Origin of the sequence: Actinacidiphila guanduensis (assembly GCF_900103985.1) — a bacterium.
In the GTDB taxonomy this organism is placed as follows: domain Bacteria; phylum Actinomycetota; class Actinomycetes; order Streptomycetales; family Streptomycetaceae; genus Actinacidiphila; species Actinacidiphila guanduensis.
Genome location: NZ_FNIE01000008.1, coordinates 288,358 through 452,586 on the forward strand (window position 1 = coordinate 288,358; position 164,229 = coordinate 452,586).

Annotated in this window: 145 protein-coding genes and 3 pseudogenes (1 of these 148 only partly in view); 77 read left to right on the forward strand and 71 right to left on the reverse strand. The window is 74.9% G+C overall.

Annotation, left to right across the window (positions count from 1 at the left end):
* Nucleotides 1-543, reverse strand: partial view of a MerR family transcriptional regulator gene (locus BLR33_RS19260; RefSeq protein WP_093785756.1) — the 5' portion only. It extends 249 nt beyond the left edge of the window; only the first 543 of its 792 coding nucleotides appear in the window; its start codon is at nt 541-543; its stop codon lies off the left edge, out of view.
* A 107-nt stretch (nt 544-650) separates the two neighbouring features.
* On the opposite strand from BLR33_RS19260, the gene BLR33_RS19265 reads away from it, so the two are divergent.
* From BLR33_RS19265 to BLR33_RS19290, 6 genes are all read left to right on the forward strand, one after another.
* Entirely contained in the window at nt 651-3,086 is a 2,436-nt protein-coding gene (locus BLR33_RS19265) for a Tex family protein (RefSeq protein ID WP_093785757.1), read from the forward strand.
* Nucleotides 3,087-3,222: 136 nt separating this feature from the next.
* Nucleotides 3,223-5,202 carry a Xaa-Pro dipeptidyl-peptidase gene (locus tag BLR33_RS19270; RefSeq protein ID WP_407639701.1) on the forward strand — a complete coding sequence of 660 codons (1,980 nt, stop codon included), beginning with the start codon at nt 3,223-3,225 and terminating at the stop codon, nt 5,200-5,202.
* Between the two features lie 98 nt (nt 5,203-5,300).
* Nucleotides 5,301-5,483, forward strand: a complete 183-nt coding sequence (locus BLR33_RS19275; RefSeq protein WP_093785759.1) for a hypothetical protein — start codon at nt 5,301-5,303, stop codon at nt 5,481-5,483.
* A 65-nt stretch (nt 5,484-5,548) separates the two neighbouring features.
* Nucleotides 5,549-6,091 carry an MOSC domain-containing protein gene (locus tag BLR33_RS19280; RefSeq protein ID WP_093785760.1) on the forward strand — a complete coding sequence of 181 codons (543 nt, stop codon included), beginning with the start codon at nt 5,549-5,551 and terminating at the stop codon, nt 6,089-6,091.
* 38 nt (nt 6,092-6,129) lie between these two features.
* The gene (locus BLR33_RS19285; RefSeq protein WP_176930339.1) at nt 6,130-6,702 is read left to right on the forward strand and encodes an NADAR family protein; all 573 of its coding nucleotides are present in this window, start codon (nt 6,130-6,132) and stop codon (nt 6,700-6,702) included.
* Entirely contained in the window at nt 6,699-8,078 is a 1,380-nt protein-coding gene (locus tag BLR33_RS19290; protein WP_093785762.1) for an FAD-dependent oxidoreductase, read from the forward strand. The genes BLR33_RS19285 and BLR33_RS19290 overlap by 4 nt, the downstream gene beginning before the upstream one ends.
* Here BLR33_RS19290 and BLR33_RS19295 read toward each other — a convergent pair.
* The gene (locus BLR33_RS19295; RefSeq protein WP_093785763.1) at nt 8,065-8,973 is read right to left on the reverse strand and encodes a hypothetical protein; all 909 of its coding nucleotides are present in this window, start codon (nt 8,971-8,973) and stop codon (nt 8,065-8,067) included. The genes BLR33_RS19290 and BLR33_RS19295 overlap by 14 nt on opposite strands.
* A 112-nt stretch (nt 8,974-9,085) precedes the next feature.
* Nucleotides 9,086-9,694, reverse strand: coding sequence for a class I SAM-dependent methyltransferase (locus BLR33_RS19300; protein WP_176930326.1), 609 nt, complete (start codon nt 9,692-9,694; stop codon nt 9,086-9,088).
* 13 nt (nt 9,695-9,707) lie between these two features.
* Here BLR33_RS19300 and BLR33_RS19305 point away from each other — a divergent pair, with 13 nt between their 5' ends.
* Together BLR33_RS19305 and BLR33_RS19310 are read left to right on the forward strand one after the other, a co-directional pair.
* A complete protein-coding gene (locus tag BLR33_RS19305; RefSeq protein WP_093785764.1) occupies nt 9,708-10,043 on the forward strand; it encodes a YnfA family protein in 336 nt (111 codons plus the stop codon).
* 122 nt (nt 10,044-10,165) lie between these two features.
* Nucleotides 10,166-11,458, forward strand: a complete 1,293-nt coding sequence (locus tag BLR33_RS19310; protein ID WP_143031717.1) for a DUF6397 family protein — start codon at nt 10,166-10,168, stop codon at nt 11,456-11,458.
* Here BLR33_RS19310 and BLR33_RS19315 read toward each other — a convergent pair.
* Nucleotides 11,365-13,878, reverse strand: a complete 2,514-nt coding sequence (locus tag BLR33_RS19315; protein WP_093785766.1) for a DEAD/DEAH box helicase — start codon at nt 13,876-13,878, stop codon at nt 11,365-11,367. The two genes, BLR33_RS19310 and BLR33_RS19315, sit on opposite strands and share 94 nt — an antisense overlap.
* 133 nt (nt 13,879-14,011) lie before the next feature.
* Between BLR33_RS19315 and BLR33_RS19320 the strand changes: the two genes are divergently transcribed.
* Nucleotides 14,012-14,806, forward strand: coding sequence for a metal-dependent hydrolase (locus BLR33_RS19320; protein WP_093785767.1), 795 nt, complete (start codon nt 14,012-14,014; stop codon nt 14,804-14,806).
* A gap of 30 nt (nt 14,807-14,836) precedes the next feature.
* On the opposite strand, the gene BLR33_RS19325 is transcribed toward BLR33_RS19320, so the two are convergent.
* Nucleotides 14,837-16,618 (reverse strand): ABC transporter ATP-binding protein, encoded by a 1,782-nt coding sequence (locus BLR33_RS19325; RefSeq protein WP_093785768.1) that lies wholly within the window; start codon nt 16,616-16,618, stop codon nt 14,837-14,839.
* Entirely contained in the window at nt 16,615-18,597 is a 1,983-nt protein-coding gene (locus BLR33_RS19330) for an ABC transporter transmembrane domain-containing protein (RefSeq protein WP_093785769.1), read from the reverse strand. Before BLR33_RS19330 ends, BLR33_RS19325 begins: the two co-directional genes overlap by 4 nt.
* A gap of 398 nt (nt 18,598-18,995) precedes the next feature.
* Between BLR33_RS19330 and BLR33_RS19335 the strand changes: the two genes are divergently transcribed.
* A complete protein-coding gene (locus BLR33_RS19335; RefSeq protein WP_093785770.1) occupies nt 18,996-20,387 on the forward strand; it encodes an alpha-amylase in 1,392 nt (463 codons plus the stop codon).
* A gap of 100 nt (nt 20,388-20,487) precedes the next feature.
* A complete protein-coding gene (mscL, locus tag BLR33_RS19340) occupies nt 20,488-20,937 on the forward strand; it encodes a large conductance mechanosensitive channel protein MscL (protein WP_093785771.1) in 450 nt (149 codons plus the stop codon).
* On the opposite strand, the gene BLR33_RS19345 is transcribed toward mscL, so the two are convergent.
* Nucleotides 20,927-21,436 carry a MarR family winged helix-turn-helix transcriptional regulator gene (locus BLR33_RS19345; RefSeq protein ID WP_093785772.1) on the reverse strand — a complete coding sequence of 170 codons (510 nt, stop codon included), beginning with the start codon at nt 21,434-21,436 and terminating at the stop codon, nt 20,927-20,929. The genes mscL and BLR33_RS19345 overlap by 11 nt on opposite strands.
* A 96-nt stretch (nt 21,437-21,532) precedes the next feature.
* On the opposite strand from BLR33_RS19345, the gene BLR33_RS19350 reads away from it, so the two are divergent.
* Complete coding sequence (locus BLR33_RS19350) at nt 21,533-23,359, forward strand: ABC transporter ATP-binding protein (protein ID WP_407639702.1); 1,827 nt, start codon at nt 21,533-21,535, stop codon at nt 23,357-23,359.
* Between the two features lie 64 nt (nt 23,360-23,423).
* On the opposite strand, the gene BLR33_RS19355 is transcribed toward BLR33_RS19350, so the two are convergent.
* The 5 genes from BLR33_RS19355 to BLR33_RS19375 all read right to left on the reverse strand — a co-directional run bounded on the left by BLR33_RS19355 (nt 23,424) and on the right by BLR33_RS19375 (nt 28,628).
* Nucleotides 23,424-24,071, reverse strand: coding sequence for a LutC/YkgG family protein (locus BLR33_RS19355; protein WP_093785773.1), 648 nt, complete (start codon nt 24,069-24,071; stop codon nt 23,424-23,426).
* Nucleotides 24,068-25,591, reverse strand: coding sequence for a lactate utilization protein B (locus BLR33_RS19360; protein WP_093785774.1), 1,524 nt, complete (start codon nt 25,589-25,591; stop codon nt 24,068-24,070). Before BLR33_RS19360 ends, BLR33_RS19355 begins: the two co-directional genes overlap by 4 nt.
* A complete protein-coding gene (locus BLR33_RS19365; RefSeq protein WP_093785775.1) occupies nt 25,588-26,367 on the reverse strand; it encodes a (Fe-S)-binding protein in 780 nt (259 codons plus the stop codon). The genes BLR33_RS19360 and BLR33_RS19365 overlap by 4 nt, the downstream gene beginning before the upstream one ends.
* A gap of 261 nt (nt 26,368-26,628) precedes the next feature.
* A complete protein-coding gene (locus BLR33_RS19370; protein ID WP_093785776.1) occupies nt 26,629-27,810 on the reverse strand; it encodes an NAD(P)-binding domain-containing protein in 1,182 nt (393 codons plus the stop codon).
* Nucleotides 27,811-27,851: 41 nt separating this feature from the next.
* The gene (locus tag BLR33_RS19375) at nt 27,852-28,628 is read right to left on the reverse strand and encodes a glycoside hydrolase family 3 N-terminal domain-containing protein (protein WP_093785777.1); all 777 of its coding nucleotides are present in this window, start codon (nt 28,626-28,628) and stop codon (nt 27,852-27,854) included.
* Between the two features lie 137 nt (nt 28,629-28,765).
* Between BLR33_RS19375 and BLR33_RS19380 the strand changes: the two genes are divergently transcribed.
* The gene (locus BLR33_RS19380; protein ID WP_093785778.1) at nt 28,766-30,067 is read left to right on the forward strand and encodes an amidase; all 1,302 of its coding nucleotides are present in this window, start codon (nt 28,766-28,768) and stop codon (nt 30,065-30,067) included.
* Nucleotides 30,068-30,093: 26 nt separating this feature from the next.
* Nucleotides 30,094-30,516 (forward strand): YjbQ family protein, encoded by a 423-nt coding sequence (locus tag BLR33_RS19385; RefSeq protein ID WP_093785779.1) that lies wholly within the window; start codon nt 30,094-30,096, stop codon nt 30,514-30,516.
* A 161-nt stretch (nt 30,517-30,677) separates the two neighbouring features.
* Here the strand turns inward: BLR33_RS19385 and BLR33_RS19390 are convergent, their stop codons facing one another.
* Nucleotides 30,678-31,742: an ATP-dependent DNA ligase gene (locus tag BLR33_RS19390; protein ID WP_093785780.1), complete on the reverse strand. Its 1,065-nt coding sequence runs from the start codon at nt 31,740-31,742 to the stop codon at nt 30,678-30,680.
* Between the two features lie 80 nt (nt 31,743-31,822).
* Here BLR33_RS19390 and ligD point away from each other — a divergent pair, with 80 nt between their 5' ends.
* Nucleotides 31,823-32,833: a non-homologous end-joining DNA ligase gene (gene ligD, locus BLR33_RS19395; RefSeq protein WP_093785781.1), complete on the forward strand. Its 1,011-nt coding sequence runs from the start codon at nt 31,823-31,825 to the stop codon at nt 32,831-32,833.
* Nucleotides 32,834-33,161: 328 nt separating this feature from the next.
* Here the strand turns inward: ligD and BLR33_RS19400 are convergent, their stop codons facing one another.
* The 4 genes from BLR33_RS19400 to BLR33_RS19415 all read right to left on the reverse strand — a co-directional run bounded on the left by BLR33_RS19400 (nt 33,162) and on the right by BLR33_RS19415 (nt 35,962).
* Entirely contained in the window at nt 33,162-34,046 is an 885-nt protein-coding gene (locus tag BLR33_RS19400) for a MauE/DoxX family redox-associated membrane protein (RefSeq protein ID WP_245771513.1), read from the reverse strand.
* Nucleotides 34,047-34,058: 12 nt separating this feature from the next.
* Nucleotides 34,059-34,688, reverse strand: coding sequence for a cell wall protein (locus tag BLR33_RS19405; protein WP_093785782.1), 630 nt, complete (start codon nt 34,686-34,688; stop codon nt 34,059-34,061).
* A 25-nt stretch (nt 34,689-34,713) separates the two neighbouring features.
* Nucleotides 34,714-35,136, reverse strand: a complete 423-nt coding sequence (locus BLR33_RS19410; RefSeq protein ID WP_093785783.1) for an RlpA-like double-psi beta-barrel domain-containing protein — start codon at nt 35,134-35,136, stop codon at nt 34,714-34,716.
* A 316-nt stretch (nt 35,137-35,452) separates the two neighbouring features.
* Nucleotides 35,453-35,962: an Lrp/AsnC family transcriptional regulator gene (locus tag BLR33_RS19415; RefSeq protein ID WP_093785784.1), complete on the reverse strand. Its 510-nt coding sequence runs from the start codon at nt 35,960-35,962 to the stop codon at nt 35,453-35,455.
* A gap of 317 nt (nt 35,963-36,279) precedes the next feature.
* Between BLR33_RS19415 and BLR33_RS19420 the strand changes: the two genes are divergently transcribed.
* On the forward strand, nt 36,280-37,995 hold the full coding sequence (locus BLR33_RS19420; protein WP_245771514.1) for a hypothetical protein: 1,716 nt from the start codon (nt 36,280-36,282) through the stop codon (nt 37,993-37,995).
* Nucleotides 37,996-38,122: 127 nt separating this feature from the next.
* On the forward strand, nt 38,123-39,163 hold the full coding sequence (locus BLR33_RS19425) for a lactonase family protein (RefSeq protein WP_093785785.1): 1,041 nt from the start codon (nt 38,123-38,125) through the stop codon (nt 39,161-39,163).
* A 158-nt stretch (nt 39,164-39,321) separates the two neighbouring features.
* Here the strand turns inward: BLR33_RS19425 and BLR33_RS19430 are convergent, their stop codons facing one another.
* The 9 genes from BLR33_RS19430 to BLR33_RS19470 all read right to left on the reverse strand — a co-directional run bounded on the left by BLR33_RS19430 (nt 39,322) and on the right by BLR33_RS19470 (nt 48,069).
* Complete coding sequence (locus BLR33_RS19430; protein ID WP_093785786.1) at nt 39,322-40,197, reverse strand: sirohydrochlorin chelatase; 876 nt, start codon at nt 40,195-40,197, stop codon at nt 39,322-39,324.
* Between the two features lie 243 nt (nt 40,198-40,440).
* The gene (locus BLR33_RS19435) at nt 40,441-41,472 is read right to left on the reverse strand and encodes an N-acetylglucosamine kinase (RefSeq protein ID WP_322987171.1); all 1,032 of its coding nucleotides are present in this window, start codon (nt 41,470-41,472) and stop codon (nt 40,441-40,443) included.
* 60 nt (nt 41,473-41,532) lie between these two features.
* Nucleotides 41,533-42,387, reverse strand: a complete 855-nt coding sequence (locus BLR33_RS19440; protein WP_093785788.1) for a phospholipid scramblase-related protein — start codon at nt 42,385-42,387, stop codon at nt 41,533-41,535.
* A gap of 26 nt (nt 42,388-42,413) precedes the next feature.
* Nucleotides 42,414-43,091, reverse strand: a complete 678-nt coding sequence (locus tag BLR33_RS19445) for a uracil-DNA glycosylase (protein ID WP_093785789.1) — start codon at nt 43,089-43,091, stop codon at nt 42,414-42,416.
* Between the two features lie 55 nt (nt 43,092-43,146).
* A complete protein-coding gene (locus BLR33_RS19450) occupies nt 43,147-44,235 on the reverse strand; it encodes a WD40/YVTN/BNR-like repeat-containing protein (protein WP_093785790.1) in 1,089 nt (362 codons plus the stop codon).
* A gap of 199 nt (nt 44,236-44,434) precedes the next feature.
* The gene (locus tag BLR33_RS19455) at nt 44,435-45,070 is read right to left on the reverse strand and encodes a TetR/AcrR family transcriptional regulator (RefSeq protein WP_176930327.1); all 636 of its coding nucleotides are present in this window, start codon (nt 45,068-45,070) and stop codon (nt 44,435-44,437) included.
* 241 nt (nt 45,071-45,311) lie between these two features.
* On the reverse strand, nt 45,312-46,028 hold the full coding sequence (locus BLR33_RS19460) for an HAD family hydrolase (RefSeq protein WP_218136676.1): 717 nt from the start codon (nt 46,026-46,028) through the stop codon (nt 45,312-45,314).
* Nucleotides 46,029-46,452: 424 nt separating this feature from the next.
* Nucleotides 46,453-47,391: a M56 family metallopeptidase gene (locus BLR33_RS19465; RefSeq protein WP_093785793.1), complete on the reverse strand. Its 939-nt coding sequence runs from the start codon at nt 47,389-47,391 to the stop codon at nt 46,453-46,455.
* A 117-nt stretch (nt 47,392-47,508) separates the two neighbouring features.
* On the reverse strand, nt 47,509-48,069 hold the full coding sequence (locus BLR33_RS19470) for a DUF5134 domain-containing protein (RefSeq protein WP_093785794.1): 561 nt from the start codon (nt 48,067-48,069) through the stop codon (nt 47,509-47,511).
* 187 nt (nt 48,070-48,256) lie between these two features.
* Between BLR33_RS19470 and BLR33_RS19475 the strand changes: the two genes are divergently transcribed.
* Nucleotides 48,257-48,793, forward strand: coding sequence for a GNAT family N-acetyltransferase (locus BLR33_RS19475; protein ID WP_093785907.1), 537 nt, complete (start codon nt 48,257-48,259; stop codon nt 48,791-48,793).
* Nucleotides 48,794-48,820: 27 nt separating this feature from the next.
* On the opposite strand, the gene BLR33_RS19480 is transcribed toward BLR33_RS19475, so the two are convergent.
* The 4 genes from BLR33_RS19480 to BLR33_RS19495 form a co-directional block, all read right to left on the reverse strand.
* Complete coding sequence (locus tag BLR33_RS19480) at nt 48,821-49,609, reverse strand: amino acid ABC transporter ATP-binding protein (protein ID WP_093785908.1); 789 nt, start codon at nt 49,607-49,609, stop codon at nt 48,821-48,823.
* 44 nt (nt 49,610-49,653) lie between these two features.
* Nucleotides 49,654-50,583: an amino acid ABC transporter permease gene (locus BLR33_RS19485; protein WP_093785795.1), complete on the reverse strand. Its 930-nt coding sequence runs from the start codon at nt 50,581-50,583 to the stop codon at nt 49,654-49,656.
* A 58-nt stretch (nt 50,584-50,641) separates the two neighbouring features.
* A complete protein-coding gene (locus BLR33_RS19490; protein WP_093785796.1) occupies nt 50,642-51,553 on the reverse strand; it encodes an ABC transporter substrate-binding protein in 912 nt (303 codons plus the stop codon).
* 173 nt (nt 51,554-51,726) lie between these two features.
* Nucleotides 51,727-52,413: a glycerophosphodiester phosphodiesterase gene (locus BLR33_RS19495; protein WP_093785797.1), complete on the reverse strand. Its 687-nt coding sequence runs from the start codon at nt 52,411-52,413 to the stop codon at nt 51,727-51,729.
* Between the two features lie 247 nt (nt 52,414-52,660).
* On the opposite strand from BLR33_RS19495, the gene BLR33_RS19500 reads away from it, so the two are divergent.
* From BLR33_RS19500 to BLR33_RS19515, 4 genes are read left to right on the forward strand one after another with little or no spacing between them, the layout of a single operon-like run.
* Nucleotides 52,661-54,058, forward strand: a complete 1,398-nt coding sequence (locus BLR33_RS19500) for a DUF6421 family protein (RefSeq protein ID WP_093785798.1) — start codon at nt 52,661-52,663, stop codon at nt 54,056-54,058.
* 23 nt (nt 54,059-54,081) lie between these two features.
* A complete protein-coding gene (locus BLR33_RS19505) occupies nt 54,082-54,837 on the forward strand; it encodes an SDR family NAD(P)-dependent oxidoreductase (RefSeq protein ID WP_093785909.1) in 756 nt (251 codons plus the stop codon).
* On the forward strand, nt 54,816-55,931 hold the full coding sequence (locus tag BLR33_RS19510) for a threonine aldolase family protein (protein ID WP_093785799.1): 1,116 nt from the start codon (nt 54,816-54,818) through the stop codon (nt 55,929-55,931). Before BLR33_RS19505 ends, BLR33_RS19510 begins: the two co-directional genes overlap by 22 nt.
* A gap of 49 nt (nt 55,932-55,980) precedes the next feature.
* A complete protein-coding gene (locus BLR33_RS19515) occupies nt 55,981-56,598 on the forward strand; it encodes a transglutaminase-like domain-containing protein (protein ID WP_093785800.1) in 618 nt (205 codons plus the stop codon).
* Here BLR33_RS19515 and BLR33_RS19520 read toward each other — a convergent pair.
* Nucleotides 56,585-56,995, reverse strand: a complete 411-nt coding sequence (locus BLR33_RS19520) for a DUF4395 domain-containing protein (RefSeq protein ID WP_093785801.1) — start codon at nt 56,993-56,995, stop codon at nt 56,585-56,587. The two genes, BLR33_RS19515 and BLR33_RS19520, sit on opposite strands and share 14 nt — an antisense overlap.
* A gap of 193 nt (nt 56,996-57,188) precedes the next feature.
* On the opposite strand from BLR33_RS19520, the gene BLR33_RS19525 reads away from it, so the two are divergent.
* From BLR33_RS19525 to BLR33_RS19540, 4 genes are all read left to right on the forward strand, one after another.
* Nucleotides 57,189-57,599, forward strand: a complete 411-nt coding sequence (locus BLR33_RS19525) for a thioredoxin family protein (RefSeq protein WP_093785802.1) — start codon at nt 57,189-57,191, stop codon at nt 57,597-57,599.
* A gap of 272 nt (nt 57,600-57,871) precedes the next feature.
* Entirely contained in the window at nt 57,872-58,657 is a 786-nt protein-coding gene (locus tag BLR33_RS19530) for an electron transfer flavoprotein subunit beta/FixA family protein (protein ID WP_093785803.1), read from the forward strand.
* Nucleotides 58,658-58,809: 152 nt separating this feature from the next.
* Complete coding sequence (locus tag BLR33_RS19535; RefSeq protein WP_093785804.1) at nt 58,810-59,772, forward strand: electron transfer flavoprotein subunit alpha/FixB family protein; 963 nt, start codon at nt 58,810-58,812, stop codon at nt 59,770-59,772.
* Nucleotides 59,773-59,962: 190 nt separating this feature from the next.
* Nucleotides 59,963-61,219, forward strand: coding sequence for a DUF6986 family protein (locus BLR33_RS19540; RefSeq protein WP_093785805.1), 1,257 nt, complete (start codon nt 59,963-59,965; stop codon nt 61,217-61,219).
* Nucleotides 61,220-61,242: 23 nt separating this feature from the next.
* Here BLR33_RS19540 and BLR33_RS19545 read toward each other — a convergent pair whose 3' ends face one another.
* A complete protein-coding gene (locus tag BLR33_RS19545) occupies nt 61,243-62,232 on the reverse strand; it encodes a LacI family DNA-binding transcriptional regulator (RefSeq protein ID WP_093785806.1) in 990 nt (329 codons plus the stop codon).
* 174 nt (nt 62,233-62,406) lie between these two features.
* On the opposite strand from BLR33_RS19545, the gene BLR33_RS19550 reads away from it, so the two are divergent.
* A complete protein-coding gene (locus tag BLR33_RS19550; protein ID WP_093785807.1) occupies nt 62,407-63,372 on the forward strand; it encodes an ROK family protein in 966 nt (321 codons plus the stop codon).
* Between the two features lie 368 nt (nt 63,373-63,740).
* A complete protein-coding gene (locus BLR33_RS19555; protein WP_093785808.1) occupies nt 63,741-64,730 on the forward strand; it encodes a helix-turn-helix transcriptional regulator in 990 nt (329 codons plus the stop codon).
* 91 nt (nt 64,731-64,821) lie between these two features.
* Here the strand turns inward: BLR33_RS19555 and BLR33_RS19560 are convergent, their stop codons facing one another.
* Entirely contained in the window at nt 64,822-66,045 is a 1,224-nt protein-coding gene (locus BLR33_RS19560) for an ROK family protein (protein ID WP_093785910.1), read from the reverse strand.
* Between the two features lie 17 nt (nt 66,046-66,062).
* On the opposite strand from BLR33_RS19560, the gene BLR33_RS19565 reads away from it, so the two are divergent.
* Nucleotides 66,063-67,370, forward strand: a complete 1,308-nt coding sequence (locus BLR33_RS19565; RefSeq protein WP_176930328.1) for an MFS transporter — start codon at nt 66,063-66,065, stop codon at nt 67,368-67,370.
* Between the two features lie 135 nt (nt 67,371-67,505).
* Entirely contained in the window at nt 67,506-67,871 is a 366-nt protein-coding gene (locus tag BLR33_RS19570; RefSeq protein ID WP_093785809.1) for an SCO4225 family membrane protein, read from the forward strand.
* Between the two features lie 85 nt (nt 67,872-67,956).
* Here the strand turns inward: BLR33_RS19570 and BLR33_RS19575 are convergent, their stop codons facing one another.
* A complete protein-coding gene (locus BLR33_RS19575; RefSeq protein WP_093785810.1) occupies nt 67,957-68,364 on the reverse strand; it encodes a MarR family winged helix-turn-helix transcriptional regulator in 408 nt (135 codons plus the stop codon).
* Nucleotides 68,365-68,450: 86 nt separating this feature from the next.
* Between BLR33_RS19575 and BLR33_RS19580 the strand changes: the two genes are divergently transcribed.
* On the forward strand, nt 68,451-69,974 hold the full coding sequence (locus BLR33_RS19580) for an MFS transporter (protein ID WP_093785811.1): 1,524 nt from the start codon (nt 68,451-68,453) through the stop codon (nt 69,972-69,974).
* Nucleotides 69,975-70,150: 176 nt separating this feature from the next.
* Nucleotides 70,151-70,570 carry a DUF6332 family protein gene (locus BLR33_RS19585; RefSeq protein WP_093785812.1) on the forward strand — a complete coding sequence of 140 codons (420 nt, stop codon included), beginning with the start codon at nt 70,151-70,153 and terminating at the stop codon, nt 70,568-70,570.
* Here BLR33_RS19585 and BLR33_RS19590 read toward each other — a convergent pair.
* From BLR33_RS19590 to BLR33_RS19600, 3 genes and pseudogenes are all read right to left on the reverse strand, one after another.
* Nucleotides 70,531-71,196 carry a response regulator transcription factor gene (locus tag BLR33_RS19590; RefSeq protein ID WP_093785813.1) on the reverse strand — a complete coding sequence of 222 codons (666 nt, stop codon included), beginning with the start codon at nt 71,194-71,196 and terminating at the stop codon, nt 70,531-70,533. The two genes, BLR33_RS19585 and BLR33_RS19590, sit on opposite strands and share 40 nt — an antisense overlap.
* The gene (locus tag BLR33_RS19595) at nt 71,193-72,533 is read right to left on the reverse strand and encodes a sensor histidine kinase (RefSeq protein ID WP_093785814.1); all 1,341 of its coding nucleotides are present in this window, start codon (nt 72,531-72,533) and stop codon (nt 71,193-71,195) included. Before BLR33_RS19595 ends, BLR33_RS19590 begins: the two co-directional genes overlap by 4 nt.
* A 256-nt stretch (nt 72,534-72,789) precedes the next feature.
* Nucleotides 72,790-73,476, reverse strand: a pseudogene (locus BLR33_RS19600) (TetR/AcrR family transcriptional regulator); the annotation flags it as partial.
* A 138-nt stretch (nt 73,477-73,614) separates the two neighbouring features.
* On the opposite strand from BLR33_RS19600, the gene BLR33_RS19605 reads away from it, so the two are divergent.
* Complete coding sequence (locus tag BLR33_RS19605; protein WP_093785816.1) at nt 73,615-74,079, forward strand: nitroreductase/quinone reductase family protein; 465 nt, start codon at nt 73,615-73,617, stop codon at nt 74,077-74,079.
* Between the two features lie 49 nt (nt 74,080-74,128).
* Here BLR33_RS19605 and BLR33_RS19610 read toward each other — a convergent pair whose 3' ends face one another.
* Entirely contained in the window at nt 74,129-75,370 is a 1,242-nt protein-coding gene (locus tag BLR33_RS19610) for a geranylgeranyl reductase family protein (protein ID WP_245771516.1), read from the reverse strand.
* A gap of 141 nt (nt 75,371-75,511) precedes the next feature.
* Here BLR33_RS19610 and BLR33_RS19615 point away from each other — a divergent pair, with 141 nt between their 5' ends.
* Nucleotides 75,512-76,885, forward strand: coding sequence for a dipeptidase (locus BLR33_RS19615; protein ID WP_093785818.1), 1,374 nt, complete (start codon nt 75,512-75,514; stop codon nt 76,883-76,885).
* A gap of 104 nt (nt 76,886-76,989) precedes the next feature.
* Here BLR33_RS19615 and BLR33_RS19620 read toward each other — a convergent pair whose 3' ends face one another.
* Nucleotides 76,990-78,018, reverse strand: a complete 1,029-nt coding sequence (locus BLR33_RS19620) for an NUDIX hydrolase (RefSeq protein WP_093785819.1) — start codon at nt 78,016-78,018, stop codon at nt 76,990-76,992.
* A gap of 157 nt (nt 78,019-78,175) precedes the next feature.
* Nucleotides 78,176-79,027, reverse strand: coding sequence for a DUF2797 domain-containing protein (locus BLR33_RS19625; protein WP_245771517.1), 852 nt, complete (start codon nt 79,025-79,027; stop codon nt 78,176-78,178).
* 262 nt (nt 79,028-79,289) lie between these two features.
* On the opposite strand from BLR33_RS19625, the gene BLR33_RS19630 reads away from it, so the two are divergent.
* The 3 genes and pseudogenes from BLR33_RS19630 (at nt 79,290) to BLR33_RS19640 (ending at nt 83,271) form a co-directional block, all read left to right on the forward strand.
* Nucleotides 79,290-79,616: an SHOCT domain-containing protein gene (locus BLR33_RS19630; RefSeq protein ID WP_093785821.1), complete on the forward strand. Its 327-nt coding sequence runs from the start codon at nt 79,290-79,292 to the stop codon at nt 79,614-79,616.
* Nucleotides 79,617-79,678: 62 nt separating this feature from the next.
* Nucleotides 79,679-80,401 (forward strand): annotated as a pseudogene (locus BLR33_RS19635) (ABC transporter ATP-binding protein); the annotation flags it as partial.
* A 218-nt stretch (nt 80,402-80,619) separates the two neighbouring features.
* The gene (locus BLR33_RS19640) at nt 80,620-83,271 is read left to right on the forward strand and encodes an ABC transporter permease (RefSeq protein WP_093785822.1); all 2,652 of its coding nucleotides are present in this window, start codon (nt 80,620-80,622) and stop codon (nt 83,269-83,271) included.
* 220 nt (nt 83,272-83,491) lie between these two features.
* Here the strand turns inward: BLR33_RS19640 and BLR33_RS19645 are convergent, their stop codons facing one another.
* Nucleotides 83,492-83,998 (reverse strand): ATP-binding protein, encoded by a 507-nt coding sequence (locus BLR33_RS19645; protein ID WP_093785913.1) that lies wholly within the window; start codon nt 83,996-83,998, stop codon nt 83,492-83,494.
* Nucleotides 83,999-84,214: 216 nt separating this feature from the next.
* A complete protein-coding gene (locus tag BLR33_RS19650; protein ID WP_093785823.1) occupies nt 84,215-85,561 on the reverse strand; it encodes an aminotransferase-like domain-containing protein in 1,347 nt (448 codons plus the stop codon).
* Between the two features lie 229 nt (nt 85,562-85,790).
* Between BLR33_RS19650 and BLR33_RS36960 the strand changes: the two genes are divergently transcribed.
* From BLR33_RS36960 to BLR33_RS19675, 6 genes are all read left to right on the forward strand, one after another.
* Nucleotides 85,791-86,177 carry an alpha/beta fold hydrolase gene (locus BLR33_RS36960; RefSeq protein ID WP_322987174.1) on the forward strand — a complete coding sequence of 129 codons (387 nt, stop codon included), beginning with the start codon at nt 85,791-85,793 and terminating at the stop codon, nt 86,175-86,177.
* Nucleotides 86,084-86,605, forward strand: a complete 522-nt coding sequence (locus BLR33_RS36965; RefSeq protein WP_322987172.1) for an alpha/beta fold hydrolase — start codon at nt 86,084-86,086, stop codon at nt 86,603-86,605. The genes BLR33_RS36960 and BLR33_RS36965 overlap by 94 nt, the downstream gene beginning before the upstream one ends.
* Before the next feature lie 63 nt (nt 86,606-86,668).
* A complete protein-coding gene (locus BLR33_RS19660) occupies nt 86,669-87,529 on the forward strand; it encodes a molybdopterin-dependent oxidoreductase (RefSeq protein ID WP_093785824.1) in 861 nt (286 codons plus the stop codon).
* A complete protein-coding gene (locus BLR33_RS19665) occupies nt 87,510-88,208 on the forward strand; it encodes a cytochrome b/b6 domain-containing protein (RefSeq protein WP_245771518.1) in 699 nt (232 codons plus the stop codon). The genes BLR33_RS19660 and BLR33_RS19665 overlap by 20 nt, the downstream gene beginning before the upstream one ends.
* A gap of 189 nt (nt 88,209-88,397) precedes the next feature.
* Nucleotides 88,398-89,795 (forward strand): hypothetical protein, encoded by a 1,398-nt coding sequence (locus BLR33_RS35270; RefSeq protein ID WP_176930329.1) that lies wholly within the window; start codon nt 88,398-88,400, stop codon nt 89,793-89,795.
* Between the two features lie 130 nt (nt 89,796-89,925).
* Nucleotides 89,926-90,312, forward strand: a complete 387-nt coding sequence (locus tag BLR33_RS19675) for a hypothetical protein (protein WP_093785827.1) — start codon at nt 89,926-89,928, stop codon at nt 90,310-90,312.
* On the opposite strand, the gene BLR33_RS19680 is transcribed toward BLR33_RS19675, so the two are convergent.
* A complete protein-coding gene (locus BLR33_RS19680; protein WP_093785914.1) occupies nt 90,271-91,140 on the reverse strand; it encodes a DeoR/GlpR family DNA-binding transcription regulator in 870 nt (289 codons plus the stop codon). The genes BLR33_RS19675 and BLR33_RS19680 overlap by 42 nt on opposite strands.
* Before the next feature lie 262 nt (nt 91,141-91,402).
* Here BLR33_RS19680 and BLR33_RS19685 point away from each other — a divergent pair, with 262 nt between their 5' ends.
* Nucleotides 91,403-93,763: a hypothetical protein gene (locus BLR33_RS19685; RefSeq protein WP_093785828.1), complete on the forward strand. Its 2,361-nt coding sequence runs from the start codon at nt 91,403-91,405 to the stop codon at nt 93,761-93,763.
* Between the two features lie 84 nt (nt 93,764-93,847).
* On the opposite strand, the gene BLR33_RS19690 is transcribed toward BLR33_RS19685, so the two are convergent.
* The 4 genes from BLR33_RS19690 to BLR33_RS19705 all read right to left on the reverse strand — a co-directional run bounded on the left by BLR33_RS19690 (nt 93,848) and on the right by BLR33_RS19705 (nt 98,833).
* On the reverse strand, nt 93,848-96,271 hold the full coding sequence (locus tag BLR33_RS19690) for a right-handed parallel beta-helix repeat-containing protein (RefSeq protein WP_093785829.1): 2,424 nt from the start codon (nt 96,269-96,271) through the stop codon (nt 93,848-93,850).
* Between the two features lie 370 nt (nt 96,272-96,641).
* Nucleotides 96,642-97,268 carry an Rv1733c family protein gene (locus BLR33_RS19695; protein ID WP_143031718.1) on the reverse strand — a complete coding sequence of 209 codons (627 nt, stop codon included), beginning with the start codon at nt 97,266-97,268 and terminating at the stop codon, nt 96,642-96,644.
* A gap of 151 nt (nt 97,269-97,419) precedes the next feature.
* A complete protein-coding gene (locus BLR33_RS19700; RefSeq protein ID WP_093785915.1) occupies nt 97,420-98,247 on the reverse strand; it encodes an MOSC domain-containing protein in 828 nt (275 codons plus the stop codon).
* 28 nt (nt 98,248-98,275) lie between these two features.
* Complete coding sequence (locus BLR33_RS19705; RefSeq protein ID WP_093785831.1) at nt 98,276-98,833, reverse strand: DUF6643 family protein; 558 nt, start codon at nt 98,831-98,833, stop codon at nt 98,276-98,278.
* A gap of 346 nt (nt 98,834-99,179) precedes the next feature.
* On the opposite strand from BLR33_RS19705, the gene BLR33_RS19710 reads away from it, so the two are divergent.
* Nucleotides 99,180-100,130 (forward strand): hypothetical protein, encoded by a 951-nt coding sequence (locus BLR33_RS19710; protein WP_093785832.1) that lies wholly within the window; start codon nt 99,180-99,182, stop codon nt 100,128-100,130.
* Nucleotides 100,131-100,266: 136 nt separating this feature from the next.
* Here BLR33_RS19710 and BLR33_RS19715 read toward each other — a convergent pair whose 3' ends face one another.
* Nucleotides 100,267-101,487, reverse strand: a complete 1,221-nt coding sequence (locus BLR33_RS19715) for a glycosyltransferase (protein WP_093785833.1) — start codon at nt 101,485-101,487, stop codon at nt 100,267-100,269.
* Nucleotides 101,488-101,609: 122 nt separating this feature from the next.
* Between BLR33_RS19715 and BLR33_RS19720 the strand changes: the two genes are divergently transcribed.
* Both BLR33_RS19720 and BLR33_RS19725 read left to right on the forward strand, forming a co-directional pair.
* Nucleotides 101,610-102,365 carry a glutamate racemase gene (locus tag BLR33_RS19720; RefSeq protein WP_093785834.1) on the forward strand — a complete coding sequence of 252 codons (756 nt, stop codon included), beginning with the start codon at nt 101,610-101,612 and terminating at the stop codon, nt 102,363-102,365.
* Between the two features lie 45 nt (nt 102,366-102,410).
* Complete coding sequence (locus tag BLR33_RS19725; RefSeq protein ID WP_093785835.1) at nt 102,411-102,965, forward strand: hypothetical protein; 555 nt, start codon at nt 102,411-102,413, stop codon at nt 102,963-102,965.
* A gap of 232 nt (nt 102,966-103,197) precedes the next feature.
* On the opposite strand, the gene BLR33_RS19730 is transcribed toward BLR33_RS19725, so the two are convergent.
* Nucleotides 103,198-104,382 (reverse strand): O-antigen ligase family protein, encoded by a 1,185-nt coding sequence (locus BLR33_RS19730; RefSeq protein ID WP_245771519.1) that lies wholly within the window; start codon nt 104,380-104,382, stop codon nt 103,198-103,200.
* A 191-nt stretch (nt 104,383-104,573) separates the two neighbouring features.
* On the opposite strand from BLR33_RS19730, the gene BLR33_RS19735 reads away from it, so the two are divergent.
* Nucleotides 104,574-105,077: an NUDIX hydrolase gene (locus tag BLR33_RS19735; protein ID WP_093785836.1), complete on the forward strand. Its 504-nt coding sequence runs from the start codon at nt 104,574-104,576 to the stop codon at nt 105,075-105,077.
* A 99-nt stretch (nt 105,078-105,176) separates the two neighbouring features.
* Nucleotides 105,177-105,470 carry a hypothetical protein gene (locus BLR33_RS19740; RefSeq protein ID WP_245771520.1) on the forward strand — a complete coding sequence of 98 codons (294 nt, stop codon included), beginning with the start codon at nt 105,177-105,179 and terminating at the stop codon, nt 105,468-105,470.
* A gap of 147 nt (nt 105,471-105,617) precedes the next feature.
* Here BLR33_RS19740 and BLR33_RS19745 read toward each other — a convergent pair whose 3' ends face one another.
* From BLR33_RS19745 to BLR33_RS19765, 5 genes are all read right to left on the reverse strand, one after another.
* Entirely contained in the window at nt 105,618-106,010 is a 393-nt protein-coding gene (locus tag BLR33_RS19745; protein ID WP_093785837.1) for a PTS-dependent dihydroxyacetone kinase phosphotransferase subunit DhaM, read from the reverse strand.
* A gap of 62 nt (nt 106,011-106,072) precedes the next feature.
* Nucleotides 106,073-106,732: a dihydroxyacetone kinase subunit DhaL gene (gene dhaL / locus BLR33_RS19750; RefSeq protein WP_093785838.1), complete on the reverse strand. Its 660-nt coding sequence runs from the start codon at nt 106,730-106,732 to the stop codon at nt 106,073-106,075.
* A gap of 181 nt (nt 106,733-106,913) precedes the next feature.
* Nucleotides 106,914-107,906 carry a dihydroxyacetone kinase subunit DhaK gene (gene dhaK / locus BLR33_RS19755; RefSeq protein WP_093785839.1) on the reverse strand — a complete coding sequence of 331 codons (993 nt, stop codon included), beginning with the start codon at nt 107,904-107,906 and terminating at the stop codon, nt 106,914-106,916.
* Between the two features lie 269 nt (nt 107,907-108,175).
* Nucleotides 108,176-108,940, reverse strand: coding sequence for a nucleotidyltransferase domain-containing protein (locus tag BLR33_RS19760; protein WP_093785918.1), 765 nt, complete (start codon nt 108,938-108,940; stop codon nt 108,176-108,178).
* Between the two features lie 8 nt (nt 108,941-108,948).
* Nucleotides 108,949-109,518: a TetR/AcrR family transcriptional regulator gene (locus BLR33_RS19765; protein WP_093785840.1), complete on the reverse strand. Its 570-nt coding sequence runs from the start codon at nt 109,516-109,518 to the stop codon at nt 108,949-108,951.
* Between the two features lie 278 nt (nt 109,519-109,796).
* Between BLR33_RS19765 and BLR33_RS19770 the strand changes: the two genes are divergently transcribed.
* Together BLR33_RS19770 and crcB are read left to right on the forward strand one after the other, a co-directional pair.
* The gene (locus tag BLR33_RS19770) at nt 109,797-110,288 is read left to right on the forward strand and encodes a fluoride efflux transporter FluC (RefSeq protein WP_176930331.1); all 492 of its coding nucleotides are present in this window, start codon (nt 109,797-109,799) and stop codon (nt 110,286-110,288) included.
* On the forward strand, nt 110,285-110,659 hold the full coding sequence (gene crcB, locus BLR33_RS19775; protein ID WP_093785841.1) for a fluoride efflux transporter CrcB: 375 nt from the start codon (nt 110,285-110,287) through the stop codon (nt 110,657-110,659). The genes BLR33_RS19770 and crcB overlap by 4 nt, the downstream gene beginning before the upstream one ends.
* A gap of 19 nt (nt 110,660-110,678) precedes the next feature.
* On the opposite strand, the gene BLR33_RS19780 is transcribed toward crcB, so the two are convergent.
* Entirely contained in the window at nt 110,679-111,419 is a 741-nt protein-coding gene (locus BLR33_RS19780) for an SDR family oxidoreductase (protein WP_093785842.1), read from the reverse strand.
* A 479-nt stretch (nt 111,420-111,898) separates the two neighbouring features.
* Between BLR33_RS19780 and BLR33_RS19785 the strand changes: the two genes are divergently transcribed.
* Both BLR33_RS19785 and BLR33_RS19790 read left to right on the forward strand, forming a co-directional pair.
* Entirely contained in the window at nt 111,899-114,220 is a 2,322-nt protein-coding gene (locus BLR33_RS19785; protein ID WP_245771521.1) for a serine/threonine-protein kinase, read from the forward strand.
* A gap of 179 nt (nt 114,221-114,399) precedes the next feature.
* Nucleotides 114,400-115,110: an alpha/beta fold hydrolase gene (locus tag BLR33_RS19790; RefSeq protein ID WP_093785843.1), complete on the forward strand. Its 711-nt coding sequence runs from the start codon at nt 114,400-114,402 to the stop codon at nt 115,108-115,110.
* On the opposite strand, the gene cpt is transcribed toward BLR33_RS19790, so the two are convergent.
* Entirely contained in the window at nt 115,100-115,636 is a 537-nt protein-coding gene (gene cpt / locus BLR33_RS19795; protein ID WP_176930332.1) for a chloramphenicol phosphotransferase CPT, read from the reverse strand. The genes BLR33_RS19790 and cpt overlap by 11 nt on opposite strands.
* Nucleotides 115,637-115,698: 62 nt before the next feature.
* On the opposite strand from cpt, the gene BLR33_RS19800 reads away from it, so the two are divergent.
* Nucleotides 115,699-116,520: an endonuclease/exonuclease/phosphatase family protein gene (locus BLR33_RS19800; RefSeq protein WP_093785922.1), complete on the forward strand. Its 822-nt coding sequence runs from the start codon at nt 115,699-115,701 to the stop codon at nt 116,518-116,520.
* 22 nt (nt 116,521-116,542) lie between these two features.
* On the opposite strand, the gene BLR33_RS19805 is transcribed toward BLR33_RS19800, so the two are convergent.
* The 4 genes from BLR33_RS19805 to BLR33_RS19820 form a co-directional block, all read right to left on the reverse strand.
* The gene (locus BLR33_RS19805; protein WP_093785923.1) at nt 116,543-117,475 is read right to left on the reverse strand and encodes a phosphotriesterase family protein; all 933 of its coding nucleotides are present in this window, start codon (nt 117,473-117,475) and stop codon (nt 116,543-116,545) included.
* 77 nt (nt 117,476-117,552) lie between these two features.
* Nucleotides 117,553-118,140 carry a DUF4865 family protein gene (locus BLR33_RS19810; RefSeq protein WP_093785844.1) on the reverse strand — a complete coding sequence of 196 codons (588 nt, stop codon included), beginning with the start codon at nt 118,138-118,140 and terminating at the stop codon, nt 117,553-117,555.
* A 147-nt stretch (nt 118,141-118,287) separates the two neighbouring features.
* Nucleotides 118,288-118,872, reverse strand: coding sequence for a TetR/AcrR family transcriptional regulator (locus tag BLR33_RS19815; RefSeq protein WP_093785845.1), 585 nt, complete (start codon nt 118,870-118,872; stop codon nt 118,288-118,290).
* Between the two features lie 70 nt (nt 118,873-118,942).
* On the reverse strand, nt 118,943-119,506 hold the full coding sequence (locus BLR33_RS19820) for a cysteine hydrolase family protein (protein ID WP_093785846.1): 564 nt from the start codon (nt 119,504-119,506) through the stop codon (nt 118,943-118,945).
* A 195-nt stretch (nt 119,507-119,701) separates the two neighbouring features.
* On the opposite strand from BLR33_RS19820, the gene BLR33_RS19825 reads away from it, so the two are divergent.
* Nucleotides 119,702-119,941: a DUF397 domain-containing protein gene (locus BLR33_RS19825; RefSeq protein WP_093785847.1), complete on the forward strand. Its 240-nt coding sequence runs from the start codon at nt 119,702-119,704 to the stop codon at nt 119,939-119,941.
* A gap of 168 nt (nt 119,942-120,109) precedes the next feature.
* Here the strand turns inward: BLR33_RS19825 and BLR33_RS19830 are convergent, their stop codons facing one another.
* On the reverse strand, nt 120,110-120,805 hold the full coding sequence (locus tag BLR33_RS19830; protein ID WP_245771522.1) for a maleylpyruvate isomerase family mycothiol-dependent enzyme: 696 nt from the start codon (nt 120,803-120,805) through the stop codon (nt 120,110-120,112).
* 57 nt (nt 120,806-120,862) lie between these two features.
* On the opposite strand from BLR33_RS19830, the gene BLR33_RS19835 reads away from it, so the two are divergent.
* The 3 genes from BLR33_RS19835 to BLR33_RS19845 all read left to right on the forward strand — a co-directional run bounded on the left by BLR33_RS19835 (nt 120,863) and on the right by BLR33_RS19845 (nt 125,033).
* On the forward strand, nt 120,863-121,477 hold the full coding sequence (locus BLR33_RS19835; protein ID WP_093785849.1) for a CGNR zinc finger domain-containing protein: 615 nt from the start codon (nt 120,863-120,865) through the stop codon (nt 121,475-121,477).
* A gap of 341 nt (nt 121,478-121,818) precedes the next feature.
* Nucleotides 121,819-124,488 (forward strand): ATP-binding protein, encoded by a 2,670-nt coding sequence (locus tag BLR33_RS19840; RefSeq protein WP_093785850.1) that lies wholly within the window; start codon nt 121,819-121,821, stop codon nt 124,486-124,488.
* 44 nt (nt 124,489-124,532) lie between these two features.
* The gene (locus BLR33_RS19845; RefSeq protein ID WP_093785851.1) at nt 124,533-125,033 is read left to right on the forward strand and encodes a hypothetical protein; all 501 of its coding nucleotides are present in this window, start codon (nt 124,533-124,535) and stop codon (nt 125,031-125,033) included.
* Between the two features lie 78 nt (nt 125,034-125,111).
* On the opposite strand, the gene BLR33_RS19850 is transcribed toward BLR33_RS19845, so the two are convergent.
* Nucleotides 125,112-126,191 (reverse strand): aminoglycoside phosphotransferase family protein, encoded by a 1,080-nt coding sequence (locus tag BLR33_RS19850; RefSeq protein ID WP_093785852.1) that lies wholly within the window; start codon nt 126,189-126,191, stop codon nt 125,112-125,114.
* 226 nt (nt 126,192-126,417) lie between these two features.
* On the opposite strand from BLR33_RS19850, the gene BLR33_RS19855 reads away from it, so the two are divergent.
* Nucleotides 126,418-127,893: a DNA-binding protein NsdB gene (locus BLR33_RS19855; RefSeq protein WP_093785853.1), complete on the forward strand. Its 1,476-nt coding sequence runs from the start codon at nt 126,418-126,420 to the stop codon at nt 127,891-127,893.
* A 112-nt stretch (nt 127,894-128,005) separates the two neighbouring features.
* Here the strand turns inward: BLR33_RS19855 and BLR33_RS19860 are convergent, their stop codons facing one another.
* The gene (locus BLR33_RS19860) at nt 128,006-129,460 is read right to left on the reverse strand and encodes a PP2C family protein-serine/threonine phosphatase (RefSeq protein WP_093785854.1); all 1,455 of its coding nucleotides are present in this window, start codon (nt 129,458-129,460) and stop codon (nt 128,006-128,008) included.
* 623 nt (nt 129,461-130,083) lie between these two features.
* Between BLR33_RS19860 and BLR33_RS19865 the strand changes: the two genes are divergently transcribed.
* The 4 genes and pseudogenes from BLR33_RS19865 to BLR33_RS19880 all read left to right on the forward strand — a co-directional run bounded on the left by BLR33_RS19865 (nt 130,084) and on the right by BLR33_RS19880 (nt 135,584).
* The gene (locus BLR33_RS19865; RefSeq protein WP_093785855.1) at nt 130,084-131,511 is read left to right on the forward strand and encodes a hypothetical protein; all 1,428 of its coding nucleotides are present in this window, start codon (nt 130,084-130,086) and stop codon (nt 131,509-131,511) included.
* Nucleotides 131,512-131,848: 337 nt separating this feature from the next.
* Complete coding sequence (locus tag BLR33_RS19870; RefSeq protein WP_093785856.1) at nt 131,849-132,970, forward strand: glycosyltransferase family 4 protein; 1,122 nt, start codon at nt 131,849-131,851, stop codon at nt 132,968-132,970.
* A pseudogene (locus BLR33_RS19875) lies at nt 132,967-134,121 on the forward strand (glycosyltransferase); the annotation flags it as partial. The gene BLR33_RS19870 and the pseudogene BLR33_RS19875, both read left to right, overlap by 4 nt.
* 464 nt (nt 134,122-134,585) lie before the next feature.
* Entirely contained in the window at nt 134,586-135,584 is a 999-nt protein-coding gene (locus BLR33_RS19880; protein WP_245771523.1) for an SGNH/GDSL hydrolase family protein, read from the forward strand.
* Here BLR33_RS19880 and BLR33_RS19885 read toward each other — a convergent pair.
* From BLR33_RS19885 to BLR33_RS19895, 3 genes are all read right to left on the reverse strand, one after another.
* Entirely contained in the window at nt 135,473-136,354 is an 882-nt protein-coding gene (locus BLR33_RS19885; RefSeq protein ID WP_093785858.1) for a 5-oxoprolinase subunit C family protein, read from the reverse strand. The two genes, BLR33_RS19880 and BLR33_RS19885, sit on opposite strands and share 112 nt — an antisense overlap.
* Nucleotides 136,351-136,956 (reverse strand): 5-oxoprolinase subunit B family protein, encoded by a 606-nt coding sequence (locus BLR33_RS19890; protein ID WP_176930333.1) that lies wholly within the window; start codon nt 136,954-136,956, stop codon nt 136,351-136,353. The genes BLR33_RS19885 and BLR33_RS19890 overlap by 4 nt, the downstream gene beginning before the upstream one ends.
* A 202-nt stretch (nt 136,957-137,158) precedes the next feature.
* Complete coding sequence (locus BLR33_RS19895; RefSeq protein WP_093785859.1) at nt 137,159-137,920, reverse strand: LamB/YcsF family protein; 762 nt, start codon at nt 137,918-137,920, stop codon at nt 137,159-137,161.
* A 154-nt stretch (nt 137,921-138,074) separates the two neighbouring features.
* Here BLR33_RS19895 and BLR33_RS19900 point away from each other — a divergent pair, with 154 nt between their 5' ends.
* From BLR33_RS19900 to BLR33_RS19910, 3 genes are all read left to right on the forward strand, one after another.
* Nucleotides 138,075-139,580 (forward strand): hypothetical protein, encoded by a 1,506-nt coding sequence (locus BLR33_RS19900; protein WP_093785860.1) that lies wholly within the window; start codon nt 138,075-138,077, stop codon nt 139,578-139,580.
* A 151-nt stretch (nt 139,581-139,731) separates the two neighbouring features.
* Nucleotides 139,732-140,556, forward strand: coding sequence for a hypothetical protein (locus BLR33_RS19905; RefSeq protein ID WP_093785925.1), 825 nt, complete (start codon nt 139,732-139,734; stop codon nt 140,554-140,556).
* Nucleotides 140,557-140,628: 72 nt separating this feature from the next.
* Entirely contained in the window at nt 140,629-145,338 is a 4,710-nt protein-coding gene (locus BLR33_RS19910) for a hypothetical protein (protein WP_093785861.1), read from the forward strand.
* Nucleotides 145,339-145,446: 108 nt separating this feature from the next.
* On the opposite strand, the gene BLR33_RS19915 is transcribed toward BLR33_RS19910, so the two are convergent.
* A complete protein-coding gene (locus tag BLR33_RS19915; protein WP_322987173.1) occupies nt 145,447-145,839 on the reverse strand; it encodes a hypothetical protein in 393 nt (130 codons plus the stop codon).
* A 167-nt stretch (nt 145,840-146,006) separates the two neighbouring features.
* On the opposite strand from BLR33_RS19915, the gene BLR33_RS19920 reads away from it, so the two are divergent.
* The 4 genes from BLR33_RS19920 to BLR33_RS19935 all read left to right on the forward strand — a co-directional run bounded on the left by BLR33_RS19920 (nt 146,007) and on the right by BLR33_RS19935 (nt 150,231).
* Nucleotides 146,007-148,700: a nitrate- and nitrite sensing domain-containing protein gene (locus tag BLR33_RS19920; protein ID WP_245771524.1), complete on the forward strand. Its 2,694-nt coding sequence runs from the start codon at nt 146,007-146,009 to the stop codon at nt 148,698-148,700.
* Nucleotides 148,697-149,122 (forward strand): roadblock/LC7 domain-containing protein, encoded by a 426-nt coding sequence (locus BLR33_RS19925; protein ID WP_093785863.1) that lies wholly within the window; start codon nt 148,697-148,699, stop codon nt 149,120-149,122. The genes BLR33_RS19920 and BLR33_RS19925 overlap by 4 nt, the downstream gene beginning before the upstream one ends.
* Nucleotides 149,123-149,157: 35 nt before the next feature.
* A complete protein-coding gene (locus BLR33_RS19930; RefSeq protein WP_093785864.1) occupies nt 149,158-149,553 on the forward strand; it encodes a DUF742 domain-containing protein in 396 nt (131 codons plus the stop codon).
* A 69-nt stretch (nt 149,554-149,622) separates the two neighbouring features.
* Nucleotides 149,623-150,231: a GTP-binding protein gene (locus BLR33_RS19935; protein ID WP_093785865.1), complete on the forward strand. Its 609-nt coding sequence runs from the start codon at nt 149,623-149,625 to the stop codon at nt 150,229-150,231.
* A gap of 47 nt (nt 150,232-150,278) precedes the next feature.
* Here the strand turns inward: BLR33_RS19935 and BLR33_RS19940 are convergent, their stop codons facing one another.
* Nucleotides 150,279-150,683: a DUF962 domain-containing protein gene (locus BLR33_RS19940; RefSeq protein WP_093785866.1), complete on the reverse strand. Its 405-nt coding sequence runs from the start codon at nt 150,681-150,683 to the stop codon at nt 150,279-150,281.
* A 192-nt stretch (nt 150,684-150,875) separates the two neighbouring features.
* Here BLR33_RS19940 and BLR33_RS19945 point away from each other — a divergent pair, with 192 nt between their 5' ends.
* The 5 genes from BLR33_RS19945 (at nt 150,876) to BLR33_RS19965 (ending at nt 155,717) form a co-directional block, all read left to right on the forward strand.
* The gene (locus BLR33_RS19945) at nt 150,876-151,748 is read left to right on the forward strand and encodes an NUDIX hydrolase (protein WP_093785867.1); all 873 of its coding nucleotides are present in this window, start codon (nt 150,876-150,878) and stop codon (nt 151,746-151,748) included.
* Nucleotides 151,745-152,857 (forward strand): protein kinase family protein, encoded by a 1,113-nt coding sequence (locus BLR33_RS19950; protein WP_093785868.1) that lies wholly within the window; start codon nt 151,745-151,747, stop codon nt 152,855-152,857. The genes BLR33_RS19945 and BLR33_RS19950 overlap by 4 nt, the downstream gene beginning before the upstream one ends.
* A 70-nt stretch (nt 152,858-152,927) precedes the next feature.
* Nucleotides 152,928-153,845, forward strand: coding sequence for a hypothetical protein (locus BLR33_RS19955; protein WP_093785869.1), 918 nt, complete (start codon nt 152,928-152,930; stop codon nt 153,843-153,845).
* Nucleotides 153,846-153,909: 64 nt separating this feature from the next.
* Nucleotides 153,910-155,193: an adenylosuccinate synthetase gene (locus BLR33_RS19960; RefSeq protein ID WP_093785870.1), complete on the forward strand. Its 1,284-nt coding sequence runs from the start codon at nt 153,910-153,912 to the stop codon at nt 155,191-155,193.
* Nucleotides 155,190-155,717 carry an NUDIX domain-containing protein gene (locus BLR33_RS19965; RefSeq protein ID WP_093785927.1) on the forward strand — a complete coding sequence of 176 codons (528 nt, stop codon included), beginning with the start codon at nt 155,190-155,192 and terminating at the stop codon, nt 155,715-155,717. The genes BLR33_RS19960 and BLR33_RS19965 overlap by 4 nt, the downstream gene beginning before the upstream one ends.
* Here BLR33_RS19965 and BLR33_RS19970 read toward each other — a convergent pair.
* A complete protein-coding gene (locus BLR33_RS19970) occupies nt 155,684-157,927 on the reverse strand; it encodes a glycoside hydrolase family 31 protein (RefSeq protein ID WP_093785928.1) in 2,244 nt (747 codons plus the stop codon). The two genes, BLR33_RS19965 and BLR33_RS19970, sit on opposite strands and share 34 nt — an antisense overlap.
* 371 nt (nt 157,928-158,298) lie before the next feature.
* Between BLR33_RS19970 and BLR33_RS19975 the strand changes: the two genes are divergently transcribed.
* The gene (locus BLR33_RS19975; protein WP_093785871.1) at nt 158,299-160,317 is read left to right on the forward strand and encodes an acetoacetate--CoA ligase; all 2,019 of its coding nucleotides are present in this window, start codon (nt 158,299-158,301) and stop codon (nt 160,315-160,317) included.
* A 163-nt stretch (nt 160,318-160,480) separates the two neighbouring features.
* A complete protein-coding gene (locus BLR33_RS19980; RefSeq protein ID WP_093785872.1) occupies nt 160,481-161,533 on the forward strand; it encodes a hypothetical protein in 1,053 nt (350 codons plus the stop codon).
* Between the two features lie 24 nt (nt 161,534-161,557).
* Here BLR33_RS19980 and ptsP read toward each other — a convergent pair whose 3' ends face one another.
* Together ptsP and BLR33_RS19990 are read right to left on the reverse strand one after the other, a co-directional pair.
* Nucleotides 161,558-163,228 carry a phosphoenolpyruvate--protein phosphotransferase gene (gene ptsP, locus BLR33_RS19985; protein WP_093785873.1) on the reverse strand — a complete coding sequence of 557 codons (1,671 nt, stop codon included), beginning with the start codon at nt 163,226-163,228 and terminating at the stop codon, nt 161,558-161,560.
* A gap of 5 nt (nt 163,229-163,233) precedes the next feature.
* Nucleotides 163,234-163,683 carry a PTS sugar transporter subunit IIA gene (locus BLR33_RS19990; protein WP_093785874.1) on the reverse strand — a complete coding sequence of 150 codons (450 nt, stop codon included), beginning with the start codon at nt 163,681-163,683 and terminating at the stop codon, nt 163,234-163,236.
* Nucleotides 163,684-164,229 lie beyond the last annotated feature (546 nt).

Here is a 164,229-nt window from a genome sequence, read left to right on the forward strand (position 1 = left end):
GGAGTGCTCCAGCATCACCTCCCTGGCGGCGAGGACCGCCTCCAGGGACAGCGGCATGCCCAGCAGCCGCACCCCCAGGTGCAGCGTGCCCGGGTCCACCCGGAAGACGTCGGGGTCCTGCGTGCGCTCCAGGACGTTCATCGCCACCAGGCGGTCCACGTCGGCCTCCTCCAGCGGCCGGCCCACCCGCGCCTCCAGCTTGGCCCGGTCGGTCTCCTCCACCCCCTCCGGCAGCCAGGACGCCACCAGCGCCCGGTGGATCGCGAGGTCGTGCGCGCTGATGTCGTCCGGCAGCTGCCTCATGTAGCGCTCGATGGCGGCCAGGGTGAGCCCGTGGTGCTGCAACTCCTCGATCAGCGCCAGCCGCGAGAGGTGCTCGGGCCCGTACCTGCCCACCCGGCGCGGCCCGATCACCGGCGGTGGCAGCAGCCCGCGGGCGCTGTAGAAGCGCACCGTGCGGACCGTCGTCCCGGCCCGCGCGGCCAGTTCGTCCACGGTGAGACCTGTCGGCACCCCAGCAGTATCACCGCTGTTCCGGGGCATGCGACAGCCCCGGCCGCCCGCTGCGGCCGATTCCCGGCCGATCCCGCGCCCAGGGCGCCCCGGCCGTGTGCTTCCCCTCCACCGCCACGGGCGCCGCGGAGTCTACGATGCAGGGCAGACCCGGGGGCGCTCGCGGCCATGGCGCCGCGGCAGGCGAGTTGAGGAGCGAGATCATCAGCGGCAACGTGTCGGTGGAAGCCAGGATCGCCGAGGAGCTCGGCGTACGCGAAGGACAGGTCAGGGCGGCCGTGGACCTGCTGGACGGCGGGGCGACCGTGCCGTTCATCGCCCGCTACCGCAAGGAGGCCACCGGCACCCTGGACGACGCCCAGCTGCGCACCCTGGAGGAGCGGCTGCGCTACCTCAGGGAGCTGGACGAGCGGCGGGCGGCGGTGCTGGAGTCCATCGAGGCGCAAGGGAAGCTGGACGACGCGCTGCGGGCCCAGATCCTCGCCGCGGACTCCAAGGCCCGCCTGGAGGACATCTACCTTCCCTACAAGCCCAAGCGCCGCACCAAGGCACAGATCGCCCGCGAGGCCGGCCTCGAACCACTGGCCGACGCCCTGCTGTCCGACCCCGGTCTGGACCCCCAGACGGAGGCCGCCGCCTATGTGTCGGCCGACAAGGACGTCAACGACGCGGCCGCCGCCCTCGAGGGCGCGCGGGCCATCCTCACCGAGCGGTTCTCCGAGGACGCCGACCTCGTCGGCGAGCTGCGCGAGCGCATGTGGAACCGCGGCCGCCTGGTCGCCAAGGTGCGTGAGGGCAAGGAGGAGGCCGGCGCGAAGTTCTCCGACTACTTCGACTTCGCCGAGCCGTTCACCAAGCTGCCCTCGCACCGGGTGCTCGCCATGCTGCGCGGCGAGAAGGAGGAGGTCCTGGACCTCACCCTGGAGCCCGAGGAGCCCACCGAGGGCCCGAGCAGCTTCGAGCGCCGCATCGCCCAGCAGTTCGGCATCGCCGACCGAGGCCGCCCCGGCGACCGCTGGCTCGCCGACACCGTCCGCTGGGCCTGGCGCACCCGCTTCCTCGTCCGCCTCGGCATCGACCTGCGCGTCCAGTTGCGGCAGAACGCCGAGGACGAGGCGGTCCGCGTCTTCGCCGCCAATCTGCGCGACCTCCTGCTGGCCGCCCCCGCGGGCTCGCGCGCCACCATGGGTCTCGACCCGGGCCTGCGCACCGGCGTCAAGGTCGCCGTCGTCGACGGCACCGGCAAGGTCGTGGCCACCGACACGATCTACCCGCACGCCCCGCGCAACCGCTGGGACGAGTCGCTGGCCACCCTGGCGCGGCTGTGCGCAGCCCACCGGGTCGACCTCATCGCGATCGGCAACGGCACCGCGTCCAGGGAGACCGACAAGCTCGCCGCCGACCTGATCAAGGCCCACCCCGAGCTGAAGCTGACCAAGGCGGTGGTCTCCGAGGCGGGCGCCTCGGTCTACTCCGCCTCCGCGTACGCCTCGGCGGAGCTGCCCGAGCTCGACGTCTCGCTGCGCGGCGCGGTCTCCATCGCCCGCCGCCTGCAGGACCCGCTGGCCGAGCTGGTCAAGATCGACCCGCGCTCCATCGGTGTCGGCCAGTACCAGCACGACCTGTCCGAGGTGAAGCTGTCGCGTTCGCTGGACGCCGTGGTGGAGGACTGCGTCAACGGCGTCGGCGTCGACGTCAACACCGCCTCCGTGCCGCTGCTGCGGCGGGTCTCCGGCATCACCGAGGGCCTGGCCGCCAACATCGTCGCCCACCGCGACGCCAACGGCCCCTTCCGCAGCCGCAAGGCGCTCAAGGACGTGGCCCGCCTCGGCCCCAAGGCGTACGAGCAGTGCGCCGGCTTCCTGCGCATCCAGGGCGGCGAGGACCCGCTGGACGCCTCCAGCGTCCACCCCGAGGCGTACCCGGTGGTGCGCCGGATCAGCGCGGCCGCCAAGACCGACATCCCCGCGCTGATCGGCAACGGCTCGGTGCTGCGGGACCTGCGGCCCCAGGACTTCGTGGACGAGTCGTTCGGCCTGCCCACCGTCACCGACATCCTCGCCGAGCTGGAGAAGCCCGGGCGCGACCCGCGGCCCGCCTTCAAGACCGCCGCCTTCAAGGAGGGCGTGGAGGAGATGAAGGACCTGCGCCCGGGGATGCTGCTGGAGGGCGTGGTGACCAATGTCGCCGCCTTCGGGGCCTTCGTGGACGTCGGCGTCCACCAGGACGGCCTGGTCCACGTCTCGGCCCTGTCGGACTCCTACGTCACCGACCCGCGCGAGGTCGTCAAGCCCGGCGACATCGTGCGGGTGAAGGTGCTCGACGTGGACCTGCCCCGCAAGCGCATCTCGCTGACCCTGCGGCTGGAGGACGAGGCCGGGCCGCAGCGCGGCGGCCGCCGGGAGGGCGGCGAGCGGCGCGGCAACCCGCCACGCCAGGGCGGCAGGGGAGGCGGCCAGGGACGCCAGGGCGGGCAGGGCGGCGGGCAGGGCCGGCGCGGCTCCTCGCAGCCGGCGCCGGGCGGCGCGATGGCCGACGCCCTGCGCAGGGCCGGCCTGGCCGGCGGCAAGTAAGCCCCCGTCACCTGGAGCCGGGTCCTTACGCTTCGTCAGGTAAGGCCCGGCGCCCCGGAGTTCGGCCCTTACGGCCACGCCGGCCGGGACAATGGCCTCTGTTGGCGTGGCCCAGTCAAGGTTTAGCCTCTGGCTGGTGATCTCACAGCCGCGGACATCCCGCATCCCCTGGATCTCCTTGGCGGCGGCGCTCCTCGTCGCCCTGGCCGCCGCACTCCTCGCCCCCGCGCCCGCCCACGCGGCAGCCCGCGGCGCAGGCACCGTGCGGCACGGACTGAGCCAACCCGACTACTCCTACGCCGACGCCATCCGCGAGGCCGTCTGGGTCGACACCGGCATGGACGGCGACGGCGACGGCCGCACCGACCGCGTGGCAGCGGACATCATCCGCCCCCGCGAGCCCGCGCAGGCCGGCCGCAAGGTGCCCGTCATCATGGACGCGAGCCCCTACTACTCCTGCTGCGGCCGGGGCAACGAGAGCCAGATCAAGACCTACGACGCCGCCGGCGACATCGTCCAGGCGCCGCTGTACTACGACAACTACTTCGTGCCGCGCGGCTACGCCACCGTCCTGGTCGACCTCGCGGGCACCGACCGCTCCGACGGCTGCGTCGATGTCGGCGGTCCCTCCGACATCCAGTCGGCCAAGGCCGTCATCGACTGGCTCAACGGCCGCGCCAAGGGCTACAGCGCCCGCTCCGGCGGCCACACCGTCACGGCCGGCTGGACCAACGGCGACGTCGGCATGATCGGCAAGAGCTGGGACGGCACCATAGCCAACGGCGTGGCCGCCACCGGCGTGAAGGGCCTGAAGACCATCGTGCCGATCAGCGCCATCTCCTCCTGGTACGACTACTACTTCCACCAGGGCGCCGCGCTCCAGGACGGCCCGGAGTGGCTGTCGGACCTGGTCGAGAGTGACAGCGCGCACGCCGACTGCGCCGCCGAGCAGCAGAAGATCATCGACGGCTCCCCGCGCTCGGGCGACTGGACGCCCTTCTGGACCGCCCGCGACTACGTCAAGGACGCCGGCAAGGTGCGCGCCAGCGTCTTCGCCGTCCAGGGCATGCAGGACCTCAACGTCCGCACCAAGCACTTCGGCCAGTGGTGGACCGCCCTGGCCGCGCACGGCGTCGAGCGCAAGGTGTGGCTGTCGCAGACCGGGCACGTCGACCCCTTCGACTACCGCCGCGACGCCTGGGTGCCCACCCTGCAGCGCTGGTTCGACCACTACCTGCTGGGCGTCGACAACGGTATCCAGCGCGAGCCGATGGCCGACATCGAGCGCAGCGTCGACCACTGGACCACGGACCGCGTCTGGCCGGCCCCCGGCACCAAGGACACCTCGCTCGTCCTCGGCCCGACCGCCACGGCCGGCCTCGGCACCCTGGGCACCACCGGGCACGCCGCCCCCGGCACCACCGAGTCCTTCACCGACGACCCGAACCTGTGGGAGGAGGACTGGGCGTCCTCCGTCGACACCCCCACCCCCGCCAAGACCGCCTTCACCACCGGAGTGCTCACCAAGGACCTGCGGATCTCCGGCGGCGGCACCGTGACGGTGACCGCCACCTCCACGACCACCAGCGCCCACCTGTCGGCGGTCCTGGTCGACCTCGGCCCCGAGACGATCAGGAACTACCTGGGCGGCGGCGAGGGCATCACCACCCTGGGCACCCGCTCCTGCTACGGCGAGAGCACCGCCGGTGACAGCGCCTGCTACCTCGACACCGCGGCCGACACCGAGAACGTCGACCACAACGTCTTCAGCCGCGGCTGGGCCGACCTCGGCCACTACAAGTCGCTGGAGCACGGCGTGCCGCTGGTCCCGGGACGGCCGTACACCATGACGATCCAGCTTGCCGCCACCGACCACGTGGTGCCCGCCGGGCACCGCCTCGCGCTCATCGTGGCGGGCACCGACGGCGGCCTCATCCTGCCGCCCGACACCACCCCCACCGTCGGCATCGACCTGGCGCACACAGTGGCCCACCTGCCGATCGTCGGCGGGGCCGGCGCCCTGCACGCACAGCCGGCGGCGGCCCGCACCGCCCACCAGGCGCTCAGGCCCGCCGCGCCCGCCCCGGCCCTGACCCCGGCGGCAACGCTGGGCTGACGGGAACCGGCATGGGGAACCGCACCGGCCCGCAGCGCGTTGCAGTGGGTAGGAACACGCTGTGGCCGGTGTCGGCCGGAAATGCGGAGGCGGGGATCATGACCAATCGCACGAAGATCGCCATCGGCGGCGTGGTGGTGGGGCTCATCCTGCTGGCCTGGATCCCCTGGTGGCTGTTCCTCCTGATCGTCGTCGGCATCCCCGCCGTCGCCTACTTCAGCCTGGACTCCTCGCAGCGCCGCAGGCTGCGGCGGGTCTCCCGGCGGCAAATCGGTCGCTGACCCCGGTGCTTCCCCGTTAGGGTGAGGCATCGGGTCAGGGCATCCGATCGAGGGGAAGCACTCTCATGCACGGCACGGTCGTCTCCGTCAGCCGCGACACCGACCACCGGTTCAGCAAGCCCGTCCAGGACAGCATCCGCCTCCTCGCCGGGCTCGGTGTCGAAGGGGACGCGCACCTGGGCACCACCGTCCAGCACCGCTCCCGCGTGGCCAAGGACCCCACCCAGCCGAACCTGCGGCAGGTCCACCTCATCCACTCCGAGCTCTTCACCGAGCTGCGGGCCGCCGGTTACGACGTCGCCCCCGGCGACCTCGGCGAGAACATCACCACCGCCGGTCTCGACCTGCACGCCCTGCCCACCGGCACCCGCCTCGGCCTGGGCCCGCAGGCCCGCGTGGAGATCACCGGGCTGCGCAACCCCTGCCTGCAGATCGACGCCTTTCGTGCCGGGCTGCTCAAGCGGGTGGTGTGGCGCGACGAGGAGGGCCGGCTGGTCCTGCGAGGCGGCGTGATGGGCGTCGTCCTGGAGAGCGGCACCGTCCAGCCGGGCGACGCCATCGGGGTCGAGCTGCCCGCAACCCCGCACCGCCCCCTGGAGAGGGTCTGACCGCCGTGGCGAGCACTCCGGCGGCGACCCCCGGCACCCTGCGGTCCGCCGAGGACCTCGCCGCCTGGGTGGCGAGCGGCGGGCGGGTGAAGTACCTGCACTTCTGGGGCCACCAGCCGCAGCGCGACGGCAGCGTCGGCCCCGGCTGCCTCAGCCAGTGGTGGCCCTCGCCCTTCACCGTGGACGGCGTCACCTACGCGACCGCCGAGCACTGGATGATGGCCGCCAAGGCCCGCCTCTTCGGCGACGCCGACGCCGAGCGGCGCGCCCTGACCGCGGGCCACCCCCACGCGGCCAAGGCGGTCGGCCGCACCGTGCGCGGTTTCGACGAGGAGGTCTGGCGGCGCGAGCGGTTCGCCCTGGTGGCCGAGGGCAGCGAGCACAAGTTCCGCGCCCATCCGGACCTGCTGCGCTATCTGCTCGGAACAGCCGATCGCGTCCTGGTCGAGGCCAGCCCGCTCGACCGGGTCTGGGGCATCGGCCTGGCCGCGGACGACGAGCGGTCCGCCCGGCCGGACGCCTGGCGCGGCCTCAACCTGCTCGGGTTCGCGCTCATGGAAGCCAGGGCGCGCCTGGCGGCGCAGGTCACCGGCACCCAGGTGCGCGCATGAGCGAGCGCCTGGTGGTCGTCGGCGGCGACGCGACCGGTATGTCCGCCGCCTCCCAGGCCCGCAGGCGTCGCGACGCTGACGACCTGGAGATCGTCGCCTTCGAACGCGGCAGGCATGTCTCCTACAGCGCCTGCGGCATCCCGTACTGGATCGGCGGCGCCACCGACGGCCCGGACGCCCTGATCGCCCGCACGGCGAAGGAGCACCGCGCCCGCGGAATCGACGTGCGCCTGGGCAGCGAGGTCACCACCGTCGACGCCGACGCGGGCCGGGTGCTGGTGCGCGGCCCCGAAGGGCGCGAGGAGTGGACCGGCTACGACCACCTGGTCCTGGCCACCGGAGCCGTCCCCATCCGCCCGCCGATCCCCGGCATCGACGCCCGAGGCGTCCACGGCGTGCAGACCCTGGACGACGGCGAGGCCGTCCTACGAGGCCTGGACGGCGAGGGGATCCGGCGCGCCGTCGTGGTCGGCGGCGGCTACATCGGCGTGGAGATGGCCGAGGCCATGCTGCGCCACGGCCTGGACGTCACCCTCGTCGACCGCAACCCGCAGCCCATGAACACCCTCGACCCCGACATGGGCCGCCTGGTGCGCACCGCTCTCGAAGGGCTCGGTGTGAGCGTGGTGTCCGGGGCGGCGGTCCGCGAGGTGCTGACCGACAGGGAGGGCCGCGCCCGGGCCGTCGCCACCGACGGCGGCGAGTACCCCGCCGACATCGTGGTGCTGGGCCTGGGCGTCCGGCCCGCCACCGCGCTCGCGCGGGCGGCCGGTCTTCCCCTCGGCGAGCACGGCGGCCTGCTCACCGACCGCGCCATGCGGGTCCGCGGGACCGAGCGGATCTGGGCGGGCGGTGACTGCGTCGAGGTGCTGAACCTGGTCTCGGGCACCTTCAAGCACGTCCCCCTGGGCACTCACGCCAACAAGCACGGCCGGATCATCGGCACCAACATCGGCGGCGGGTACGCCACGTTCCCCGGTGTCGTCGGCACGGCGGTCAGCAAGGTGTGCGAGGTCGAGATCGCCAGGACCGGCCTGAAGGAGTCCCAGGCGTGCGCCGCCGGCCTGGACTTCGTCACGGCCGTCATCGAGTCCACCGGCCGCGCCGGCTACTACCCGGACGCCGACCCGATGACCGTCAAGATGCTCGCCGAGCGCGGCACCGGCCGGCTGCTCGGCGTTCAGATCGTCGGCGGCCAGGGCGCCGCCAAGCGGGTCGACGTCGGCGCGGTCGCCCTCACCGCCGGGCTGACCGTCGCCGCCATGGTCGACCTCGACCTCGGCTACGCGCCGCCCTTCTCGCCGGTGTGGGACCCGGTGCTGGTCGCCGCGCGCAAGGCCGCCGACGCGGTCGCCGCCGACGTCAGGGGACGCTGACCACCGCGTCGGCCGCAATCCGTTCCAGCGCCTCCAGCAGCGGCGGCAGCGACGGTCCGCGGCCGACCGGCAGCACCTCGCCCGGGGCGTCGTCCAGCAGCACGAACGCCATGTCGTCGGCCCGGCCGACCAGGCTCCACCCCGGACCGTCCGCCCGCACCGCGCCGTAGGCGGCGCGCACCCGGCCGGGCGGCGGAGGCGTGCGCACGTACTCCTCGGCTCCGGCAAGGGCCTTGCGGACGCCCTGGTGGGAGATGGGCGCGACGCCTGCCTCGCCGGAAGGGGACCCGGCTGTGCCCTCCTGCGCGGCAGGTGCCTCTGCGCTGCCGGGCGCGCCCTTCTCGGCCTGCGCGACCTCGGCTGTTCCTGAGGCATCCGGCTCCTGCCCCGGCTCGTCGCCGGAGGCCGCCGCCTCGAATCCGTCCCGCCACTCACGCCAGCGCATGGCGATCTCGTCCGCGCCCAGCCGCCGCTGCGGCGGCCCCCACACCGACACGTCCGGGGGCGTGAGTGCGGGACCCGCACCCAGTTCCTCGCCCGGGTCGTACGGGTCGGGGAGGCCGGGCACGGCCACGGCGACCGGCAGCGGCCAGCCCGGCAGCGAGGCGATCATGGTGGACTCGTCCGGCGACAGGTCGTACTCCAAGCCGCAGTCCCAGGCCGCCAAGGCGCAGGCCACCATCGCGGAGTCGGTGGTGGCCACCGTCCAGCGCGCGCCCTTGCCGTCCTGGCCGAAGACCAGGCCGTACCCGGTCTCCAGCGGCTCCAGACCGAGGAAGGCGCAGGCCGCGGGGTAGTCGTCGCCGAGTACGCCCGGATAGCGCCCGGGTGTCAGCATCGCCGCGGTCAGTACGAACAGCTCGTCGTCACCCGCGCTCTGCGGCTCGTCGCCCATGCCTCTGCCTCCCTCTCGCGTGGTCCGCCGCACCCTAACCAGGCGGTAACCCTCGCGTCGAGGGGTCGCGGAGCGCGGCAATCCGCTCCGGGCTCCTGAGACCGTCCCGCGGTCAGCTCTTCCTGACCGCCAGCGCCAGGTAGCGGGTGTCCGTGTCGTCCAGCAGCAGCAACTCCCAGCCGGTCGTGGCCAGAAGCCTGCCCACCTGCGGTTCGGCGCGGATGTCGTCGGCCCGCAGGGCGTTGCCGTGCCGGGCGGCGAGGGCGGCGCGGCCGCGCGGGTGGAACATCGCGAGGCGGCCGGCCGGCCGTGTCACCCGGGCCAGTTCGCGCAGGCCCACGGCGGGGTCCGGCATGTGGTGCACCAGCCCGGAGGCGAGCACCGCGTGAAAGGCGCGGTCCGCCATCGGCAGCCGCCCGCAGTCCGCCTCGACGAGGCCTCCGTGCTCGCGCCGCCCCAGCGCCGCCGCCTCCCGCAGCATCTCCGGCGTCAGATCCACGCCGACGACGGTGCCACCGGCGCCGACGGCCTCGCGCAGCAGCGGCAGAGCGCGGGCGGTCCCGCATCCCGCGTCGAGTGCGCTGTCCCCCTCCTGGAGGCCCAACTCCTCGACCACCGCCTCGAAAGCGGGCCGGTCGTCGGGGAAGCGCTGCTCCCAGCCGCTCGCGCGGGCGGCGAAGAACTCCTTGACGTGCTCGTGCTCACTGTTCATTCCGGCCATGCATCATGGTTGCATGATCACCCTGCGTTCCGTCGCCTTGTTCCTGGTCGCAGCCGTGCTGGAGATCGGCGGCGCCTGGCTTGTCTGGCAGGGCTGGCGCGAGCACCGCGGAATCGGCTGGATCGCGGCGGGCATCGTTTCGCTCGGGCTGTACGGGTTCGTCGCCACCCTCCAGCCGAGTTCCGACTTCGGCCGCGTCCTGGCCGCCTACGGCGGGGTGTTCGTCGCCGGCTCGCTGGCGTGGGGCATGGTGCTGGACGGCTACCGGCCCGACCGCTTCGACGTGGCCGGCGCGGCGGTCTGCCTGCTCGGTGTCGCGATCATCATGTACGCCCCGCGCCGCGGCTGAGCCCGGCCGGGCAGGCCCGAGTCCTGCGGAGAAAAAGTTATCCACAGGCCCTCCGTGGGGTGTCGGCGCTTCGCGCTAAGTTCGTCACTGTCAGTGATCGAGCAATGCGAGGAGTGAGGAAAATGAGTACGACACGGCAGCGGAAGCAGTCCCGGCGGAGCGCGGTGGTGCCCGCGAGGACATCGGCGCCCGTGAAAGCGGTCGAGATGGTCTCCCTCGGGCAGGCACGGGAGACCCTGGGGCTGGGCTTGGAGGAGTTCGACCTCGCCCTGCAGCTCGGCGAGGTCCCGGCGGTCGGCTGCGGGCCCCACACATGGAAGGTGCCGGCGGGCGAGGTGGAGCGGCTGTGCGCGGAGCCGGGCCATCCGCAGCCCCTGCTGGAGCGGATCCGCCTGATCGGCTCCGCCGAGGCGGCCAAGATCCTCGGAGTGGGCAGGGAGCGGTTCGTCCGGCTCGCGAAGGCCGGCTTCGTCCGCCCGGCCCGCTGGTACGTCAACCGGTACCGGGCACTGGTGTGGCTGTATCCCGCGCACGAGGTGCCACAGCTGGCCGAGGAGCACCCGGCCCTGCTGCATCGGCCGCTGCCGGCGGGCCTGCGCGAGGCGGTGGCGGCAGGCGAGGACCAGCGGGCCCGCGGCTGGCGCTCCCGGCGCGTCGCCCAGCTGGTGCGTGACGCCTACGACGCGTGGGAGGAGGCCGCCGTATGGGCGGCCCTGCTCGGCCCCGAGGCGCTCGACACCGCGGTGCCCGACGTCTCCGAGCGGGCCCATCTGCGCCGACTGCGCGGCACCCTCCCGCCGGGCCGGACCGGGCTTGCCACCCCCGAGCAGATCCGGAAGCTCACCACGGCCGACCATCCCGACGAGATCACGCTGGCTCTCTTCGCCCTGGCCGACGCCCTGCGCAGGGCCAGGGCGGAGCGTCCGGCACCGGCCCCCGCAGCAGTCCCGGCCGGGCCCGACCGCCAGGGAAGTCCCGGCCTCGCGCCCCCGCCGATCGCGGGCACGGCGCGGGCCCATCCGCTCGCCGCGGCCGGCCCGAGCGGGACCCTGTTCGCGGTCCCTGTCCCGGCTCCGGCGCCCCGGCCCGCTCCCGCGGCGCCGCAGACGCTGCCGACGGAGGAAGTGCCGCTCCCGGCCGGGCCCGAAGCGCCCGTCCGCACCCCCGCTCGCGCGCCCGCCCACATCCCGGCCCGGGTTCCGGCCCATGCCGCGCCGCGGCCCGGGCACGGGCGGCGGCTGCTCCACCTGCTGGGCCGCGGCCGCAGATCAGGCCGGGCGGCGCCGGCGGGGCGCGGTGGGCACGAGTCCGCCGGTCCCGGTCACAGCTCGCCGACGTCGGTGACGCGGACGACCGCCCGGCCCTCCTCGTCGGAGGCGGCCAGGTCCACTTCGGCGGAAATGCCCCAGCCATGATCGCCCTCGGGGTCGGCGAACGTCTGCCGCACCTGCCACAGGCCCTTCGCCGGCTGCTCCTCGATGAGCAGCAGCTTGGGACCGCGGGCGTCGGGCCCGGTGCCGAGGTCGTCGTACTCCTCCCAGTAGGCGTCCATGGCGTCGGCCCAGGCGTCGGCGTCCCACCCGGACTCCCCGTCCAGCTCGCCGAGTTGGTCGTACTTCTCCAGCGCGGCCAGCTCGACCCGCCGGAAGAGGGCGTTGCGCACCAGCACCCGGAAGGCCCGCGCGTTGGCCGTGACCGGCTTGACCTGGTCGGCGCGCTCGGCCGCCTCCTCGGCGGTCTCCTCCTCGGGGTTGGCCAGCTGCTCCCACTCGTCGAGCAGGCTGGAGTCCACCTGGCGTACGAGTTCGCCGAGCCAGGCGGTCAGGTCCTGGAAGTCCTCGGACTTCAGGTCGTCCGGCACGGTGTGGTCCAGCGCCTTGTACGCGCCCGCGAGGTAGCGCAGCACGATGCCCTCGGTCCTGGCCAGTTCGTAGAAGGAGACGAACTCCGAGAAGGTCATCGCCCGCTCGTACATGTCCCGCACCACGGACTTCGGCGAGACGGGGTGGTCGCCCACCCACGGGTGGCTCCTGCGGTAGACGCCGTAGGCGTGCACCAGCAGCTCCTCCAGCGGCTTGGGATAGGAGACCTCCTGGAGCCGCTCCATCCGCTCCTCGTACTCCAGCCCGTCGGCCTTCATGGCCGCCACCGCGTCGCCGCGCGCCTTGTTCTGTTGGGCGGCCAGGATCTGCCGCGGGTCGTCCAGCGTGGACTCCACCACCGAGACCATGTCCAGCGCGTAGGAGGGGGACTCGGGGTCGAGCAGGTCGAAGGAGGCCAGCGCGAAGGTGGACAGCGGCTGGTTGAGCGCGAAGTCCTGCTGCAGGTCCACGGTGAGGCGCACGATCCTGCCCTCGGCGTCCGGGGTCTCCAGCCGCTCCACCACGCCGCCGTCCAGCAGCGAGCGGTAGATGGCGATGGCCCGCCGGATGTGCCGCAGCTGGGAGCGTCGGTCCTCGTGGTTGTCCTCCAGCAGCCGCCGCATGGCCTCGAAGGCGTTGCCCGGCCGGGCGATCACCGACAGCAGCATCGCGTGGGTGACGCGGAAGCGCGACGTCAGCGGCTCGGGCTCGGAGGCGATCAGCTTCTCGAAGGTGTTCTGCCCCCAGCTGACGAAGCCCTCGGGTGCTTTCTTGCGTACCACCTTGCGGCGCTTCTTCGGGTCGTCACCGGCCTTCGCCAGCGCCTTCTCGTTCTCGATCACGTGCTCGGGCGCCTGGGCGACGACGAACCCGGCGGTGTCGAAGCCGGCCCGGCCCGCCCGGCCGGCGATCTGGTGGAATTCGCGGGCCCGCAGCACCCGCACCCGCTGCCCGTCGTACTTCGTCAGCGCGGTGAACAGCACCGTGCGGATCGGCACGTTGACGCCGACGCCGAGGGTGTCGGTGCCGCAGATCACCTTCAGCAGGCCGGCCTGCGCGAGCTTCTCCACCAGCCGCCGGTACTTCGGCAGCATGCCGGCGTGGTGGACGCCGATGCCGTGCCGCACGTAGCGCGAGAGGTTGCGGCCGAAGGCGGTGGTGAAGCGGAAGTTGCCGATGACGTCGGCGATGGCGTCCTTCTCGGCCCGCGAGCACATGTTGATGCTCATCAGCGCCTGCGCCCGCTCCACCGCCGCGGCCTGCGTGAAGTGCACGATGTAGACGGGGGACTGGCGGGTCTCCAGCAGTTCGGTGAGGGTCTCGGTGAGCGGCGTGCTGCGGTACTCGTAGCTCAGCGGGACCGGCCGGGTCGCCGAGCGCACCACCGCGGTGGGCCGCCCCGTGCGCCGGGTGAGGTCCTCCTCGAAGCGGGACACGTCGCCGAGCGTCGCCGACATCAGCAGGAACTGCGCCTGCGGCAGCTCCAGCAGCGGGATCTGCCAGGCCCAGCCGCGGTCCGGCTCGGCGTAGAAGTGGAACTCGTCCATGACGACCTGCCCCACGTCGGCGTCCTTGCCGTCACGCAGCGCGATGGAGGCGAGCACCTCGGCAGTGCAGCAGATCACGGGGGCGTCCGGGTTGACCGAGGCGTCGCCGGTGAGCATCCCGACGTTCTCGGTGCCGAAGAGCTTGCACAGGTCGAAGAACTTCTCCGAGACCAGTGCCTTGATGGGCGCGGTGTAGAAGGTCACCTCGTCGCGGGCGAGCGCGGCGAAGTGCGCGCCCGCGGCGACCAGGCTCTTGCCCGACCCGGTCGGGGTGGACAGGATCACGTTCGCTTCCGAGACCACCTCGATCAGCGCCTCCTCCTGGGCCGGGTAGAGGGTGATGCCCTGGCCCTCGGCCCACGTCGAAAAGGCTTCGAAGAGGGCGTCGGGATCGGCGTCGGACGGCAGCTGATCGATAAGGGTCACCCCTCCATCTTGCCCGTCCCCGCTCCCGCGGGTGGAACCGGAGGAGAAGCCGATGATCACCAGCGGTAGGGTGTGCGCTCGACACGGGGTCAACTCCGCCACCGGGCGGCCGAATCGGGGGGACTGCACCACCATGATGGGACCAGCGCACTCACTGTCGGGGGCGACTGCCTGGCTGGCCGTCGGCGCCGTCGCGTCGGGCCTGGGCGACCCGATGCCCTGGCCGACGCTCGTCGTCGGCGCGCTGATCTGCGCGGGTGCGGCGCTCGCCCCGGACCTGGACCACCAGGCGGCGACCATCTCCCGCGCCTTCGGCCCCCTGTCCCGGCTGGCCTGCAAGATCATCGACGGACTCGCCCACGCCACCTACCGCAGCACGCGCAAGACGGGCGACCCGCGGCGCTCCGGCGGCCACCGCACCCTGACCCACACCTGGCCCTGGGCCGTGCTGCTCGGCGCCGGCTGCTCGGCCGCCGCCGTCTACGGCGGCCGCTGGGCAGTGCTGGCGATCCTCTTCGTGCACATGGTGCTCGCGGTCGAGGGCCTGCTGTGGCGGCAGGCCCGCGTCTCCAGCGACGTGCTGGTCTGGCTGCTCGGCGCGACCAGCGCCTGGATGCTCGCCGATGTGCTGGACGACCCGGGCAACGGCAAGGCGTGGCTGTTCACCCAGCCCGGCCAGCACTACCTGTGGATCGGCATGCCGATCGTCCTGGGCGCGCTGGTGCACTGCGTCGGGGACGCCCTGACCGTGTCCGGCTGCCCGATCCTGTGGCCGATACCGATCGGCCGCAGGCGCTGGTACCCGGTGGGGCCGCCGAAGTTCATGCGGTTCCGGGCCGGCAGCTGGGTGGAGGTCAAGGTGCTCACGCCCGCGTTCTTCGTGATAGGCGGAGCGAGCGCCCTGGGCGCGCTGGGCGTCTTCAGCTAGCCCGCCCTCCACGCCGGTGCCGGGCGCGGCTCAGCCGTGCCAGGAGCGCCACAGGGCGGCATAGGCGCCGTCGGCGGCGACGAGCTCGTGGTGGCTGCCGAGTTCGCTGATCCGGCCCTCCTCGACCACGGCGATGACGTCGGCGTCGTGGGCGGTGTGCAGGCGGTGCGCGATGGCGACCACCGTGCGGCCGTCCAGGACCCGGGCGAGCGAGCGTTCCAGGTGCCGGGCCGCCCGCGGGTCGAGCAGCGAGGTCGCCTCGTCCAGCACCAGCGTGTGCGGGTCGGCGAGCACCAGGCGGGCCAGGGCCAGCTGCTGGGCCTGGGCCGGGGTGAGCGACACTCCGCCGGAGCCGACCTCGGTGTCCAGCCCCTGGCCGAGTGCCCGCGCCCACTCCTCGGCGTCGACCGCCCGCAGCGCCTGCCACAGCTCCTGCGGCCCGGCGTCGGCGCGGGCCAGCCGAAGGTTGTCGCGCAGGGTGCCGACGAAGACGTGGTGCTCCTGGTTGACCAGGGCGACGTGCTCGCGGACACGCTCGGCGGGCATGCGGGCCAGCGCGGCACCGCCCAGGGTGACCTCGCCGGTGCGCGGGGCGTAGATGCCGGCCAGCAGCCGCCCGAGGGTGGACTTGCCCGCGCCCGAGGGGCCCACCAGGGCGATCCGGGTGCCCGGCGGCACGCTGAGGGTGACCTCGTGCAGGACGTCCGTCCCGCTGCGGTAGCCGAAGCGCACCCGGTCGGCGGCGACATGGCGGCCGGCGGGGGAGAGCGAGGCGTCGCCGCCGTCCACGGCGATCTCGCGTACCCCCACCAGGCGGGCCAGCGACGCCTGGGCGGTCTGCAACTCGTCGTACCAGCGCAGCATCAGCCCGATGGGGTCCACCAGCATCTGGGCGAACAGCGCGCCGGTGGTGAGCCGGCCGGGCGTGATCCACCCGTGCAGGGCGAAGGCGCCGCCGATCATCAGGACCGAGGTGAGGATCACGACATGGGTCAGGTTGACCACCGGGAAGAGCACGCTGCGCAGCCACAGGGTGCGCCGCGACCAGCCGACCCAGCGGCTCAGGTGGCGCCGGGACAGCTCCTCGCGGCGAGCGCCCAGACCGTGCGCCTCAATGGTGCGGCTCGCGTCCACGGACTCGGCGAGCGCGGCGGACACCGCGGCGTAGGAGGCGACCTCCGAGCGGTAGGCGCTCGGAGCGCGCCTGAAGTACCAGCGGCAGCCGGCGATCAGCAGCGGGGCAGCGACGAGTACCGACAGCGCGAGCAGCGGTGAGGTCACGGCGAGGGCGCCGAGCAGCAGCAGCGCCCACAGCACCGCCACGGCCAGCTCCGGCACCGCCTCGCGCATTGCCTCCGACAGCCGGTCGACGTCCGTGGTGATCCGCGAGAGCAGATCACCGGTGCCGGCCCGCTCCAGGACGCCCGGCGGCAGGGCGACGGCGCGCACGAGGAAGTCCTCGCGCAGGTCGGCGAGCATCTGCTCGCCCAGGATCGCCCCGCGCAGCCGGACCAGACGCACGAAGTACGCCTGCACGACCAGCGCGGCCAGGAAGATGCCGACGGTGCGGGTGAGGTGGATGTCGCGGTGGCCCTCGGACAGGTTCTGCACGAGGGTGCCGAGCAGGTAGGGGCCGGCGGTCGAGGCGATCACGGCGCCGGCGTTGGCCGCGAGCAGCAGGGCGAAGGCGCCCCGGTGGCGGCGGGCGAGCTCGCGCACGTAGGACCGCACGGTGGCGGGGGAGCCCACGGGGAGGATCGGGGCCGGCTCCGGCAGCTCCGGGTCGGCCTCCGGCGGTGGTGCGCCGATCATGCGGTCTCCTCCGCGAGGTCTGTGTGCGCCGGGTCCGCCGTTTCGCCCGGCGCCGGCTCGTCGTCCGACGAACGGGTGACGACGGCCCGGTAGCCGGTATGGGTGGCGAGCAGGTCGTGGTGGCGGCCCGTCGCCGCGACCCGGCCGCCGTCGACGAAGACGACGAGGTCCGCCCGGTCGAGCACGAGCGGGCTGGAGGTGAACACCACCGTCGTACGGCCCGCACGCACCTGCTTCAGGCCGTGGGCGATCCGCGCCTCGGTGTGGGCGTCGACCGCGGACGTCGGCTCGTCGAGCACCAGGACCTGCGGATCGGCGACGAGCGAGCGGGCCAGCGCCAGTCGCTGCCGCTGGCCGCCCGAGAGGGATCTGCCGCGCTCCAGGATGTGCGCCCGCATCACATCGCCCGATGCCGCGTCACGACCCGTCAGCGTCCGGGAGAGCGCCTCCAGGACGTCGTCGCACTGCGCCGCCCGAAGGGCCTCGCCGGGGGTGACGCGGCCGGAGCGGGGCACGTCGAGCAGGTCGGCGAGGGTGCCGGACAGCAGCACCGGGTCCTTGTCGTGGACGAGGACGGCGCGCCGCGCCGATGCCAGGGGCAGGGCGTCGAGTTCGCGGCCGTCCAGCAGGACCGACGGCCGGCCGCCGGCGTCCGGGGCGTGCCCGCCCAGCCGGTCGGCCAAGCGCCCGGCGACGTCCGGATCGCCGCAGACCACGGCCGTCAGCAGCCCGGCCGGCGCGCGCAGCCCGGTCGAGGGGTCCGCCAACTCGCCCGAGGGCGCGGCAGGTTCGCCCGCCGCCGGGTCCACGTCGGCGGCCGAGCGCGAGGGCCCGTCACCTGGTGCACCCGGGCCCGGGCGGGCGGCCGGGCCCGGAACGAAGGGCGCCCCCGCCGCCGACTCCGCCGCTCCGGCCGTAGCCCGCTCCGGCTCACCGGCCTCCTCGAAGGCGCGCGCGTCCCCCTGCCCGGCCGGCCCGTCCGCCCGTCGCAGCGCCAGCAGCCGCGCCGCCCGCCTCGCCGAAGGGCGCGAGAAGGACCAGGCCATGGCGATCTCCTGGAACCGCTGCAGCGGGAAGAAGAGGAAGGACACCGCGCCGTACACCGTGACGAGCCCGCCCACGGGGATGTCGCCGCTGAGCGCGAGCCGCGCCCCGTACCAGGCGACGGCAACCAGCAGCAGCCCCGGAAGGGCCACTTGGACCATCGAGATCAGCGCCCACATCCGGGCGCTGTGCACCGCCGCCCGGCGCACCTCTTGCGACATCCGCCGGTAGCGTTCGAGGAACAGCTCCTCGCCGCCGATGCCGCGCAGCACCCGCAGGCCCGCCACCGTGTCCGAGGCCAGCTCCGTGGCCCGCCCCGACTTCTCCCGCTGGACGTCCGCCCGGCGGGTGGCCGCGGGGAGGAGCGGGAGCACCGACAAGGCGAGCAGCGGCACCGAGGCGGCGACGACGATGCCGAGCGCCGGCTCGTACACCAGCAGGGCGACCGCGACGCCGAGCGTGGCGAGCACCGCGGAGCCGAAGCGGGCCAGCGCCTCGACGAACCAGCTGATCTTCTCCACGTCACCGGTGCTGACCGCGACCACCTCGCCCGCCGCCACCTGCCGGCCGAGCACCGCGCCGAGCTCGACGGTCTTGCGGGCCAGGAGTTGCTGCATCCGGGTGGTGGCGCTGATCCAGTTGCCCACCGCGGTGCGGTGCAGCATGGTGTCGCCGAGCGCGGTGAGCAGGCCGAGCAGCAGCATCGCCGCGCCGCACAGCGCCAGCCGGGTCCCCGAGCGGTCGATCACCGCCTGCACCGCGACTCCCACGGCGGCCGGGAAGCAGGCCACCGCGGCCATGTGCAAGGTGCCCCAAGCGGTCGAGGCCAGCTGACCGCGCCACTGACGCAGCTCCAGCCACAGCAGCAGACGGAAGCCGGACCGCGCGTCGGGCTCACCCGGGTCGGCGTGGGGAAGGCTGCGGAGCGAGGGCATGGCGTCCTGGTTTCCGGTGGCGGCGGGATGCGGCAACGGGCAGCAGAAGGCAGGGCGATACCCGGATAAACCATGCCGGGACCGACCGCGAACCGTGCAAGGTTCCTAGGATTCCGCCCCGAGGGGCAAACGGTTTTCCGTAGCCGTAGCGGCTCCCCCCTGCGCTGCCGCCGAAGGCCCGGCCCCCCGGCGGCAGCCGCGCCTTCGGCGGCACGGCAACTCCTTGCGGTAACCCCCGGAAACTTCTTCCGGCGCCCGTATTGACGTGCCCACGTCGCCAGGGGCACGCTCCTGGGCGGAGCCCCGGGGGACCGCGGGGCTCCCCACTCCCCGTGGCGGCCCGGCGCGTGGCTGCCTTCGAGGGCATCTGTGCTGCCCGCCTCCCGAAGGAGCCGCCCATGAGATCCCGCGTCCTGAACGGCGCACTCGCCGTGCTCGTCGCCGCCACCGGTCTGGTCGCCGCCGGCCAGCAGCAGGCCCAGGCCACCCCACCCGGCACCAAGGACGTCACCGCCACCCTCTTCGAGTGGAACTACGCGTCGGTGGCCCACGCCTGCAGCACCCAACTCGGCCCCGAGGGCTACGGCTTCGTCGAGGTCTCCCCGGCCACCGAGCAGATCCAGGGCGGCCAGTGGTGGACCTCCTACCAGCCGGTGAGCTACAAGCTCAGCAACCGCCTGGGCGACGAGGCGGCGTTCTCCGCCATGGTCGCCGCCTGCCACAGCGCGGGCGTCAAGGTCGTCGCCGACGCCGTCATCAACCACATGTCGGCGGGCTCGGGCACCGGCACGGCCGGCACCGTCTACAGCAAGTACAACTACCCCGGATACTACGAGGACCAGGACTTCCACACCTGCCGCACCGACATCACCGACTACACCAACCGCGACAACGTCCAGAACTGCGAGCTGGTGGGCCTGGCGGACCTGAACACCGGCAGTGACTACGTGCGCGGCACCATAGCGGCCTATCTCGACCACCTGATCTCCCTCGGCGTCGACGGCTTCCGGATCGACGCGGCCAAGCACATCGCCGCGAGCGACCTCGCCGCCATCAAGTCCCGCCTGTCGAACCCGAACATCTACTGGGCGCAGGAGGTCATCTACGGCGCCGGCGAGGCCGTCCAGCCGACCGAGTACGAGGGGACCGGCGACGTGGACGCCTTCCAGGGCGCCTACGACCTCAAGCGGATCTTCACCAGCGAGAAGCTCGCGTACCTCAGCAACTGGGGCGAGGCGTGGGGCGCCGGCTACCTGCCCGGCAACAAGACGCGCACCTTCGTCAACAACTGGGACACCGAGCGCAACGGCTCGACGCTCAGCTACAAGGACAACGCCACCTACACCCTGGCCAATGTCTACATGCTCGCCTGGCCCTACGGCTCACCGGAGGTGACCTCCAGCTACGAGTTCTCCGACAACGACGCCGGCCCGCCGAACAACGGCCAGGTCAACGCCTGCTACACCGACGGCTGGAAGTGCGAGCACGCCTGGCCGCAGATCGCCGGCATGGTGGGCTTCCGCAACGCGGTCGCCGGCACCGGGGTGACGAACTGGTGGGACGACGGCAACAACGCCATCGCCTTCGGCCGCGGCAGCAAGGGCTATGTCGCGATCAACCACGAGGGCGGCGCGATCACCGAGACGTTCACCACCTCGCTGCCGGCCGGCAGCTACTGCGACGTCCAGCACACCGGCACCAGGTACACCGTTGGCTCCGACGGCCGCTTCACCGCGACCATTGGCGCCGGCGACGCGGTGGCGCTGTACGTGGGAGGGCCCTGCGGCTGACCCGGGAACGGGACGGGACACGTCCGGGATTGGCCCGCGCGCGGCCGGAAACGGCACACTGTGTGCCGCCAAGATCCCGGTCACAGAGGAGTACCCCCGCATGAAGGGCTTTCGCGCATTCCTGCTGCGCGGCAACGTCGTCGACCTCGCCGTCGGTATCGTCGTCGGCGCGGCCTTCACCACCCTGGTGAACGGCTTCGTCAAGGCGTTCCTGACGCCGATCGTCGGGCTGGTGAGCGGCGCGACGGGCGACTTCAGCAAGAAGTCGTTCCACGCCTCGGCGGTCACCTTCCCCTACGGGATATTCATCGACGCGCTGATCAGCTTCGTGATCGTCGCCGCGGTGATCTACTTCCTGGTGGTGCTGCCGATGAACCGCATGCAGGAGAAGTTCTTCCCCAAGGCCTCGGGAGCGCCGATGCGCGAGTGCCCCGAGTGCCTGACCGCCGTGCCGGCCGCCGCCAGGCGGTGCAGCGCCTGCACGGCGGTCATCGCCCCCTCTGTCGTCGCCCAGGGCGGCGAGGCGGGCCCGACCGGCGTCACGAAGTAGCCGGCGCGTCCGCCTCCAGGGCGTCGAGGAGGCCCGACAGGGCGGCGCGCTGCTCGGCGTCCAGGGGCGCGAGGAGTTCGGCGGCCGCCGCCCGCCGGGCGCCGCGCAGCGCCGCGAGGGCCTCCACGCCGCGCGGGCGCAGCTCGATCCTGATCGCACGGCGGTTGCCGGGGTCCGGCAGGCGCCGCACGAGCCCCAGCTCCTCCAAGGCGTCCACCAGGGTCGTCACGGCCCGCGGCACGACATCCAGGCGCTGGGCGAGGTCGGCCATCCGCGGCGGCTCCTCGCAGTGCGCCAGGGTGCGCAGCAGCCGGGCCTGGGCCGGGGTGATGCCGAGCGGGTCCATCAGCCGGCGCTGCGAGCGGTGCAGGCGGCGGCTGAGCTGCAGCAGCTGGTCGGCCAGGCGTCCGGTGACCTCGTCGGTGCCCGGGGCGGTACCGAGGGCCGGCGCGTGGCCGTGACCTGGGGCCGCGTCGGCCGGGGCGGTGCAGGAGTCCATGGCTCCAGGCTATCAGGAACACCGTTCATTGTGAGTATAGGTAACAATGACCTACACTCTCATTGTCCGCGTCCCCCTGCCTTCCCAAGGAGCCCTTTGCGCCCCGAGAACGATCTCGCCTCGCGCTGGACGCCGCCCAAGCGGCAGCCCGGCGGACGCAACGACGTCCGCCGCATCATGCGCCTGTTCCGCCCCTACCGCGGACGGCTCGCCTTCGTCGGATTCCTCGTCGGCCTGTCCTCCCTGGTGTCGGTCGCCTCGCCCTTCCTGCTGCGGGCGATCCTGGACACCGCCATCCCCCAGGGCCGCACCGGCCTGCTCGCCCTGCTCGCGCTGGGCATGATCGCCACCTCCGTCGCCAACGGCGTCTTCGGCGTCCTGCAGACCCTGATCTCCACCAGCGTCGGCCAGCGCGTCATGCACGACCTGCGCACGGCCGTCTACGAGCGCCTGCAGCGCATGTCGCTGGCCTTCTTCACCCGCACCCGCACCGGCGAGGTGCAGTCCCGCATCGCCAATGACATCGGCGGCATGCAGGCCACCGTCACCTCCACCGCCACCTCGCTGGTCTCCAACCTCACTGCCGTCATCGCCTCGGTGGTGGCCATGGTCGCCCTGGACTGGCGGCTGACCGTGGTCTCCCTGCTGCTCCTGCCCGTCTTCGTGTGGGTGGCCAGGAAGGTCGGCCGCGAACGCAAGAAGATCACCACCGAGCGGCAGAAGCAGATGGCCGCCATGTCGGCGATCGTCACCGAGTCGCTGTCGGTCAGCGGCATCCTGCTCGGCCGCACCATGGGCCGCGCCGACTCCCTCACCCGCGACTTCGCCGCGGAGTCGGAGAACCTGGTGGACCTGGAGGTGCGCTCCAACATGCAGGGGCGCTGGCGGATGGCGGTCATCGGCATCGTCATGTCCGCCATGCCCGCGCTGCTGTACTGGGCGGCCGGCCTGACCAGCAGCCATGGCGGCGGTATCACCATCGGCACCCTGGTCGCCTTCGTCTCCCTCCAGCAGGGCATGTTCCGCCCCACCGTGTCGCTGCTTGCCACCGGCGTGCAGGTGCAGACCTCCCTGGCGCTCTTCCAGCGCATCTTCGAATACCTCGACCTGCCGGTGGACATCACCGAACGCCCCGACGCGGTGACCATCGAGCACCCCCGCGGCGCCATCCGCTTCGAGGACGTCGACTTCGCCTACGACCCCGACGCCGAGCCGACCCTGCGCGGCATCGATCTCGACGTCCCCGCGGGCGGCAGCCTCGCGGTCGTGGGTGCCACCGGCTCCGGCAAGAGCACCCTGAGCTACCTTGTGCCGCGCCTGTACGACGTGACCGGCGGCCGCGTCACCATCGACGGCACCGACGTGCGCGACCTCAGCTTCGACACCCTGGCGGCGACCGTCGGCGTGGTCTCCCAGGAGACCTACCTCTTCCACGCCTCCGTCGCCGAGAACCTGCGCTTCGCCAAGCCCGAGGCGACCGACGAGGAGATCACCGCCGCCGCCCGGGCGGCCCAGATCCACGACCACATCGCCGCCCTGCCCGACGGCTACGACACGGTCGTCGGCGAGCGCGGCTACCGCTTCTCCGGCGGCGAGAAGCAGCGCCTCGCCATCGCCCGCACCATCCTGCGCGACCCGCCCGTACTCATCCTGGACGAGGCGACCAGCGCGCTCGACACCCGCACCGAGGCGGCCGTCCAGGACGCCATCGACGCCTTGTCGGCCGGCCGCACCACCATCACCATCGCGCACCGCCTGTCCACGATCCGCGACGCCGACCAGATCGTCGTCCTGGACGAAGGGCGCATCGTGGAGCGCGGTTCGCACGACGAACTCCTCGCCCAAGGCGGCCGCTACGCCGCCCTGATCCGCCGCGACACCGACCTGGCCACCGCGGCGGACAGCGCCGCAACGGCCGCCTGACACCCCGTCAGGCACCTGGGAGGGCACGGGACGGGTGCCGGGCCGGGCAGGTCGGCACAGTGGCTCAGACGGCCGCTGAGACCAGCACGACATCGAGGGTGCGCGGGCCGTGCACACCCTCGACCCGGTCCAGCTCGATGTCGCTGGTGGCCGAAGGCCCCGAGATCCAGGTGAGCGGCCGCGCCGGGTCCAGCCGCGGCAGCGCCTGGGGGACGGCGGCCACGACCTGCTCCGGCGCGCGCACCACGCAGACATGGTGGTCGGGCACCAGGGTGATTCGGCGCACCCCCTGGTCGGGCGAGCCGTCCAGGACGATGGTGCCGGTCTCGGCGATCGCCACGGCGCAGCCGGTCACCACCGAGTCGATCGCGTCCAGCTCCCGCGCGGTGATGTCCGCGCCCGCGGTCGTCACCTCCACCCCCGCGACCTGCGACAGCCACTCCTGCGGCAGCCCGGGCGGGACGACGGCGGTGCGGCTGCCGTGGTCGGCGAGCAGCCGCGCCACGGTGCCGGCGATGTCGGCCGGGGCGGCCCTGTGGACGTGGGCGCGGTAGTCGGCCAGGTGCTCGGCGAGCAGGTCGGCCGTCTCCTGGGGCGTGCGGTCGCCGTGCTCCTGCAGGTAGTCGCGGGGGACCGGGACGTCCTCGGGCCGGTCGCCCAGGGCGGCCCGGATGCGGCGGAGCACCTCCGTACGGCTGCTGCTGCCGGTCACTGCGCCCCGCCCTTCTCTCCGGTGTCCCGCGCGGGCGCTCCGGTCCGCCCGGCCCGCTCCTTCTCGTGCTCCCGCCACCAGTCCCGGAAGGAGCCCGCGGGCACCTGCGGCAGGTCCCGCCGGTCGGTCCACGCCCGGCCCGCGGGGGTGGGCAGCCTGCGGGGGTGCAGCCGGCGGGTCCGCGCGGCCAGGTACTGCGTGGCGCGCCAGGCCACCGGGTGGTCCAGCGTCACCAGGGCGGCCCGCATGGCGGCGCGTTCGGCGGCGTGGCCCTTGGCCGGCTTGATGGTGGTGCGCCGCCCCGCGGTGACCACCTCGCCGCCCTGGGCGACGCGCTCGCGCAGGTGCACCAGGATGCTGGGGATGTCGATGGCGACCGGGCACACGTCGTAGCAGGCGCCGCACAGGCTGGAGGCGTAGGGCAGCGAGGCGTCCAGGGCGTCGGCGGTGCCGCGCAGTTGGGGGGTGAGGATGGCGCCGATCGGGCCGGGGTAGGCCGAGCCGTAGGCGTGGCCGCCGGCGCGCTCGTAGACCGGGCAGACGTTCAGGCACGCCGAGCAGCGGATGCAGCGCAGCGCCGGGCGTCCTTCGGTGTCGGCGAGGGTGTCGGTGCGCCCGTTGTCCAGGAGCACCAGGTGGAAGGTTCTCGGGCCGTCGCCGTCCGTGGTGCCGGTCCACATCGAGGTGTAGGGGTTCATCCGCTCGGCGGTGGAGGAGCGCGGCAGGGTCTGCAGGAAGACCTCCAGGTCGCGGAAGGTCGGGACGACCTTCTCGATGCCGACCACCGAGATCAGCGTCTCGGGCAGGGTCAGGCACATCCGCCCGTTGCCCTCGGACTCCACGACCACCATGGTGCCGGTCTCGGCGACCATGAAGTTCGCCCCCGAGATGCCGACCTTGGCCCGCAGGAACTTCTCCCGCAGGTGCAGCCGGGCGGCCTCGGCGAGGTCCGCCGGGGTGTCGCTCAGCCCGTCGGGCGCCGGACGGCCCCACTCGCCCATCGCCGTGCGGAAGATGTCGCGGATCTGGCTGCGGTTCTTGTGGATCGCCGGCACCAGGATGTGCGAGGGGCGGTCGTCGCCGAGCTGGACGATCAGTTCGGCGAGGTCGGTCTCGTAGGCGCTGATGCCCTCCACGCGCAGGTGGTCGTTGAGGCCGATCTCCTGGGTGGCCATGGACTTGACCTTGACGACCTCGGTCTCCCCGGTGGCCCGCACGAGTTCGGTGACGATCCGGTTGGCGTCGGCGGCGTCGACCGCCCAGTGCACGGTCCCGCCGGCCGCGGTGACCGCGGCCTCCAACTGCTCCAGATAGGTGTCCAGGTGCCGCAGGGTGTGGTCCTTGATGGCGGCGCCGGCCGCCCGCAGGCCCTGCCAGTCCGCCAACTCGCCGACCGCGCCCGCCCGCTTGGCCCGGATGGTGTGCGTGGCGTGCGTGAGGTTGGCGCGCAGTTGCGCGTCCTTGGTGGAGGTACGGGCAGCCTCGGGGAAGGCCGGCAGGCCGAGGTAGGTGCCGCTCACCGGACCGCCCCGCTCACTGCGGGGGTGAAGGGCTGCTCCTGGGTGGAGGCCAGGATCTCCGCCAGGTGCACGGCCCGCATCGGCGCGTCGTCACGGCGCAGGATGCCGCCCAGGTGCATCAGGCAGGAGTTGTCCGCCCCACAGAGCACCGAGGCGCCGCTGTCCAGCGCGTGGCGCACCTTGTCCTCGCCCATCGCCACCGACACGTCCGGGTTCTTCACCGCGAAGGTGCCGCCGAAACCGCAGCACTCCTCCGCGCCCTCCAACTCGCGCAGTTCCAGGCCCCGCACGGCCTCCAGCAGCCGCCGCGGCCGGTCCCCGAGCCCGAGCATGCGCAGCCCGTGGCAGGAGGGGTGGTATGTGACGGTGTGCGGGAAGTAGGCGCCCACGTCGGTCACCTTGAGCACGTCCACCAGGAACTCGGTGAGTTCGTAGGTCTTCGGCGCCGCCGCGGCCGCGGCCTGCGACAGGCCGTCGTCGCGCCCCTCGGCGGCCGCCTTGCGGGCGATCTTCGGGTAGTTGTCGCGCACCATGGCCGCGCAGGAGCCGGAGGGCGTCACCACGTAGTCGTAGGGCGCGAAGGCGTCGGCGTAGCGACGCACCAGGGGCTCCGTCTGGTGCCGGTACCCGGTGTTGAACTGCGGCTGCCCGCAGCACGACTGCGCCGAGGGGAAGTCCACCTCGACACCCAGGCGCTCGAGCAGGGTGACCACCGCGCGGCCGGTGTCGGGGTAGAGCAGGTCGTTCACACAGGTCACAAAGAGGGCTACCCGCATGGTTCCTCCGCGCCTGCGGCCGCCGCGCCGCTCGCTTTTCGATCACACATGCCGCACATACTGCCGCAAGAAGCCCTGACATGGGAAGAAGACATCCGATGTTTGTTGCGGGGATGGCGGCAGAGGAGCCGGATCTCGATCCGCGTCCATGGGCGCGGGTACCCGTTCGCCTCCATGGACGCGAGCGGGCCCGCCTCAATGGGCGAGCGCCGCCCTTAAAAGGCGGATGTCCACGGTGTCCCACGATGCCGGTGCGCGAGCTCAGTTGGCAGCCATCGCCGCCAACTGGCCCGCGTCGCCGGTGGCCAGGGCTCCAGAGCCGCGGCCGTCGAGCAGCGCGCGGATCTCGCGTACGGCGGTGCGCCCGGCCCGGTTGGCGCCGATCGTGCTGGCCGACGGGCCGTACCCCACGAGGTGGATGCGCGGGTCCTTCACCACCCGGGTGCCCTCGATCCGCACGCCCCCGCCCGGCTCGCGCAGCCGCAAGGGTGCCAGGTGGTCCAGCGCGGCACGGAACCCGGTCGCCCACAGGATGACGTCCACCTCCAGGGTGCGCCCGTCGGCCCAGGCGACGCCGTGCGGTGTGACGCGGGCGAACATCGGCTCCCGGTGCAGGATGCCGCGCGCCTGCGCGTCCAGCACCGCCTCGGTCGCCGCCAGCCCGGTCACGCTGACCACGCTCTGCGGCGGCAGCCCCTGGCGCACCCGGTCCTCGACCAGGGCGACCACCGAGCGGCCCCAGTCCTCGGTGAAGGACATGTCACGGAAGACCGGCGGGCGCCGCGTCACCCAGGTGGTGCGGGCCGCGCCGCCGGGCGCGCCTAGTTCCATCAGCAGTTGCACCGCCGAGGTGCCGCCGCCCACGACGAGCACGTGCCGGCCGGCGAACTCGGCCGCGCCCCGGTAGCCCGCGGTGTGCAACTGGCGCCCCTGGAAGGTCTCCTGACCCGGGTAGTACGGCACGAAGGGCCGATCCCAGGTGCCGGTGGCGTTCAGCAGCGCGCGGGCCGACCAGGCGCCCTGGCCGCTCTCGATCCGCAGCCGTCCGCCTCCGTCCTCGCGTACGGCGGTGACGTCCACGGGGCGGCGCACCCACAGGTCGAAGGTCTCCTCGTAGCGGCGGAAGTAGTCGGCGACCACCTGGGCGGAGGGCAGGTCGGGGTCGGCGCCTTCCAGCGGCATGCCGGGCAGCGCGTGCACGCCGTGCGCCTTGGCGTAGGTGAGGCTCGGCCAGCGGTACTGCCAGGCGCCGCCGGGGCCGGGGGAGTGGTCCAGCACGACGAAGCCGGAGCCGGCCCGCAGCCCGGCCCGCCGCAGGAAGTACGCGGCCGACAGCCCCGCCTGGCCCGCGCCGATGACCGCAACCTCCACGGGCGTGGCGGGACCCGGCTCACCGCCCGCGGCGCCGGGCGCCCGCACCGCCGTCGTACCGAAGCCGTTCATGCTTCGTCCAACCCGGTGCCGGGCTGAAAGCTTCCCGCGGGTCAGCCCCTGGCCGCGGGCATCCGCGGGTCGGAGGCCCAGCGGCGCAGTCGGGCCACGCGGTCGGCGGCCTCCTCCAGCCGGTCGACCGGCAGGTCGCCGTCCGCCACCGCGCGGGCGGCCGCCGCCTGAATGGCGTCCCGGACGCCCGCGCCGCTGGCGGGGCCCAGCCGGATGAGGTCCACCCCGGCGATCCAGGCCAGCACGGCGGCGCCCGGAACGCCCCAGCCGTCGACGACCGAGGGCGCGTCGAGGATGTCGCTCACCACCACACCGCCGTAGCCCAGCTCGCCGCGCAGGACCCCGGCGATGGCCGGACCGCTGAGCGTCGCGGGCACGTCCGCGGTGATCGCCCGCACCCCGGCCGCCGCGCCCTCGGCGAAGGGCCGCAGGTTTCCCGTGCCGGTGAACGGGCCCAGGGCGGCGGCCACTCCGTGGACCTGCAGGTCGGTCACGAAGACGCGGGTGGCGTCCGCACGCGGGTAGGGCCGTACGCCAAGGTGCAGGTTCGCACCGGTCTCCATGAGCGCGGCCGCCGCCTCGACGCCGTCCGTCCCGGCCCCGTGCGGCCCCGAGTGGCCGGTCAGGGCGTCCGGCAGCACCGTGCGCACGGCGTCGGAGGCCGCCTTCGCTTCGGCGCCGAAAGCGTGTACGGCGGCGCCCGGCGTGCCGCGCTCCAGGCCGCGCAGGATCCACTCGGGCAGCCCCCGCCCGGTACCGCGCACGGAGGGCAGCAGGCACGAGTCGACCAGGACGGCGAGCCTGTGCAGCGTTTTCACGAAGTCCCCTTTCGCACGCGGCCGGCGGCGCCCCCGAATGGTACAGACCAATCTGCCGTGCGGGCAACGGAACCTCCGCGCGGCTTTCGCCCCCGCAGCCGCCCGGCCGCCAAGGCGCCTCTGGCAGGCTGGCGTTCGTGGACACCTGGACCTACGCGCCGGGCGGCGGGCCGTTCGCGACTCTTGACGAGCTGTGCGACCGGATCGACACCCTGGATGCGGACCTGCACGCCTTTGTCGCGGACTGCGAGACGTCCGAGGAGCGGCGCGTGCGGCTCGCCGCCGAACTGCGGGCGGTCCACGAGCGCTGGCCCGACCCGCGGGCCCGGCCCGCCCTGTTCGGCGTGGCCGTCGGCGTCAAGGACATCGTCAGGGTCGACGGGCTGCCCACGCGCGCGGGTTCGCACCTGCCCGCTGCCGCCCTGGCCGGCGCCCAGGCGGCGGTGGTCGACCGACTGCGTGCCGCCGGGGCGCTCGTGGCCGGCAAGACGGTCACCGCGGAGTTCGCCATTCTCGCGCCCGGCCCCACCCGGAATCCGCACCACCCCGCGCACACCCCCGGAGGTTCGAGCAGCGGCTCGGCGGCCGCCGTCGCCGCGGGGATGGTGCCGCTGGCGATCGGCACCCAGACGGTCGGCTCGGTGATCCGTCCCGCCGCCTACTGCGGTGTGGTCGGCTTCAAACCCACCGCGGCCCGCATCCCCGTCGACGGCGTCGTGCCCAACGCCCCGACCTACGACACGCTCGGACTGCACGGCCCGACGCCGGAGGCCGTCGAGACGGCCGCGAGCGTGCTCTGCGACGGCTGGCGGCCGGCCGAGGACACCGGCCGCAGGCCCGTGCTCGCCGTGCCCGAGGGCCCCTACCTGGAGCGCGCCGGCACCGAGGCCCGCGACGCCTTCGAACGCCATGTCGCCGCCCTGCGCGAGGGCGGCTTCACCGTCCGCCGCGCGCCCGCCTTCGCGGACTTCGAGCAGGACGTCGCCGACCTGTTCACCGTCAACCGGTACGAGGCCGCACGCAGCCACGCCGAGTGGTTCGAGGAGTACGGGCCGCTGTACCGCGAGGAGACCGCGGCCGTCGTCCGCCAGGGGCGGGCCATCACCCGGACGGAGTACGAAGAGGGTCTGCGCCGCCGGGACGCCTTCCGAGCCCGGCTGGCCGCGGCCACCGACGCCGCGGGGGCCGACCTGTGGATCTCCCCCGCCGCGACGGGGCCGGCACCGCGCGGCCTGGCCACCACGGGCAGTTCCATCATGTGCCTGCCCTGGAGCAGCGCCGGCTGGCCGTCGGTCAGCGTGCCCGCCGGGCGCGCCGCGAACGGACTGCCGCTCGGCCTGCAGCTCGCCGCCCGTCCCGGGAGCGACGAACTGCTGCTCCGCCGGGCCCGGCCGATCGCCGCGCTGATGCCGCCCACCGGCCCGCCCCCGGCACGCTGACGGCCCGCCGGGCCATCATGGGGGGCATGAGCGATCAGTTCCGTACACGGGTGGTCCAGGTGCACACCGGCGGCCAGGAGGTGGTCACCGACCTCACGGGGGAGTGCGAGGCGTTCCTCGGCGAGGTCGCCCGCGGCTCCGACGGGCTCCTGAACGTCTTTGTGCCGCACGCCACTGCGGGCATCGCCGTGATCGAGACGGGCGCCGGCAGTGACGACGACCTGCTCGCCGCTCTCGGCGACCTGCTCCCGGCGGACGACAGGTGGCGCCACCGGCACGGCCCCCGCGGCCATGGCCGCGACCACGTCCTGCCCGCACTCGTGCCGCCGCACGCCACCCTCCCTGTGATCGGCGGCCGCCTGGAGCTGGGCACTTGGCAGTCGGTCGTGCTGGTCGACACCAATGTGGCCAACCCCGACCGCAAGGTGCGCCTCAGCTTCCTGGGCTGAGTGGGCTGAACGCCATGGATGCGGGGGCAGGGCCGCACCCATGGCGTCGGATCATGCGAGCGGCCCGCGATCGCCGCCCCTGCGGCCCGAGGGCACCGGGCACCGCCGGACGAGACACCTCGCACACCGGGCGGCAGCGGTCGAGCAGCCCGGGCCCGGGCTCAGCCGCCGCTCAGGACACGGGCCAGGTCGTAGCGGACCGGCTCCTCCAACTGCGCGTAGGTGCAGCTCGAAGGGTCGCGGTCGGGCCGCCAGCGGCGGAACTGGGCGGTGTGCCGGAACCGGTCGCCCTGCATGTGGTCGTAGGCGACCTCCACGACACGTTCCGGGCGCAGCGGCACCCACGACAGGTCCTTCTTGCCGGTCCAGCGGCTGGGCCCGCCGGGCAGGCGGCCGGCCGCCTGCGCCTCCTCGCTGGCCCAGTCCTGCCAGGGGTGGCCTGCCACCGACTCCATCCGCAGGGGCGCCAGCTCCTCCATGAGCGCCTTGCGCCGCGCCATCGGGAAGGACGCGCACACCCCCACGTGCTGCAGCCGCCCGTTCGCGTCGTGCAGCCCCAGCAGCAGCGAGCCCAGCACCGGGCCGCTCTTGTGCGGCCGCAGCCCCGCCACCACGCAGTCCGCGGTCCGCTCGTGCTTGACCTTCACCATCACCCGCGCGCCCGGCTGGTACGGCAGGTCCGGCGGCTTGGCGACCACGCCGTCCAGACCCGCGCCCTCGAACTGCTCGAACCACTCTTGGGCCAGCTCCAGGTCCTCCGAGGCCGAGGTGACGTGCACAGGTGCGGCCGCGTCGTGCAGCGCGCGCTCCAGTGCCCGCCTGCGCTCCAGTTGCGGGGTGTCCATCAGAGAGCTGCCGCCCAGGGCGAGCAGGTCGAAGGCGACCAGGCTCGCGGGAGTCACCTCCGCCAGGTGGCGGACCCGGGAGTCCGCGGGGTGGATGCGCTCCAGCAGCGCGTCGAAGTCCAGCCGGCCGCCGCGGGCGATCACGATCTCGCCGTCCAGCACGCACCGCGGCGGCAGGTGCTCCCGCACGGCGGCCACCACTTCGGGGAAGTAGCGCGTCAGCGGCTTGCCCGAGCGGCTGCCGAGCTCCACCTCGTCGCCGTCGCGGAAGACGATCGCCCGGAAGCCGTCCCACTTCGGCTCGTAGAGCATGCCCGGCGGCACGCGGGCGGCGGACTTCGCGAGCATCGGCGCCACCGGCGGCATCACGGGAAGGTCCATGAGCGGATTGTCCGCCGGTGAGCGCTCCCGCGCCCGCCGGCCGACGCGCGCGCCCCGCGGATGCGGCCTAGCGTGAGGGCATGGCAGAGGCGCTGGAGCTCACCGTCGGTCGGCGCACCGTGCGCGTCACCCACCCGGAGAAGGTGTACTTCCCCGAGCGCGGCTTCACCAAGGGCGACGTCGCCCGCTACTACGCCGCCGTGGGCGACGGCGTGCTGCGGGTGCTGCGCGACCGCCCCACCACCATGGAGCGCTACCCCGAGGGCGTCACCGGTGAGTCCTTCTTCCAGAAGCGCGCCCCCAAGAACCTGCCCGACTGGATCCCGACCGGGCGCATCTCCTTCCCCAGCGGCCGCCACGCGGACGAGATCTGCCCCACCGAGGCCGCGGCCGTGGTGTGGGCGGCGAACCTCGGCTGCCTGACCTTCCACCCCTGGCCGGTGCGCAGGGCCGACACCGACCACCCCGACGAGCTGCGCATCGACCTCGACCCGCAGCCCGGCACCGGCTACGCGGACGCCGTACGCGCCGCCCTGGAGCTGCGCGACGTCCTCGACGGGCTCGGGCTGGCCGGCTGGCCCAAGACCTCCGGAGGGCGCGGCCTGCACGTCTTCGTGCCCATCGCCCCCGAGTGGACCTTCGTGCAGGTCCGCCGCTCCGCCATCGCCGTCGCCCGCGAGCTGGAGCGACGCGCGCCCGAGCGCGTCACCACCGCCTGGTGGAAGGAGGAGCGCGGCGCGAAGATCTTCGTGGACTACAACCAGACCGCGCGCGACCGCACCATCGCCAGCGCCTATTCCGTGCGGCCCCGCCCGCACGCCCCCGTCTCGGCGCCGCTGCGCTGGGACGAGGTGGAGAGCGCCGTCCCCGAGGACTTCGACATCGCCACGATGCCCGGCCGCTTCGCCGAGGTCGGGGACGTGCACGCCGACATGGACGAGCACGCCTACCGCCTGGACGCCGCCCTTGAGTTGGCCGCGCGCGACGAGGCGGAACACGGCCTCGGCGACCTCCCCTACCCGCCGGACCACCCCAAGATGGACGGCGAGCCCACGCGGGTGCAGCCGAGCCGGGCGAAGAAGCGGCCCTGACCAGTCGGCGGGCCTGACCACACGGTCTGCCTGACCCAACGGCGGCCCTGACCACGTGACCGGCCTGAGCACAAGGGCGTCGCGACCTGACCACATGGGCGTCGACTTCCGCGCAGCGACCCATGGTGCCCCGCGTGCCCCTTGGTGCGGCCCCGCCCGCCCTGTCCGCCGTAGCACGTTCCCGTTCCCGATCATGGCCGATACCGCGCGGTCGCACCTGCCCGAACCGTCCCCAGCGGTCCCCATCGCACCGAAAGGCGCCGCCACCCGCCCCGGAAGGGCGGCGGCGACGCCCGTCGGCGTCCTCCGGCCGGGAGCCGGACACTACTCAGACCAGTGGCAGCGGTGTCCTGAGCCCGGAGAGCGCCAGCAGGTCCAGCAAAATGGCCTCCTGGGTATCGTCGTCGATCACCGAGACCCGCACCGCCGGGCTCGGCGAACTGTCGATCGTCGCCTCCTCGTCGAGCGCGAACAGGACGCTGACCGGCCGCGCGCCGCGCTCGTCCTGATGGACGCCCGCGAAGCGCAGCACCCGCCAGCCCTCGTCGTCCCAGTGGTCCAGCAGCGCCGAGCGGACGATCGGCGCCGACGCCTGCCAGGCGAGCGAGCTCTCCAGCAGCTCCACGCTCGCCTCCACCGGGACCCGGCGCCCCGAACCCGTGGGCAGCGGGGTGCCGAAGAGCCGCAGCCGCAGGCGCCGCACAGGCAGCCAGACCCGGTCGACGTCCCTGGAGACGGCCGCCACCAGGGCGGCCGCCGCGGCCAGCACCAGCAGCGACCAGCCGGGCCGGCCGGCGATCTCGTGCCACCAGGTGCCGCCGGCGAAGGCGGCGGCGACACCCCCGGCCAGCACCAGGACCGCCCGCACGAAGGAGCGCGTGCCGATCGGGCCCTCGTCGCGGGCGCTGCACCCGCACGAGGTCTCCGGCGCGGTCGCCCTGGCGTAGCCGAGGTAACCGGTGAAGCCGGCGCCCAGCACGGCCGTGGCGACGCCGGGCACCACCGCCGAGGGTGCGGCGAGCAGGCCCGCCGCGACGGCGGCCTCCAGGGCGCCCACCGCCCGCAGGGCGAAGGCGGCGCGGTGCCTGTTGCCGAGCACCCGCACCAGGACGGTGTTGGCGGCGATCTGGGCGGTGCGGCGGCCGAACAGCTTGGCCGCGCCCGTGGCGGCGAGCAGCAGCCCGCACACCAGGGGAGCCAGGTCCTGGATCATTCCCGCGCCTCCTCAGTGGCCGACCGTGACGCGGGCGATGTCCACGGTGTCGTCCTCCGGCCGCCAGGCGCCCAGCACCTGGGCCGACTGCCCGATCCTCACCCGGGACAGGTCGGGCGTCAGGGCGCCGCCCAGGTAGGAGGCGGTGGTGGTCTCCGGCACGATCCGCCCGACCACCTCGTGGTCTGCGCTGCCGTGCGTCAGGTGCAGCCGGTCCTTGGCGATGCCGCGGACCGTGCAGAACAGGTTGACGATGTTGACCCACACCGCGTCGGCCGCGATGGTCCCGTCGGGCATGTCGACGCCCCTGGCGTACAGGCCGTCGCCGGTCCTGATCGCGTCCGCCGTGGTGGTGCGCAGCTTCCAGATGCTGGTGGCGTTGGTCAGCTGGATCAGGTGCCGGTCGCCGTAGGAGCCGGCGACCTCCAGCACGCTGCCCTTGATCGCGGTGATCCTGCCCTCCGCGAAGGCGGACTTGGCGATCGCCGGGTCGAGGGAGGGTATGGGCGCGGCGAATGCGGCGTCGGCGTCCAGGCCGCCGAGGGCCGAGGCGCCCACGATGGTGGCGCCGCCGAGGGCGGCGGTGGTCAGGAAGCGCCGGCGGTCGAAGCCGCGGCGGGCGGGGTCGTGACGGTCGGTCATGTCGGTGCTCCTCCTGCCGGTCGGTTCACTCGTAGATGTAGACCGGCAGCTTGCCGGAGCTGAGGTTCCCGATGGCCGAGAAGGCCGCGGGGGTCAGGTCGATCACGCGGTTGGTGCGGCAGGCGCCGTTGCAGCAGGTGGCCTCGCCGCAGAAGCTCTGAGTGCGGGGCCCGCAGTCGGAGACGGTGACGCACACCGTGGCCCCCGAGCACTGGTGCTTGACGTTCATCACCGAGCCGCATGCGCGCCGCGCGATGCTCTCCCCGCACAGGTCGGGCCGGGTGATGTCGAAGCACGCCTGCGAGGTGTTGGGCCAGGCGGCCTGGTGGGCGCTGGACTGGCAGGTGCCGCAGGCGCCGGTGCCGGCGCTCCCGCACGGGCCCCAGGAGCTGCCGCAGCAGAACCAGGTGGTCTCTCCTGCCCAGAGGCTGGTCGATCCGCAAGCCATGTCGAATCCCTTCACTGGCACAGGCTGGTGACCTGTGCATGACAAATCGATCGGCACGGGCGCGCCGCAGTATGGGGGTCTGCGGCGAGCCGTGAGGGAGGCGCCGGGGTCGGCGGGAGTCCTGGTGTCACACGGGAATTACATGAGCATGACAATCTGACTCGCCGTACCTGAGGAGCCCCAGCTGTGCCGGGTGCGACGAATGGGTCGGCAGTGCAGGTGGAACACCGCCATGATGCGCGCTTCTACGCGCGTCCGCCAGAGGACCGGCACCCCCGGATGGGGCGCCCGGGCGGCGCCCCATCACGTCGCGGACCTAGCGAACCACGGGCTGGTCGGTGGGGCCGCGCTGGCCGGGCACCTCTGCGGCCAGGGATTTCACCAGCGGCAGCATCCGCTCCGGCACCCGCTCGCGCAGGGCGATCTCGGACCGCGTCCGCAGCACTCCGGGAACACCGATCAGCCGCTGGATCACGTCCTCCAGGTGCGCGTTGTCGCGGGCCACCACCCGGGCGAGCAGGTCGCCGCCGCCGGTGATGGAGAACGCCTCCACCACCTCGGGCACCTCGGCCAGCGCCTCGCCGACGTGGTCGAGCCGGCCCTGCGTCACCTCGATGCGCACGAAGGCGAGTACGGGGTGCCCGAGCGCCGCAGGGAACACACGCGGGCCGGCCGCGGCGATCACGCCCTCGCGTTCGAGCCGGTCCAGCCGCGCCTGGAGGGTGCCGCGGGCGACACCCAGGATGCGGGCGTACTCCCGTACGCTGGTGCGCGGCTGCTCCAGGAGCAGCCGCAGGATACGCGCGTCCAGCGCGTCGACGGGCATGGGGCGGTGCTCCCTTTCGCGGCAGTGTAGTTGGCATATTCACCGTACCGACGGCCCGCGCTCCCGACGATCATTTCGAGCCACCGCGCGGCGGCCGCCACCAGGACCCCGCCCGGCCGCGCCGTGAAATAGTTCACCCCGACGGGAACCGGGCGGGCGCGGGCGCAATCTTCCCCTTTACGGGCACGTTGCGGCGGGGCGGCACCAAGCTCCGCCCGCCGCGCGCGGCCCGCGTGCGCCAGGGGGCGGTCGGGCTGCCCGACGACCCGTCATCCACCGATCGTTTGGTCTACGCACGGAAAGAGGGGGGCTTCGCGGTGTCTTGGGATGCGCAGGGCGCGGCCGGGAGTTCGGGAGGGTACGGCGGGGGCTCCGGGGGACCAGGGGGATACGGCGCGCCCGGTGGCCATGGAGGCGGGGCGGGGGCCTACGGGCCACCCGGCAGCCAGGGCGGCTACGGCAACTACGGCGGTTACGGCGGCGGGGGTTACGGCGGACCCGTACCGCCGCCGCCCTCGGTACCGCCCAAGCTGCCCGCCGACCCGCTGCGCGCGGTCGCCGTCGGCCTGCTCAACCTCAGCGGCCTCGGCATCGGCTACGCCCTCGTGCGGCGCTGGTTCGCGATGGGGGTGTGCTGGGTGGCCACCGCCGTCCTGCTCGTCGTCGCCCTGCCCGCGGACCCTGACGGCGTGTCCACCGGGGTCGTCGTCGCCTACCTCGTCTTCCTGGTGCTCGCCGCCCTCCACGGTGCCTTCCGCGGCCTGCGCACGCGCCTGTCGCTGCTCCCGCTCGCGCCCGTGGCCGCCGTGCTCGGCCTGGTGCTGCTCGCGGTGCCGGCCGGCGGTGTCGCCCTCTACGACGGGGCCCGCGACGACGCCACGCAGAAGATGCTCCTGGACCGCCTCGCCAAGGCCGACACCCTGGTGGCGACCGCCAAGGCCAAGTCCTTCGCCGGCGGCGAGCCGGAGTACAAGGAGGCGCTGTCGGCCTACCGGGACCTCAAGGACCACCACCCGGGCTCCAAGGCGGCCAAGCTCGTACCCGACCGCATGAAGGCGTACTACGAGGCGATCGCCACCCCCTACGACCAGCGGCAGTACTGCGACGCGGTCACACCGCTGACGTACCTGCGCAACGTACCCGCGCGCTTCGGCAAGGGCCTGGACACCCGACTGGCCGCCTCGCCCGACGACAAGCTCGCCACCTCCCTGTACGAGTGCGGCGTGAAGGACCTGGACGGCAACGGGGCCACCGCCACCGGCGGGGACGAGAGCGACCTCGGCGAACTGCTCACCACGTTCCCGAACTCCCCGCAGGCCGCCAAGGTCGAACCGGCCGTCAGCTCCTCGATCACCAAGGCGGCCAAGGGCATCAAGGGCAGCGACCCCTGCGCGGCGAACGACTCGGTGCGGGGCCTGGGCTCCTACGCCGACCGCCTCGCCGGCAAGGCGGACGGCGACACGGCCACCGCTCTCGGCAAGGACGGCGACCGGGCCGACGGCTACCTGGAGTCGGGCACCTACGCCTGCGGCGTCCACCAGTACAAGGCCGGCGACTTCGGCACCGCCGTCGACACGATGAACGGCTTCGTCGGCACGTACCCGCACGCCAAGAACCGCGCGCTCGCCAAGAAGATCGTCATCGCGGCCGAGGTCGCCCAGTCCGACGCGGCCGCCGGCAAGCACCTGCCCACCCTGGCCTCCGGCGGCAGCCTGTCGCTGACGGTGAGCAACGACAGCCCCGACTCGGTGGAGATCCTCTACACCGGCACGGTCACCGGCAGCTTCACCCTTCCGGCGTGCGGGAAGTGCTCGGAGTACAGCAGCGAGTCGCTGGCCACGGCGAGCGCCTGCAAGGACAGCGGCAAGCACTACCCGAAGAAGACGGTCCACCTGCCACCGGGGACCATCTACCTGCTGCACAAGCCCACCGGCGGCTCCACGGCGACCTCCAGCGCCGACTCCGAGAAGCTCCGGTCGGGCAACTACTACACCGACTGCGCCTACACGGTGCAGACACTCGCGGGCTTCTGACGGCTGTCCGCCCGGCGGCGGCATCGCCACGACGCGCCGTCCCCAGGGTGACCCGGGGGCGACGCGCGCGCCCCGCAGGTACTACTCTCAGCCGCCGTACAGACGTCAGGCGGAAGAGGTACGGCAAGTGGCCGGACACGCATACATCGGGTCGTTCACGTCGGCGGGTGGGCGCGGGCTCACCGCGGCCGGCGTCGACCCTGACACGGGGGCGCTGAGCGCGCTCGGGCACATCGCCGACGTGCCGAACCCCTCCTTCCTCACCGCGTCGGCGGACGGGCGCACCCTCTACACGGTCAGTGAGACCGCGCCCCAGGGAGCGGCCGCCGCCTTCTCCCTCGCCGACCCGGCGGCCCCCCGCCTCCTGGGCGCGCCCGTGCCCGTCCACGGCGGCGAGCCCACCCACCTGGCGCTCCACCAGGGCCACCTGGTGACCGCCAACTACTCCGCGCCCGGCAGCGTCAGCGTCCTGGCCGTCAACGCCGACGGCTCGCTCGGCGACCTGCGCTCCGTCCTGGAGCACGAGGGCGACGGCCCCAACCGTGACCGCCAGGAGGGCCCGCACGCGCACGCCGTGCTGCCCGACCCGACCGGGCGGTGGCTGCTCAGCGCCGACCTCGGCACCGACTCCGTGCGGGTCTGCGAACTCGACCCGGCCGGCGGCGAACTGGAGATCGAGCGCGAGCTGGGCCTGCGCTCGGGCATCGGCCCGCGCCATCTCACCTTCCACCCCGGCGGCGCCCACTGCTACGTGATGAACGAGCTGGACTCCGTCGTCACCGTCTGCAGCTTCGACGCCGACAAGGGCAGCCTGCGCCCGCTGGACGAGGTGCGGGTGCTGCCCGAGGGGTTCACCGGCGAGAACTACCCGTCGGAACTGGTCGTCTCGCGCGACGGCCGCTACGCCTGGGCCGCCAACCGCGGCCACGACAGCATCGCCGTGCTGCGCGTCGACGAGACCGGCGAGCGGCTCGAACTGATCGAGACCGTCGGCTGCGGCGGCAGGTGGCCGCGCCACCTGACCCTCGACCCCTCGGGGACCCGCCTCTACGCCGCCAACCAGAACTCCGGCGACGTCACCTGGTTCCAGGTCGACCCGGCCACCGGCATCCCGAGTCAGGCCGGCTCGATCGTCGCCCCGGCGGCCTCCTGCGTCCTGTTCGTCTGAGGCCCCCCGCCCGAGGCCGTGTCGTCGAGAGCTGTGGCACGAGGCCGGCTCGGGCCGACGCAACCCCCGACACCATTGCGGCGGGCGGCCCCGTCAAGGGCCGCCCGCCGCAATGGTGTTCTCCGCGCCGCTCCCCAGGACCCCGCCTCAGAGGAGCCCTACTGGGGCTGCGCGCTCTGCTGCGGGACCGCCAGGCCCACAGCGGACGCGTACCGGGTGACCACGAGCTTGCCGACCGCGGGGTAGGGGCCCAGGGCGTCGGCACCCGAGCAGCCCGCCTCCGCGGCCGCCTCGTGCAGCAGCTGGGGGGCGACCTCCGGGCCGATGAGGCAGGGCGCCAGGGCCAGCGTCGAGGAGCCCGAGGAACGCAGCTGCTCGGCGGCCTGCGCGATCGCGCCGTCCTCGTCGAGCGCCGCGGCGAGCACGGGGACGGCCAGCCGCGCGGCCAGCAGCAACCCCGTCACGCCCGCCGCCTGGGCCGCCTCCTCGCCGCCCACCGTGGCCAGGATGATGCCGTCGGCCGCGGTGGCGACGGTGAAGAGCCGGGCCCGGTCGGCGCGCGCAAGTCCCGCCTCCGACAGGCGCACATGCAGCGCCTCGGCGAGCAGGGGGTGCGGGCCGAGCACGTCGGTCAGCTCGACCTGCGCCTTGCTGTCGCCCACGGCCTGCCGGATGCGGCGCAGCACGGCGGCCTCGGGGCCGGCCAGCAGCGGCACCACCACAGCGGACGTCTCCTCGCCCGGTCGGTCGGCCGCCACCTGGTCCAGGACCCCGCGCAGGGACGCGAACTCCTCGTCGTCGCCGTCCACGAAGGCGACCCGCGGGTCGAGGCCCGACAGCTCGCTGCGGGCGATGCTGACGACCTCCTCGGCCAGGCTCAGCGCCGCGGAGGTGGGACTGCCCGGCACGGCGAGCACCAGCACCGGCGCCCCCTCGGGCGCGGTCAGTGCTTCCGGTCGGCGGTGGCGTCCGGGCTGGCGCGGACGCGGCATTCGAACGGGGAGTCCGGGGGCGGGCCCTGTGGCGTTGCTCATGGCGTCGCATGCTAACGCCTTGCGCCACCCGGATGTTCGCCCGGGTGCGAAGGAGGTCGCAGCTGTCCGGAACTGTCGGTTTCGGCCATCACCCCCGGTCAGCGGACGGATGGGGCGCGTAGCCGTGAAGAGGCCGCAAGGCGGCTGCCGGTGCCTCCGGGCGCCGTTCGGGTGCCCCGACGGTCCCCGGTCCTGCCCGGGGCTTCCCAGGCTCTTCCAGGGCGGTCAGCGGCCCTTCAGCAGCTACCGGAGCGCGCCTTCGCCGGACACCGTCAGCAGACCGCTCCCGGACGGGAGCGGCAGGGCGCCGCGGTGCAGCGCGCCGGCGATCAGGACGGCGCCGGACAGCGGGTCGCCCGCTGCGGGCACGAGCGTGGCGTCGGGCAGCACACGGCCGGCCAGGGCGCGCAAGGGCGCGAGGAGCGGTTCGCCCATCCGGAACAGCCCGCCGGTCAGGCCGAGATCGAAGGGACTCGGGCCGGGCCGTACGGCGGCGGCGGACTCCAGGATGTGCGCGGCGGCCTGCCGCAGGATCGCCCCGGCGACCCCGTCCTCGCTGTCGCCGGCCTCATCGGCGGCACATCGGGCGACCTCGGGCGCGAAGGAAGCGAGGACGGCGGCGCGGTCCGCCCGTGGGTAGAGCTGGCCCGGCAATGTGGCGAGGGGACCGAAGCGCGCCTGCGCACGGGCCAGCAGGGCCGCCGAGCCGCCCGAGCGCCCGTCGTGGGCGCGCATCGCCGCGTCCAGGCCGGCGCGGCCGATCCAGGCGCCGCCGCCGGCGTCGCCGAGCAGGTGGCCCCAGCCGTCGGCGCGGCGCCACGCAACCCCGTCGGTGCCCAGCGCGATCATTCCCGTGCCGGCGGCCACCACCACGCCCGGGCGCAGGCCCAGCGCCCCGGCGAAGGCCGTCACCGCGTCACCCGCGAGGGCCACCCGGCGGGCACCCAGGGACTCCCGCAGGGCGCCGGGCAGCCGGGCGCGCAGATCGTCGCCGAGCGAGGCCATCCCCGCCGCGCCCACGCACACGGCGGCGACCGTCCCGGCACCCGCGGCGCGCATCAAGTCGGCGGCGAGCGGCAGCACCAGGCCGAGCAGGCTCTCGGCGTCGATGCCGCGCTCCGAGGTCACGGCGGGCCGGTCGGATGCGGCGACCGCGACGGCTCCCGTGGGCGCCGCGGCTCCCGGGCCGTGGCCCAGGGCGGCGGGGCCGGCGCCGGGCTCCGCCGGGGCGAGCGCCACGCGTACCCCCGAGCCGCCGGAGTCGACACCGAGCACCCATGCTCCGGTGGCCGCTGCCGCCGTCGCGCCGGTCGCGGAGGAGGAGGTGCGCACCCGTCAGCCGAGCCCGCGCGAGTCCTGCTTGAGGGCGGTGTCGACGGTCAGCGCGGAGGCCACCACCATGCTCAGCAGCGGGTCGGCGAGCTGCTCGTGGATCTGCAGCACGTAGTTGTCCGCCGTGGTGAAGAGGGTCTTGGCCAGGCCCTCCCAGGTCTTGGTGATGCGGGCGATCTCGCGGTCGGTGTGGTCCACGATCGCGAAGTTCCAGGCCCGCCAGTTCTCCGCCTTGATGGCGCCGATCTGCTGGCCGTTGTACATGAAGCCGAACTTGATCTTGCCGAAGGCGTTCTGCTGGACGATCTCGCCGAGCGGTTCGCCGTTCGCCCGGTGCACCAGCACCTTGGACTTGATGAACTTCGCCGGCCGGGTCAGCACCAGGTGCGGCTGGCCCTGGGCGTCGCGCACCTCCAGCTTGTGGGTGAGGAACTGGTCGACACTGGAGACGAACCGCAGCACCTTCTTCGCGGTGCTCTGGCCCACCTCCACCACCGAGCCGATGGTGCGGCCCTGCTGGTCGTAGACCGTGTATTCGTTGACCAGCTCGATGAGCTTCGCCTTCTGGTTCACCACCAGGATCGGCTCGGTGAACAGAGTGCCGCCGCCGTAGTCGGCGCGGGCCACTCCGGCCTGCTGCTGCACCTGGTGCTGGACCTTGGCGGGATCGGCCGGGCGGCTGACGTTCAGCTCCCAGGCACTGCCACCGCCCTCCTGCTTGGGCGCCTGCTGCTGACCCGGCACCTGGCCCGGGTTGGTGTGCTCGGTCCACTGGGTGCCGTCCCAGTATCTGAGCAGGTTCGGAGTGCCTGCCGGGTCGGCGTACCAGCCGGCCGGGGTGTTGGAATGCGTGGTCACCCGGGCAGAGTACCGTGGGGCCCCGCTCAGGGGAGCTGCCAGTCGACGGGCGGAACGCCCTGACCGACCAGGAGTTCGTTGGTGCGGCTGAAGGGGCGCGAGCCGAAGAAGCCGCGGTCGGCGGACATCGGCGAGGGGTGCGCCGACTCGATCGCGGGCAGCGGGCCCAGCAGCGGCCGCAGATTGCGCGCGTCGCGGCCCCACAGGATCGACACCAGGGGGCGGCCGCGGGCGGCCAGCGCCCTGATCGCCTGCTCGGTGACCTCTTCCCAGCCCTTGCCGCGGTGCGCGGCCGGGCGCCTGGGCGCCGTCGTCAGCGCCCTGTTGAGCAGCAGGACGCCCTGCCGCGTCCAGGGGGTCAGGTCGCCGTTGGACGGGTGGGGCGTGCCGAGGTCGTTGTGCATCTCGCGGAAGATGTTCTCCAGGCTGCCCGGCAGCGGCCGCACCTCGGGCGCCACCGAAAAGCTCAGGCCCACCGCGTGCCCGGGTGTCGGGTAGGGGTCCTGGCCCACGATCAGCACCCGCACCTCGTCGAAGGGCTGCTGGAAGGCGCGCAGGACGTTGGCCCCCGCGGGCAGGTACGTGCGGCCGGCCGCGATCTCGGCGCGCAGGAAGTCCCCCATCGCGGCAATGCGGTCCGCCACGGGCTCCAGCGCCTTCGCCCAGCCCGCCTCGACGATCTCGTGCAACGGTCGTGCAGTCACGGTCCGTCACTCTACTGGCTCAACACCCGTGCGCCGAACCGCGATCGGCCCGCCTTCACACCTCGGCCGCCCGCACGCAGAGCACATCGGGCAGGTGCGCGGCCGCGAGCTGCCAGCTGTCGCCCTGGTCGGAGCTGGCGTACACCTCCCCGTTGCGGTTGCCGAAGTAGACACCGCCAGGCTCCGCGTCGTCGGTGCACATGGCGTCGCGCAGCACCACCCCGTAGGAGGGCGCGTCCGGCAGGCCGTCGGACAGCGGCGTCCAGGAGCCGCCCGCGTCCTCGGTGCGGAAGACCCGGCAGCGGTACTCCGGCGGCATCCGGTGGGCGTCGGCGGACAGCGGGAAGACGTAGGCGACGCCGCCGCGGGCCTTGTGCGCGGCCACGGCGAAGCCGAAGTCGGCGGGCAGGTTGCCGCCGATGTCGCTCCAGCGCGCCCCCGCGTCGTCGCTGCGGTACACCCCGCCGTGGTTCTGCAGGTAGAGCCGGTCGGGATCGGCGGCGTCCTGGGCGATCTTGTGGACGCACTGCCCGAACTCGGGGAAGCGCCTGCCGGGCGGCAGGAAGGTGGCCTGCACACCCTGGTTCGAGGGGGACCAGCTCCGCCCGCCGTCCTGCGAGCGGTACACGCCGCCGGTGGACACCGCCACGGTGACCTGCTCGGCGTCGGCCGGGTGCGTCACCACCGTGTGCACCGCCTGACCGCCGAAGCCGGCCTCCCACTGCGGTCGCTGGGGGTGCTCCCACAGGCTGCGCACCAATGAGAAGGTCTCGCCGCCGTCCTCGGAGCGGAACAGGGCGCCGGGCTGCGTGCCCGCGTAGACGACGCCGGGGGCGGCGGGGCCCGCGGGATGCAATTGCCACACCCGCTCCAGGGAAGTGCCGGTGTCCTCGGGGAACCTCACCGCGGGGCGGGCCGGCTCCTGCCAGGTCTCCCCGAGGTCGTCGGAGTGGAATACCGACGGGCCCCAGTGCGAGCTGTCGGCGCCCACGAGCAGCCGCGGCCGCGGGCCCCGGGTGTCGATGCCGACGGAGTACACCGCCTGCATGGGGAAGTGTGGCCCGGTGAACTGCCAGTCCCTCCCGCGCCGTCGGCCGAGGAAGAGCCCCTTCTGTGTGCCCACCGCGAGCAGTACGTCCGTCATGGCGCCTTCGCCTCCGCCGATTCCGTGGATGTGTCCGACATCACAGAGTCTGCACCCCGCCACTGACAACGGGTCGTCGCGGCGACTCCGCCGCAGGTCAGCGGCGTGTGATCGGAGTTCGCCAACCGGTGCCGGCGACTTGCGGCCGCCGCCGGGGGAGACGGATTTCGGACAACTCCGGGCGGCCGGACCGGCCCGGTCAGGGCGTGCGGAGCGGCTCCGCGGGAGCGGCCGGCGGGATCTGCGGCGGCGGGAAGCCCAACTCCCAGTCCAGGCCGTAGCGCTGGAAGAGCTCGGCGCGCAGCCGCGACAGCGGCATCGGCGCGCCCGGCAGCAACAATGCGACCGTCGCGCCCATCAGCAGCGCGCGCAGCAGCCGGTACTCCTCCTCGGGGTCCTTCGCCCCCCACGCCTCCACCGACTCCCGCAGCAGCTGGGCCAGCCGCTGCTGCTCGGGGCACTGGATGAAACCCTCCTCCTGCAGGATCGAGGCCATGTGGATGCGCATCACCTTGGTGTGCGTCCTGGTCAGCCCGAGGACGGCGTCGATCGCCCGGGCCAGCACCTCCTGCCCGTCGTCCGGGCGCGGCTCGCTCTCCAGAGCGGCGGCCAGCTGGCGGTTCATCAGCCGGTGCACCGCCGACTGCACCAGTGCGCGCTTGCCCGAGTAGTAGTACGAGACAAGGCCGCGGGCCGATCCCGCCCGCGTGGTGATGTCGGACAGCGTCGTGGCTTCGTAGCCGCGTTCGTCGAGCAGTTCGACGGTGGCTTGCAGGAGCCGATCCCGGGAACGCTGACGCATCGCTTCATTGACCGATGCGCTTCGAGGCGACATGCTTACTCCTGCGTTGACTGGCTGCGAGCCAATATACTCAGCGCCACCTGCCGGACCCCCTGGGCCCGGTGGGAAACGGGGGATACGGGGACCGATCGCCGGTCCCGGCGACGCGGGGGATCGTCGGGACCGGGGTCGGTGACGCCGCCCGCGGGGACGGGCGCCTGTCAGCGGGGCCGTGCGTACCGGGGACCCGGCCCCGCTCTCCGCAACCACCGGACGCGGCATCGCACGGGCCGCCTCATACCGCGCCGCCCACGGTGTCCAGGACCGGCAGCAGCGCGCCCGGCCGCTCGGCCGCGGGCAGCGGGTCCACCAGCAGCACCGGGCAGCCCAGCGCCGCGGCGCCACCGTCGGCCCCGGCGTTGTCGCCCACCATGAGGGTGTCCTCGGGCGCTGTGCCCAGGGCGTCGAGGGCGAGCCGGAAGATCCGCGGATCGGGCTTCTGCACCTCGTGCTCGTAGCTCAGCACGAACTCCGCGATGTGGTCGGCCACCCCGTGCGCCCGGAAGATCGGCCGCAGGTCCCAGCCGATGTTGCTCACCACTGCCACCGGCACGCCCAGGGTGCCCAGCTTGGCGAGCACCTCGGCGGTGTCGGGGTAGGGGCGCCAGGCCTCGGGCGTCATGTGCCGTGCGTAGAGGGCGTCGTGCACGTCCCAGGGGAGGCCGGCCAGCCGGGACAGGGCGGTGTACGCCGCCCTGTGGTGGGCGGCGGTCAGGTCGCGCTGCTCCCAGGCGGCCACCAGATGGCCGGGCAGGTCCGCCTCGCGCGGCTGCGTGCCGCCGGGCTGCGCGCCCACCCGCTCCAACTCCCCGGCGTACCGGGTGATCTCGTCCTGGCCCGCGTCGATCCCGGCCTGCGCGAGCACGGCGGCCAGCCACTCGCGGGCGGACTCGATGCGGAACAGCGTGCCCGAGAAGTCGAACATGACCCCGGGCCGCCCCGTCTTCCCCATGACTGAGATGTTCACCCCACCAGCATCCCAGGCGCCCCCGGCCGGCCGTCAGGTGGCCTGCCCGGGGCGTCCGGGTGGGTACGGGCCCGCGGGGCCCGCGGCGTCGTCCAAGCTGTCGGAGCCCTCGGGGCGGGGCATTGGGGCCGTCGGGTGTGGGGTCAGGCCTTGCGGCCCTCACCCGAGGGGCGCGGCTGCTGCGGCTCGGTGGAGCAACCGCCGCGGCGGCAGTCGGCGTTGGGGCAGGACATGGTGCACCTCCGTGGCACGTGTCACCGGGCGCGCGGCAGGTACGCGCCCCACTGGCTGAGACGACGCAGGGCCGCAAATGGTTCAGTCCCGCGCGAATGGTGCGCTGCGCAGCCGTGACGGCACGAAGGGTGACGGCCGCTCAGAGGGCCGCGTGCGAAGCAGCGTTGGCAAAACGCTAGGTCAGCGCGTGCAGCCCGGGGCCGAAGGTGATGAGCAGGGGGACGGCCGGGACGAGCAGTGACAGCGCGGTCAGGCGTACCCGCTGGGCGAGCGGGAGCCGCGGCGCCGGGGCGAGCAGGCGGTTGACGCGGCCGGGGAGTTCGGCGAGCGGGGTGGGGCCGGGGCCGAAGACACCGCGGGTCTCGTTGAGTTCCACCAGGGCCAGCGCCGTGGTCAGCCGGCCGAAACGGCGCGAAGCCGTGTCGTCCGCCGCCAGCTCGATGAGGCGATGCACCTGGTCGCGAAAAGCGGCGAAGACCGGGACCTGCGGGAAACCGCCCGCCAGGGCGCCGGCGCAGTGCAGCAGGACGTCGTGGCGGGCCCGTGCGTGCCCTTGCTCGTGGGCGAGCACGGCGTCCAACTGGCGCCCCTTGAGGCGGCGCAGCGCCGCCGTGGTGATGACGAGCTGGGGCTCGGCGCCCGACAGCCACCAGGCGTCGGAGCGGTTGTCCTCCAGGACGACCAGCCGCTCGCCCACCGGTACCGACTCGCCCGGCAGCCGCGGCGCGCGTACCCGCAGCTCCTCGTGGCGGCTGCGCCGCCTGGCCCGTGCCGCCCGCACCTCGCGGGTGAGCATCGCCGCCGTCCAGATCCCGCCCAGGGCGAGCACCACCGCCACCGAGCCGGCCCAGCGCCCGTAGCCGCCCAGACCGTAGGCGTCCTCGACGCCGCGCGGCGCGAAGGCGAACATGTGGCCGCGCACCGCCGACCAGGCGGCGGACGCGGTGAGCGCCATCGCTCCCGCGCAGCACAGCAGCACCGCGGCGACCACGCACTGCCAGACCCACAGGGCCAAAACGGGCTCGCGCTCCGGCCAGTCGGCACGGGAGAGCAGACGTGGCGCCATTGCCGCCGCAAGTGCGCCGACGACGAGCAGCACGAACGGGACCGTCATGGGCCCACCCTAGGAGCCGCCCCGGACGGCGTGATACGGCGCCGCACCGATGTGACGCACGACTCACTACCGACCGATCGTCGCGCCGCGGTCGCCCTCCGCGGTCGCATCAGCAGGTCACATCAGCAACAGCATCGCCAGCATCCCGAGCGCCATGGACACCCGGCAGGCGTCGGCCACCTCACGGGAGTGACGCAGCCGCAGCGGGGCCCCGGCCGGGGCGCCGGCCCCGAGCGCCCCGCCCGCCGGCGCGGGCACCAGCACCAGGCGAACCCCCGCGCGCACCACGTACACCGCGAAATAGAGCGCGAGAAGACCCGTGGCCGCGGGAACGCCCGACCCCATGCGCATCCCGTCCCCGTGCCCCCGCGCGCCCCATCCGGCCATGGCGGACGCCATGTAGACCATCGCGGCCGAGCAGACCACGTGGTGCACCCGGTGCCCCTGGCACGCTCCGCCCGGCACCATGGCGCGCAGCGCGGCCGCCGCGTACACGGCGGCGAAGACCGGCGCCACCCACCACTGCGGGCCCAGCACCGAGGCCGGCACGGCCATGACCGCCATCCCGGCGCCCATCACCGCCTCCTCCCGGTCCCGCGAGCGGACCAGGCACGAGACCGCCGTCGCCAGGCTCAGCACCACGAGCAGCCAGTCCACCAGCGGTGGTTCGTGGGTCACCGGGGCACACCCCTCTCACGCCTTCTCGCGTCCCTGCACGAATTCGGCGCGGCCGCCCTCCGGCGCCATCGGGAGACCTGCCCAGGCGCAGGGGCGTGTACCCCTGCGCACGGAGTCACCCTGGGGAGTGCGTGAAGCACGAACGCGCCCCCCAAGCGGCCCAATGCTGTCGGTTAGCCTGGCCGCCATGGACGACACTGCCGCACTCACCTTCCGCCCCGCCACCCCTGACGACGCACCGGCGCTCGTCGGCCTCATCGAATCCGCCTATCGGGGCGAGGCCAGCCGGGCCGGCTGGACCACCGAGGCGGACATCCTGGAGGGGCAGCGCACCGACCCCGAGGGCGTGCTGGAGGTCATCGGCAAGCCCGGCGGGGTCCTGCTCGCCGTGGAGTCCGGTGCCGAGCTGATCGCCTGCTGCCAGCTCGAACACCGCGGCACACACGCCTACTTCGGCATGTTCGCCGTCCGCCCCGCGCTCCAGGGCGCCGGACTGGGAAAGCGGATCATCGCCGAGGCCGAGCGGTTCGCGCACGAGGAGTGGGGCGTCTCCGAGATGCACATGACGGTCATCTCCGTGCGCGAGGAGCTGATCGCCTGGTACGAGCGCAGGGGCTACGCCCGCACCGGGGAGACGACGCCCTTCCCGTACGGGCAGCCGCGCTTCGGCATCCCGACCCGCGACGACCTGGAGTTCGAGCTGCTCACCAAGAAGCTCGGCTGAGCAGGAGGACCCCGGCGCCCCTTGTGCTCAGAGCCGGCCCGCCTCGGTGATCCGGCGCAGGAACTCCCGGGTGCGCGGCCGGCGCGGGGCGCCGAACACCTCCTGGGGCGTGCCGGACTCCAGCACCACCCCGCCGTCCAGGAAGCACACCTGGTCGGCGACCTCCCGGGCGAAGGCCATCTCGTGCGTGGCCACGACCATCGTCATGCCCTGCTCCTTCAGGTCCCGGACGACCGCGAGCACCTCGCCGACCAGCTCCGGGTCGAGGGCGGCGGTGATCTCGTCCAGCAGGAGCAGCCGCGGGCGGGTGGCCACCGCGCGCACCAGGGCGACCCGCTGCTGCTGGCCGCCGCTGAGCCGGTCCGGGTACTCCCCGGCCCGGTCGGCGAGGCCGAGCCGGTCCAGCAGTTCGCGCCCGCGCGCCTCGGCCGCCGCCCGCGGCTCCTTGTGCACCCGGCGCGGGGCCAGTGTGATGTTGTCCAGCACCGTCATGTGCGGGAAGAGGTTGTACGCCTGGAAGACGACGCCGATCCTGCGGCGCACGGCGTCCTGGTCGGTGCGCGGGTCGGTGATCTCCTCGCCGTCCAGGAAGATCGCTCCGTCGTCGACGTCCTCCAGCAGGTTGGCGCAGCGCAGCAGGGTGGACTTGCCGGAGCCTGAGGCGCCGATGAGGACGGTCACCGAGTGCGGCGGCACCTCCAGGCCGATGTCGCGCAGCACGAGCGAGCCGCCGTAGCTCTTGCGCACCGACTCCACGCGCAGCACCGGCTCCTGCGCGAGGCCGGGCTCCTTGCGCAGGGCGGCTCCCGCCTCCATGGCGGCGGGTCCGGGCGCGTCCCCGGATTCGGGTGCCTGGGCGCTCATACGGCTCCTCCCTGCGCCTGCCGGCGGTTCATGCGCGCGGCCACCCAGTCGGTGAAGCGGGTCATCGGAATGGTGATCACCACGAAGATCAGCCCGGCCACCACGTAAGGGGTGTAGTTGAACTTCTCGCTCGCGGTGATCTGCGCCGCGTACACCGCGTCGACCGCGCCGCCGATGGAGACCAGGCCGGTGTCCTTCTGCAGCGACACCAGGTCGTTCAGGAGCGGCGGGACGACCCCGCGCACGGCCTGCGGCAGCACCACGTAGCGCATCGCCTGGGAGTTGCTCAGGCCCAGCGAGCGGGCCGCGGCGCGCTGGCTCGGGTGGACGGTCTCGATGCCCGCGCGGAACACCTCTGCCACATAGGCGGTGTAGGTCAGGCACAGGGCCAGGCCGCCCAGGAGCACCGGGTCGGTGGTCACCCCCCGCAGCCGCAGCGCGGGGATGCCGAAGACGCACACCAGGATGCAGATGATCAGCGGCAGCCCGCGGAAGAAGTCGACGTAGGCCGTCGCCAGGGCGCGCAGCGGGAAGAACACCGGGCCGCGCAGGGTACGCAGCAGGGCGACCAGCAGCCCGGCGACCAGGACGACGGCCCCGCACACCACCAGCAGCCGCAGGTTCAGCCACAGGCCGCGCATGATGTCGGGGAAGGACGTCCGGGCGTAGTGGGCGTCGAAGAAGGTCTCCCGGGTGCGGTCCCAGCCGGGGGAGCCGACCACCAGGACGTACAGCACGGCGGCGGTCACCAGGGTGCTCACCGCGGCGATCAGAAAGGCACGGCGGGTGCGGGCGCGCCGGTAGCGCTCCCGCTCGAGACGCCGGGCCGAGGGCCGGTACCCGTCGTCCGCGTCCGCGCCCATGGCGGCGGACCCGGCGCCCTTGGTGCCCGGCCCGGAGCCCTGCTCGGCGTCGCTGACGGTCATACGGCCGCGGCCTTCCGGCGTGCCCGCCCGCGGACGGTGAAGGCGCCCGCGAGCCGCGTCACTTGAGCACCGGGGCGTCGACGGCGTCGGAGAGCCACTTCTTCTCCAGGGCGGCGAGGGTGCCGTTGGCGCGCAGCGCCGTGACGGCGGAGGACACGCACGGGGTCAGGCTGCTGCCCTTGTCGAGCACCAGCCCGAACTGCTCGGGCGTACCGCCGGTGCCGGCGAACTGCCCGACCACCTTGGCGCCGGAGACCTCGGCGCCTGTGATGTAGAAGGCGGTGGGCAGGTCGACCACGATGCCGTCCACCTGGCCGTTCTTCAGCGCGGCCACCGCCAGGTCGTTGCGCTGGAAGACCGCGGGCTGCTTGGCCGGCTTCACCACGTCCCTGATCACATCCAGGCTCGTGGTGCCCACCTGGGCGCCCAGCTTGGCGCCCTTCAGATCGGCCAGCGAGTGTGCCGAGAGGATCTTGGAGCCCTTGGGGGCGACGAGTGCCTGGCGCACGTCGTAGTAGCCGGGGGAGAAGTCGACGGCTTTCTTCCGGTCGGCACTGATCGACACCTGGTTGATGTCGAAGTCGAAGCTCTTCCGGCCGGGCGCGAAGGCGCTGTTGAAGGGCACCTTCTGCCAGACCACCTGCGAGGGGCCGTAGCCCAGCTGCTTGGCGACGGCGTACGCGACCGCCGACTCGTAGCCCTTGCCGTTGGCCGGGTCGTTGTCGGAGAACCACGGGTCGTAGGCCGGGTTGTCGGTGCCGACGGTGAGCTTGCCCGCGGCGCGGGTGGCCAGCGAGCCGGGTGCGCAGGCCGCGGTGGCGGTGCCGGACGCGGCGCTCGCACCGGTGGCCGGCGACGCGTCCGCGGAGTTGTCGTCGTCCTGGGGCGAGCAGCCGGCGAGCGCGAGGGCGAACAGGGCGGCCGCGGCCATGGCGGCGGGCCGGGGGGACAGCCGGAACGAGGGACGCATGGCGGGACCTTGGCACCGCGCGGCCCGCTCTGTCCACGTGATTGGCCCCGCCGTCCGCATGCCGGACCTTTGTGTCCGCGGTGTTGCCTGCCGCGTCCCCGCGGCCGACGTGGCGTCGCCGATGCGTGGCGCAGCGTGGCACCTGAGGGGCCGTCAGAGACCCGCGGCGTGTCTCAGAGGCCCGCGGGGAGATCCCGGCCCTGAGAAGGCGGCAGATCGGTCGCTGCGCCGTCCAGGCCCAAGGCGCGGGCCAGCGCCCAGTCCTGCGGGGAGTTGACCGTCCAGGCCATGACCGCGATGCCCGCCGCATGGCAGCGGCGCACCAGGTCGAGGCTGATCCGGGTCAGGTCCAGCGAGACCAGGCGGGCACCGACGGCCTGTGCGCGCGGCACGATGTCCGGTCCGAGGTCGCTCGCCACCAGGACGGTGGCCACCTCGGGCAGCAGGGTGTGGATCTCGGCGAGCGCCTCGTCGTGGAAGGAGAGCACGCTGACCCGGCCGGTCTCGCCGCGCTCGCGCAGGACCGAGGCGAGCACCCTTGCGGCGGCCGCGTCCTTGATCTCGGCCTGGATGGGCCGGGTGACGGCCGCCAGCGCCTCCTCGAAGACCGGCACGCGCTCGCCGAGGCCGGCGTCCAGGCCGCGGATCTCCTCCAGTGTCAGGTCGCGGATCAGCCCCCGGCCGTCGGTGGTGCGCTCGACGGAGGCGTCGTGCATGACGACGAGCGCGCCGTCCTTGCTCAGGTGCAGGTCGAGCTCCACCTGGTCGACGCCCGCCTGCTCGGCGCGGCGGAAGGAGCGCAGGGTGTTCTCCGGCTCGACGGCCATGACCCCGCGGTGCCCGACGGTGAGGAAGCCCATACGGGCACCCTAGCCACCCAGGACGCGGCGGCGGGCGAAGCACGGCCGGCCTGCGCCTGAACGGGGCGTGTAGGGAGGCAGAAGCAGACGGAAACCGCAACTTCTGGCGATCCATCCGGGGTGGCGGCCGTAAAAACAGCGGCTGTTGGGCTGGAGTGCCGGATATTCTCCACCGGCTCTCCTTGTCGCCCTGCCTGGACCGTGGATAGGCTGGCCGGGCAACAGGTTCTTTTGCGAAGGAGGGGTCATGAGCGAAGTTCTTACGCCGAAGGTGGCCGGACAAGGCGGTATATCCGGCGACGGTGTGCTCGGGCACCCCCAGTGGCCGGTGCTGAAGCAGGCGGTCGAGGCCATCCGCCCCTGGCAGCGCAAGGACGGCTCGATCGACTTCGACGCAGAGGGCGCCCCCTCCCGCGAGGACGCCGCCCGCACCCTGGGCCGCGTGCTCGACGCCCTCGAGCAGCTCTCCCCCCTGCTCGAGCACGACGCCGCCTACCACTGCGCCCTTGCCGCCGACCTGCGCGCCTGGGCCGACAACGGCTTCGGCGTCCCGGACTTCCTCGACTCCTTGCTCGCCTTCCAGCCCGCCGCCGACCGCCGAGACGGCCTGCAGCACCTGGTCGTCTTCCCGATGTACACCCAGAACGGCAACCCGGATCGCAACCTGGAGGCCGTCGTCTTCCGCGTGGTGTGGCCCGGATGGCTCGCCGAGCTGGAGCGCACCCGGTACGACAACCCGCTCTTCGTCCCGATCACCTTCGAGGACTTCACTCCGGGCTACGACACCAACTCCGCGGTGCTCTTCCCCGAGACCGTGGCCGTCCGCGAGGCGCCCGAGCGCTGGACCTGGGGTGCGATCTTCTGCGACCGCGAGGCCGCCCGCTTCCGGGCCGTCACCTCCGCCGCGGTGGAGACCCTCGGCCTCGACCTGCCGGAGGAGGCCGCCCGCCTGGTCACCGACCAGGAGCTGGCCCAGCAGACCTACGTGCTGTGGGACATGATCCACGACCGCACCCACAGCCACGGCGACCTGCCCTTCGACCCGTTCATGATCAAGCAGCGGGCCCCGTTCTGGATGTACGGCCTGGAGGAGCTGCGCTGCGACCTGACCAGCTTCAAGGAGGCGGTCAAGCTCCAGGCCGAGGGTCACCCCATGGGCCTGGGCGTGCAGTACGCGATCCTCTTCGACCGCCTCTTCCGCTTCCCCGTCACCGGCGAGCGGGTGCGCAATTACGACGGCCTCGGCGGCCAGTTGCTCTTCGCCTACCTGCACAAGCACGACGCGGTGCGCTGGACGGACAACACCCTGCACATCGACTGGGAGCTCGCCCCCCAGGTGACCAACCAGCTGTGCGCCGAGATCGAGACCCTCTACCGGGACGGCATCGACCGCCCCAAGCTCGTCCACTGGCTCGCCGCCTACGACCTCGTGGCCACTTATCTGTCCCCGCACCCCGGCTCGGTGTGGGCCAAGGGCCCCGACGCCCTGGACCTCTCCCTGCCGCCGCGCAAGCTCGTGGACGACGTGCTGCCGGACGAGTTTCCGCTCAGCATGTTCTACGAGGCCCTTGCGAAGAAGCTCCGCGAGGTGATCGCCTCGACCAAGGGCATCACCGGCGGGAGCACGCTGCGGGGCGCCGCGTGACCGGTACGGGCGAGGAGACGCAGATGACGGCCGAGACGTACACGGGCGGGCTCGAGGGAGCGGTGGTCGCGGTGGCGGGTGCCGCCGGGCCCGCCGGGCGCGCGGCCCTGGCACGGCTGGCCCGGGCCGGCAGCCGCGTGGTGGCCGCGGACGCCGACCCCGAGCGGCTGGCGCAGGCGGTGGACGCGGCCCGCCGGGAAGCGAGCGGCGCCGAGGTCACCGGCGAGGTCGTCGACCTGCTCGACCCCGAGGCGACGCGGGCCTGGGCCGCCCGGATCGAGAAGGACGACGGCCGGGTGGACGGCCTGGTGCACCTGGTAGGCGGCTGGCGCGGTTCACGCTCCTTCCCCGAGACCGACCTCGCCGACTGGGACGTGCTGCACAACCTGCTGGTCCGCACTGTCCAGCACACCTCGCTCGCCTTCCACGACGGCCTGCTGCGCAGCCCCGGCGGGCGGTACGTGCTGATCAGCGCGGCGGGCGCGAGCGCCCCGACCGCCGGCAACGCGGCCTACGCGGCCGCCAAGGCCGCCGCGGAGGCGTGGACGCTCGCCATGGGCGACTCCTTCCGCAGACTCGGCGGCGACGCTCCCACAGCGGCGGCCACTGTGCTGGTGATCAAGGCGTTGGTGCACGATGAACTGCGGGCCCAGCGGCCCGACGCCAAATTCGCCGGCTTCACCGACGTGCGCGACCTGGCCGACGCCATCGCGGACGTGTGGAACGAAAGCCCCGAGGAAGTGAACGGAACCCGAAAGTGGCTGACGCCCCGACCGTGACCGACGTGACCGACGCACCCGAGCCCCCCACCACCGACGCCGTACGGCGGCACGACCCCGAGGTACGCGGGTTCGCGAGCGACAACTACGCAGGGGTGCACCCCGAGGTGCTCGCCGCCCTCGCCCTGGCCAACGGCGGCCACCAGGTCGCCTACGGCGGCGACGCCTACACCGAGCACCTCCAGGAGGTCTTCCGGCGCCACTTCGGGCCGGCCGCGCAGACGTTCCCGGTGTTCAACGGCACCGGTGCCAACAACACCGCCCTGATGGCGCTCACCGAGCGCTGGGGCGCGGTGATCTGCCCGGCCACCGCGCACATCAACACCGACGAGGCGGGCGCCCCCGAGCGGATGGCCGGCCTGAAGCTGACCCCGGTGCCCACCCCGGACGGCAAGCTCACCCCCGAGCTGATCGACCGCGAGGCCTTCGGCTTCGACGACGAGCACCGCGCCCAGCCCCAGGTCGTCTCGATCACCCAGACCACCGAGCTCGGCACCTGCTACACCCCCGAGGAGGTCAAGGCGATCTGCGACCACGCCCATGAGCTCGGCATGGCCGTGCACATGGACGGTTCCCGGCTGGCCAACGCGGCCGCGAGCCTCAATGTCCCGCCGGCCCGCTTCACCACCGACGCCGGAGTGGACGTGCTCTCCTTCGGCGGCACCAAGAACGGCCTGCTGCTCGGCGACTGCGTGGTCGTGCTCTCCCCGGACCGGGTCCGCGGCATCCCCAACCTGCGCAAGATGTCCATGCAGCTCGCCTCCAAGATGCGCTTCGTCTCCGTGCAGTTCGAGGCGCTGCTCGCCGGCGACCTGTGGCTGCGCAGCGCCGCCCACGCCAACGCCATGGCCCGCCGCCTGGAGCGCGCGGTGCGCGCCGTGGACGGCGTGCGGATCACCCAGAAGGTGCAGTCCAACGCGGTCTTCGCGACCCTGCCCAAGGAGGTCAGCGAGCGCCTGCAGAAGCGCTACCGCTTCTACTTCTGGGACGAGGCCGTCGGCGAGGTCCGCTGGATGTGCTCCTTCGACACCACGGAGCAGGACATCGACGCCTTTGCGGCGGCGATCGCCGAAGAGATGCATGAATATGCATAGCTAGGTAAATCGATTGATGAGAGGTCGGCCGGTTTCCTAGGCTCCGCTCATGGAGCCCATCCCGGAAACCGCCGACCTCTCGGCGTATCTTGTCGCCGACGACGTCATCGACCACGACCACCCGCAGGTGCGGCAGACCGCCGAGGAGCTGCGCACAACGGCCCGCGGACCGCATGAATATGCGAAGGCAGCCTATGTGTACGTGCGCGACGCGGTGCCGCACTCCTTCGACAGCGGCGACCCCCGCGTCACCTGGCGTGCCTCCGACGTCCTCGCCGCCCGTACGGGCATCTGCTACGCCAAGGCGCACGCCCTGACCGCCCTGCTGCGCGCCGAGGGCATCCCGGCCGGCCTGTGCTACCAGCGGCTCACCGAGGGCGACGGCAGCGACCCGGTGCTGCACGGTCTGGTCGCCCTCCTGCTGCCCGGCACCGCCCGCTGGGTACGGCAGGACCCCAGGGGCAACAAGCCAGGCGTGGACGCGCAGTTCCGCCTCGACGCCGAGCAACTGGCCTTCCCGGTGCGGCCCGCACTGGGCGAGACCACCTACCCCCTGGTGTACGCCGCCCCCGTCGCACCGGCGCTCGCCGCCCTGCGCGCCGCCCCCGACACCACTGCCCTGGCGGCGACCCTGCCGCGCTCCTTGGACGGCCTCAGGCCGTCGTGACGCGCTTGAGCAGCAGGTAGAGCTCGCAGCCCAGGCAGTAGGCGAAGGCCGCGTTCAAGAACGCCGCCGCGAGCGCGCAGGCGGTCGCCGCCAGTCCGAGCCACTGCACACCCGCGCCGTAGCCGATCAGGCCGATCAACGAGAACACCAGGCCAACCGCCTGGGCGAAGCGGGGCGGGGCCGCGTCCTCCGTCGCGGGCGGCGGGCCTATCCGCGGCCGCACCAGGGTGCGGAACACCCAGCCGTACGGCGACTTCTGCACCCCGGCGGCCGCGCCCAGGGCGAAGAGGACCGCTTGGGCGGCCAGCAGCCAGACGCTTCCCGTGACCAGCACGACCGCGAGCACCACCGTGGTCACCGCGGCGCCGAAGCGCGGTCCGCGCACATCGATCTCCATGCCTGAAATGATGACCGAAGCGGACGCGCGGCGGCGCTTGGGAATGATTGCGGTCGCATGAACGCTGGAGCGTTGCAGGTGTGGAGGTGCCCACGCGGTGGGCACCGACACGTGCAGGGACGACTTTGGAAGGCGCCATGGCGGCAGGCGGACAGCGTCTGCCGTACGACGGCGCGGGAGAGGTGCGGGACGGATGACCGGTCTGATCGTCTGCCTGGCCGTGCTCGCCGCCGCGACCGCCTACGGGCTGGTGCACCGGCGCAGGAACGGGAGGGTCCGGGTGGCAGGGGACGCAGACGAGCGGCTGACCGCCTCGGACCTCGGAGGGCCGCTGGGGGAGCGGGCGACGCTGGTGCAGTTCTCCACCGCGTTCTGCGCCCCCTGCCGGGCGACCCGCAGGGTCCTCGACGAGGTGGCCGGCATGGTCGAGGGCGTCCGGCACGTCGAGGTGGACGCCGAGGCGCACCTGGACCTCGTCCGCCGGATGAACGTGCTCAAGACCCCGACCGTCCTGGTGCTGGACGCCCAGGGTGCCGTGGTGCGCCGCGCGGCGGGGCAGCCCCGCAAGGCCGACGTCATCGCCGCCCTGGGCGCCGCGGTCTGACCGCAGCTCAGGGCGCTGCCGCCCTGCGCGCGGGTGTTCCGCGGGGTGCTTCGCCGGCGTCGGCCACGTCACAGTGCAAGTCCCTTGCGGATGGGTACGCTGCTCTGTGTACTGACGAGTAATATATTCGCTCGGGGCGGTTGCCGCGCCCCGTCCGGGAGCTGCCGCCACCGGCGCCTATGCTGCCATTCCGGGGCGCTTTCCCGGGTGCCGCGGCCCGGTCCGGGGCTGTTCACGATGACGTGCACGACGAACGCAGTAGGAGAGCTGGCGTGAGCTTGAGGATCGTAGTCGCTGTCAAGTACGTGCCCGATGCCACGGGCGACCGCCATTTCGCCGAGGACCTGACCACCGACCGGGACGCGGTGGACGGGCTGCTGTCGGAGCTCGACGAGTACGCGGTGGAGCAGGCGCTGCAGATCGCGGAGGCGGCGGACGACGCCGAGGTCACCGCGGTCACCATCGGCCCGGAGGACGCGCGCGGCGCGGTGCTCAAGGCGCTGCAGATGGGCGCCGACAAGGGCGTGCACGTGGAGGACGACGCCCTGCACGGCACCGACATCATCGGCACCTCCCTGGTGCTCGCCAAGGCGATCGAGCACATCGGCTACGACCTGGTGGTGACCGGCATGGCCTCCACCGACGGCACCGCAGGTGTGGTGCCCGCGCTGCTCGCCGAGCGGCTGGGCGTCCCGCAGGTGACGCTGCTCTCCCAGGTCGAGGTCACCGACGGCAAGGTGAGCGGCCGCCGCGACGGCGATGCGGCCAGCGAGCAGCTTGAGGCGTCGCTGCCGGCGCTGGTGTCGGTCACCGACCAGTCCGGCGAGGCCCGCTACCCCTCCTTCAAGGGGATCATGGGCGCCAAGAAGAAGCCGCTGGAGACGCTGGACCTGTCCGACCTGGGTGTGGACGCGGCCGAGGTGGGCCTGGCCGGCGCCTGGACGGCCGTCGAGGAGGCCGCCGCGCGCCCCGCCCGCACCGCGGGCACGATCGTGAAGGACGAGGGCGAGGGCGGCAAGCAGCTGGCCGAGTTCCTGGCCGCCCAGAAGTTCATCTGACCGGTTCTCCCGACCGGACGCCGGGCCGCCTCCGGAACGTCGCCGCAATGCCTTGAGGCGGCCTGCTCGGTCCGCCCGGTCCGAGTGCGCTCTCCGGGCGCCCCGCCGGTCCTCGCAAGCCCGTCCCGCACACTTCCCGCAGGAGCACTCCCATGGCTGAAGTCCTTGTCTACGTCGACCACGTGGACGGTGCCGTCCGCAAGCCGACCCTCGAACTGCTCACGCTGGCCCGCCGCCTGGGCGAGCCGGTCGCCGTCCACCTCGGCCCGGGTGCCGAGCAGGCCGCCAAGGTGCTCGGCGAGCACGGCGCGGTGAAGGTGCTGGCCGCCGACGCGCCGGAGTTCGCCGACTACCTCGTCGTACCCAAGGTGGACGCCCTGCAGGCCGCCGCCCAGGCCGTCGACCCCGCCGCGATCCTGGTGCCGACCTCGGGCGAGGGCAAGGAGATCGCGGCCCGCCTCGCGCTGCGGCTCGGCTCGGGCATCATCACCGACGCGGTGGACGTCGAGGCCGGTGCCGACGGTCCCGTCGTCACGCAGTCGGTGTTCGCCGCCGCCTTCACGACGAAGTCCCGCGTCACCAAGGGCGTCCCGGTCATCACCGTCAAGCCGAACTCCGCCCCCGTGGAGCCCGCCCCCGCGGCCGGGGCCGTGGAGGAGCTCGCCGTGACCTTCGGCGAGCTGGCCCGCGGCACCAAGGTCGTCTCCAGGGCGGCGCGCGAGTCGTCGGGGCGCCCGGAGCTGACGGAGGCGGCGATCGTCGTCTCCGGTGGCCGCGGCGTCAACGGCGCGGAGAACTTCGCGCTGATCGAGTCGCTGGCGGACTCCCTCGGCGCGGCCGTGGGCGCCTCTCGCGCCGCGGTGGACGCAGGGTGGTACCCGCACAGCAACCAGGTCGGCCAGACCGGCAAGTCCGTCTCCCCGCAGCTCTACATCGCCAACGGGATCTCCGGTGCGATCCAGCACCGCGCGGGCATGCAGACCTCGAAGACCATCGTCGCGGTCAACAAGGACCCCGAGGCCCCGATCTTCGACCTCGTCGACTACGGCGTGGTCGGCGACCTCTTCCAGGTCGTCCCGCAGCTCACCGAGGAGATCAACAGCCGCAAGGGCTGATGCCCACCCGGCGTCCCTTCGCACCGGCCGTCCGGCCCCCGCCCCGCCCCACCCGGCGGACGGGGGCCGGCCGCGTCGGCGGCCCTCGGCGCGCCCTGGCGCCGGGTCCCGCCCGATGCCCTGTTGACCGCTCCTGCCCGCCCCGGCTAGCTTGCGATTCAACGAAATGTTGAACGCCGGGAGGGCGCTGATGGCGGCCGTGACCACACTGGCCGATGCGGTACGCACCAAGATCGGCGCGTCGCTCGCCGCCACCGACGCCGAACTCGCCCGCCGCTATCCCGGCGAGCCGGCGGAACGCCAACCCGTCCACACCGTCTACGTCCCCGCCGACGCCTTCACCGCCGGGACCGTCCGCGAGTGGGGCGACCAGGCGCTGGCCGCCCTCGACGCTCATGCGCCCGACGCCGCCGCCCTGGGCGCGGTCCTCGGCCTGACCGGGGACCTCGCCACCCAGGTGCACGACCGCGTACGGGCCAAGCTGCTGCGCGAGCCGGTGGAGGACCTGCGGATCGACTTCGAGGACGGCTACGGCCGTCGCCCTGACGACGAGGAGGACGCCGCCGCCCTGGCCGCGGCCAGGACCCTGGCCGCCATGGTGGCGGACGGCACCGCGCCCCCGTATGCGGGCATCCGCATGAAGTGCCTGGAAGCCGCCGTGCGCGACCGCGGCATCCGCACCCTCGACCTCTTCCTGACCGCGCTGCTGGACGCCGGACCGCTGCCGGAGGGGCTGGTGCTCACCCTGCCGAAGGTGACCTTCCCCGCCCAGGCGGCCGCGATGGCCGAGCTGTGCGCGCAGTTCGAGCAGGCCGCCGGGCTGCCCGCGGGACGGCTCCGGTTCGAGATCCAGATCGAGACCACGCAGGCGATCCTCGGCCCCGACGGCACCGCCACCGTGCCCCGGCTCATCGACGCCGCCGCAGGGCGCGCCAGCGCCCTGCACTACGGCACCTTCGACTACAGCGCGGCCTGCGGGGTCGGCGCCGCCCACCAGTCGATGGACCACCCGGCGGCCGACCATGCCAAGGCCGTCATGCAGGTCGCCGCCGCGGGCACCGGGGTCCGGCTGTCCGACGGCTCCACCAACGTCCTGCCCGTCGGCGACACGGTGCATGTGCACGCCGCCTGGAAGTCGCACTACGGGCTCGTACGGCGCTCCCTGGCCCGCGCGTACTACCAGGGCTGGGACATGCACCCCGCCCACCTGCCGACCCGCTACGCGGCCACCTACGCCTTCTACCGCGAAGGCCTGGACGCCTCCGCCGCCCGCCTGGCCGCCTACACGGCCGGGACGGGCGGCGCGGTGCTCGACGAGCCGGCCACCGCGCGGGCGCTTTCCGGCTACCTGCTGCGCGGCCTGGACTGCGGCGCGGTCGATCCCGGCGAGATCGCCGAGCGGACCGGGCTCGGCCGGGCCGGGTTGGACGGGCTGGCCGGGCGGTGAACCACGCGGCGCCGCCCGGCAGGTCAGCGCGGCGGCGGGATCTCCCCGGAGCCGCGGGCGATCAGCCGCACCGGCAGCTCCACCCGGCTCGGCTCTTCGGGCGCGATGCCGTCCAGCCGCCGGAAGAGCTGCTGGGCCGCGGCGCGGCCCAGTCCGGGCGCGTCCTGGGCGACCACCGTGACCGGCGGGTCGAGCACGTCCGCCAGCTCGAAGTCGTCGAACCCGACCAGCGCCACCGGGTCGGGGCGGTTCCACAGCACGCGTACCGCCGTCACCGTCACCCGGTTGTTCCCCGCGAGCAGCGCCGTGACCGGCTCCGGCCCGGAGAGCATGGCGTCCAGGGCGGCCCGCACCCGCTCCGGGGTGGTCGGCCCCATGGCGTACCACTCGGGGCGCACGGGCAGGCCCGCGGCCTCCATGGCCGCGCGGTAGCCGCGCAGGCGCTCGCCCGCGGTGTGGATGCCGGGCTGGTCGCCGATGAAGCCGATCCTGCGGTGGCCGTGGGCGATCAGGTGCTCCACGCCGAGCCGGGTGCCGCCCGCGTTGTCGGTGAGCACCACGTCGGCGTCCAGCCGGCCCGCCGGGCGGTCCACGAAGACCGTCGCCACGCCGGCCGCTATCTCCGGCAGCAGGTAGCGGTGGTCGTCGCCGGCGGGCACGACGACCAGGCCGTCCACCCGGCGGGCGCAGAAGGCCAGCACCAGCTCCTGCTCCCGGCGCGGGTCCTCCGCGCTGGAGCCGGTGAACAGCAGCGCGCCGTGCGCCCGGGCGACGTCCTCCACGGCCCGGCTGAGGGCCGCGTAGAAGGGGTCCGCGACATCCTCCAGCACCAGGCCGACGCTCGCCGTGCGGCGGGTGCGCAGCAGCCGGGCGCTGTCGTTGCGGCGGAAGCCCAGGGCGTCGATCGCGGCCTGCACGCGCGCCGAGGTCTCCGGTGTGACCCCGGGCTCCTCGTTCACCACGCGGGAGACCGTTTTCAGGCCGACACCCGCCCTTGCGGCGACGTCCTTCATCGTGGGCCGGGGCACATGTCCAGGTGTTTGGGTCACGGTGGCAAGTATTCCCTGCGGCTAGAGATGGACAACGTTGTCAGGAACAGGCGAGACTAACCCTCGACGCGGCTTTGCCGAAACCCGGGGCGGTCGGACCGTGGAACCGCGTGGACACGACGAAGGAGACACAGCAGGATGCAGCCTCACGGCGCGGCCGGTCCACTCGTGGCGGCACTGGACATCGGCGGCACCAAGATCGCCGGGGCGCTCGTCGATGCCGAGGGGAGGCTGCTGGTCCGCGCGCTGCGGCCGACACCGCCGAGAGCCGACGGCGGGACCGTGATGGCCGCGGTCGCCGAGGTCCTCGCCGAGTTGCGCGCTGCTCCCGGGTGGCCCGGGGCGGTCGCGGTCGGCATCGGCAGCGCGGGGCCGGTCGACGCCACGCACGGCACCGTCAGCCCCGTCAACGTGCCCGGCTGGCGCGACTTCCCGCTCGTGCCGCGGGTGCGGGAGGCCGTGGGCGGCCTGCCGGTCGTGCTGGCCGGCGACGGCGTCGCCATGACCGCTGCCGAGCACTGGCAGGGGGCGGCCCGCGGCTACGACAACGCCCTGTGCATGGTGGTCTCCACCGGTGTCGGTGGCGGTCTCGTGCTGGGCGGCCACCTGCTGCCCGGGCCGACGGGCAACGCCGGGCACATCGGCCACATCAGCGTGGACCTGGACGGCGACCCGTGCCCGTGCGGTTCGCGCGGCTGCGTGGAGCGCATCGCCAGCGGTCCCAACATCGCCCGGCGCGCCCTGGACGCCGGCTGGCGCCCGCCCGCCGGGACCGAGCCGACCGCCGCCGCGGTCGCCGCCTCGGCGCGCGGCGGCGACGCGGTCGCCACGGCGTCCTTCGACCGTGCCGCCCAGGCGCTCGCCGCCGGGATCGCCGCGACCGCCACCCTGGTGGAGATCAACGTTGCCGTCATCGGCGGCGGCGTCTCCGCGGCCGGGCCGCTGCTCTTCGACCCGCTGCGCCGGCACCTCACGCAGTACGCCACCCTCTCCTTCGCGGCCGGTGTCGAGGTGGTGCCGGCCAAGCTCGGCACGGACGCGGGCCTCGTGGGCGCCGCGGCAGTCGCCGCGCAGGGGCTCGGCCTGTTCCCGCTGGGGGTGTAGAGGTCCCCGACGCCACCCACCGTCCTCCGGCTGCGTCAGCAGGGCTCCTCAGGGCGCGAGGCGTGACCGGTGCGCGCCTGCGGGCGCCGCAAGGGAGTCCGGGAACTTGACGGGCCGTAAGACCTCGCCTCTCCAGGTGCCGGGCGGGGTGGGAGCGCGGCCGCGATGCGCTCGCCTGGGCACCATGGGCGCCGATCGCGCCGCCAGGGGCGCGGGGGAGAGCGGTTCCTCTTGCGCCCCTCCCTTCGCCGAGGGGTGGGTCTGCGGGCACGCCGCCGGGTTTGCCATGATGCACGTCTCGGTGCCGGAGGCGGCGGTGGTAAGCGGTTCCGCGCGCGGCGGTGGGGGACCTGCGGAAGGGGCGGTCGATGCAGGACGACGAGGCGTATGCGCTCCGTCTCTACCAGGCGCTGCGCGCCCGCGGGGAGGTGCGCGAGGACGCCCTGGCGGCGGCGGCCGACCTCGATCCCGCCCGGGCCGCGCGCGGGCTGGAGCGGCTGCGGCGGCTCGGGCTCGTCGACGAGTCGAGCGGCGCCGTGGAGCCGGTCGAACCCGACACCGCGCTCGTCCGGGCGCTGGGTGCCTACCGCGAGAACACCCTCGCCCAGGCGGCTGCCGCCGGCGAGCTGCAGCAGCTGACGCAGTCGCTGCTGACGGTCTACCGCCCGGCCGCATCCTTCGAGACCTCGCAGATCGAGGTGGAGTTCGTCAGCGACCGGCGGGCCAAGGACCGCCGCCTGCACGAGCTGAACGCCGCGATCACCGAGAGCTGCGACTCCCTGCACCCGGGCGGCATGCCGCCCATGGAGGTGCTGGCCAGGTCGCTCCGCGAGGACAGCGAACTGGTCGCCCGAGGGGTGCGCTGCCGGGCGATCTACCGGCTGTCGGTGCTGCAGACGCCCAAGCACGCCCACTACCTGCGCGAGCTGAGCGCCACCGGTGTGGACGTCCGGCTGATCGAGCACGCGCCTTACGACCTGCTCCTGCTCGACCGCCAGGTGGCCTGCATGCCCGCCGCCCCCGGCACCGATTCGCCCGCGACCCTCCTGATCCGCGGCTCGGCCCTGATGAACGCCCAGGTGGCGCTCTACGAGGACACCTGGCTGCGCGCCGTGCCCTACCGCCAGGCGCTCGCGGAGTCCGAGCGGATCGACCTGACCGCCCAGGAGCGGGTGGTGGTGCGGCTGATGTCCGGCGGCCTGAGCGACGACCAGATCGCCCGCAAGATCGGCGTCCACCGCCGCACCGTGCAGCGCACGGTGACCCGCCTGATGACGCGTCTGGACGCCTCCAGCCGCTTCGAGGCAGGACTCAAGCTCGGCCGCATGACGACCGGCGGGGACCTGCGCGGCGCATAGGAAGCGGACCTGGTGTCCAGGGGCGCGAGCGGCCGCGGCAGCCATGGAGGCGGGTCGCCGCCATGGCGTCGTGGCGGCGCCGCCATGGTGATCAGCCCGCCAGGGCGCCCAACGGGTCGTCCAGGACCGGCTGCCACGCCAACTCGGCCGCTCCGACCAGGCTGTTGTGGTCCAGCGCGCAGGCGAGCAGGGGCACGCCGCCGCTGCGGCCCCACAGGCTGCGGTCGGCGACGACGGCCCGCAGGCGCTCGGGGTCGGCGTCCAGCAGATGGCGGTGCAGGCCGCCGAGCAGGATGCGATCGGGGTTGAGCACGTTCACCAGGCCCGCCAGCCCCGTGCCCAGGCGGTCGATGAGCACATGGGCGGCGCCGCGCACCGCGGGGTCGTCGTACTCGGTGCGCAGCAGGTCGCGCGCCTGCTCCAGCAGTGAGCCCTCGGGTCCCGGGGCGCGGCCCGCCGCCTCCAGCAGGGCGACGGGGTCGGCCTCGACGTCGAGGCAGCCGCGCGAGCCGCAGTGGCAGGGGCGCCCGTCGGGCAGGACGGTGAGGTGGCCGACTTCGAGGGCGAGTCCCGCGCTTCCGGTGTGCAGGCGGCCGTCGAGCACCAGGGCACCGCCCACGCCGCGGTGCCCGGAGGCGACCACCAGCAGGTGCTTGGCATCGCGCCCGGCGCCGTGGCGGTGTTCGGCGAGGGCCGCCACGTTGACGTCATTGCCGACGAAGCAGGGCACCGGCTGCCCGTCGGGTCCGACGATGCCCGCGCGCGCGATCTGCTCGGTGAAGATCTGCAGCACGGGCGCGCCGGCCGGCCAGGCGAGGTGCAGCGGATTGAGCGCGGTGCCCTCGGGTTCGGCGACCGCGGACGGCACCGCGAGGCCCGCGCCGACGCACAGGCGGCCGTGCTCGCGCAGCAGCCCCGCACCGGCCGCCACCACGGCGGCGAGCACGTGCGCGGGGTCGGCTTGCACGGTCATCGTCACGGGCGCGGTGGCGACGATCTCCCCGCCGAGCCCCACCAGGGCGGCCCGGAAGCCGTCGTCGTGCACCTGGGCCGCCAGGGCGACCGGCCCGCCCGGGGCGACCTCGAGCCGGTGCGAGGGGCGCCCCTGGGCGCCCGAGGGGCCGGCGGGGCGGGTGTCGACGCGGATCAGCCCGAGCGCCTCCAGTTCGGCCGCCACCGCCCCCGCGGTGGCCCGGGTGACGCCGAGCTCCGCGGTCAGCAGGGCGCGGGTGGAAGCGCGACCGGTGTGCACCAGGCCGAGCGCGGGACCGAGCGCACCTCTGCCCCGCTCAAGCCTTGTCCGAATCTGTGTCACCACTCTATTCTCACTTTGTGCCGACGCTGAACAAAATAGGGACGGCGCTGTCCCGATCCCACCGCACCGCCAGCGCGGACCCCGCACTGCGCACGCTGCGCATCGCGCTGACCGCCTTCTTCGCGGTCGACGGCTTCCTGTTCGCGGGATGGGTGGTGCGCATTCCGGCCATCAAGGCCCAGGTCGGCGCGTCCGCAGGGCAGTTGGGGCTGGCACTGCTCGGCGTGTCGGTCGGCGCGGTGGCCACCATGGTGCTCACGGGGCGGCTCTGCCGCATGCTCGGCAGCGAGCGCGTCACCGTGCTGACCGCAGTGGTGCTCGCGGTGAGCGTCGCGCTCCCGCCCCGCACCCATTCCGCGCTCGGCCTGGGGCTCGTATTGCTCCTCTTCGGAGCCGGCTACGGCGGGTTGAACGTGGCGATGAACAGCGTCGCCGTGGACCTGGTGGCCGCGCTGCGCCGCCCGGTGATGTCGAGCTTCCACGCCGCGTACAGCCTCGGCGGGCTGCTCGGTTCCGGGCTCGGCGGGCTGCTCGCCCCGCATCTGTCGCCGGCCACCCATCTGCTGCTGCTCACCCCGATCGGCCTGGTCGCGACGGCGTTCGCCGGGCGTTCGCTGCTCGCCCACCCGCTGAGCCGCCCCACCTGGCGGGCGGGCCAGGACCAGGAGCGTACCCGCAGCGAGGACGGAACGGCCCCGTCCGGCACCCAGGTGCCGCCTCCGCGGACGCCTCCGGCCGACACCAAGGATGCCGCAAGGAGCCGCCACACCCGCGTCGCGCTGTTCGTCGCCGTCTTCGGGCTGATCGCCGGCTGCTCGGCCTATGGCGAGGGCGCGCTCGCCGAATGGGGCGCGCTGCACTTGCAGCAGGACCTCCACGACGGGCCCGGCCTCGCGGCGGCCGGATACGCCTGTGTCACCTCGGCCATGGCGCTCGGCCGGCTGTCCGGCACCACCTTGATCACCCGTCTGGGCCAGAGCCGCGCCCTGGTACTCGGCGGCATGACCGCCTGCGGCGGCATGCTGCTGGGCGCGCTGGCCCCACTCACGCCCCTGGTGATGATCGGTTTCGCGCTGACCGGTCTGGGCCTGGCCAATCTCTTCCCGACCGCCATCGCCCGGGCCGGCGAGCTGACCGGCCCCAGCGGCGTCGCCGTCGCCTCCACCGTCGGGTACGGCGGCATGCTGCTCGGGCCGCCCTCGATCGGCTTCCTCACCGACGCGGTCGGCCTGCCCACCGCGCTGACGACGGTCTCGGCGCTCGCGGCCGTGGCCGCCCTGATCGCCTGGGCAGTGCGCAACACAGGATCGCCCCGGTCCGTCTGAGCGGCACCGGGTTGCTCCATCCCGGCACCCTTGCGTGCGCCCGAGGCGCCCGGACGGCTCAGGCGGGGCATGCTGGTCCCACCCGGTGGACGCGAGCCCCGGCGACCTTGTCCTCGTACGGGTGGAGGAGGCGGGATGCGAGCACCTCGGACGTCGTCCCTGGCGGCCTGGGCGGCGCGGCAGTTGTGGCACGAGCGGGCCTCGCGCGTCTACCTCTACGCCGTCGCGGCGTCCCTCGCGCTGACGCTCCTTGCCGCGGGCCTGCTCGCCCACCTGCAGGTGACCCTGCCGGCGATGCTGCTCGAACTGCTCACGCTGCCCTGGACGCCGCTGCTGTGGCGACTGTTCGCGGCCATCGGCGGCCTCGACCCCTATGCCGCCGGCAACAGCTGGACCGGGTGGTCGCTGACGATGCTGGCCGCGGCGCTCTCGGCCTGCGTGAACGCGGTGGTGGTCGGGCGCATGGCGCGTTCGAGGCGCCGCCGGGTCGCACCCCGCTGACGCCGCAAGGGCGGCGGGACCTGGCCGCCTTACTGCCTGATCACCTGACTGCCGGAGACGAACCGGCGCCCAGGTGTTCAGGCGCTCAGCGTGAGCCGATCTCCTGCGGCGCCTTGGTGAGCATGCGCTCCAGAACGGCGAGGTGGCTGGGGCGCGCCCGCTCGTAGCGCTCGCGGCCCGCTTCGGTGATGGCCACCCGCACCCCGCGCCGGTCCTCGCTGCAGATGCAGCGCTCCACCAGCCCTTCCTTCTCCAGGCGGGCGACCAGCCGGGACAGGGCGCTCTGGCTGAGGTGGACGTGGTCGGCGAGCTCCTGGACGCGGAAGCTGCACCCCTCGTCGCCACCGGCGAGGACGTCGAGCACCTCGAAATCGCTGGCGCCGAGCCCGTACGGATGGAGCTCGCGGTCGATCTCGCAGGCAGTACGCGCGTGAACGGCCAGGATCTCCCGCCACTCCTGTACGAGCGCCCGCTCGCCCTTCTCGCCGGTCATAACGCCACGGTAGCAGAATCCGGGGCCCTTATGCATAGACATTAAATGTGTTTGCATCTAATGTATGCGCATGTAGTCTCTCCCGCATGACCTCTCCGTCGTCCCCGACCTCATCCGCTCCGGGAGCCGCTCGGTGGAGCGCTCTGCAGTGGGGCACCCTGCTCGTGCTCTGCGCCGCGCTCTTCCTCGACGCCCTCGACGTCTCCATGGTGGGCGTCGCGCTCCCCTCGATCGGCCGCGACCTGGACCTGTCCACGTCCTCGCTCCAATGGGTCGTCAGCGGCTACATCCTCGGCTACGGCGGCCTGCTGCTCCTGGGCGGACGCGCGGCCGACCTGCTCGGCAGGCGCCGCGTCTTCCTGACCGCACTCGCCGTCTTCGCGGTGGCCTCCCTGCTCGGCGGCCTCGTCGACTCCGGCGACCTGCTCATCGCCACCCGCTTCGTCAAGGGCCTCAGCGCCGCCTTCACCGCCCCCGCGGGCCTGTCCATCATCACCACGACCTTCGCCGAGGGCCCGGTGCGCAACCGCGCCCTGACCATCTACTCCAGCTGCGGCGCCACCGGCTTCTCCATGGGCCTGGTGCTCTCCGGCTTCCTCACCGAGGCCGGCTGGCGCTGGACGATGCTGCTGCCCGCCCCGGTCGCCCTGGTGGCCCTGGTGGCCGGCCTCAAGCTCATCCCGCGGACCCCGCGCGAGAAGACCGAGGGGCGCGGCTACGACCTGCCGGGCGCGGTCACCGGCACCGGGGCGATGCTGCTCCTGGTGTTCACCGTGGTCTCCGCGGGCAGCGCCGGATGGGCCTCGGCCCGCACCCTCGGGTCCTTCGCGGGCGTCGCCGCCCTGCTGGCGGCCTTCGTCGCCGTCGAGCAGCGCACCTCCCACCCGCTCATCCGCCTGGGCGTCCTGCGCTCCTCCGGCCAGGTCCGCGCCAACCTCGGGGCCGCCACCTTCTTCGGCTCCTACGTGGCCTTCCAGTTCCTGGTCACCCAGTACCTGCAGAACGTCCTCGGCTACAGCGCGATGCAGACCGCTCTCGCCTTCCTCCCCGCCGGCTCCCTGGTGGCGATCCTGTCCACCCGGATGGGGCCCGTGGTCGACCGGTTCGGCACCCCGCGGGTGATCGCCGCGGGCTTCACCTCCCTGGTGATCGGGTACCTGCTGTTCCTGCGCATCGACCTGCACCCCTCGTACGCCTCGGCGATCCTGCCCTCCATGCTGCTGCTCGGCGCCGCCTTCGCCGCGGCCTTCCCGGCCCTGAACATCCAGGCGACCAACGGCGTCAAGGACCGCGAGCAGGGCATGGTCTCCGGCCTGCTCAACACCTCCTTCCAGGTGGGCGGCGCGATCTTCCTCGCCGTGGTCACCGCGGTGGTCACCGCGCACGCCGGCGCGCACCCCGCAGACAAGCAGGCCATCCTCGACAGCTACCGGCCGGGCCTGTGGGTCGTGACCGGGATCGGCATCGCGGGGCTCCTGCTCACCGTGTCCGGGCTGCGCCGACGGCGGCCCTCCTACGGAGTGCTCGTCGCCTCCTCCGCCGGCGACCGCGCGCTGACCGAGGCCGCCCGCGAGGAGGCCGCCGACGAGCAGGTCGCGGTCCGCGACTGACGGGGGCCGGCTCCGGGACCGGGTCCGGCCCCGCGCGGCGAGGGAGCGCGCGGGGCCGGACCTTCCTCGCGTTCGCCCTGCGGAGCGCTCAACGCCCCTGGCGCGCAAGGCGTCTTGGAGAGCAGGGGAGCGCTGCGTGGCAGACTGGGCAGGGGGAGCCAGGGGGAGGTTGTTCGGTGCTCGGCAGGAGGCGGACGCAGTCCGAACGCGACGCGGCGACCGTGGAGATGGTGTTCGCCGCGGTCACTGGAGCGCTGCTCGCAGCCGCCGGGTTCATCGCCGTGATCAGCCCGGTGCTGGCCGGGGCGGTCCACGGCGCCGGCCGCAAAGGGTGCTTCGCCGGTGCCGTCGTCCTCGCCGCGGCGCTCTTCTGCGGCCGGGTCGCCATCACCCTGCGCCGATTCGAACGTCTGGGGCGGCTGCGGGGCGCCGACCCGCACGGCCCGGCGGCCGCTCCGCCCGGGCAGACGCCGTCCGATCCGTCCATTACCGCCGACCCGGTGCACGCCTCAGGAAGTGCCGCATCCTCCCGGCGAGGCGACGGGCCGTCACCCGATCAGCCCAGCCAGCCCGGCCGTACCAGCCCCGACTCGTAGGCCAGCACCACCAGTTGGGCCCGGTCCCGGGCGCCCAGCTTCACCATCGACCGGCTGACGTGGGTCTTGGCCGTCAGCGGGCTGACCACCAGGCGCCGGGCGATCTCCTCGTTCGACAACCCGATGCCGACCAGCGCCATCACCTCGCGCTCGCGGTCGGTGAGCTGCTCCAGCCCCGCCGCCGCGGCCGGCGCCTTGGAGCGGGCGGCGAATTCGGCAATCAGACGGCGGGTCACACCGGGCGAGAGCAGGGCGTCGCCGGCGACCACGGCCCGCACCGCGCGCAGCAGCTCATCGGGTTCGGTGTCCTTGACCAGGAAGCCGGACGCGCCCGAGCGGATCGCCTCGAAGACGTACTCGTCCAGCTCGAACGTCGTCAGGACCACCACTTTCACCGCTTCGAGAGCCGGGTCGGCGGTGATCGTACGGGTCGCGGCGAGGCCGTCCACCAGGGGCATCCGGATGTCCATCAGCACGGCGTCCGGGGCCAGTTCGCGTACCTTGCGGACGGCCTCGTCGCCGTCCGCGGCCTCGCCGACGACCTCGATGTCCTCCTGGGCGTCGAGCAGGGCCCGGAAGCCCGCCCGCACCAGGACCTGGTCGTCGGCCAGCAGGACACGGATCACGGGCGCTCCTCGGCGGCGGGCACCCCGTCCCGGTCGGCAGGGGTGCGGATCGGGGCGTGGGTCTGGGCGTCGCCCAGAACGGTCGACCCGGCGGAGTCGGGGGCCGTGGGCGCGCCGGCGGAGTCGCGGGCCGCACCGGCCTCGCGCGGCTCGGTGCCGTCGGGGCGGGCGGCCCGCGGCAGGACGGCCCGGATGCGGAAGCCGCCGTCCGGCCGGGTGCCGGCGTCGAGGGTGCCGCCGAGCGCGGTCGCCCGTTCGCGCATGCCGACCAGGCCGTTCCCGCCGCCGCTCTCGCCGCCCGCGACGGCCGGGCCGTCGTCGTCGACCAGCACCTCGACGCTGCCGGGTGCATAGGACAGCCGGACCCTGGCGGTGCGGGAGCCGGAGTGCCGCACGATGTTGGTCAGCGCCTCCTGCACGATGCGGAAGGCGGCCAGATCGGTGCCCGGCGGCAGGCCCGCGCGTCTGCCGTCCACGGTCACCTCGACCGCGAGGCCTGCCGCCGTGGCCTGCTGCACCAGCTCCGGCAGCCGGTCGAGGCCCGGGGCGGGGGAGCGGGGCGCCTCGCCCGGCGCACGCAGGGTGCCCAGGACCTGCCGCACCTCGCCCAGCGCCTCCTTGCTCGCCGCCTTGATGGTCGTCAGCGCCGTGCGCGCCTGCTCGGGCCGCTCGTCCATCAGCGCGAGCGCCACACCGGCCTGCACGTTGATCACCGAGATGCTGTGCGCCAGCACGTCGTGCAGCTCGCGGGCGATCCGCAGCCGCTCCTCGTCGGCCCGGCGGCGGGCCGCCTCTGCCCGCTCCCGCCGCTCCCGCTCCATTTGCTCGCGCCGCACCCGGTACAGCTCGGCGGCGGCGAGCACCGCGAGCAGCCAGGCACCGACCCCCGAGACCTGCGTCCAGGACACGCCGTGATCGCCCGAGGGGGGCAGCCAGCGGTAGAGCCAGGTGCCGACCAGGGTGTGGCCGGCGAAGACCAGGGCGGCCACGGTGAGCGCGGCCTTGCGGTGGCCGGCGGCCACCGCGCTGAAGAAGGCGACCACCAGGCTCCCGAACACCGGGCCGTAGGGGTAGCCCAGCACCGTGTAGAGCAGCGTGGCCGCGCCGATGCCCGCCGTCACGGCGACCGGGTGCCGGCGGCGCAGGAGCAGCATCGCGGGGCCGGCGAGCAGCAGGACGTACGCGAAGGGGCCGAGGTCCGCCCGGTGCGGCTGGTGGCGGGCGACGACGCTCGTGCCGACCACCTGGACCACGGCAAGCACGAGCGCGGGCACCCACATGGGGCGGGTCCCGGTCAGGCCGCGCCGCGGCGGTCCGGGCACCTGCTCGTACGTCATGCGTCCCACGCTAGACCGCGCTCGCGCGGTGGGCGTCCGCCCGGCGGGTGGCCTGCCGCTACTTCGCCGGGAGTACGCCGTGCCCGGCCCCGCCGCCGTTGCGGCGCGCGGGTTCGTCCGGGAGGTCCTCATCCAGGTCGGCGAACTCGTCCGCGGGGACGTACGCGAGCGCGACCGGACCGTCGCCTGCCGGTTCGTAGACGGCGTCGGCCGTACCGCGGCGCGCCTCGCTCGCCTTGCCGGTGCTGTCCGCGGGCAGCCCGACCTGGAGGGCCAGGGCCGCGGCAGCGTGGTCGAAGAAGGGGCCGCGGGCCTCGACCACCCCCTGGAACTGGCCGAAGACCTCGAAGCTGACGATGCCGAAGACCTGGGCCCAGGCGGCGAGGAGGGCGCTCACGACCTCGACGGGAAGGTCGGGGGCGACCTCGGCCCCGAGCCGCTCCGCGTCCGCCCGCACCGGCCCGGCCGGGGGGCGGCCGGCGGGCTGTCCGAGCACGCCTGCCGCGTGGGCCTCGCGGGTGACCGCTATCAGGGCCAGGGCGACGCGGGAAGCGGGGGCGACGGTGTCCTGCGGGGCGGCGTAGCCGGGGACGGGCGAGCCGTAGATCAGGCTGTACTCGTGCGGGTGGCCGACCGCCCAGTCCCGAGCCGCGCGGCACACCGCGACCCAGCGTTCGACTGGGCTGCCCCGCTCGGCGGCGAGGGCCTGCTCGGCGGCGGCGCCGACGGCGTCGTACGCGTCGATGATGAGCGCGGTGAGCAGGTCGTCCCGGCTGGGGAAGTAGCGGTAGAGCGCGGAGGAGACCATGCCCAGCTCGCGCGCGACCGCCCGCAGCGACAGCCGCGCCGCCCCCTCGGCGGCGAGCTGCCGTCTGGCCTCTTCCTTGATCGCTGCGGTGACCTCGGTCCTCGCCCGTTCCCTGGCTCCTCGGATGACGCTCATGGGGCCAGTGTGCCACGGAAAAAGAACGCCGCACAAGAAAGAGAGCAGTGCTCTTGATTTCCGGAGGTGAGACGTGCATGCTGTTCTCAAGACAGAGCGGTGCTCACAAAAGTGGGCGGTAGTCAACGAGGAGTCGTCATGTCCGAGCAGGCGGTGCACGTCCAGAAGCCCGGGTGGGTCACGGTCAACGTCTTCAACCGGGCGGTCGCGTGGCTGACCCGCCGCGGGATCAGCGTGTGGGGGTCCCGGATCCTCGCGGTCCGCGGGCGCAAGAGCGGGCAGTGGCGCCGCACCCCGGTCAACCTGCTCACCTTCGGGGGCGAGCGGTACCTGGTGGCCCCCCGCGGCCACGTGCAGTGGACGTACAACATGCGGGAGGCCGGCGGCGGGCGGCTGCTGCTGGGCAGGCGCGTGGAGGAGTTCACCGCGGCCGAGCTGGGCGACGACGAGAAGGTGCCCGTGCTGCGCGCCTACCTCAAGCGGTGGAAGGCGGAGGTCGGCGTCTTCTTCGGCGGGGTGGGGCCGAACTCGTCGGACGAGGAACTGCGGGCCATAGCTCCCCGCCACCCCGTTTTCCGGCTCACCTCGGGACAGGAGCGGTGAGGTGGCCGGGGCGCGCGGCGGCCGCCCGTACCGGCCGCCGCGGGGGCGGTCAGGTGCGGTCCACCGCGTCCAGCGCGCGACGGGCGATGGGGTGGGTGCGGACGAGTTCGGCGAGCGAGCGCTTGCCTCGGGCGACTCCCGCGAAGGCCCGCCAAGCGGGCGGGAAACCGGTCAGGGCCGCGTGCAGCAGACCGGGACGCCGCTCGAAGAGCGCCAGCATGCGGCGGCCGACGCCCATCTCGACACCGAGCCCGGCCTTGACTGCGAAGGCGTAGTTGAGGGCCTGGCGGCGGGCGTCCACCGCGTCGTGCGACTCGGCGATGCGCACCGCCCACTCGCCGGCCAGGCGGCCCGAGCGCAGCGCGTAGGAGATGCCCTCGCGGGTCCAGGGCTCCAGCAGGCCGGCGGCGTCGCCGCAGACCAGCACCCGGCCGCGGGAGAGAGGGGAGTCGTCGGCCCGGCACCGGGTCAGGTGGCCGGAGGAGATGCTGGGCTCGAAACCGGCGAGGCCGAGGCGGGCGATGAAGTCGTCGAGGTAGCGCTTGGTGGCACCGCCGTCGCCGCGGGCGGAGATGACACCGACGGTCAGGGAGTCCCCCTTGGGGAAGACCCAGCCGTAGCTGCCGGGCAGCGGCCCCCAGTCGATGTGCACGCGCCCCGCCCAGTCCTCGGCCACGGCGGGGGGCACGGGGATCTCCGCCTCCAGGCCGAGGTCGACCTGGTCGAGCTTCACACCGACGTGGGCCCCTATCCGGCTGGCGCTGCCGTCGGCGCCCACCACCGCGCGGGCGTAGACGATCTCCTCGCTGCCCGAGCCCGTGCCGTTCACGACGACGGCGACGGTGCGGCGGTCCGGGACGCCGGGCCCGTGCTGCTCCACCCGGGAGACGGCCGCGCCGGTGCGCACCTCGGCGCCCGCCTCGCGGGCGGCCTCGACCAGGCCGGCGTCGAACTCTGGGCGGTTGATGAGGCCGAAGAGCATCTGCCGGGAGCGCTTGGTGCGGGTCAGCCTGCCGTTGAGGCTGAAGGTGACCGCGTGCACCCGGTCCAGCAGCGGGAGTTCGTATCCGGGTGGCAGGGCGTCGCGGGAAGGGCCGATGATGCCGCCGCCGCAGGTCTTGTAGCGGGGCAGCTCGGCTTTCTCCAGCAGCAGCACCCGCCGGCCGGTCAGGGCCGCCGCGTGGGCGGCCGTCGCCCCCGCGGGCCCGGCGCCGATCACCACGACGTCCCAGACCTGCTGGGCACCCTCGCCCGGCGTGCTGCTGTCCTGCGCCGACTGCTCACCGCTCACGTCTTCTTCGCTCCCGCTCGCCACGCTCGGCTTTACTCGCTGTTCAGAGCTCTTCGGATGCATCCTATTGCGCGAAAGGACACGGACTTGCTGTGGCACCATCGGCAGCGTCCACCTCCCTACGTCCGCAAGGAGCCGTCCATGCCGTCCGTTCCGCTCTCCGAGACCGTGGCCTCGCTGATTCCCCGTGCGAGGACCGAACTGGCGGAGCTGGTGGCCTTCAGGTCGGTGGCCGACCCGCGGCAGTTCCCGAGGAGCGAGTGCGAGGGCGCCGCCGAGTGGATCGCGCGACTGCTCGGCGAGGAGGGCTTCCAGGACGTCGCCCTGCTCGACACGCCTGACGGCACCCAGTCGGTCTACGGCCTGCTGCCCGGCCCGGCGGACGCGCCGACCGTGCTGCTCTACGCCCACTACGACGTGCAGCCGCCGCTGGACGAATCGGCCTGGCTGTCGCCGCCGTTCGAACTGACCGAGCGGGACGGGCGGTGGTACGGGCGGGGCGCGGCGGATTGCAAGGGCGGCCTGCTGATGCACATCACCGCGCTGCGGGCGCTGCGCGAGGACGGCGGGGTGCCGGTGACGGTGAAGATCGTCGTGGAGGGCTCGGAGGAGCAGGGCACGGGCGGGCTGGAGCGCTATGCCGAGGCGCACCCCGAGCTGCTGGCGGCGGACACCATCGTGATCGGGGACACCGGCAACTTCCGGCTGGGCCTGCCCACGGTAACCTCGTCGCTGCGCGGGATGGTGCTGCTGGAGGTGAAGGTGGCCACGCTGCGGGGCAACCTGCACTCGGGGCAGTTCGGCGGGGCCGCGCCGGACGCGCTGGCCGCGCTGATCGCGATGCTCGCCTCACTGCGGGACGAGACGGGCGCCACGACGGTCGACGGGCTGGACGCCACCGGGGTGTGGGCCGGGCTCGCCTACGAGGAGGCGGACTTCCGGGCGGACGCCCAGGTGCTGGACGGCGTCGGGCTGGTGGGCACCGGGCAGATCGCCGACCGGCTGTGGGCGCGGCCCGCGGTGACGGTGCTGGGGATCGACGCGCCGCCGGTGGTCGGGGCCACGCCGTCGGTGCAGGCGGAGGCGGGTGCGCTGGTGAGCGTACGGGTCCCGCCGGGGTTCGACGCGATCAAGAGCGCGGAGGTGCTGGAGGCGCACCTGCGGGCGGCTGCGCCGTGGGGCGCGAAGGTGGAGGTGGCGTTGCGGGGCAGTGGGCAGCCGTTCGCGGCGGACACCGCCAGCCCGGCGTACGCGGCGATGGCCGAGGCGATGCGGGAGGCGTACGGACAGGAGATGGCGGTGGCCGGGCAGGGCGGTTCGATCCCGCTGTGCAACACGCTGGCGACCCTCTACCCGCAGGCGGAGATCCTGCTCATCGGGCTGAGCGAGCCGGAGGCGCACATCCACGCGGTGAACGAGAGCCTGTCGCCCGAGGAGTTCGAGCGGATGTCGCTGACGGAGGCGCTCTTCCTGAAGGGTTACGGGGCCGCGCAGTCCGCAGGCATGGGCGTCTGAACCGCTGAGGGGTCCGGGCGGGCCGCGGCGGACCCCGGTGAGCGGGCGCGGCTTGCGGCCGGCCCGGCAGACGGGGCGGCCGCAGCCCGTCGCGGGTGGTCGAGTCAGCGGGCGGGGTGTCCGGCCTCCAGGTTGAGGGGGCGGCCCTGCTTGCGGGCGCGCAAGGCCCACCGCAGGCGTTCGAGGCGGACCGGGGGCAGCAGATCGGCGGCCTCGTCCTCGGTGACGAACCGCCAGTCGCGCAACTCGTCGCGCGGCAACAGGAGCCGGGGGATGTCGGAGGAGGGCATGCGGCCGCCGTCGAAGAGCAGACGGAGGCCGCCGTGGCCGGGCGGGCGAGGCGGTTCCCAGTCCACGACGAGGAGTTCGAGGCCGCCGGTGAGTTCGATGCCGAGTTCCTCGGCGACCTCGCGGTGGCCGGCCCGGGCGGGGGACTCGCCGCGCTCGACGATGCCGCCGGGGAACTCCCAGCCGGGCTTGTAGGTGGGGTCCACGAGCAGGACGCGGTCGGCATCGTCGAAGAGCAGGACGCCGGCGGCCACGGTCTCGGCTCGCGGCTCGGGCGTCTGGACGATGCCGCACGCCCCGGCGCCGCGCCCGACCGCCTCGGCGACGGCCACGGCCGTCTGGCGCGGGGTCAACTCCGCGGTGTGCAGCACGAAGGCGTCGTTGTGGAGCCAGGGGAGGGCGGCGGCGTAGTCGGCGAGGTGGTCGGCCGGCGCCTGGTGGGTTGCGGTGCCGGGCTTGCTGGAGGAGTCGGTGCGGGCGGCGAGGCGCGCCCGCAGGATCGTTTCTCCGGGATCGAGCAGGACATGGCGGACATCGATGCCACGAGCGGCGAGACCGCCGAATATCTCGTCGCGGTGGTCCTGGCGCAGCAGCGTCGTGGGCGCGATGAGCACGCCGCCGACCTCGGCGAGCAGACCGGCCGCGGTCTCGACCACCAGGCGGCGCCAGATCGCGAGGTCCTGGCAGTCGCCGACCGCCTGGAGCTTCTTCTCGGGCAGCAGCCGGTGCAGGCAGCCGCCGAGCACCTCGGGCTCGTACAGGGTGCTGCCCGGCACCAGGTCGAGCATCTCCCGCGCCGCGCTGGTCTTGCCCGCGCCGAACGCGCCGTTCACCCAGATGATCACGGTGCCCCCTTCTCCGTAGACCCCTACGAATTGCCCGGAGAGTCGGGCATGGCAAACGCGCACGCTCACGCGGAGGTGCCCGAAAGCGGCGAAAACGGGGGAGTGGTGACGGTGCGTGGCGGAAGGGTTGCCCGGTGAGAGGGGGAGCGCCGGTGGGTCAGAACAGGGACTGCGGGGCGCCGGGCGCCAGGCGCAGCGGGGCCGTGGGTGGCGGCGCCGGGGTGCCGCCGGGCGGTCGCTGGAGGGGCCAGCCGGCGGTGAGGCGGGTGTCGAGGAGCAACGGGCCCTCGGGAGTGGCCAGATGGAGGTCGTGGCCGGCGACCGCGAGGACGGTGCCGGTGAGCGCGCAGCCCGAGGCGAGCGCGGTGACCTCGGCGGCGGGCGCGGCAAGCGGAGGCTGCCGGTCGAGGCCGAACACGCCGGTGAGGTCGGTGAAGGCGAAGGGGGCGAGCCGGAGCGAGGTGGGGAGGTCGGCCTGACGAGAGGTCACCTCGGCGTGGAGGGCGGCCACTTCGGCCTCGCGTTCGGCCGGCGGCGGCAGGCTGTAGCGGGCGGCGCGCTTGGCGGGGTCGCGGACCCGGTCCGGCACGCGCAGCGCAGCGCCCAGCACTGCCTCCGTACGGCGCGCCGCCATCAGCGGGCCCTTGCCGAGGAAGGCGAAGCCCACCGCGGCCTGCTCCAGCAGGCGCACCCGGCCGCGTTCGGCCGCCGTGATGCCCACCTTGAGCAGACCGGGGCCGAAGTAGGCGAGATAGACCGCGAAGGGCCGCGGGTCGTCCGCACGGGTGTCCGCCGCCACCGAGGAGGCCCGGTCCAGCGCGAGGCACCCCTCGCACTGCTCCCGCCGCACCTGCGGCGCCAGCTCGGCACCGTACGGACACGCCGACCGCCGCCCGGCCCGCCACACCCCCGTGCACCCGCGCACCGCGTCCCCACCCACCGCGAGCCCGGCCGGCTCACCGACCCGCAGCGGACTCGTCCGCCCGCCGTGCTCCGGGTGCCACCACACCCACTGCGCACCCTCCGCCCGCCACCGGACCCCACCGCACCGCCACATGCCCCCAAGCTAGATCCACCCACCGACACGCGGCGCGGTGCCGGGGCGTACGCGGCCGCCGGCGGGGCCGACGGGCGCAGCAGCGTGGACGGCACCCGGTACTCCCCGCGGAGCAGGACAGGTGCCGCTGGCCGGACGACGACGCGGGCGCCGGCCGGCGGGAGTCTCGGGGTGTCGGGAAAGGACCCGGCTCCGACCGAGGAGATGACGCGCAATGGACACCCTGGCTTGGCATGACGGCGGGCCCGGCCCGTGGATCCTGTTCGTACCGCTGGTCTGGGCGGCCGTGGTCGCCGTGGTGATCACGGCGCTGCGGCGCACCGGACTGCGGGGCCGGGGCGGCTGGGGCGGCCCGTTCGGCGCCTGGCAGCAGCGCCCGCCCGTGAGCGGGTCCGAGCACTCGCCGATGGCCGTGCTCGGCCGCCGCTTCGCCGCCGGCGAGATCGACGAGGAGGAGTACTGGCGCCGGATGTCGGTGCTGGAGGAGCACTTCGCCCGTGACCCGCGCGGCACCCGCGGCGGCAAGGGCGGTGCCGCGTGAGCGCCGCCGCCGGAGCCCCCGCGGGAGCCCCGTCCTCCGCCGCGGAGCAGCCCGGCACCGCGATGGCGGCACGCGTCGTCGGCGCCGAGAAGGTCTACGGGGCCGGCAGCGCGGCCGTGCGCGCCCTGGACGGTGTGACGGTCGGCTTCCCGGCGGGCCGGTTCACCGCGATCATGGGCCCCTCGGGCTCGGGGAAGTCCACCCTCATGCACTGCGCCGCCGGCCTGGACAGCCTGACCGCCGGCCGCGCGTACATCGGCGGCACCGAGCTGGGCCCGCTCGGCGACCGGCAGCTGACGCTGCTGCGCCGGGAGCGGATCGGCTTCGTTTTCCAATCGTTCAACCTCGTGCCCACCTTGACGGTCGCCGAGAACATCACGCTCCCGCTCGACCTCGCGGGCAGGCGGCCCGACGCGGAGTGGGTGGACGCGCTGGTGGACGTGGTCGGGCTCGGCGGGCGCCTGGCGCACCGGCCGAGCGAGCTGTCCGGCGGCCAGCAGCAACGCGTCGCCGTGGCCCGGGCGCTGGCCGGCCGCCCCGAGGTGGTATTCGCCGACGAGCCGACCGGCAACCTCGACTCCCGCTCCGGCGGCGAGGTGCTCGGCCTGCTCGGCCGGGCCGTCCACGAGATGGGCGGCACCGTGGTGATGGTCACCCACGACCCGAACGCCGCCGCGCACGCCGACGAGGTCGTCTTCCTCGCCGACGGGCGCCTGGTGGACCGCATGGCCGACCCGACCGCGAGCCGCGTGCTCGACCGGATGAAGGCGTTCGACACCCGCACGGGCCAGGCCCTGACGGGACAGGCGCGTACGGACCGGACCCGTACAGACCGAACCCGTGCCGAGCGGGCGCGCCCTGACCATGCCGGTACCGATCCGGCCCGTACCGACTCCGCCCGTACCGATCCGGCCCGTACGGACCGAACCCCCTCCGACCGGGCCCGCCCCCAACACGCCCGTCCCGCGGGCGCCCAAGCCGGCACCCAGGAAGACGCGCCTGCATGACCACCCCCGGACCCACTACCGATCCCAGTCCCCGACCCGCCCCCGGACCCGCTGCCCGATCCACCACCGGACGCGGCGCCAAGTACCTCCCCGGCCGTCCTGCCCGCGTCCCGCTGCGCCTCGGCCTCGCCGGACTCCGCGCCCACAAGCGCCGGTTCGCCGGCACCTTCACCGCCGTCTTCCTCGGTGTCGCTTTCCTCGCCGGCACCATGGTCATGGGCGACACCCTCAAGGCGGGTTTCGGCGCGCTGTTCGACGGGGCCGACAGCGGCACCGGCACGGTGGTGCGCGGCGCCGACGAGATCACCGCGGGCCGCGGCGTGGGTGCCCGCGAACCGGTCCCCACCGATCTGCTGCGCCGTATCGAGCAGGTGCCCGGCGTCGCCGCCGCGGCGCCCGACGTCGAGGGCGCGGGTGAACTCGTCGCCCAGGACGGCAGGACGCTCGACACCAAGGGCCCCACCACGGCCGCCAACTGGATCGGCGACACGAAGCTCAACCCCTACCGGCTCGTGGAGGGGCGCGCCCCCTCCCGTCCCGGCGAGGCCGTCATCAACCGCCTCGCCGCCAAGAGGGCGCACCTCGCGGTCGGCGACCGCACCCTGCTGCGGGTGCCCGACCCGGTGCCGATCACCATCGTGGGCATCGCGACCTTCGGCGGCGAGGACTCCGAGGGCGAGTCCACGTACACCGCGCTCACCCTCGCCGACGCCGAGCGCTACCTGATGCCGAAGCCGGGCGAGGCCACCGCGCTCAGGGTCCGCGCGGGGCCGGGCATCGGCGAGCAGGAGCTGACCGCGCGGGTGGGCCGGGTACTCCCGCCGCAGTACGAGGCGATCACCGGATCCGAGGCGAGCCAGGAGACCGAGGACGCGACCGCGGGCACCTTCCTGACCCTGTTCACCTCGCTGCTGGTGGTCTTCGCCGGCATCGCGCTGCTGGTGGCGACCTTCAGCATCCACAACACCTTCGCCATCGTCGTCGCCCAGCGCACCCGCGAGAACGCCCTGCTGCGCGCGCTCGGCGCCGACCGGCGGCAGGTGCTGGGCGCGACCCTGACCGAGGCGTCGGCTGTCGCGCTCACCGCCTCGCTCGCCGGGCTGCTCGGCGGCATCGGCGTGGCGGCCGGCCTGCAGGCGCTCTTCCCCGCCGCAGGCTTTCCCTTCCCGCGGAACGGCCTGGTGATCCACCCGCTCGCCATGGCGGTGCCGCTCGCCGTCGGCCTGGCGGTGTGCGTCGGCTCGGCCGCGATGCCCGCCGTGCAGGCCGGCCGCACCGCTCCGCTGGCCGCCCTGCGGGAGAGCGCTGTCGACACCTCCGGTGCCTCGCGCCGCCGCGCCCTGATCGGGGTGGTGGCCGCGGCCGCGGGGACCGCCCTGGCGGTGGCGGGCGTCGAGAGCCGTACGCTGCTGCTCGCCGCGGCGGGGGCGGTCCTGACGCTCGCCGCCTTCGTGGTGCTCGGCCCGGTCGCCTCCTCGCTCGCGGTGCGGGTGATCGGCGCACCCCTGGCGCGGGTGCGCGGGGTGACGGGCGCGCTGGCCCGCCGCAACGCGCTGCGCAGCCCCAAGCGCACGGCGGCGACCGCGACCGCGCTGATGATCGGAGTGGCGGTGGTGACGCTGTTCACCGTCCTCGGCGCCTCGATGAAGGCGACGCTGGACGACACGGTGGACCGCACCTTCGCCGGCGATGTGGCGATCAGCGCCCAGGTCTACGGCGCCGGCGGCGCGGGCCTGAGCCCGAGGATCGCGCCCACCGTGGCGAGGCTGCCGCAGGTCCGCCGGGCGGTCGGGCTCGGCCGCGGCGCCGCCGAGATCGACGGCGGCGGGCACCGGCTGACGGTCACCGACCCCGCGGCGCTCTCGCAGCTGCTCGACCTCGGCACCGTGCGTGGCTCGCTCGGCGCCCTGGGCACGCACGGCATCGCCGTCGCCAAGAGCCAGGCGGACAGCCACCACTGGCACCCGGGCAGCACGGTCACGCTCGGCTTCGCCGACGGGCAGCGGGTGCCGTTCCGGGTCGCCGCCGTCTACCAGCGCTCCGACCTGGCCGGTGACTACATCGTCACCAGGGCGGCCTGGGCCCCGCACCACATCCAGGACAAGGACACCCTGGTCGCCATCGACTTCCGGGACGGGGTGAACACGGCTGCGGGCAAGGCCGCCGTCGAGAAGGCGGTGGTGCCCTTCGGCTCGCCCGCCGTGCAGACCAAGGCCGAGTACGCGAAGTCCTCGGCGGCCGGGATCGACACCTTCCTCACCTTGATCTACGCCCTGCTGACCCTCGCGGTGCTGATCGCCCTGCTCGGCATCGCCAACACCCTGACGCTGGCGGTGCACGAGCGGACCCGGGAGCTGGGGCTGCTGCGGGCGGTGGGGCAGACCCGGGCGCAACTGCGGGCGATGGTCCGCTGGGAGTCGGTGGTGGTGGCCGCCTTCGGCACGGCCGGCGGGCTCGGACTCGGCGCCTTCCTGGGCTGGGTGGTGGCGCGGGCCGCCGACACCGCGCGCACCGGCTCGTTCGCGATCCCGCCCGGGCGCCTCGCGATGGTGCTGCTGGTCGGCGTCGCCGCCGGGGTCGCCGCCGGCTGGCGCCCGGCCGGGCGCGCGGCACGGCTGGACGTGCTGCGGGCGGTGGCCGCGGAGTAGCGGGCCGTTGCGGGACAGGTGCGTGCACGGCAACGGACCGGCCGCCGCGTCCCCTTGGCGGGGAGGCGGCGGCCGGTCCGACGGCCTGCGGTCCTGCGGGGCCCTTCGGGAAGCCGCTCGGGCTTGTGGGGCCGGGCTCGGGACGGACGGTCAGGCTCTCAGCCTTGCCGACCGGTCACCTCGCCGGCGTGAGCCGGGCCCGGGCCGGGCCGGCAGGTGGTCAGGCGACCGAGGCGGCGACCGCCACGCGCTCGGGGGACGCGGCCTGCTCGACCGGCATCGCCGCAGCCTTCAGCGGCACCCGCTTCGGCACCGGGACCGGCCTGCGCAGGACGAACCACACCACCTTGCCGCCCTCGTCGGGGAGCAGATCGGTGCCCCAGCTGTCGCTCATCGCCTCGACCATCGCCAGGCCGCGGCCCGTGGTCGCGGTCGGCTCGGTCGGCTGCAGGTACGGCAGCCGCACGTCGTGGTCGGCGACGGCCACGGTGAGGCGGTCGGGCGCCATGGTCAGCTTGACCGCGCACTGCTTGTCCGGCTTGGCGTGCCGGTGCACGTTGGCCAGCAGCTCGCTGATGCCGCTGGCGGCGGCGTCGATCAGCGGGTCCAGCCGCCAGTAGCGCAGCTGGGCGGAGACGATCCGGCGGATCTGCTGGATGCGGTACGGATGCGCCTCGAGCTCGAGCGCGCACTCGCGCGTGGCTGGGTCGGTCTGGTCGGATTGCATGATCACGGCTGCGACTCCCTCCGCGGTGGTCGGGCCCCGACGAACGGGGCCGGGCGCTCACCGCACCGATGGGAACACTTGAGCGGGAATGCGTAGAGTGACTGCGGCAGTACTCCGTGATGCCCAATCAGGTTCACCCGTTGCGGCGCATGGCGCAAGTCGGACCGTCACGGCGCGTGTGTCCTGCGTGAGGGGGGTGGCCGTCCCCGTAACGGCTCAGTCCGGCGCGGTGTCCTCGGGGGCCGTACGGGCGAGGGCGGCGAGCGCCGACAGAGCGGCGCGCAGCAGTTCGCGCGGGGGAGAGGCGAGGCCGATCCGTACGGCGTCCGGTGCCCGCCGCGGGCCCGCGGCAAAGGACGCGGCAGGGGTGACCGCGATGCCCCGGCGGCCCGCGGCGGCCGTGAAGGTGTCGGCCCGCCATGGCTGTGGCAGGTCCCACCAGCAGAAGCACGAGCGCGGGTCGGTGCGCAGGGCGAAGCCGGCCAGTTCCTCGGCGGCGATCCGCTGGCGTGCGGCCGCCTCCTCGCGCTTGGCCGCGGCCAGGCGCGCTGCGGTGCCGTCGGTCAGCCAGCCTGTCGCCGCCTCCAGGGCGTAGCCGCCGGGCGTCCAGCCGCCCGAGCGCAGAGCTGCCGCGACCTGCTCGGAACGGCCCGGCGGCACCACTGCGAAGCCCGCGGTGAGCCCGGGGGCCAGCCGCTTGGAGAGGCTGTCGGCGGTCACCACGTGCTCGGGGGCGTAGGCGGACAGCGGTGGCGGGGCGACCGGGTGCAGGAACGACCAGATCGCGTCCTCGACCGCGGGCACGTCCAGCCGCCGCAGCAGGCCGGCGACCGCTGCCCGGCGCTCGGCGGGCATGGTGACCGACAGCGGGTTGTGCAGGGTGGGCTGCAGGTACAGGGCGTGCAGCGGGCCCTCGCGGTGGGCGGCCTCCACCGCCTCCGGCAGCAGCCCGTCGCCGTCGCACGCCAGCGGCACGAGGTTCAGGCCCAGCCGGGCGGCCAGCCCCTTGGCCACCGGGTAGGTGAACTCCTCGACGCCGAGCCGCCCGCCGACCGGCACCAGAGCGGCCAGCGCGCCCGCGATCGCCTGGCGGCCGCTGCCCGCGAAGAGCACGTTCGCCGCCGGAGGGCTCCAATCGGGACGCGCGAGCAGCGCGGCCACCGCCTCGCGGGCCCGGCCCGTGCCGCGGGCGCCCGCCGGGCGCATCGCCTCGGTCAGGACGTCCAGCCGCGCCATGCGGGCGAGCCCGGCGGCCAGGAGCGCGGACTGGCCGGGGACCACCGGGTAGTTGAGCTCCAGGTCCACCCGCGCGCCCGCGGTCGGCTCGGCGAGGGCGGGACCGCGGCCACCGCCGGACGCCGCCCGGACGAACGTGCCGCGGCCCACCTCGCCGACCGCCAGGCCGCGCCGTACCAGCTCGGCGTAGACCCGGCCCGCGGTGGAGTCGGCGATGCCGTGCCGGCGGGCAAAGGCCCGCTGCGTGGGCAGCCGGTCACCCGGGCGCAGCCGGCCCGCCGCGATCTGGGCGGCCACCGAGTCGGCGATCCTCCGGAAATCCCGCACCCTCCGCCACCCTCCAGCGTTCCGCCTATTGCACCGAGATCATTTCATCTCATTGCCCTCGCGATTGCCCCGCCCTAGCGTCTCCACCACGGCATTCCAGACGGGAGCACCCCACATGACCGGCACCTTCGCCAACGGCACGCACATCGACCACGACGACCTCCGCCCACCCGGACCCGAGCAGGAGCCCCCGCTGCTCCTGGTGCACGGGCATCCCTTCGACCGCAGCATGTGGCGGCCCCAGGCGGCGGCCTTCCCCGGCCGCCGGACCATAGCGCCGGACCTGCGCGGATACGGCCGCAGTGGACCGGCCGCGGGTACGACCCGGCTCGAGGTCTTCGCGGACGACCTGGCCGCACTGCTCGACGCGCTCGGCGTGGAGCGCGCGGTCGTGGCCGGGCTCTCCATGGGCGGGCAGATCGTGCTGGAGTTCCAGCCACTTCCGCGCGGACCGACACCGAGGAGGGCCGGCGCGAGCGGCTGCGCCGGGCCGAGGAGTTCGAGCGCGGCGGGGCGGCGGCGATGGCCGCCTACGCCGAGGAGGTGCTCGACTCGATGCTGGCCCCCGCCACCGCCCGCGCGCTGCCCGCGACAGCGGCCCACGTCCTCGCGATGATGCGCGCCGCCCCGCCGGCAGGAGCCGCGGCCGCCCTGCGGGGCCGGGCCGAGCGGCCCGACTACCGCGAGGGGCTGGCCCGGATCGACGTACCGGCGCTCGTGGTGGTCGGCAGCGAGGACGTCTTCGCGCCGGTCGCCGAGGCGGAGCTGCTGCACCGGGGGATTCCGAGCGCCCGGCTGGCCGTCGTCGAGGGCGCCGGGCACCTGCCGAACCTGGAACGGCCCGAGGCGTTCAACCAGGCGGTGGCCGCGCTGCTGGCGGAGGTGACCGCGACCGGACGTCCGCACGCGCCTGCCGACGTACCGACGGGCGCACCCGCGCCCGTACCGGCGGACGCACGTGCGCACGGCGCCCTCCCGCCGGACGGCAGCCCCCAGCGGCCGGACAGTCCCAGCGGAGAACGCCGAAAGGCCCCGCAGATATGACGAAATGCTGACGGTACCCCCGCGGCCCTGGCTCCACGGCCCTCGGCGTGCTCGAATCGTTGCATGAGCAACCACTCTTCGGGGCACTCGCCGGGCCGGCCGCCGGGAGACGCCGCCGGGGACGAGCACCTCCCGCGGACCGCCCGGGACCTGCCGAAGGACCCACCTCGCAAGCGCGCCCGGAAGGGCGCCGAGGACCCCGCGCAGGACCCGGAGCTGGGCCGCGGCTCGCCCGTGGGCCGCCGGCTCGTGCTCGGCATGCTCGGGCTCGGCGCCGCAGGCGTCGCGGTGGGCGGCAGTATGCAGGACCGCATCGACTCGGTCCTCGCCTCCGTCAGCGCCAAGGACCCCACCGGCGTCACGGGCCTGCTGCCCGGCGGCGGGGGCTTCCGCTTCTACTCGGTCTCGGAGTCCATCCCGCACCGCGGCGAGGACGACTACCGGCTGACCATCGGCGGTCTGGTCGACCGCCCCGTCAGCTACCGGCTCGCCGACCTGCGCGCGCTGCCCCAGGTGCACCTGGTCCGCGACGTGCAGTGCGTCACCGGCTGGCGGGTGCCCAGGACGGCGTTCTCCGGGGTGCGGCTGTCCACGCTGCTGGACGCCGCCGGCGTCAAGTCCTCGGGCACCGCCCTGCACTTCACCTGCTTCGACGGCGTCTACACCGAGAGCCTCACCCTGGAGCAGGCCCGCCGCGGCGACATGCTCGTCGCCCTCACCATGGACGGCAAGCCCGTCACGGCCGCGCACGGCGGCCCGGTACGGCTGTACGCGGCGCCGATGTACTTCTACAAGTCCGCGAAGTGGCTGTCGGGCATCACCGTCACCAAGGACGTCCAACCCGGCTACTGGGAGCACTACGGCTATGACGTCGACGGATGGGTCGGAAAGTCCAACGGCCGCCATGACGACCCCACGTCCTGAGCGCCGGTGGCGCCGCGACGAGACCGGGGTGCGGCGCTTCACCCGGGCCGAGAAGTGGGTGCACCGCAGCTTCACGGTCCTGATGGGCGTGTGCGTGTTCACCGCCGCCTGCCTCTACCTGCCGGAGCTGGCCGAGATCGTCGGCCGCCGCCGGCTCATCGTCACCGTGCACGAGTGGTCCGGCATCCTGCTGCCGGTCCCGGTCGTGCTCGGCCTCCTCTCGCGGGCCTACCGTGCGGACCTGCGGCGGCTGGGCCGCTACTTCCCGCACGACGGGAAGTGGCTGGGCACCGCCCTGCGGCTGCGCCGCCGCGAGCCCACCCTGGCGGGGAAGTTCAACGCCGGGCAGAAGCTCAACGCCAACTTCGTCGCCGGCGCCGTCCTGGTGATGATCGGCACCGGTCTGATCATGTGGTTCCCGCGGCTCACCCCGCTCGTGTGGCGCACGGGCGCCACCTTCGTCCACGACTGGCTCGCCCTGCTGCTGGCCGCCGTCATCACCGGCCACGTCTACTTCGCGGCGAGCGACCCCGAAGCGCGGCGCGGCCTGCGCACCGGGTACGTTCCGCGCTGGTGGGTCCGCAGCCAGCACGTCCTGTGGCGCACGGGCGAGCCCGAGCAGCCCGCGACGGAGCACTCCGCGCGCGAGCCCGAACGGCCCGCGCCCGAGCCCGAGTGAGGACGCGGACGAGGCCGTAGCGCCGCCTCCCTGCCCGGAAGTCCCCCCCCGCCCGAACTCCCCCCGCACGGGCCCTATGAGTGCCCGCCCGGCCGCAACAGCCCGCCGCAGCAGACCCGTTACAGCCAGGACACCGTGCGGTCGCCCGTGGGCCACCGTCCTTTCGCCGTGCGAACCTAGCGTCACCGCATGACCACGTCGCAGGTGACGAGCCGTCCCGCCGCGCCGCCCACCCCCGGTCGGCGCGTACCGCGGCCCAACGCCCGGCCCGAGCCCCGGCCGAGGCGGACCGGGCGCGTGGCCGGGCCGCGCCGGCTCGGTGCGCACGCGGTCGTCTCCGTCCTGCTGCTGGCCGCGCTGTGCGCCACCGCGGTCGCCGCGGCCGTCAATGTCAGCGGCGACACCTCGCAGTTGCGCGACTCGGTCGCCCGGCGGGCCGCCGTGGCCGCCCAGTTGCGCTTCGCCCTGGCCGACCTCGACGCCCAGCGCGCCGACACCCTCGCCCCCGGCATGTCCACCCGCGAGCCGGGCGTCTACGTCGGCAACCAGCTCAACGCCCTCATCACCGCCCAGCAGCGCCGCGCCCAGGTCAGCGACGCCCTGCGGCAACTCGGCAGCGACGAGGCGCACAGCGCCCAGGTACGCACACTGCTCGACGGCCTCGGCCAGTACGACGACCTGAGCGGGCGCGCCTCCTACGTCGACGAGCAGTTCCCCGACCGGGTGGCCGGCCACCCCGCGGAGGCCAGCGTCGCGATGAACGCCCAGGCCGGCGCGGTGATGACCGGGACCCTGCTGCCGGTCGCCTCCGCGCTTTCCGCCGACTACCAGAAGCAGGCCGCCGACGCCGCGGCCCGCGTGCACGACCGGGCCCGCACCTGGACGCTCCTGGTGGTCCTGACCGGCCTGCTCGCCCTGCTCCACCTGCTGTGGTGGCAGCGCGGCCTGGCCCGCGACTACCACCGGGTGTTCAGCGTGCCGCTCGTCGCCGCCACGGCCGGGGTGCTCGCCACCGCGCTGACCGGCGCCGCCGTCCTGAGCGCGGCGGGCGGCTCGGCCGGCACCGCGGACCGCCAGGGACTGATGCCCTGGGCGCGGCTGTCCGAGGCGAGCACGGTCGCCGCGCAGGCCGCGGCCGCGGAGAGCCGCTGGTTCGTGCACGGCGCCGCGCTCGGCCGCAGCGACGCGGTGCGCTTCACCTCCCTGACCCGGCAGTTGGACGGCCTGCTCACCCCCGGCGCGGGCGTCCCCGCCGACGAGCGGCCCGCCTACCAGGACGTGCGCCGCCGCTACCAGGTCTTCCTCACCGACGACCGCCACCTGCGCACCCTGCAGGCGGCCGGCGACACCGAGCAGGCCGCGGTCGTGCTCACCACCGTGGGCCGCGGTGACATCGCCTTCGACTTCTGGGACTTCGCCACCACCCTCGACCAGTTGGCGGCCCGTCAGCTCGACGACTTCACCGGCCACGCCGCCGACGCCCACGGCGCCCTCGACGGCTGGCCCGCGATCCCCGCCGGCGCCACGGGCGTCGCCGCCCTCCTCGTCCTGCTCGCGGTGCGCCCGCGGCTCGCCGAGTACCGCTGAGCGGCCGGTGTCCGGGGCGGGTTGTGACGCGCCTGTTCGAGCGTGTAAGAGTGGGGAGGAACCGCCTGGGGGGCGCGGTGCGAGCCGTCCGACGCTCCGACCGGGCCCGGACGAGACGAGAGCCCGCCTGATGACCACCGAATCCTCGCCCCTGCCCGAGGAGCCTGCCCTGCCGGACGAGGTGTGGGAGCAGTTCCTCCAGGACAGCGAGCGCGACATCAGGGCCTCGGCACCCAAGGAGCCCTCCGCGCGGGCCCGCATTGTTGCCCGCCGGCTGCGCGAGGAGCAGGAGCGGGCCGAGCAGGCCGCCCGCGGCAGCCGCCGCCGGTGGCGTCCGCGCAGCCGGGCCGAACGCCGCGCCACCGCCTGGCGGGCACCGGTCACCGACGCGGGCGAGGCCCGGGCGCGCCGGCGCGGCCTGCTGCGCGGACTGCTGGGAGTGGTGCTGGTCGTGGCGGTGCTGCTGGTGGTGCTGTCACCGAGCCACGCCTGGTCCCTCCTGACCGGCAAGGGCTGACCCGTCGGGCAGCGGCTCGCCGGCCACGATCAGCTCGGCGAGGTGCTCGGCGATCTCCTCGCGCAGCACCTCGGGGATGCCCGCGTCGGTCACCAGGGTGTCGACGTCCTCCAGGGAGGCGAAGGAACTCAGGCCCACCGTCCCCCACTTGGTGTGGTCGGCGATCACCACCACCCGGCGCGCGGAGCGCACGAAGCGCCGGTTGGTCTCCGCCTCCGCCAGGTTCGGCGTCGACAGGCCCGCCTCCACCGAGATGCCGTGCACGCCGAGGAACAGCAGGTCGAAGTGGAGCGACTGGATCGCCCGGTCCGCCACCGGGCCGACCAGCGTCTCCGAGGGCGTGCGCACCCCGCCGGTGATCACCACCGTGGCCGCGCTGCCGCCGTGCGCGGTGCCAGGGCGGCGCTGGCCGGACTGGAAGACGTCCGCCACGCGCACCGAGTTGGTCACCACCGTCAGGTCGGGCACGTCCAGCAGGTGCTGGGCGAGTGCGTAGGTCGTGGTGCCGCCGGCCAGCGCGATGGCGCTGCCGGGCGGCACCAGCGTGGCCGCCGTGCGCGCGATCGCCTCCTTGGCGCCCAGCTCCAGGCCCGACTTGGCCTCGAACCCCGGCTCGTGGCTGCTCGGCTCCACCACCGGCACCGCGCCGCCGTGCACCTTCTCCACCACGCCTTGGCGGGCGAGCGCGTCCAGATCGCGGCGGACCGTCATGTCCGAGACGTTCAGCCGGCGGGTCAGCTCGTTGACCCGCACGCCGCCGCGGCGCCGCACCTCGTCCAGGATCAGAGCCCGGCGCTGCTCCGCGAGGAGGTTCTGGTTGTCGCTCACCCGTGACCCCGTCCCGTCCGTGTCGTTGTCCACCGCGGCCGGACGTGCCGGCCGCCGGAGTGCTGCGGTCATCCTTCCACGCCGGGCACGGTCACGTGTACGGCGCAAGGCCCCGGGGCGACCGGACCGGCCGGGGACGGGTGCGGCCGGCGGTGCCCGTTCGCGCGGACGGTCACGATTGCAGCGCGACGGGAGCGAACACGACTGACCGCCTCCGGGGGCGGGCACCACCACCCCGGGACGCAAGGATCGGGGGACACCCGTGGCCGAGCAACCGCACACCGACGTGCCGATCGCCCTGGAACTGCTCGTGCACGGAGTCGGCGGCACCACGCCCGAGCAGATGCTCGACGATCCAAGGACGGTCTGCCTGGCCGGCGACACCACCGCTGGCATCCACCGCAGGGCGTGCGACACCGACGCCGAGGCACACCCCGGCAGGTACCGCGAGGCTCCCGTCCCCGAGGCCTACTGCTGGTCCAACCTCACCTCGGGCAACGCCGGCCGGGCGCTGTGGCTGCTGCTCCTGCCGTTCATGATCGCCAACCTCGCGCACTGGATGCGCCCGCCCTCCACCCGCACCCGCCTGGCCCGCTGGTACGAGGTCGCCGTCCGGCTGCTCGCGCTCTCGCTGACCGTGCTGCTGGTCGCCGCCGTGTGCGAAGTGGCGCTCGACATCGTCGGCTGGCAGTGCGCGGGCCGCGCCGCCTGCACCCACGACAAGTCCTGGCTCGGCTTCGCGGCCGCCTCGCGCGGCGGCTGGTGGAGCCAGCCCGGCCGCCGGCTCGCCCTGGCCGCCGCCGCGCCACTCGCGCTCACCGGCGTGCTGTGGTGGCTGTCCCACCGCACCTGGTACGCCTACGAGTCGCAGCGCCCGGCCGTACCGTCCCGGCCGCCCGCCCCCGGCGCCCCCTCCCTCGCCCAGCCCGGCTTCTGGTACGGCCGCAGGTCCGTGGCCCGGCTGCGTACCGCGCACACCGCGGTCGGCCTGCTCACCATCGCCGCCGCGCTGCTGACCCCGGCGCTCGGCCACGACCGCGGCCGCCCCGGCGCGGTGCTGCCCGCGATCGGCTGGAGCCTGGCCGGCGTCCTGGTGGTCCTCGTGGCCATCGCGATCGGTGTCACGGTGCGCGCCCACCGCGTCGAGACCGGCCTGGACGACACCGCCGACCCGCGCACCACCCGCCTGCTCCTGGCCGGTTCGGGCACCCTGCTCGCAGCGGCGGTCCTCTACGGCGGCTGGAGCCGCCCCGGTTGGCACTCGGCCGGGCGGCTGCCGTCCGCGCAGGCGTTCTCCGCGCTGACCATCACCCAGGGCGTCCTGGTCGCCCTGCTCGCCGGCACCGCGGCGGCCCTGCACCGCGCGCGGCCCGCGGAGTTCGAGGACACCGCGCCCGCCCTGCGCGGCCAGGCCGGGCCCGCCGTCGCCCTGCTGGGCTGCGCGATCGGCGGGGTGCTCACCGGCGGGATCGCCGAGCGCGCCGCCGACCTGCTCGACCGCGGCCGCACTCCGGGGCAGTCCGGCAGCCCGCTGGCCGGCCCGCCCGCTGTGCTCACCTGGGAGTCCTCGGTGATCCCGGCCGTGCTCGTGCTGGTGCTGCTGGCCGGCGCGTGGCTCGCCCTCCGCCTCCGGCACGAGGAGCGGGAGCTGTGCCCGGAGGTGGACGCGCTGTACCCCGGAGAGGTCCACCACCGCTCCCGCACCCGGCACATCGCCTCGGCGCTGGCCCGCGCGGGCCTGACCGACCGGGCGCCGTTGCTCGTCGCCGTGCTGTGCGGCACCGCCTTCGTCCTCGGCGGCGGCGCGGTCGCCGCGGCCTGGATCGGCGGCGGCACCCCGGGCGAGGAGGCCCGCGGCGCCCCCGGCCCGGTGACCGCGCTCGCCGACACCGCCCAGTCGCTGGGCTCGTGGCTGGTGGGCGCGGGCGTCATAGCGCTGGTCGCCGTCGGCCGCCGCGCCTACAAGGACGCCTCCGCGCGGCGGACGGTGGGCATCCTGTGGGACATCGGCACCTTCTGGCCGCGCGCCGCCCACCCCTTCGCGCCGCCCTGCTACGCCGAGCGCGCCGTGCCCGACCTCACCTGGCGGATGGCCACCTGGACGCAGGCGACCGGCGGGCGGATCGTGCTGTCCGGCCACTCCCAGGGCAGCGTGCTCTCCGCGGCGGCCGTCTGGCAGCTCGACCCCCAAGTGCGCGGCCGTGTCGCCCTGCTGACCTACGGCTGCCCGCTCGCCCGCCTCTACGGCCGCTGGTTCCCCGCCCACTTCGCGCCCGCGCGGCTGCGCGAGCTGCACGAGGAGATGCACGCCTGGTGCAACCTGTGGCGCCGCACCGACCCGATCGGCGGCCCGGTCGGTATCGGCGGCAAGGGCGTTGCAGGCGTTGCGGGTGACGCGGGCATCGGGGGCCCGCCGGTCGATGTCGGGCCGCTGCTCGACCCGGCCGCCTACGGCCGCAGCGCCGCCCACCCGCTGCCCGAACCGGTGCTCGGCCACTCCGACTTCCAGGCCGATCCCGCCTTCGCGCGGACCCGCGCCGGACTGCTGGCGCGCCTGGGCTATCCCGTGCCGGCCGTGCCCGCCCAAGGACGGCCGGCGGGATTGCCCGACCCCCTGGTGTGAGCCGGGCGTGGCCCGCCGGACCTGCCGGACACCTGCTAGGGCGTGCCAGATCCCGCCGATCAGACGGGATTCGGCAGACACGCCCTACGGCAGCTCCGGCAGGTCGTCGGGGAAGAGCAGCTGCAGCTCGTCGTGGGACGGGTCGTCGACGTGGGCCAGGCGCATCGCGTGCCGCTCGACCATCACCTCGAAGGTCTGCCGCGCGGTGCGGCCGTTGCCGAAGGCCGGGCCCTTGGGGATCGCCGTGAAGTACTTCAGCAGCGCCTCGTCCGTCTCGCCGCCCAGCTGGTACTGCTGCTCGGCGGCCTGCGACTCCACGATCCGCAGCAGTTCCTCCGGGGTGTAGTCGCCGAAGGTGATGGTCCGGGAGAAGCGCGAGGCGACACCGGGGTTGGAGGCGAGGAAGCGCTGCATCTCCGCGGTGTAGCCGGCCACGATGACCACCACCGCGTCCCGGTGGTCCTCCATCAGCTTCACCAGGGTGTCGATCGCCTCGCGCCCGAAGTCGCGGCCCGCGTCCTCCGGCGCCAGGGAGTACGCCTCGTCGATGAACAGCACGCCGCCGCGGGCGCGTTCGAACGCCTCCTGGGTGCGGATCGCGGTGGAGCCGATGTGCTCGCCGACCAGGTCGACGCGCGCCACCTCCACCAGGTGCCCGCGCTCCAGGACGCCGAGCGAGGCGAGGATCTCCCCGTAGAGCCGGGCCACCGTGGTCTTGCCGGTGCCGGGGGAGCCGGTGAAGACCAGGTGCCGGCGCGGGGAGGGGGCCTTCAGGCCGGCCTGCTCGCGCCGCCGCCCCACGGCGATGAGGTCTATCAGGGTGCGCACCTCGCGCTTGACGCCCTCCAGGCCCACCAGGGCGTCGAGGTCGGCGAGGACGGCATCGCTCTCCCGTGCCGCCACCCGCGGCTGCTGCGTCCCGGCGGGCCCGGCGGCCTCCGCCGGTCTCGGGGCGGGCACCCCGCCGAGCAGGCCGAAGGACTGGGTGGCGCTCTGTACGCGCGGCCCGGCGTCGACGGCCGGCGGGGGCGTCGGCTCCTCGGTCGCGGTCTTGTCGCTGGTGCAGTCCTCCACCACGGCGCCCGGCTCGGCGAACTCGTAGCCGCCGCGGGCGCAGCGCTCGGTGCGGCAGCGGGTCAGCGTGGCGCGGCAGCCGTCGATGACGTGGAAGCCGAAGCCGCGGCTGCCCGTGACGCGGCACGCGGTGAAGGTGCCGCGGCCGCCCGCCGAGACGTAGACGCCCGCCTCCGAGGGGTTGGTGACGGTGCAGCGGTCCAGCGCCGGGTCGGCGCCCTTGGTGACGATCACGCCCGTCGCGGTGTCGTCGATGGTGACCTGCGCCAGGGTGCCGCCGCTGCCGTGGTCGCGGAACCAGGCGCCGGTGGCGGCCTCGCGGATGCGGCAGTCGTCGAGCTGGACCACGGCGCCGTCGCTCACCGACACCGCGGTGTTGCGGATCTGCGCGAAGTCGCTGTCCACGACGTCCGCGCGTGAGCCGCGGTCGAGGACGAACAGGGCGTCGGGCACGTCGTGGACGCGGCAGGAGTCCAGTATGGCCACGGCGCCGTCGCTCACCCACACCGCCGGGTAGTCGCCCGTGCTGTCGTGTATCTCGCACTGGTTGGCGTCCACCCGGGTGCCCGGGTCCCACACCGACAGCCCGTTGCGGCCGAAGCCGCGCACCGAGGTGCGGGTCAGGGTGAGCACCGAACGGGCCCGCAGGTCCACCGCGTTCTCGGGCACGTCGTGGATGTCGCAGTCGGCGAGCGCCAGCACCGCGTCGGTGTCCAGGCTGATGCCGTCGCCCGTGGTGCGGTGCACCTGGCAGTCGGTGAACTGGCCGCTGCCTCGTGCGGAGACCTGCACGCCCGGGCCGCGCACCTCGAACACCTCGCAGCTGACCGCCTCAAGCGCGCTGCCCTCGCCGGTCACCGACAGGCCCGCGCCCCCGGTGTGGTGCACCCGGCAGCGCTCCAGGCGGGGCGTGGCACCGCCGCGCACCGCGATGCCGCTCTGCCCGGCGGCCACCACCTCGCACTCCTCGAAGATCCCGCCGGCGCCGTCCAGGATGCTCACCCCGGTGCCCGCCGGGTTGTCCACGGTGCAGCGCCGCACGGTCGGCCGGGCCCCGTCGCGGACCTCGATCCCCACCGCGGAGCGGGTGTTGAGGCGCAGCCCGGACAGTTCGGGGGTGCCCTGCTCGACCAGCAGTGCGGGCGAGGTGACGTCCTGGCACTCCACTGTGATGTCCTGCACGGAGGCGGCGGCACGCACCGTCAGACCGACGCCCGAGGACGGTGCGATCCGCACCGTGCCGGGCCCGTCCGCGCAGCGCAGCACCACCGCGCGGTCCAGCACCAGGTTCTCCCGGTAGGTACCGCTGCCCACCGAGAGCACATCGCCGTCACTCGCTGCTTCCAGCGCGGCGGCGAGCGACTCGTACTCACCTGTGCGGCGCCGCCACCGAGAACCGCTCGGATTGGTCACCTGCACCACGCCATGTGCCATCGGGCTGCCCTGCCCCCACCTCTTGAGTCCGCCGACCGGGGGTCAACCGTAGCGCGAGCGGAGCCGTGGTGGTGACGTCCGCCCGGCCCTCGGACGGCCCCGACCCCCGTGCGGGGGGAGCGGAAAGCCGCACTTCGGGGCGTACGCGGGGCCGGCGCGGGACTGGCGCGCGGCGCAGCGCGCCGGGTGGGGGGTTGCGCACGCGCCGTGCTGACCGACGCTGACCGGCCCTGACAGGCGCGGGACGCCTGGACGGCCGGTGCGGACGGCCGCCGAACACGGCGTGCCGCTGCCGACTCCCGGCGGCCACCGGGGAGTTGCCTCCCGTTCCGACGCCGTTGCCGGTGGCGCGCCGCCGCGTGGCGACGGCTCAGCCGCCGGCGCCCGCGCGGCCCCAGTCCTGGCCGACCCGGGCCCACTCGCGTTCCCAGGAGTCCATCCGGCGGGCCATCAGACGCCACATCAGCAACTGACGGGATATCACCAGCAGCCCGGCCGCGGCCGAGGCCACGGCGGTGCCGGCGAGCACCGCGTGGGTGTCGGCGGTGGCGGAGTCCAGCGGCGGCGGCACCAGGTGGCCGCTGCGGTCCGTCCACAGCATGATGCGGTCCTTGTGCCAGACCTCCAGGTCGGAGGAGACGGTGGCGGTGACGGTCCGCGAGTGGTCGGGAGCGGTCCAGCGCAGGACGTCCTCACCGCGGTGCACGGAGGCCGTGGACGCCTGCGCGCCCTTGCCGGCCTCGGTGGCCTGCTTGCCCGCCTCCTTGGCCGGTTCGAGGGTCGCGGTGACCAGGGTGCGCTGATGGCGCTGGGTGCGCACCACCTGCTGCAGCGTGCGGTTCACCGACTGGCCGGCCCACCAGCCGAGCAGCGGGACGGCGCAGAAGAGGACGGTGGTCACCAGGACCAGGAGCGCCTCGACCACGTCGGTGCGCCGGCGCAGCGCGTTGCGCCGCCACCGCCAGCCGAGCCGTGTCGGCCTCGTACGACCCCTCATCGGCGGCCACCCCCTTCACACCCTTCGAATAACCGCGGACGGTCCCGTTCATGCCGCGCGGCGGGCCCGCTTCGCCGGCGGGGCGGCCGGAGCGGCGGGAGTGCCGTGCCGGAAGGGCGGTCCCGTGACCTCGAACGAGGCCCCGGACACGTCATTCCACAAGGGTCAACGGATCGCCGACGTGCAGGGTTCCTGAGGATTCGGGGATGAGGTTCTGGCCGAAAAGCAGCTTGGCGCCCACCTTGCGGAACCGGCCCAGCGTGCGCAGCGGTTCGCGGCCGCGGGCGCCGCTGGCCTGGTCGGTGGTGGTGACCACGCAGCGCCCGCACGGCTCGGGGGCGCGGAAGACGACCTCGCCGATCCGCACCCGGTGCCAGGCGTCCTCGGCCCAGGCGGGCGCGTGGTCGATCACGACGTTCGGCCGGAACCGGTCCATCGGCAGCGGCCCCTCGTGCGCGTGGTCGCCCTGCGCGATCAGGGCGTTGAGGGCGTCAAGGGAGGACGTGGAGGTCGCCAGCAGCGGGTAGCCGTCGGCGAGGCTGACCGTCTCGCCGGGCCTGGAGAAGCCGGGCTTGACCGGCCGCCGCACGGCCGGCTCGTCCAGGTGCACCAGCCGCACCTTGGTGCCCAGCAGTTCGCCGAACCACGCGTCGGCCGCCGGATCGGCCGGGCGCACGTCGAACTCCGCGGCGAACAGCCGCACCCGCTCCAGCGGTCCGGGCGCCGGCACGGCCACCTCCTGCGGCGCGCGCCCCGGCGCGGACAGCCGCAGGCCACCTCCCCGGGTGAGCTGCGCGGACACCAGCGCCAGACCGGCCTGCTCCCGCTGGGTGACTCCCCTGAGCGTCACCGCGTCGACCAGCATCCAGCGGCGGTCCCCCGCGAGCCCCCACGGCTCCACGACCGCCGCCCGCACGCTGGTCGCGCGCAGGGACTTGACCGGATAGACGTGCAGCGCGCTGACTTCGGGCATGGCCATGCCGCCCATGGTGCCAGGCGCCGCGCCCTCAGCCCTGGTAGTAGCCCCCGTGCTGCTGCGGCGGGACGCCGACGCCCAGGTTGCGGCGCTGGTAGCCGTCCTCGGGGTGCCCGCCGGGCACCTGCCGGGGCGGCACCGGGCGCGGCGGGACCGGACGGGCCGCCTCGTATCCGGAGGGTGACGGCTGCGGGGCCTGCGCCGGGTACCCGGCGCCCGGGTGGCCGCCGTTGTACTGCGGGCGCGCGACCGGCGCCTGCTGCGGCACGTAGGGCGCGGGCTGCTGCGGGTACCCGCCGCCCTGGTAGCCGTTGTAGGACGGCTGCGGCTGCTGGTGCTGTGGCGGGGCCGACGGGCCGGCCGGCAGCGCGGGGAGAGCCGGCAGGGCCGGCAGATTCGAGCCCCCGCCATAGGAGTTGTAGCCGGCGGACTCATACGGCGGGTAGGGCGCGGGAACGCGGATGGGGGCGATCTGCGGGGTGCCGCGCTCGGCCACGAGGCTGTCGTAGATCGGGGTGTCCGGGAAGGACGCAGACGAAGGGTAGTAGCTGCCGGAGCCGCCACCGTACGAACCGCGGGGGGTGGTCATGGCCCATAAGGTAAGCCCACGATGTGGTCGTTGGGGAGAGCGATCGGTTGGATGTTTTGCGTGCAGTGAGTGACCTCCGGTCATCAATCCGAGCGAATCCGCGAAAAACGGTCAGCGGCTCATGATGTGATCAGGTAAAAGGCGCGCGTCGGGCGCGTGACGGGGGATTTCGGGGAGCACTGCCGAAGGGGTTTCGATGACGCTGCGCGCCGGGGAGTGCGTGGAGTTGCCGGGGGGCGTCCTATGGGTTCGATACGAGTCGTTCGGGCCCTTTGCCGGGGCGGACCGGGGGGTGCCGGCCGCTCTCGCGGCGGCTCCCGCCGCGGGCCGGACCGGAGCACGAGGGGTGCCGTGGGGCGCCGGAAGAGGCGCGGGCGGGCGCGCGCAGGCGCAGGGGCCCGCCCTGCTGGTCGCCGAGCCGCTCGCCGCCGCGGGCGCACCATTGCCCATGCCGGCGGGTGCACATGCACGGTCCGGCGGCGGCGGGCCGCACGGCGCCGCCCTGGCGGTCGACCCCGAGGCGCTGCCGGAGGGTGGCGGGGTGCGCGTGGTCCTGCGCGGAGCCGCCGCCCGGGGGCGGCTGCGTCTGGAAGCGGCGGGCGAGGACATCGCCGACGCCGACCTCCAAGGCGGCTGGGGGAGCGGCGACTTCGTGGTAGGGGAGATCGCGTCGCACGCGGGCGACTGGCACTTCCGGCCGGTGCTGCGGCCCGCCGGCGCCCGGCCCGCCGCCATGGTGCTCGACTCCGGCCTGCCCGTCGCCTCCCTCGGCCTCCAGGGCGCCCTGGGCGGCCTGCTGCGGGCCGTGCCGCACTGGCGGACGGCCCCGCGCGCCCAACCGCCCGCACGGCCCGACCTGGGCGCCCTGTACGAACTCGCCGACGGCACCAGGGGAGTGGTCCAGGCGCTCGGCGACTCCTACGGGCGCCTGGACGCCCCGCCGCACATAGAGCTCGTCCGCGACCGGCGCAGGGGCGAGCACCTTGCGCTCGACCTGGTGCGGGCCGGGGCCTTCCGCAGGGTGCTCCTGTTCGCCAGCGCCTATGGCGACCAGGGGCTGCGCGGCCTCGACGGCTCGGTCACCCTGCACAGCGAGCACGGTGCCGACATCGGCATCGGCCTCGCCCCCTGCCGCGAGCCGGCGACCGCCTGCGCGCTCGCCCTGATCACGCGCGACGGACCCGACCTCGTGGTGCGCCGCGAGGCCCGCTACCTGCCGGTGCGCGCGGGGCTCAGCCCGCAGCGCACCCTGGACTACGCCTACGGCTGGGGCCTGTCGTGGGCCCCCGGCCGCTGAGGGGAGGCACGAGCAGGCGCGGCAGGTGCCGCGGATACGTCGAAGGGGCCCGGACCGTCCGCGGCGCCGGGCCCCGCCCTGCGTGCCAGGCGCGCCCTACGGGGCCGGTCGCCCCAGTCCCGGCCCCATTACCGCCTCACGCCGCCGCGTCGGGCTTCGCGTAGGTGCGGCCCTTCCAGGCCGCCCCTCGGCCGCGGTAGTGCTGCACCGCCGAGTCCACGGTCATCAGCAGGTACAGCGCGGCGGTGTACGGCAACAGGGGCGCGAGCCACGGCGACTGGCCGTAGTACCGCAGCATCGGCACATAGGTGCCGGCCATCACCGCCCAGGCCGCGGCGCCCAGCACGCACAGCGGCCAGGCGCCCGCGACCGCGCCGCCGACCGCGGCCACCGGCGGCACCAGGTAGATCAGCGCGAGGCCGAGCACGGTGCCGGCGAGCACCAGCGGGTTGTGCCGCAGTTGGGCGTAGGCGCTGCGGGCCACCATCCGCCACAGCTCGGCGAGGTCGGGGTAGGGGCGCACGCTGTCCACCCGCTCGGCCAGCCCCAGCCAGATGCGGCCGCCCGAGCGCTTGACCGCGCGGGCGAGCGCGACATCGTCGATCACCGCCTGGCGGATCGACTCGGGCACGTTTGCCGTCTTGGCCGCCGAGGCGCGCAGCAGCACGCAGCCGCCGGCCGCCGCCGCGGTGCGGCCGCGGGGGCGGTTGATCCAGCGGAAGGGGTAGAGCTGCGCGAAGAAGTACACGAACGCGGGCACGATCAGCCGCTCCCAGCCGGTCTGCACCCGCAGCCTGGCCATCTGGGAGACCATGTCGAGCCCGCCCTCCCGGGCGGCCTCCACCAACGCGCGCAGGCTGCCCGGCCGGTGGGCGATGTCGGCGTCGGTCAGCAGGAAGAACTCCGCGGAGGTGCGCTCGCCCGCGAGCGCCATCCCGTGCCGCACCGCCCACAGCTTGCCGGTCCACCCGGCGGGCGGCTCGCCCGGCGAGGTGACGGTGAGCGGCAGGGCACCGGGCTGCCCGCCCAGGGCGCGGGCGAGGTCGCCGGTCCCGTCGGTGCTGCCGTCGTCGACGAGGAAGACCTCCGCGCGGCCCGGGTACTCCTGGGCCAGCAGGGAGGCCAGACTCACCCCGATCACCTCGGCCTCGTCGCGGGCGGGCACCACCACGGCGACGTCCGGCCACACCTGCGCGCCGGCCGGCCCTGCCGCTCCCGCTGCCCCTGCCGCGCCCGCTCCTCCCGCCGCGCCGGCCGCCTCGGGCCGCGGCAGGCGTACGTCCGTGCGCCAGAAGCCCCCCTGCCCCACCAGCAGCCACAGCCACGCGGCCAACGACACTCCGGCGATTCCCGTCATCACGCTCACCCGCAGCAGTCTGCCCGACGCGCCGGGCGGCGCCGCCCGCGGGCACCGTGGCGGTCGCCCGGCCGGAGGTACGCGCGCGGGGGCGGGCCGGCGGCTGCCCGTAAGGTGGGGGCGTGAAGATCGGGCTGGTGGATTCGGGGATCGGGCTGCTGGCCGCTGCCGCGGCGGTACGGCGGCTGCGCGCGGACGCGGACCTGGTGCTGGCGTCGGACCCCGACGGGATGCCGTGGGGCCCGAGGAGCGCGGACGACGTGACGGAGCGGGCGCTGGCGTGCGCGCGGGCCGCGGCGGACCGCGGGGTGGACGGGCTGATCGTGGCCTGCAACACCGCCTCCGTGCACGCGCTGCCCGCCCTGCGGGACGCCTTCGAACCCGGACTGCCCGTGGTCGGCACCGTGCCCGCGGTCAAGCCGGCCGCCGCCGCCCACCGCAGCGTGGCGATCTGGGCCACCCCCGCCACCACCGGCAGTGCCTACCAGCGCGACCTCATCGCCGCCCACGGGAACGGCGCCCTGGTCACCGAGGTGCCCTGCCCCGGCCTCGCCGACGCCGTCCAGGCCGCCGACGACGCGGCGATCGACGCGGCCGTCGCCGCCGCCGCGGCCCTGACACCGGTCGGCGTAAGCGCCGTCGTCCTGGGGTGCACCCATTACGAACTCGTCGCCGACCGGATCGCCGCGGCCGTACCCGGCGCCGAACTCCACGGGTCCGCGGACGCGGTGGCCGCCCAGGCGCTGCGCCGCATCCCCGGCGGGCCCGGCGGCGGCACCCTGGAAGTCGTTCTCAGCGGCCGCCCCGCCGGGCTGCCCGCGGTCGCGCTCGCCTACAAGGAGGGGGTCGCGCTCGCCGTGACACCGGCCACGGCTTGACGCGGATGGCTGCCGAGCGGCCCGCATATGGGTACGCTGCGAGGCATGACGCACGCTCCCCGGCCGGAGAACGGCGCGTCCCAGGTGTGGACGGGCCGGGCCAGTAACCGAATGCAGTGGGTGCTCGCCTCCGTCGGCGGTGCGTGCCTCGCGCTGGGCATCCTGCTCGCGGTGGAGGGCCCGGACCCCGCGTCCTCGGGCCTCGCCCCGCTCGTGATGTCCGTGGTCGGCTGCCTGGCCGTCGGCCTGCTGGTGCTCTTCGGCACCGTCGCCTTCACGCACGTCCACGTCCGGGTCGACCGCGAGGCGGTCCACGTGCGCTGCGGGCACATCGGCGTCCCGCGCCGCCGCATCCCCCTCGACGAGGTCAGCGGCGCCCGGCTGGCACCCCACATCAGCCCCCGCAGCTGGGGTGGTTGGGGCTACCGCTGGCGGCCGGAGAAGGGCACCGCCGTGATCGTGCGCCGCGGCCCGGGCCTTGTCATCGACCTCGGCGCGGGCCACCGCTTCACGGTCACCGTGGACGACGCCGAGGGCGCCGTACGCGCCATCCGCGAACTCCTGGGCCTGGCCCCGTCGCCCCCGCGTTCACCCCGCTGACGCGCAGGCCACCGGCAGCACAAGGGCGGCGCCCCGCAAAGGGGGCGCCGCCCTTGGCGCGTGGGGGCCGCAAACCATGGATGCGGGGTGCTCTGCAAGGAGGCGCGTGTCCCTGGAGACCGGATCGCATCCTGGGCCGCCGAGCCCGCGCCCAAGGCGGCGAGGCCCGCGCCCAAGGACGCCGGGCCGATCCGCCTCCATGGCGCCCCACGCCGCCTCCTCGGACGCGGTCTCAAGGCCGTTCGCCCGCTCGGGCCGGCGGGGTGAGCGGACAGGAAGTGGCGAGCCCGGCGAGCAGGCCCGCGGCGGCGGTCACCGCCGTGCAGCTGAGCACATGGTCCACGGTGGCGAGCATGCCGAGGCCGGTCAGGGCCGCGCCGGCGGTGAGGACCACCGGGGTCGGCTGCGGCGAGCGCCACAGGGCGCACAGCGTCCACAGGTAGGCCGCGCCCAGGAGCGCCGCACCTGGCACCCCTTGTTCCGCGGCCAGTTGCAAGGGCGCCGACTGCGGGGTCTCGGCCGTGGGCGTGTCGGTCGGCAGCGGGGTGCTCTCCTCGGCGAAGCGCTCGGGACCCACCCCGCGCAGCGGGTGCTGCCCCGCCAGGTGCACCGCCTCGTGCCACAGGGCCACCCGCGGCGCGGTGAGCTGCCCCGCCAGTGACTGCGACAGCCCGGCGGGCAGCGCGTCCACCGCCACCGCGTAGTTCGCCGACACCGCGATCAGCGCGGCCGCCGCGAGGCCGGCCAGGCCGAGCAGCCGGTGGCGCATCCGGGCCGCCGCGGCCGAGCACAGCAACACCGCCGTTCCCGCGGCGAAGGCGGCCGCGGACCCCAGCAGCAGGGTGGTGACCGCGGCCGCTGCCGCCACCAGCCACAGCGCGGCCCGCAGCGCCGTAGCGCACCCAGGGCCCCAGGCCGCGCAGCATGCCGCCCCCGTGGCCAGCACCAGCAGCGCGGCATCGGCGTTGTGGTAGCCGAGCGGCGGCGCGCTCCCGGCGGCCAGGCGGTCGCCGGGCACCAGGACGAGCAGCACCACCACGACGCTCCCCGCGGCCAGGGTGAGCGTCGCCACCATGGCGCCCAGGACACGGCCGGCGGCGTACCCGGCGGTGACGGCGAGCAGCGCGAGCAAGGTGCCCTCGGGCCTGGCCTCGCGCCCGGCCGCGCACACCAGCACCCATACGCCCCAGCAGGCCAGCACCACCATTCCCGCGGCGTCCACCGCGCCGGCGTGGGCCCGTGGCACAACGGTCGCGGCGGGCTCGGCCCAACGGGCGCCGTCCGGACGGGAACCAGGGGCCTCGTCGCTCTCGCGTGACGCGCCGACCTCGCCGGCGGCATCCGGAGGCGCGCCGGACCGGTCCAGGCCGCCGGCCGCGCCCTCGATGTCGTCGGAGCCGTCGGCTGTCGTGTCCATCCCCGGCCCCCCTGCCGCCACCCGGGCACGACGGGGTCCCGCACAGCCCGCGTTCCCCGCGTGGGCCCTGTCTTCCGGATCACCGTAACGGGTGAAGGCGCACCCTGTGGACATGTCGCGCAGGAACGCTGTCGACCTTGTGAAACCTGGTGCCGATGTGGCGTTCACCCCGCTTCTCGTAGGCTCGTGCCATGGCGACTCCCAAGTTCATCCAGGACATCCGCGCGAAGGCGGGGAACATCCTGCTGCTGCTCCCGGGCGTGGTGATGGTGGTCTTCGACGAGCGCGGCCGGGTGCTGCTCAACCGCCGTACCGACACCGGGCGTTGGGCACTGATCAGCGGCATCCCCGACCCCGGCGAGCAGCCCGCGGAGGCCGCGGTGCGCGAGATCGAGGAGGAGACGGGCGTCCACGCCGTGGTGGAGCGGGTGCTGAGCGTCTTCACCAACGAGCCGGTGGTCTACCCCAACGGCGACCACGCCCAGTACACCGACATCGTGCTGCGCTGCCGGGCGGTCGGCGGCGAGGCCCGGGTCAACGACGACGAGTCCCTGGACGTGCGCTGGTTCGCGATCGACGAACTGCCGCCGCTCGGCCCCATCGCCCGCGGCCGGATCGAACTCGCCCTGCGGGACGACCCCACCTGGTTCGCCCCCGCGCCGCCCCCGGCGGCAAGCGAGCCCTGGACGCCGTAGCCGGTCGTCAAACCCCCTGTGGCCAGGGGACTTTGTCGGTGCTTGGGAGTAAAATCGAGAGTGTTCGAAAGGGTTGGCCGACGCCTCAGGAGGACCCCGATGGCCGCTGCCGCACCGCCCGTGACCCCTCGCAGGACCACCCACCCGTCCGATCGCTTCACCGCACTGCAGAAGAAGCCGCTCCCCGCCGGCCTGCCCCGCGAGTGGTACGTGGCGCACAACCGCCGCCTGAAGACCATGCGGCTGGCCATCGCCCTGCTCGACTCGGGCGTCTACGAGCCGGCCCAGGCGGGCAACGGGCTGATCCGCCGCACCGCCGAGCGCATAGGCGTCCACCCGCCGTCCGACATCACCTGCCGCATGGTGCGCAACCTGATGCGCTACGGGCGCTGAGCACTCCGCCCCAGGCGCGGCCGACCGCCGGTGGCCGTCGAGGCACCCCGCACGGCGCCGCCACGTACGCGCAGGCCCCCGGGCCCGGATCATCCGGGCCCGGGGGCCTGCGCGTACGTAGATCAGGCGGCATCCGGCCGCCCGGCCTCACAGCTTGCGGTAGGTGTACGCCTCCCCGGCCGCCGCCTCCACCGCGTCGATGGCCGCCCCGGTCGAGGAGGTGACCACCGCGGCCACCGCGCCCTCCAGGAAGGGTGCGTCGACCAATCGGGTGCCCGCGGGCAGCTCGTCGTCGGCGAGCAGCGCCTTCACGGTCAGCACCGCGCTGCCGAGGTCGGCGAGGATCGCCACCCCCACCCCGCGGTCCACCGAGCGGGCCGCCGCAGCGATCAGGTCGGAGCTGGTGCCCAGGCCGCCGTCGGGCCCGCCGCCGGCCGGGGCGACGGGCACGTCCACCCCGCCGCCGGTCAGCGCCTTCGCCAGCTCGGCGACCGCGTTCGCGGCCGCCGCGCTGTGCGAGACGAGCACCACGCCCACCATCGGGTTCGTCCCCGCAGTCGTGCCCCCGGGGTCCACGGGCTCCTGCTGCGTTGCCGTTCCGGTCATGCGGACGCCTCCCGCGCGGTGTCGGCGAGCGCGGCGACCAGCAGCGCCGAGGACGTCGCGCCCGGGTCCTGGTGGCCGATGCTGCGGTCGCCGAGGTAGCTCGCCCGGCCCTTGCGGGCGCGCAGCGGAGTGGTCGCCTCGGCGCCCTCCGCGGCGGCCTTGGCCGCCGCGTCCAGCACCTCGGTGGTCGAGCCGCCGCCGGCCAGCGCCGTGTCCATGGCGTCGAGCGCGGGCAGCAGCGCGTCCAGCATCGTCTTGTCGCCCGCCGCGGCGCCGCCGAGCTGGGCGACACCGTCCACGCCGGCCCGCAGCGCGTCCCGCAGCCGCTCGGCGCCCACCGCCGGCTCGTCGCCGAGCTGCTTGCCGGCCCGCCGCAGCAGCGTGCCGTAGAGCGGTCCTGAGGCGCCGCCGACGGTGCTGATCAGGTGCCGCCCGATCGCGGTCAGCACGCCGCCGGGCGTGTCCGGCGGCTCCTGGCCGACCGCCGTGCGCGCGGCTATGAAGCCCCGGCGCATGTTGGTGCCGTGATCGGCGTCGCCGATGGGGGAGTCCAGCAGGGTCAGCCGGTTGGCCTCGCGGTCCAGCACGGTGGCCGAGGTGTCCAACCAGCGCAGCAGAAACGATGCGTCCACGGGCGCGTCGGGCAGGGCGTTCATACGGGGCCTTTCCACGGGTCGGCGGGTGGCGAGACGGGAGAGACGGGGGGAGTGGGGGAGTCGGGGGGAGCGGGGACGGGGTGCCGGGCGGCCCACGGCGCAGGCCCGGCCGTCCGGGCAGCTCAGGGCCACCTGGGACCGCCCGGAGCAGGCCGGGACCGTCCGGGGCCGCCCGGAGCGGTCAGCAGCCCCAGCGCAGCGCCGGCGTGGACACCGGAGCGTCCCACAGCCGCAGCAGCTCCTCGTCGGCCTGGCAGATGGTCACCGAGGCGCCTGCCATGTCCAGCGAGGTCACGTAGTTGCCGACGAGCGTACGGGCCACCGACACCTTGCGCTCGGTCAGCGCCCGGTGCACCTCGGCGGAGAAACCGTACAGCTCCAGCAGCGGGGTGGCGCCCATGCCGTTCACCAGCAGCAGCACCGGGGCCTCGGGGCGCAGGTCCTCCACCACCGCGTCCACCGCCACGTCGGCGATCTCGCCGGAGGTCATCATGGCCCGCCGCTCGCGGCCCGGCTCGCCGTGGATGCCGATGCCCAGCTCCAGCTCGCCGTCGGGCAGGTCGAAGGTGGGGCCGCCCTTGGCGGGCGTGCTGCAGGCGCTCAGTGCCACACCGAAACTGCGCGACGCCTCGTTGACCTGGCGGGCGATGGAGGCGACGCGGTCCAGCGGGGCGCCCTCGTCGGCGGCGGCACCGGCCAGCTTCTCCACGAACAGGGTCGCCCCGGTGCCGCGGCGGCCGGCGGTGTAGAGGCTGTCGGTGACCGCCACGTCGTCGTTGACCAGCACCTTGGCCACCTGCACGCCCTCGTCCTCGGCCAGCTCGGCGGCCATGTCGAAGTTGAGCACGTCGCCGGTGTAGTTCTTCACGATGAACAGCACGCCCGCGCCGCTGTCCACGGCCGCCGCGGCCCGCACCATCTGGTCGGGCACGGGAGAGGTGAACACCTCGCCCGGACACGCCGCCGTCAGCATCCCGCGGCCGACGAACCCGCCGTGCAGCGGCTCGTGCCCCGAACCGCCGCCGGACACCAGCCCCACCTTGCCCTCGTACGGCGCCCCGCGCCGTATGATCACGCGTCGCTCGACGTCCACCGTCAGTTCCGGGTGGGCGATCGCGATGCCGCGCAGCGCGTCGGCCACCACCGTCTCGGGTACGTTGATCAGCATCCTCACGGGTATCTCCTCGGCGGGTTGCCGACCGGCCCCGGGCCATGTGCCTGCCCGGCCGGGGCCGGTCTCACGGATTCTCGACCTCGGTGCCCGCAGGCCCTCGGGCGCTGCCTCGGGCGGTGCCGCGCGGCCCGGCAACGACACCGCCGGCGGGCCGAAGGCCCCGCGGTGGTCGTGTCCCCTGTTCCGTACCCAGCCGGCGCATGACCCCAGTATCCGCCGGTGATCGGCGGACGTCACGGCGAAGGCACCCGCTTGCCTGGTTCCCGTGCTCAGCGGCCCGCGCTGCCGAGCGCCTCCTCCAGTACGACGGCGGCCGCGTCCAGGGCGGCGTCCAGGGCGTCAGGGCCGGAGCCCAGGGAGGCCAGGACCGCGTCCAGGGAGCGCAGCCCGGCCCGCTCCAGCAGCGTCTTCTCGTTCGTGACCCATTCGCCGCGGGCGGCGAGCACGGCGTGGGCGGCCTGGCACCCGGCCACCGCGACGGCGCCCGCGCACTCGGCGGCCCGGCCCCTGGCCGCGTAGGCCCCGCGGGCGTACCCCAGGGTCAGCCGCGCCTCGCCCGCCCAGCGCCCGGCGGCCTCCCGCCGCAGCGCAGGCGGGTAGGAGGGGCGGGGCAGGTCGCCGTGCAGGACGCGGTTGACCGCCAGTTCGGCGAGGAGGATGTACGTGGGGACGCCGGCGAGGTGGAAGAGCAGGCGCTCCACCGCGAAGCGCCCGTCGCGGGCCTCGGCTCCGACCCGGTCGACCTCGTCCAGGTCGCGGTAGTGGACGTCGACCGGCCGGCCCTCGATCCGCAGCCAGGCGCCGCCGTTGAAGACGCCGCCGCCCCAGCCGCCGATCTCCGAGACCTCTCCGGGCCAGCCGAGCGCCCGCAGCGCGGCCGGGTCGAAGGCGCCGCGGTAGTAGACCGCGAAGTCCCAGTCGCTGTCCGGGCGGTGGGTGCCCGCCGCACGCGAGCCGCCCAGGGCGACCGCCCGCACGCCCGGCAGACCGGCGAGGCGGCCGGCCACATGGGCGGCGAAGGAGGTGTCGTCCATGGCGGCGGTCACGTGAGCAGGGAGGTCAGGGCCGCCTCGGCGATCTGCGCGGCCTGCGGCGGGTCGATGGGGGCGTGGCCGGTCAGCATCCGGAAGACGATGGGGCCGAAGAGCACATCGATCGCCACCTGGGGGTCGATGTCGGGGCGGACCTGGCCGCGGTCCAGGCCGCGCTGCCACAGCACCCGGACGGCCTCCTGGCGGCCGTTCAGGAAGCGCTCGCGCAGCAGGCGGGCGGCCAGCGGGTCGGAGGAGGTCTGGGCCAGCAGCTGGGCGAAGATCCGCCCGGCCGGACTGGCGTAGAAGGCGGCCACCCGGCGGGCCTGCTCGGTGAGGTCGCCGCGGGCGCTGCCGGTGTCGGGCAGCGGCACCGTCTCGGCCATCATGGCGGCGAAGGCGTCGATGGCCACGGCCGTGCGGTTGGCCCAGTGCTTGTAGATCGTCGCCTTGCTCACCCCCGAACGGGCGTTGATGGCGTCCACCGTGGCCGCGGGCAGGCCCCCCTCGGCGAGCAGCGCGGCCGTGGCGTCGAGCACGGCGGCCCGCACGCGGGCGCTGCGGGTCACGGGCGTGGTCATCGGGACTCCTGAGGGTCGTCGCCGGCTCCGCCGCACTATACGTTCACTCCACCGCGCGGCACCCCTCCCCGCGGCCGACCCGCCGCCGGGGGCACGGGGCCACCCGATACAATGGCGGCACGCGGACGCCCGTTGCGGCGCCGCCACGGCGGTGGGGCCCGCCGTTCCCGAACCGCGGCGAGGGTGCCGCCAACGGTCCCTGCTTGCGCAGCACGCCACCTGCCCGGCCCGACAGCCGGTGGCAGGCGTGCCGTCCCCAGCGAGTAGGAGAGATCCGCGTGTCCGAGCCCCGGCCGCCGCTTGCGGAAGAACCCGTCGACTCCGACGTCGACCTGCACGTACCCGAGCAGCGCGCCGAGTTCCGGCCGCACGCCGCCCCCGTGATCGCCGCCGTGGCCGTCGGCGGCGCGATCGGCGCCTGCGGCCGCTACGGGGCGGGGCTGCTCTGGCCGACCGCCGCCGGCGCCTTCCCGTGGACGACACTGCTGGTCAACGCGGTCGGCTGCGCCGTCATCGGCGTGTTCATGGTGCTGATCACCGACGTGTTCACCGCGCACCGGCTGCTGCGGCCGTTCTTCGGCACCGGGGTGCTCGGCGGCTTCACCACCTTCTCCACCTACGCCAACGACATCCGCGCGCTGATCGACGGCGGCCACCCGCGCACCGCGCTCGCCTACCTCGCGCTCACCCTGGTGGCCGCCCTCGCGGCGGTCTGGGCGGGCGCCACCGCGACCCGCCTGCTCGTCACCGCCGCCCGGAGGCCGCGATGAACTGGCTGCTGGTCGTCCTCGGTGCCATGGTCGGCGCCCCCCTGCGCTACCTCACCGACCGCGCCGTGCAGGCCCGGCACGACACCGTCTTCCCCTGGGGCACCTTCGCGGTCAACGTCGCGGGCTGCGCCGTCCTCGGTCTGCTGGCCGGCGCCGCCACCGAGGGCGCCGCCTCCTCGCACGTGCAGCTCCTGCTGGGCACCGGGCTCTGCGGCGCCCTGACCACCTACTCCACCTTCTCCTACGAGACGCTGCGGCTCGCCGAGGACGGCGCGCGCTTCTACGCCGCCGCGAACATCGTGGGCAGCCTGGCCGCCGGGCTCGGCTCGGCCTTCTTCGGCGCGACCCTGGCCCAGGCGATCTGGGGCTGAGCCCCCGCGGCGGGCCGTCTCAGCGCTCCTCGGCCAGCCACTCGGTGAAGGTCTGCCGGGCGCGGGCACCGGGGGAGGTCGGCAGCAGGGCGCCCTCGGCGACGGCCCGGCCCGCCGCGCCCGGCAGCGGCAGGGCCAGCACCCGGCGGCGCGACCCGCGCGCCCGCAGCAGGCGGCGGGCCATGTCGGGCACGTCCTCCATGCGCGGCCCCGCGAGCTCCGGCGCCCGGCCCAGCGGCGGGCCGACCGCGAGTTCGGCGAGGACCGCGGCGGCCTCCCGCGCCGCCACCGGCTGGGAGCGCATTTTCGGCACCACCGCGATCGGGCCCGGCACGGCGTCCACCACCTGGGCGGCGAACTCGTGGAACTGCGTGGCCCGCAGCAGCGTCCAGGGCACCCGGCCCGCCGCCACCAGCTGCTCCTGGCGCACCTTGCCCTCGTAGTAGCCCATCCGCACCCGGTCCGCGCCCACGATCGACAGCGCCACATGGTGCTGGACCCCCGCCCGCATCTCGGCCGCCAGCAGGGTGCGGCCCGCGGTGTCGAAGAAGCCCACGGCCGCGCGGCGCGAGGTCGTCTTGACGTTGGTCACGTCGATCACGGCCGCGACCGACTCCAGCGCCGCGTCCAGGCCGCCGCCGGTGAGCACGTCCACGCCTGCGGAACGGGCCAGCACCACCGGTTCGTGGCCGAGCGCCGCAAGGGACGCCACCACGTACCGCCCGACCACGCCGGTCCCGCCGGCCACCGCCACCCGCATCTCCCGCTCCTCTCGCCGTGCGCCGTGAGCCGTCCCCACCGCGCGCAGTGCCCGCGGTGCCTGGTTGCCGGGCGGCAGGCGCCGGGGGCGCCGCGCTGCTCGTCGCAGTCGGCCATGGGCGGTGTCGTCCCTTGCGTCCGTTCGCGGACTGGCGGGCCGCCGCCGCCCGCGCACGTGCAGTATCACCCAGTGTGTCCGGGAATTCCCGACGCGGCGGCGGGGTGTCGGCGCCATCGGTGCCCGCACACCGGAAGGGGCGCGGGCACGCCGGCGCGCGGCCGGCCGGGTGCTGCGGTCTCCGCCCGCTGGGTCACACCGTCGGCTGCGACCCGGGCACATCCGCCAGGCGGGCGGCAGACGCCCGCGCACCCCTTCCGCGCGCCGGCCGCGCGGGACCGCCGCGGAGTGGGGCGGAACGCCCTGTCCCCGTCCTGTCGAACCCGGCCATACTGGGTGCGGGGAAGCACCGGGGAGCAGCGATGAGCACGGGGGCGGCGGCGCTGATGGCGGCTGGGCAACGGCAGGAACACCAGGAGTACCAAGGACACCAGGAGCACCACGGAGACCGGCCGGGGCCCGGGGAAGCGGGCGGCAGCGGGCGGCCGGCCGGCAGCGGCGGGCACGCGGCGGCGCAGGACGGGAACGACGGCACCGCCCTGATCCAGGGCCGCTACCGGCTGCACGAGCTGATCGGCCGCGGCGGCATGGGCGAGGTGTGGCGCGCGCTGGACGAGTCGCTGGGCCGCAGGGTCGCCGTGAAGTGCCTCAAACCGCTCGGCCACTCCGGTGACGCCGGCTTCACCCGCATCCTGCAGGAGCGGTTCCGGCGCGAGGCCCGGGTCGCCGCCGCCCTCCAGCACCGGGGCATCACGGTGGTGCACGACTTCGGCGAGCACGACGGGCTGCTCTTCCTGGTGATGGAGCTGCTCGACGGCCGCAACCTGCTGCAGGTCCTGGACGACGCCCGGCGCCGGCCGCTGCCCGTCCCGGACATCACCGACATCGCCGAGCAGGTCGCGGCCGCCCTGGCGTACACCCACGGCCAAGGTGTCGTGCACCGCGACCTGAAGCCGGCGAACATCATCCGGCTCACCGACGGCGCGGTGAAGATCTGCGACTTCGGCATCGCCCGGCTCGGCCACGACATCGGCTTCACCTCGCGGCTGACCGGGACCGGCGTCGCCATGGGCACCCCGCACTACATGTCGCCCGAGCAGATCGGCAACTCCGAGGTGGACGAGCGCAGCGACCTGTACTCGCTGGGCTGCGTGCTGTACGAACTGGCCACCGGGCGGCCGCCGTTCGACCAGGACGACGCCTGGTCGGTGCTGGTCGCCCACCGCGACACCGAGCCGGTGCCGCCGTCCGCCGAGCGGCCCGGGCTGCCGCCCGAACTGGAGCGGCTCATCCTCGACCTGCTCGCCAAGGACCCCGACGATCGCCCGCAGGACGCGGCCGACGTCGCGGGACGGCTCAAGGCGATGCGGGCGGCGGCAAGCGTCACCGCGCTGCCCGCCCCGCCGGCCGCGCCGCTGCCCGAGTGGGCCCGCACCCTTGCCACCGGCCCGGCGGCCCGCCCTGCCCGCTCCGCCGCCAAGGCCGCGCACCACGAGCTGACCGGTGCCTGGTCCACCCGCACGGTCACCCCCTCCGCCGACCCGGGCGCGCTCGCCGCACTCGACGCGCGGCAGGCAGAGGCGGCCGACCTCGGCCGGATCGGCAACTGGCAGGAGTCCTACGAGCTGCACATCGCCGTCGCCACCGACCGCGACCGCGCCCAGGGCACCGAGCACCCCGGCACTCTGGCCGCGCGCTACGAGGCGGCCCACTGCCTGACCATGCTCGGCCGCACCGACGAGGCCCTGCGCCTGTACGCCTATGTCGCCGAGGTACGTGGCAGGGTGCTCGGCCCCGACCACCCCGACACCCTGGCGGCCAGGCACGAGGCGGCCTACGCGCTCGGCACCCTGGGACGCCACCTGGAGGCGCACCGGGAGTTCTCCGCAGTGCTGGCCGCCCGCGAGCGCACGGTGGGCCCCGACCACCCCGACACCCTGCACTGCAAACACAACCTGGCCTACAACCTCGGGCAGTTGGGCCGCGCCGCCGAGGCGTACACCACCGCGGTCGAGGTGGCCGACGCCCGCTCCCGCGTGCTGGGCCCCGAGCACACCGACACCCTGGGCACCCGCTTCGAGGTGGGCTTCACGCTCGGGCAGGCCGGGCGCTGGGCGGAGGCCCTGGACACCTACCGCGAGGTCGCCGCCCTGCGCGCCCGGGTGCTCGGCGCCGAGCACCCCGAGACGCTGGCCGCCCGCTACGAGACCGGCATCTGCCTCGGCCGGCTGGGCCGCACCGAAGAGGCGCTGGCCCTCTACGAGGAACTGGTCGCCCTCCTGACCCGCACGGCGGGCTCCGCCGACGAGGAGACGCTGCGGGCCCGCCAGGCGCTCGGCGTGAACCTCGGCCGGCGCGGCCACTGGGACCGGGCGCTCGCCGAGGCCCGCGACGTGGCGGCCATCCGCGAGCGCGTCCTGGGCGCCAACCATCCCGACACGCTGGTCAGCAAGCGCGAGACGGCGGTCTGCCTGGGCTGGCTGGGCCGCTGGGCCGAGGCGCTGACCGCCTACCGCGAGGTCGCCACCGCCCGCGAGGCTCTCTTCGGCCCCGACCACCCCGACACCCTCACCTCCCGCAACGACGAGGCCCGCTGCCTGGAACACCTGGGCCGCACCGCGGAGGCGCAGGCCCTCTACCGCCGGGTCGCCGCCCACGCCGCGGACGGCCCGGAATCCCTGTAGCCGCACCTCGCCGCCATGGCGTCCAGGCGTACCTGGCATCCATGGCGCCCAGGTGGAACTGGGGTCCATGGTGCCCAGCGGCCATGGTGCCCAGGCGGACCCCGCCGCCATGGATGCCAGGTGATGCCCGCAGCGAACACAGCTGCCCGGGCGGCGGGCCCGCCGGTAGCGTCGGCCGCATGGGCGAGGTGCGGACCTTCGAGGTCGCCGGGGTGCGGTTGGTGGCCGAGGCGTGCGGGCCGGCGGGCGGCCCCGTCGTCCTGCTGCTGCACGCGCTCGGCGAGAGCCGCGCCTCCTGGGCGGCGGTCGCCCGGGGGCTGGCCGACGACGGGTGGCGGACCTGGGCGGTGGACCTGCGCGGCCACGGCGACAGCGCACACCCCGGCACGTACACCTTCGAGGAGATGCGCGACGACCTCCTCGGCCTTCTGGACGCCCTGGGCACCCGCAGCGCTGTGATCGTGGCCCACTCGATGGGCACCGTGCCGGCCTCATTGGTCGCCATGGAGCGCCCGCACGCGGTGGCGCGGCTGGTGCTGGAGGAGGGCCCGCTGCCCTTCCCCGCCGAACCGCCGCGGCCGGTGCCCACCGGCCCCGAGGGGCCCACGCCGTACGACTGGCGGGTGGTGCGCGACGTCGCTCGCCAGCGCAACGCGCCGCCCGCACACCACTGGGAGGGCCTGGCCGCCATCACCGCGCCCACCCTGCTGATCGCCGGCGGCCCCGCCAGCCACCTGCGGCAGGACCAGCTCGCCCAGGTGGCCGCCCGCATCCCCGGCGCCCGCCTCACCACCATCGAGGCCGGCCACATGGTGCACGACGAGCGCCCGGCGCCCTTCCTGGCCGCCGTCCGGGACTTCCTCGGCGCGCCGCCCTGCGTCAGCGGGTGACGCGGGCCGCGACGAGGGCGGCGCACTGCGCGGTGGAGAAGCGGCCGCTGTCCACCTCCAGGTCGTAGCGGACACCGCGGTGCACCAGGTCGGCCTGCAGGCGGGCCATCCCGGCGGTGCGGTCGCCCCTGGCCGCCTCCCTCGCGGCGGCCACGTCGGGGTCGCAGCGCACCCCCACCCACAGCACGTCGAGGCCGGCCAGGGCGCCCTGCCAGCGGGCCTGCGAGGCGGGGCCGCCGAGGAAGACCTCGTCGATCACCAGGCGGGCGCCCGCGCGGGCGAGTGCGGCCATGCCCTGCGCCCAGGCGTCGTCCAGCCGGCGGTAGTCCGCGCCCGGCACCACCTGGCCGCCGGAGCCGAAGGCGATCCCGCCGTCCGAGCCGCGCATTCGCGCCGGGAGGGCGTCGACCAGCGTGTCGGTGCCGAAGGTGAGCCACGGCTCGGGGAGCGTGTCCTGCAGGGCGCGCGCGAGGGTCGACTTGCCCGCGCTCGACCCGCCGTTGAGAAGGATCACCTGAGTGGGCATCCGGTCACCGTAGGCGCGGCGAAGGGAGGCGGCCAGTGGATATCGGCCCGAGCGTGCGGGTGATGACCTGGAACCTGTGGTGGCGGTTCGGCGACTGGCGGCGGCGCCGGGAGGCGATCGTGCGCACCCTGGCGGACGAGCGGCCCGACGTGCTGGGCCTGCAGGAGGTGTGGGCGCAGGACGGCGGGGAGAACCTGGCGGGGTGGCTCGCCGAGCGGCTCGGGATGCACTGGGTCTTCTCGCGCTCACCGGTGCAGGAGCGCTGGCACGCGCGCAACGGCGGCGACACCGCTGTGGACGTCGGTGTCGCCGTGCTCAGCCGGCACCCGGTCCTGGAGACCGCCGAGCGCCGGCTGCCGACCGCGCCCGGCTTCCGCGACGACGGCAAGACCGCCCTGCACGCCCTGGTCGACATCCCCGGCGGCCCGCTGCCCTTCTTCACCACGCACCTGAACCCGGGCTCGGGGGAGTCGGCGGTGCGCTGCGCGCAGGTCCGGGAGCTGGCCGCCTTCGTCGCCGAGCGCGCCGGCGGCCCCTTCCCGCCGGTGGTCACCGGCGACTTCAACGCCGAGCCGGACTTCGACGAGATGCGGCTGCTGTGCGGCTACAAGACCGCGCCCGCCGCGCCCGGCCTGGTCCTGCTGGACGCCTGGCGGTTCGCCGATCCCACGCTGCCGCAGGGCACCTGGGACGTCGCCCACGAGGACGCGGTCGGCTTCGGCCTGCTGCCTTCTTGCGTGGACTACGTCCTGGTCGGCCCGCCGGGGCCGGACGGGCAGGGCCGCATCCGCGGCGCCCGCCGCGCGGCCGCCGTCCCGGTCGACGGCGTCCACGCCTCCGATCACGCGGCTGTTGTCGCGGACCTCGCCCTGTCCCACGGCTGACCCCGGCGGCCGTCGGGCGGCGCTACGCCCAGGCGAAGGCGCGGGCCGGGTTGCGGACGAAGAGGGCGGCGGCCGCGTCCTCGCCGAGGGCCGCCGCGATGCGCGGGCGCAGCACCCGCAGCAGGTACGGCACGCCGGGACCGCCGCCGGTGGCGGCGCGGGCGGTGGCGGAGGTGGTGTCACCGCCGATCAGCAGCTGGTCGGCGTGGCCGGCCGCCGCCAGGTCCTCCAGGCAGCCCAGCAGCCGCCAGTCGGTAGCGTGGTGGGCGCGCGAGGGGCCGTCGAAGGCGAGGTACGCGCCCGAGGCGGCCAGCTCGCGGTGCAGCCCGGGGTCGGGGAAGCGGTTGAGGTGGCCGAGCAGCACGGATGCCGCGGGAACCCCCAATTGCCCTGTCAGCAGGGCGAGTACGTCCGCGGCAGCGGTGCCCATCTCGTGGTGCACGCCGATCGGTGCCCCGGTGGCGTGGTGCGCCTCGGCGGCGGCAGCCATCACCTCGCGGGCGTGGCCGTCCAGACCGTGGAACATCCCCGCGACCTTCACCATGCCGGCCCTCGCGGGGCCGCGCGGACCGTCCGGGTCGTCCCCGGTGAGCATCCCCTCGGTCAGCTCGGCGGTGAAGAAGGCCGCGAGGCCGCCGCCCCTCAGCCGCTCCAGCAGCCCGGGAGCGTAGTGCGCGGCCTGGTGCAGACCGGTGGCGGCGACCAGGTGCACGCCCGCCGCCCGTGACAGCGCCGGCAGCTCGCCGGCCGCCCGGCCCATCCCGAAGGGCGTCCACTGCACCAGCGTCCCGCCGCCCAGTTCACGGAACGTGGCCAGCTCCGCCGCTGCGGCCGCGGGGTCGTCCAGCTCGTGGCCCGGCAGGGCGGGGGAGCGCAGGAACAGATGGTCGTGGGCGTCGCACACGCCGAGGCGGTCGGGCGGGACATCCCCGAGCACGGTCCGCACGGCCCTCACTCGCGGACCGTCGGCCTCGGCGGGCTCCCCGGGCAGGTCCGGCCGCGGCTCCGCGGCAGCCCGGTCGGTCCGGGCGGTCACCACTGGCGCCCGGTCGGCAGGGCGGCCAGCTCCGGCCGCGAGAGGTGCAGCACCTCGAAGCGCTCGGCGCCGGGCTCCTCGGGGGCCACGTCCTGCCAGAGGGTGAAGCGCAGCAGCTCCCAGCGGCGCGGGTCGAGGAGCAGGGCCGCCGAGTGCAGGCCGGGGGCGGTCGCCAGGGCGGCCAGGTGCCTGATCTCGTCCTCGACGAGGGCGGGCAGGCCGGCGCCGGGCGGCAACCGCCGGGCGCGGCGGGACGCCGCGTGGGGATCCTCGTCCATGGCCGGGCCGCGCTCGAAGCCGAGCCCGCTCCAGTGCTCGACCACCGGGCGCCCGAAGTCCTCGGCCAGCCCGCGGAACCCTGGGCCGAACAGGAAGCTGTTCATGCCCTCCGGGGTGCGCCACAGATAGAAGGGCGCGTACTCGTTGACCGGCGAGCCGTCCCGGCCGCGCTCCCTGACCAGGTACGCCTTCTGCCCGAGGCCGGGGAAGCCGTCCAGGGCGCGGCCGCGGGTGGCCACACGCTGCCGGATGACGCCCATGTCGTAGTCGGCGGGCAGCGTGATGCGGTAGTTCATGCCGTGCACGGTGGGATGCTCCCTCGTTCGGGACGGATCGGGACTCAGGGGTGTCGAGACGGGACGCGAGCCGGCCGGGCCGGCGGCGCCCGGTGCCGCGGCGGTGGCGGTGGGCAGCGCTCGGTGCCGCCTTGGGCGAAGACGCGGAATGCTGCCTCAGGCGCCGTGCGGTGCCTCGCCGGTCGCGGCCGCCGCCAGCAGGCCCAGCGCCCCGCGTACCGCCCGGTCGAAGGGCTCGCGGTCGCCGGCCGCGCGGGCCAGCACGTAGCCGCCCTGGACGACAGCCGTGATCGCGGCGGCGGTGTCGGCCGGGTCGAGTCCCGGCCGCAGCTCCCCGGCGGCGATGCCGTCGGCGACGATGCCGGCGACGCGCTCGGCCAGCCATGCGAAGGTCTCGCGGACCGGTGCCCGCAGCTCGTCGCTGGCGATCACCTCCGGGTCCATCGCCATCCGGCCCACCCGGCAGCCCCGCAGCGGCTCGCGCTCGCGCCCCAGGTAGCCGCCGACCCTCTCCAGCGCGGTGCCCTCCCGCCCGAGCTGCTCCTCGGCCTGGGCCCGCAGCTCCCGCGCGCTGCGCCGCATCGCGGTGAGCGCGAGGTCCGGCTTGCCGCGGAAGTGGTGGTACATGCTGCCCTGCCCGGCGCCCGCCCGCTCCTGGATGGCCTTGGGGCTGGTGCCCACGTATCCGCGCTCCCAGAGCAGCTCCTGGGCGCTGGTGACGAGTCGTTCGGCAGTGTCCATGACGGGCAGTGTACATACCAGTAGGTACAGAAGGCTCCTGCGAGATGCCCCGCGGAACGACCGCGCCCGCTCAGGCGAAGTGCACCTGCGCGGCCGTCACCACCGTGCCGAACCGCGGGAAGTCCAGCGCCACTGCGGCCTCGTGCTCGGCCGCCGTCAGTCCCGACATCGCGTCCCGCGCGAGGACGAGACCGTAGCCGAGGTCGGCGGCGGCGCGGGCGGTGGACTCCACGGCGAGGTTCGTGGCGATGCCCGCCAGCACCAGCGTGCGGACGCCGCGTTCGGCCAGCCGCGGGTGCAACTCGGTGTCCTGGAAGGCGCCCATGGCCGGCTTGTCGACCACCAGGTCGGCCGCGGCGGCCACTTCGGGCACCAGGTCGCTGCCGGGCGGCCGGCCGTGCGGGCCGGCCCGGCGGCCCCGCACGGCCACGACGGGGGCACCGGCCGCGCGGAAGGCCGCGGCCAGACCGAGGGACGCGGTGACCACCCCGGCGCCCGGCCGGGGCGCCAGCGGCAGCGCGACCATGCGCTCCATGAGGTCCACGAGCACCAGGGCCGTGCGCGCCGGATCGAGGCCCGCGCCCAGCGGCGACTCGTACCCGCCGCGGCCGCGTTCGTGATCATGTGCGGTCATGGGCGGACCCTACCCGGCCGCCCGCAGGTCTGCGCAAGATCGAACAGCCGGTTTCTGCAAGGGAGTTGAACATCCGGTGAGCAGGTGCGGGCGATTGCCGCCGCACCCCCGCGGACGGCTTCCGGCTTCTTCTGCCGCGGGGGCCCGCGGCCGATACGCTGGGTGGTGGAACGCCCAAGTGGGAGGAGGCCCGACGTGGCCGAGAGCACCATCGGACAGCCGTTGGCCGACGGGAAGAAGCCGCAGCTCGACCTGACGGACGCGGAGTGGCTGTCCAGCAGCCAGGGGACGGGCGATGTGCAGATCGCCTTCGTCGAGGGCTACATCGCGATGCGGGACGGGCGGAACCCCGAGGGGCCCGCGCTGATCTTCACCCCCGCGGAGTGGCGTGCCTTCGTCCTGGGCGCCCGCGACGGCGAGTTCGACCTGACCTGACCCGTCCCGAATCCTCCGCGACCCCTGCCGGCGGCCGCGGGCACCTCGGTGCCCGGACCGGCGGCGCCTTCGGGAGGGCGCCGGCTGCCGGCAGGGGTCGCGTTGTTCTGCCCGGCCGCGCGGGCCTCCGGCGGACCGGATCGGGCCAGTCGGACCAGGGCCGCGGGATCAGGGCCAGTCGGCCAGCTGCGGCAGCGGCCCGCCCTCCAGCGGGGCCTCGGGCACCCGGCCCGCCAGCCACGCCGCGATGTCGCAGATCCGCCCGCGTACCTCGATCTCCCGGCCCGAGCCGCGCACCGCGCTCCAGCCGGTGTCCGTCGCCGTGAAGGCCACCTGGTAGCCCGCGGGCACCCGCGGCGCCAGGTAGTCGACCAGATAGGTGCACAGCGGCAGCGACCAGTCGGCGCTGGTGCGGCCGAGCCGCGCGTCCACGGTGTGGATCTCCAGCTCCCGCCACCAGGCCCGGCCCGCGTCCAGCAGCGCCCCGTCCCGGTAGCGCACCGGCCGGTCCCAGTCGTCCGGGCCGACGGCCGCCCAGGACGCCTCCACCTCGTCCAGCGCGTCGGCCAGGGCGGAGCGCAGTTGCGGGGCCGAGCGGCGGTGGCCCGCCTCGATGGCGGCGTCGCGGGCGGGCCGCCCGCCGTCGTAGACGTCGATCAGCGTGCCGCGCAGGGCGTAGCGCGCCTGGCGGGCCAGGGCGAGGCCGACGCCCTCGATGTGGGTGAGCACGTGCCCGCGGCTCCAGCCGGGCAGGGCGCTGGGCGCGCGGAGCAGTTCGTCGGTGAGGCCGGGCAGCAGCGCCCGCAGCCGGTCCTGCCCCTCGGCGAGAGCGGCCTGCAGTCCGTCCGTCCCCGTCCCGTTCACGGCCACCACGAAACCCCCTCGGTGTTAATGGATGAGCGCGACGATACCATTAACCACATGCACGGTGATCATCTCGCCCTCGACCTCGCGGTGACCATCCGCCACGACGGTCACGACGGCGTCGCCGACGACCTCGCCCAGCCCGCGGGCCTGACCGCCTGGGTGCTCGGCCACGCCGAGGACCTGCGCCGACACGGCTTCCCCGCCGTCCCTTTCACGGCGGACGAGGCGTCCCGCGCGGCCGTGGCCGAGGTGCGCACGGCGCTGCGCGCGCTCTTCGCCCGGGCCGTCCTGCCGGGTCCGCCCTCCTCGGCCGACACCGGGCGGCTGCCGGACCCCGCGGCCGCGCTGGAACGGCTGAACGCCGCCGCGGCCCGGGTGCCCGTGCACTACCGGCTCGCCTGGCCGCAGGACGGCGCACCCGCGGCGGGCCATCACCCGGCCGGGGAGCATCCGCGGGCCGAACTGCTCGCCGCCGCTCTCGCCCGGGCCGGCATCGCCTTCCTGGCCGGCCCGGACCGCGCCCGTCTGCGCGCGTGCCCCGCGCCCCGCTGCGTGCGGTACTTCGTGCAGTCCCACCCGCGCCAGGAGTGGTGCAAGCCGTCCTGCGGCAACCGGGCCCGGGTCGCCCGCCACCACGCCCGGCAGCGCGCCCGCGAGGCGCTGGGCTGAACCCGGGCGCGGCCCCCGTCGCCGCCGGTCGTCGCCGGTCGTCGCCGTGGGGAGCATCGGGCCGCGGGGGCGCACATGGGGCGCACGGGGGCTTTGACGGGGAGTGGGGCCGGGGCGCGGTGGTGGGGGCGGGGGTGCCCGTGGGAGGGTCGCGGCGGGCCGATCCGCGGCGGGCGCTCCGCCGGCACCGCCTGCCGGTCCCGCCGACTGCCAGCGGTGGGACCGGCTGCCGCCGTTCCTCCTCACACAGCGCAGCCGACGGCGTACGCTGTGGCCCCACCGGGAGGCGTGCGCCCGGCGCACGGCGACTTCCCGACGCCAGGCGGAGGCAGGGGGAGTACATGGCACAGGGGCGGATCGACGCGCGCCCATTGCTGGAACGCGACGCGGAGATCGCCGCGGCCGATGCCGCTCTCGACCGGCTCACCGACCGAGGACAACCCGCCGGCGGCCTGCTGGCGGTCGCCGGCCGGGCCGGTCTGGGCAAGACCACGCTGCTCGCCGAGGTCCGCGCCCGCGCGGCCGGACGTGGCTGCACCGTGCTGAGCGCCCGCGGCGGTGACCAGGAGCAGCAGGTCGCCTTCCACGTCGCCCGGCAACTGCTGCAGCCGCTGCTGGCAGGCGTCGGGGACGAGGAGCTGAAGGCGGCGTTCGGCAGCTGGTACGGCATCGTGGGGCCCGCGCTCGGGCTGTGCGCCGCCGAGGGGTCCGCGCCCGACCCGCAGGGCCTGCGCGACGGCCTGGACTGGGTGCTCACCCACGTCGTGGTGCAGCACGCGCCGGTGGTGCTGGTGCTGGACGACGCCCACTGGGCCGACCCGCAGTCCCTGAACTGGCTGGCCGCCTTCGCACCGCGCACCGACGACCTCGCGCTGCTGCTCGTCGTCGCCTACCGGCCGGACGAACTCCCGGCGTCCGCCGAGGCGTTCCGCGGCCTGCCGGGCCGCGCCGGAGGCCGGCCCATCGGCCTGGAGCCGCTGACCGCGGGCGCGATCGGCGACCTGGTGCGCGAGGCCGTCGGCGACCACGCCGACGACGCCTTCTGCCGCGAGTGCTGGGCGGTCACCGGCGGCAACCCCTTCGAGGCCGTCGAGCTGACCGCCAAGGTGCGCGACCGCGGCCTTCGGCCCGACGCCTCGGCCGTCCCGCTGCTGCGCGACCTGGCCGCCGCGGTCAAGGGCAGCGGCCTGATCGCCCGCCTGGAGCGGCTGGGGCCCTCCACGGTCCGCCTGGCCTGGGCCGCGGCGGTGCTCGGCACCGAGGTCAGGCCCGAACTCGCCGCCGCCGTCGCCGGTCTCGGCAGCCAGGAGGCCGCCGACTGCGCCGACCGGCTGCGCGAGGCCCGCGTGCTCACCGGCAGCCGCACTCTGGAGTTCGTGCACCCGCTGATCGCCACCGCGGTCTACCGGGCGATCCCCGACGCGGTGCGGGTGGCCCTGCACGGCAAGGCGGCGTGGGCGGTGGTCGACGCCGGGCTCGGCTCCGCCGCGGCCGCCCGCCACCTGCTGGAGACCCACCCCGAGGAGGACCCCTGGGTGGTGGGCCACCTGCGCGCCGCCTCCCGCGAGATGCTGGGCGCCGGCGCGCCGGAGGCGGCCCGCGACCACCTCGCCAGGGCGCTGCGCGAACCCCCGCCGCCGCACGAGCGGGCCGCCGTGCTCTACGAACTGGGCAGCTCCACCCAGCTGCTGGAGCCCACCACCACCGTCAACCACTTGCGCGCCGCCCTCCAGGAGCCGATCGACGACCCGGACCTGCGCGACCGCATCGTCATCCTGCTCGCGCAGTCCCTCGCCCACAGCGACCGGATCGGCGAGGCGGCGGACGAGGTCGGGCGCGCCGCCCGCAGCGCGACCAGCGCCCGTACCCGGCTGCGCATGCAGTCCGAGCAGTTCATGTGGGACGCCTTCCGCGCCGACGAGCCCGACTCGCCCCGCCGCTCGCGCCGCCTGGCCCGCTTCGCCGACCGCCTCACCGGCCGCGACCTGACCGAGCGCTACGTCATCGGCCTGCGCGCCTGGGACGCCACCTTGCGCGGGGAGCCCACCGAGACGGTGCTGCACCACGCCGCCCGCGCCCTTTCCGGCGGCCTGCCCTGGGCCGACGCCAGCCGCGGCTTCGAGGTGCCCGCGCTGGTCGCCATGACCTACGCCTACGCCGACCGGCCCGAACGCGCCGAGGAACTCTTCGCCGAGGGCATCGCCGACTTCGAGCGGCACGGCTGGCGCGGCGCCCACCTGTCCTTCGGCTACCTGCTGCTGGGCTACGTGCGCCACCGCAGCGGCCGGCTCGCCGAGGCCGAGGCGCTGGCCCGCGACGGGCTGCGGCTGGCCGAGCGGGTCGGCCGCGGCACCCCTGTGCAGTGGTACGCCGTCGCGGTGCTGACCGGGGTGCTGATCGCCCGCGGCCGCACCGCGGAGGCCGCCGCCCTCGCCGAGGAGTACGCCTTCGCCGAGCCCTTCCCCGCCGCCGTCACCTTCCCCGACGCCCAGGCCGTCCACGGCGCCCTGCTGCTGGCCGGCGGCCGCCACGAGGAGGCCGCCGCCGAACTGTCCGCGGTGGGCAGCAGGCTCGACCCGCGCGGCATGCGCAACCCAGCCTGGTGCCCCTGGCAGCTCGACCTCGCCCGCGCCCAGGTGCACACCGCGCCCGAACTGGCCGGCGCCACCGCCCGCGACGCCCTCGGCCGCGCCCGCCGCTTCGGCGCGGCCTCCACCATCGGCCACGCCCTGCTCGTCACCGCCGAGACCGCCGCGGGACAGGAGCGGCTCACCCTCCTCGCCGACGCGGTCACCTGTCTGGAGGCCTCCCCGGCCGCCCACCACCTCGCCGCCGCCCTGGTGGCGCAGGGCACCGCCCTGGCCGAGGCCGGGCGCACCGCGGAGGGCCGGCGGGCCCTGCGGCGCGGCCTGGAAGGGGCCGTCAGCTGCGGCGCCGACGGGCTGGCCGGGCGGGCGCGGGCCGGACTCGCCGGGGTCCCCGGGCAGCCCGCGCCCGGCGGGGCGGCCTGACGGCCCGGCTCCCACCGCACCGGGGCTACCCGTACGATGGCCGCATGTCCTTCCTCCGCCGCCGTAGCGCCGCCACGCCTTCCGGTCCGGACTTCGACGTCCTCGCGATGGACCCGGGGGACTGGCCCGGCGACCTGGGAGCGGGGCTGCTGCCCGGGCCCGACGGCAGCTGCCAGGGCATCTACCTGCGCTACGACCTGTTCGGCGGCCGCGGCCCCGCCATGCTCATCGGCAACCTGCCCGAGGGCTCCCCGGCGCGCGAGCTGCCCGAGGGCGAGGTGCCCTTCGAGGTGGCCCAGCTGCTGGCCGCGCTCGGCAACGAGGAGCCGGTCACCGTCACCGAGGTCGAGGGCACCCCGGTGATGCTCGGCGACGGGCCGCTGATCGTGCGCCGGATCAAGGTCTCCGAATCACGCGTGGCCTGCGCCCAGTTCGAGCGCAGCGACGGCGTCCAGGTCACCATCGCCACCTGGGACCGCCCCATCACCGAGGACCTCTACCAGCTGCTCAAGCCGCTGCCCGCGGAGATGTTCCAGGCCGGCTGACGGCGCCGCCGCCCGTCCCGTCCCGGTGCGCCGGCCGGGGTGGTGACCCCGGCGCGCCCGGGGCGCGCCGGAGACGCCTCAGCGGGTGCCGACCGCCGCGCGGACCGCCTTGCGGGCCCGGCCGCAGTCGTCGTGCAGCCGCCGCAGCAGCAGGCGCTGCTCCTCACCGGCCTCGGCGGCGCCGGGCGGCACCGGTCCGGTGGCCCGCATGGTGCGCTGCACCGCCGTCTCGTAGGTGCGGATCTCACGGGTCAGCACGAGGATCAGGTTCACCAGGAAGGCGTCGCGGGCGTCGGGGCCCTGGCTCTGCGCCTGCTGGCTGATCTGCCGCCGCGCCGCGGGGTCGTCGCCCAGCACCGACCACAGCACCGCCAGGTCGTATCCGGGCAGGTACCAGCCGGCGTGCTCCCAGTCGACCAGTGAGGGGCCGGCCGGGGAGACCAGCACGTTGGACAGCAGGGCGTCGCCGTGGCAGAACTGCCCCTGCACATGCGCCAGTCCGCGCAGCAGGTTCTGCAGGTCGCCCAGGTCGCGGTCGGTGAGCAGGCCCAGCTGGTGGTAGCGGTTGATGCGGGCCGGGTAGTCGATGGGTGCCTCGAAGGCGCCGGCGGCCGGCCGCCAGGCGTTGATCCGGGAGTACGCGCTCAGGGCCGCCCGTACGTCGGCCCGGGTCGGTGACTGCACCGGGTGCCGCTGCGGGGCCACCACCCGGCCCGGCATCCGCTCGATCACCAGCACGCAGCTGTCCGGGTCCGCCGCGATCAGCCGCGGCACGCGCACCGGCGGGCGCTGGCGGACGAAGGTGCGGTAGGCGGCTATCTCGTGGCGGAAACGTTCCGCCCATGCGGGAGAGTGGTCCAGCAGGCACTTCGCCACCGCCGGGGCCCGCCCCGAGGTGCCGATCAGCAGTGCTGTGCGGCCGCCCCTGCGCAGCAGCTGCGCCGGCGCGAACTCGGGGCAGATCCGCTGCACCGCGGCCACCGCGGTGCGCAGCTGGGCCCCCTGAGGGCCGGTCAAGTCGATTCTCCCGCCGAGCGGATGGGAGCCGCCCCCCGCGGTCCGCCGCACGGCGGCGGCGCGCGGGCGCAGCACCGGCTCCGCCATGGAAGGGTGCGCGAGCCGGGGCGGAACGGACACGGAGGACGATGCCGAATACATGAGTGGAAGCAGATCCCTTCGTGTGCAGCGGTACCGGGAACGCCCGCCCGGCTCGCCGGTACCGCACCCTGGGGAATGCGGCGGCGGGCCGGGTGGCGCGTTCCTACCTGACACCCGCGCGCGGGTGGCAGACCATCTGGCGGACCCTGGCGAACCCTGGCGAATAGTCGCGGGGCCCATGACAACGGGATTAGTGTCAACGTGCCGAGGAACCTGGGGGCTTGACGTGGGCAGCGAAGCCAACACCCGACTCGCGGACCTGTTCGGCCTCACCGGATGGTCCAAGGGCGAACTCGCACGGCTGGTCAACCGGCAGGCGGCGGCCATGGGCCACCCGCAGCTGGCGACCGACACCTCGCGGGTGCGCCGCTGGATCGACACCGGCGAGACGCCGCGCGAACCCGTGCCGAAGGTGCTCGCCGCGCTGTTCACCGAGCGTCTCGGCCGTGTCGTGACCATCGAGGACCTCGGGTTCGACCGGCGTCGGCAGACGGGGAAGCGCCAGGCAGTGCACGACCTGCCCTGGCCGCCGGAGCGAACCGCCGCGGTCCTCACCGAATTCACGGGAATGGACCTCATGTTCAACCGACGCGGTCTGGTGGGCGCGGGCGCCGCGCTCGCCTCCGGTTCCGTACTCAGCACAGCCATGTACGACTGGCTCCACTCCGACCCGGTGCTCGCGGCCGATGGCCCGGTCCTGGACGACCCCCTCACCGTCGACCCGGCCGCCCTGGAGCGCGGCGGGGCCGCCCCGGTCGGCTCCCAGGAGATCGAGTCCCTGGAGCAGTCGGTGACGGTGTTCCGGGCCTGGGACGCCTCACGCGGCGGCGGCCTGCAGCGCAAGGCGGTCGTCGGCCAGCTCAACGAAGTGGGCGAGCTGCTCACCTACCGCCATCCGCCGCACCTGCAGCGGCGGTTGTGGGGGGTGGCGGCCAACCTCGCGGTGCTCGCCGGGTGGATGTCGCACGATGTGGGCCTGGAGCCCACCGCCCAGAAGTACTTCGTGATCGCCGCGCACGCCGCCCGCGAGGGCGGGGACCGGCCGCGCGCGGGCGAGGCGGTCTCCCGTGCCGCCCGCCAGATGGTGCACCTGGGCCGGCCCGGCGAGGCGCTGGACCTGATGGACCTGGCCACCTCGGGCTCGGGCCGGCAGACCCCGCCGCGCAGCCGGGCGATGCTGCTGACCATCGAGGCATGGGCCCAGGCGGCCATGGGCAGCGGCCGGCAGATGCGCCGCACCCTCGGCCGCGCCGAGGACCTGTTCGCCTCCGACGACAACAAGGTCCCCTCACCCGACTGGATGCAGAACTTCGACGAGGCCGACCTGCACGGCATGGAAGCACTCGCCTACCGCACCCTGGCCGAGCACGACCCGGCGGCCGCCGGGCAGGCGCAGTACCACGCCAAGGAGGCGATCAGGCTGCGCGGCTCCGGCCACGAGCGCTCGATGATCTTCGACTACCTCTCGCTCGCCTCGGCCTGCCTCATCGCCAACGACCCCGAACAGGCCGACCGCTACGCCAGGATGGCGCTGCTCACGATCGGGCAGACCTCCTCGCACCGCACCTGGGACCGGCTGCGCGCGATGTACCGCCTCACCGCCCCCTACGGCGACCACAGGGGCATGCAGGAGCTGCGCAGGGAGATCGAGACCGCGCTGCCGAAGGCGAAGAGCCGCGGCCCGCGCACCCGTTCGGTGTAGGCGGGCCCCCGCAGGTCCGAGAGAAGGGCAGCCTGTCGGCAGGGCAACGGGCGCTCCCCGGTCGGGACTTGAGCCGGTTTTCCCAGCTCCCTCGGTCCCGGATCTGCCGTCCTCAGCCCAGCCGGGCGATCAGCACGCAGGCGTCGTCCTCGCGGTCCGGACCGCCGAACTCCTCGGCGACCAGCCGCAGACAGTCCTGCGCGGACGTGGCCTCGGCGAACGCCTGCGCCATGGCGAGCAGCCGCTCGGCCCCGGTGGGCCGGCCCGTGCCGTCGGGCGTACGCCGCGGCACCAGGCCGTCGGTGTGCAGCAGCAGCAGGTCGCCCGCGGCCAACTGCTCGGTCGCCTGGGCGTACTGGGCACCGGAGGTGGCGCCCAGCAGCACGCCGTCCGGCGGGTCCAGGACGCGCCCCGTCCCGTTGCGGAACAGCAGCGGGGCGGGGTGGCCCGCCTGCGCCCAGTGCAGCTGCCGGGTGCCCGGGTCGTAGCGGCAGCACAAGGCGCTGCCGAGGGCGGGCTGCGGGGAGGTGTCCAGCAGTTCGTTGAGCCAGCCCATCAGCGGGCCGGGCTGCAGGCCGGCGACCGCCATGCCGCGCAGGGCGCCCAGCAGCATCGCCATGCCCGAGGTGGCGGCCACGCCGTGCCCGGTCAGGTCGCCCACGGTCAGAAGGGAGGAGCCGTCCGGCAGCTGCATCGCGTCGTACCAGTCGCCGCCGATCAGGCCGCTGGTGGACGACGGGAGGTAGTGCGCGGCCAGGTCCATCGTCACGGGCCCCCCGTCCTGCGGGAACCGCTGGGCGCCGCGCCACGGCGGCAGCACGGCCTCCTGCAGCTCCACCGCGAGGCGGCGCTCGGTCTGCGCGATCCGCCGCTGGCGCTCCAGGGAGTCCCTGGTCTCCCGCAGGGTGCGCTGGCTGCGGCGCAGATCGCTCACGTCCCGGATCACCGCCCACATCGAAACGGTGTCGCCGTCCGGGCCGAGCACCGGCTCGCCGACCATGTGCACCGTGCGGACCGAGCCGTCCGCGCGGACGATCCGGAACTCCCCGTCGATGGGCCGCCCGTCCACCAGGCAGGCCGTGGTCATCTCGGTGAGCAGCTGCTGGTCCTCGGCGAAGAGCCAGGACGGCAGCTCGTCCAGCGTCAGCGGGCCGTCCTGCGGGGAGCGGCCGAAGATCCGGAACAGCTCGTCGGACCACTGCACGCCGTCGGTGAGCAAATCCCACTCGGCGCTGCCGGCCCGGCCCAGCGCCCCGACCGCGGCCGCGTCCGGCCGGCCCTGGCGCAGCGGCAGCTCCGGCGGCAGGTCGCTCTCGGGCGGGCCCTGCGGGTCGAAGCCCTCGCGGAGCTGGCCGAGGTGCGTGTTGAGGTCGTCGAGCTGGTGCACCGCGAGGTCGCACAGGGCGCGCTGCCAGCGCTGCCGGGGGTCCTCGGTGTCGCCGGCGCTTTCCTTGAGCACCGAGTCCACCCGGGTGCGCAGCTGGCGGGCCTGGGTGATCAGCGCGTCCACGGCGCCGGCGTCCGGCGGTTGGGCCGCGGGGTGATCCGCGTGCGTGGGGGACGGCATGACGCACTCCGAACGTGTCTGCGGGCTGCCGATCCGGCGGCCGCGGCGGACGGTGGACCGGTTGGGGCCCTTGGGGCCGGTAACGACTGTTGCACAGTGAGCGATGTGCCGTAAGGGTTTCTGCGATACCCGATCCGGTGGTGCTCCTGGCATATGCCAAATGACTGCGTCTCGTGAGAGGCCGTCCGGCCGTCACCGAAGGGGGTCCCCGCGCGGCCCGAAGCCGCTCCGATCAGGCGCGGGAGCGGTGCCGGCCGGTCCGCCCGTGCTGCCGCCGCCGGACTCCGCCGGCCCGCCGTACCACCGCCACCGGCACTTTCGCGCCATGCGGCGCAAGGGCGCCACCCCTGTTCGAGGGGGTCCGGTCACTTCCCGGCCGTCCCGGCTCCGCTTCCCTCGTTGTCCTCGTTGTGCTCCGACCGTTTCCGGCCGCTGCGCCCGGGGCCGCCGAGGGTCGGCCCGGAAGCGACACGGCAGTCCCGAATCGGTAGGCTTCGGCCGCCCGTCCGCAGGGAGTCCCGCCCCGCCGCCCGGCATGAAACGCCCGGTGGCCGGTAAGGATGCCGGGCGACGGCAGCGGAAATCCCGTTGCCAGGAGATCCCCCGCACCGGATGCTGACCTCATGTTCGACCCAGACATAGCGCCCAGCGGCACCCTTCTCGGCCTCCTCCAGAGAGGACGCGGAGACGGGCCCCTCCATGCCCTGGCAGCGCCCCGGGCGGAGGCGCTGGCCGCCCTGGAGCAGTGCGTGCTGCGCGACCCCCGCCTCGACTGGCGGGTGGAGTCGCGCTCCTTGTACTACGCGCGCCTGTACTCCGACCTGGAGGGCCCGCTCGACGGGATCGAACAGCACCTCTTCCACCCCGACGACCTCCTGGTCCCCGACGAGCACCGCTGCGGCCTGGCCCTGGCCGTCCTGGGCCACCTGGCCGGATACGGCCGCCGCGACGCCCTGCGCCTGCTGCGCCGCTACGCCGCCGTAGGCGGCTGCTGGGCCTGGGCCCTGGACGAACTCGCCGTCCACGACACCGAGGACGGCCTGCGCGCTCTCGGCCCCGCCGTCGTCGCCCGCTTCCCCGACACGCCCGAGGGGCAGGCCGAACTCGCCCGCGCCGCCAAGGAGGCGTACGAGCCGCGGCCCTGGCAGCTGTGGGCCGAGGACGCCGCGCACCCCGGCACCGCCGAGCGGGTCCGCGCGGCACTCGAACAGGTCTCCTTCGACCGCTGGCAGCGCCAGCTGCGCCCGGCCGGGCCCACCCCCGGCTGGAGCGTGTCCGCCGTCCTGGACTGGGCCGAGCAGGGCCTGGCGCAGCATCCGGCCGTCGAGCGCGACCAGCCCGCCGCCCGCTGCCTGGCCTCCGTCGCCGGCCCCGAGGACCGCCCCGCCCTCCTGGACGCCGCCCTGCACGGCGCCTCCGCGGCCCGCGCCAGCGCCGTACGGCACCTGGCCGACCGGCGGGACCCCGCCGCGCTCGACCTGATCGCCGCGGCCGCCGACAGCGGCGACGAGCGGGTGGTACGCGCCGGGGTGGAGTCCTTCGAGCGGCTGCGCGACGAGGCGGCCCTGGACCGGGCGCGCACCTGGGTCGCCCGCGGCGGCCCGCTCGGTACCGCCGCCGCGCGCATGCTCGCCCGGCGCGGCGGCCCCGAGGACGCCGGCCTCGTACTGGCCGCGCTGCGGCGCACCGTCCAGACCGGCGGCGCCGACGCCGAAGGGCTCGACGCCCTGGTGGAGGGCGCCGGCCGCCTCCACGCCTGCGGCGCCAGCCCCGTACTGCGGCACCTCTACCGGGAGACCTCCTCCTCCCAACTGCGCGGCACCGCCGCCCAGGCCCTCTCCCTGGTCGACCCCGGATTCGCCGCGGGCTTCGCAGTGGAGTGCCTGTGGGACTGCGAGGAGAGCACCCGCGAACTGGCCGCCCGCACCGCCGCCTCCGGCGACGTGCGCGTCCTCACCCAGCTCCGCCGGCTGGCCGCCGACCCCGCCGAGGAGGCCGAGGTCCAGACAGCGGTCCGCGGCCGCCTCAGCTCGGGCGGCACCACCCGCTGAACCCGCCGGCCGCGACCCTCCACGGCCGCCCCTGCCCGCTCCGCCCCGAATGAGGGGAGCACGGCGCGGGCGGCCCGGGGCCGATGCCCGGGCGAGAGCCGCGGGTCAACCCTTCGCGCGCGGCCGCCAGGCGTACGCCGGGCGAACGGTTTCCAGCGGGCGGGCGCGGCGGCCCCGACGACGCGGTGCGCGGGTGTGAGGGCTGCCGGTGCGAGCCGTCCGCGAGGGGCGTTGGGCCTGGTGAACAGGGCGGTGTGAGCGAAGAAGAACGCAGCCGTTCCCCTCCGGGAAAGATCCACGTGACCCTGACAACCCCCGGCGCGGCGACAACGGCCGTATGAGAGTCGCCATCGTCACGGAATCCTTTCCTCCCGACGTCAACGGAGTGGCCCACTGCGCGCTGCGCACGGCCGAACACCTGGTCCGGCGGGGGCACGAGCCCCTCGTCGTGGCCCCGGCGGGGCCACAGCCGCCGGAGCCGGGGCAGGACCCCTGCCCCGTCGTCCGCGTCCCCTCACTGGGCCTGCCCGGCTACCCCCAGGTGCGGGTCGCGCTGCCCGGGCGGCGCACCGCGGCGGCGGTGGCCGCGCACAAGGCCGACATCGTGCACCTGGCGAGCCCCTTCGTCCTCGGCGTGCGCGGGCAGGCGGCCGCGACCCGGCTCGGCATCCCGGCCGTCGCCGTTTACCAGACCGACCTCGCCGGATACGCCAAGACCTACCTGAGCGCGGGAGAGGCCGCCGCCTGGCGCCGCATCAGGGCCGTGCACACCGCGGCCGCCCGCACCCTCGCGCCCTCCACCGCCTCCCTGGACGCCCTGGTGCGGCAGGGCGTGCCGCGGGTCCACCTGTGGGCCAGGGGCGTGGACTCCGAGCGCTTCCACCCGCGGCACCGCGACGCGTCCCTGCGCGCCGAACTCGCCCCCGGCGGCGAGCTGGTCGTCGGCTACGTGGGCCGGCTCGCACAGGAGAAGCACGTCGAGCTGCTGGCGGGCGCGTGCGCGCTGCCGGGCGTGAAGGTGGTGGTCGTCGGCGACGGACCCAGCATGACCGGGCTCCGCGGCGCCCTGCCCGGCGCGGTCTTCCTCGGCCGCAGGACCGGACACGACCTCGCCCGCATCTACGCCTCGCTCGACGTCTTCTGCCACACAGGGCCGTTCGAGACCTTCTGCCAGACCGTCCAGGAGGCCATGGCCAGCGGCCTGCCCGTGATCGCCCCGGCGGCCGGCGGCCCCCTCGACCTCGTCGGCCATGGCCGCACCGGGCTGCTGGTGCCGCCCAGGGACGCGGCCGCCGTCAGCGAGGCCGTCAGGACGCTGCAGGCCGATCCCGCGCTGCGGGACCGCTTCGGCGCCGAGGGGCGCGCGGCTGTCGAGCAGCGCACCTGGGAGGCGGTCGGCGACCAACTGCTCGGCCACTACGCCGACGTGCTGGCGCAGCACCAGGCGGCAGCGGCATGAGCGGCCGGCCTCCCGCCACCGGGTCCGGCGGCGGCGCGCCCGAGGGGCTGCGCATCGTCCGCCTGGCGAACTTCGTCACGCCCACCTCCGGCGGCCTGCGCACCGCCCTGCGCCACCTCGGCGAGGGCTACGCGGCCGCCGGCCACGAACCGGTGCTCGTCGTCCCCGGCCCCGGGCACCGCGACGAACTCACCTCCCAGGGACGGGTGATCACCCTGCCCGGCCCCGAACTGCCCGGTACCGGCGGCTACCGGGTGCTCGCCAGGCGCGCCCCGGTGGCCGCCGTCCTCGACGCCCTGGCGCCCGACCGAATCGAGGTATCCGACCGCACCACGCTGCGCTGGACGGGGGAGTGGGCCCGGCGCCGCCGCATCCCGGCCGTGATGGTCTCCCACGAGAGCGCCGACGGCGTCCTGGGCACCTGGGGGCTGCCCGCCGGGCTCGCCCGGCGGGCGGGCGACGCCCTCAACCGCCGTACCGCGCACGCCTACACGCGGGTCGTGTGCACCACCGCATGGGCGGCGGCGGAGTTCGACCGGATCGGGGCCCGCAACGTCGTACGCGCGCCTCTGGGCGTCGACCTGGCGTCCTGGCACGGCGGCCACCACGACCCGGCCGTGCGCGCCCGGCACGCGCGCGAGGACCAGGTGCTGCTCGTGCTGTGCTCGCGGCTCTCGCCGGAGAAGCGGCCGGGCGACGCCCTCCAGGCCCTGGCCCACCTGCGGGCCGGCGGGGTGGACGCGGTGCTCGTCGTCGCGGGCGAGGGCCCGCTGCGGCCCCGGCTGACCGCCCAGGCCGCCCAGGACCGGCTGCCGGTCACCTTCCTCGGCCACGTCGCCGACCGCGCCCACCTCGGCGCCCTGCTGGCCACCGCCGATGTGGCGCTGGCCCCCGGGCCGGTGGAGACGTTCGGCCTCGCCGCGCTGGAGGCGCTTGCCTGCGGCACCCCTGTGGTCGCCAGTGAGCGCTCGGCACTGCCCGCGATCATCGGCGCCGCGGGCGCCTCGGCGGGCACCCCGCAGGAGTTCGCCGACGCGGTCCGGGGCCTGCTCGCCGTCCCCGCGGAGACCCGCCGCGCCCGGGCCCGGGCCAGGGCCGAACTCCACCCGTGGCCCGCCGCAGTGGCCGCGTTCCTTGCCGCGCACGAAGCGGCCGTGGGGGGCGTGCCCGGCCTGGAGGGGGGCGTGGCGGGCGCTGTCCACGGAGGTGTGGCATCCAGTAGCCATGGTGGCGAGGCCGAGCCTGTTGTCCATGGTGGCGGAGCCGTTGTTGTCCACGGCGGTGTGGCGTCGGACGCCCATGGTGGCGGGACGGCGTCCGGCGTCCATGGTGGCGGGGTGGTTGCTGTCCACGGCGGTGTGCCATCCGGTACCCGTGACGGCGGGGTCGAGCCTGTTATCCATGGTGGCGACACGGCGTCCGGCGTCCATGGCGGCGCGGCCCCTTCGCAGCCGGCTGTCCAAGGTGACGGGGCACCCGTCGGCTCGGGCGAGGCCGTACCCGAGGTGTCCCCGGCTCGCGTCCAGGGCGCCCAGGCACCCCGCGTCCCTGGTGCGCAGGTGCAGCCTCCCTCCCTTGCGGCGGTTACGGCCCTCGGCCCCGAGGACGGCGCGCCGTGACCGGCGGGCTGCGGTTCGCCGTGCTCGGCGACTCGCTGAGCGAGGGCGTCGGCGACCCGCTGCCCGGCGGCGGGTGGCGGGGCTGGGGAGTCCTGCTCGCCGAGTCGGTCGCCGCCGGCCCCGAGCGCGTGGAGGTGCTCAACACCGCGCGCAGCGGGGCCCGTACCGGCGACGTGGCCGGGCCCCAACTCGCCGCGGCGCTGGCCCACCGGCCGCACATGGCCTCCGTGGTCGTCGGCGGCAACGACACCCTGCGCGGCGGCTTCGCCATCGAGCAGGTCGTCGCCGACCTGCACACCGCCATGGGCGCCCTGCGGGCCGCCGAGGCGACCGTGCTGACCGCGTGCCTGCCCGACCCCGGCACCGTGCTCGGCCTGCCCTGGCCGCTCGCCCGGCCGCTGGGGCGGCGGATGGAGGCGCTCAACGACGCCGTGCACGCCCTGTCGGCCCACCACGGCGCCGTCCACCTGCACGCGGCCGACCACCCCTGGACGACCTCGCCGGGTGCCCTGAGCGCCGACCGGCTGCACCCGAGCGAGCAGGGCCACCGGCTGCTCGCGCGCGACTTCCACACCGTGCTCACCGAGGCGGGCCTGGCCTGCGGTCCCGCGCCCCGCCTCACCCCCGACCACCGGCCGCCCGGGCGCGGCGCCGCCACCTGGTGGATGGCCACCCGGGGCACCAGGTGGGTCGCCGACCGCTGCCGCGACCTGCTGCCGGATCTGCTGCGGCTGGCCGCCGAGGAGCACCGGCACGAGCGGCACGGCACCGCCTCGCTGCTCGACCTGGCCGCAAAGGAGGCCACCACCGCGGCCCTTGACGCCCTGGGGCTCGCCCCTGTGCGACGGGACGAGGCGTCCGTGGCCGCCGGGCCCGGCGCGGGCTACCGCGGCAGCGGCACCGGGCGCAGCGGCACGAACCGTACCGGGGTGCCCGGCGGCGACTGGGCCGCGGCCGGCAGCGCGGCCTCGGCGACCACCCCGATGACCGGGTAGCCGCCGGTGGTCGGATGATCGGCGAGGAAGACCACCGGACGGCCGTCCGGGGGCACCTGGACGGCACCCAGCACCATGCCCTCGCTGGGCAGTTCGCCGCTCCGGGCCCGCTCCAGCACCGGGCCCAGGGTGCGCAGTCCGATCCGGTTGGAGTCGGGCGAGACCGTGTAGCGCCCGGTCGCAAGGGTGCGCAGGGCCTGCGGGGTGAACCAGTCGTCGCGCGGGCCCGGCGTGAAGGGCAGCACCAAGGGGGCACCGAGCCCGGCGTACGGCACCGCGTCGGCCGACGCCGCAGGACCGCGGGGCCCGCTGCCCAGCGGGAGTTCGTCGCCCGCCGCCGATGGAGCCGGCCCCAGCCCCGACAGCAGGTCCGCCGAGCGGCTGCCCAGCACACGCGGCACGTCCACGCCGCCTGCGAACGCCGCATAGGAGCGCAGGCCCTCGGTCGCCGCCCCCACCTCCAGCAGCGCGCCGGCCGGCACCAGGAGGGGCGCGCCCCACGCGGCGGGCCGGCCGTCCACCCGTACCGGGCAGGCCGCACCCGTCACCGCGACCACCACCGGCTGCGAGGGGCGTACCGCGCAGCCGTCCACCGTGGTCTCCAGCCCGGCGGCGCCCGGCGCGTTGCCCACCATCCGGTTGGCCAGCCGCAGCGCGGGACCGTCCAGCGCCCCCGAGCGGGGCACTCCCAGGTGCGCGTAACCGGCCCGGCCGAGGTCCTGCACGGTCGTCAGGGCACCTGGGCGCACCACGTGCAGCACGCCCGTCACGGGAGCGCCGTGAAGCGTACGGCGGTGCCGGGCGCGAGCAGGGCGGCGGGCTCGCGGGCGGGGTCCCACAGGGCCGCCTCCGCCGTGCCCAGCAACTGCCAGCCGCCCGGCGAGGAGCGCGGGTAGACGCCCGCGTACGGCCCCGCGAGGGCCAGCGAGCCGGCCGGCACCGAGGTGCGCGGGGTCGCCCTGCGCGGCACGTGCAGGTGCGCCGGCAGGCCCGTCAGATAGCCGAAGCCCGGGGCGAACCCGCAGAAGGCCACCCGGAAGACGGTGCCGGTGACCACTGCGGCGACCCCTTCGCGCGACATGCCCCACAAGGCGGCCACCTCGGCCAGGTCCGGGCCGTCGAAGCGCACCGGCAGTTCGACCGCGTCGCCCTGCCCGGCCGCGAGGGGCGGCACCTGCCAACCCGCCGCCATGGCGGCGAAGGCCGCCGGGTCCGGCAGCCCGTCGACCAGCACCGTGCGCGCGGCCGGGACCACTTCGGCACCCGCCGGCACCTCGCCCGCCGCCTTGCGGCGCAGCACCTCGGCGTGCAGCGCCGCCGCCTGCTCGCCGTCCTCGGCCTCCAGCAGCACCGCGGCCCGCCCGGCAGCCATCGCGCGCAGCTTCACGATGCCGCCCCGATCCCACCCGGCGCCCACGGGTTCGCGCCCCGAGCGCCCGAGCGGCAGGCGCCCCGCCCGCGTTCACCGCGCCCCACGCCAAGTCCCCCCGTGCGAAGCACCGTTAGCCTCGCCCGCGCCTTCACGCGGGGTGCGCCCGGCGGTACCCGCCGCCCCGCCGCCTGCTGGCCCCGCCTCACGCGAACGCCTCCACCCGCAACCCCGCGTCCTCCAGCGCCCGCCGTACCCGCGCCGCAAGTGCCGAGGCACCGGGGGTGTCACCGTGGACGCACAGGGAGCGGGGCGTGACCTGCACCTCCTGACCCGTCACGGCCGTCACCCAGCCGTCGCGGGCGAGTCCCACCGAGCGGGACACCACGGTGCCGGGGTCGGTCACCACCGCGTGCGGCTCCCGGCGCGGCACCAGGGTGCCCGCCGCGGTGTAGGCGCGGTCCGCGAACGCCTCGTGCACCACCGGCAGCCCTTCCCGCGCGGCCGCCGCGAGGAGCCGGGAGCCCGGCAGCCCGAGCACCGGGAGCGGCCCGGCCAGCCGGACGCCGGCGACCACCGCGGCCGCCTGCTCCGCGTCGTCCACCACCCGGTTGTAGAGCGCCCCGTGCGGCTTCACGTACGCCACCGAGGCCCCCGCCGCCCGCGCGAAGACCTCCAAGGCGCCGATCTGGTAGGCCACTTCGGCCGCGAGCTCGTCGGCCGGCACGTCCATCGCGCGGCGGCCGAAGCCGGCCAGGTCGCGGTAGGAGACCTGCGCGCCGATCCGCACCCCCCGCTCGGCGGCCAGGTCGCACACCCGCCGCATCGTCGCCGGGTCGCCGGCGTGGAAGCCGCACGCCACGTTCGCGCTCGTCACCACCGACAGCAGGGCCGCGTCGTCGGTCAGCGACCAGCGGCCGAAGCCCTCGCCGAGGTCGGCGTTGAGATCGATCGCCGCTTCCGCCATGATTCCGCCCCGGGGTCCCACTGCTGTGCGCCTGCGTTGTCCTGCCGGCCATTGAAGCATCCCGGAGGCGGCGCGGACCCCGGTGCGGCCGCCCGCCCCGTACGCATCCGCGCCGTTTGGGCCGTTGTCGGTGCCAGCGCCTAATGTGTGGGGCGTGACCACGACCGTCCCGTACGCGCCGCACCCGCTGCCGGGGGCCGCGCGCCCCGCCCCGGGCCCCGCGGCCGACGAGGGCCTGGCCCGCCGGCTGCGAGCCCTCGCCTGCACCGCGCCGCTGCACGACCTGGACTCCCGCAAGGCCAACCTCGCCGGAGAGTACAGCGTCTACGCGATGGCCGAGATCGCGCTCGCCGCCATCGACCTGGTCACCCTGCACATGGACTTCGACACCGGCGCGGACCACGACCAGATAGTGGCCAGGCTGCTGCCCCGCGTCGCCGCCCAGGCACCCACCCGCTCGGCCGCCGAGCACGAGCGGGTGGCCCGCTGGGTGCTGGAGAACCTGATCAACGTCGGCAGCGCCGACCGCGGCTTCCGCGCCGTCTACGGCACCTTCGGCCCCGACGGCGCCTACGTGCGGCGGGACTACGACTTCAAGCTCATCGAGGAGGTCCCGGGCCCCGGCGGAAGCGTCTACCTGCGGACCACCGACGAGGCGGTCAACGTCCTGGTCGGCGCCCTGGACACCGACGTCACCAGCGCCCAGATCGCCGCCGAGGTCAAGCTGGAGGTGCTGATCAGCCGCGGCCGCCTCGCCGACGCCCAACTCGCCGCCGAGCAGGCCCGCTACCGCACGGTGCAGTACGCCGAGACACTGCGCCGCACCCTGGAGGCCACCCGGCGCAACGTCCGCGCGGTCGACTGGCTGCGGCGGGTGCCCGACATGATCACCGAGGCGCTCGACCACGTCGCCGACCGCTACCGGCACGAGAACGCGATCCTCACCAACATCCGCAAGGCGCGCGACGAGGCGGAGGACCCCGAGCACCGGCGGCGGGCCGCCGAACTGGTGGACATCGTCAAGGACTGCATCCGGCGCCACACCCAGCTGCAGTCCCGCCTCCTGGAGGCCGGCCCGCTCTTCCGCGCCGAGCAGGACCGCCAGGCGTTCGCCGCCCCGCCCGCCCGGGCCGGCCTCGACCTGTACGGCCAACTGGTCGCGCCCCTGCTGCCGTTGCCGGTCGAGCAGGCGTCCCGGGTCACCGACGCCTTCTTCGCCCGCGGCACCGGCCTGCGCACCCCGGGCGCCGTCCGCGTCACCGACCTGGTCGACCTGCTGCTCACCCCGCCCGCCGAACGCGACCACCTGGGCGCCGAGATGCCCGAGCCGGACCTGGTGGCCACCCCCGACGACTCCCGGTTCAGTGACGAGCAACTGGAGTCCGCCCTCGCCCTGCTGGACCTGCCCCCCGACGCGCCCCGGCGGCTGTCCGGGCTGCTCGCCGAGGCCCGCGCCGGCGGCGACCCCGACCTGGCCTACCTCGTCGCCCTGCTCGCCGTGCACGCCGCCTCCCCGCCGGTCGGCACCGCCCACCGGCAGGGCGAGCCGCGGCTGCTGTTCGCCGTGGACGACGGCACCGTGCTGGACGACCCGGAGTTCGGCGGCGCGGACCTCATCGTCGGCACCGCCCGCCTCGCCGCCGGGACCCCGCAGCCGTGACGCCCGCACCGGCGCCGCCGCAGGGAAGGCGCGCCCTGGCACCAGCACGAACCCACGCAGTCAAGGAGCCGAGTTGAGCGAGTACCGGGAGGACCGGGCGGCGGAGCCGGGCGCCAGGGAGGCGCGCGACGCCAGGGAGTCCGCGCCCGCGGTGACCGCGGGCGACGTCGCCGACGCCGCCCGCCTGGTCGGCTTCGGCCTGCAGCCCAAGCTGGTGCCCGCCCGCGACACCGAGTACGCCGACCTGGTGCGGCGCCACCGCGACGACCCCGCCTTCGCCCGCCTGGCCGACGCGGTGGCCGCCGGCCTCGGCCTGGTCGTCCTGGAGGTCTCCTCGCGCGCCGGCATGGCCGTCACCGCCGCCGAGGACTCCGTCTTCGCCGTCCGCATGGGCGACTACGCCCGCCGCGCCGCCTCCGACGCCGGCGACCGCTTCCTGCACGGCCTCGCCCACCTCGCCACCGCCGCCCTCGCCTTCCCCCGACCCGAGGACCTCGCCGACGACGGCTACATCGGCCGCATCACCGTGCACGGCGTGGACGCCTTCGTGCGACAGGCGTGCCGGCGGCTGGAGGAGCGGGCCGAGGAGCAGGGCGAGAACACCGACCCGGCCAGCGACGCGCCCGGGCTGGAGGCCGCCTGGCGCGTCTACACCCGCCGCACCGCCACCGGCGCCACCAAGGACGCCCGCCGCCTGGCGAGTTCGACCACCGGCATCATCGCCAAGGCGGTCGCCTTCCTCGTCGACTCCGGCTTCCTGCAGCGCACCGGCGACGAGTCCGGCGGCACCTACCGCACCACCGCCCGCTACCAGTTGCAGGTCCGCGACATGGCCGGCAGCGCCGCCATGGCCGAACTGCTCGACCTCGGCGTCGTCCCCGTCGCGGACGGCACCCCGACGCTGGTGCCCGCCGCCGACGGCGAGGCCGACGACCTCGTGGCCGACGCGGGCCTGCCCTTCCACAGCCACGCCTGACACCCGTAACAGCATCCCCCCTCAACGCCCCGTCCCGCCCGCCCCGACCACCCGAGCACGAGAGCCCCCCGCATGTACGAGCTTTCCCGCGTCCGCCTCTACTCCATCGGGCCCGCCGGCGCGCGCTACGCCGACACCGTGCTCGACCTGCGCGGAGTCGGCGAGCCGGTGCCGCAGCCCGCGCCCGCGCAAGGGGAGTTCTTCGCCGACGAACCCGCCGGGCCACCGCGCCGCCCCGCGCCCGCGGGCGTGCTCTTCCTGGAGAACGGCGGCGGCAAGTCGGTGCTGCTGAAGCTGATCTTCTCGGTGATGCTGCCCGGCCACCGCAACACGCTGGGCGGCGCCAGCTCCGGGGTGCTGCGCAAGTTCCTGCTCGCGGAGGACTGCGGCCACGTCGCCCTGGAGTGGCAGCACACCGTCACCGGCGAGCTGGTCGTGGTCGGCAAGGTCAGCGAGTGGCGCGGCCGCCAGGTCTCCTCCGACCCGCGGAAGTTCGCCGAGGCCTGGTACTCCTTCCGGCCCGGCCCCGGCCTCGGCCTGGACAACCTGCCGGTCGCCGAGGCCACCTCGGTGCGGCCCGCCGCCGAGGGCGCCTCGGGGGCGCGCGGCCGGCGCCGCACCATGAAGGGCTTCCGCGACGCCCTCACCGAGGCCGCCAAGGCGTACCCGCACCTGGAGGTCGTCTGGGAGGAGGTCCACGACCGCTGGAACGAACACCTGGGCGACCTCGGCCTGGACCCCGAACTCTTCCGCTACCAGCGCGAGATGAACGCCGACGAGGGCGAGGCCGCCGGTCTGTTCGCCGTGAAGAAGGACTCCGACTTCACCGACCTGCTGCTGCGCGCGGTCACCGACACCCGCGACACCGACGGCCTGGCGGACCTCGTACACGGCTTCGCCGGCAAGCTCGGCCGCCGCGCCGAACTCACCGCCGAACGCGACTTCACCGCCGGCTCCCTGGACCTGCTCGACCGGATCGTCGAGGCCGCCGCCGCCCGGGACCAGGCGCGCGCCGTGCACGCCCAGGCCGAGCGCCGCACCCGCGCCCTGACCCGCCAGCTGTCCGCCCGCGCCCGCCAGGAGCGCGGCCGCGCCGCCGAACTCGCCGGGCACATGGCCCAGGCCGCCCACGCCGTCACCGACACCGAGCAGGCGCACGCCGGCAGCGCCCGCATCGCCGCCGAACTCGCCTACCGCCACGCCTCACTGGCCCTGGCCGCGGCCGAGAAGGGCGCCGCCGCGCTGCGCCGCGAGCTCACCGACGCCCGCACCCTGCACGCCGCCTGGCAGGCCGCCGAGACCGTGCTGCGCCAGCGCGCGGCAGGCGACCGGCTGGCCCGCGTCACCGCCGCCATCCGCGAGGCCGAGCGCGACGCCGCGCCCGCCCTGGCCGCCCGCACCCGGGCCGCCGCCGACCTCGTCCGCGCCCTGCAGGCGGCCGCCGCGGGCGCCGAGCGCCGGGCCGACGAGGAGGAGGCCCGCTCGGCCGAGCTGCAGGAGGCCGCCGAGAGCGCCCAGCGGGCCGCCACCGCCGCGGCCACCGAGGCACAGCGGGCCCGCAGCGAGGCCGGCCACCTCGGGCAGCGGCTGACCGAGGTGGCGCAGGAGACCGCCGAGGCGGTGCGGGCCGGCTGGCTCGACGACTCCGCGCCCGACGCCGACCCCGCCCGCGCGGCCCTGGCCGCCTCCGACGCCGAACGCGCCGCCGACGAGACCGCCCGCACCACCGCGGCCGCGGCCGCCGCCGAGGCCGTACGCGCCCGCGAGGCCGCCGCGGCGGAGGCGCGCGCCGAACTCGCCGCCGCCCGGGCCGCCGACGCCCGCACCGCGGCCAGGACCGCCCACCGCACCGCGCGGACCGAGATCGAGGGCATCCTCGCCGACCCCCGCGCGGCCGCCCTGCTCGGCCTCGCCGGCACCGAGGAGCCCGCCCGCGGCCTGGTCCCCGCGCAGGGCGGCGCCCCCGAGGCCGTACGGGACGGCGCGCGGGGACACACCGGGGAGGCACCCGAAGCCGCCGGCCCTTCGCCCGACCCCGCCCTCGGCTCCTTTGACGGCCCCTCCCTGGAAAGGGCCGCCGAGCACCTGCGCGAACTGCTCGACACCGCCGTCGCCACTGCCGAGCGGCAGCTGTTCGACCTGCGCACCGCCGCGGCCGACGACGCCCGCATCCTCGGCGCCCTCGGCGACGGCGGCCTGCTCCCGCCCGGCCCCGACGTGCTCGCCACTGTGGAGTACCTCGGCGAGCACGGCATCCCCGCCCTGCCCGGCTGGCGCTACCTCGCCCAGGCCGTCGACCCGGCCGACCACGCCGCGGTGATGGCCGCCCGGCCCGAACTCGTCGACGGCGTCGTCATCACCGACCCCGGCTCGTACGCCCGCGCCCGCGAGGCCCTGGGCCAGGCCGCGCTCCTGCCGCGCTCCACCGTCGCGGTCGGCACCGCCGCCGCCCTGCTCGCCCCGCCGCCGCCCGCCGACCGGGCCCCCGACGTCTTCCTCGTCCCGCCCAACCCGGCGATGCACGACGAGGTCGCCGCCGACGGCGAGCGGCAGGAACTGCGGGCCCGCGCCACCGCGCGCGAGGAGGAGATCCGGGCCCTGGCCGCGCGCCTGGCCCACGACCGCACGCTCGCCGCCCGCCTCGCCTCCTGGCGCGGCTCCTGCCCGCCCGGCCGGCTCGCCGAACTCGCCGCGGACGCCGCGGCGGCCGAAGAGGCCGCCGAGGCCGCCCGCGGCGACCTGGCCGCCGTCCGCGAGGAGCGCGCGGAGGCCGACGCGGCAGCCGCCGGGACCGCGGCGGCGAGCGATACCGCCCGCGCCGCCGCCGAGCAGGCCCGCCGCCGCGCCGACGCCCTGGCGGGCCTGGCGCACCGGCTGCGCGAACGCGCCGGCTGGCAGCGCCGGGCCCGCGAACTGGCCGCGGACGCCGCCGAGGCCGACGCCCGCGCCGAGACCTGCCTCGCCGAGGCCCGCGCCGCCGACGAGGACCGCAGGGCCGCCCAGCGCGCCTCCGACGACGCCCGCCGCACCGCCCGCGCCCTGCGCGCCGAGCGCTCCGAGGTCGCCGGCGCCCCCGACGAGCCCGAGGCCGCCGACCCCGCGCAGGACACCGCGGCCGACCGGCCCTCGCTGCCCGCCCTGCGCGAGGCGTACCGGGCCGCCTCCCAGGTCTACGAGCAGGTCGGGGTCGGCGCCGACCTGCGGGCCGAACAGGCCCGCGCCGAGAGCACCGAGGCCGCCGCCCTCGCCGAGCTGGAGCGGCTCACCAACAAGGTCCGCAGCCGCGCCGCCCAGCTCCTGGAAGGGCCCGACGGGGCCGACGGCCCCTCCCGCCAGGCCGCCGCAGCCCGCGCCGAACAGCTCGTCCACACCCTGGAGTCGCGCCAGTCCGCCGCCAGCGAGCAACTGGGCCGGCTGCGCGGCGAGGCCGAGCGGCTGGCCCCGGCCGAAGGCGGCGCCCACACCGAGCTGCCCGACTCCCTGCAGCCGCGCGACGCCGACCACGCCCAGCAGCTGCTGCGCGCCGCCACCGCCGAACTCGCCGCCCGCACCGAGGAGGTGGAGGAGGCCAGGAGCGCCCACAGCGACGTCGTGCGCGCCCACCGCGCCGCCGAGGACGCCGCCGGCGGCTTCGACGAGGTCGCTGCACTCCTGCGCGACCTGCTCCGCGAGGGCCCCCAGGCACCCGCGGAGGACGACGAACCCGATCCCTACCCGGCCGCGTTGGAGGACGCCCGGCGGGCCGCCGCCGAGGCCCGCCGCTCCCTGCGCGGCTGCGCCGCCGACCTGGCCGCCGCCGAGACCCGGGTGCGCGACGCCTGCGACGTCCTGGTCCGGCACGCCAACGCGGTCCGCTTCGAGCAGGTCCGCACCCCCGCCCGCCAGCAGGTCCGCGAGCTGCCCGCGGCCGCACTGCCCGAGCACGCGGCCGCCTGGGCCGCCGCCTTCGCGCCCCGGCTGCGCGTCCTGACCGACGAGCTGGAGCAGTTGGAGCGCAACCGCGACAGCATCGTGGACCGGCTGCGCGGCCTGGTGGAGTCCTCCCTGGCCACCCTGCGCTCCGCGCAGCGGCTCTCCCGGCTGCCCGAGGGCCTCGGCGAGTGGTCCGGCCAGGAGTTCCTGCGCATCCGCTTCGAGGACCCCGACCAGGCGGTGCTCACCGAGCGCCTGGGCGAGGTCATCGACGAGGCCACCCGCGCCGCCGTCCGCAAGAACTCCGACCTGCGCCGGGACGGCATGACGCTGCTGCTGCGCGCGGTGGCCGCCGCCCTCGAACCGCGCGGGGTGGCCGTGGAGATCCTCAAGCCCGACGCGGTGCTGCGCGCCGAGCGCGTCCCCGTCGGCCAGATGGGCGACGTCTTCTCCGGCGGCCAGCTGCTCACCGCCGCCATCGCGCTGTACTGCACCATGGCCGCCCTGCGCAGCAACGACCGCGGCCGCGAGCGCCGCCGCCACGCCGGCACCCTCTTCCTGGACAACCCGATCGGCCGGGCCAACGCCACCTACCTGCTGGAACTGCAGCGCGCGGTCGCCGACGCCCTCGGCGTCCAGCTCCTCTACACCACCGGCTTGTTCGACACCACGGCCCTCGCGGAGTTCCCGCTCGTGGTGCGACTGCGCAACGACGCGGACCTGCGCGCGGGCCTGAAGTACATCAGCGTGGAGGAGCACCTGCGGCCGGGACTGCCGGCGCCCGCCCCGCAGGGCGAGCAGGTGCACGGCGAGATCACCGCGACCCGGGTCTTCCGCAGGCCCGCGGAGGCGGCGGCGGGCGGCGCCTGAGGCGGCTCCAGGAAAGCCCTCGGAAACTTTTCGCGGGGCTTCGAAGGAGGAACGGCGGAGCTTTCGGGGAGCTTCGCGGTCCCTCGCAGGGGCCCGGGAGCGCCGCCCTCAGACGCGGTGCATGTGCAGTATGTGCGGCCTTCCGCGCCTCCCGCGGGCCGCCGCCCGCGCCGCCCGCCGGGCCCTGCGGCGCTCCTTGCGCAGCGCCCGGGCCGCGCTGCTCGGGCTGGAGACCACCCCGTTGCGCTGGTTCCACACCTGCCGGGTCACCCACACGTCCAGCACCGCCCAGCTCGCCACCACGCTGGTGAGCACCGTGCACAGCGTCATGGGCGCGGACAGCCACGAGTGCCCGGCGGCCAGGAGCACCGCCACCACCGTCTCCACCAGGGCCACGGCCGCTATCAGCACCGCCCGTACGGCGGCCGCGCGGACCGGGTCGGGCAGCCGCGGGGTCCCCACGGGCTGCTCCTCCCACACCGTTCGGCGTTCGTCCTCCATGACGGGTCCCTGCCCCGAAACACCCATGTGCATTCAGCACTCACAGGGGTAGTACGTTTCCGGCCAGACGGGATCAACCACTCAGACGGACTTTCGAGTTACAGCAGTGGCAGTAGTAGGCTCGCGCCGTTTGCAGACCGCACCGGGACCCCGGACAGGGGCGGGACATGGGGGAGGCCATGCGCTTTCGCGGGACGACGATCCGCCGGAAGATCGTGGCGCTGCTGCTGATTCCGCTGGTGTCCCTCACCGCCATCTGGATTTTCGCCGCGACGATCACCTCGCGCGCGGTGTTCGGCCGCCCCGACGTGCGCCTGATGACCGACAACGTCGTCCTGCCCGCCTGGGCCGTGGTCGCCGACCTCCAGCAGGAGCGCAAGGCCGCCCTGCTCTACGCCGCGGGCAACCGCGACGCCAAGGCCCGCGGTGCCCTGGACAAGCAGGAACAGGCCACCGACGCGGCCATCGCCAGGCTCCGCACCAGCAGCAGCGCCGTCCGCGTGCGCAACAGCCTCGACGACCGCGCCCGCACCGGCCTGGACCGCTTCCTCACCGGCATCCGCGGCCTGCCCGCGCTGCGCGCCGCCGTGGACACCGTGGGCAAGGGCAGGAGCAGCCGCGAGGCCACCTACACCGGCTACGACGACCTGGTCGGCCCCGGCCTCGCCCTCTTCGACAACCTCAACGTGCTGGACAGCGTCGACCTGGAGATCCAGCGTCGCTCGGTGATCGGCCTGGCCCGCGCCGACGAGGAACTCAGCCGCCAGGACGCCCTGCTGAGCGCCGCCATCAGCACCGGCCGGATGAGCGGCGCCGAACTGACCGCCTTCCGCTCCGCCGTGGCCCTGGAACGCGGCTACTACGACGACAACCTCCCCGCGCTCGACGCCCGTTACCGCGCGCCCTACGACGGCTTCCTGAACAGCGCCGGCGCCAAGAAGCTGCGCTCGGCGCAGGACGACGTCGTGGCGGCCGACGCCGCCGACGCGCCCATCGTCGCCGCGCACGACTCCTGGCCCTCCGTCGCCGGGAACGCGCTCGGCGTGCTCGGCAAGGTCAACCCCACCGTCGACACCGAGTTCGGCGACCGCCTGGCCACCGTGCCCACCCGGCTGATCGTGGAGGCGGCGCTGGCCGGCGGCCTGGGCCTGATCGCTGTGGTCGCCTCGGTGCTGGTGTCGGTCCGCATCGGCCGCGGCCTGATCCGCGACCTGACCGGCCTGCGCCAGGAGGCGGCGGAGGTCGCCGGCACCCGCCTGCCGCACGTGATGCGGCGCCTGGCCGCGGGCGAGGCGGTCGACGTCGAGACCGAGGTGCCCAAACTCAGCTACGCCCACGACGAGATAGGCCAGGTCGGCCAGGCCCTCAACACCCTGCAGCGGGCCGCCGTCGAGGCCGCCGTGCGCCAGGCCGACATGCGCAAGGGCGTCTCCGACGTCTTCGTCAACCTCGCCCGCCGCAGCCAGGTCCTGCTGCACCGCCAGCTGACCCTGCTCGACGCCATGGAGCGCCGCACCGAGGCGCCCGAGGAACTCGCCGACCTCTTCCGCCTGGACCACATGACCACCCGCATGCGGCGGCACGCCGAGGGCCTGGTCATCCTCTCCGGCGCCGCCCCCTCGCGGCAGTGGCGCAAGCCGGTGCAGCTGATGGACGTCGTGCGCGCCGCCGTCGCCGAGGTCGAGGACTACGAGCGGATCGAGGTGCGCCGCCTGCCCCGGCTGGCCGTCGCCGGCGCCGCCGTGGCCGACCTCACCCACCTGCTCGCCGAACTCATCGAGAACGCCGCGGTGTTCTCGCCGCCCACCACGCAGGTGCGGCTGCACGGCGACCACGTCGCCAACGGATTCGTCCTGGAGATCGACGACCGCGGCCTGGGCCTGACCCCCGACGCCCTCCTCGAGGCGAACCTGCGGCTCGCCGAGACACCCGAGTTCGAGCTGTCGGACACCGACCGGCTCGGCCTGTTCGTCGTCGGCCGCCTCGCCCAGCGGCACGGCGTGCGGGTCTCGCTGCGCCAGTCGCCCTACGGCGGCACCACCGCGGTCGTGCTCATCCCCTCCGGCCTGCTCACCGAGAGCGGCGAGGACACCGGCTCCACCCGGATCGAGTCCGTCCCGGCACCCGCCAGGAGCGAGGACACCGAGCACACCTTCCGCCAGTGGGGCCTGGACGGCGCCGGCGGCGAACGCCAGCACGCGGCGCACGCCGACGACCCCTTCACCCCCACGGCCCCCGAGCCGGACGGCCCGCTCGGGCTGCCCCGGCGCCGCCGCCGGGCACCCGTCCTGGTCGCCGACCGCGGCCGCCCGGTCGGCCGCCCCCAGGAAGGACCGCAGGAAAGCCCGCAGGAACCGGACGCGGCGGACGGGCAGCCTGACGAAGGCGCGGCCGTGACCGCCGCCGACGCCGAACCGGCCGGGCCCGCGCCGACGGCGGGTCCTGCCGCCGAGCAGGCCGCGCCCGTCGCGGCCGCCCCGCTCCCGCCGGAGGAGCACGCCAGGCCCGAACCCGGCACCGTGGTGCGGCCCGCACCGCTCCCGCCGGCCCGCCCGGCACCCGCCGCGGACCTGCGCGGCGGCTCGGCATCGCCGCCCCCGCCGGCAGGCGGCGGCAGCGTGCTGCCCCGCCGGGTCCGGCAGGCGAGCCTGGCGCCGCAGCTGCGGCAGGCCGCGCCGCCCGAGCGGCGCGAGCAGGAGGCGGCCGCCCGCGAGCGGTCCGCCGAAGAGGTACGCGACAGGATGGCCGCGCTGCAGCGCGGCTGGACACGGGGCCGCGCGGCCGATCCGGACGCCGAGCCCGACGACGACCCAGCGACACCCGCACCGCGAACGACATCTTCTGAGGGGAACGCCCGATGACGGCACCATCCAGCCCGACCCGAGAGCTGAGCTGGCTTCTCGACGATCTGGTCACCAGGGTGGCCAGTATCCGCAAGGCCCTGGTGCTCTCCGGGGACGGCCTGGCCATCGGCGCCTCCGACGGGCTGACCCGGGAGGACTCCGAGCACCTGGCCGCCGTCGCCTCCGGCTTCCACAGCCTGGCCAAGGGCGTCGGACGGCACTTCGACGCCGGGCAGGTCCGCCAGACCATCGTCGAACTCGACGAGGCGTTCCTGTTCGTGACCTCGGCGGGCGACGGCAGCTGCCTGGCCGTGCTCACCGACTCCGAGTCCGACGTCGGCCAGGTGGCGTACGAGATGGCGCTGCTGGTCAAGCGAGTGGGGGCGCACCTGGCCGCGGCTCCGCGGCGCGACGGCGGCGGCACGGTGCTCAGCACCTGACCGATGAGCTGACCGATACGGGGTGAACAGGGCTCATGGCTTCTGAATCGGACCGGTGGTACGACGACGCGGCAGGACCGGTGGTGCGGCCCTATGCGATGACCAGGGGCCGCACCAGCCATGCCGCGGAGGCGAAGCTCGACCTGATCGCCCTGGTCGTGACCCGGCACGCGCCCGGCGAGGGCGACCCGCCGGCGGACGACCCGGACCTGACGCCCGAACACCTGGACATCATCGAACGCTGCCAGTACCAGGCGCTGTCCGTCGCCGAGCTGGCGGCGGACCTGGACCTGCCGGTGGGCGTGGTCCGGGTGCTCGTCGGCGACCTGCTGGAGGCGGCCCATGTGCACATCCACCGCCCCGTACCGCCCGCGGAGCTGCCCGACGAGAGCATCCTGCGCGACGTGATCAACGGCCTGCGCGCGCTGTGACGCCGGCCGGCACTGGTAAGGCCCGTACGTCCCCCGTCCGTTGCGATCCCGAGAAGTAGAGAAGAGACCATGGCCATGGCGCGCACCGACCGCCGTATCGAGCCCGCCGCCGAGCCGATGGCGCTCAAGCTGCTGGTGGCCGGCGGCTTCGGGGCAGGCAAGACGACGCTCGTGGGCTCCGTCAGCGAGATCCGTCCGCTGCGCACCGAGGAGTCGCTGAGCGAGCTGGGCCGCCCGGTGGACGACGTCTCGGGTGTGGAGGGCAAGAACACCACCACCGTCGCGATGGACTTCGGCCGCATCACCCTGCGCGAGGACCTGGTGCTCTACCTGTTCGGCACGCCCGGGCAGGACCGCTTCTGGTTCCTGTGGGACGAGTTGGCGCAAGGGGCGCTCGGCGCGGTAGTCCTCGCCGACACCCGCAGGCTCGCCGACTGCTTCGCCGCGGTCGACTACTTCGAGCAGCGCGGCATCCCCTTCTCGATCGCGGTCAACTGCTTCGAGGGCGCCGAACTGCACGACCCGCAGACCGTGCGGGAGGCGCTGGACCTGGACCCGGGCACGCCGGTGGTGCTGTGCGACGCGCGCGAGCGCGAGTCGGCGAAGAACGTGCTCATCACGGTGGTCGAGCACGCCGCCTATGTCGCCGCCGCCCAGCGGGCGCCGGCCGGCGCTTGACCGCCGGGTCCCCCTGGTAGGGCGGCCGTAGAGCCGTCCGGCCGCGGTCAGCCCTCGTCGCCGGGCGCCACCGCTGCGTCCGCCGTGTTTTCGATGTCCCGCGTGCCGCCGTGCTCCGCGAGCCACTTGGCCGCGGTCTCGGCGAGTTCGGAGTCCCGCCCGGCGAGCATCGTCGTGATCATCAGGACGTCGCCGCGCAGCGACCAGCCGGGGTGCCCGAAGGTCGCCGGGTTGTTCTTCTCGATCAGGAAGTGCGCGGGCCAGGCGGTGCCGTAGCCGATGAGCGGCAGCGCGGCCGCGTACCGGGCGCGCCCGCGCGCGATCCCCCAGCCGGCGACCGCGAGCCCGGTCAGGGTGCCGGCCAGGTGCACCCAGCGGGTGGCGGCCTTGGAATGCATCGCCACGTAGTAGGGCCAGAAATCCTCGAAGGAGCCGAAGGTCTGCTTCGCCATCCCCGCACCGTAGCGCCGCAGCCGGGTGCTGTCAGGGGGCCGGGCGAAAGGCGGTGTTTGCTGACTCCCTTCTCCTGCCCGGTGATTGGCGGCACGCGAACCCCTGGGCAGAGGCAGCCGTGCGTGCTATGTTCTTCTCGTAGCGAGAAAGACTCATTTTGAGAACGACTCGGGTGGCAAGGGGAGGCCGCGATGGACACGCCGCAGGAGGAGAGGGAGTTCCTCGACGCGTACGACCCGCGGGAGTTCGACCCGATCGCCGTCACCGTCGACGTGGTCGTCCTGACCCTGCGCGAGGGCCGGCTGCACGTCCTCGCCGTGCGCAGGGGCGGGCCTCCGTACGCGGGGGAGTGGGCGCTGCCCGGCGGCTTCGTGCGGGCCGGGCGCGAGTCGCTGGACGAGGCGGCGGCACGCGAACTCGCCGAGGAGACCGGCCTGGAGGCGGCGTCCCTGGACCGGGTGCACCTCGAACAGCTCGGCTCCTACGGGCGCCCGGACCGCGACCCGCGCATGCACGTGGTCTCGGTCGCCTACGTCGCCTTCGCACCCGGCCTGCCCGACGCCCGCCCCGGCGGTGACGCGGCCGGCGCCCGGTGGCTGCCCCTGGAGGCGATCGCCGCGGCCGAGCAACCGGCGACGGCGGTGGGGCGTCCCTTCGAGCGGGGCCGGCGGCCCGGGACCTACGGGGGTGGTACCGGCCGCCGGCCTCTTTCCGCCGACGCCCCCGAGGGCTTCGCCTTCGACCACGACGCGATCCTCGCCGACGCCCTGGAGCGCGCCCGCGCGAAGATCGAGTACACCCCGCTGGCCACCGCCTTCCTCCCCGAGACCTTCACCATCAGCGAACTGCGGGCGGTCTACGAGACGGTGTGGGGCGCGCCCCTGCACGCCGGCAACTTCCACCGCAAGGTGCTCTCGGTGCCCGGCTTCGTGGAGTCCACCGGCGAGACCGACAGCCGCCCCGGCAGCAAGGGCGGCCCCCGTGCCCGCCTCTACCGGGCCGGTGACGCCCGCCTGCTGCACCCGGCGCTGCTGCGCCCGGACCGCGAGGCGGGTGTGCGGTGAGCGCCGCCCGCGCCTGGGCCGCGCCGCACACGTTCGACGAGGCGCTGGCCCAGCTGGACGCCACCCCCTTCGCCACCGACCCCGTACGGGCCGGCCGCCGCTACCGGCAGCTCGCCCGGCTGCTCCACCCCGACACCGCCCCGGCCGACCGCCAGCGCCAGGCCACCGCCGCCTTCGCCCGCCTGGCCGCCCTCTGGCGCGACCGGCAGCGCGCCGGCACCCGCGCCCAGGGCGGCCGGGACGGTCTGGGCGGCGATCCCCAGAGCCCGCCGTACGACCCGGAGTTCGAGGTGCCGGAGGACGCGGCGTACGTCGTCGGCCCCCGCCACCGCTACCTGCTCGGCCCGCTGCTCGCCCGGGGCGACATCGCCGACCTCCACCCCGTCGAGTACCGCAGCGGCGACCGGCGGCACTCCGCCGTCCTCAAGATCGCCCGGCACCCGCGGGACAACGACCTCATGGAGCACGAGGCCGACGTGCTCACCCGGCTGGACACCGTCGCCGAGCCGAGGCACCGCGCCTACGCGACCGCACTGCTGGAGAGCTTCCGCCACTTCGAACCCGACAACACCGAGCGCCGGGCGAACGTCCTCGCGCCGCTGACCGGCTTCCACACCCTCGCCGAGGTCGCCGCCGCCCACCCCGGCGGCCTCGACCCGCGGGACGCGGCCTGGACGTGGCGCCGCCTGCTCACCGGCCTCGGCTGGGCCCACCGCGCCGGCCTGGTGCACGGCGCCGTCTTCGCCGAACACGTCCTGATCCACCCGGAGCTGCACGGCGTGGTGCTCGCCGACTGGTGCTACGCCACCGCCGTGGGCACCGACGTGCCGGTGCTGCTCCACCGCCACGCCGCCACCTATCCGCCCGAGGTCCGCGCGCACCTGCCGGCCTCGCCCGCCACCGACATCCACCTCGCCTCGTGCCTGGTCCGCGACCTGATGGGCGACCGGGCACCCGGCCCGATGCGCGCCTTCCTGCACGCCTGCACCCTGCGCTCGCAGGAGGACCGCCCGCAGGACGCCTGGCAGCTCCTGGCCGACCTGGACGACCTGCTCGAAGGGCTCTACGGGCCGCGCACCTTCCGGCCGTTCGCGATGCCCGGCGTCTGAGGCCGCGCGAGCGCGCACCACACACCACAACCCACCGGGCCGCACGCCCGGCACACCAAGGGGGAACACCATGGGAAGCGGAAGCTGGTCCACCAACGTCTACGACGCCGCCGAGCGCTACCGCAGGGCCGCCGGCACCGGCGCCTTCGCCTACAGCGACAGCGTCAAGTCCCGCACCTCCCGCTCCGGCTGGAGCGCGCACCCGTCGCTGGACCCCAAGGGCCTGACCGTGCGCGAGAGCCGGGACTCGCAGGAGCACCCCACCTCGCTGGCGATCTCCGTCCTCTTCGACGTCACCGGCTCCATGGGCGGCGTCCCGCGCGTGCTGCAGACCAAGCTGCCCGACCTGTTCGGGCTGCTGCTGCGCAAGGGCTACACCGCGCACCCGCAGATCCTCTTCGGCGCGGTCGGCGACGCCACCTGCGACCGGGTGCCCCTGCAGCTCGGGCAGTTCGAGTCCGACAACCGCATGGACGAGCAACTGGGCAACATCCTGCTGGAGGGCGGGGGCGGCGGCCAGATGAGCGAGTCCTACGAACTCGCCATGTACGCCATGGCCCGGCACACCGCCCTGGACTGCCACGAGAAGCGCGGCCGGCGCGGCTACCTGTTCCTCATCGGCGACGAGCTGCCCTACGGCAGGGTCAAGTCCCGCGAGGTGCGCGCCGTCCTGGGCGACAGCGTCGCCGAGGACATCCCGCTGCCGGTGATCCTGGCCGAACTGCGCCGCAAGTTCCACGTGTTCTACATCCTCCCGGCCGGCGCCTCCTACGCCGGCAACCAGGAGGTGCTCGGCGTCTGGCGCAAGCTGCTCGGCCAGAACGTCATCGAACTGGACGACCTCGACGCGGTGTGCGAGACGATCGCGCTCACCGTCGGCCTCGGCGAGGAGGCGATCGACCTCGCGGCGGGCCTGGCCGACCTCGCGGACATCGGCTCCACGGCCGGCCCCTCCGTCGCCCGCGCCCTGGCCCCACTGGACCGCTGACCGCCGACCACCGGCCGCACGGCGAGGGCCGTGCGGACCCGAGGGACAGGAAAGGAGCCCCGCGATGCACATTATCGTCGTGGACCTCGGCTACGGCGACGCCGGCAAGGGCGCCACCGTGGCCGCCCTGTGCCGCGCGCGGCCCGTGCGGGCCGTGGTCCGCTTCAACGGCGGCCCCCAGGCGGCCCACAACGTGGTGACCGCGGACGGCCGCCACCACACCTTCGCCCAGTTCGGCGCCGGCACCCTCAGCGGCACCCCCACCCACCTGTCCCGCTTCACCGCCGTGGACCCGCTCGCCCTGGCCGCGGAGGCCGACCACCTCCGCGGCCTGGGCGTCGCCGACCCCTACGCACTGCTCACCGCCGACCGGGCGGCGCCCCTGGTCACCCCGTACCACGCGGCCGCCGGCCGCAGGCGCGAAGAGCTGAGGGGAGCGGCCCGGCACGGCTCGTGCGGCATGGGCGTCGGCGAGAGCACCCGCTACGCCCTGGCCCACCCCGGCGAGGCCCCCACCGCCGGCGACTGCGCCGACCGGCCCCGGCTGCTGCGCCTGCTGCGGCGGCTGCGCGACCGCCTGGCCGGTGAACTCGGCCCGCTCGACGCGCCTCCCGTCGAGGACTGCGCGGACGCCTTCGGCGCCTTCGCGCGGACCGTCACCCTCACCGGCGAGGACGCCCTGGCCCGCATGGCGCGCGAGGGCCGCCTGGTCTTCGAGGGCGCCCAGGGCGTCCTGCTGGACGAGTGGCACGGCTTCCACCCGTACACCACCTGGTCCACCACCACCTTCGCCAACGCCGAGACGCTGCTCGCCGAGGCCGGCGACACCCGCGGCGCGCTGCGGCTCGGGGTGCTGCGCACCACCACCGTCCGGCACGGGCCAGGCCCGCACGTCACCGAGGACCCCGCGCTCGGCGCCCTGCTGCCCGAGCCGCACAACCGGCACGGCCGCTGGCAGGGGGCCTTCCGCACCGGGCACTTCGACGCCGTCGCTCACCGCTACGCCGTCGAGGTGTGCGGCGGGATCGACGCCCTGGCGCTCACCCACCTCGACGCCCCCGCCCGCTGCCCCTCCCTGCGGATCTGCACCGCCTACGGCATCGGCGGCCGGGAGATCGAGCACCTGCCCGTCGGCCCGCCCGGCGACCTGGCCCGCCAGGAGGCACTGACCGCGCGCCTGTCCACCGCCCGCCCCGCCCGCTGGAGTTCGCCCGGCAGCGCACCGGGCGCCTGGCCGGAGGCGGTCTCGGCGCTGCTCGGCGCCCCGGTGCTGCTGGAGTCCCACGGCCCCGCCGACCAGCGCCTCACCCGCGCCCTGCCCGCTTCGGATAGGGTCCGCCCGTGCTGAAGGACTCCCACTGCTCGGCCTGCGGAACGCCCTACGCCGACACCGCCACCTGGCCGCGCCGATGCGGCACGTGCGGCCAGGTCGCCTACCGCAACCCGCTGCCGGTCGCGGTCTGCCTGCTGCCCGTCCTGGACGGCGGGCGCACCGGCCTGGTGGTGATCCGCCGCAGCATCCCCCCGGCGCTGGGCCGACTCGCCCTGCCCGGCGGCTTCGTGGACTTCGGCGAGAGCTGGGAGCACGCCGTGGTGCGGGAGTTGGGAGAGGAGACCGGCATCGCGGCCGCGGCCTCGGACGTCGCGCTCGCCGACGCCCTCACCGACGAGGTCGGCGGCTACCTCCTGCTGTTCGGCCTGCTGCCGCCCCGCCCGGCCGCCGACCTGCCGCCCTCCGCCGCCACCGATGAGACCGAGGGCCACCAGGTCCTCCACGCCCCCGAGGAGCTGGGCTTCCCGCTGCACACCATCGCGGCCCGCCGCTGGTTCGCCGGCGCCTACGCGTCCGCCCCGCGCACCCGCACCGTGTAGCGGGGCGCGCCGCCGCCCTCGCGCTCCACCGCCACCCGCCCCTCGACCCAGCGCGTCACGTACCGCTCCCGCCGCGGCGAGGACCAGCCCTCGGGGTCGCCCGCGATCACCTCGCCGCCCCCGCTGCGGCCGGCCCGCGGCGCCCACACCTCCAGCTCCACCGCCCCGTCCGGCCCGGCCACCGGCAGCACCGCACCCGCCTTCGCCAGCACCGGGATCCGCTCCGCGGGGGCGGCTGTCAGCACCGTGCTGCGGCCCGGGTACGCCTGCCCGGTCACCGTGTCGTACCAGCGGCCGCGCGGCAGCCGCACCCGGCGGCGGGTCACCCCCGGCGCCAGCACCGGCGCCACCAGCAGCGCGTCCCCCAGCAGGAAGGCGTCGCCGCACGCGCGTAGATCGCGGTCGCCGGGCGACTTCCACCACAGCGGACGCACCCAGGGCGCCCCCGTACGGCGGGAGATGTGCGCCACCGTCTCCAAGTACGGCAGCAGCCGGGCCCGTTCGGCGAGCGCGGCCCGCATCGGCTCCAGCACCTGCCCGTCCGGCCCGGGTCCGGCGGCGCCGGTGCGCAGCAGGGGCAGGTAGGCGGCCAACTGGAACCAGCGGGCGAGCAGTTCCGGATCGTCCGTGCCCGCGCCGCCGACGACGGGACCGGACAGCGGCACCCCGCTCAGCCCCAGGCCCAGCACGAGCGCCAGCGACTCCCGCAGGCCCGCCCAGCCGGCCGCCGTGTCGCCCGCGGTTGTGCCTGCGTAGCGCTGCACGCCCGCCCAGCCGGATCTGGCCAGCAAAAAAGGGCGCTGCTCCGGGCGCTGGGCGCGCAGGCCCTCGTAGGCGGCGCGGGCCAACTGGAGGCCGTAGACGTTGTGCGCCTCGCGGTGGTCGCCGCCACTGCCCTCCAGGGCGTGCCGGGCCGAGCGCGGCAGCGTCGGGTCGCCGAAAGCGGCCAGCGACTGCGGCTCGTCCATCGTGTGCGCGAAGCCCGCGAAGGCCCGCAGCGGCTCCTCGGCGTACCGCGCGCCCCACCAGGCGCGCGCCGCGGGATCGGTGACGTCGGGGAAGACCGCCTCGCCCGCGCGCGTCACCCCGCGCACCTCCCGGCCGCGCGCGTCGCGCACGAAGGCTCCCGCGGCCCGTCCGTCCTCGTACGGCTTTGTGCCCGGCGCCGCCGGCACCCCCGGATCGACCACCGACACCAGGCGCACCCCCTGCACGGCCAACTCCTCGGCGGCAGCGGCCGGTTCGAGGCCGGCCCCGGGGGTGTCGAGGTGCACGGCCGCAACGGGCAGGCCCTGCTCGCGCAGCGCAGCGGCCGCCCGCACGGCCTCGTTCCCGCCCGCGCCGGGCGGCAGCGCGTGGTGCAGCCCGAGGGCCCACAGCGGCGGCACCGCCGGCCGCCCGGTCAGCGCCGTCCAGCCGGACAGCACTCGTGTCGGGGTGCCGGCGAGCACCCAGTAGCGCACCGGGCCGCCCTCCATCGAGACCCGGCTGCCGCCCGGCTGGTCCGGCCCCGAGCCCGCACCCTCCCGGCCCTGCCAAAGGGCCACCTCGCCGTCCCAGGTGCTGTCGTGGAAGACCAGGTGGCAGCCGGCGTCGGAGACCACCAGCTGCACCGGCATCGCGGCCGAGGGCCCCCCGCCCGCCTGCGCCGCGCTGTTCCACAGCCGGTAGGTGCCCGTGCCCAGCGCGGGGCCGCCGCCGTGCCCGCCCAGGCCGTAGACCCGCGCGTCCGCGGGCACCCGGGCCCGCTGCTCCCAGCGCCCGCCCCGGCTCTCGACCACCCCGGCCGGCAGCCGCCAGCGCGGCGGCCCCTCCGCGCGCAGCAGCAACCCGCCCGGCGTGTGGAAAGCCACCGCGCCCCGCGCCGAGATCCGCACCGTCATCCGCTCGGAGACCACCCGCCAGCCCTCACCGTCCGGTTCGAGCACCGCCCTCGCGTCGACCGGCGGGCACCCCGCGGCCAGCGCGTACGACGGCTCCGGCTCCGCGCCGTCCCAGCCGCAGAACACCGCGCCGCCGGCGGTGACCCGCACCCGCAGCACCGCCCGGGCGAAGCGGACCGTGCCGCCGCCCGGCTCCGGCTCCGCTCCCGTCAGCGCTCCTGGCGTACGGGCCCGCTCCGGCGCGTACCGCGGCAGGTCGCGCCGGTCCGTGCCGCGCCGCCGCAGCGCCGAGCGCACCACCAGGCGGCCCTGCGCCGAGCGCAGCATCGCCGCCGTCCTCGCCAGGTCCGCGGCGCCTGCCCGCCGCCGCCCGAGGGCCGTCCGCGCGTCCGACCACCCGTCGACGGCCTCCCTCCACAGCGAACCCAGCAGGTATGCACCGTCCATGTGATCATTCTCCATGCGCCCGGGCCGCGTGTGCCGCTTGTTCAGCCGCTGTTCACCTGCGCGGCCCGGCTGCGGCGGCCCGCGGTCCACCCAGTCCACGCCGCCCCGGAGGTGACACCGCCCACGCCCGCCGCCGCTGTCTGGCGCCCGCGACGATCACATGGCATCGTCCTGCCCAGCCCCGGCTCCGGGAGACCCCGGCCCGCGGGCCCGCACCAGCGCAACGACGCGTACCGTCCGGGAGCCGCCCCATGAGCACCACGCCCGAACCCGCCGGCCCGCCGGAGCCCCTGTGGCGCCCGCGCCCGGAGCGGGTCTCCGCCGCTCAGGTGACCCGCTTCCACCGCACCGCCGCCGAGCGGCACGGCGCCCCCGCACCCGCCGGCGACCCTGTCGCGGACTACGCGGCCCTGCACACCTGGTCGGTACGCGAACCCGAGGCGTTCTGGCAGGCGGTCGCCGAATGGTTCGACGTCCGCTTCAGCTCGCCCTACGAGACAGTGCTCGCCGAACCGGCGATGCCCGGCGCCCGCTGGTTCCCCGGCGCCCGCCTCAACTACGCCGAGCACGCGCTGCGCCACGGCCGCGACCCGCGGTACGCCGACCGCCCCGCGCTCCTGCACGTGGACGAGCGGCAGGAGCCCGCCGCCGTCACCTGGGCCCAACTCACCGCCCAGGTCGCCTCGCTGGCCGCGGAGCTGCGCCGCCTCGGCGTCACCCCGGGCGACCGCGTCGCCGGCTACCTGCCCAACATCCCCCAGGCCGTGGTCGCGCTGCTCGCCTCGGCCGCCGTGGGCGCCGTATGGACCTCCTGCGCCCCGGACTTCGGCGCCCGCAGCGTGCTGGACCGCTTCCAGCAGGTCGAGCCCGTCGTGCTGTTCACGGTCGACGGCTACCGCTACGGCGGGAAGACCCACGAGCGCGCCGGCACCGTCGCCGAACTGCGCGCCGCCCTGCCCACCCTGCGCGCCACCGTCCACATCCCCCTGCTGGGCACCCCGGCCCCCGAAGGCGTCCTGGAATGGGCGCAGGTGACCGGCCGCCAGGTCGAACCCGCCTACGAGCAGGTGGACTTCGACCACCCACTGTGGGTGCTCTACTCCTCCGGCACCACCGGCCTGCCCAAGGCGATCGTGCAGTCCCAGGGCGGCATCCTGCTGGAGCACCTGAAGCAGACCGGCCTGCACCTGGACCTCACCGAGCAGGACCGCTTCTTCTGGTACACCTCCACCGGCTGGATGATGTGGAACTTCCTCGTCTCCGGCCTCCTGGTGGGCGCCACGGTCGTCCTCTACGACGGCAGCCCCGGCCACCCCGACACCGCCGCCCAGTGGCGGATCGCCGAACGCACCGGCACCACCGTCCTCGGCACCTCGGCCGCCTACGTGATGGCCTGCCGCAAAGCCGGCGTGCACCCGGCCCGCGACTTCGACCTGTCCGCCCTCACCTGCGTGGCCACCACCGGCTCCCCGCTGCCGCCGGACGGCTTCACCTGGCTGCACGAAGAAGCGGGCGCCGACCTGTGGATCGCCTCGGTCAGCGGCGGCACCGACGTGTGCAGCTGCTTCGCCGGCGGCGTGCCCACCCTCCCCGTCCACATCGGCGAGCTGCAGGCCCCGTGCCTGGGCACCGACCTGCAGGCGTGGGACGCCCAGGGCCGCCCGCTGACCGACGAGGTGGGCGAGCTGGTCGTCACCAACCCGATGCCCTCGATGCCGATCCGGTTCTGGAACGACCCGGGCGGCACGCGCTACCGGGACAGCTACTTCACGATGTACCCCGGCGTGTGGCGGCACGGCGACTGGATCACCCTGACCTCGCGCGGCACCGTGATCATCCACGGCCGCTCGGACTCCACGCTCAACCGGCAGGGCGTGCGCATGGGTTCGGCCGACATCTACGAAGTGGTCGAGCGACTGCCGGAGATCCGCGAGTCCCTGGTGATCGGCGTCGAACAGCCCGACGGCGGCTACTGGATGCCGCTGTTCGTCCGCCTCGCCGAAGGCGCCCATCTGGACGACGCCCTGCGCGAGCGCATCCGCACCGCCATCCGCGCCTCCCTGTCCCCGCGCCACGTGCCCGACGAGGTCATCGCCGTGCCCGGCGTGCCCCACACCCTGACCGGCAAGCGCATCGAGGTCCCGGTCAAACGCCTCCTGCAGGGCGCCCCGCTGGAGCGGGCGGTCAACCCCGGCTCGGTGGACGACCTGGAGGTCCTGCGGTTCTACGAGCGGCTCGCCGCCGAACGCACCATCGGCGACCGCCCGTAGCACCGCCCCGGCGCCGCAACCGCCCCGTGCGGTGACGGCCCCGGGAAGCCGCCCGCGGGACCGCCGCACCCCCGTTGTCAGTGGTACCCACTACGGTGAGTGATCGGAAGGGGAAACCGGGCCACCAGGGCCCGGAACCTCCGCACGCACCCGAGGGGGAGCCATGTCCGACACCCGCAAGAACCGGAACGGCCGCACCGACCGCACCCGCCGGTCCCGCGCCACCGCCGCGCGCAATCAGCGCACCCGCACCGGCAACCAACCGCCCACCAGGCCCGATACGCCACCGCGCGGCACATCGCGCACCGGCCGCGGCAGACCGCCGGGCGGCAAGCGGCACCGCCGCGCCCTGCGCCGCGAGACCCCCGTCGTCGTGGGCCTCCTGCTCGACGAGCCCGACTTCACCGCCATGACCCGCTACCGCAGCTTCCGCTTCGACGACTACGGAACGTATCTGCGGCAGGTCGACGGCCTGCTGCGCAGCCTGCACGCGCAGGGCACCCACGTCGCCGTCACCCTCTTCGACCCTGAGGCGTACGCCGCATACTGCCGGGCCACCCGCCGCCCACCCGACACCCCGGCCTCCCGAGCCCACTACGTCGCCGAGGCCACCACCACCCGCGCCTGCCTGCCCTACGCCCGCCAGCCCCTGGCCGCCCTGCGCGCCGAACTCGCCCACGAGACCGAGCGCCGCGCCACCCTGGACCGCGCCACCGACATCCTCATGGCGGCCGGACCCTGCCCCGACTGCGGCCAGGCCCTCGCCGACTGCGCCTTCGACCGCGCCTCCCACACGCTGCTGCGCCTCGCCGACGCCATCGGCGATGGCACCCACCACGTCGTCTGCAGCCTCCCCACCGACGACGGCCCACCCCTGCTCGCCGCCGTCCACCTCGACGCGACCCCCGACGGCGACCTCGACATGGACGACGCCGACGCCCTGGCCGTGTGCACCGTCCTCGCCGCCGCCACCGTCACCGGCCGCCCGGGCGGACTCGTCGCCCGCACCCTCCACCCCGACGGCCACGACACCGTCCGCGGCTGGGAACTGTGCGGCGGCGAACCCCACCCGCTCACCGAGGCCGCCGTCTTCGACGCCTACTGCACCGACCCCAGCACCGGCGACCCCGTCCCACCCGAACCCGGCGTCCGGTACGCGGCCGGCCTCCCCCTGCCGCCGCCCCTGCCGGGCGACCTCACCGATCCCCGGCCCTGACCGGGCAGCGGCCCGGCGGCCCTGCTACTCGCCCGACAGCACGCCCCGGGCCGCGCGCCTGGCCTCCGCGGCACCGTCCGCCGCCCGGGCCGCGGCTGCCGCACGCTCGCACTGCGCCAGCGTGTGCCGCCCCAACGCCGCCCGCACATACGGGATCGACGCCGCACCCATCGAAAGGCTGGTGACACCCAGACCCGTCAGCACACACGCCAGCAGCGGATCGGACGCCGCCTCCCCGCACACCCCGCAGCCCTTCCCGGCCGCCTTCGCCGCCTCCGCGGCGAAGGCCACCAGGTCCAGCAGCGCCGGCTGCCAGGGGTCCTGGTACCGCGACACCGCACCCACCTGCCGGTCCGCGGCGAACGCGTACTGCGCCAGGTCGTTCGTCCCCAGCGAGACGAACTCCACCTCGCGCAGGATCGCGCGCGCCCGCAGCGCCGCCGACGGGATCTCCACCATGACCCCGAACTTCGCCCCGAGCCCGGCCTCCCGGCACGCCTCCGCGAACGCCCGCGCGTCCTGCCGGTCGGCCACCATCGGCGCCATCACCTCAAGGTGCACCGGCAGCCCCTCGGCGGCCTGCGCCAGCGCCCGCAGCTGCGTGCGCAGCACCTCCGGGTGCTCCAGCAGGGTGCGCAGCCCGCGCACGCCCAGCGCCGGATTCGGCTCGTCGCCCGGCGTCAGGAACTCCAGCGGCTTGTCCGCCCCCGCGTCCAGCACCCGTACGACCACCCGCCCCTCTGGAAAGGCCGCCAGCACCTCCCGGTAGGTCTCCACCTGCTTCTCCTGCGACGGCGCCCGCACCGAGTCGTCCAGGAACAGGAACTCGGTACGGAACAGGCCCACCCCTTCCGCGCCCGCCGCCACCGCGGCCGCCACGTCGGCAGGGCCGCCGATGTTCGCCAGCAACGGCACCCGGTGGCCGTCCGAGGTCGCACCCGGACCCGAGGAGGCGGCCAGCGCCGCCTTCCGCTGGGCCACCGCACGCTCCAGCTCCGCCCGCTTGGCCGCGCCCGGCTCCACGAACACCTCGCCCGTGCTGCCGTCCACCGCCACCACCGTGCCCTCGGCCAGATCCACCGCCCCGGGCAGCGCCACCACCGCGGGCACCCCGAGAGCCCGGGCCAGGATCGCGCTGTGACTGGTCGGCCCGCCCTCCTGGGTGACGAAGCCGAGCACCAGCGTCGGGTCGAGCAGCGCGGTGTCGGCGGGCGCCAGGTCCCGCGCCACCAGCACATAGGGCTCGTCGCTGTCCGGCACCCCGGGCATCGGCACGCCCAGCAGCCGGGCCACGATCCGGTTCCGCACATCGTCCAGGTCCGCCACCCGGCCCGCCAGGTACTCGCCCGCACCCGACAGCAGCGCCCGGTAGGAGGCGAAGGCGTCGAAGACCGCGCGCTCGGCCGTGCTCCCCACCGCGATCCGCCGCTCGATGTCGGCGGCCAGCTCCGGGTCCTGCGCCATCAGGGCCTGCGCCTCCAGCACGGCCTGCGCGTCCCCGCCGGCCAGCTGCCCGCGCGCGTTCAGATCTGCCGCGACCGCCTCCAGCGCCTGCCGCGCCCGGCTCTGCTCGCGGGGCGCCTCCTGGCTGCCGATCTGCTTGGCCGGCGGCTCCAGCACCGCGGTGCTCATGTGCCGTACCTCGCCGACCGCCACACCGTGGCTGACCCCGACGCCCTGCAGCGTTGTCTCCATGGCAACTACTTCCAGTCGAAGAGGGTGTCCCCGGCCGCGACCTCGCTTCCGGTCGCAAGTCGGCTCAGCACATCGACGGTAGCTTCAAGAGCGATCACAGGACACACGGGAGACTTCCCCGATTCCTCGACCGCCGCGGGATCCCACCGCACCACCGGCTGCCCGCGGGTGACCATGTCCCCCTTGGCTGCCAGCAGCGCGAAGCCCTCACCGTTGAGCTGCACGGTGTCGATCCCCAGGTGGACGAGCACCCCGTGCCCCTCGTTGTCCACGACGACGAAGGCATGCGGGTGAACGGAGACCAGGACACCGTCCACCGGAGCGACGGCGACGGTACGGGCCCGCGGCGGATCGACCGCCACCCCCGGGCCCACCATGGCGCCGGCGAAGACCGGATCGGGCACGTCGTCGAGCGCGATGGCCCGGCCGCTCACGGGCGACGAAACAGTGGTCATGGAAGCCTCCTCGGTGCGGAGATCAGGCGCCATCACACTCAGTCACCGGACGGCGAGCCGCGAGAGCAGCCTAAGTCATGTCAAGTGGTGATTCCGCCCGAGCGGCGCCGTCCGGATCGACACCCCCTCGTCACCCCCGATTTGCTCCTGCGGGAGCCGGTCTTGTAGGTTGGCGCAACCGCCTCGACGAGACACGCGGGAACGTGTGTCCTCGAAAAGGGGCCGGTAATTCCGACCGGAAAGCATCTGCTAAAGTCGGAGACACAACGAAGGGAAAGCCCGGAGGGCGCCGGTGACGGTGGCCGATGGCAGCTTCCGTTCCTTGAGAACTCAACAGCGTGCCAAAAGTCAACGCCAGATATGTTGATACCCCGTCTTTTGGAGATTTGTTCTCTCTGAGACGTGGTTCCTTTGAAGAAGAAACACAGCGAGGACGCTGTGCACCTGGGGATTATTCCTTCCCGGGTGCCGCTCTCGTGATGTGTGGCCCCGATGACGGGGAAGCATTCACGGAGAGTTTGATCCTGGCTCAGGACGAACGCTGGC

What these genes read in the sequence shown, in the direction of transcription:
- BLR33_RS19695 (WP_143031718.1), bottom strand. Translation starts at nt 97,268, where the DNA reads ATGAGGGGTCGTACGAGGCCGACACGGCTCGGCTGGCGGTGGCGGCGC.
- BLR33_RS19945 (WP_093785867.1), top strand. Translation starts at nt 150,876, where the DNA reads ATGGACACGCCGCAGGAGGAGAGGGAGTTCCTCGACGCGTACGACCCG.
- BLR33_RS19815 (WP_093785845.1), bottom strand. Translation starts at nt 118,872, where the DNA reads ATGGACACTGCCGAACGACTCGTCACCAGCGCCCAGGAGCTGCTCTGG.
- BLR33_RS19925 (WP_093785863.1), top strand. Translation starts at nt 148,697, where the DNA reads ATGACGGCACCATCCAGCCCGACCCGAGAGCTGAGCTGGCTTCTCGAC.
- BLR33_RS19955 (WP_093785869.1), top strand. Translation starts at nt 152,928, where the DNA reads ATGGGAAGCGGAAGCTGGTCCACCAACGTCTACGACGCCGCCGAGCGC.
- BLR33_RS19605 (WP_093785816.1), top strand. Translation starts at nt 73,615, where the DNA reads ATGTCCGAGCAGGCGGTGCACGTCCAGAAGCCCGGGTGGGTCACGGTC.
- BLR33_RS19555 (WP_093785808.1), top strand. Translation starts at nt 63,741, where the DNA reads ATGCAGGACGACGAGGCGTATGCGCTCCGTCTCTACCAGGCGCTGCGC.
- BLR33_RS19860 (WP_093785854.1), bottom strand. Translation starts at nt 129,460, where the DNA reads ATGCCGTCCCCCACGCACGCGGATCACCCCGCGGCCCAACCGCCGGAC.
- BLR33_RS19910 (WP_093785861.1), top strand. Translation starts at nt 140,629, where the DNA reads ATGTACGAGCTTTCCCGCGTCCGCCTCTACTCCATCGGGCCCGCCGGC.
- BLR33_RS19335 (WP_093785770.1), top strand. Translation starts at nt 18,996, where the DNA reads ATGAGATCCCGCGTCCTGAACGGCGCACTCGCCGTGCTCGTCGCCGCC.
- BLR33_RS19840 (WP_093785850.1), top strand. Translation starts at nt 121,819, where the DNA reads ATGGCACAGGGGCGGATCGACGCGCGCCCATTGCTGGAACGCGACGCG.
- BLR33_RS19980 (WP_093785872.1), top strand. Translation starts at nt 160,481, where the DNA reads ATGTCCGACACCCGCAAGAACCGGAACGGCCGCACCGACCGCACCCGC.
- BLR33_RS19345 (WP_093785772.1), bottom strand. Translation starts at nt 21,436, where the DNA reads ATGGACTCCTGCACCGCCCCGGCCGACGCGGCCCCAGGTCACGGCCAC.
- BLR33_RS19490 (WP_093785796.1), bottom strand. Translation starts at nt 51,553, where the DNA reads ATGCGTCCCTCGTTCCGGCTGTCCCCCCGGCCCGCCGCCATGGCCGCG.
- BLR33_RS19545 (WP_093785806.1), bottom strand. Translation starts at nt 62,232, where the DNA reads ATGAAGGACGTCGCCGCAAGGGCGGGTGTCGGCCTGAAAACGGTCTCC.
- BLR33_RS19290 (WP_093785762.1), top strand. Translation starts at nt 6,699, where the DNA reads ATGAGCGAGCGCCTGGTGGTCGTCGGCGGCGACGCGACCGGTATGTCC.
- BLR33_RS19790 (WP_093785843.1), top strand. Translation starts at nt 114,400, where the DNA reads ATGGGCGAGGTGCGGACCTTCGAGGTCGCCGGGGTGCGGTTGGTGGCC.
- BLR33_RS19990 (WP_093785874.1), bottom strand. Translation starts at nt 163,683, where the DNA reads ATGACCACTGTTTCGTCGCCCGTGAGCGGCCGGGCCATCGCGCTCGAC.
- BLR33_RS19615 (WP_093785818.1), top strand. Translation starts at nt 75,512, where the DNA reads ATGCCGTCCGTTCCGCTCTCCGAGACCGTGGCCTCGCTGATTCCCCGT.
- BLR33_RS19310 (WP_143031717.1), top strand. Translation starts at nt 10,166, where the DNA reads ATGAGTACGACACGGCAGCGGAAGCAGTCCCGGCGGAGCGCGGTGGTG.
- BLR33_RS19405 (WP_093785782.1), bottom strand. Translation starts at nt 34,688, where the DNA reads ATGACCGACCGTCACGACCCCGCCCGCCGCGGCTTCGACCGCCGGCGC.
- BLR33_RS19850 (WP_093785852.1), bottom strand. Translation starts at nt 126,191, where the DNA reads ATGTATTCGGCATCGTCCTCCGTGTCCGTTCCGCCCCGGCTCGCGCAC.
- BLR33_RS19930 (WP_093785864.1), top strand. Translation starts at nt 149,158, where the DNA reads ATGGCTTCTGAATCGGACCGGTGGTACGACGACGCGGCAGGACCGGTG.
- BLR33_RS19865 (WP_093785855.1), top strand. Translation starts at nt 130,084, where the DNA reads ATGTTCGACCCAGACATAGCGCCCAGCGGCACCCTTCTCGGCCTCCTC.
- BLR33_RS19870 (WP_093785856.1), top strand. Translation starts at nt 131,849, where the DNA reads ATGAGAGTCGCCATCGTCACGGAATCCTTTCCTCCCGACGTCAACGGA.
- BLR33_RS19785 (WP_245771521.1), top strand. Translation starts at nt 111,899, where the DNA reads ATGAGCACGGGGGCGGCGGCGCTGATGGCGGCTGGGCAACGGCAGGAA.
- BLR33_RS19960 (WP_093785870.1), top strand. Translation starts at nt 153,910, where the DNA reads ATGCACATTATCGTCGTGGACCTCGGCTACGGCGACGCCGGCAAGGGC.
- BLR33_RS19430 (WP_093785786.1), bottom strand. Translation starts at nt 40,197, where the DNA reads ATGAGCAACGCCACAGGGCCCGCCCCCGGACTCCCCGTTCGAATGCCG.
- BLR33_RS19665 (WP_245771518.1), top strand. Translation starts at nt 87,510, where the DNA reads ATGACGACCCCACGTCCTGAGCGCCGGTGGCGCCGCGACGAGACCGGG.
- BLR33_RS19330 (WP_093785769.1), bottom strand. Translation starts at nt 18,597, where the DNA reads ATGCCCTCGCTCCGCAGCCTTCCCCACGCCGACCCGGGTGAGCCCGAC.
- BLR33_RS19475 (WP_093785907.1), top strand. Translation starts at nt 48,257, where the DNA reads ATGGACGACACTGCCGCACTCACCTTCCGCCCCGCCACCCCTGACGAC.
- cpt (WP_176930332.1), bottom strand. Translation starts at nt 115,636, where the DNA reads ATGCCCACTCAGGTGATCCTTCTCAACGGCGGGTCGAGCGCGGGCAAG.
- BLR33_RS36960 (WP_322987174.1), top strand. Translation starts at nt 85,791, where the DNA reads ATGTGGCGGCCCCAGGCGGCGGCCTTCCCCGGCCGCCGGACCATAGCG.
- BLR33_RS19400 (WP_245771513.1), bottom strand. Translation starts at nt 34,046, where the DNA reads ATGATCCAGGACCTGGCTCCCCTGGTGTGCGGGCTGCTGCTCGCCGCC.
- BLR33_RS19485 (WP_093785795.1), bottom strand. Translation starts at nt 50,583, where the DNA reads ATGACCGTCAGCGACGCCGAGCAGGGCTCCGGGCCGGGCACCAAGGGC.
- BLR33_RS19780 (WP_093785842.1), bottom strand. Translation starts at nt 111,419, where the DNA reads ATGCGGGTGGCGGTGGCCGGCGGGACCGGCGTGGTCGGGCGGTACGTG.
- BLR33_RS19660 (WP_093785824.1), top strand. Translation starts at nt 86,669, where the DNA reads ATGAGCAACCACTCTTCGGGGCACTCGCCGGGCCGGCCGCCGGGAGAC.
- BLR33_RS19800 (WP_093785922.1), top strand. Translation starts at nt 115,699, where the DNA reads ATGACCTGGAACCTGTGGTGGCGGTTCGGCGACTGGCGGCGGCGCCGG.
- BLR33_RS19540 (WP_093785805.1), top strand. Translation starts at nt 59,963, where the DNA reads ATGGCGGCCGTGACCACACTGGCCGATGCGGTACGCACCAAGATCGGC.
- BLR33_RS19845 (WP_093785851.1), top strand. Translation starts at nt 124,533, where the DNA reads ATGTCCTTCCTCCGCCGCCGTAGCGCCGCCACGCCTTCCGGTCCGGAC.
- BLR33_RS19535 (WP_093785804.1), top strand. Translation starts at nt 58,810, where the DNA reads ATGGCTGAAGTCCTTGTCTACGTCGACCACGTGGACGGTGCCGTCCGC.
- BLR33_RS19500 (WP_093785798.1), top strand. Translation starts at nt 52,661, where the DNA reads ATGAGCGAAGTTCTTACGCCGAAGGTGGCCGGACAAGGCGGTATATCC.
- BLR33_RS19640 (WP_093785822.1), top strand. Translation starts at nt 80,620, where the DNA reads ATGACCACCCCCGGACCCACTACCGATCCCAGTCCCCGACCCGCCCCC.
- BLR33_RS19410 (WP_093785783.1), bottom strand. Translation starts at nt 35,136, where the DNA reads ATGGCTTGCGGATCGACCAGCCTCTGGGCAGGAGAGACCACCTGGTTC.
- BLR33_RS19570 (WP_093785809.1), top strand. Translation starts at nt 67,506, where the DNA reads ATGCGAGCACCTCGGACGTCGTCCCTGGCGGCCTGGGCGGCGCGGCAG.
- BLR33_RS19450 (WP_093785790.1), bottom strand. Translation starts at nt 44,235, where the DNA reads ATGACGGACGTACTGCTCGCGGTGGGCACACAGAAGGGGCTCTTCCTC.
- ligD (WP_093785781.1), top strand. Translation starts at nt 31,823, where the DNA reads ATGGCAGAGGCGCTGGAGCTCACCGTCGGTCGGCGCACCGTGCGCGTC.
- BLR33_RS19645 (WP_093785913.1), bottom strand. Translation starts at nt 83,998, where the DNA reads ATGCAATCCGACCAGACCGACCCAGCCACGCGCGAGTGCGCGCTCGAG.
- BLR33_RS19890 (WP_176930333.1), bottom strand. Translation starts at nt 136,956, where the DNA reads ATGGCTGCCGGGCGGGCCGCGGTGCTGCTGGAGGCCGAGGACGGCGAG.
- BLR33_RS19575 (WP_093785810.1), bottom strand. Translation starts at nt 68,364, where the DNA reads ATGACCGGCGAGAAGGGCGAGCGGGCGCTCGTACAGGAGTGGCGGGAG.
- BLR33_RS19580 (WP_093785811.1), top strand. Translation starts at nt 68,451, where the DNA reads ATGACCTCTCCGTCGTCCCCGACCTCATCCGCTCCGGGAGCCGCTCGG.
- BLR33_RS19630 (WP_093785821.1), top strand. Translation starts at nt 79,290, where the DNA reads ATGGACACCCTGGCTTGGCATGACGGCGGGCCCGGCCCGTGGATCCTG.
- dhaL (WP_093785838.1), bottom strand. Translation starts at nt 106,732, where the DNA reads ATGAACGCCCTGCCCGACGCGCCCGTGGACGCATCGTTTCTGCTGCGC.
- BLR33_RS19730 (WP_245771519.1), bottom strand. Translation starts at nt 104,382, where the DNA reads ATGGACACGACAGCCGACGGCTCCGACGACATCGAGGGCGCGGCCGGC.
- BLR33_RS19765 (WP_093785840.1), bottom strand. Translation starts at nt 109,518, where the DNA reads ATGACCACGCCCGTGACCCGCAGCGCCCGCGTGCGGGCCGCCGTGCTC.
- BLR33_RS19835 (WP_093785849.1), top strand. Translation starts at nt 120,863, where the DNA reads ATGCACGGTGATCATCTCGCCCTCGACCTCGCGGTGACCATCCGCCAC.
- BLR33_RS19495 (WP_093785797.1), bottom strand. Translation starts at nt 52,413, where the DNA reads ATGGGCTTCCTCACCGTCGGGCACCGCGGGGTCATGGCCGTCGAGCCG.
- BLR33_RS19320 (WP_093785767.1), top strand. Translation starts at nt 14,012, where the DNA reads ATGATGGGACCAGCGCACTCACTGTCGGGGGCGACTGCCTGGCTGGCC.
- BLR33_RS19390 (WP_093785780.1), bottom strand. Translation starts at nt 31,742, where the DNA reads ATGGACCTTCCCGTGATGCCGCCGGTGGCGCCGATGCTCGCGAAGTCC.
- BLR33_RS19920 (WP_245771524.1), top strand. Translation starts at nt 146,007, where the DNA reads ATGGGGGAGGCCATGCGCTTTCGCGGGACGACGATCCGCCGGAAGATC.
- BLR33_RS35270 (WP_176930329.1), top strand. Translation starts at nt 88,398, where the DNA reads ATGACCACGTCGCAGGTGACGAGCCGTCCCGCCGCGCCGCCCACCCCC.
- BLR33_RS19295 (WP_093785763.1), bottom strand. Translation starts at nt 8,973, where the DNA reads ATGGGCGACGAGCCGCAGAGCGCGGGTGACGACGAGCTGTTCGTACTG.
- BLR33_RS19935 (WP_093785865.1), top strand. Translation starts at nt 149,623, where the DNA reads ATGGCCATGGCGCGCACCGACCGCCGTATCGAGCCCGCCGCCGAGCCG.
- BLR33_RS19705 (WP_093785831.1), bottom strand. Translation starts at nt 98,833, where the DNA reads ATGACCACCCCCCGCGGTTCGTACGGTGGCGGCTCCGGCAGCTACTAC.
- BLR33_RS19265 (WP_093785757.1), top strand. Translation starts at nt 651, where the DNA reads ATGCAGGGCAGACCCGGGGGCGCTCGCGGCCATGGCGCCGCGGCAGGC.
- BLR33_RS19525 (WP_093785802.1), top strand. Translation starts at nt 57,189, where the DNA reads ATGACCGGTCTGATCGTCTGCCTGGCCGTGCTCGCCGCCGCGACCGCC.
- BLR33_RS19280 (WP_093785760.1), top strand. Translation starts at nt 5,549, where the DNA reads ATGCACGGCACGGTCGTCTCCGTCAGCCGCGACACCGACCACCGGTTC.
- BLR33_RS19520 (WP_093785801.1), bottom strand. Translation starts at nt 56,995, where the DNA reads ATGGAGATCGATGTGCGCGGACCGCGCTTCGGCGCCGCGGTGACCACG.
- BLR33_RS19415 (WP_093785784.1), bottom strand. Translation starts at nt 35,962, where the DNA reads ATGCCCGTCGACGCGCTGGACGCGCGTATCCTGCGGCTGCTCCTGGAG.
- BLR33_RS19465 (WP_093785793.1), bottom strand. Translation starts at nt 47,391, where the DNA reads ATGACGGTCCCGTTCGTGCTGCTCGTCGTCGGCGCACTTGCGGCGGCA.
- BLR33_RS19275 (WP_093785759.1), top strand. Translation starts at nt 5,301, where the DNA reads ATGACCAATCGCACGAAGATCGCCATCGGCGGCGTGGTGGTGGGGCTC.
- BLR33_RS19970 (WP_093785928.1), bottom strand. Translation starts at nt 157,927, where the DNA reads ATGCTGCGCTCGGCGCAGGGCCGCCTGGTGGTGCGCTCGGCGCTGCGG.
- BLR33_RS19745 (WP_093785837.1), bottom strand. Translation starts at nt 106,010, where the DNA reads ATGGTGGGCGTGGTGCTCGTCTCGCACAGCGCGGCGGCCGCGAACGCG.
- BLR33_RS19515 (WP_093785800.1), top strand. Translation starts at nt 55,981, where the DNA reads ATGGAGCCCATCCCGGAAACCGCCGACCTCTCGGCGTATCTTGTCGCC.
- BLR33_RS19455 (WP_176930327.1), bottom strand. Translation starts at nt 45,070, where the DNA reads ATGTCGCCTCGAAGCGCATCGGTCAATGAAGCGATGCGTCAGCGTTCC.
- BLR33_RS19365 (WP_093785775.1), bottom strand. Translation starts at nt 26,367, where the DNA reads ATGCGGGTAGCCCTCTTTGTGACCTGTGTGAACGACCTGCTCTACCCC.
- BLR33_RS19325 (WP_093785768.1), bottom strand. Translation starts at nt 16,618, where the DNA reads ATGATCGGCGCACCACCGCCGGAGGCCGACCCGGAGCTGCCGGAGCCG.
- BLR33_RS19760 (WP_093785918.1), bottom strand. Translation starts at nt 108,940, where the DNA reads ATGGACGACACCTCCTTCGCCGCCCATGTGGCCGGCCGCCTCGCCGGT.
- mscL (WP_093785771.1), top strand. Translation starts at nt 20,488, where the DNA reads ATGAAGGGCTTTCGCGCATTCCTGCTGCGCGGCAACGTCGTCGACCTC.
- BLR33_RS19915 (WP_322987173.1), bottom strand. Translation starts at nt 145,839, where the DNA reads ATGGAGGACGAACGCCGAACGGTGTGGGAGGAGCAGCCCGTGGGGACC.
- BLR33_RS19300 (WP_176930326.1), bottom strand. Translation starts at nt 9,694, where the DNA reads ATGGCCGGAATGAACAGTGAGCACGAGCACGTCAAGGAGTTCTTCGCC.
- BLR33_RS19895 (WP_093785859.1), bottom strand. Translation starts at nt 137,920, where the DNA reads ATGGCGGAAGCGGCGATCGATCTCAACGCCGACCTCGGCGAGGGCTTC.
- BLR33_RS19505 (WP_093785909.1), top strand. Translation starts at nt 54,082, where the DNA reads ATGACGGCCGAGACGTACACGGGCGGGCTCGAGGGAGCGGTGGTCGCG.
- BLR33_RS19690 (WP_093785829.1), bottom strand. Translation starts at nt 96,271, where the DNA reads ATGGCACATGGCGTGGTGCAGGTGACCAATCCGAGCGGTTCTCGGTGG.
- BLR33_RS19725 (WP_093785835.1), top strand. Translation starts at nt 102,411, where the DNA reads ATGACGCACGCTCCCCGGCCGGAGAACGGCGCGTCCCAGGTGTGGACG.
- BLR33_RS19595 (WP_093785814.1), bottom strand. Translation starts at nt 72,533, where the DNA reads ATGACGTACGAGCAGGTGCCCGGACCGCCGCGGCGCGGCCTGACCGGG.
- BLR33_RS19820 (WP_093785846.1), bottom strand. Translation starts at nt 119,506, where the DNA reads ATGACCGCACATGATCACGAACGCGGCCGCGGCGGGTACGAGTCGCCG.
- crcB (WP_093785841.1), top strand. Translation starts at nt 110,285, where the DNA reads ATGAACTGGCTGCTGGTCGTCCTCGGTGCCATGGTCGGCGCCCCCCTG.
- BLR33_RS19675 (WP_093785827.1), top strand. Translation starts at nt 89,926, where the DNA reads ATGACCACCGAATCCTCGCCCCTGCCCGAGGAGCCTGCCCTGCCGGAC.
- BLR33_RS19715 (WP_093785833.1), bottom strand. Translation starts at nt 101,487, where the DNA reads ATGACGGGAATCGCCGGAGTGTCGTTGGCCGCGTGGCTGTGGCTGCTG.
- BLR33_RS19385 (WP_093785779.1), top strand. Translation starts at nt 30,094, where the DNA reads ATGAGCGATCAGTTCCGTACACGGGTGGTCCAGGTGCACACCGGCGGC.
- BLR33_RS19370 (WP_093785776.1), bottom strand. Translation starts at nt 27,810, where the DNA reads ATGAACGGCTTCGGTACGACGGCGGTGCGGGCGCCCGGCGCCGCGGGC.
- BLR33_RS36965 (WP_322987172.1), top strand. Translation starts at nt 86,084, where the DNA reads ATGGCCGCCTACGCCGAGGAGGTGCTCGACTCGATGCTGGCCCCCGCC.
- BLR33_RS19460 (WP_218136676.1), bottom strand. Translation starts at nt 46,028, where the DNA reads ATGGGGAAGACGGGGCGGCCCGGGGTCATGTTCGACTTCTCGGGCACG.
- BLR33_RS19735 (WP_093785836.1), top strand. Translation starts at nt 104,574, where the DNA reads ATGGCGACTCCCAAGTTCATCCAGGACATCCGCGCGAAGGCGGGGAAC.
- BLR33_RS19940 (WP_093785866.1), bottom strand. Translation starts at nt 150,683, where the DNA reads ATGGCGAAGCAGACCTTCGGCTCCTTCGAGGATTTCTGGCCCTACTAC.
- BLR33_RS19975 (WP_093785871.1), top strand. Translation starts at nt 158,299, where the DNA reads ATGAGCACCACGCCCGAACCCGCCGGCCCGCCGGAGCCCCTGTGGCGC.
- BLR33_RS19550 (WP_093785807.1), top strand. Translation starts at nt 62,407, where the DNA reads ATGCAGCCTCACGGCGCGGCCGGTCCACTCGTGGCGGCACTGGACATC.
- BLR33_RS19700 (WP_093785915.1), bottom strand. Translation starts at nt 98,247, where the DNA reads ATGGCCATGCCCGAAGTCAGCGCGCTGCACGTCTATCCGGTCAAGTCC.
- BLR33_RS19305 (WP_093785764.1), top strand. Translation starts at nt 9,708, where the DNA reads ATGATCACCCTGCGTTCCGTCGCCTTGTTCCTGGTCGCAGCCGTGCTG.
- BLR33_RS19480 (WP_093785908.1), bottom strand. Translation starts at nt 49,609, where the DNA reads ATGGAGGCGGGAGCCGCCCTGCGCAAGGAGCCCGGCCTCGCGCAGGAG.
- BLR33_RS19740 (WP_245771520.1), top strand. Translation starts at nt 105,177, where the DNA reads ATGGCCGCTGCCGCACCGCCCGTGACCCCTCGCAGGACCACCCACCCG.
- ptsP (WP_093785873.1), bottom strand. Translation starts at nt 163,228, where the DNA reads ATGGAGACAACGCTGCAGGGCGTCGGGGTCAGCCACGGTGTGGCGGTC.